This is a genomic window from Roseomonas aerilata DSM 19363, assembly GCF_000711725.1.
Taxonomy (GTDB): domain Bacteria; phylum Pseudomonadota; class Alphaproteobacteria; order Acetobacterales; family Acetobacteraceae; genus Roseomonas; species Roseomonas aerilata.
Window position 1 is genome coordinate 1 of record NZ_JONP01000001.1, and the last position, 224454, is coordinate 224454.

Annotated in this window: 209 protein-coding genes, 1 tRNA gene and 2 other RNA genes (1 of these 212 only partly in view); 94 read left to right on the forward strand and 118 right to left on the reverse strand. The window is 72.2% G+C overall.

Annotated features, from left to right (window positions below; all coding sequences use genetic code 11):
* A partial coding sequence (locus BO39_RS34200) for a PAS domain-containing protein (protein WP_245614855.1) occupies positions 1-396 on the reverse strand: 396 nt, incomplete at its 3' end.
* On the opposite strand from BO39_RS34200, the gene BO39_RS34205 reads away from it, so the two are divergent.
* The gene (locus BO39_RS34205) at positions 395-634 is read left to right on the forward strand and encodes a hypothetical protein (protein WP_245614857.1); all 240 of its coding nucleotides are present in this window, start codon (positions 395-397) and stop codon (positions 632-634) included. The two genes, BO39_RS34200 and BO39_RS34205, sit on opposite strands and share 2 nt — an antisense overlap.
* A 94-nt stretch (positions 635-728) precedes the next feature.
* Here BO39_RS34205 and BO39_RS00010 read toward each other — a convergent pair whose 3' ends face one another.
* Positions 729-1985, reverse strand: coding sequence for a hypothetical protein (locus BO39_RS00010; RefSeq protein ID WP_052401233.1), 1257 nt, complete (start codon positions 1983-1985; stop codon positions 729-731).
* Positions 1986-2081: 96 nt separating this feature from the next.
* Between BO39_RS00010 and BO39_RS00015 the strand changes: the two genes are divergently transcribed.
* Positions 2082-2576 carry a flavin reductase gene (locus BO39_RS00015; protein WP_052401234.1) on the forward strand — a complete coding sequence of 165 codons (495 nt, stop codon included), beginning with the start codon at positions 2082-2084 and terminating at the stop codon, positions 2574-2576.
* Positions 2577-2631: 55 nt separating this feature from the next.
* Here BO39_RS00015 and BO39_RS00020 read toward each other — a convergent pair whose 3' ends face one another.
* From BO39_RS00020 to BO39_RS00055, 8 genes are all read right to left on the reverse strand, one after another.
* Positions 2632-3537, reverse strand: coding sequence for a hypothetical protein (locus BO39_RS00020; RefSeq protein ID WP_245614858.1), 906 nt, complete (start codon positions 3535-3537; stop codon positions 2632-2634).
* Positions 3538-3943: 406 nt separating this feature from the next.
* Positions 3944-5071, reverse strand: a complete 1128-nt coding sequence (locus BO39_RS00025) for a branched-chain amino acid ABC transporter substrate-binding protein (protein WP_043828861.1) — start codon at positions 5069-5071, stop codon at positions 3944-3946.
* Positions 5072-5129: 58 nt separating this feature from the next.
* Positions 5130-5843: an ABC transporter ATP-binding protein gene (locus tag BO39_RS00030; protein ID WP_043828863.1), complete on the reverse strand. Its 714-nt coding sequence runs from the start codon at positions 5841-5843 to the stop codon at positions 5130-5132.
* Positions 5840-6667, reverse strand: coding sequence for an ABC transporter ATP-binding protein (locus BO39_RS00035; RefSeq protein ID WP_043828865.1), 828 nt, complete (start codon positions 6665-6667; stop codon positions 5840-5842). The genes BO39_RS00030 and BO39_RS00035 overlap by 4 nt, the downstream gene beginning before the upstream one ends.
* Positions 6664-8073, reverse strand: a complete 1410-nt coding sequence (livM, locus tag BO39_RS00040; RefSeq protein ID WP_420493631.1) for a high-affinity branched-chain amino acid ABC transporter permease LivM — start codon at positions 8071-8073, stop codon at positions 6664-6666. The genes BO39_RS00035 and livM overlap by 4 nt, the downstream gene beginning before the upstream one ends.
* A complete protein-coding gene (locus tag BO39_RS00045; RefSeq protein ID WP_043828868.1) occupies positions 8070-9014 on the reverse strand; it encodes an ABC transporter permease subunit in 945 nt (314 codons plus the stop codon). Before BO39_RS00045 ends, livM begins: the two co-directional genes overlap by 4 nt.
* Before the next feature lie 119 nt (positions 9015-9133).
* Positions 9134-9694: an NADPH-dependent FMN reductase gene (locus tag BO39_RS00050; RefSeq protein ID WP_043828870.1), complete on the reverse strand. Its 561-nt coding sequence runs from the start codon at positions 9692-9694 to the stop codon at positions 9134-9136.
* A gap of 28 nt (positions 9695-9722) precedes the next feature.
* Complete coding sequence (locus tag BO39_RS00055; protein ID WP_043828872.1) at positions 9723-10337, reverse strand: nuclear transport factor 2 family protein; 615 nt, start codon at positions 10335-10337, stop codon at positions 9723-9725.
* A 155-nt stretch (positions 10338-10492) separates the two neighbouring features.
* Between BO39_RS00055 and BO39_RS00060 the strand changes: the two genes are divergently transcribed.
* Entirely contained in the window at positions 10493-11494 is a 1002-nt protein-coding gene (locus BO39_RS00060; protein WP_043828874.1) for a Bug family tripartite tricarboxylate transporter substrate binding protein, read from the forward strand.
* 7 nt (positions 11495-11501) lie between these two features.
* Here the strand turns inward: BO39_RS00060 and BO39_RS00065 are convergent, their stop codons facing one another.
* Genes BO39_RS00065 through BO39_RS00085 form a run of 5 tightly spaced genes read right to left on the reverse strand, consistent with a single transcriptional unit; the run spans position 11502 to position 15850 of the window.
* On the reverse strand, positions 11502-12197 hold the full coding sequence (locus BO39_RS00065) for a substrate-binding domain-containing protein (RefSeq protein WP_043828875.1): 696 nt from the start codon (positions 12195-12197) through the stop codon (positions 11502-11504).
* Complete coding sequence (locus tag BO39_RS00070; protein WP_043828878.1) at positions 12194-13102, reverse strand: NAD(P)-dependent oxidoreductase; 909 nt, start codon at positions 13100-13102, stop codon at positions 12194-12196. The genes BO39_RS00065 and BO39_RS00070 overlap by 4 nt, the downstream gene beginning before the upstream one ends.
* The gene (locus BO39_RS00075; protein WP_043828879.1) at positions 13102-14061 is read right to left on the reverse strand and encodes a Bug family tripartite tricarboxylate transporter substrate binding protein; all 960 of its coding nucleotides are present in this window, start codon (positions 14059-14061) and stop codon (positions 13102-13104) included. The genes BO39_RS00070 and BO39_RS00075 overlap by 1 nt, the downstream gene beginning before the upstream one ends.
* A gap of 23 nt (positions 14062-14084) precedes the next feature.
* Positions 14085-15176: an Ldh family oxidoreductase gene (locus BO39_RS00080; RefSeq protein WP_043828881.1), complete on the reverse strand. Its 1092-nt coding sequence runs from the start codon at positions 15174-15176 to the stop codon at positions 14085-14087.
* On the reverse strand, positions 15173-15850 hold the full coding sequence (locus BO39_RS00085; RefSeq protein ID WP_043828883.1) for an RraA family protein: 678 nt from the start codon (positions 15848-15850) through the stop codon (positions 15173-15175). The genes BO39_RS00080 and BO39_RS00085 overlap by 4 nt, the downstream gene beginning before the upstream one ends.
* A gap of 198 nt (positions 15851-16048) precedes the next feature.
* Here BO39_RS00085 and BO39_RS00090 point away from each other — a divergent pair, with 198 nt between their 5' ends.
* Positions 16049-17008: a tripartite tricarboxylate transporter substrate binding protein gene (locus BO39_RS00090; RefSeq protein ID WP_043828885.1), complete on the forward strand. Its 960-nt coding sequence runs from the start codon at positions 16049-16051 to the stop codon at positions 17006-17008.
* Between the two features lie 18 nt (positions 17009-17026).
* Here BO39_RS00090 and BO39_RS00095 read toward each other — a convergent pair whose 3' ends face one another.
* The 4 genes from BO39_RS00095 to BO39_RS00110 form a co-directional block, all read right to left on the reverse strand.
* Positions 17027-17506 (reverse strand): copper chaperone PCu(A)C, encoded by a 480-nt coding sequence (locus BO39_RS00095; RefSeq protein ID WP_043828887.1) that lies wholly within the window; start codon positions 17504-17506, stop codon positions 17027-17029.
* Positions 17507-17550: 44 nt separating this feature from the next.
* Positions 17551-18807 carry an aminopeptidase gene (locus tag BO39_RS00100; protein ID WP_052401235.1) on the reverse strand — a complete coding sequence of 419 codons (1257 nt, stop codon included), beginning with the start codon at positions 18805-18807 and terminating at the stop codon, positions 17551-17553.
* Between the two features lie 76 nt (positions 18808-18883).
* On the reverse strand, positions 18884-20467 hold the full coding sequence (locus tag BO39_RS00105; RefSeq protein WP_043828888.1) for an ABC transporter substrate-binding protein: 1584 nt from the start codon (positions 20465-20467) through the stop codon (positions 18884-18886).
* 48 nt (positions 20468-20515) lie between these two features.
* A complete protein-coding gene (locus BO39_RS00110; protein ID WP_043828890.1) occupies positions 20516-20941 on the reverse strand; it encodes an OsmC family protein in 426 nt (141 codons plus the stop codon).
* A gap of 167 nt (positions 20942-21108) precedes the next feature.
* Here BO39_RS00110 and BO39_RS00115 point away from each other — a divergent pair, with 167 nt between their 5' ends.
* Together BO39_RS00115 and BO39_RS00120 are read left to right on the forward strand one after the other, a co-directional pair.
* Positions 21109-21558, forward strand: coding sequence for a GNAT family N-acetyltransferase (locus tag BO39_RS00115; RefSeq protein WP_043828892.1), 450 nt, complete (start codon positions 21109-21111; stop codon positions 21556-21558).
* Between the two features lie 65 nt (positions 21559-21623).
* The gene (locus BO39_RS00120) at positions 21624-22352 is read left to right on the forward strand and encodes an SH3 domain-containing protein (protein WP_043828893.1); all 729 of its coding nucleotides are present in this window, start codon (positions 21624-21626) and stop codon (positions 22350-22352) included.
* A 4-nt stretch (positions 22353-22356) separates the two neighbouring features.
* On the opposite strand, the gene BO39_RS00125 is transcribed toward BO39_RS00120, so the two are convergent.
* Complete coding sequence (locus BO39_RS00125; protein WP_043828895.1) at positions 22357-22932, reverse strand: LysE family translocator; 576 nt, start codon at positions 22930-22932, stop codon at positions 22357-22359.
* A gap of 128 nt (positions 22933-23060) precedes the next feature.
* On the opposite strand from BO39_RS00125, the gene BO39_RS00130 reads away from it, so the two are divergent.
* The 3 genes from BO39_RS00130 to BO39_RS00140 all read left to right on the forward strand — a co-directional run bounded on the left by BO39_RS00130 (position 23061) and on the right by BO39_RS00140 (position 25745).
* Positions 23061-23423 (forward strand): HNH endonuclease family protein, encoded by a 363-nt coding sequence (locus BO39_RS00130; RefSeq protein ID WP_052401236.1) that lies wholly within the window; start codon positions 23061-23063, stop codon positions 23421-23423.
* 107 nt (positions 23424-23530) lie between these two features.
* Positions 23531-25210, forward strand: a complete 1680-nt coding sequence (gene ettA, locus BO39_RS00135) for an energy-dependent translational throttle protein EttA (protein WP_043828897.1) — start codon at positions 23531-23533, stop codon at positions 25208-25210.
* A 13-nt stretch (positions 25211-25223) separates the two neighbouring features.
* Positions 25224-25745, forward strand: a complete 522-nt coding sequence (locus BO39_RS00140; RefSeq protein ID WP_043828899.1) for a GNAT family N-acetyltransferase — start codon at positions 25224-25226, stop codon at positions 25743-25745.
* A 6-nt stretch (positions 25746-25751) separates the two neighbouring features.
* Here BO39_RS00140 and BO39_RS00145 read toward each other — a convergent pair whose 3' ends face one another.
* The 3 genes from BO39_RS00145 to BO39_RS00155 form a co-directional block, all read right to left on the reverse strand.
* Positions 25752-26963, reverse strand: coding sequence for a rhamnan synthesis F family protein (locus tag BO39_RS00145; protein WP_169742710.1), 1212 nt, complete (start codon positions 26961-26963; stop codon positions 25752-25754).
* Positions 26964-27252: 289 nt separating this feature from the next.
* A complete protein-coding gene (locus BO39_RS00150) occupies positions 27253-27879 on the reverse strand; it encodes an MlaC/ttg2D family ABC transporter substrate-binding protein (RefSeq protein WP_043828903.1) in 627 nt (208 codons plus the stop codon).
* A 174-nt stretch (positions 27880-28053) separates the two neighbouring features.
* The gene (locus tag BO39_RS00155; RefSeq protein ID WP_052401237.1) at positions 28054-28872 is read right to left on the reverse strand and encodes an MlaA family lipoprotein; all 819 of its coding nucleotides are present in this window, start codon (positions 28870-28872) and stop codon (positions 28054-28056) included.
* 206 nt (positions 28873-29078) lie between these two features.
* On the opposite strand from BO39_RS00155, the gene metF reads away from it, so the two are divergent.
* Positions 29079-30026: a methylenetetrahydrofolate reductase [NAD(P)H] gene (gene metF / locus BO39_RS00160; protein ID WP_043828905.1), complete on the forward strand. Its 948-nt coding sequence runs from the start codon at positions 29079-29081 to the stop codon at positions 30024-30026.
* A 249-nt stretch (positions 30027-30275) separates the two neighbouring features.
* Here the strand turns inward: metF and BO39_RS00165 are convergent, their stop codons facing one another.
* Entirely contained in the window at positions 30276-31211 is a 936-nt protein-coding gene (locus tag BO39_RS00165) for a hypothetical protein (RefSeq protein ID WP_245614862.1), read from the reverse strand.
* Positions 31212-31285: 74 nt separating this feature from the next.
* On the opposite strand from BO39_RS00165, the gene BO39_RS00170 reads away from it, so the two are divergent.
* Together BO39_RS00170 and BO39_RS00175 are read left to right on the forward strand one after the other, a co-directional pair.
* The gene (locus BO39_RS00170; RefSeq protein ID WP_245614864.1) at positions 31286-33532 is read left to right on the forward strand and encodes an ATP-dependent helicase; all 2247 of its coding nucleotides are present in this window, start codon (positions 31286-31288) and stop codon (positions 33530-33532) included.
* Positions 33532-34437 carry a 50S ribosomal protein L11 methyltransferase gene (locus BO39_RS00175; protein ID WP_084697723.1) on the forward strand — a complete coding sequence of 302 codons (906 nt, stop codon included), beginning with the start codon at positions 33532-33534 and terminating at the stop codon, positions 34435-34437. The genes BO39_RS00170 and BO39_RS00175 overlap by 1 nt, the downstream gene beginning before the upstream one ends.
* Before the next feature lie 126 nt (positions 34438-34563).
* Here BO39_RS00175 and BO39_RS00180 read toward each other — a convergent pair whose 3' ends face one another.
* Complete coding sequence (locus BO39_RS00180) at positions 34564-34932, reverse strand: DUF1127 domain-containing protein (RefSeq protein ID WP_043828911.1); 369 nt, start codon at positions 34930-34932, stop codon at positions 34564-34566.
* Positions 34933-35092: 160 nt separating this feature from the next.
* Between BO39_RS00180 and BO39_RS00185 the strand changes: the two genes are divergently transcribed.
* Positions 35093-36880 carry an aminopeptidase P family protein gene (locus BO39_RS00185; RefSeq protein ID WP_245614866.1) on the forward strand — a complete coding sequence of 596 codons (1788 nt, stop codon included), beginning with the start codon at positions 35093-35095 and terminating at the stop codon, positions 36878-36880.
* A gap of 67 nt (positions 36881-36947) precedes the next feature.
* Positions 36948-37922, forward strand: coding sequence for a Bug family tripartite tricarboxylate transporter substrate binding protein (locus tag BO39_RS00190; protein ID WP_052401239.1), 975 nt, complete (start codon positions 36948-36950; stop codon positions 37920-37922).
* Between the two features lie 9 nt (positions 37923-37931).
* Here the strand turns inward: BO39_RS00190 and BO39_RS00195 are convergent, their stop codons facing one another.
* The gene (locus tag BO39_RS00195; protein WP_043829605.1) at positions 37932-38561 is read right to left on the reverse strand and encodes a LysE family translocator; all 630 of its coding nucleotides are present in this window, start codon (positions 38559-38561) and stop codon (positions 37932-37934) included.
* A gap of 208 nt (positions 38562-38769) precedes the next feature.
* Between BO39_RS00195 and BO39_RS00200 the strand changes: the two genes are divergently transcribed.
* Together BO39_RS00200 and BO39_RS00205 are read left to right on the forward strand one after the other, a co-directional pair.
* Positions 38770-40086, forward strand: a complete 1317-nt coding sequence (locus tag BO39_RS00200; RefSeq protein ID WP_043828913.1) for an MFS transporter — start codon at positions 38770-38772, stop codon at positions 40084-40086.
* Positions 40087-40159: 73 nt separating this feature from the next.
* Positions 40160-41068, forward strand: a complete 909-nt coding sequence (locus BO39_RS00205) for a hypothetical protein (RefSeq protein ID WP_052401240.1) — start codon at positions 40160-40162, stop codon at positions 41066-41068.
* 4 nt (positions 41069-41072) lie between these two features.
* On the opposite strand, the gene ligA is transcribed toward BO39_RS00205, so the two are convergent.
* Entirely contained in the window at positions 41073-43244 is a 2172-nt protein-coding gene (gene ligA / locus BO39_RS00210; protein ID WP_043828915.1) for an NAD-dependent DNA ligase LigA, read from the reverse strand.
* 72 nt (positions 43245-43316) lie between these two features.
* Here ligA and BO39_RS00215 point away from each other — a divergent pair, with 72 nt between their 5' ends.
* On the forward strand, positions 43317-44024 hold the full coding sequence (locus BO39_RS00215) for an endonuclease V (RefSeq protein ID WP_043828917.1): 708 nt from the start codon (positions 43317-43319) through the stop codon (positions 44022-44024).
* A gap of 3 nt (positions 44025-44027) precedes the next feature.
* Here the strand turns inward: BO39_RS00215 and recN are convergent, their stop codons facing one another.
* The 22 genes from recN to BO39_RS00320 form a co-directional block, all read right to left on the reverse strand.
* A complete protein-coding gene (gene recN / locus BO39_RS00220; protein ID WP_043828920.1) occupies positions 44028-45707 on the reverse strand; it encodes a DNA repair protein RecN in 1680 nt (559 codons plus the stop codon).
* A gap of 21 nt (positions 45708-45728) precedes the next feature.
* A complete protein-coding gene (locus tag BO39_RS00225) occupies positions 45729-46583 on the reverse strand; it encodes an outer membrane protein assembly factor BamD (protein ID WP_043828922.1) in 855 nt (284 codons plus the stop codon).
* Positions 46584-46700: 117 nt separating this feature from the next.
* Positions 46701-47657: a UDP-3-O-acyl-N-acetylglucosamine deacetylase gene (gene lpxC, locus BO39_RS00230; protein ID WP_043828924.1), complete on the reverse strand. Its 957-nt coding sequence runs from the start codon at positions 47655-47657 to the stop codon at positions 46701-46703.
* Between the two features lie 219 nt (positions 47658-47876).
* Complete coding sequence (gene ftsZ / locus BO39_RS00235) at positions 47877-49427, reverse strand: cell division protein FtsZ (protein ID WP_043828925.1); 1551 nt, start codon at positions 49425-49427, stop codon at positions 47877-47879.
* 57 nt (positions 49428-49484) lie between these two features.
* Entirely contained in the window at positions 49485-50792 is a 1308-nt protein-coding gene (gene ftsA, locus BO39_RS00240; protein WP_043828927.1) for a cell division protein FtsA, read from the reverse strand.
* Entirely contained in the window at positions 50789-51676 is an 888-nt protein-coding gene (locus BO39_RS00245; protein WP_084697725.1) for a cell division protein FtsQ/DivIB, read from the reverse strand. Before BO39_RS00245 ends, ftsA begins: the two co-directional genes overlap by 4 nt.
* Positions 51666-52622 carry a D-alanine--D-alanine ligase gene (locus BO39_RS00250; protein ID WP_043828929.1) on the reverse strand — a complete coding sequence of 319 codons (957 nt, stop codon included), beginning with the start codon at positions 52620-52622 and terminating at the stop codon, positions 51666-51668. The genes BO39_RS00245 and BO39_RS00250 overlap by 11 nt, the downstream gene beginning before the upstream one ends.
* Positions 52619-53521 carry a UDP-N-acetylmuramate dehydrogenase gene (gene murB, locus BO39_RS00255; protein ID WP_043828931.1) on the reverse strand — a complete coding sequence of 301 codons (903 nt, stop codon included), beginning with the start codon at positions 53519-53521 and terminating at the stop codon, positions 52619-52621. The genes BO39_RS00250 and murB overlap by 4 nt, the downstream gene beginning before the upstream one ends.
* Positions 53518-54963 carry a UDP-N-acetylmuramate--L-alanine ligase gene (gene murC, locus BO39_RS00260; protein WP_043828933.1) on the reverse strand — a complete coding sequence of 482 codons (1446 nt, stop codon included), beginning with the start codon at positions 54961-54963 and terminating at the stop codon, positions 53518-53520. The genes murB and murC overlap by 4 nt, the downstream gene beginning before the upstream one ends.
* 1 nt (position 54964) lies before the next feature.
* Complete coding sequence (gene murG, locus BO39_RS00265; RefSeq protein ID WP_052401241.1) at positions 54965-56122, reverse strand: undecaprenyldiphospho-muramoylpentapeptide beta-N-acetylglucosaminyltransferase; 1158 nt, start codon at positions 56120-56122, stop codon at positions 54965-54967.
* Positions 56122-57264: an FtsW/RodA/SpoVE family cell cycle protein gene (locus tag BO39_RS00270; protein WP_156963342.1), complete on the reverse strand. Its 1143-nt coding sequence runs from the start codon at positions 57262-57264 to the stop codon at positions 56122-56124. Before BO39_RS00270 ends, murG begins: the two co-directional genes overlap by 1 nt.
* Positions 57261-58601: a UDP-N-acetylmuramoyl-L-alanine--D-glutamate ligase gene (gene murD, locus BO39_RS00275; protein WP_043828937.1), complete on the reverse strand. Its 1341-nt coding sequence runs from the start codon at positions 58599-58601 to the stop codon at positions 57261-57263. Before murD ends, BO39_RS00270 begins: the two co-directional genes overlap by 4 nt.
* A 5-nt stretch (positions 58602-58606) precedes the next feature.
* Positions 58607-59692, reverse strand: coding sequence for a phospho-N-acetylmuramoyl-pentapeptide-transferase (gene mraY / locus BO39_RS00280; RefSeq protein WP_043828940.1), 1086 nt, complete (start codon positions 59690-59692; stop codon positions 58607-58609).
* On the reverse strand, positions 59689-61077 hold the full coding sequence (locus BO39_RS00285; RefSeq protein WP_043828942.1) for a UDP-N-acetylmuramoyl-tripeptide--D-alanyl-D-alanine ligase: 1389 nt from the start codon (positions 61075-61077) through the stop codon (positions 59689-59691). Before BO39_RS00285 ends, mraY begins: the two co-directional genes overlap by 4 nt.
* On the reverse strand, positions 61074-62519 hold the full coding sequence (locus tag BO39_RS00290) for a UDP-N-acetylmuramoyl-L-alanyl-D-glutamate--2,6-diaminopimelate ligase (RefSeq protein ID WP_245614868.1): 1446 nt from the start codon (positions 62517-62519) through the stop codon (positions 61074-61076). The genes BO39_RS00285 and BO39_RS00290 overlap by 4 nt, the downstream gene beginning before the upstream one ends.
* 4 nt (positions 62520-62523) lie before the next feature.
* On the reverse strand, positions 62524-64575 hold the full coding sequence (locus BO39_RS00295) for a peptidoglycan D,D-transpeptidase FtsI family protein (RefSeq protein WP_052401242.1): 2052 nt from the start codon (positions 64573-64575) through the stop codon (positions 62524-62526).
* A gap of 2 nt (positions 64576-64577) precedes the next feature.
* Positions 64578-65657, reverse strand: a complete 1080-nt coding sequence (ftsL, locus tag BO39_RS29505) for a cell division protein FtsL (RefSeq protein ID WP_052401243.1) — start codon at positions 65655-65657, stop codon at positions 64578-64580.
* Positions 65654-66568 carry a 16S rRNA (cytosine(1402)-N(4))-methyltransferase RsmH gene (gene rsmH, locus BO39_RS00305; RefSeq protein WP_052401353.1) on the reverse strand — a complete coding sequence of 305 codons (915 nt, stop codon included), beginning with the start codon at positions 66566-66568 and terminating at the stop codon, positions 65654-65656. Before rsmH ends, ftsL begins: the two co-directional genes overlap by 4 nt.
* Positions 66569-66627: 59 nt before the next feature.
* Positions 66628-67095 carry a division/cell wall cluster transcriptional repressor MraZ gene (mraZ, locus tag BO39_RS00310; RefSeq protein ID WP_043828944.1) on the reverse strand — a complete coding sequence of 156 codons (468 nt, stop codon included), beginning with the start codon at positions 67093-67095 and terminating at the stop codon, positions 66628-66630.
* 285 nt (positions 67096-67380) lie between these two features.
* Positions 67381-67789: RNase P RNA component class A (gene rnpB / locus BO39_RS29590), an RNA gene on the reverse strand.
* 146 nt (positions 67790-67935) lie between these two features.
* Positions 67936-68730: an N-acetylmuramoyl-L-alanine amidase gene (locus BO39_RS00315; protein WP_478212671.1), complete on the reverse strand. Its 795-nt coding sequence runs from the start codon at positions 68728-68730 to the stop codon at positions 67936-67938.
* 49 nt (positions 68731-68779) lie between these two features.
* A complete protein-coding gene (locus tag BO39_RS00320) occupies positions 68780-69550 on the reverse strand; it encodes a TerB family tellurite resistance protein (RefSeq protein ID WP_043828946.1) in 771 nt (256 codons plus the stop codon).
* Positions 69551-69807: 257 nt separating this feature from the next.
* Between BO39_RS00320 and BO39_RS00325 the strand changes: the two genes are divergently transcribed.
* Positions 69808-72675, forward strand: coding sequence for an AsmA family protein (locus BO39_RS00325; RefSeq protein WP_043828949.1), 2868 nt, complete (start codon positions 69808-69810; stop codon positions 72673-72675).
* A gap of 47 nt (positions 72676-72722) precedes the next feature.
* On the opposite strand, the gene BO39_RS00330 is transcribed toward BO39_RS00325, so the two are convergent.
* Positions 72723-73616, reverse strand: a complete 894-nt coding sequence (locus BO39_RS00330; RefSeq protein WP_043828950.1) for a LysR family transcriptional regulator — start codon at positions 73614-73616, stop codon at positions 72723-72725.
* Between the two features lie 106 nt (positions 73617-73722).
* Between BO39_RS00330 and BO39_RS00335 the strand changes: the two genes are divergently transcribed.
* The 3 genes from BO39_RS00335 to BO39_RS00345 all read left to right on the forward strand — a co-directional run bounded on the left by BO39_RS00335 (position 73723) and on the right by BO39_RS00345 (position 75839).
* Positions 73723-74592, forward strand: a complete 870-nt coding sequence (locus tag BO39_RS00335) for an SDR family oxidoreductase (RefSeq protein WP_043828952.1) — start codon at positions 73723-73725, stop codon at positions 74590-74592.
* 37 nt (positions 74593-74629) lie between these two features.
* Positions 74630-75103: an AtaL-like protein gene (locus tag BO39_RS00340; RefSeq protein ID WP_043828954.1), complete on the forward strand. Its 474-nt coding sequence runs from the start codon at positions 74630-74632 to the stop codon at positions 75101-75103.
* 67 nt (positions 75104-75170) lie between these two features.
* Positions 75171-75839 (forward strand): NAD(P)-dependent oxidoreductase, encoded by a 669-nt coding sequence (locus tag BO39_RS00345; protein WP_052401244.1) that lies wholly within the window; start codon positions 75171-75173, stop codon positions 75837-75839.
* Positions 75840-75961: 122 nt separating this feature from the next.
* On the opposite strand, the gene BO39_RS00350 is transcribed toward BO39_RS00345, so the two are convergent.
* From BO39_RS00350 to BO39_RS00370, 5 genes are all read right to left on the reverse strand, one after another.
* Entirely contained in the window at positions 75962-76183 is a 222-nt protein-coding gene (locus tag BO39_RS00350) for a ribbon-helix-helix domain-containing protein (protein WP_043828956.1), read from the reverse strand.
* A gap of 32 nt (positions 76184-76215) precedes the next feature.
* Positions 76216-77634, reverse strand: a complete 1419-nt coding sequence (locus BO39_RS00355) for a class II fumarate hydratase (RefSeq protein WP_043829623.1) — start codon at positions 77632-77634, stop codon at positions 76216-76218.
* Between the two features lie 78 nt (positions 77635-77712).
* Complete coding sequence (locus BO39_RS00360) at positions 77713-78828, reverse strand: alanine racemase (RefSeq protein WP_043828958.1); 1116 nt, start codon at positions 78826-78828, stop codon at positions 77713-77715.
* Positions 78828-79235, reverse strand: coding sequence for a VOC family protein (locus tag BO39_RS00365; protein ID WP_043828961.1), 408 nt, complete (start codon positions 79233-79235; stop codon positions 78828-78830). Before BO39_RS00365 ends, BO39_RS00360 begins: the two co-directional genes overlap by 1 nt.
* Before the next feature lie 22 nt (positions 79236-79257).
* Positions 79258-79647, reverse strand: coding sequence for a RidA family protein (locus BO39_RS00370; RefSeq protein WP_043828962.1), 390 nt, complete (start codon positions 79645-79647; stop codon positions 79258-79260).
* A gap of 194 nt (positions 79648-79841) precedes the next feature.
* Here BO39_RS00370 and BO39_RS00375 point away from each other — a divergent pair, with 194 nt between their 5' ends.
* A complete protein-coding gene (locus BO39_RS00375; protein WP_052401245.1) occupies positions 79842-81008 on the forward strand; it encodes a sensor histidine kinase in 1167 nt (388 codons plus the stop codon).
* A 5-nt stretch (positions 81009-81013) separates the two neighbouring features.
* Here BO39_RS00375 and BO39_RS00380 read toward each other — a convergent pair whose 3' ends face one another.
* The 3 genes from BO39_RS00380 to ssrA form a co-directional block, all read right to left on the reverse strand.
* Positions 81014-82618 (reverse strand): fumarate hydratase, encoded by a 1605-nt coding sequence (locus BO39_RS00380; protein ID WP_052401354.1) that lies wholly within the window; start codon positions 82616-82618, stop codon positions 81014-81016.
* Between the two features lie 288 nt (positions 82619-82906).
* Positions 82907-83440 (reverse strand): SspB family protein, encoded by a 534-nt coding sequence (locus tag BO39_RS00385; RefSeq protein WP_043828964.1) that lies wholly within the window; start codon positions 83438-83440, stop codon positions 82907-82909.
* A gap of 102 nt (positions 83441-83542) precedes the next feature.
* Positions 83543-83898, reverse strand: a transfer-messenger RNA (tmRNA) gene (gene ssrA / locus BO39_RS30805).
* Between the two features lie 74 nt (positions 83899-83972).
* On the opposite strand from ssrA, the gene thyX reads away from it, so the two are divergent.
* The 6 genes from thyX to BO39_RS00415 all read left to right on the forward strand — a co-directional run bounded on the left by thyX (position 83973) and on the right by BO39_RS00415 (position 89886).
* Positions 83973-84911: an FAD-dependent thymidylate synthase gene (gene thyX / locus BO39_RS00390; protein ID WP_043828966.1), complete on the forward strand. Its 939-nt coding sequence runs from the start codon at positions 83973-83975 to the stop codon at positions 84909-84911.
* A gap of 10 nt (positions 84912-84921) precedes the next feature.
* Positions 84922-85218 (forward strand): hypothetical protein, encoded by a 297-nt coding sequence (locus BO39_RS00395; RefSeq protein WP_043828968.1) that lies wholly within the window; start codon positions 84922-84924, stop codon positions 85216-85218.
* Between the two features lie 89 nt (positions 85219-85307).
* Positions 85308-86072: a meso-2,3-butanediol dehydrogenase gene (gene budC / locus BO39_RS00400; protein ID WP_043828969.1), complete on the forward strand. Its 765-nt coding sequence runs from the start codon at positions 85308-85310 to the stop codon at positions 86070-86072.
* Between the two features lie 46 nt (positions 86073-86118).
* Positions 86119-87003, forward strand: a complete 885-nt coding sequence (locus tag BO39_RS00405; protein ID WP_043828971.1) for a PfkB family carbohydrate kinase — start codon at positions 86119-86121, stop codon at positions 87001-87003.
* 103 nt (positions 87004-87106) lie between these two features.
* Positions 87107-88534 carry an amidohydrolase gene (locus tag BO39_RS00410; protein ID WP_084697727.1) on the forward strand — a complete coding sequence of 476 codons (1428 nt, stop codon included), beginning with the start codon at positions 87107-87109 and terminating at the stop codon, positions 88532-88534.
* Between the two features lie 131 nt (positions 88535-88665).
* Positions 88666-89886: an acyltransferase family protein gene (locus BO39_RS00415; RefSeq protein ID WP_043828973.1), complete on the forward strand. Its 1221-nt coding sequence runs from the start codon at positions 88666-88668 to the stop codon at positions 89884-89886.
* 23 nt (positions 89887-89909) lie between these two features.
* Here BO39_RS00415 and BO39_RS00420 read toward each other — a convergent pair whose 3' ends face one another.
* Positions 89910-91025 (reverse strand): Mrp/NBP35 family ATP-binding protein, encoded by a 1116-nt coding sequence (locus tag BO39_RS00420; RefSeq protein WP_043829632.1) that lies wholly within the window; start codon positions 91023-91025, stop codon positions 89910-89912.
* Between the two features lie 152 nt (positions 91026-91177).
* On the opposite strand from BO39_RS00420, the gene hflK reads away from it, so the two are divergent.
* The 4 genes from hflK (at position 91178) to ugpB (ending at position 96565) form a co-directional block, all read left to right on the forward strand.
* Entirely contained in the window at positions 91178-92407 is a 1230-nt protein-coding gene (hflK, locus tag BO39_RS00425; RefSeq protein ID WP_043828975.1) for an FtsH protease activity modulator HflK, read from the forward strand.
* Positions 92404-93309: a protease modulator HflC gene (gene hflC / locus BO39_RS00430; protein ID WP_043828977.1), complete on the forward strand. Its 906-nt coding sequence runs from the start codon at positions 92404-92406 to the stop codon at positions 93307-93309. The genes hflK and hflC overlap by 4 nt, the downstream gene beginning before the upstream one ends.
* 237 nt (positions 93310-93546) lie before the next feature.
* Positions 93547-95028 carry a Do family serine endopeptidase gene (locus tag BO39_RS00435; RefSeq protein WP_084697787.1) on the forward strand — a complete coding sequence of 494 codons (1482 nt, stop codon included), beginning with the start codon at positions 93547-93549 and terminating at the stop codon, positions 95026-95028.
* Positions 95029-95209: 181 nt separating this feature from the next.
* Positions 95210-96565, forward strand: a complete 1356-nt coding sequence (gene ugpB / locus BO39_RS00440) for a sn-glycerol-3-phosphate ABC transporter substrate-binding protein UgpB (RefSeq protein WP_043828980.1) — start codon at positions 95210-95212, stop codon at positions 96563-96565.
* Between the two features lie 33 nt (positions 96566-96598).
* Here ugpB and BO39_RS00445 read toward each other — a convergent pair whose 3' ends face one another.
* From BO39_RS00445 to BO39_RS00460, 4 genes are all read right to left on the reverse strand, one after another.
* Positions 96599-98083, reverse strand: coding sequence for a mannitol dehydrogenase family protein (locus BO39_RS00445; protein WP_043828982.1), 1485 nt, complete (start codon positions 98081-98083; stop codon positions 96599-96601).
* Positions 98084-98193: 110 nt separating this feature from the next.
* On the reverse strand, positions 98194-99894 hold the full coding sequence (locus BO39_RS00450) for an IlvD/Edd family dehydratase (protein ID WP_043828983.1): 1701 nt from the start codon (positions 99892-99894) through the stop codon (positions 98194-98196).
* 88 nt (positions 99895-99982) lie between these two features.
* Positions 99983-101257, reverse strand: coding sequence for a phosphoglycerate dehydrogenase (gene serA, locus BO39_RS00455; protein ID WP_052401246.1), 1275 nt, complete (start codon positions 101255-101257; stop codon positions 99983-99985).
* 126 nt (positions 101258-101383) lie between these two features.
* Entirely contained in the window at positions 101384-102085 is a 702-nt protein-coding gene (locus BO39_RS00460; protein ID WP_052401247.1) for an SCO family protein, read from the reverse strand.
* Between the two features lie 120 nt (positions 102086-102205).
* Between BO39_RS00460 and BO39_RS00465 the strand changes: the two genes are divergently transcribed.
* Positions 102206-102574, forward strand: coding sequence for a hypothetical protein (locus BO39_RS00465; protein WP_043828985.1), 369 nt, complete (start codon positions 102206-102208; stop codon positions 102572-102574).
* A 115-nt stretch (positions 102575-102689) separates the two neighbouring features.
* Positions 102690-104360 carry a cadherin repeat domain-containing protein gene (locus BO39_RS29510; RefSeq protein WP_052401248.1) on the forward strand — a complete coding sequence of 557 codons (1671 nt, stop codon included), beginning with the start codon at positions 102690-102692 and terminating at the stop codon, positions 104358-104360.
* A 7-nt stretch (positions 104361-104367) separates the two neighbouring features.
* On the opposite strand, the gene BO39_RS00475 is transcribed toward BO39_RS29510, so the two are convergent.
* Positions 104368-104844, reverse strand: a complete 477-nt coding sequence (locus BO39_RS00475; protein WP_043828987.1) for an Lrp/AsnC family transcriptional regulator — start codon at positions 104842-104844, stop codon at positions 104368-104370.
* A gap of 134 nt (positions 104845-104978) precedes the next feature.
* Here BO39_RS00475 and BO39_RS00480 point away from each other — a divergent pair, with 134 nt between their 5' ends.
* Positions 104979-108395 (forward strand): indolepyruvate ferredoxin oxidoreductase family protein, encoded by a 3417-nt coding sequence (locus BO39_RS00480; RefSeq protein WP_052401249.1) that lies wholly within the window; start codon positions 104979-104981, stop codon positions 108393-108395.
* A 3-nt stretch (positions 108396-108398) separates the two neighbouring features.
* Here the strand turns inward: BO39_RS00480 and BO39_RS00485 are convergent, their stop codons facing one another.
* The gene (locus BO39_RS00485; protein ID WP_043828989.1) at positions 108399-109007 is read right to left on the reverse strand and encodes an NMCC_0638 family (lipo)protein; all 609 of its coding nucleotides are present in this window, start codon (positions 109005-109007) and stop codon (positions 108399-108401) included.
* On the opposite strand from BO39_RS00485, the gene BO39_RS00490 reads away from it, so the two are divergent.
* The 3 genes from BO39_RS00490 (at position 109006) to BO39_RS00500 (ending at position 112147) form a co-directional block, all read left to right on the forward strand.
* Positions 109006-110160: an acyl-CoA dehydrogenase family protein gene (locus BO39_RS00490; RefSeq protein WP_043828991.1), complete on the forward strand. Its 1155-nt coding sequence runs from the start codon at positions 109006-109008 to the stop codon at positions 110158-110160. The genes BO39_RS00485 and BO39_RS00490 overlap by 2 nt on opposite strands.
* 133 nt (positions 110161-110293) lie before the next feature.
* Positions 110294-110656 (forward strand): hypothetical protein, encoded by a 363-nt coding sequence (locus BO39_RS00495; RefSeq protein WP_043828993.1) that lies wholly within the window; start codon positions 110294-110296, stop codon positions 110654-110656.
* Between the two features lie 90 nt (positions 110657-110746).
* Positions 110747-112147 carry a M20/M25/M40 family metallo-hydrolase gene (locus BO39_RS00500; RefSeq protein ID WP_043828995.1) on the forward strand — a complete coding sequence of 467 codons (1401 nt, stop codon included), beginning with the start codon at positions 110747-110749 and terminating at the stop codon, positions 112145-112147.
* A gap of 9 nt (positions 112148-112156) precedes the next feature.
* Here BO39_RS00500 and BO39_RS00505 read toward each other — a convergent pair whose 3' ends face one another.
* A complete protein-coding gene (locus tag BO39_RS00505; RefSeq protein ID WP_043828997.1) occupies positions 112157-113524 on the reverse strand; it encodes a globin-coupled sensor protein in 1368 nt (455 codons plus the stop codon).
* A gap of 120 nt (positions 113525-113644) precedes the next feature.
* Positions 113645-115414, reverse strand: coding sequence for a uracil-xanthine permease family protein (locus BO39_RS00510; RefSeq protein ID WP_043828999.1), 1770 nt, complete (start codon positions 115412-115414; stop codon positions 113645-113647).
* Positions 115415-115737: 323 nt separating this feature from the next.
* Between BO39_RS00510 and BO39_RS00515 the strand changes: the two genes are divergently transcribed.
* Positions 115738-116205, forward strand: a complete 468-nt coding sequence (locus tag BO39_RS00515; protein ID WP_043829002.1) for an EF-hand domain-containing protein — start codon at positions 115738-115740, stop codon at positions 116203-116205.
* Positions 116206-116275: 70 nt separating this feature from the next.
* On the opposite strand, the gene BO39_RS00520 is transcribed toward BO39_RS00515, so the two are convergent.
* A tRNA-Val gene (locus tag BO39_RS00520) sits at positions 116276-116350 on the reverse strand.
* A gap of 116 nt (positions 116351-116466) precedes the next feature.
* Between BO39_RS00520 and BO39_RS00525 the strand changes: the two genes are divergently transcribed.
* Positions 116467-117282, forward strand: a complete 816-nt coding sequence (locus BO39_RS00525; RefSeq protein WP_043829004.1) for a DUF3108 domain-containing protein — start codon at positions 116467-116469, stop codon at positions 117280-117282.
* A gap of 9 nt (positions 117283-117291) precedes the next feature.
* On the opposite strand, the gene BO39_RS00530 is transcribed toward BO39_RS00525, so the two are convergent.
* Both BO39_RS00530 and BO39_RS00535 read right to left on the reverse strand, forming a co-directional pair.
* Positions 117292-118056: a molybdate ABC transporter substrate-binding protein gene (locus BO39_RS00530; RefSeq protein ID WP_043829006.1), complete on the reverse strand. Its 765-nt coding sequence runs from the start codon at positions 118054-118056 to the stop codon at positions 117292-117294.
* A 46-nt stretch (positions 118057-118102) separates the two neighbouring features.
* A complete protein-coding gene (locus BO39_RS00535) occupies positions 118103-118753 on the reverse strand; it encodes an HAD family hydrolase (protein WP_043829008.1) in 651 nt (216 codons plus the stop codon).
* Positions 118754-118845: 92 nt separating this feature from the next.
* Here BO39_RS00535 and glmU point away from each other — a divergent pair, with 92 nt between their 5' ends.
* The 4 genes from glmU (at position 118846) to BO39_RS00555 (ending at position 124045) form a co-directional block, all read left to right on the forward strand.
* A complete protein-coding gene (glmU, locus tag BO39_RS00540; RefSeq protein ID WP_043829010.1) occupies positions 118846-120183 on the forward strand; it encodes a bifunctional UDP-N-acetylglucosamine diphosphorylase/glucosamine-1-phosphate N-acetyltransferase GlmU in 1338 nt (445 codons plus the stop codon).
* Complete coding sequence (gene glmS, locus BO39_RS00545) at positions 120184-122007, forward strand: glutamine--fructose-6-phosphate transaminase (isomerizing) (protein WP_043829012.1); 1824 nt, start codon at positions 120184-120186, stop codon at positions 122005-122007.
* A gap of 123 nt (positions 122008-122130) precedes the next feature.
* Positions 122131-123414 carry an MFS transporter gene (locus BO39_RS00550; RefSeq protein ID WP_043829014.1) on the forward strand — a complete coding sequence of 428 codons (1284 nt, stop codon included), beginning with the start codon at positions 122131-122133 and terminating at the stop codon, positions 123412-123414.
* Positions 123415-123568: 154 nt separating this feature from the next.
* Positions 123569-124045 (forward strand): VOC family protein, encoded by a 477-nt coding sequence (locus BO39_RS00555; protein WP_043829016.1) that lies wholly within the window; start codon positions 123569-123571, stop codon positions 124043-124045.
* Positions 124046-124070: 25 nt separating this feature from the next.
* Here the strand turns inward: BO39_RS00555 and BO39_RS00560 are convergent, their stop codons facing one another.
* From BO39_RS00560 to fahA, 3 genes are read right to left on the reverse strand one after another with little or no spacing between them, the layout of a single operon-like run.
* The gene (locus BO39_RS00560) at positions 124071-125027 is read right to left on the reverse strand and encodes a Bug family tripartite tricarboxylate transporter substrate binding protein (RefSeq protein ID WP_052401251.1); all 957 of its coding nucleotides are present in this window, start codon (positions 125025-125027) and stop codon (positions 124071-124073) included.
* A 4-nt stretch (positions 125028-125031) separates the two neighbouring features.
* Entirely contained in the window at positions 125032-125820 is a 789-nt protein-coding gene (locus BO39_RS00565) for a cyclase family protein (RefSeq protein WP_043829018.1), read from the reverse strand.
* Positions 125821-125856: 36 nt separating this feature from the next.
* On the reverse strand, positions 125857-127161 hold the full coding sequence (fahA, locus tag BO39_RS00570) for a fumarylacetoacetase (protein WP_043829020.1): 1305 nt from the start codon (positions 127159-127161) through the stop codon (positions 125857-125859).
* A 57-nt stretch (positions 127162-127218) separates the two neighbouring features.
* Here fahA and BO39_RS00575 point away from each other — a divergent pair, with 57 nt between their 5' ends.
* The 3 genes from BO39_RS00575 to gorA all read left to right on the forward strand — a co-directional run bounded on the left by BO39_RS00575 (position 127219) and on the right by gorA (position 131014).
* Complete coding sequence (locus tag BO39_RS00575; protein ID WP_043829022.1) at positions 127219-127908, forward strand: GntR family transcriptional regulator; 690 nt, start codon at positions 127219-127221, stop codon at positions 127906-127908.
* Positions 127909-127983: 75 nt separating this feature from the next.
* Positions 127984-129462, forward strand: coding sequence for an NAD-dependent succinate-semialdehyde dehydrogenase (locus BO39_RS00580; RefSeq protein ID WP_043829025.1), 1479 nt, complete (start codon positions 127984-127986; stop codon positions 129460-129462).
* A 139-nt stretch (positions 129463-129601) separates the two neighbouring features.
* Positions 129602-131014, forward strand: coding sequence for a glutathione-disulfide reductase (gorA, locus tag BO39_RS00585; RefSeq protein ID WP_052401356.1), 1413 nt, complete (start codon positions 129602-129604; stop codon positions 131012-131014).
* A 33-nt stretch (positions 131015-131047) separates the two neighbouring features.
* On the opposite strand, the gene BO39_RS00590 is transcribed toward gorA, so the two are convergent.
* The 3 genes from BO39_RS00590 to BO39_RS00600 all read right to left on the reverse strand — a co-directional run bounded on the left by BO39_RS00590 (position 131048) and on the right by BO39_RS00600 (position 134721).
* Entirely contained in the window at positions 131048-132028 is a 981-nt protein-coding gene (locus BO39_RS00590; protein WP_043829027.1) for an amidohydrolase family protein, read from the reverse strand.
* Positions 132029-132175: 147 nt separating this feature from the next.
* Positions 132176-133432 (reverse strand): SLC13 family permease, encoded by a 1257-nt coding sequence (locus BO39_RS00595; RefSeq protein WP_043829029.1) that lies wholly within the window; start codon positions 133430-133432, stop codon positions 132176-132178.
* Positions 133429-134721 (reverse strand): MFS transporter, encoded by a 1293-nt coding sequence (locus BO39_RS00600; protein WP_043829645.1) that lies wholly within the window; start codon positions 134719-134721, stop codon positions 133429-133431. Before BO39_RS00600 ends, BO39_RS00595 begins: the two co-directional genes overlap by 4 nt.
* 246 nt (positions 134722-134967) lie before the next feature.
* Here BO39_RS00600 and BO39_RS00605 point away from each other — a divergent pair, with 246 nt between their 5' ends.
* The 4 genes from BO39_RS00605 to BO39_RS00620 all read left to right on the forward strand — a co-directional run bounded on the left by BO39_RS00605 (position 134968) and on the right by BO39_RS00620 (position 139462).
* Positions 134968-135492: a hypothetical protein gene (locus tag BO39_RS00605; RefSeq protein ID WP_043829031.1), complete on the forward strand. Its 525-nt coding sequence runs from the start codon at positions 134968-134970 to the stop codon at positions 135490-135492.
* 105 nt (positions 135493-135597) lie between these two features.
* Positions 135598-136824, forward strand: a complete 1227-nt coding sequence (nhaA, locus tag BO39_RS00610; RefSeq protein WP_043829033.1) for a Na+/H+ antiporter NhaA — start codon at positions 135598-135600, stop codon at positions 136822-136824.
* A gap of 103 nt (positions 136825-136927) precedes the next feature.
* The gene (locus BO39_RS00615; protein WP_043829035.1) at positions 136928-138310 is read left to right on the forward strand and encodes a class II 3-deoxy-7-phosphoheptulonate synthase; all 1383 of its coding nucleotides are present in this window, start codon (positions 136928-136930) and stop codon (positions 138308-138310) included.
* A 12-nt stretch (positions 138311-138322) separates the two neighbouring features.
* Positions 138323-139462, forward strand: a complete 1140-nt coding sequence (locus tag BO39_RS00620; protein WP_043829037.1) for a beta/alpha barrel domain-containing protein — start codon at positions 138323-138325, stop codon at positions 139460-139462.
* 25 nt (positions 139463-139487) lie between these two features.
* On the opposite strand, the gene BO39_RS00625 is transcribed toward BO39_RS00620, so the two are convergent.
* Positions 139488-139943 (reverse strand): hypothetical protein, encoded by a 456-nt coding sequence (locus BO39_RS00625; RefSeq protein WP_043829039.1) that lies wholly within the window; start codon positions 139941-139943, stop codon positions 139488-139490.
* 104 nt (positions 139944-140047) lie between these two features.
* Complete coding sequence (locus BO39_RS00630) at positions 140048-141226, reverse strand: MFS transporter (protein WP_043829041.1); 1179 nt, start codon at positions 141224-141226, stop codon at positions 140048-140050.
* Between the two features lie 110 nt (positions 141227-141336).
* Between BO39_RS00630 and BO39_RS00635 the strand changes: the two genes are divergently transcribed.
* A complete protein-coding gene (locus BO39_RS00635; protein ID WP_043829043.1) occupies positions 141337-142251 on the forward strand; it encodes a LysR family transcriptional regulator in 915 nt (304 codons plus the stop codon).
* 12 nt (positions 142252-142263) lie between these two features.
* On the opposite strand, the gene BO39_RS00640 is transcribed toward BO39_RS00635, so the two are convergent.
* Complete coding sequence (locus BO39_RS00640; protein ID WP_043829045.1) at positions 142264-143292, reverse strand: 2OG-Fe(II) oxygenase family protein; 1029 nt, start codon at positions 143290-143292, stop codon at positions 142264-142266.
* A 78-nt stretch (positions 143293-143370) separates the two neighbouring features.
* Here BO39_RS00640 and BO39_RS00645 point away from each other — a divergent pair, with 78 nt between their 5' ends.
* From BO39_RS00645 to BO39_RS00695, 11 genes are all read left to right on the forward strand, one after another.
* A complete protein-coding gene (locus BO39_RS00645; protein WP_052401253.1) occupies positions 143371-144777 on the forward strand; it encodes a nitrilase-related carbon-nitrogen hydrolase in 1407 nt (468 codons plus the stop codon).
* Positions 144774-145169: a hypothetical protein gene (locus BO39_RS00650; RefSeq protein ID WP_043829047.1), complete on the forward strand. Its 396-nt coding sequence runs from the start codon at positions 144774-144776 to the stop codon at positions 145167-145169. Before BO39_RS00645 ends, BO39_RS00650 begins: the two co-directional genes overlap by 4 nt.
* Positions 145166-146497, forward strand: a complete 1332-nt coding sequence (gene gltX / locus BO39_RS00655) for a glutamate--tRNA ligase (RefSeq protein WP_043829049.1) — start codon at positions 145166-145168, stop codon at positions 146495-146497. Before BO39_RS00650 ends, gltX begins: the two co-directional genes overlap by 4 nt.
* A gap of 2 nt (positions 146498-146499) precedes the next feature.
* A complete protein-coding gene (gene cysS, locus BO39_RS00660) occupies positions 146500-147933 on the forward strand; it encodes a cysteine--tRNA ligase (protein ID WP_043829051.1) in 1434 nt (477 codons plus the stop codon).
* Positions 147918-148409 (forward strand): GNAT family N-acetyltransferase, encoded by a 492-nt coding sequence (locus BO39_RS00665; protein WP_043829053.1) that lies wholly within the window; start codon positions 147918-147920, stop codon positions 148407-148409. Before cysS ends, BO39_RS00665 begins: the two co-directional genes overlap by 16 nt.
* Before the next feature lie 65 nt (positions 148410-148474).
* Positions 148475-149470, forward strand: coding sequence for a tripartite tricarboxylate transporter substrate-binding protein (locus BO39_RS00670; RefSeq protein ID WP_052401254.1), 996 nt, complete (start codon positions 148475-148477; stop codon positions 149468-149470).
* Positions 149471-149534: 64 nt separating this feature from the next.
* Complete coding sequence (locus BO39_RS00675) at positions 149535-151166, forward strand: hypothetical protein (protein WP_043829055.1); 1632 nt, start codon at positions 149535-149537, stop codon at positions 151164-151166.
* Positions 151167-151254: 88 nt separating this feature from the next.
* Positions 151255-152094: an RNA methyltransferase gene (locus BO39_RS00680; protein ID WP_052401255.1), complete on the forward strand. Its 840-nt coding sequence runs from the start codon at positions 151255-151257 to the stop codon at positions 152092-152094.
* A 33-nt stretch (positions 152095-152127) separates the two neighbouring features.
* Positions 152128-152790: a CDP-alcohol phosphatidyltransferase family protein gene (locus tag BO39_RS00685; RefSeq protein ID WP_052401256.1), complete on the forward strand. Its 663-nt coding sequence runs from the start codon at positions 152128-152130 to the stop codon at positions 152788-152790.
* Positions 152787-153770: a phosphatidate cytidylyltransferase gene (locus tag BO39_RS00690; RefSeq protein ID WP_043829057.1), complete on the forward strand. Its 984-nt coding sequence runs from the start codon at positions 152787-152789 to the stop codon at positions 153768-153770. Before BO39_RS00685 ends, BO39_RS00690 begins: the two co-directional genes overlap by 4 nt.
* A gap of 7 nt (positions 153771-153777) precedes the next feature.
* A complete protein-coding gene (locus BO39_RS00695; protein ID WP_043829059.1) occupies positions 153778-154548 on the forward strand; it encodes a lysophospholipid acyltransferase family protein in 771 nt (256 codons plus the stop codon).
* On the opposite strand, the gene BO39_RS00700 is transcribed toward BO39_RS00695, so the two are convergent.
* Entirely contained in the window at positions 154545-154766 is a 222-nt protein-coding gene (locus BO39_RS00700; protein ID WP_232480008.1) for a hypothetical protein, read from the reverse strand. The genes BO39_RS00695 and BO39_RS00700 overlap by 4 nt on opposite strands.
* 244 nt (positions 154767-155010) lie before the next feature.
* On the opposite strand from BO39_RS00700, the gene rpsD reads away from it, so the two are divergent.
* Together rpsD and BO39_RS00710 are read left to right on the forward strand one after the other, a co-directional pair.
* On the forward strand, positions 155011-155628 hold the full coding sequence (gene rpsD / locus BO39_RS00705; RefSeq protein ID WP_043829063.1) for a 30S ribosomal protein S4: 618 nt from the start codon (positions 155011-155013) through the stop codon (positions 155626-155628).
* Between the two features lie 202 nt (positions 155629-155830).
* Positions 155831-156607, forward strand: coding sequence for a hypothetical protein (locus BO39_RS00710; RefSeq protein ID WP_043829065.1), 777 nt, complete (start codon positions 155831-155833; stop codon positions 156605-156607).
* Between the two features lie 4 nt (positions 156608-156611).
* On the opposite strand, the gene BO39_RS00715 is transcribed toward BO39_RS00710, so the two are convergent.
* From BO39_RS00715 to BO39_RS00740, 6 genes are all read right to left on the reverse strand, one after another.
* A complete protein-coding gene (locus tag BO39_RS00715) occupies positions 156612-157841 on the reverse strand; it encodes an MFS transporter (protein ID WP_084697731.1) in 1230 nt (409 codons plus the stop codon).
* Positions 157842-157857: 16 nt separating this feature from the next.
* Positions 157858-158199 carry a Grx4 family monothiol glutaredoxin gene (grxD, locus tag BO39_RS00720; protein WP_043829067.1) on the reverse strand — a complete coding sequence of 114 codons (342 nt, stop codon included), beginning with the start codon at positions 158197-158199 and terminating at the stop codon, positions 157858-157860.
* Positions 158200-158213: 14 nt separating this feature from the next.
* Positions 158214-158447 (reverse strand): BolA/IbaG family iron-sulfur metabolism protein, encoded by a 234-nt coding sequence (locus tag BO39_RS00725; protein ID WP_043829069.1) that lies wholly within the window; start codon positions 158445-158447, stop codon positions 158214-158216.
* A gap of 14 nt (positions 158448-158461) precedes the next feature.
* Positions 158462-160708 carry a phosphoribosylformylglycinamidine synthase subunit PurL gene (gene purL / locus BO39_RS00730; protein WP_052401257.1) on the reverse strand — a complete coding sequence of 749 codons (2247 nt, stop codon included), beginning with the start codon at positions 160706-160708 and terminating at the stop codon, positions 158462-158464.
* 80 nt (positions 160709-160788) lie between these two features.
* Positions 160789-161379: a transposase gene (locus BO39_RS00735; protein WP_245614871.1), complete on the reverse strand. Its 591-nt coding sequence runs from the start codon at positions 161377-161379 to the stop codon at positions 160789-160791.
* Positions 161380-161416: 37 nt separating this feature from the next.
* Complete coding sequence (locus BO39_RS00740; protein WP_052401358.1) at positions 161417-162346, reverse strand: LysR family transcriptional regulator; 930 nt, start codon at positions 162344-162346, stop codon at positions 161417-161419.
* A gap of 87 nt (positions 162347-162433) precedes the next feature.
* On the opposite strand from BO39_RS00740, the gene BO39_RS00745 reads away from it, so the two are divergent.
* On the forward strand, positions 162434-162973 hold the full coding sequence (locus tag BO39_RS00745; RefSeq protein ID WP_043829073.1) for an NAD(P)H-dependent oxidoreductase: 540 nt from the start codon (positions 162434-162436) through the stop codon (positions 162971-162973).
* A gap of 159 nt (positions 162974-163132) precedes the next feature.
* Entirely contained in the window at positions 163133-164128 is a 996-nt protein-coding gene (locus tag BO39_RS00750; RefSeq protein ID WP_084697732.1) for an SDR family NAD(P)-dependent oxidoreductase, read from the forward strand.
* An 85-nt stretch (positions 164129-164213) separates the two neighbouring features.
* Here BO39_RS00750 and BO39_RS00755 read toward each other — a convergent pair whose 3' ends face one another.
* The 5 genes from BO39_RS00755 to purC all read right to left on the reverse strand — a co-directional run bounded on the left by BO39_RS00755 (position 164214) and on the right by purC (position 167374).
* Positions 164214-165293: an SMP-30/gluconolactonase/LRE family protein gene (locus BO39_RS00755; RefSeq protein WP_043829075.1), complete on the reverse strand. Its 1080-nt coding sequence runs from the start codon at positions 165291-165293 to the stop codon at positions 164214-164216.
* Positions 165294-165431: 138 nt separating this feature from the next.
* Positions 165432-166106, reverse strand: a complete 675-nt coding sequence (gene purQ / locus BO39_RS00760) for a phosphoribosylformylglycinamidine synthase subunit PurQ (RefSeq protein ID WP_043829077.1) — start codon at positions 166104-166106, stop codon at positions 165432-165434.
* The gene (locus BO39_RS00765) at positions 166103-166351 is read right to left on the reverse strand and encodes a hypothetical protein (RefSeq protein WP_043829079.1); all 249 of its coding nucleotides are present in this window, start codon (positions 166349-166351) and stop codon (positions 166103-166105) included. Before BO39_RS00765 ends, purQ begins: the two co-directional genes overlap by 4 nt.
* Before the next feature lie 16 nt (positions 166352-166367).
* A complete protein-coding gene (gene purS / locus BO39_RS00770) occupies positions 166368-166613 on the reverse strand; it encodes a phosphoribosylformylglycinamidine synthase subunit PurS (protein WP_043829081.1) in 246 nt (81 codons plus the stop codon).
* Positions 166610-167374, reverse strand: coding sequence for a phosphoribosylaminoimidazolesuccinocarboxamide synthase (gene purC, locus BO39_RS00775; RefSeq protein ID WP_043829083.1), 765 nt, complete (start codon positions 167372-167374; stop codon positions 166610-166612). The genes purS and purC overlap by 4 nt, the downstream gene beginning before the upstream one ends.
* 294 nt (positions 167375-167668) lie before the next feature.
* Between purC and BO39_RS32345 the strand changes: the two genes are divergently transcribed.
* Both BO39_RS32345 and BO39_RS34215 read left to right on the forward strand, forming a co-directional pair.
* Positions 167669-168199: a hypothetical protein gene (locus BO39_RS32345; protein WP_052401258.1), complete on the forward strand. Its 531-nt coding sequence runs from the start codon at positions 167669-167671 to the stop codon at positions 168197-168199.
* Between the two features lie 125 nt (positions 168200-168324).
* Positions 168325-169413: a general stress protein gene (locus tag BO39_RS34215; protein ID WP_245614873.1), complete on the forward strand. Its 1089-nt coding sequence runs from the start codon at positions 168325-168327 to the stop codon at positions 169411-169413.
* 302 nt (positions 169414-169715) lie between these two features.
* Here the strand turns inward: BO39_RS34215 and BO39_RS00790 are convergent, their stop codons facing one another.
* The 3 genes from BO39_RS00790 to purB all read right to left on the reverse strand — a co-directional run bounded on the left by BO39_RS00790 (position 169716) and on the right by purB (position 172805).
* Entirely contained in the window at positions 169716-170942 is a 1227-nt protein-coding gene (locus BO39_RS00790) for a hypothetical protein (protein ID WP_043829085.1), read from the reverse strand.
* Positions 170943-170994: 52 nt separating this feature from the next.
* Complete coding sequence (locus tag BO39_RS00795) at positions 170995-171294, reverse strand: hypothetical protein (protein ID WP_043829088.1); 300 nt, start codon at positions 171292-171294, stop codon at positions 170995-170997.
* A gap of 155 nt (positions 171295-171449) precedes the next feature.
* Positions 171450-172805 carry an adenylosuccinate lyase gene (gene purB, locus BO39_RS00800; protein WP_043829089.1) on the reverse strand — a complete coding sequence of 452 codons (1356 nt, stop codon included), beginning with the start codon at positions 172803-172805 and terminating at the stop codon, positions 171450-171452.
* Positions 172806-173110: 305 nt separating this feature from the next.
* On the opposite strand from purB, the gene BO39_RS00805 reads away from it, so the two are divergent.
* The 3 genes from BO39_RS00805 to BO39_RS00815 all read left to right on the forward strand — a co-directional run bounded on the left by BO39_RS00805 (position 173111) and on the right by BO39_RS00815 (position 175234).
* Positions 173111-173770 (forward strand): TerC family protein, encoded by a 660-nt coding sequence (locus BO39_RS00805; RefSeq protein WP_043829091.1) that lies wholly within the window; start codon positions 173111-173113, stop codon positions 173768-173770.
* 215 nt (positions 173771-173985) lie between these two features.
* Positions 173986-174627 carry a TerC family protein gene (locus BO39_RS00810; protein WP_043829093.1) on the forward strand — a complete coding sequence of 214 codons (642 nt, stop codon included), beginning with the start codon at positions 173986-173988 and terminating at the stop codon, positions 174625-174627.
* A 10-nt stretch (positions 174628-174637) separates the two neighbouring features.
* Positions 174638-175234, forward strand: a complete 597-nt coding sequence (locus BO39_RS00815) for a hypothetical protein (RefSeq protein ID WP_043829095.1) — start codon at positions 174638-174640, stop codon at positions 175232-175234.
* Between the two features lie 100 nt (positions 175235-175334).
* Here the strand turns inward: BO39_RS00815 and BO39_RS30810 are convergent, their stop codons facing one another.
* From BO39_RS30810 to BO39_RS00835, 4 genes are all read right to left on the reverse strand, one after another.
* Positions 175335-175862 (reverse strand): formate/nitrite transporter family protein, encoded by a 528-nt coding sequence (locus BO39_RS30810; RefSeq protein WP_084697733.1) that lies wholly within the window; start codon positions 175860-175862, stop codon positions 175335-175337.
* Positions 175850-176842: a S1C family serine protease gene (locus BO39_RS00825; protein WP_052401260.1), complete on the reverse strand. Its 993-nt coding sequence runs from the start codon at positions 176840-176842 to the stop codon at positions 175850-175852. The genes BO39_RS30810 and BO39_RS00825 overlap by 13 nt, the downstream gene beginning before the upstream one ends.
* A 79-nt stretch (positions 176843-176921) precedes the next feature.
* Positions 176922-177767, reverse strand: coding sequence for a RadC family protein (gene radC, locus BO39_RS00830; protein ID WP_084697734.1), 846 nt, complete (start codon positions 177765-177767; stop codon positions 176922-176924).
* A gap of 92 nt (positions 177768-177859) precedes the next feature.
* A complete protein-coding gene (locus BO39_RS00835) occupies positions 177860-179242 on the reverse strand; it encodes a sensor histidine kinase (RefSeq protein ID WP_052401261.1) in 1383 nt (460 codons plus the stop codon).
* A 243-nt stretch (positions 179243-179485) separates the two neighbouring features.
* On the opposite strand from BO39_RS00835, the gene BO39_RS00840 reads away from it, so the two are divergent.
* Positions 179486-180034 (forward strand): DUF1003 domain-containing protein, encoded by a 549-nt coding sequence (locus tag BO39_RS00840; RefSeq protein ID WP_245614875.1) that lies wholly within the window; start codon positions 179486-179488, stop codon positions 180032-180034.
* Between the two features lie 8 nt (positions 180035-180042).
* Here the strand turns inward: BO39_RS00840 and BO39_RS00845 are convergent, their stop codons facing one another.
* The 3 genes from BO39_RS00845 to BO39_RS00855 all read right to left on the reverse strand — a co-directional run bounded on the left by BO39_RS00845 (position 180043) and on the right by BO39_RS00855 (position 182234).
* Positions 180043-180714, reverse strand: coding sequence for a carbonic anhydrase (locus BO39_RS00845; protein ID WP_043829097.1), 672 nt, complete (start codon positions 180712-180714; stop codon positions 180043-180045).
* Positions 180711-181517: a type I methionyl aminopeptidase gene (gene map, locus BO39_RS00850; protein ID WP_043829099.1), complete on the reverse strand. Its 807-nt coding sequence runs from the start codon at positions 181515-181517 to the stop codon at positions 180711-180713. The genes BO39_RS00845 and map overlap by 4 nt, the downstream gene beginning before the upstream one ends.
* 111 nt (positions 181518-181628) lie before the next feature.
* Entirely contained in the window at positions 181629-182234 is a 606-nt protein-coding gene (locus tag BO39_RS00855; protein WP_043829101.1) for a TetR/AcrR family transcriptional regulator, read from the reverse strand.
* Between the two features lie 76 nt (positions 182235-182310).
* Between BO39_RS00855 and bdcA the strand changes: the two genes are divergently transcribed.
* From bdcA to BO39_RS29525, 6 genes are all read left to right on the forward strand, one after another.
* Positions 182311-183024, forward strand: a complete 714-nt coding sequence (gene bdcA / locus BO39_RS00860; RefSeq protein WP_043829103.1) for an SDR family oxidoreductase — start codon at positions 182311-182313, stop codon at positions 183022-183024.
* Positions 183025-183136: 112 nt separating this feature from the next.
* The gene (locus BO39_RS00865; RefSeq protein WP_245614877.1) at positions 183137-184600 is read left to right on the forward strand and encodes an MFS transporter; all 1464 of its coding nucleotides are present in this window, start codon (positions 183137-183139) and stop codon (positions 184598-184600) included.
* Positions 184601-184697: 97 nt separating this feature from the next.
* Positions 184698-189818: an alpha-2-macroglobulin family protein gene (locus tag BO39_RS34890; RefSeq protein WP_156963350.1), complete on the forward strand. Its 5121-nt coding sequence runs from the start codon at positions 184698-184700 to the stop codon at positions 189816-189818.
* 16 nt (positions 189819-189834) lie between these two features.
* Entirely contained in the window at positions 189835-190362 is a 528-nt protein-coding gene (locus BO39_RS33550; protein WP_052401262.1) for a hypothetical protein, read from the forward strand.
* Between the two features lie 50 nt (positions 190363-190412).
* On the forward strand, positions 190413-191345 hold the full coding sequence (locus BO39_RS00880; RefSeq protein ID WP_169742711.1) for a fatty acid desaturase: 933 nt from the start codon (positions 190413-190415) through the stop codon (positions 191343-191345).
* Positions 191346-191839: 494 nt separating this feature from the next.
* Entirely contained in the window at positions 191840-193183 is a 1344-nt protein-coding gene (locus BO39_RS29525) for a sensor histidine kinase (RefSeq protein WP_052401264.1), read from the forward strand.
* A gap of 103 nt (positions 193184-193286) precedes the next feature.
* On the opposite strand, the gene BO39_RS00895 is transcribed toward BO39_RS29525, so the two are convergent.
* Both BO39_RS00895 and BO39_RS00900 read right to left on the reverse strand, forming a co-directional pair.
* Entirely contained in the window at positions 193287-194198 is a 912-nt protein-coding gene (locus BO39_RS00895; RefSeq protein WP_043829107.1) for a DMT family transporter, read from the reverse strand.
* 207 nt (positions 194199-194405) lie between these two features.
* On the reverse strand, positions 194406-195125 hold the full coding sequence (locus BO39_RS00900; RefSeq protein ID WP_084697792.1) for a TetR/AcrR family transcriptional regulator: 720 nt from the start codon (positions 195123-195125) through the stop codon (positions 194406-194408).
* Between the two features lie 74 nt (positions 195126-195199).
* Here BO39_RS00900 and BO39_RS00905 point away from each other — a divergent pair, with 74 nt between their 5' ends.
* Entirely contained in the window at positions 195200-195895 is a 696-nt protein-coding gene (locus BO39_RS00905) for an NAD(P)H-dependent oxidoreductase (protein ID WP_084697737.1), read from the forward strand.
* On the opposite strand, the gene BO39_RS00910 is transcribed toward BO39_RS00905, so the two are convergent.
* Complete coding sequence (locus BO39_RS00910; RefSeq protein ID WP_043829109.1) at positions 195892-196620, reverse strand: ATPase; 729 nt, start codon at positions 196618-196620, stop codon at positions 195892-195894. The two genes, BO39_RS00905 and BO39_RS00910, sit on opposite strands and share 4 nt — an antisense overlap.
* Positions 196621-196629: 9 nt before the next feature.
* Positions 196630-197235 (reverse strand): hypothetical protein, encoded by a 606-nt coding sequence (locus tag BO39_RS32355; protein WP_156963352.1) that lies wholly within the window; start codon positions 197233-197235, stop codon positions 196630-196632.
* Between BO39_RS32355 and BO39_RS00920 the strand changes: the two genes are divergently transcribed.
* Both BO39_RS00920 and pbpC read left to right on the forward strand, forming a co-directional pair.
* The gene (locus tag BO39_RS00920; protein ID WP_043829111.1) at positions 197210-197995 is read left to right on the forward strand and encodes a class I SAM-dependent methyltransferase; all 786 of its coding nucleotides are present in this window, start codon (positions 197210-197212) and stop codon (positions 197993-197995) included. The genes BO39_RS32355 and BO39_RS00920 overlap by 26 nt on opposite strands.
* A 5-nt stretch (positions 197996-198000) precedes the next feature.
* Positions 198001-200025 (forward strand): penicillin-binding protein 1C, encoded by a 2025-nt coding sequence (pbpC, locus tag BO39_RS00925; RefSeq protein ID WP_156963354.1) that lies wholly within the window; start codon positions 198001-198003, stop codon positions 200023-200025.
* 47 nt (positions 200026-200072) lie between these two features.
* Here pbpC and BO39_RS00930 read toward each other — a convergent pair whose 3' ends face one another.
* The 6 genes from BO39_RS00930 to BO39_RS00955 form a co-directional block, all read right to left on the reverse strand.
* A complete protein-coding gene (locus tag BO39_RS00930; RefSeq protein WP_043829698.1) occupies positions 200073-200903 on the reverse strand; it encodes a class I SAM-dependent methyltransferase in 831 nt (276 codons plus the stop codon).
* A 134-nt stretch (positions 200904-201037) separates the two neighbouring features.
* Positions 201038-201595: a cytochrome b gene (locus BO39_RS00935; RefSeq protein WP_043829115.1), complete on the reverse strand. Its 558-nt coding sequence runs from the start codon at positions 201593-201595 to the stop codon at positions 201038-201040.
* 80 nt (positions 201596-201675) lie between these two features.
* Positions 201676-202344 carry a glutathione S-transferase family protein gene (locus tag BO39_RS00940; RefSeq protein ID WP_043829117.1) on the reverse strand — a complete coding sequence of 223 codons (669 nt, stop codon included), beginning with the start codon at positions 202342-202344 and terminating at the stop codon, positions 201676-201678.
* 17 nt (positions 202345-202361) lie between these two features.
* Positions 202362-203393, reverse strand: a complete 1032-nt coding sequence (gene cuyA, locus BO39_RS00945) for a D-cysteate sulfo-lyase (protein ID WP_043829119.1) — start codon at positions 203391-203393, stop codon at positions 202362-202364.
* 94 nt (positions 203394-203487) lie between these two features.
* On the reverse strand, positions 203488-205512 hold the full coding sequence (locus BO39_RS00950; protein ID WP_043829121.1) for a sensor histidine kinase: 2025 nt from the start codon (positions 205510-205512) through the stop codon (positions 203488-203490).
* A gap of 75 nt (positions 205513-205587) precedes the next feature.
* A complete protein-coding gene (locus tag BO39_RS00955) occupies positions 205588-206334 on the reverse strand; it encodes an RluA family pseudouridine synthase (RefSeq protein ID WP_043829123.1) in 747 nt (248 codons plus the stop codon).
* On the opposite strand from BO39_RS00955, the gene BO39_RS00960 reads away from it, so the two are divergent.
* Both BO39_RS00960 and BO39_RS00965 read left to right on the forward strand, forming a co-directional pair.
* Positions 206333-207310: a PfkB family carbohydrate kinase gene (locus BO39_RS00960; RefSeq protein ID WP_052401265.1), complete on the forward strand. Its 978-nt coding sequence runs from the start codon at positions 206333-206335 to the stop codon at positions 207308-207310. The genes BO39_RS00955 and BO39_RS00960 overlap by 2 nt on opposite strands.
* Before the next feature lie 118 nt (positions 207311-207428).
* Complete coding sequence (locus tag BO39_RS00965; protein WP_052401362.1) at positions 207429-208577, forward strand: 2OG-Fe(II) oxygenase; 1149 nt, start codon at positions 207429-207431, stop codon at positions 208575-208577.
* 58 nt (positions 208578-208635) lie between these two features.
* On the opposite strand, the gene BO39_RS00970 is transcribed toward BO39_RS00965, so the two are convergent.
* Positions 208636-209403 carry an SPFH domain-containing protein gene (locus tag BO39_RS00970; protein WP_043829125.1) on the reverse strand — a complete coding sequence of 256 codons (768 nt, stop codon included), beginning with the start codon at positions 209401-209403 and terminating at the stop codon, positions 208636-208638.
* A gap of 264 nt (positions 209404-209667) precedes the next feature.
* On the opposite strand from BO39_RS00970, the gene BO39_RS00975 reads away from it, so the two are divergent.
* Positions 209668-211569, forward strand: coding sequence for a hypothetical protein (locus BO39_RS00975; RefSeq protein WP_156963356.1), 1902 nt, complete (start codon positions 209668-209670; stop codon positions 211567-211569).
* Between the two features lie 91 nt (positions 211570-211660).
* Here the strand turns inward: BO39_RS00975 and BO39_RS00980 are convergent, their stop codons facing one another.
* Both BO39_RS00980 and BO39_RS00985 read right to left on the reverse strand, forming a co-directional pair.
* Complete coding sequence (locus BO39_RS00980; protein ID WP_043829129.1) at positions 211661-212524, reverse strand: branched-chain amino acid aminotransferase; 864 nt, start codon at positions 212522-212524, stop codon at positions 211661-211663.
* Between the two features lie 253 nt (positions 212525-212777).
* Positions 212778-213230, reverse strand: a complete 453-nt coding sequence (locus BO39_RS00985; protein WP_043829131.1) for a hypothetical protein — start codon at positions 213228-213230, stop codon at positions 212778-212780.
* A gap of 125 nt (positions 213231-213355) precedes the next feature.
* Here BO39_RS00985 and BO39_RS00990 point away from each other — a divergent pair, with 125 nt between their 5' ends.
* A complete protein-coding gene (locus BO39_RS00990; RefSeq protein ID WP_052401266.1) occupies positions 213356-214108 on the forward strand; it encodes a TrmH family RNA methyltransferase in 753 nt (250 codons plus the stop codon).
* On the opposite strand, the gene BO39_RS00995 is transcribed toward BO39_RS00990, so the two are convergent.
* Positions 214105-214335, reverse strand: coding sequence for a DUF1289 domain-containing protein (locus tag BO39_RS00995; protein ID WP_043829133.1), 231 nt, complete (start codon positions 214333-214335; stop codon positions 214105-214107). The genes BO39_RS00990 and BO39_RS00995 overlap by 4 nt on opposite strands.
* Positions 214336-214443: 108 nt before the next feature.
* Here BO39_RS00995 and BO39_RS01000 point away from each other — a divergent pair, with 108 nt between their 5' ends.
* Positions 214444-215448, forward strand: a complete 1005-nt coding sequence (locus BO39_RS01000) for a Bug family tripartite tricarboxylate transporter substrate binding protein (protein WP_043829135.1) — start codon at positions 214444-214446, stop codon at positions 215446-215448.
* A gap of 68 nt (positions 215449-215516) precedes the next feature.
* Here BO39_RS01000 and BO39_RS32360 read toward each other — a convergent pair whose 3' ends face one another.
* Both BO39_RS32360 and BO39_RS01005 read right to left on the reverse strand, forming a co-directional pair.
* A complete protein-coding gene (locus tag BO39_RS32360) occupies positions 215517-215759 on the reverse strand; it encodes a hypothetical protein (protein WP_156963358.1) in 243 nt (80 codons plus the stop codon).
* Between the two features lie 84 nt (positions 215760-215843).
* On the reverse strand, positions 215844-216620 hold the full coding sequence (locus BO39_RS01005; RefSeq protein WP_043829137.1) for an SDR family NAD(P)-dependent oxidoreductase: 777 nt from the start codon (positions 216618-216620) through the stop codon (positions 215844-215846).
* A gap of 157 nt (positions 216621-216777) precedes the next feature.
* Between BO39_RS01005 and BO39_RS01010 the strand changes: the two genes are divergently transcribed.
* The 7 genes from BO39_RS01010 (at position 216778) to BO39_RS01040 (ending at position 223620) form a co-directional block, all read left to right on the forward strand.
* Positions 216778-217770 carry a Bug family tripartite tricarboxylate transporter substrate binding protein gene (locus BO39_RS01010; protein WP_052401267.1) on the forward strand — a complete coding sequence of 331 codons (993 nt, stop codon included), beginning with the start codon at positions 216778-216780 and terminating at the stop codon, positions 217768-217770.
* Between the two features lie 84 nt (positions 217771-217854).
* A complete protein-coding gene (locus BO39_RS01015; protein ID WP_052401268.1) occupies positions 217855-219174 on the forward strand; it encodes a flavin monoamine oxidase family protein in 1320 nt (439 codons plus the stop codon).
* Positions 219171-220358, forward strand: a complete 1188-nt coding sequence (locus BO39_RS01020; protein ID WP_245614879.1) for an MlaE family ABC transporter permease — start codon at positions 219171-219173, stop codon at positions 220356-220358. The genes BO39_RS01015 and BO39_RS01020 overlap by 4 nt, the downstream gene beginning before the upstream one ends.
* Complete coding sequence (locus BO39_RS01025) at positions 220358-221152, forward strand: ABC transporter ATP-binding protein (protein WP_043829139.1); 795 nt, start codon at positions 220358-220360, stop codon at positions 221150-221152. The genes BO39_RS01020 and BO39_RS01025 overlap by 1 nt, the downstream gene beginning before the upstream one ends.
* The gene (locus tag BO39_RS01030; protein ID WP_043829140.1) at positions 221153-222181 is read left to right on the forward strand and encodes an MlaD family protein; all 1029 of its coding nucleotides are present in this window, start codon (positions 221153-221155) and stop codon (positions 222179-222181) included.
* Between the two features lie 80 nt (positions 222182-222261).
* On the forward strand, positions 222262-222810 hold the full coding sequence (locus BO39_RS01035; protein ID WP_169742712.1) for an ABC-type transport auxiliary lipoprotein family protein: 549 nt from the start codon (positions 222262-222264) through the stop codon (positions 222808-222810).
* A 141-nt stretch (positions 222811-222951) separates the two neighbouring features.
* Complete coding sequence (locus BO39_RS01040; RefSeq protein WP_043829144.1) at positions 222952-223620, forward strand: hypothetical protein; 669 nt, start codon at positions 222952-222954, stop codon at positions 223618-223620.
* 125 nt (positions 223621-223745) lie between these two features.
* Here BO39_RS01040 and BO39_RS01045 read toward each other — a convergent pair whose 3' ends face one another.
* On the reverse strand, positions 223746-224454 hold the 3' end of the coding sequence (locus tag BO39_RS01045; RefSeq protein WP_043829146.1) for a xanthine dehydrogenase family protein molybdopterin-binding subunit. It continues 1631 nt past the right edge of the window; only the last 709 of its 2340 coding nucleotides appear in the window; the start codon falls outside the window, past its right edge; the stop codon is at positions 223746-223748.

Sequence of the window (224454 nt, forward strand, 5' to 3'; positions counted from 1 at the left end):
GATCCAGACGGGCCTGCCGTCCTTGCGCACCCGCTTGAACTGCGCCGCCTGGTACTCCCCGGCGCGCAGCTTTTCCCAGAAGTGCTCGTATTCCGGAGAGTCCCGAAGGGCAGGCTCGACGAACATGGAGTGGTGCCGGCCGCGAACCTCCTCCAGCGTGTAGCCGACGGTTTTGAGGAAGTTCTCGTTGGCGCCCAGGATGGTGCCGTCGGTCGTGAAGGAAATGATGCTCTGCGAGCGGCTGATGGCGCGCATCTGCGCGGCGTAGTCGAAGTTCTCCAGGCGGTCCCGGGCATCCGCCCATTCCACCACGAAGCCGAGCCGCCCGCCGTTCTCGGTCAGGGGGGGAGACGAGCAGGTCGAAGACCCGCGTGCCGACGCGGATCGTCGCTCCATGCGGCTTCGTGAGCCCGGCGAGCATCTTGCGCTGATGGACCGGGTTCTTATGGAACACGTCGATGTTGCTGCCGATCAGCTTGTCCGCGCTGAAGCCGGGCAACTCCTTTTTCAGCTCGGCCTCGGCTTCGCGCATCAGGGCGACAGCCGATGGATTCATGTAAGTGATCGTGAGGTCGCAATCCGCGACCATGATGTTCGTTCGCAGGGCATCGAGCGCCGTGACGCGCGCCAGTAGGCTGTTCTGTCTCTGCGAGCGGCCGAACATGTCCGAATCCTATTCTGGGCTTGGATCAAGTTCCCGCGATTGAATTTCGAACGCGTTAAGCCCGTCAGATCTTTTTTCCGTCGAACGGAGATGCATTCAGTGCCGCCAGCGCGGCCCAGGCATTGGCGGCCAGATGCCCGCGCGCCGGGTAGAGGAAGTCCGCTGCCCCAGGCCGCAGCCCCGTGCCGAGGCCGGTGGTCAGCCAGGGGATGCTGGCGGCGGCGATCCAGCCATCCCTGCGCCGGTGCCGCGCGATGGTCGCCGCGAAGCGGGCGGCCAGCGCGTCCCGGCGCAGGCGGCGCAGCAGCAAGGCCGCCTGCGCCGTCCCTTCCAGCCAGACGCCGTCGCGGTCGTCGTTGAAGTCGAGGCCCTCCAACTCCGCCGCCGACGCGCCCGTGGGCAGGCCGTGCCGGGCCAGCACCCAGGCGAGCGCCTCGGCGTAAGCCCCTTCGGGAAAGGCGAGTGCCGGCCAGAGATTGGCGTCGAGCGCACTGCCTGCGTTCACCGCACCCTCCGGGGTCAGGCCCATGGCGAAGCGCCGCTCGGCCGGCAGCCACATGGACCGGACGAAGCCCGCTGCATGCGCGGCGGCCGCCTCGCGGCCCAGGCGCGCGAAGGCGATCGCGAGGTCCAGGTTCTGCTCGGTGCTGATCCAGGCCAGGTAGGCCGGTGAGGGCTCGTGCCCGATCACCCCGCCGCTATAGCCCTGCGGCGCCCGCAGCCCTTCCAGCCAGTCCGCCGCGCGTCCGGCCGCCCGCGTAAAAGGGACGTCGCCCAGGGCGGTCCAGAGAAGGATGGCGAAGGCGAGGGGCCCGGCGGCGCTGCCGGCCTGGTAGCCGTCCTCCAGCCATCGCCCTGCCGCCGCGTCCCACCAGCCCGGCGGGCGGACGCTACGCGGCGCCTCCGGGAAGATCCGGCCGGCGGCATAGGCATTGCGCAGGCGGCCGTCCGTCCAGAACCGGTCCTGCTCCTGCGCAAGCCGCAGCGCCTCCGCGATCCGCGCGGCCCCGGCACGGTCTCCCGCGGCGAGGAGGGCGAGCCCGGCGAGGGCGTTGTCGTAGGTGAACGCGACCTCGGCATGGACGAGGTCGAAGGCTTCGCTCCCCTCCGTCGTAAAGGACTTCAGCAGCACCGGTCCCTCCGACGCGGCCAGCGCCGCGCAGATCGGCGCCAGGGCCTCGCGCGCGAGAGCCAGCCAATCGGGCGCCACCGCCGCACGCGCCCGGCCGGGCGGCAGCATCGCGGCGGAAAGGGGCGCGGAAACGAGGGCCCGGCGCGCCAACCGCCGCGGCCCCTCTCGTGGCAGGTTCATGCCGCGCATCTGGGGCCTCCTTCCGCGGCGCGCCTAGGGGGGCCCTATGAAAGAGCGGCGCCGCGCGCGATACGGGAGGGGACCGTGCTGACGAGGGAAGCTGCGATGGAGCCGAGCCGCCAGGAGTTCCGCGACGCCATGGCCCGGCTCGGCGCGGCCGTGACCATCGTGACCACCGACGGCCCGGCCGGCCGCGTCGGCATCACCGCCAGCGCGGTGTGCAGCGTGACCGACACGCCGCCCACTATCATCGTCTGCATGAACCGCACGAGCAGCCTCAACCCGGTGGCCAAGGCGAACGGTGTGCTCTGCGTGAACGTCCTGCCCGCGGACGCGCAGGAGATGGCGAACATCTTCGCCGGCTTCACCGGCGCCGACCAAGTCACCCGCTTCGACGAGGGTCGCTGGACAGAGCTCGCGACCGGCGCGCCCGCCCTGGACAGCGCCGTGGTCGCCATCGACTGCGTGGTGGAGGAGGTGCTGGAGAAGGGCACGCACAGCGTGATCTTCGCCCAGGTCCGCGCCATCCGCCTCGGCCCGGCGCGCCCGGCGCTGATCTGGTTCTCCCGGAACTACCATCCGGTGGGCGTGCCCGAATAAGAAAAAGGGCCCGGCGAACCGGGCCCCCCTCGAGGCTTTACCTCGTGCCGCCGCTTCAGACGTTGCGGCGGGCGGCGAGATAGACCATGTCGCGCGTGCCCGTGCGCGCCCCGATGATGGCGGCGATCGCCCCCAGCACCAGCGCCGCGAAGAGCGAGAAGGCGGTGATCGAGGCCGCCTTTGCGGAGGCGTCGGCCGCCTCGCGGGCGCGGCGCTCGGCTTCCTGCGCGGTCTGCTGGGCCTGGGCCTCGTAGGCCTGCACGCGGGTCGCGGCCTCCTGCTCGGAGATGCCGGCCTCGGCTGCGACGAGGCGGTTCAGCCGCGTGCGGTCGTCACCCGAGAGCTCGCCGCCCGCGATCCGCTTGCCGACAAGCTGCGTGATCTCGGCGCCGCGCTGCTCGGTCGTCATGCGCGCGGGGTCGGCGGGGCCGGAAAGCGCGGCACGGGCCCGCTCTGCGAGCTGCGCGGGATCGACCTGCGGCGCGGCGGAGCGCACGACCTGGCCAGCGCCGGAGGTGACGGTGCCCATCACGCCCGACAGCGCCGAGCCCGCCGTATTGGCCGCGCCGGAGACGAGGCTGCCGATCAGCACCGCCGAGACGAGATAGGCCGTCGCCCAGACCGCCGCGCCGTGCAGCGTCGCGTCGCCGCGGTCCGAGGTGCCGGAGAGCCGCGCCGCGACATAGCCGCCAATCGCGAGGCCGAGGAGGTTCGCGACGAGCAGCCAGACGGCACTGGCGATGCCCATGGTGCTGGCGGCCGGCGAATCATGCGCCTGAGCGTCCACCGTGGTCAGCCCGATGCCGGCACCGAGGATGTTCAGCGCCGTGCCGATGACGATGGCCACCAACGCGCCCGCGAGGATGGCGCCCCAGGAGATGCGGTGCCGCAGAACCGGCCCGCCCTCGGGAACGACGGGTTGCGATGTTTGGTATTGTTGCGACTGGCTGCTTGCGGACATGCGCCTGGATCCCTTGTTGTGGCCGTGTGGCCTGGCCGTGCAACGGGACCCCCAGCACGGGGTTGCCCATGCCGCGTAACAGAACATGACCATGTGGTAACGCGGCCACGCCATGGGTTAGGCCGCTTGCCCAGAAACGCAGAAGGCCCCGGCGGTTGCCCGCCGAGGCCTTCACATCGCGTGGCCGGTTCGCGGCCGCGCTGTCCTAGTGACCCGTACAGTTCGCTGGGTCACGCGGTAGGTTCAGGCCCCAATGGGGCCCAATCCAGCCGCGTTCAGCCCTGCACGGTGATCCGGACTGCGGTCGCGGAACCCTGGTTAATGCGATGAGACACCGGATCACCTCCTTTCAGTTGTTGACGAAGAGGAAGATGGGAGAAGCCCGGTGCCCCTTCAAGTCCCCTGATCAGGCATTCACCTCGGCATAGCTGCCATTCTTCCAGACGTAGAAAACGTAGTCCGGAATGGTCACGTCGCCCTTGCGGTCAAAGCTCATCGGGCCGAGCACCGTCTGCCATGGGCCGGAGGACTTGATTGTCTCGGCCACGCGCCGCGGATCGACCGTGCCGGCCTTCTTCGCCGCCTCGGCCCAGACCTGGGTGGAGGCGTAGGTATAGAGCACGAAGCCCTCGGGATCGACGTTGCGGGCGCGGAAGCGGGCCACCACCTCGGCCGCCGTCGGGCGCTTCCGGGGGTCGGAGGGGAAGGTCATCATCGTGCCCTCTCCGGCCGCGCCGCTGATCTGCCAGAACTCGTTCGTCATCAGCGCGTCGCCGCCGATGAGCGTGACGGGCATGCCCTGCTCCTTGGCCTGGCGCACGATCAGCCCGGCCTCGGTGTGGTAACCGCCGACATAGATGACCTCGATATTCGAGGCCTTCAGGCGGGAGACGAGGGCGTTGTAGTCGCGCTCGCCGGGCGTGTAGGCGGAGTAGAGCGTCTCCGTCGTGCCGGCGGCGTTCAGCGCCTTCTTCGTCTCGTCCGCCAGACCCTTCCCGTAGGCGGAGTTGTCATGGAGGATCGCGACGCGCTTGCCCCTGAAATTCGCCGCGATGTACTTGCCGGCCACCGCGCCCTGCTGGTCGTCGCGCCCGCAGGTGCGGAAGGTGTTCCAGCTCCCTTCGTCCGTGTAGCGCGGGTTGGTGGAGGCGGGGCTGATCTGCAGCACCCCCTCCTCCGCGTAGACCTTGCTGGCGGGGATGGAGGAGCCGGAGCAGTAGTGCCCCATTACCGCCCGCACCTGGCGCCCGGCGAGCTGGTTCGCGACCGAGACGGCCTGGCGCGGGTCGCAGGCATCGTCGCCGGTCTCGAGCACGAGCTGCTGGCCGAGGACACCGCCCGCCGCGTTCAGGTCGGTCACGGCCTGGGTCGCGCCCTCCCTCATCTGCGCGCCGAAGGTGGCGTTGGCGCCGGTGAGCGGGCCGGCGACGGCGATGCGGATGGGCCCGCGGGCCTGGGCCATGGCGCCGCCGGCGGAGAGCAGGGCCGGGGTCGCGATGGAGGCACCCAGAAGGGTGCGGCGCTGGATGGTCATCGGTCGTGCCTCTGGTTGGAGCAGTTGGCGAAAGCCTAAGGCGCAGCCCGCCCCGGCTTCAATGGGTTCCGAGATAGGCGTCGCGGATCTCGGGCCGCGCCAGAAGCTCCGCCCCCGTGCCCTCGAGCGTGATGCGCCCGGTGACGAGCACATAGGCGCGGTGCGCGAGCCGCAGCGCCTGATTGGCGTTCTGCTCCACCAGCAACACCGTCAGCCCCGTCTGCTCGTTCAGGGTGCGGATGGCCGAGAAGATCCCGCGCACCACCAGCGGCGCGAGGCCGAGGGAGGGCTCGTCGAGCAACAGCAGCCGCGGCCTCGACATCAGCGCGCGGCCGATGGCGAGCATCTGCTGCTCCCCACCCGAGAGGGTACCGCCGCGCTGCGTCTCGCGCTCCTTCAGCCGGGGAAAGAGGGTGAAGGCCTGTTCCAGTCCCGGGCCAGGATCGACGCCGAAGGCCTGGGCGCCCATCAGCAGGTTCTCGCGCACGCTCATGCGCGGAAAGATGCGCCGGCCCTCCGGTGCCTGGGCGATGCCGGCGCGGGCGATCTCGTGCAGGGGCATGGCCGTGATGTCGCGCCCCTCGAACAGGACCCGCCCGGCACGGGCACGCGGGGAGCCGAAGATCGTCATCAGCAGCGTGGACTTGCCCGCCCCGTTCGCGCCGATCAGCGTGACGATCTCGCCCTTGTTCACCTCCACGGAGACGCCACGCAGCGCCTCCACGGCGCCATAGGCGGAGGTGACGTTGTCGAGTTGCAGCATGGCGCTCATGCCGCGCCCTCCACTGGGGCTGCCGGCACCTCGTCCTCGTCGCCCTCGCCGAGATAGGCGGAGATCACCCGCTCGTCCGCGCGCACCTGGGCCGGCGTGCCGTCGGCAATCTTCTGGCCGTGGTCAAGCACCACCACGCGGTCGGAGATGCGCATCACCACGCCCATGTCGTGCTCGATCAGCAGGATGGAGCAGCCGCCGCGGCGAATCAGCTGAATCAGCTCGGCCAGCTCCTCAGACTCGCGCGGGTTGAGTCCCGCCGCCGGCTCGTCGAGGCAGAGCAGCACGGGGTTCGTGCACATGGCCCGCGCGATCTCGAGCCGCCGCTGCGCGCCGTAGGGGAGGGCGCCCGCGGGGTCGTCCGCGCGGTCGAGCAGCCGCGTCGCCTCCAGCCAGCGCCGGGCCAGCGCCACCGCCTCGCGCTCCGCCTGGCGGTAGCGGCCGAAGCCGAAGGCGGCGCCGATGCCGAAGAAGGTCGCGGCCTGCAGGGTGTTGTGCTGCGCGACGAGAAGGTTCTCCAGGACCGTCATGCCGGGGAACAGGCGGATGTTCTGGAAGGTGCGCGCGACGCCACTGCGCGCGATCCGGTGGCCGACCGTCACGTGCAGCGGCTTCTGCCCGGCGGGCCCGTGCAGGATGATCTCGCCCGCGCTCGGCTTGTAGAAGCCGGTGATGAGGTTGAAGACCGTCGTCTTCCCAGCGCCGTTCGGCCCGATCACGGCGGTGATGTCGCCGGCCATGGCGTCGAAGGAAACCCTGTTCACCGCGGTCAGCCCGCCGAAGCGCATCACCAGGTCCCGCACCTGAAGGATGGGCGCGCTCATCCGTGGCCCTCCCCGACGAGGTCGCCCGAGATCGCCTTGCGTTCTCCGAGCGCGACGGAGGGCTTGCGGGAGGAGACCAGCCCGCGCGGCCGCCACACCATGATCACCACCATGGCCGCGCCGAAGACGAGCATCCGGTACTCCTCGAAGTCGCGGAAGGCCTCGAAGCCGCCGATGAGCACCAGCGCCGCAATGGCGACGCCGAGCTGGCTGCCGAGCCCCCCCAGGACGACGATGGCGAGGATGATGGCGCTCTCGATGAAGGTGAAGCTCTCGGGCGAGACGAAGGCCTGGCGCGTCGCGAAGAAGGCGCCGGCGAAGCCGCCAAACATGGCGCCGATGGCGAAGGCCGTCAGCTTCGTGTTCGTCACGTTGATGCCGAGCGCGCGGCAGGCGATCTCGTCCTCCCGCAGCGCCTCCCAGGCGCGGCCGAGCGGCTGGCGGCGCAGGCGGAGCGTCACCCAGTTCGTCAGCAGCGCGAGCACGAGGATAAGATAGTAGAGGAACACCGCCCGGTGCGTGGGGGAGGGCTCCAGCCCGAAGAAATCCGCGAAGCTGCCGGGCCCGCCGCCCGCGCTGAAGCTCAGCCCGAAGAAGGAGGGGCGCGGGATGCCGGAGATGCCGTTCGGCCCGCCCGTCAGCGAGACCCAGTTGAGCAGCACCACCCGGATGATCTCGCCGAAGGCCAGCGTCACGATGGCCAGGTAGTCGCCGCGCAGGCGCAGCACGGGAAACCCCAGCAGCATGCCCGCGAAGGCAGCGAAGATCCCCGCCAGCGGCAGGCAGACCCAGAAGGAGAGGCCATAGGTGGTGGAGAGCAGCGCGTAGGTATAGGCGCCGACCGCGTAGAAGGCGACGTAGCCGAGGTCCAGCAGCCCCGCGAGCCCGACCACGATGTTCAGCCCCCAACCGAGCATCACATAGGTCAGCACGAGCACGCCGAGGTCGAGACCGTAGCGCGTCGTCCAGGGCAGCAGCGGCATCAGCACGGCGAAGCCGAGGAAGAGCGGCGCCACGAAGGTGCCGATGCGCGCGATCTGCGCCGTGCGACGCGCCGTGCGCGGCCTGCCCGCGGGCCGCAGGGAGGACCAGAGGTTCATCGCCAGCCGCCCGGCGAAGACGATGCCGACGAGGATCGCGACATCCGCCCAGCGCGTGCGCAGGATCAGGCCGCCGCCGCTCGGCCCCACATCCGTCCGCAGCCCGACGAGCGGCACGAAGAGACCGAGGGCGACGAGCGCCGCGAGGCCGGCGTCGCGCAGCGCGTGCACCACCGGCGGCCTCGAGGCGGGCGCCTCCGGCCCGCGGGGAATGCCGCCCATCTCGCCCGGCTCGGGCACGCCGTCGTCGTTGTGGGGCACGCCGCCCACATGCGGCCCCTCCGGCAACCGGGAGGCGCCGCTCATACCTTCTCGACCTCGGCGCGGCCGAGCAGGCCGCTGGGGAGGAAGATCAGCGTCGCGATGAGGATCGCGAAGGCCGCGACATCCTTGTAGGCCGGGTTCAGCTCCCGCAGCAGGAACATGTCCTGCCCCGCATAGGCGCTCCACAGCGTCTCGATCAGCCCGATCAGCAGCCCGCCCAGCAAGGCCCCGGGCAGCGATCCCACGCCACCCAGCACGGCCGCCGTGAAGGCCTTCACCCCCACGATGAAGCCCATGAAGAAGTCGGCGAGACCGTAGCGCAGGAGGTAGAGCGTGCCGGCCACGGCCGCGAGCGCCGCGCCGATGACGAAGGTGATGCTGATGGTGCGGTCCGTGTCGATGCCCAGCAGCCCCGCCATCTTCCGGTCCTGCTCGCAGGCGCGCATCGCCCTGCCGAGCTTCGTGCTCGTCACCAGCCAGGTGAAGACCGCGAGCACCGCCAGGGTCACCACCACGATGACGATCTGCATAGTGGAGACGCTGACCGAGAAGCCGTTGCCGTGCCAAAGTTCCACGCTGCCGCGGATCACCGGCTCGATCGGCTTCGCGCGCGCGCCCTGGCTCACCTGCACGAAGTTCTGCAGCACGATGGACATGCCGATCGCGCTGATCAGCGGCGCCAGCCGGAAGGACCCGCGCAGCGGGCGGTAGGCGATCCGCTCCACCGACCATCCGTAGAGCGCGGTGATCGCCATGGAGATGAGCAGCACCAGCAGCACCGCCCCCGGCCCCGCCGCCCAACCGCCGGTCGAGAGCAGCACGAAGGAGATGAGCGAGACGAAGGCGCCCACCATGAAGATGTCGCCGTGGGCGAAGTTGATCATGCCGATGATGCCGTAGACCATCGTGTAGCCCACGGCGATCAGGCCATAGATCATGCCCAGCGCGACACCGTTGATCAGCTGCTGCAGGGCATAGGCCAAGCGCGGTCTCCGTCATCCAGTGGCCGGGTTTGTCCCCGGTTTTGCCGATCGGCCGTGAAGCGTCCCACTGGAAGGCTACGACGCCCGGGCGCGCCCCGCCAAGGGGCGCGCCGCTACGCCTACTTCCGAAGCTGCAGCGCCCAGGCCCGGAGCGCCACCACCTGGTCCGCGATCAGCTTGCGGGAGGTCTCGTCCGTCAGCCGCCCTTCGCCGTCAAACTTCGAGCCGGCGCCGGAGATCATCACCTCCGGCTTGTTCAGGGCATAGGCGTTGAGAAAGACGCACATCTTCCGCAGGTCGTACTGAGCCCGCGCCGTGCCGAGCATCCCCTGCGTCGCCCCCATGATCGACACCGCCTTGCCGTCGAAGGAGGGCTCGGGCGGGCGGGAAGCCCAGTCGATCGCGTTCTTCAGCACGCCGGAGACCGAGTAGTTGTACTCGGGCGTCGCGAAGATCACGGCATCCGCCGCCCGCACGGCCGAGCGGAAGGCCTCGACCGGTGCCGGGTAGCCCGCGCCGGTGCGGATGTCGTCGTCATAGGGCGGGATCTCCCCCAACCCCTCGTAGATCGTGACCGTCACCCCCTCGGGCGCCAGCTCCGCCGCGGCGCGCAGCGCGGCGGTATTGAAGGAGGCCCTCCGCAGGCTGCCCGAAATGCCGAGGATCTTGAATTCGCTCATCAACAATAACTCCAGGAATGGGGAGGGATCACTCCTCCCAGGAAAGCGCCTCGCCGCGCAGCCAGGCGGCACCGGCGGCGTAGAGGGCGGCGACCTTCTCGCCCTTCAGCCCGGGCATGTCGGTCTTCACGTCGTAGCCGATGCGGGTCTGCAGATAGGCTAGGTGCCGGTAACCCTCGGGAAAGCGGGCGAGCAGGGCGGCCTCGAGTTCCAGGCGCGCCGCGGGGTCCACGGGGTCCATCCGGTCCTTCTCGTAGATCGGCTGGCGGAGGACGATCTTCCAACCGTCGGCCTTCTCCTCGATGAAGTCGTAGAAGCGGCCGGTGCAGACCACGTCCACCACCACCCCGTCCACCGGGGCACGCTGGGAGATGGTCATTTTCGTCTGGGCGATCGCGCGCCGTCCCTCGATATCGACGGAGCAGCCGCCGAGGAAGTGGAGGATCGAGACCCCCTTCGCCCAACCCTCCTGACTCGCCTTGATGAAGCCGTCGGCGGGCGCCTGGCACCAGGTGGCCATCATCCGGCCCTCGGGCGCCCAGACCGTGCGGAAGCGTTCCCAGTCCCCGGCATCGCGCCAGACGGCCCAGTTCTGCACCAGCTCCATCACCTGCATGCGGCGCAGCATGGCGGCGTCCGACATCCCGTTCCCCCTCGAATCCTGGCGACGCGGACCATAGGCCGCGCCGCCAGCGCTGGCGATACGACCGGCTTGACGCCCTGTGCCCGCGCTCGGCCAGATGCCTCAAAGCCGCTGCCCCGGCCCAACCGGGGATTCGCGGACGAGGGAGGCCGTCCATGACCCATCATCCACGCCTGGCGCGCCGCGCCGCGCTCGGCCTGCTCGCGCTGCCGGCCCTGCACCGCGCCGCGCCTGCCCAAGAGACCATCCAGCCGGCCTGGCCGGACCGCCCCATCCGCTTCATCCAAGGCTTCGGCGCCGGCGGCACCACCGACATCGTGGCGCGACTGATCGCCCCCTCCCTGGCCGCCGCGCTCGGCCAACCCGTCGTAGTGGAGAACCGCCCGGGCGCCGGCGGCACTATGGCGGCCGAAAACCTCGCCCGCGCGAGGGACGGGCACACGATCATGCTCATCAACAACGGCTACGCCGTTTCCGCCGCCCTCTACCGCCGCCTTCCCTACGATCCCCTGACGGATGTGGAGCCCGTCGCCATGGTCGCCTCCGTCGGCCTCGTCCTTCTCGCCGGCACTGGGCCGGAGGCGCCCCGAGACATGGCCGAGCTCTCCCGCCGCGCGAAGGCGGCGCCGGACCGGCTTCATGTCGCGACCGTCGGCGTCGGCAGCACCCAGCACTTCGTGGCGGAAGCTATCCAGGCCGCCGCCGGCATCCGCCTCACCCATGTGCCCTATCGCGGCACCCCCGCCGCTCTCATCGCGCTGCGTAACGGGGAGGTAGAGCTGGTGGTCGAGCCCGCCTCCTCCGTTCTCGGCCAGATCCGAGGCGGGGAGGCGCGGGCGCTCGCCATCACCTCCCGCGAGCGCTCGCCCCTGCTGCCGGAGGTGCCGACGGTCGCGGAACTCCTCGGCGATCCCGGCTTCGACATCCAGACTTGGTACGCCATCGCCGTGCCCGCCGGCACGCCGCCCGCCGTGGTCGCGCGCCTCTCGGAAACCACGGCCGCCGTGCTTGCGGACCCCACCCTGCGCGCCCGCCTCGGCGAACTCGGCCTCGCCCCGCGCCCCGCCACGCCCCCGGCTGCGGTAAAGGAGGCCGTCCACGCCGAGATCGCCCGCTGGTCCGGGGTGATCGAGCGGGCGGGGATTGAGCGCCAGTAGGGGGCGCTCAGCCCGCCGCGATCGGCTCCAGCCCCGCCGCTTCCAGCACTGGTGCAGCCTCGGCCGAGGCGAGGAAGCGGATCAGCCGCCCCGCCGCTTCCGGCTGGGCGGAGGCGCGGAGAATGCCGGCGGAGAAGACCGCGACCGTGCCCACCTCCGCCGGCAGGCGCCCGACGAGCTCGATCCCTGGCACGGCAAGCAACTCGCTCACCTGCTGCACGGCAAGCGAGGCCTCGCCGCGCACCGCCAGCTCCGCCGTGAAGCCGGCCGGGATGACCTTCGCGCGGGCATTCACCGCCTCCGCGATGCCCAGCCGCTCGATCAGCGCGGCGAAGGCGATGCCGCTGGCGCCACTGCGCGAATAGGCGACGCAGGGCGCGTCGAGCAGCGCCGCCCGCAGCGCCTCCGCCGTGCCGATCTCCGGATGCGGCGCGCCCGCCCGCACGGCGATGCCGATGTGGGAGCGAACGAGATCCACCGCGCTGTCCGGGTCGACCAACCCTTCCGCCGCCAGCTCCGCGATGCCCTCGGCCGTGAGGATGACGAGGTCGGCTGCCTCGCCGCCCCGAAGGCGCGGCATCAGCCCCTGGGTGGGCGCGAACTCCGCCTCCATCGACATCCCGGCCGCAGCCTCCATCCGCGGCACCATGCCCCGCATCGCCCCCGCGACCGCGAGGGTGGAGAGGACCCGCAGCCCGCTCATCCCTCCAACCCCGACAATTCCGCGACGAGCTGCCCGAGGGCGGCCGAATCCATCCCCCCGCGCCCACTGTTCACGAGCGCCTCCATCATCTGCGCCGCCAGCGCGGTGGAGGGGGCGAAGACCCCGTGGTCGCGCATGGCGGCCAGGGAGAGCCGCGTGTCCTTCCGCATCAGCTCCGCCCGGAAGCCGGGCTGAAGCGTTCCCTCGATGATCCGCTTCGCGTGGTTCTCCATCACGAAGGACTTCGCCGAACCGCCCAGCAACGCCTGCCGCATCGCCATCGGGTCCAGCCCCGCCTTGCGCCCGAGCGCCAGCGCCTCGGACACCGCCAGCATGGTCGCCGCCACCATCAACTGGTTCGCGGACTTGCAGACCTGGCCCGCGCCGGCCGGGCCGAGATGAGTGAAGGTCTTGCCTACTGCCTCGAAGAAGGGCCGCGCTCGCGCAAAGGCATCCGCGTCGCCGCCGATCATGCAGGTCAGCGTGCCCGCCTGCGCGCCAGCCGGGCCGCCGCTCACGGGGCTGTCCAGCAGATGCGCGCCGCGCTCCTCCAGCAGCCGCTTCGCCAAAGCGGCGGCGGGGGCGGCGGCGATGGTGCTGAAGTCGATCACCACCGTGCCGGGTGCCACACCTTCCGCCACGCCCTCCGGCCCGAAAAGCACCGCCTCTACGTCCGGCGTATCCGGCAGACAGAGGCCCACCACTGCCGCCCCGTGCGCGGCCTCGGCCGGCGTCGCGGCCCAGGTCGCGCCGGCGGCCTCCAGCGCTTCTGCCTTGCCCCGGCTACGGTTGTGTACGGAGAGGGCGAAGCCCGACTTCGCGATATTGGCGGCCATTGCGGCCCCCATGACGCCCAGCCCGAGGAAGGCGACGCGCGCCGGCGGCGATACGGTATCCAAGATCATCAGGTCCTCTTCATCGCGGTGCGGATCCCGTCCAGCAGCCGGTCCATCGCGGCCTGGAAAGTCGGCCCATCCGCGTACCCGTCCGCCTCGCCCACGCGCTCCATGAAGCGCGCCCAGGTCGGGGTCTGCATGCCCTGGCGGAAGCGGTCGTGCAGGGACTTCACCATCTCGTCGGTCAGTCCCGCGGGACCGACCCAGCCCTTCATGTTGTCGGCCACGATGTCGTAGCCGAGCTCGCGCATTGTCGGCACGTCCTTGTAGGCCGGCGCACGCTGCTCCGCCGCCAAGGCCAGCAGCTTGATGTCGCCCGAGGTCACGAAGCCGCCCAGCTCGTCCGAGGCGTTGATGTTCAGCGCCGTCTGCCCGGCGATCAGCGCCTGCAGCGCCGGCCCGCCGCCGGTATAGGGCACGTGCAGGAACTGCACCCCCGCCGCGCGCTCAAGCAGGACGAAGATCGCCTGCGAGAGCGTCCCGTTTCCCGCCGAGCCGTGCGCGATACCGCCGGGATCCGCCTTCGCCGCCGCGATGGCCGCGGAAAGGTCGGCGAAGCGCGGCGTCGGCCCGTTCTTGCAGACGAGGAAATGCCCGTTCCGCGTCATGCGGATCACCGCGCGGAAGGAGTGCTTGGGGTCGTAGGGCAGGTCTCGGAAGGCGGGGAGGGAGGTGCTCTCGCTGCCGCCATGGACGATCAGCGTGTGCCCGTCTGGCGCCGCGCGGGCCACCTGCTCCGCCGCCAGCGCGCCGCCCGCGCCGGGGCGGTTCACCACCACCAGCGGCACGGGGAAGAAGGGCGCGGAGGCCTCCGCGATGGTGCGCGCGATGATGTCGCTGCCGCCCCCCGGCGCGTAGCCGACGATGAGCTGCATCGGCCGCGTCGGCGCCCAGGGGCCGATCTGCTGGGCGAAAGCCGGGCAGGCCAGCGCCGTGGCCGCGGCCCCGAGGATCGTCCTGCGCTTCATCCTTGTTTCCTCCCGTTCCGTTCTCAGTCGTCGCTGAGCTCGTATCTCGCTCCCGAACGCCCGCAGATGGCGCGGATATGCGCCTCCAGCGCGGGCGGCACCGGAATGCCCTCGGCCAGCCGCCGCTCGCGCTCCATCGCCTCGGGGTCGCCGCCCACCAGGACGGGGCGCGCGGGATCGGCCGGTGGCGTCGCGCGCAGGGTGTCGATCATGGCGTCCATCTCCGCCTCGAACCCGCCCTCGGGCCGGAAGGCGCGCGGATTGATCGCGAGGAAGAAGTGCCCGACATCGTCGGGATCGCCCGGCACCCGCGTGGGGTTGCGGATCGGCCCGAACGCGGCGCCCGTCAGCGTGGCCGAGAGCACCTGCACCATCACGCCGAGCCCATAGCCTTTGTGCCCGCCCGTCACCTCCGCGCCGCCGAGCGGTGTCACGCCGCCGCCAGGCTCCTTGAAGATGATCCGCATGGCTTCAGCGGAATCCGTCACCGGCCGCCCAGCCTCGTCCACCACCCATCCCTCCGGGATCGGCTTCCCGTTGAGGTCGTAGACCTTCACCTTGTTGGCCGCGACCGTTGTGGTGGAGATGTCGAGTACGAAGGGGCGGTTCCGCAACGCAGGCGCGGCGAAGGCGATGGGGTTCGCGCCCAGCAGCGGCAGCGTGCCGCGCGTCGGCACCATCAGCACCGTGCGCGCGGAGCTGGTGATCATCCCGATCATCCCCGCCGACGACGCGACGCGCGCGTAATGCCCGGCCGCACCGAAATGGTGGGAGTTGCGCGCCCCCACCGCCGCGATCCCCGCAGCCCGGGCCTTCTCCACCGCGAGCCGGATGCAGAAATCCGCGACGGGATGCCCGAGATTGGCGCCGCCATCCACGAGTGCCGTCGCCGGCATGTCCAGCACCAAGCGCGGACGTGCGGAGAGGTCGAGCTGCCCGGCTTCCCGGAAGCTCTCGTACATCATCAGCATCGAGAGCCCATGGCTGTCGATGCCCATCAGATCGGTCTCGACCATTGCCTCGGCGGTGGTCGCCGCCAGGTCCTCGGCCATGCCCCAGGCGTGCAGCACGCCCAGGATCTGCCGCCGGACGCGCTCGGCCGGAACGTGCCTCATCGCGTAACAGCGACACCCTTGGCCGCGAGCGTCTCCTCCACCCAGCCGCGCACCCAGCCGCCGCCCTTGATCGCTGCGGTGGTCTCCTGCTCCTTGGCGGAGTGCTTCTCGGCATCGGCGATCACCTGCGCGGCCTCGGCCAGCGGAATCACCACCACGCCGTCCTCGTCCGCCGCGATCAGGTCGCCGGGCATCACCACCTGCCCGCCGCAGGCGATGGGATAGCCGATCTCGCCGGGCCCGTCCTTGTAGGGGCCTGCCGGCGTCGCGCCGCGCGCCCAGACGCCGATATCCATCCGTTCGATGCCGTCGAGGTCGCGCACGGCACCGTCGATCACCAGCGCACCGACGCCGCGGCTCTCGGCATGGCCGATCATCAGGTCACCGGCGAGCGCGATCTCGAGGTCGCCGCCCCCGTCGCAGACGATCACCTCCCCCGGCCGCGCGAGATCGATGGCGCGGTGGAGAAAGAGGTTGTCGCCCGGCCGCGCCTTCACCGTCAGCGCGGGGCCGACGAAGGTCCGCCGCCCGCCATAAGCCATGAAGCCGCCGCGCATCGCCTGGAGCCGGCTCATCACGTCGCCGATATTGGCCACCGGCAGCTTCGCCGCGCGGGCGATCAGGGCGGCGTCGGGCTCGGGGCGCCGCTCGGTGATGCGAAGGCCAACGGTCATGCGGGAAACTCTCCTGGCGATCCGCCGTCGCGGCGGAATGATCGTCGGAGAGGCGGCGGAGAGGGGCACCCGATGGCACCCGGCATCCGGACATTCCCCTCCGCGCCGTCTTGGCGGCGCGGCCCAGGATCGGCACGATCCCCCGCGATTGGCAAGCCGCCCGCCCCGAGGGGAAAGGGTGGCGAGGGGGAGGAAAGCATGAAGCGTCGCAGCCTGGCGGTCCTTGCCGCATCATCCGCTGCCGCCCTCGCGGCAGGCCCGGCCCGCGCGGCCTGGCCGGAGCGCCCGATCACGATGATCGTCGCCTTTCCGCCCGGCGGCGGCACGGATGTCGCCGCCCGCACCCTCGCGCGCTTCCTCGAACGGGAGCTAGGCCAATCCGTCGTCGTCCTCAACCGCGCCGGTGCGGGCGGCGAGATCGGCTGGGCCGAGATGGTCCGCTCGCCGCCGGACGGCTACACGATCGGCTTCATCAACACGCCCAACATCGTCAGCATCCCGATCGAGCGGCAGGCCCGGTACAAGCTGGAGGACTTCGCGCCTGTCGCGAACGTGGTGGACGATCCCGGCGCCTTCCTCGTGCCGCCCGACAGCCGCTTCCGCACCCTTCCGGACCTCGTCGCCTTCGCGAAGGCGAACCCTGACACCGTCACCTATGGCACCACCGGCATCGGCTCCGACGACCACCTCGCGGCGCTCGCCTTCGAGCGGCTGGCGGGCGTGCGGATGACCCACGTGCCCTTCGCGGGGGCGGCCCCCGTGCGCAATGCCATCCTCGGCCGGCAGATCATGGTCGCCAGCATGAATGTGGGGGAGGGGATCAACGACATGCGCCAGGACCAGCTCCGCGCCCTGGGCCAGATGGCGACCGAACGTTGGACCGAGGCTCCGGACACCCCCACCTTCCGCGAGCAGGGCTTCGACGTGGTGCAGGGCTCCATGCGCGGCCTGGCCGCCCCGGCCGGCGTCCCCGCCCCGGTGCTGGAGCGCCTCGCCGCCGCCACGCGCGCGGTGATGGAGGACGCGGAGTTCCGCCGCCTCGCCTCGCAGCAGGCGCTGCCCCTGCGCTACCTCGCGCCGCCCGAGTACCGGGCCACGCTTTCAGCGCTGCGCGATGACCTTCAATCCCTCTGGCGCGCCCATCCTTGGAAGGAGTAGGCGCGTCTCGCCCTGCACTCAGTGCGTGTGCTGGGCGGCCGGCGGCCCGCTGGCGCCCGCCCCCTGCACTGCCACCTGAACCTGCACCGCGCCCGCGCGCTCGAAGTTCAGCGTCAGCGGCACGGTCGTGCCCGCGCGCAGCGCCTGGCTCAGCCCGGTCATCATGACATGCGACCCGCCCGGCCGCAGCGTCACGCTGCCGCCCGCGGGAATCTCGATGCCGGTGACGGGGCGCATCCGCATCACGTCGCCCTCCCGCACCGTTTCGTGGATCTCCGTCGTGCGGGCGAGGGGAGAGGAGGCGGAGACGAGCCGGTCCGCTGCCGTGCCGGTGTTGCGCAGCGTGAGGAACGCTCCACCATTGCCGCCCTGCAGCGCGGCGCGCGCCCAGGGCTGCTCCACGGCGATCCCGCCCGTCCCCTGCGCCGAGATCGGCGTGGCGAGGGCGAGCGCGCCCAGCATGGAAAGCCCGGCAAGGGCACGGCGGCAAAGGGTCATGAACGGTTCATCCAGAATACGGGGCGATGGAACGGGCGCGGCGCTCAATCAACCCACTCGCCGCCGCGCATCACCGGCGTCGCGTGCCCGGCTTCGTCCAGCCCGTCCACCTCGATCTCCGGCGAGCCGATCATCCAGTCCACGTGAATAAGGCTGCGGTTGGCCCCGCGCCGCACCAGTTCCTCCTCGGAGAACTCGGCCACGAAGCACTTGCTGTAGGCCTGGCCGAGCGCGATGTGGCTCGCCGCGTTCTCGTCGAACAAGGTGTTCAGGAAGAGGATGCCGCTGCGCGCGATGGGGTTGGAGCTGGGCACAAGCGCCACCTCGCCGAGCTGGCGCGCGCCGGCATCGGTCGAGATCATCTGCTCCAGCACCGCCTGCCCGCGCGTCGCGTGCGCCTCGACGATGGCGCCCTCCTCGAAGCGGACGCGGATGCCGTCGATCAGCGTGCCCTGGTGCGAGAGCGGCTTGGTGGCGGAGACGGTGCCCTGGGTGCGCGCCCGGTGCGGGGTGGTGAAGACCTCCTCCGTCGGGATGTTCGGGTTGCCGTAGACGCCGTTCTTCGCCTTGCTCGCCCCGCCCATCCAGGCATGGCCCTCGGCCAGCCCCACGATCAGGTCCGTGCCCGGCCCGCGGAAGCGGAGGGAGTGGAAGCGCTGCTCGTTCAGCCGGTCCTGCCGTGCCTTGAGGTTCGCGTTATGCGCCGCCCAGGCGGCGATGGGGTCGGGCGTGTCCACGCGCGTGATCGAGTAGATGGCGTCCCAGAGCCGGCGCACAGCCTCTTCCGGCGCTGCCTCGGGGAACACGGCCCGCGCCCAGGCCGGATGGGCGAAGGGCACGAGGGTCCAGTTGATGTAGCTGTCCGCGATCAGGTCCAGCGCCGGGCGATAGGCCTTGGACTGCGCCCGGTTCGCCCGCGCTACCTTGCCCGGATCCTGCTCCGACAGCAGCGAGGGGTCGGAGCCCACGATCGCCAGCCGCGCCGCACCGCTCCGGAAGGCCGCCGCCATCCCCTCGAAGAGCCAGGCGGAGGAGGTGTCGAAGCCCTCGTCCGGGCCAAAGCGGTAGCGCAGCAGCGTGGAATGCTCGTCCGAGAAGAGCGTCGTCACGAGGCTCGCCCCGGCCTTGTAGGCGTGCTCCGTGATCAGCCGGGCCAGCGGCAGCGCCTCCACCGGGGAGGTCATCACCAGCTCCTGCCCAGGCACCAGCCCCAGCCCAACCTTCACGGCCAGCTCCGCCAGCCGATTCATCCGCGCGGCGTCGTCCAGCGAGGGGGAAAGGTTCGACGGGTTCGTGTCCATGCGTGCGGTCCCTTGGGCTGGCCGGAAGATCGGTCGGGGCGGGCGCCGGGGCAAGGGCAGGGGCGGGAATGCCCACTCAGGCCTCGCGCCGCACGTTCAGCGGCAGCGTCATGCCGCGCCGCTCCACCTTCAGGCCCCGGCGATAGGCGCTGTCGAGGAAGTACTGGCCCAGGGCGTAGAAGGGCACCTCCTCGAAGAAGCGCGCCTGAACGGCGCGACCGATCCGCCGTTGCGCCTCCATGTCGGGCGCCTCCAGCCACTCGTCGCGCAGCGTCTCCAGCGCGGGGCTGGTTGGCCAGCCGAACCAGGCATCGGCCCCGTTGCCGCGCAGCAGGGGATGGCCGCCGGGATTGACCAGGTCCTCGCCCCCGAAGGCGACGTAGACGGCGTTCCAGCCGCCCCTCTCGGGAGGGTCGCGCCGGGCGCGGCGGGCCAGCATCGTGCCCCAGTCGGAGGTCGCGACCTCCACCTCGAAGCCGACACGCTTCATCACGTCCGCGCAGACGAGGGTGGCGTTGCTGTTGTTGACCTGGTCCGCGGGGTTCAGCACCACCACCCGGGCACCGGCCTTGCCGGTGGCAGCCAGCGCCGTCCGGGCGGCGGCGATGTCGCGCGGCCCGGCCACGGCCGCGAGCCCCTCTTCGGAGGCGAGCGGCGAGCCCGGCGGGAAGCAGCCCATCCCGTCGCGGAAGCGGCTGCGGTCATCGCCCATAATCGCCGCCATGATGTCGGCCTGGCTCAGCGCGGGCAGCAGGGCGCGGCGCACGGCCGGGTCGTCGAAGGGCGGGTGGAGATGGTTAGGGCGCAGCATCGCGACGGTGCCCTGGGTCTCCACCCGGTCCACCACCACGTCGCGCCGGCGGGCGAGGAGCGGGCGAAGGTCCGGCGCCGCCCGCTCCCACCAATCGATCTCGCCGGCCTGGAGCGCGGCGCCGATGGTCGAGGGGTCGGGCAGGATGTGCCATTCCAGCCGCTCGAAATGGGCAAGCTTCGGGCCCGCCGTCACCGCCACCGGCCCGCCCGGCGCGGGGACGTAGCCCTCGAAGCGCCGATAGACCGCGAGCGACCCGGAGCGCCGCTCCTCGGCCACGAAGCGGTAGGGGCCGGAACCCACCACCTCCGTCAGCGGCGTCGCGGCGGGAAGGTTCGCGAAGCGCTCCGGCATGATGAAGCAGGGGTAGGAAGAGGACTTGCCCAGCGCCTCCAGCATTACCCCGAAGGGGCGGCGCAGCCGGATGGCGAAGCGCCGGTCATCGATCACCTCGATCGCGTCCAGCCGCGCGGCCAGGGTCTGCCCGTGCGTGTCGCGCGCCATCCATCGGCGGATCGAGGCCGCCGCATCGGCCGCGCGCACCTTTTCCCCATCGTGGAAGGTCGGCCCGTCGCGCAGCGTGATCACCCAGCGCCGCCCGTCATCCTCCACCGAGTGGCCCTCGGCCAGCTGCGGCTGCGGGCGGAAATCGGCGTCCAGGCCCCAGAGCGTGTCCCAGAGGAGATGCCCGTGGTTCCGCACCGCGTAGGAGGTGGTGGCGAGCGGGTCGACCGTCGTCACATCGGCTTGCGGCACGAAGCGCAGCACCCGCGCGGCCTCTCCCTGCGCGAGGGCCGGGGCGGCGAGAAGGGCGGTGGCGCCGCCCAGCAGGGCACGGCGGGTGGTCATCGGCACTCTCCGCGAGGGGCGGCGCCGGACGTGCCGGCGCCGCGGGTCTCAGGCCTCGAGGGCCGCGTCGAGCGTGATCTCAGCCTTGAACAGCTTCGAGACCGGGCAGCCCGCCTTCGCCTTGCCCGCCAGGTCCTGGAAGGTGGCGTCGTCGGTGCCGGGGATCTTCGCCCGCAGCGTCAGGTGGATCTTGGTGATCTCGAAGCCGTCCCCCACCTTGTCGAGCGTGACGTCGGCCTTCGTGTCCATCTGGTCCGCCTTCAGCCCGGCATTCCCGAGGATGAGGGAGAGCGCCATGGTGAAGCAGCCGGCATGGGCGGCGCCGATCAGCTCCTCGGGGTTGGTGCCCTTCACGCCCTCGAAGCGCGTGGCGAAGCCGTAGGGCTGCGCGTTCAGCGCGCCGCTCTCGGTCGAGATCGTGCCGCGGCCATCCTTCAGGCCGCCGGTCCAGCTGGCGGAAGCGTGTTTCTGCATCAATCTCTCCTCGTGGCGGGCCTCGGGCCCGCGATCCATGCCGGGCAGGAGGCCCGCGTCACGTAACGGGCGCGGCGGCCCGCGTTTCATGCCGGGCGGAAGCGCCCGGGCGGCCTAGAGCTTGGGGCCCGTCGCAGAAACACCAAGGGCCGGGGAGAAGGGGCGGGATGGCTGCCGGAACACGTTATGGCGTCGATCTTCGATCCGCGCTGCCCGCCGATGCCCCGGATCTCGCCGCCCTGCTCGGCGGCCCGGCGCGCGCCATGGCCTCCCGGCTGGAGGCGATGGGGCGCGATCCGGCCTCCGCCGTACTCGTCGCGACGGGCTGGAACGGGGCGGTGATCGGCGTCATCGCCCTTTCCTGGCACCCGGCGCTGACCGCCGACCGGCCCCTGGCCCGCATCACCGCCCTGGCGGTGGCGGAGGAGGAGCGGCGCAACGGCATCGGCCGCTTGCTGATCAAGGCCGGCGCCCAGGCCGCCCGTGCCGCTGGCTGCGACCTGCTGGAGGCGGCGTCGCCGGAAGGGGAGGGGGGCGCTTTCCTCGCCGCGCTTGGCTTCGTACCGGCCGGGATCAATCTCGCCAGGCCCCTTCGGAAACGGACGGAGGCGCCTTAATCCCGCCGCGCAACAGGCTCATCAACCCGCCGTTCCCCTCCGGCCACCAGTGGGAGACCACGCCAATGCGCTCCGCCCTCCTCCCCGCCGTGGCACTCCTCCTCGGCCTGCACGGCGTGGCCTTGGCCGCGCCGGGATTCGCCGCCGCCCCCGTGGAGTTGCGCGCCGGGCCGGGCATGGAATACCCGCCCGTGACCTTCCTGCCCGGGAACGCCCCGGTGGAGATCTTCGGCTGCCTGCAGGGCTATGTCTGGTGCGACGTCGCCTATGGCCCGGCGCGCGGCTGGCTTCCGGCGGGCTATCTTGGCTACCTCTACGAGAACCGCCCGCTGCCGCTGCCGGAATACGGACCGCGCTTCGGCGTGCCGATCGTCGGCTTCCGCTTCGGCGACTACTGGGACCGCTACTACCGCGGTCAGCCCTGGTACGCCGAGCGCGACCGCTGGCGCGGCCCGCCGCCCGGGGAATTCCGTGGCCCGCCGCCACCGCGCGCCGATTTCCGTGGCCCGCCCCCGCCCGACTGGCGGCGGGACGGCCCGCCCGGCCGTGGGCCGGAATGGCGACACGAGGGACCGCCCGGCCGCGGGCCCGACTGGCGACACGACGGCCGTGCCGACTTCCGCGGCCCACCCGGGCCGTCACCGGGCGAGATGCATCGCGGCCCCGAGGGCGGTCGCGGTGAGGGCGGTCGCGGTGAGGGCGGTCGCGGTGAGGGCGGTCGCGGTGAGGGCGGGCGGGGCGAGTGGCGCGGGCGTGGCCCTGATCGGGGGCACGACGAGCACAGCCCGCGCTAGATCCTCAGCGAAGCAACGGTCCCACCACCAGGACGAGCGCGAAGGCCCCTACCGCCGCCGCGCCCAGCTTCGGCACCAACCCCGCGCGCCCCGCCGCCCCCGCGGCGCGCCCGAGCAGGGTGCCGAGGCCGATCCAGCCCAGCGCCACGCCCGAGAGCAGCCCCAGGAAGCCGAGCATCCAGGGCCACCAGGGCGTTGCCCCGAAGGGGATGACGCCAAGGGCGAAAACGATCGCCTTCGGGTTCAGCAGCGTCGTCACGAAAACCTGGCGCGGCGTCACCGGCATGACGGAGAGGTCTACCGGCCCGCGACGCCAGAGCTTGACCGCAAGCAGGGCGAGATAGGTCCCGACCGCGAGGCGCAGCCCCATCGCCACCGCCGGCACCCCCGCGACGAAAGGCCCGAGCGCCAGCCCGATGGCGAGGATCGCGATGAGGTAACCCGCCGCTTCTGCCGGAAGCAGCGGCAGGGCGCGGCGGAAGCCGACCGTCGCCCCGGCCGTCGCCAGCAGCGTGTTCGTCGGCCCGGGCGTGCCAAGGATGAGGAGGACGGTCAGGGAGAAGAGAAGCGGGTCCTGCATGCCTGCTCCGGAAAGGGCGGGCCTGCGGCGTGGCAGGCCGGGAGGATGGCGCGTTCTACCCCGCCACGGCCCACCCGGCCAGATCGGCAGGGCTTTCGGAGCGGCGTCCCGCTCCCCATCTTCTCGGTGTGTCCCGTCGCCACGAGAAGCGCGCCGCGCGGGGGGAGCGCCAGGTCGAGGCACCACGAGCCGAGGCGACCTGCCCGCTCTGCCTTCGCCCCATCCCGCCCGGTGCCCGCGCCAGCCGTCACCACCTCACGCCCCGCCTGAAGGGGGGAACCCATCGCGGAACGGTGCTGTTGCACCATATCTGCCACCAGGCGATCCACGCCCGCTTCACCGAGGCGGAACTGGCCCGCCGCTTCACCGAGCCGGAGATCCTCCGCGCCGAGCCGCGCCTGGCCGAGTTCCTCGGCTGGGTCGCGACCAAGCCGCCGGAGTTCCATGCCCCCACCCGCACCGCGCGGGACCGCACGCCGAAATGGCGCTGAGGCCCCGCTGACCCCAGGCGGCGCCCGCCCCGTCCCCCAGCCTTGGCGCTGAGGGGGTTGCGCGGGTAGAAGGCGCCGCAGCACGCATGCCGCCCGGAGCCCCGACCATGGCCGCCTACCAGTACGTCTACGTGATGAAGGATCTCACCAAGTCCTACCCGGGCGGGCGCGAGGTCTTCAAGGGCATGACCCTCTCCTTCCTGCCCACGGCCAAGATCGGCGTGCTCGGCCCCAACGGCGCCGGCAAGTCCACGCTCATGCGGATCATGGCGGGGCAGGATAAGGAGTTCGGCGGCGAGGCCTGGGCGGCCGAGGGCGTGCGCGTCGGCTACCTCAGCCAGGAGCCCTGGCTCGATCCGAACAAGACCGTGGGCGAGAACGTGCGCGACGCCTTCGGCAGCCTCACCGCCGATCTCGAGCGCTTCAACGAGATATCCATGAAGTTCGGCGAGGAGATGAGCGACGAGGAGATGAACACCCTTCTCGCGGAGCAGGCCGAGCTGCAGGAGCGGATCGACGCCGCCGATGGCTGGGACCTCGACCGCACGGTGGACATCGCCCTCGACGCGCTGCGCTGCCCGCCGGCCGAGAGCGGCGTGACCACCCTCTCGGGCGGCGAGCGCCGGCGCGTCGCGCTCTGCAAGCTGCTGCTCGAGAAGCCCGAGATGCTGCTGCTCGACGAGCCCACCAACCACTTGGACGCCGAGAGCGTGTCCTGGCTGGAGAAGACGCTGCGCGACTACGAGGGCGCGGTGCTGATCGTCACCCATGACCGCTACTTCCTCGACAACGTCACCAACTGGATCCTCGAGGTCGATCGCGGCCGGGGCATCCCTTACGAGGGCAACTACTCCTCCTACCTGACCGCCAAGCGCAAGCGCCTGCAGCAGGAGGAGAAGGAGGAGAGCACCCGCCAGCGCCAGCTCGCGGAGGAGCAGGAGTGGATCGGCCGCAGCCCGGCCGCGCGCCAGTCCAAGAGCAAGGCGCGCATCCAGGCCTATGAGGAGCTGCTGCAGAAGAGCCTCGACAAGGCGCCCGACCCCACCGAGATCCAGATCCCGCCGGCGCCGCGCCTGGGCAACACGGTCATCGTGGCGGACGCCATCCGCAAGGGCTTCGGCAACCGCCTGCTGATCGACGATCTCTCCTTCAAGCTGCCGCCGGGTGGCATCGTCGGCGTCATCGGCCCGAACGGCGCCGGCAAGACGACGCTGTTCAAGATGATCACCGGCCGCGACAAGCCCGATGCCGGCACGATGACGATCGGCGACAGCGTGCAGCTCGGCTACGTGGACCAGAGCCGCGACAGCCTCGATGACAAGAAGACCGTCTGGCAGGAGATCTCGGACGGCCAGGACCTCATCACCATGGGCAAGCGCGCGGTGCCCTCCCGCGCCTATTGCGCCGCCTTCAACTTCAAGGGCGGCGACCAGCAGAAGCCCGTGGGTGTTCTCTCGGGTGGCGAGCGCAATCGCGTCCACCTCGCGAAGATGCTCAAGAACCCGCACAACGTGCTGCTGCTCGACGAGCCCACGAACGACCTCGACGTGGACACGCTGCGCGCGCTGGAGGAGGCGCTGACGGACTTCGCGGGCTGTGCCGTCATCATCTCGCACGACCGCTGGTTCCTCGACCGGCTAGCGACCCACATCCTCGCCTTCGAGGGCGACAGCCATGTCGAGTGGTTCGAGGGCAACTACCAGGCCTACGAGGCCGACAAGCGACGCCGCATGGGCGCCGCGGCCGACCAGCCGCACCGGATCAAGTACCGTCCGCTGACCCGGTGAGCGGGGGAGCCACTTGCACCACGCGGCCCGTCTCGTCACCTCGCGCGTCGTCCGCACGCCGCGCCTGACGCTGCTCCCGGTCGGGAAGGAGAACCTTCCCGACCTCGTGCGCCTGAAATCCGACCCGGCGGTCTTTGAGGCCATGCTGCACGGCGTGCGCACGCCCGAGCGCACGGCCGAGGAGTTGGCCGACGACATGGATTTCTGGGAGGTGCGCGGCTACGGCACCTGGGCCGTCCACCGCACGGAGGACGGCGAGTTCCTGGGGCTGGCAGGGCTGATGGAGCGGCCGGACGGCCGGGGCGTCGCGCTGCGCTATGCCCTCTGGCCGGAATGCCGCGGCCATGGCTACGCGCGGGAGGCGGCGCGCGCGGCCCTCGATTTCGGGCACGCCGCCGGCCTCTCCCGCATTATCGGCATCGCGCGGGAGAGCAACGCCTCCTCCCGCGCGGTGATGACCGATATCGGGATGGCCGAGTGCGGGGAGTTCAACAACCTCGGTTACCGCATGCTCGTCTTCGAGAGCCGGCGGTAGCGGCCCTCAGGCCGCCATCGCCCTCCCGGCCGGTGCCGTTCCCGCCGTCCGCGCGGCCGACGCGCGCCGGTGCCCGCCGAGCAGCGCGAGATGCTCCTCGATCACCGCCACCGCCTCGCGGTCCCCTTCCAGCAGCGGGCGCCAGTCGAGGTCGTCGGCAATGCCCAGCGGATTGCGGAGCAGCAGGTCGGTCTTCACGAAGGGGAAGCCCATCTCCTCCACCAGCTCGCGCCAGAAAAGATGCGTGCTGTTCAGCGGCCGCCGGCGCAGCGCCGCGCGCATGCCGGCGGCGTCGTCGGGCGCGATGCCCGCGAAGAGGTGCGGGTAGAGGGTACGCACCCGCCGACGCGCCGCCGGCTGCCGCAGTGCCGCCGCCTCCACCGCCTCGTAGCCGCACCAGGCGGCCACGGGGTGCCCGCGCCCGCGCATCCAGCCGCTCAGCCGCACCTCGCCCTCTCGGATGGTGCGCCGCTTGTTGGCGGTCACGCGATGCGCGGCGAAGAAGGTCGCGAGATCCGCGATGGTGGCGCGCCCGGTCGCCAGCAGGAAATAGGATTGCAGGTGCGGGGCGGGGGCAAGGTTCTCCGTCAGCCCGTAGAGCCCCTCCGGCGCCGCGCGCATGGCTGCGAAGGCGGGCTCGAGCGAGCGGAACGGCCCGCAAAGGCTGTCATTGACCAGTAGCAGCTCGGTAGCCTCGGGCGCCTGAGCCAGGACAGCCGGCAACAGGTCATGCCAGGCACCGAAGTCGAGGCCGTAGTTCCGCCGCTCGACGATCGCGGCGCAACGCCCCTCCAGCTCCGAAACGGCAGCGGAGGGGATGGAGGGCGCCATGGACACGAAGACCACGGCGAAGCCCCGGTCCCGGTAGCCCTGCACCTGGTCCATCACCATCCGGCTCACCGCCGCGACGGGAGCGTAGTGGATGAAGATCGCGACGCTCCGCGCGCGGTCCAGCGGCACGGCACCCATCCGACAGGAGCGGATGCGCGGCCCCTTGTCGAAGCGCTGGGAAAGGTCGATCCGCGCCGCCTGCACCCGCTGCCGCGCAAGGCTGAACCCGGCGCGGAGCAAGGATTGACGAAAGCTGGGTCGGGCCACGAAGGCGCGGAGCCGCGCCCGAAGACCGAGGTGCCGATCCGGCCGCTCGACCACCGCTGAAAGGCCGGAGGAGCGACCAACAGCCTGATCGGCGCCGAGTTGGCGGGCCTCAAGCCTCACGACGTCACCCCTGTAGCCTGCGCGTTGTGCCGGAGGGAGCATGACCAGCCTGCTGGCCGGCACCCGAGAGAGGTAACGCCCAGTTGTTCGTTGTATAGGGCGCGGGGTGACATTAGGCCATGTCCCTGAAGCTGATTAGATGCTAGTGGGAAAGTTTCCCACGTCCAGCCTAGCAGCGACCGATCCTGGCCAAGGTAACGACTTGTCGCCCGCTGGTGCTAATTGGTCACAAGGCTTCAGTAGATTGCCGACCAGCCGGGCCGACTGCAAGAGCCTGCAGTGACCTCTCTCACCGCCCTTCGCGTGCCGCCAGCTGAGCCACCTGGTTCCGCATCGCGTCCAGCAGGGCGGAAACGCGCCCGCCATTGCGGCTGATCACGGCGGAATACTCGCTGCGCGTGGTCAGGCGGAGCGAGGTGCCCTCGGCAATCACGTCCACGACCCGCGGCTGCCCGCCCACCTCGCTCACCCGCCAGTCGAGCGAGAAGGGGGCGAGGTTCGGTCGCTCCACGATGGTGTTCACCAGCGCGTCATCCTCCGTCCGCTGCTGGCTGCGCCCGAGGGAGAAGCGCACCCCCTGGTACTCGCCGAAGCGGGCGGAGAGGTTGCGGATCAGCGTTTCCTCGAACAGCCGCATGTACTGCGCCTGCTCCTCGGGGGTCGCGAGCCGCCAGTAGCGGCCGAGGATGAAGCGCCCCACCCCCTCCACGTCCACCGCCCGGCGAAGGATGTTCGCCACCTGGTCCCGCCGCTGCGTCACCGAGCTGCCGCTGTTGATAGCGGTGACAAGTTCCCGCCCCGTGGCCTGGATGAAGGAGGCGGCGCGGGCGGTATCCACCGGCTGCGCGGCCGCGGGCAGCGCCCGCCCGAGGAGGAGGGTGGCGCCGGCGGCGAGGAGGATGCGTCTTTCGATCATCGGGTCACAAGTCTCGTTCTGTCTGTTCGCCAGGCGCCGGCAGGGCATCGAACCGCCGCAGCCCAAGTTAGGGCGCCAACCTTGCCCGCTCAACGCCTGGGCATCGGTTGCGTTCCGCCGCCGGGCCAAGGAACGCGGCCGGCCAGCGGAACAGTGTACCCCGAAAAGGGCCGTTCAGGGCTGCCCGGCGTCCGGCGCGCTGTTCCCCAACCCGGTCCCGAGGCCCTGGGGCGCCACGGCCGTCGCGCCGGAACCCGTGTTGGCGATCTCCCGCGCGCGCTGCTGCCGGTAGGCGCTGCGCAGCGTGGCGTAGGGGTCGAGGCTCGTGCGCTGCACGTCATCCAGCGTGTCGAGCAGGGATTCCCGCGTGCTGACCACCGTCGCTCCGGCGCGGGCATAGTTCAGCGCGTCCAGCAGGTCGCGGTTGCCGAAGGTCAGCCAGGTGAAGGGATCGGCCGCGATGCCCGCCGCGAAGCCCAGCAGGTCCCGCGGGTTGCTCGGGCCGAGAATGGGGATGAAGAGGTAGGGCCCTTCCTCCACCCCGGCCACCGCGAAGGTCTGCCCGAAATCCTCGGTATGCGGCACGAGGCCGAAGCGGCTCGCCACGTCGAAGATGCCGCCCACGCCGATCGTCGAGTTGATCATGAAGCGCCCGAGCGTGATCCCGAACCGCTCCGTCTCGCCCTGCAGCGCGTCGTTCATCAGGATCACGGGGCTGCGCAGGTTGCCCAGCACGTTCGAGACGCCCGTCCGCACCGGCGGCGGCACCACGGCCCGGTAAGCCACCGCGACCGGCCGCAGCACGGCGGTGTCAATCGCCTGGTGCACGTCGTACATGGCGCGGTTGAAGGGCTCGGCCGGGTCGTTGGTGGCCCGGAATTCCTCCAGCGCGTCCTTGTCGTCGGGGGGCGGCATGGTGGCGCAGCCCGCGAGGAGGATTCCCGCGGCGAAGGCGGCGGGCAGGAGGTGGCGGGAGGGAAGGGGAAGGCGCATGGAGCTGTATGAATCCGGTGTCGCAAGGGTGTTAGCACCCGCAGCGAAGGCCGGGAACCGCTTCGCGCGCGCCGTTACCGACGGGCCATGCAACCCGGCGTGAGCGGTCTTCCGCCCCCTTCCGGGCCCGCCCCGCGCTGGACGCGGCACCCGACCGCCCCCAATTGCCGCTTCGAACCGGCCGCGGGATGCTCTAGGACCAACGCATGAACGAGATGTCGCCCCCCAAGACGCTGCGGAACTGGCTCGCCGGGCCCCGCGTGGACGCCCTTCCCTCGCTGACGGCCATGCCCGCCCCGCTGCTCTCCTTCGAGTTCTTCCCGCCGCGGACCGAGGCACTGGAGAACCAGCTCTGGTCCTGCGTGAAGCGGCTGGAGCCGCTGGCGCCGCGCTTCGTCTCGGTCACCTACGGCGCCGGGGGCACCACCCAGGCGCGCACCCACGCGACCGTCACGCGCATCCTTCGTGAATCGAGCCTGACCCCCGCCGCCCACCTCACCTGCGTGGGCGCGACGCGCGAGGAGGTGGATGCGGTGGCCCGCGACTACTGGGAGGCCGGCGTGCGCCACATCGTCGCGCTGCGCGGCGACGCCCCGGCCGGGGAAGGCGGCTACCAGCCCCACCCCGGCGGCTACGCCTACGCCGCCGACCTCGTCGCCGGACTCAAGCGTATCGCGGACTTCGAGATCTCCGTCGCCGCCTACCCGGAGGTCCACCCGACCGCCTCCTCGCCGGACGAGGACCTCGACAACCTCAAGCGCAAGATCGACGCCGGCGCCACGCGCGCCATCACCCAGTACTTCTTCGACGCCCCTACCTTCCTCCGCTTCATCGACCGCGCCCACGCGGCAGGCATCACCGTGCCGATCGTGCCGGGCATCCTGCCGGTGACGAACTTCGCCCAGGTGGCCAAGTTCTCGGCCATGTGCGGCGCCCGCGTGCCGGATTGGATGGGCACCCTCTTCGAAGGCCTGGACGATGACGCGGAAACCCGTCGCATGGTCGCCGCCGTCGTGGCCGCGGAACAGGTGAGGCTCCTCCAGGCGAATGGCGTGGACGAGTTCCACTTCTACACGCTGAACCGGCCGGACCTGACCTACGCCATCGCCCATATCCTGGGGGCCAGGCCCCATGCGGCCTCGACGAAGGCCTGATGGGGCGGCGCTGGTGACCCCAGGGAGAGGAAGAAGGAATTCTTCCTCTCCCTGGGCCCCTCACCATCATCTCGTCCTATCTGTTTGATGGGTTTATCGACCGGGGCGCCTTGGGTCCGTGATCCAAGGCGACTGCACGTTCAGGAAGGTTCCGCGAGAGCCGGATGCAGGTCCAGGAGCCTCAGGCTCCTGGCGGGAGAGGTCTGGAGACGGCAGAGCCCTCTTCGGGCGCCACCAGCGCCGGCCCGATCAATCCTCCAGCCGCAGCCGCCGGTAGATCGGCCGCAGCAGGAAGGGCGAGAGGAACAGCGGGAACTGGCAGAGAGAGAAGAAGAGCAGGATCCGCGCATCCGTGGTGGCCGGCAGCACCGCGAAGTAGAGGGCCATGTTCCGGTTGCCCGAGAGCAGCCCCGCCGAGAGAGCCACACGCTTCCCGGCTGGCAAGAAGGCGAGAGCCGTCACCGCATTGAGGGCGAAGGCGCCGCCGAAGGCCAGCGCCAAACCACCCAGCACGAAGCCTGGGGAGGCGAGTAGGCGCGCCAACACCCCGTCCATGATCCCGAAGCCGTAGAGCACCACCAGCAGCACCACCGTCCCGTCCACGGCCGGGCCCCAGCGATCGAGCGTGACGCGTGGGACGATCCGGCGGATGGCGACGGAGATGACCAGCGGCACCCCCACCACCAGCACCAGCCGCCCCATCAGCCCGCCGACCGAGAGGGCGAGGTCCACGCCGAGCAGCCCAAGCGCCAGGGGCGGCGCGGTGAAGGGCACGAGGAGGGTGGAGATGAGCGAAACCACCAGCGACAACTCGCCATCCAGCCCGACGAGCCGGGCGAAGGCGGGGGAGGAGGTGGCGGAGCAGCCCGTCGCCATGATCACCAGCCCCGCGCCGAGCGGCCCTTCAAGCCCGGCCAGCCGAACGAAGGCGAAGGCCAGCAAGGGCGTGGCGAGCAGGACCCAGGCGAGCATCCCTGCCACCAGCAATGGCCGTCGGAGATAGGACAGCACCTGTCCCGGATCGACCCGGAGGAGCACCAGCGTCATCAGCACCGCGATCGTCGGCGTCACCACGTCGCGCAGCGCCGCGGAAAGGGGCGGGATCAGCAGCCCCGCGAAGATGCCCGCCGCCAGCAGCGCCCCTCCGTGCCGGGCGGACCATTCGAGAAGGCGGCGAAGCGGCAATCGGCACATCCCCACCCGCGCCGGGAGGTCATCGTGGTTGGCGCGGGTTCGCAGCCCGTTCTATAGCCGGCCCCGTGTTCCCACCAGCCCAGCCCCCCTCCGCCAACCCGCAAGCCCTGGCCGTCCCGGCGGACGACTACCTTGCCAAGCTCAACGCCGAGCAGCGCGAGGCCGTGGAGACCGTGGACGGCCCGCTGCTGGTGCTCGCCGGCGCCGGCACCGGCAAGACGCGGGTGCTGACGACGCGCTTCGCCCATATCCTGATGACCCGCCGCGCCTTCCCCAACCAGGTGCTGGCCGTCACCTTCACCAACAAGGCCGCGCGCGAGATGCGAGAGCGGGTCAGCACCATCCTCGGCCGCCCTGCGGAAGGGCTGTGGCTGGGCACCTTCCACGCCCTCTGCGCGAGGATGCTCCGGCGGCACGCGGAATATGTCGGGCTGACCTCGTCCTTCACCATCCTCGACACCGACGACCAGATGCGCCTGCTGAAGCAGGTGATGGACGCCGCGGCGGTGGACATGAAGCGCTGGCCGCCCCAGGGGTTGATGGCGGTGATCCAGCGCTGGAAGGATCGTGGCCTGCCCCCCGCCCGCGTCTCCCCGGCCGAGGACAGCGACTACGCCAACAACCGTGCGCGATCGCTCTACGAGGCCTATCAGTCCCGCCTGCGCGACCTCAACGCCGCCGATTTCGGCGACCTGATGCTGCACATGGTGGAGATCCTGCGCACCCAGCCGAACGTGCTGGAGCAGTACCACCGCGCCTTCCGCTACATCCTGGTGGACGAGTACCAGGACACGAACAGCGTGCAGTACCTCTGGCTGCGGCTGCTGGCGCAGCAGCACCGCAACATCTGCTGCGTGGGCGACGACGACCAGTCCATCTATTCCTGGCGCGGCGCGGAGGTGGAGAACATCCTCCGCTTCGAGAAGGACTTCCCGGGCGCGAAGATCGTGCGCCTTGAATCGAACTACCGCTCCACCCGACCCATCCTTGCCGCCGCCTCGCACCTCATCGCGAAGAATGAAGGCCGCCTCGGCAAGACCCTTCGCTCCGGCCGCAACGACGCCGAGGGGGAGAAGGTTCGCGTCGTCTCCCTCTGGGACTCCGAGGAGGAGGCCCGCATGGTCGGCGAGCGGATCGAGCAGGCGCAGCGGAAGGGCGTCTCCCTCGGTGAGGTCGCGATCCTCGTCCGGGCCGGCTTCCAGACACGCTCCTTCGAGGAACGGCTGATCACCCTCGGCATTCCCTACCGCGTGGTCGGTGGGCTGAAGTTCTACGAGCGGGCCGAGATCCGCGACGCCATGGCCTACATGCGCGTCATGCACCAGCCGAGCGACGACCTCGCCTTCGAGCGCATCGTGAACACCCCCAAGCGCGGCATCGGTGACGGCGCGCTGCAATCCATGCATGTCGCGGCGCGCGAGCAGGGCATTCCGCTAGCTATCGCCGCCGAGCGCCTGGCCCGCACGGAGGCGATGCGCGCCAAGCCCCGCGCCGCCATGCGGGAGTTGTTCGACGGCTTCTCCCGCTGGCGCGCGCTGATGCAGCGGGAAGGCCACGTCGTCGCCGTCGCCACCATGCTCGACGAGTCCGGCTACACGGAGATGTGGAAGCAGGACAAGTCGGCCGAGGCGCCGGGCCGGTTGGAAAACCTGAAGGAACTCGTGCGCGCCATCGGCGAGTTCACGACGCTGGAGGGCTTCCTCGAGCACGTCGCGCTCGTCATGGAGAACGACGAGAACGCCGAGGGCGCTCGCGTCTCGCTGATGACGCTGCACGCCGCCAAGGGCCTCGAATTCGATCTCGTCTTCCTGCCGGGCTGGGAGGAAGGCCTGTTCCCCCACCAGCGCGCGCTGGACGAGGGCGGCACGAAGTCGCTCGAGGAGGAGCGGCGCCTTGCTTATGTCGGCATTACCCGCGCGCGGAAGATGGCAGTGATCTCCCACGCCGCGAACCGCCGCATCTACGGCAACTGGTCCGCCGCCATCCCCTCCCGTTTCCTGGAAGACCTGCCGCCCGACCAGATCGAGCGCGAGGGCAGCGGCGCCGTCCAGCGCGCCCGCATGGTGGACGCGCCCTCCGTGTTCAGCGGCAACTCGCCCTTCTCCTCCCAGCGTCCGCGCGTGATCGAGGCCGGCGCCTGGGAGGTGAAGGAACGCCCCTCCCGCGCCGATGCGATGAAGGTCGGCCAGCGCGTCTTCCACCAGAAGTTCGGCTACGGCCGCGTCACGGCGGTGGACGACAACCGGCTGGAGGTGGATTTCGAGAAGGCGGGCCAGAAGCGCGTCCTCGACAGCTTCGTGGAGAAGGCATGATGTCCAGGCGCCACGCCCAGAACCTCGAAGCGGTTTCCATCGACGGCCTGCCGGAGGAGGCGGTGCCGATGGTGGAGGCCGCCTTCCAGCGCGCCTGCCGCACCGTCTCCCTCTTCCTCGACGAGCCCTCTGACACCTGGCGCGTGGAGGGCGTGCGCGAGGAGGGCGCGAAGGAGGACGAGCTGGCCGCGGCCCTCGCGCTCGCCTCCCTGATGACGGGCCTCGACCTCGTGCCGCAGCGCGCCCCGGTGGAGGCCGAGGGCTGGCTCGCCCGCACCGCCGAGGCCTTCCCCGAGCAGTCCATCGGCGGCCGCGTCCTCATCCGCCCCACCCACCTGCCGGACCGCAAGGTGCACGGAAGGACGGTGCTGAAGCTCGATGCCGGCCTCGCCTTCGGCTCCGGCGAGCACGCCTCCACCCGCGGCTGCCTCATCGCCTTCGAGACGGTCTCGCGCCGCATGCGCCCGCTGCCGAAGGATCAACTTCGCCTGCTCGACCTCGGCGCGGGTTCCGGCATCCTCGCCATGGCCGCGGCCAGCGCGCTGCACCGCCGGGTGCTGGCGACGGATATCGAGCCCTGGTCCGTACGGGTCGCCAACCAGAATGCCGAGATGAACGGCCTGAAGACGCTCGTCCACGCCATCCGTGCCGATGGCTGGACCGCGCCCGCCGTCTCCAAGCACGGCTACGACCTCGTTTTCGCGAACATCCTGGCTCGGCCTCTCTGCGCCATGGCGCGGGACCTCGCCCGCCACCTGCGTCCGGGCGGCACCGCCATCCTGGCGGGGCTCCTCGGCATCCAGGCGCGCCAGGTCATGGCCGCCCATCGCCGCGGCGGGCTGCACCTCGAACGGCGCCTCGATTTCGGCCCCTGGACGACGTTGGTCCTCCGCAAGGCCGGCTGACCAGCCCCGGAAACAGCACCGGCCCGCGGTGGCGCCCAAGGGGGAGGGGCGTCGCGCGGGCCGGGCATCAGGACGGCGAAGGAGGAGGGGGACTTCGCCGCCCCGGTACTCAGGAGAGGATGTCGCTCAGGCCGCCTGGTTGGACCGGCGCTGGTCGTTCGCAGCCGCCGGAACCGGCTTCTGCACGGCGGCGCGGGGGGCGCGCACCTCGCGCTCCGGCTGCATGCGGCCGCTGAGGATGGAGGGAATGTCGCTCCGGGTGATGCCGATATCGGCGAGCTCGCGGTCGGTCAGGGAGAGCAGCTCGGCCTCGGCGCGGCGGCGCTGCATCCAGGCGGCGAAGCCGGAGACCATGCGCTGCAGGGCGGAGGTGATCACCGCGTTCCGGGCCTCGTTGGCCTGGCGCAGGAGCTCGATATTGCTGATCGGCGCGAGGTTCGCCGGGTGCGGCATCATCGGCGCGGGGTTGTGCGCCTGGGAGATGCGGGGGTTCATTGCTTCTGTCCGTGTCGAGGGCGGCGTCCCGCGGGAGCCCATGCTGCCGCTGCCCGCCCGTCTGGTGCGGAACTATATGGACCCGCTGGCGTCACGAATGTCGTGCTGTTCATGTGATCAAGCCATGCACCGGCAGCATGGGTAATTGGGGAACCATGTCTTGTTTAACCAACTGGTGACAAATCCTTCTGCGACTCGTCTCACGGCGCTCCGCCAGGAACTCCTTCGCCAGGGGGTCGAAGGCTTCATCGTCCCCCGCGCCGACGAGTTCCTCGGCGAGTATGTTCCCCCCTCCGGCGAGCGCCTGGCCTGGCTGACGGGATTCACCGGTTCCGCCGGCCTCGCCATCGTCCTGCCCGAGTGCGCCGCCGTCTTCTCGGACGGCCGCTACACCACGCAGCTCGCCCAGGAGACGGACCCTGAACTCTGGGAACGGCGCCACTTCACCGAGCAGCCGCCCGTGGACTGGCTGAAGGAGCACGCGGCCGGCCGGCGGATCGGCTACGATCCCTGGCTGCACCCTCAGGCCGCGCTCGACCGGCTCGCCGCCTCCGGTGCCATTCTCGTCCCGCTGGCCGACAACCCCCTGGACGCCGTCTGGACCGACCGGCCGGCCGCGCCCTCTGCCCCGGCCGAGCCCTGGCCGGAGGCCCTTGCCGGCCAGTCATCCACCGAGAAACGGGAGGCGATCGCGGCGGAGCTGCGCGGGGCAGGGCAAGGGGCCGTCGTGCTCTCCGATGCCCATTCGGTCGCCTGGCTGCTCAACATGCGCGGCGGGGACCTTGCCCATACGCCGCTCGCCCTTGCCTTCGCCCTCCTGCGTGACGACGCCAGCGTCACCCTTTTCATGGACCCCGCCAAGGCCGGGCCGGCCCTGCGCGAGGCGCTCGGCAACGCCGTCTCCATCGAGCCTCGGTCCGGGTTGGCCGGGGCGCTCGCGGCGCTTCGCGGCCGCACCGTCCGCACGGACCCCGAGGCCACGCCCGTCTGGTTCGCAAACACCCTTCGCGCCGCAGGCGCCGAACTGGCGGCCGGTCCGGACCCCGTGCGCCTGCCCCGCGCGACCAAGAACCTCGCCGAGCAGGAGGGCAGCCGCGCCGCCCACCGCCGCGATGCCCGCGCCATGGTGCGCTTTCTCGCCTGGTTCGCCGACCAGGCGCCGCGCCGCGGCCTGACCGAGATGGCCGCCGCCGAACGCCTCCTTGCCTTCCGCCGGGAGGAGGAGCGGTTCCGCGCCGAATCCTTCCCCGCCATCGCTGGCGCGGGGGAGCACGCCGCCATCATCCACTACCGCGCGACGCCGGCGACGAACCGCGCCGTAAACCCGGACGAGTGCTTCCTGCTCGATAGCGGCGGCCAGTACCTGGACGGCACCACGGACATCACCCGCACCCTCTGGACCGGCCCCGGCGCGCCGCCCGCGGAGCTCCGCACCCGCTACACCCTCGTGCTGCGCGGCATGATCGGGCTGGCCGCCACGCGCTTCCCCGCGGGCGTCGCCGGTCCGCATCTCGACGCCATCGCCCGCCGCCCGCTCTGGGAGGCGGGGCTCGACTACGACCACGGCACCGGCCACGGCGTCGGCGCCTTCCTCTCGGTGCATGAGGGGCCTGCCGCCTTCTCCCGCGCCGCCGCCAACGTGCCGCTGCGGGAGGGGATGATCCTTTCGGACGAGCCGGGCTTTTACTTGCCGGGCGCCTACGGCATCCGGATCGAGAACCTGCTTCTCGTCCAGGCGGATAAGGAGGTGCCGGGCCCGCGCCCCTGGCTGCGCTTCGAGACCCTCACCCTTGCGCCCTTCGAGCGCGCGTTGATCGACCCCGCCGGGCTCGTACCTGCCGAGCGGGAATGGATCGACGCCTATCACGCCCGCGTCCTGGCGGAGGTCTCTCCCCGGCTGGACGAGGCCACCGCCGCCTGGCTCCGGGAGGCCTGCGCACCGCTCTAGCCCTCCGCTTCGCCACGCCCCTAGAATGAAGGGCGCGGCGCCGCGCCGCCGGAAGAGGAAACGAACCATGCAGAGGCGCACCCTTCTGGGCGCCGCCGCGCCGGCCGTGCTGGCCGCGGCCGGCGCCCGCGCGCAGACGGCCCGCAGCTACGCGACCCGTCCCGTCCGCATCATCGTCGGCGTCGCGCCGGGTGTCGGCACCATCGACCTCACCGCCCGGGCGGTGGCGGAGGTGATGGCGGAATCCCTCGGACAGCCTGTGGTGGTGGACAACCGGCCCGGCGCCGCCAGCATCATCGCGGTCGAGGCCGCGGCCCGCTCCCCGGCCGATGGGCACGTGCTGTTCATGGGCGGGGTGGACGCCATCGTCCACTCCTTCCTCCTCGCCGGGCGCCAGCCCATGGATCCTTTCACGGACTTCACGCCCATCTCCCGCGCCACGCGGGACCATTGGATGGTCGTGGCCAATCCCGAACTCGGCGTGAACACGCTGGCCGACCTCGCCCGCGTCGGGAAGCAGCGCTCGGGCGAGCTGAACTACGCCTCCTTCGGCGTCGGCACGCTCTTCCACCTGGTGCCCGCCCGCCTTGCGCAGCGCCTGGGCTTCGAGGCGGTGCACGTGCCCTATCGCGGCGACTTCACCTCCGACCTGCTCGCCGGGCGCGTCTCCTATGTGGTGCAGCCGACCGCGCTGCTGCTGCCGCACGTCCTCGCCGGCCGGCTGAAGGCGCTGGCGGTCCTCTCGCCCGAGCGCATCCCGCAGCTGCCGGACGTGCCGACCATCGCGGAGGCCGGGTATCCCGACCTTGGCTTCAACATGGGCATCATCCTCTTCGCCCCCGGCGGCACGCCGCCCGCGGTCGTGTCGCAGATCAACGCCGCCTATGACCGCGCGGCGAAGGCGCCCGCGGTCCGCAGCCGGCTGGCGGACCTCTCGCTGGAAACCGTGGGCGGCTCGGTCCAGGAGGCGACGGACTACACGCGCTGGATGCTCAACTTCATCGACGACATGCGGGAGAAGGTGCTCGGCGCCGCCCGCTAGCGCCGCACCTCAGGGGCGTTGGACGAGAAGCCGCGCCCCGAGCCCGAGGAAGATCACCCCCGCCGCCCCGTGCAGCCACCGCGCCGCGCGGGCGGAACGCGCGAGCCGCGCCGAGGCCCGGCCCGCCCCCGCGATCAGCGCGGCGAAGAAGGGCACCGAGAGCAGCGGCAGGAGCGGCCCGAGCAGGAGCATCTGCACCCAGGGCGCCGCCCGGTCGGGCGCTACGAACTGCGGCAGGAAGGCGAGGAAGAAGAGCGCGACCTTTGGGTTGGTCAGGTTCGTCAGCGCCCCCTGCAGCACCACCCGCCGCGCCGCCACTGCCGAGGGCTCAAGGGCCGGCGCGCCCTGCCAGGCCGCCCGCAGCGCCCCAATCCCCAGCCAAACAAGGTAGGCAGCGCCCGCCAGCCGCAGCGCCGTGAACAGCGCGGGCGAGGCCGCCAGCAGGGCCGCGACCCCGAGCGCGGCGGCGATCACATGCACCGTCGCCCCGCACCAGATTCCGATCGCCGCCGCCCAGCCCCGGTGCGCCCCGCCCGCCAGCGTTTGGCCGAGCACGAACATCATGTCAGGCCCCGGCGTGAGCACCACGATGATGCTGGCCAGCACGCAGGCGAGGAGGAGGGCAGGATCGACGGGCATGGCCAAAGGCTGCCGCCGCGGGTCGCCGAGGTCGAACGACTTCCCCTGATCCCGAGCATCAGCCGCCCTGATGACGCGTTCGGACCTGCCCTTCCGGCATGGCTCGCCTGCCCGATCCGTGATGGTCGGCGCGACGGCACGACACGATATTGCGTCGCACCATGCCCGTGAGAAAGCTTCCGTCGGGCGACGACCGGAACCCGATCTGATGAACGACTCAGCCGCCCCGCCGCTTACCCGACAGGACATCCGCACCCTCTTCCTTGCCTCCCTCGGCGGCGCGCTGGAATTCTACGACTTCATCATCTTTGTCTTCTTCGCCGTGACGATCGCGAAGCTCTTCTTCCCGCCGGACATGCCGGAATGGATGCAGCAGATGCAGGCATTCGGCATCTTCGCCGCCGGCTACCTGGCGCGCCCGCTGGGCGGCGTCGTGATGGCCCATTTCGGCGACCTGTTCGGGCGCAAGCGCGTCTTCACCTTCTCGGTTTTCCTCATGGCCGTGCCCACCCTCGTCATGGGCCTGCTGCCGACCCATGCCGCCATCGGCGTGGCCGCCCCCATCCTCCTGTTGCTGATGCGCGTGCTCCAGGGCGCCGCCATCGGTGGAGAGGCGCCGGGCGCCTGGGTCTTCGTGGCGGAGCACGTGCCCGCGCGCCGCGTGGGCCTCGCCTGCGGCATGCTCACCGGCGGGCTGACCGGGGGCATCCTGCTCGGCTCCCTCATGGCGACGGGCATCAACCTCGCCTACACGCCTGCCGAGGTCACCGACTTCGCCTGGCGCATCCCCTTCATCACCGGCGGCCTCTTCGGCCTGCTGGCGATGTATCTCCGCCGCTGGCTGCACGAGACGCCCGTCTTCGAGGCCATGCGCCGCCGCGCCGGCCCCGCGCGGGAGATGCCGATCAAGACGGTGCTGCGCGGGCAGGGAGGCTCGGTCGCGATCTCGATGCTGCTGACCTGGATGCTGACGGCCGCCATCGTGGTGGTCATCCTGATGACGCCCGCGCTGTTCCAGAAGCTGCACGGCCTCTCGCCGGCCACCACCCTCTCGGCCAACGTGGCCGCGACGGCGACGCTGACGGCCATGGCGGTCGCCTACGGCGCGCTGATGGACCGCTTCGGCGCGCTCCGCGTGGGCGTCGCCGGCAGCCTGCTGCTGATCGCCGCGACCTACGCCCTGTACTACGGCACGGAGGCGAACCCGGCGAACCTGCTGCCCCTCTATGCCCTGGCCGGCGCCTCGGCGGGCATCATCACCGTGGTGCCCTTCGTGATGGTCGGCGCCTTCCCGGTGGCGACGCGCTTCACCGGCGTGTCCTTCTCCTACAACGTCGCCTACGCGGTCTTCGGCGGTGTCACCCCGCTGCTCGTCTCCCTGCTGATGGCCTCCGACCGCCACGCCGCCGCGCATTACGTCGGCGCGGTGGCGCTGATCGGCATGGGCGCGCTCGCCTGGAACGCGGCCCGCGCCACCCGCCCCGCCGCGGCCGCGCTGCCGGAAGGGCGGCCCGCCATCCGCTAGGCGGCGCGCCCGGATTGCGCCCCGGCGCCTTCGGGTGGAGAAGCACCCGATGCGCCGGACCGCGGGATAGAGAATGAGCGATGAAGGCACTCGCCAGGACGTCGTGCCGCCAGACTACGCGGCCGGCGCCGGCCTGCCTTGGTGGGCTAAGGTGGCATCCAAGCTCGCCATCGCCGCGCTGCGCGTGCCGCCCGCCCTCCTGCGCCGCGCGGGCGTGAACCGGCACAGCTTCGTCGCGGAATCCGAAAGCCGCGTGCTGCACGAGCCCTGCACCCGCGCCGGGGAGTTCGCCAACCGCCAGGGCCGCCCGCCGCGCGGCGTGCTGGAACTCGGCCCCGGCCGCCTGGTGGTGCGCGCCCCCGCTTATGCCGCCCTCGGCTGCGCTCCCGTCTGGTTCGCCGATGTGGAGGACGATGCGCCGGGGGACCCGGCCGCCTATGCGCGGGTGGCGGAACTCGCGCGCGGGATGGGTCTGCCCGCCCCGGTGCTGGACAACCTGCCCGACAAGGCCGCCGCCCTCGCCGCCTGCGGTGCCCGTCAGCTCATCGGCGGCACCGAGGTCCTGGCCGCCATCCCCGACGGCTCGGTGGAGCTGATCGTCTCCGATGTGGTGCTGGAGCATGTCCGGCGCGACGCCCTGCCGGGCCTGCTGGCCGAGTTGCGCCGTGTCGCTGCGCCGAACTGCCTCGGTGTGCATGCCGTGGACTTCCACGACCATGTCGGCGGCGCGCTCAACACGCTTCGCTTCCCGCCCCGTTTCTGGGAGGGGCCGCTAGTCGCCCGCAGCGGCCTCTACGTGAACCGGCTGGGCCTCTCCGAAATTTTGGCCGCCTTCGAGAAGGCCGGCTTCGCCACGCGGCTGCGCGATGTGCGCCGATGGCCCGCGCCGCCCGCCGGCGCCGGGGCCGCGCACCCTTCGCTGGCCCGCCGCGCAGAGGACGAGCTCATCGCCTTCGCCCGGATCGAGGCGCTACCCGTCTGAACCCTCAGCCCGGCGCTTCCACCGGCGGGAAGCCCGCCAGCTCGCGCCACTCGGCCTCGGTCAGCGTCTTCAGCTCCAGCTCCGCCGCCTTCTTTGCCTTCGAGCCGGCATCCGCCCCCACCACCACGTAATCCGTGCGCTTGGAGACGGACTTCACCACCTTCGCGCCCAGCAGCTCCGCCCGCGCCTCCGCTTCCTGCCGCGTCATCGTCTCCAGGCTGCCGGTGAAGACGATGGACTTGCCCGACAGCGCGCCCTCCGCCACCGCCTCGGCCTCCTCGGGCGTCACCTCGCGCAGCAGGTCGTCCAGCGCCTCCACGTTCCGCGTCTCGGAGAAGAAGGTGACGAGTTCCTGCGCGATGGAGGGGCCGATGCCCTGGATGCCGCCCAAATCCTCCCGCGCCTCGCTGCCGATGATGCGCGCGTCCAACATGGCCTGCCGCCACGCGCCCGCGGAGTGGTAGTGCCGCGCTAGCAGTCGCGCGTTCTGCTCGCCGATGCGGCGGATGCCGAGGGCGAAGATGAACCGCTCCAGGCTCGGCCGCCGCCGCGCCTCGATGGCTGCAAGAAGGTTCGTCACCTTCTTCGACTCCCCCTTGGCGCTACCGCCCCAGCCTTTCCAGCCCCGCATCGTGGCCACGTGCTGCGACAGGCGGAAAATATCGGCCGGCGTCTTCACCAGCCCGGCCTCGTGCAGCAGCACGACGTTCTCGATCCCCAGCCCCTCGATATCCATGGCGTTGCGGGAGGCGAAGTGGATCAGCCGCTCCACCTGCTGCGCGGGGCAGATGAGGCCACCCGTGCAGCGCCGCACCACCTCGCCCTCCGGACGGATGGCGGGGCTGCCGCATTCGGGGCAGTGCGTCGGCGGCACCCAGGGTTCGCCACGGCCGGGGCGGTCGGGATCGACCACGCGAATGATCTGCGGGATTACATCGCCGGCCCGCTGTAGCTCCACCGTGTCGCCCACGCGCGCGTCGCGGCGGGCCACCTCGTCCTCGTTGTGCAGTGTCGCGTGCTGCACCATGACGCCGCCCACGTTTACCGGCTGCATCACCGCGCGCGGCGTCAGGGCGCCCGTTCGACCGACCTGGATCTGGATTTCCAGCAGCTTCGTTACAGCGCGCTCGGCCGGGAACTTCCAGGCGATGGCCCAGCGCGGCGCGCGCCCGACGAAGCCGAGCCGCCCCTGCCAGTCCAACCGGTCCAGCTTGTAGACGACGCCATCGATATCGTAGTCGAGCCCGGCGCGGCGCTGGCCCATAGCCGCCTGGAAATCCGCCGCCGCGTGCTCGTCGCGCAGAACTTCCGAGAGCGGGTTCACCTGGAAACCCCAGCCGCGCAGCACGTCGAGATAGCCCGAATGCGTCTCCGCCACCGGCGCGGAGGAGGCGCCCTGCGCGTAGGCAAACAGCTTCAGCGGCCGCCGCGCCGTCACCCGGGCATCGAGCTGCCGAAGCGAGCCCGCTGCCGCGTTGCGAGGGTTGACGGGGATGCGCACGGCCTCGCCCACCTTCTCACCGGCCTCACGGCGGCGCTCGCGTTCCTCGAAAAGCCGCGTCTGCTCAGCGTGGAAGGCGAGGAAGTCCGCCTTGGTCATGAAGACCTCGCCGCGGATCTCGATGCGGTCGGGGAAGGGGGCCTTCAGCTTGCGGGGCAGTTCATCGAGCGTCTTCAGGTTCTCGGTGATGTCCTCGCCCACCATTCCGTCGCCACGCGTCGCGCCGCGCACGAACTGCCCGCCCTCATAGGTGAGGTTGACAGAGAGCCCGTCGATCTTCGGCTCCGCCACGAAGCGCAGCACCTCCTCCGCCGAGAGGCCGAGGAAGCGCCGGATGCGGGCCGCAAATTCGGAAAAATCCTCGGGTGCGAAGGCGTTGTCGAGCGACAGCATAGGCGTGCCGTGCCGTGACTTCGCGAAGCCCGCCGCCGGCTCCTCGCCCACCTTCCGGGAGGGGCTGTCGGGCCGCACCAGGTCCGGGAAGCGCGCCTCGATCGCCTGGTTGCGCCGGAACAGCGCATCGTATTCCGCGTCCGACATGATCGGTTCGTCGCGGACGTGATAGGCGGCGTTCGCCTCGGCAACGCGGGCGGCGAGGGCTTCCAGCTCCCGCGCGGCCTCGGCCTCCGTCAGTTCCTCGATGGGCAGAGCAGGGGAGGGGGCGGTCTTCGGCATCTCCCCGTGGATAGCCGTGCCCCACCCCTCGCGCCAGGGCCACCCGGTGGCCCGCCGCGGCGTTGTTCCGCCATGAACGACGTGCTGCCCGACTGGATCCACCCGCCCGACCTCGACGCCGCGCGCCAAGCCCAGCACGAAATCGCGGAACGCGCCGAAGCCGCCGACCGGCTGGAGCCGCCGCACCTCGTCGCCGGCGCGGACTGTGCCGGCGCCGCCCGCGGTGCTCCCGACCGCATCCGCGCCATGGCCGTGCTGCTGGAAGGCGGCGCGAAATCCCGCCCTCTGGCCACGGGCCTCGTCGAGGGCGTGCCCGCCTTCCGCTACGTCCCAGGCTTCCTCGGCTTCCGCGAGATCCCCTTCATCCTCGACGCGCTGGCGAAGCTGCCGCGGCGGCCGGACCTTGTCTTCGTGGACGGCCATGGCCTCAGCCACCCGCGGGGCTGCGGCACCGCCACCCATCTCGGCGTTGTGGCGGACCTGCCGACTATCGGCGTCGCGAAATCGATCCTCGTCGGCCAGCCGGAGGGCGAGCTGGGGCAGGAAGCGGGGAGCCAAGTGCCGCTGGTCTGGAAGGGGCGGAGGATTGCGACGGTTCTGCGAAGCAAGCGCGGCGTGAACCCGCTCCTCATCTCCGCCGGCCACCGCGTCTCGCTGGAAACGGCTGTGCGGCTGGTGACGGAATGGCTGGCCGGCTATCGCCTGCCCGAACCGACGCGGCTGGCCGACAAGCTGGCCGGCGAGGCGCGCCGCACGTCCGAGGCCGTGACGCTGCTCTGAGCCTCAGGCCGCTCCGGCCAGCAACTCGTCCGCCGCCGCCCGCGCCGCCTCGGTCACGCGCTCGCCCGCCAGCATCCGGGCGATCTCCTCGCGCCGGGCCGGCACGTCGAGCGGCACCACACGCGTCTCCGCCCGGTCGCCGCGCACGCCCTTGGCCACCTGGAAGTGCCGCGCCCCGCGCGCCGCCACCTGAGGCGAGTGCGTCACCACCAGCACCTGCAGCCGCTCCGCCACCCGCGCCAGCCGCTCGCCCACCGCGGCGGCTGTCGCGCCGCCGATGCCGCTGTCCACTTCGTCAAACACGAGCGTCGGCACGGGCGAGCCGCGCGCCAGCACGACCTTCAGCGCCAGCATCAGGCGGGACAATTCGCCGCCCGAGGCGATTTTCGCGAGCTGCCCCGGCTTCTGACCGGGATTGGTGGTCACGAGGAAGGTCACGCGGTCCTGCCCGTCCGGGCCCCAGGCGCTCTCCTCGCGCGGCGCGATCTCGATGTGCAGCCGGGCGCGGTCCAGCTTCAGCGGCGCCAGCTCCTTGGCCACCGCCTTCTCCAGCTTCTCCGCGTGCTCCCGCCGCGCGGCGGTCAGGGCCTCGGCGGCCGCGACGTAACCCGTCCGCGCCTCCCGCGCCGCCGCGTCCAGTGCCGCCACGCGCCCGGTGCCGGCATCGAGGTTCGCCAGCCGGTCCCGTAGCGAGAGGAGATGTGCGGGGAGGTCCACCACGGCCACCGTGTATTTCCGAGCCGCCGCCCGCAGCGCGAAGAGCCGCTCCTCCACGGTCTCCAACCGGCGCGGATCAGGCTGGGCGTCGCTCGCCAGCCGCTCCAGCACGTTCTCTGCCTCCGCCAGCGCGTCCTGCGCGGCGGCGAGGGCGGTCAGGGCGGCATTCGCCTCCTCGCTCGGCGGCGTCAGCCGCTCCAGCGCGCGGGCGGCATTGCGGAGCGCGGCCGCGGGCGCGCCGCCGCCGCGACGGTCGCGCGGCTGGATCTCGGACAGCGCCGAGGCGATCGCCTCCGCCCGCCGCTCGCTGCCCTGCAAGCCCTGGCGCTCCGAGGCCAGTGCGTCCTCCTCCCCCTCCTGCGGGGCGAGGTCGGAAAGCTCCTGCACGGAATGCCGCAGCCATTCCTCGTCGCGCTGGGCAGCGGCGATAGCCTCGCGCGCCTCCTTCAGCGCCCGCTCCGCCCCGCGCCAGGCGCGATAAGCCTCGGCCACTGCGTTCCGCCGCGGGTCTAACCCGCCGAAGGCGTCCAGCAGGCCCGCATGGGTGGCGGGATCGGCCAGCCCTACCTGGTCGTGCTGGCCCTGCACCTCGACCAGCAGCGCGCCAAGGCGGCGCAGCAGCGCCACCCCCACCGGCTCGTCGTTCACGAAGGCCCGCGAGCGTCCATCGACGGTCACGATGCGGCGGAGCACGATCTGGTCATCCGCCTCGATGCCCTGCTCGGCCAGCAGCGCGTGCGCGGGATGCCCCGCAGGCGGGTTGAAGACCGCGACCACGCCTGCCTGGGCCTGGCCCGCGCGCACCATGCCGGCCTCGGCCCGCTGCCCAAGGGCAAGGCCGAGGCTGTCCAGCAGGATCGACTTTCCCGCGCCGGTCTCGCCGGTCAGCACCGAGAGGCCGGGACCGAAGGTGAGGTCCAGGCGCTCGATCAGCACCACGTCGCGGATGGAGAGGGAGGCGAGCACGCCCGTCCTTCGGCCCGAGGCCTAAAAAACCGCTTCGACGACGCGCCGCAGCAACCCCGGCGGAGAGGTGTTCCGGTCCGCCGGCTGCGCGCCGTCCACCAGCAGCGCGTAGCTGTCCTGGTACCAGGGATTGCCGGGATAGTTGTGCCCGAGCACCGAGGCGGTCTTCCGCGCCTCCTCCGGCAGGCCCATGGCGAGGTAGATCTCGGTCAGCCGGTGCAGCGCCTCGGGCACGTGGTTCGTCGTCTGATAGTTCTCCACCACGTTGCGGAAGCGGAGGATGGCCCCTGCATAGAGCCGCCGCTGCTGGTAGAAGCGTCCGATGTTCATCTCCTTGCCCGCCAGATGGTCCCGGGCAAGGTCGATCTTCAAGCGGGCGTCGCGTGCATAGGTGGAGTTCGGGAAGCGGTTCACCACGTCCTGCAGAGCCGCGAGCGCGGTTTCGGTGCCCGCCTGGTCGCGCTGGGCATCGGCGATCTGCTCGTAATAGCAGAGGGCGCGAAGATAATAGGCATAGGCAATGTCGCGATGCGCGGGGTGGAGCTGGATGAAGCGGTCCAGCTGTCCCAACGCCTCCGTGTAGCGGTTGCGGGAATACTCCGCGTAGCCGCTCATCAGCCGGGCATTGGTGGCCCAGGTGGAATAGGGGTGATCGCGCTCCACCGTGTCGAAGATCTCGATCGCCTGAGCGTAGCGCTCGGCCCGAAGTGACTCGAGCCCGGCGGCATAGAGGGCCTCCGGCGACATGTCGGCATAGGTCGGCCCCCTGCCGCGCAGGGAGTCTGATTTGCCGTTCCAGAAATCAAGGCTCTCGCATCCCCCGAGGGCCAGGGGCGCGAGGAGGACGGGCAGGATCGCGAGGCGACGGAGCTTCATGGCGGCGGCTCTATAGCACGCACCGGGCGGGGCGCGACAGGGCGGCACGGGGGGAGCGTGCCGGGGTGGCCAACCGCACTGCCAGTCCCGGGCGAGGGGGGCGCCCGGAAAGGCGGATCAGGCTGCGGCGGCCGCCATCGGCAGGCGGGCGGTCGCGCCAGCCATCGCCGTCACCGGCATCTCCTGCTCCTCGACCCAGCGCCAAGCGCTCGGATCGGCGAAGAGGGCACGCAGCACGCGATTGTTCAGCCCGTGGCCAGAGCGGTGGCCCCGGAAGCGCCCGCGGAGCGGCGCGCCGGCAAGGGCGAGGTCGCCCACCGCGTCCAGCAGCTTGTGCCGCACGAACTCGTCGGCATGGCGGAGACCGCCCGGATTGACTACCAGCGGCCCGTCCACCACCACCGCATTGGCCAGCGAGCCGCCGCGGGCGAGGCCCACGGAGCGCAGGCGGGCGATATCCTCCGCCAGGGTAAAGGTGCGGGCATCGGCGAGCACAGCCCGGAAGCCCTCCTCCGTCACCGACATGGACAGCGCCTGTCGGCCGATGGCCGTCGCGCCGAAATCGATGCTCAGCTCCGCCTCGAGGCCGGGGCCGCTGCCGGGGGAGAGCTCGGCCCAGGCCGCGTTCGGCCCCTCGCCATCGGTCACGCGGATGGTGCGCAGCACCTCGATCTTGGCGGCGGGGGCGGCGAGCTCCACCAGCCCCGCGCAGTCGAGCAGGAAGACGAAGGGTGCGGCGGACCCGTCGAGGATAGGAACCTCGGGGCCGTCCACCTCCACCACCGCATCGGTCACGCCAAGCGCGGCGAGCGCCGCCATCACGTGCTCGATCGTGCCGATCCGCGCGTCCCCGTCACCGAGGGCGGTGCAGAGGCGGGTATCAGTCACCGCGTCGAAGCGGGCGGGAATGTCGAGGCCAAGGTCTGTGCGGCGGAACACGATGCCGTCCCCCGCCCGCGCCGGGCGCAGGGTCAGGGAGGCGCGGAGGCCGGAGTGAAGACCCACGCCGACGCAGCCGATCGCGGACTTCAGGGTCCGTGCGCGTGCCGTGTCGATCGGGAAGAAGCCGTCCATCGGGAAACCCCTGGAAAGTCATCGGTACAGAGGAAACGTACCGGCAAGAGGGAACATCGCACCGCACCATGGCCACGGCCAGTCAAGCGTTGTTTCTCCGTATTTCGACGTAACCATCTGATTTTTCTCGGTTTTTCAGAAGCGAAAAGGGCCCCGCCGAAATCCCGGCGGGGCCCCTCTCAACTCGTTCCGCCCCGTCCAGGGCGGGCTTGCCGTGGATCAGTTGCCCTGGCGGCGGAGGAAGGTCGGGATATCGAGGCCCATGCCGTCCTCCTGAGCCTGCGGCCGGGCCGGGGGAGCCGGCGGCGCCTCCGGCTGGTCCGGCAGGGTACGGCGCATGCCGCCGATGCCAGTCGCGCGGCGGAAGATGCCGCCCAGGCCGCCCGTCGGGGCGCCCGGGGCGGGCACCGGCGTGACGCGCGCGGCGGGGGAGGGCTGGGCGTTCGGCGGCGGGGCGGCGGGCGCGGGCTGCACCGGCAGCTCGGCCACAGGCTCCGGCGCGGCGTGCTCCACATTCGCGGGACGGCGGGCGCCCATCGGCAGACGCGGGCTCGCATGCGGCGCCGGCGGCGGCATGGTGGAGGACGGCACCATCGAAACCGGGCGCGGCGCGCCGAGCACGGAGGCCGGGCGGCCGATACCCGGCTGCACCGAGGCCTGGCGCATTGCCGGGGCCTGGCCGGGCACGAAGCCAGGGGCAGCGGCCGGCACGAAGGCGCCGGGCGCCGGCACCGCGCCGCCGCCGATGGCGACCACGCGCTGCGGCTCGGCGGCCTGCTGGGCCTGGGCCTGCGGGTCCACGGCGTCGATGCCGGTGGCCACGACGGAAACGCGCAGCCGCCCGTTCAGCGTCTCGTCCACCGAGGAGCCGAAGATGATGTTCGCATCCTCGTCCACCTCGCGGCGAATGCGGTTCGCGGCCTCGTCGACCTCGAACAGCGTCATGTCGTAGCCGCCGGTGATGTTGATCAGCACGCCGCGGGCGCCGCGCATGGAGGTGTCCTCCAGCAGCGGGTTGCTGATCGCGGCCTCGGAAGCCTTGACCGCGCGGTCCTCGCCCTCGGCCTCGCCCGTGCCCATCATCGCCTTGCCCATCTCCGCCATCACGGTGCGGATGTCGGCGAAGTCGAGGTTCACGAGGCCGGGGTTGACCATCAGGTCGGTCACGCCGCGCACGCCCATGTAGAGGACGTCGTCGGCCATCTTGAAGGCCTCGGCGAAGGTCGTGCGCTCGTTGGCCTTGCGGAAGAGGTTCTGGTTCGGGATGACGATCAGCGTGTCGACATACTGCTGAAGCTCGTCCAGGCCCTGGTCCGCCGCGCGACGGCGCTTGGGGCCTTCGAAGTCGAAGGGCTTTGTCACCACGCCGACGGTCAGCACGCCGCGCTCGCGCGCCATGCGGGCGATCACCGGCGCCGCCCCCGTGCCGGTGCCGCCGCCCATGCCGGCGGTGATGAAGATCATGTGCACGCCCTCGAGGTGGCGCGCGAGGTCCTCGGTCGCCTCCTCGGCCGCCGCGCGCCCGATCTCGGGCTTCGCGCCGGCGCCCAGGCCCTGCGTCAGGTGCGGGCCGAGCTGCACGCGCCGCTCGGCGCGGCTGTTGACCAGCTGCTGCGCATCGGTGTTGGCGACGAGGAATTCCACCCCGTCCAGGCCCATGCCGATCATGTTGTTAACCGCGTTGCACCCGGCGCCACCCACGCCGATAACGGTGATCCGCGGCGTAAAGTCAGTATGCTGCTGACGTGGAATGGTCAGGTTCAGCGTCATCGTTCTAGCCCCCTTCGAAGACGCGATGAATACGAATCGCCCCCGGGTCCTTATGCATCACACACGGTCCCGGAGCCAATTGACTAAACGCGCGAAAACCCCCCGCGATCCCTGCGTGCTGGGATCGAAGTCGAGCACCGGCCGCCCCTCGCCGGCGCCCCAGGCGATGAGGCCGAGGGTCGTTGCAAAACCGGGTGCATGGAAGGCGTCCGGGAGGCCGCGAATCCCCTGCGGGCGGCCCAGCCGGACCCCCCGCGCGAGGATGCGGGTCGCCGCTTCACGCATGCCGACGAGTTGGCTCGCGCCGCCCGTCAGCACCACCTGCTGGCCGGATTGCGGGCCGAGATTGGCGTCCGCCAGGCGGTCGCGGATCAGCTCCAGCGTCTCCTCCACCCTCGGGCGAATGATGGACATCATCTGAGCGCGCGGCACGCGGGCGAGGATCTCCCCATCCTCCCCGATGCGGGACAGCGAGAGCATCTCGCGCTCGTCGTCGATCGAGCCGAACATGCTGCCATGCATGGTCTTCAGCCGCTCCGCCTGGTCGATCGGCGTGCTCAGCCCGCGGGCGAGGTCGTTCGTCACCTGCCACCCGCCGACCGGAACCTGCGCGGTGTGCAGCAGCGCGCCCTCGTGCATGACGGCGAGCGAGGTCGTGCCGCCGCCCATGTCGATCACCGTCGCCCCCAGCTCGCGCTCCTCCTCCGAAAGCGCGGAGAGGGCGGCGGCGAGGGGGGCGGAGACTGGCTCCTCCACCTCCAGGTCGCAGCGCGCGAGGCAGGTGCCGAGGTTACGGAGCGAGGCCGAGGAGGCGTCCACGATGTGCAGCCGGGCGCCGAGGCTCTCGCAGATCATGCCGCGCGGGTCGGTCACGCCGGGCGTGGCATCGAGGGTGAAGCTGAGCGGCAGGGCGTGCACGGCCTCGCGCCCTTCCTCCGCCATCCGGCGCTTTCCCTCGGCGATCACGGCGCGTAGGTCCGGCTCGGTCACGGCGCGGCCGCCGATCGTCCACTGGATGTTGTGCTGGCGGCTCTCGGGCTGCCCGCAGGAGAGATTGGCGATGACCCCGGACAGCTTGACGTCCGCCATCTCCTCCGCATTCGCCACCGCGGCCCGCACGGCGCGCTCGGCCTGGGCGAGATCGACGATATTGCCGCCCTTCACCCCGTGCGAGCGCTGCCAGCCATAGCCGAGCGCGCGCAGCCCGCCGTCGGGCTCCATGCGGACGATGATGCAGACGATCTTCGTGCTGCCGATGTCGAGCACGCCGAAGACGCCTGTTCGCGCCTTCGGGTGGCGCGCGCGCTGCGGCGGCAGCTGCGGGCCGGAACCGGCGCCGTCAACCGGGCGGGAGAGGGCGTTCACCCGCTCCTCCCGGCGCGTGCGCGGGCGGCGGCAGGCGGCTGCTCCGGCGCGGTAGCTCCCCGCAACACGAGGCGGTCCGGCAGGCGGAGGTCCACCACCTGAAGCGGCCGGTCGAGGATCTGGTTCCCCCGCTGCAGCTCCGCCAGACGCTGCAGCGCGGCGTCCTCGTGACCCTCCGGAAGCATCACGTCGGTGCCGCTGTGCAGGCGAAGGTTCCAGCGCCGCTCGCCGATGCGGACCAGCGCCTGGGTGCGGGCCAGCACGTCCGGCGCCTGCTTCAGCAGGTCGTAGAGCGGGGCGGCGGTCTTCTCCGCGCCGGCGCCCACCACGAGGGGCAGGGGGCCGAAGGCGTCCAGCCGGTCGGTTGCGACCGTCCGCCCCTCGCGGTCGATGATCGCGAACCGGCCGTTGTTCTGCCAGATCGCGAAGGGCGCGCGCTCCCGCAGCCGCACGAGCACGAGGCCGGAGAGGTGGCGCTGCACCTCCGCGCTCTCGATCCAGGGAATGGACTCCAGCCGTTCCTTGGCGGTTTGGGGAGCGAAAGCGAGCACGGGGTCGCCGGCGCGCACGCCGATCGCCTCGCGCAGCATGGCGGGCGTCGTGTTGCGCGCGCCCTCGATCCGCACCTCCGTCACCCGCAGCGCGCCCGCCCGCGCCGCGGCACCGGAGGAAGCACGGTCGAAGATGGCGGAGAGCTTGCTCGCGGGGTCGAGGCTGGCGACGCCCATGGCCGCCACGCCGAAGAGCCCGAGCAGCGCCGCCGCCTTCGCCGCCGGGCGCAGCATCGGCCTGCGGCGCCGAAGCCAGAGGCGCAGCGCGCTCGGCCGCTGCGGCTCCTTCGGTGCTGGCCTGGCGCGCACGCCGGACGTCAGCTTACGCGGCATTGCGCAGCTCCTTCGCCCGGTCGCGCGCTACGCCATCATGCCGTGCCTGCCGCACCATCCACGAACACAGTTCCGGGAATGAGATGCCGCAATAGGCGGCCTGCTCCGGCACGAGGGAGGTGGGCGTCATGCCCGGCTGGGTATTCACCTCCAGCAGCACGAGCCCCTCGGCGCCCGGGCGGCTGTCGTCCCAGCGGAAGTCGGCGCGCGAGACGCCGCGGCAGCCGAGCGCGGCATGGGCGGCGACGGCAACCGCCATCGCCCGGTCCCTCACGATATCCGGCACCTGCGCCGGGATGACGTGGCGCGAGCCGCCATCGGAATACTTGGCGTCGTAGTCGTAGAAGGCGTGCCCGGTCGCGATCTCCGTCACCGCCAGCGCGCGGTCCTCCATGACGGCGACCGTCAGCTCGCGGCCGGGAATGTAGGGCTCCGCGATGATCTCGCCCCAGCTCCAGCCGGTCGCGATCTCAGCACGCCGGTTGTCGCCTTCCCGCAGGATGAACACGCCGACCGAGGATCCCTCCCGCACGGGCTTGACCACGTAGGGCAGGGGCAGCGGATCGGCCGCGGCCAGTTCCTCCGCCACCAGCAGCCGGTGCGTCGCGACGGGCAGCCCGGCCGCGGCGAAGGCTGCCTTGGCCGCCGCCTTGTCCATCGCGACCGCCGAGGCGCGCAGCCCGGAATGCGTGTAGGGGATGCCCATCCAGTCGAGCACGCCCTGGATCGACCCGTCCTCCCCGAAGCGGCCGTGGAGCGCATTGAACACGGCGTCCGGCCGCGAGGTGGCGATCCCCGCAACGACGGCGCCGAGGTCCGGCCCTGGGTCGAGGGTTGTCACCTCGTATCCCGCCTCGCGCAGAGCTGCCGCGATCTCCCGCCCGGAGGAGAGCGACACCTCCCGCTCGCTCGACATGCCGCCCAGAAGAACCGTGACGCGCGTCATGCCCGCTCTCCGATGCGCCTGATCTCCCAGTCCAGCGAGACGCCGGAATGGGCCAGCACGGCGGCCCGCACCGCCTCGCCGAGATCCTCGAGATCGGCGGCCGTGGCGTCGCCGGTGTTGAGGAGGAAATTGCAGTGCTTCTCGCTGACCTGCGCGCCGCCCAGCACGCGGCCGCGGCAGCCCGCTGCGTCGATCAGCGCCCAGGCTTTGTGCCCGGGCGGGTTGGCGAAGGTGGAGCCTCCGGTCCGCGCGCGCACGGGCTGCGTCGCCTCGCGGCTCTCGCGGATCTCGACCATGCGCGCGGCAATGGCGCCGGCATCGCCGGGCACCGCGTGGAAGCGCGCCCGCACCACCACGCCACCGGGCGGAAGCTGCGAGCGGCGGTAGGAGAGGCGAAGATCGGCCGCGCGCACCCGCAGCAGCCCGTCCACCGTCGCGATCTCCGCCCAGTCCAGCACGCCCGCCACCTCGGCCCCGTAGGCGCCGGCATTCATCGCCACCGCGCCGCCGATGCTGCCCGGGATGCCCGAGAGGAATTCCAGCCCTGAGAGCGAGGCCGCCGCCGCGTGCTCGGCCACAACGGCATCCAGCGCCGCCGCGCCGGCCACGACGCCGTCCCCTTCGACCTCCACATCCCCGAAGCCGCGCGCGAGGCGCAGCACGATCCCGCGCACGCCGTCATCCCGCACGATGAGGTTCGATGCGGCCCCGATCACCGTGATCGGCAGCGTGGCACGCCGCAGCAGCCGCAGCAGGTCGTCCACATCCGCCGGGCGCACGAGCCAGTCCGCCGCCCCGCCCACGCGGAACCACGTCGCCGGCCCGAGCGCCGCCCCCGCCTGCACACGGCCGCGCAGCGCGGGGAGGGGGCCTTCCGTCATGGCGACGGAAGCGCTCATGCCGCGCCCTTGATCCGGCGCGGCCCGCCGCTCTTCGCCTGAAGCTCCGTCAGCTGCGCCGGCAGCGCGTGCGCCCAGGTGGTGATATTGCCGGCGCCGAGGCAGACCACGTAGTCGCCCGGCCGCGCGATGGCGTGCACCATCTCCGCCAGGTGGTCCGGCCCCGGCAGCGGCACGACGCTGCGATGGCCGTGGGCGCGCAGCCCCTCGACCAGCGCGTCCTGGTCCCGCTCCGGGATCGGCTGCTCGCCCGCGGCATAGACATCGGCCACGATCACCGTGCCCGCGTCGTTCATGCAGGTGCAGAACTCGTCGAAGAGCGCATCGAGGCGGGAGTAGCGATGCGGCTGTACCACCGCGATCACGTCCCGCGCGCCCGCCTGCCGCGCCGCTTTCAGCACCGCCGCGATCTCCACGGGGTGATGGCCGTAGTCGTCGATGACGGTGATGCCGCCGGCCTCGCCCGCCCGGGTGAAGCGGCGCTTGACGCCCTTGAAGGTGGCCAGCGCCATGCGGATCGTCTCCTCCGGCACCTCCATCTCCACGCCAATGGCAATGGCGGCCAGCGCGTTCAGCACGTTGTGCTGGCCGAGCATCGGCAGCCGGAAGGGCTTCAGCGCGCGCGAGCGCCGGTTGAGCCGGTCCTGCACCACCACCTCGAAGGTGGCACCCATGCGGTCAGTGATGACGCGCTCGGCGCGCACGTCGGCCTGGGGGGAGAAGCCGTAGGTGATCAGTCGGCGATCCGACAGGCGCGGGATCATCGCCTGCACCTGCGGGTGGTCGGCGCAGAGCACCGCGAAGCCGTAGAAGGGGATGTTCCCGACGAACTGGGCATAGCCCTCGTTCATGGAATCCGCCGTACCCCAGTGATCCAAATGCTCGGGGTCGATATTCGTCACCACGGCGACGACCGCCGGCAGCTTCAGGAAGGAGCCGTCGCTCTCGTCGGCCTCCACCACCATCCACTCGCCGGCGCCGAGCCGCGTGTTGGTGCCATAGGCGTTGACGATCCCGCCGTTGATCACGGTCGGATCGATCTTCGCCGCCTCCAGCACGCAGGCGACGAGGCTGGTGGTGGTGGTCTTGCCATGGGTGCCGCCCACCGCGATCGACCACTTCAGCCGCATCAGCTCGGCCAGCATCTCCGCGCGGCGGACCACCGGCAGGAAGCGCGCGCGGGCCGCCTGCACCTCCGGGTTGTCCTTCTTCACCGCCGAGGACGTGACGACCACCTGAGCCGCGCCGAGATTCTCCGCGGCATGGCCGATCAGGACCGGGATTCCCGCCTCCCGCAGGCGGGTGACGTTGTATCCCTCCGCGATGTCGCTGCCCTGCACCTGATAGCCGAGGTTGTGCAGCACCTCGGCAATGCCGGACATGCCGATGCCGCCGATACCCACGAAGTGGATAGGGCCGATGTTGAGCGGAAGGGCGCGCATGTCAGGCTGCTTTCCCGAGGGGCGATCCGGACCCACCGCGAAGCGGCGATGCGACGTCGGCCAGTGAGAGGACCCGATCTGCCAATCTCTCGGCGGCGTCGGCCCTGCCGAGAAGTGCCGCAGCACGGGCCGTTTCGTCCAGGGTTTCCGGCAGCAGAAGACAATTTTTCAGCGACACGGCAAGGGATTCGCCCGAGAAGCTGTCCTGGCGCATCAGTTCGGCCGCGCCGTGCTCCGAAAGGGAACGGGCGTTCTCGGTTTGGTGGTCGTCGATCGCGTGCGGGAGCGGAACGAGAATGCTCGGCCGCCCCGCGCAGGCGATCTCCGCGACAGTGGAGGCGCCGGCCCGCGCGATCACGAGATGCGCCGCCGAAAGGCGTCGCGCCACGTCGTCGAAGAAAGTGGCCAGTTCCGCCTTCACGCCCGCCGCGGCATAGGCGGCCTGAACGCGCTCCAGGTCCTCCGCCCGGCACTGCTGCACCACCTCCACCTGTGCCCGCATCTCCGGCGGCAGGGAGGCGACGGCGGCGGGCACCACGTCCGAGAAGACCCGCGCCCCGAGCGAGCCACCGAGCACGAGGAGCCGCATGGTCCCCACCGGCCCCTGGTAGCCCCCCCCGTGCAGAGCCGCGATGGCCGGCCGCACCGGGTTGCCCAGCACCTCCGCCCGCACGCCGGCGGGCACGCGCCGCGTTCCCTCGAAGCAGAGCGCCAGCAGGTCCGCCCCGCGCGCCAGGCTCCGGTTCGCGCGCCCCAGCACCGCGTTCTGCTCGTGCAGCACCACCGCCGGCCGGCGCGAGGCCGGCACGAACCGTGCTGCGACCACCGGCGGCACGGAGGGGTAGCCGCCGAAGCCGACGACGACGGAGGGGTTGAGGTCCAGGAGCAGCCGGCGGGCCTCCATCGCCCCCCGCGCCAGCGCCAGCGCCCCGCGCGCCGCCCCCAGCACGCCCCGTCCGGCCAGGCCCGCGCCCGGCAGGGTGAAGCGCTCCGCATTGGCGAAAACCGCGCTGTTCAGCGCGGAGGAGCGGGCGTCGGTCATCAACGCCACGCGCTCGCCCCGCGCGATCAGCGCGGCGGCGAGCGCCTCGGCCGGAAAGAAGTGCCCGCCGGTGCCGCCGGCGGCAATGACGACCGGCCGCGCCCCCGGGCCGCGCATCAGGTGGCGCCTTCCTCGGACCGGCTCATCCGCTTCCGGCTGAGCGCCAGCAGGAAGCCCATGCCGAGCGCGATGGCGATCACCGAGGACCCGCCATAGGAGACGAAGGGCAGCGTCATCCCCTTCGTCGGGATCAGGTGGAGGGAGGAGGCCATGTTGATGAAGGCCTGCAGCCCGAACTGCGTCAGCAGCCCGGACGCCGCGAGGATCACGTAGAGGTCCGTCTCCGCTAGCAGCCGCATCAGCCCGCGCACCACCACGAAGGCAAACAGCGCGAGGATAAGGAGGCAGACGATCAGCCCGAACTCCTCCCCCACCACGGCATAGACGAAGTCCGCATGGGCGTCGGGCAGCACGGTCTTCATCCGGCCCTCGCCGGGGCCCACGCCCATCATCCCGCCGGCACCGAAGGCCTCCAGCGCCACGTCCACCTGGTAGTTGTTGCCGTGCTCCGGGTAGAGGAAGCGGTTCATGCGGTCGTGGAAGTGGGGGAACAGGAAGTAGGCGCCGAAAAGGGCCGCCACGCTAAATCCGCCGAGCACCGTGACCACTGCCATGTTGATCCCCGCCACGAAGACCTGCGCGAGGAAGACGGCGGTGATGACCAGCAGCATCCCGATATCCGGCTGCCGCTGCAGCAAGAGCGCGACGAAGCCGTAGAGCGCGACAACCAGCGCCCAGGCCACCCAGGCCTTGCGCCCGGCCATCTTCGCCTCGGCGATCAGCCAGGCCGCGACCACGGCGAAGCAGGGCTTGAGGAATTCGGAGGGCTGAAGGGAGCCGATCAGTGGCACGTTCAGCCAGCGCCGGGCGCCCTTCACCTCGGCGCCGATCAGCAGCGTTGCGATGGTCAGCACCAGCGCGCCCACGAAGCCGAGCAGCGCGAGCCGCCTCACCCCCTTCGGGCTCAGCAGCGAAACGGCGGCCATGACCGTCGTCGCCATCACCAGGAACATCACCTGCTTGGCGAAGAACAGGTTGCGCGAGGACGCGCCGATGCGCTCCGCCACGGCCGGCGCGGCCGCCAGCACCATGAGGTAGCCGAAGCCGACCAGCGTCAGCAGCGCGGCCAGGGTCCAGCGATCAACGCTCCACCACCAGCGGCCCAGGGTGGAGGTATCGGCGCGGGAGAGTGCCATCAGGCGGCCTCCGCTTCACGGTTGGAAAGGGCGGCGACGAGGGCGCGGAAGGCATCGCCCCGCGCCTCGAAGCTGCGGAACTGGTCGAAGGAGGCGCAGGCCGGCGAGAGCAGCACGGCGGGCGCCCCGGTGCGGCGGGCCGCCTCCAGCGCGGCCGGCACGGCGGCCTCCAGCGTGCCGAGGATCCGGTGCGGCACGCCATGCGCGGCGAGCGTCGCCGCAAATTCCTCCGCCGCCTGCCCGATGAGCAGCGCCTCGGCGATCCGGGGGAAGAAGCGCGCGAGCGGCTCGATCCCGCCGGCCTTGGGAACGCCGCCCGCGATCCAGACCAGCCGATCGTGGCAGGCCAGCGCATAGGCCGCGCTGTCCGCGTTCGTCGCCTTGCTGTCGTTGAGGAAGGCGACGCCGCCGACCGCACCCACCTTCTCCTGCCGGTGCGGCAGGCCGGGATAGGTCAGCAGCGCCGACCCGACCGTCGCACGGTCGATCCCGAGAGCGAAGGCGAGCGCCACGGCCGCAGCCGCGTTCTGCGCATTGTGGATGCCGGGCAGGGAAGGGGCCTCGGAGAGGTCGGCGATCACCCCGGCATCATCCCGCAGCAGCGTGCCCTGCGCCCATACGCCGCCCTTCTGCGGCGCGCTGCCCGAGATCGGCACCACCCGCGCGCCATGCGGCACGGCCGGCGTCAACGGATCGTCCATCCCAAGCACCGACACGGCGTTGCCCACCAGAACCCGCGCCTTCGCCGCCGCATAGCCTGCCATGTCCCCGTGCCGGTCGAGATGGTCCGGGGAGAGGTTCAGCAGCGCGCCAAGATCGAAGCGCGCCTCATCCAGCCGCTCGGCGGAGTAGGAGGACATCTCGAGGATATAGACCCCTTCATCCCCCAGCACGGGCATGTCGAGCGCCGGCGGGCCGAGATTTCCGCCCGTCGCCACCACCATCCCCGCCGCGCGGGCGATGTGGTCCAGCAGCGCCGTGGTCGTGGACTTGCCGTTCGTGCCCGTGATCCCCGCGAAGCGCGCCCGGCTGCCCGCCGCCCGCACGGCGCGGAACAGGAACTCCACGTCGCAGAGCACCGGCGCGCCGATCGCCTCGGCCCGCTGCGCCAGCGGATGCGCCCGCGGCCTGCGATGCGGGATGCCCGGCGAGATCAGCAGGATATCGAAGCCCTTGGGCTGGCCGATCGCGATCCCGGCCGCCGCCGCAGCGGCCCGCGCCGCCTCGCCGTCGTCCCAGGCCGTGACCTCGGCGCCCCACTCGCGCAGCCGGCGCGCCGCCGGCATCCCCGCCCGCCCCAGGCCAAGAACGACGATCCGAAGGCCGGCGAAGGGCTGCATCCCGCTCACCGGATCTTCAGGGTGGAGAGGCCGATGAGGGCCAGGATCATCGAGATGATCCAGAAGCGGATCACGATGGTTGGCTCCGACCAGCCCTTCTTCTCGTAGTGATGGTGCAGCGGCGCCATGAGGAACACCCGCCGCCCCGTGCGCTTGAACCAGAAGACCTGGATGACGACCGAGAGCGTCTCCACCACGAACAGCCCGCCGACGATGGCCAGCACCACCTCGTGCTTTGTGGCGACGGCCACGGCACCGAGCGCGCCCCCGAGCGCCAGGCTGCCCGTATCGCCCATGAACACCGCCGCCGGCGGTGCGTTGAACCACAGGAACCCCAGCCCCGCCCCGATCAGCGCGGAGCAGAACACCGCCAACTCGCCCGTGCCCGGCACGAAGTGGAGCTGCAGGTATTCCGAGAAAACGCGGTTGCCGACGAGATAGGCGATGAGCGCGAAGACGCCCGCCGCGATCATCACGGGCACGATGGCCAGCCCGTCCAGCCCGTCCGTCAGGTTCACCGCGTTGGAGGCGCCGACCATCACCAGCATGCCCACCAGCGGGAAGAAGATGCTGAAGGGGATCAGCAACTCCTTGAAGACGGGAACCGTGAGGCTCTGGTTCAGCTCCGGCGGCACGAAGTAGAGGATGACTAGCGCCACGATCAGCGCCAGGCCGAACTGCACCACCAGCTTGCCCCGGGCGGAGACGCCCTTCGTGTTCCGCTTCGTCACCTTCAGCCAGTCGTCCGCGAAGCCCAGCAGCCCAAAGCCGAGGGTGAGCACCAGCACCGCCCAGACCATGCCGTTGCGCAGATCCGCCCAGAGAAGGGTGGAAACCGTCAGCGCCATGAGGATCAGCACGCCACCCATTGTGGGCGTGCCCTTCTTCTCGATGAGGTGTCGCTCCGGACCATCGGCGCGGATCGGCTGGCCGCCGCGCTGAAAGCCGCGCAGCCCGCGGATCACCATCGGCCCGAACATGAGCGAGACGACCAGCGCCGTCAGGCAGGCCGCGCCCGCCCGAAAGGTGAGATAGCGGAAGAGGTTGAAGATGATGAAGTCGCCGGGTGTCGCGAGAAGCGCGGGGATCATGCCGCCTCTCCCCGTCCCGCGGCGCCCTGCGCCTTGATCGCCCGCACCACCGCCGCCATGCGGCTGCCGAGCGAGCCCTTCACCAGCACCGCATCGCCCGCGCGCAGCGCCTCGGCCACGATCGGCGCCAGCGCCTCGCTGTCCTCTGCGTGCGCGCCGCGCCGCCCAGCCGGCAGCGCCGCGTACAGCGCCGCCATCTGCGGCCCGCAGGTAAACACAAGATCGGCGCACGCCGCCGCATCCGCCGCCAGCGCAGCGTGCATCGCGACGCCCTCATTCCCGAGTTCCAGCATGTCGCCCATCACGGCAATCCGCCGCTTCCCTTCCTGAGCCGCCAGGACGGCAAGGGCCGCACGCATGGAGGTCGTATTGGCATTGTAGGATTCGTCGAGCAGCAGCGCCGCCCCGCCGACCAGGGGGATGGAAACCCGCGCCCCCCGCCCGGCCAGAGCGGCGAAGCCCGCCAGCCCTTCCGCGAAGCGCCGGGGCTCTACCCCCAGCGCCCGCGCCGCGGCCATGGCCGCGACCGCGTTGAGCGCCATGTGCCGACCCGGCACGGCCAGCGCAACCTCGATTTCGTCGCCGCCGAGCGCGACGCGGAAGCGTTGCCGGTCCGCCTCACCCGCCCAGCCGACCAGCCGCGCCTCGGCCCGCTCGCCCTCGCCGAACAGCACGGCCCGCACGCCCGCCGCGGCCGCGCGCCGCTGCAGAAGCTCGGCCTGCGTGCCCTCCGCGGGCAGCACCGCGACGCCGCCGGGCTCCAGCCCCTCCAGGATATCCGCCTTCTCCTCGGCGATCGTTTCAAGCGAGCCGAGGCGGCCGAGATGGGCGGGAGCGATCACCGTGATAACGGCGACATGCGGCCGGGCAAGCCGGGCCAGCGGCGCGATCTCGCCCCGCGTGTTCATCCCGATCTCGACCACGCCGAAATCGGCCTCGACCGGCATCCGCGCCAGCGTCAGCGGCACGCCCCAGTGGTTGTTGTAGCTCGCCGCTGCCGCGTGCACGCGCCCGGCCGCCGAAAGCCCCGCGGCCAGCATCTCCTTCGTGCTCGTCTTGCCGACGCTGCCCGTGACGGCCACGATTCCGGCGGAGGAGCGCGCACGCCCCGCCGCACCCAGCGCAGTCAGCCCCGCCAGCGTATCCGCCACCCGCAGCAGCGGCGCGCCCTCGACCTCATGGTCCACCATCGCGCAGCCCGCGCCGCGACGGAGCGCGTCCGCAACGAAATCGTGGCCGTCGCGCGCGTCGCGGAGCGCGATGAACAGCTCGCCATCGCCAACCGCCCGGCTGTCGATCGACACGCCGGAAACGGCCACGCCCTCCGGCACCTCGCCCCCCGTCGCCGCGCGCAGCGAGGTGGAATCCCACAGCGGCGCGCTCACGCCGCCAGCCCTGCCAAGCGGCGCACCACCGCCACGTCGTCGAAAGGATGCGTCACGCCGGCGATGGTCTGCCCGCTCTCATGCCCCTTGCCGGCCACCGCCAGCACGTCGCCCGGCCCCAGCGCGCCCATCGCTTCCGCGATCGCCGCCTCCCGTCCTCCGATCTCGACGCCGCCCGGGCAGGCCGCGAGGACGGCGGCGCGGATCGCGGCCGGGTCCTCGCTGCGGGGGTTGTCGTCCGTCACCACCACGCGGTCCGCCAGCGCCGCGCAGGCCGCACCCATCAGGGGCCGCTTGCCGGGATCGCGATCCCCGCCGGCGCCGAACACCACGTGCAGCCGCGCCGCGTGTGGCCGCAGCGCCGCCAGCAGTCGCTCCAGCGCGTCCGGCGTATGCGCGTAATCGACATAGACGGCCGCCCCGTTCGGCAGCCGCGCCGCCAGCTCCATCCGCCCGCGCACGCCGGACAGCCGGGGCAGGGCGGCGAGCACGCGATCCGCGGGCGTGCCCGTCGCCACCGCCAGCGCCGCCGCGACGAGCACGTTATCCGCCTGGTAGCGCCCGACAAGCGGCAGCCGTACCACCTCCCGCCGGCCAAAGAGGGAGAGTTCGATCTCCTGCCCCTCCGGCAGCGGCGCGTGGCGCAGCAGCCGCGCATCCTCTCCTGCCTCGCCTACCGTCAGCAGCCGCAGCCGGCGCGCGGCCGCGATGCGGCGCAGCACCTCCAGCGTCTCGGCGTCCATATCCGCGTTCACCACCGCGGGGCGTCCGGCCTCCAGCAAGGTGTCGAACAGCCGCAGCTTCGCCGCGCGATAGGCCTCGATCGTGCGGTGATAATCGAGGTGGTCGCGCGTCAGGTTCGAGAAGCCGGCGCCTGCCAGCACCACCCCGTCCAGCCGCCGCTGCTCCAGCCCGTGGGACGACGCCTCCATCGCCGCATGCGTCACCCCGCCGCGCGCGAGCCCGGCCAGCGTCGCGTGCAGCGAGACCGGGTCCGGCGTCGTCAGCGAGGGCCCCTGCGGGAACCCCTCCGCCACCAGCCCGAGCGTGCCCATCGAGGCCGCGCGCGCGCCGCCGTCCGACCAGATCTGCCGCAGGAAATCCGCCGTGCTCGTCTTCCCGTTCGTGCCGGTCACGGCCACCACGGTGCCGGGCTGCGCGCCGTGGAAGCGCGCGGCCATCTGCGCCAGCGCCCGGCGAGGGTCCGGTGCCGTCATCAGCGCCCGCGGCGGCACGCCCGGCGGCCACTCCGTCCCCTCGGGCGCGAGGACCGCGATGGCCCCGCGCCGCACCGCATCCGCGATGTGCTCCCGCCCGTCCGTCCGCGCACCGGGCAGCGCCGCGAAAAGCGAGCCCGGCACCACCTGCCGGCTATCCGCCGTCAGCCCCGTGATCTCCGGCCGTCCCTCATACCGCGCGGCGATGGGATCGAGCGGAGACATCAGCTCATCGAGCCTCATCGTCCGCCGGCCGGTCGGCGGCATCGAGCGTTGCCGCCTGCGCCGCCATGGTGAAGCGGATGCGGCTCACCGTCTGCTCGCGCAGCAGCTCCGTCACGCGCATCGGCACGGGCGGCGCGAGGGCCGGCGTGGTCGGGGTCGGTTGCGGCGTTGCGGGGCGCGGCGATACGGCCGGGGTCGGCGCCGGGCGGGCCGTCGCGGCCGGGGCACCGGGGCGCGCGGCGGGGGCGGCGGTCGCACCCGGCGGGCGCGCCGGCGCGCGGCCCGGCTGCAGCCCGATGCTGATCGCCTGCACGATGGAGGGCTCGGTCGGGTTCTCCGGCACCAGGCCCAGCACCGGCGCGATGCGCCCGATCACGGAGCCCGCGGCCGGCGCCGCCACCCAGCCCGCCGTCGCATAGCCGTGGCTGCGGGCGTTCGGATTCGGCTCGTCCACCATCACGTAGATGGCGTAGCGCGGCGCGTTCATCGGGAAGGCGCCGACGAAGGCGGCGATGCGCTTGTTCGGCAGGTAGCCGCCGCGCGGCCCGGTCTTCTGCGCCGTGCCCGTCTTGCCGCCGACGAAATACCCGGCGACGTCGGCACCCTTGCCCGAGCCGTCCGTGACCACCAGCCGCATCAGCCGGCGCATCGTCTCCGAGGTGCGCTCGCTGATCACGCGCGTGCCCTCGCGCACGGTGCCGGGCGGCTGCGCGAGCAGCGTTGGCTGGCGCAGGATCCCGCCATTGACCACGGCCGAGATGCCGGTCGCGACGTGCAGCGGCGTGACGGAGATGCCGTGGCCGAAGGAGATCGTCATCATGTTGATGTCACGCCAGCCATTGGCCGGCGGCACCAGCGGCAGCGCGGTTTCCGTGATCTCGATCGCCTGGCGCGACAGCATGCCCATGCGCTGCATGAACTCGCGCTGCCGGGTGGGGCCGAAGCCCTGCGCCATGTGCGCGGCACCGAGGTTGGAGGAGTAGGCGAGCACCTCCGGGAAGCTCAGCCAGCGCCCCTTGCCCTTGTAGTCGCTGATCGTGAAGCGGCCGTAACGGATCGGTGCCGATGCGTTGAAGCTGCTCGTGTTGACGTTGGACGTGCCGTATTCCAGCGCGGCCGCGGCCGTCAGCAGCTTGAAGGTCGAGCCCGGCTCGTAGGTGCCGACCGTCACGCGGTTGAACCGCTGCTCCGGCGTCGCCGCCCCGATGTCCCCCGCGTCGTAGTCGGGCAGGGACACCATGGCGACGACCTCGCCGGTGTTGACGTCGAGCACCACGCCCGCGCCGCCGATGCCCGTGTAGTCGTCGATGGCCTTCGCAACCGCGTCGCGCAGCGCGAGCTGCACGCGGATGTCGATCGAGGTGCGCAACGGGTCGTGCGGCCGCTGGCGCAGCCGCTCGTCGTGGTAGCGCTCCATGCCCGAGAGGCCCGAGCCGTCCACGTCCACGTTGCCGAGCACGTGCACCGCCGCCCGGCCCTGCGGGTAGTAGCGCCGCTCGCCCTCTTCGAAGTGCAGCCCGGCGATGCCGAGGTCGTTGACCGCCTGCTTCTCCCGCGGCGTCAGCGCGCGCGCGAGGTAGGAGAACTGCCGCTGCCCCGAGAGCCGCTCCACCAGCCGGGCGCGGTCGAGCTGCGGCAGCACGCGCGAGAGCCGCGCCGCAACCTCCGCCGGATTGTCGATCTGCCGTGGATTCGCATAGAGCGCCGTCACCGGCAGCGAGACCGCGAGGATCTCCCCGTTGCGGTCGGTGATGGAGGCGCGGCCGGTCACGGGATCGGGCAGGGGCACGCTTGCCATCTCGCGCGCCGCCATCCGCCGAGGCTCGCGCGGGTCGATCACCGTCGCGATCGAGAGCTTCAGCGCGACGGCGCCGAACAGCAGGCCGAAGCCGGCCGCCGCCAGCACCAGCCGCCCGCGGCTCCGTTCCAGCACGGCGCGCCGGGCGAGGTCGGGCTGGCCGGTGCGCGCGGCCAGTCGGGGATCGCCCACGCGCGTCGCCCGCACAGGCTCGCGCAGGCTGTAGCCGAGAGCGGCGTTGGGATCGGGCGCGGGCATGCTCACCGCCGGCGGTCCAGCGTCGCGGCGCTCGCGCTCGCTACCGGCACGGGCGGCGAGAGGCGCGCGGCACCATAGGCGGCGCCGAGCGCGGAGGCCGCCTCGGGCGAGCGTGCCGAATCGGTCCCGGCTTGGCCGGGCGGGCGCATATGCAGGGCGGTGCGCAGCAGCGCTGCCGGCTGCGGCGGCGCGGAAAGATTCATTCCCCGGTCCACCTCGCGCTCGGTCAGGCGGATGTCGGGCTGGCGCGCGGGCGTGGCGAGGGCGCGCGGCGCCTTTGCTTCCGTGGCGCGGGCCTCGGGCGACCGCGGCTCGGGCGCGCGGGCCTCCGGCGCGCGGACCGGCTCGGGAAGGCGCGGCGCCGCAACAGGCGGCTGGCGCGGCGGAAGCGGCTGCGCGGCGGGAAGCCCCACGCGCTCCACCGCCGTGCCCCGCTCGGGGGAGGGGGCCGGGCGCGCCGCGGCGATGGCGGCGCGCTCGGCGGCCGGCGCGCGCTCCACGGAACGCTCGACCGTGGCCGCGCGCTCCGGCGACCTTTCCTGCGCCGCCCGGGCGGTGGCGACCTGCACGGACGGCGCGTTCCGCGGCAGGACGGGAGCTGCCTGCGCGGCCGGCGTCACGGCGGCCTGCGCCACGCGGGCCGCGGCGTTCGCCGCCGCCGCCAGCGCCGCCGCGACCGGCGCCACATTGACCGCGGCCGGCGCGGAGGCGACCGCCGAGGCCGCCTCGGGCGTCTCCTCCGCCCGCGCCACGGCCGGGCTGTTCGCGAAGAGGCTCGGCGCGCCCGCGAAGGCGACGGCAGCCGGCAGGCGCCGCTCCAGGTCGGCGGGCCGCACGAACTGCGTTGTCTCCATCACGCCCAGCGGCAGGTTGCGAACGGCGGCGGCCCGCAGGCGCTCCGGCTCGTTCAGCAGTGCCCATTCGGCGCGCAACACGGCCGTGCGCTCCCGCGCCAGCTCGGTCTGCTTCACCGTCTCGCGCAGCGTGCGCTCAAGCTGGGAGACCTCGTGCTTCACCCCGTAGAGGTGCAGCCCCGCCCCCGCGGCAGCCATGAGCGAGAGGAAGGTGAGCGGGCGGATCATGCGGCGGCGCGCCTCTCGATAGCGCGCAGCCTGGCCGACCGCGCGCGTGGATTCGTCTGTGACTCTGCCACGGAAGGCCGCAGAGCAGTGCCCGTCAGAAGGCGAAATTCCGCCCTCTTTCCGGTGGTTACGAGGGTTGACGGGTCGAATCGCGAGGCGCCCGGGCTTCGTCCGGCCGCGTCTCGCATGAAGCGCTTCACGATGCGATCCTCCAGCGAGTGGAAAGACACCACCACGAGCCTTCCGCCGGGCGCCAGCAGCCGCGCGGCGGCTTCCAGCCCGCGCTCTACCTCGCCCAGTTCGTCGTTCACGCGCAGACGCAGCGCCTGGAAGGAGCGCGTGGCGCTGTCCATGCCGGAGGGATCGCGCGGCATCACCTGATGGATGGCGCTGGCAAGCTGCATCGTCGTCTCGAAGGGGGCGTCGCCCCGGGCCGCCACGATCTTGCGCGCGATGCGGCGGGAGTAGCGCTCCTCGCCGAGTTCCCAGAGCAGGTCGGCCAACTCGCGCTCGGGGAGGGTGTTCACCAGCTCCGCCGCCGTCGGGCCCTTGCCCTCCATCCGCATGTCGAGCGGCCCGTCCGAGCGCAGGGAGAACCCGCGCTCCGGCTCGTCGATCTGATAGGAGGAGACGCCGAGATCGAGCACCACGCCGTCCAGCGTCTCGATTCCCCTGGTGGCCATGAGCGACAGCATGTCGCCGAATCGGCCCTCCACCAGGTGCAGCCGGCCCGGGAAGCGCGCCGCCAGCACGGCGCCGCGCGCGATCGCGGCGGGGTCGCGATCGACGGCGTAGAGGGTGCAGCCAGCCGCGGAGAGAATCGCGTTCGCGTAGCCGCCGCCGCCGAAGGTGCCGTCGAGAATGGTGGCGCCGTCGCGTGGGGCGAGCGTCGCCAGCACCTCGGCCAGCATCACCGGCACATGGCCGCCGCCCGTGGGGTCGGGCGCAACCAGCGGAGAGGGGGCGCCGCTCACGCGCGCCCCGCGGGGTTCGGGACGGCGGGAACGGTCAGGCCGCGCTCGCGGGCGCGCTGGCGGGCCTCGGCCACGCGCTTGGCGGCGGCGCCAGGCTCCCAGATCTGGAAGGAGGGGCCGCGGCCGACGAAGGAGACGGTTTCCTCAAGCCCGGCATGAGCGACGACCTCGCCGGCCAGCATCACGCGCCCGTCGCCGTCGGGGCGCATCGGATAGGCGTCGGCGAAAAGGCTGAGCGCGAGGTCGTCATGGGCTTCCGAGAAGACCTCGAGCCGGTCCAACCCGCTGGCCATGGTCTCGAAGGTCGTCAGCGGCCAGGCCTCGATGCAGGGATCGGTGTGGGAGAGGCGAAGAACCAGGTCCGGGGAACCCATGCGCTCCAACGCGGCGCGGAAGGAGGCCGGGACGGAAACCCGCCCCTTGCGATCCAGCTTGCCCGTGAAGGTGCCCATGAAGTGGGTCATCCGCTGGACGTCCGCCCCCTCGCGGTCGCACCGGGCGATCTAGTGGTTCCCCTCCATCAAGTGGCCGGCAGGGCCCCCCGACCCCACCGGCTCACCCGACCATCCCGCCAGCCCCTCGCCCCCCTCAGGTCCGGGCCCTTGCGGGATGAGTTGGGATAACATGGGCGGACGTGGGCCAACAAGCGCGATTACGCTGCCGTGACCGAGTGTTGCCATGAAGCAACGCTCAGCAAGGCCGACTAATTCAATAGGTTATAGGGTGTTCTTGTGTAGCTGAGCCAGGAGAATGCCAGACGGCCTGTAAGCCGGGTTCTGTCAGTCCTTGCGGACCAGGCGACCATTCCTCTGGAGTCCCTGTCGCCAGGGACTTCTCGCGGCCAACCCGGATGGCGGGGCGGAAAAGCCCCTGGCGACAAGCACAAGGCCCTCGCCGGCCATCCCTATTCGGCCTTGCTCCCGGTGGGGTTTACCGTGCCGCCCCTGTCGCCAGGGGCGCGGTGGGCTCTTACCCCACCGTTTCACCCTTACCTGCGGGCCTTTCGGCAACGCCGGCGGTCTCTTCTCTGTGGCACTGTCCCTGGGGTCGCCCCCGCCGGCCGTTAGCCGGCACCGTTTTTCCGTGGAGCCCGGACTTTCCTCCACCGCCCCCGAAGGTTGCCCCCCGAGTGCTGGCAGCGGTCGCCCGGCCGTCTGGCGCGCCGGGTATGCGACTCGGGGGGGAGAGGGTCAATAGATCGCCGGAACGCGGCGGCTACCGTGCCGTCCCGCCCTCTGCGCGCGTTCCGCGGCTATTCCCGCCCCCGTTGCCGGCCGGGCCTTACCCGGCCGCGCGTGCGGCGCTCAGCCGGCCTCGGCCAGGGCGGCCACGGCCTCCAGCCGCGCGAGGGTCCCGGCATCCGGGCGCCCGCCGCACTCCTCCTGCCGCCAGTGGCGCTGGAAGGCCACCAGCGCCAATTCCGGTCGCGCGGGATCGACGGGATAGCCGATGCGACGCAGCAGCCCGACCGCCCGCTCCATGCCGCCGGGCACCTCCGACAGGTCGCCGCCCTCCACCCGCTCCGGCCAGAGCCCGATGCCGAGCGAGGCCAGGCCCTGCCAGTCGAACAGCTCCCCCGGGTCGCGCTTGCGGTCCGGCGCCACGTCGCTGTGCGCCACCACGTTGCGCGCGGGGATCGGGTGCCGCGCGAGGATCCCAAGGCAGAGATCGGCCACCGCCGCCATCTGCAGCGCGGGGAAGTGGCGGTAGCCGCAGGAATGGCCGGGGTTCACCACCTCGATCCCGATGCTCCGCCCGTTCAGTAACTCGTGCCCCCGCCAGTGCGAGACCCCGGCGTGGAAGGCCCGCCGCTCCTCGGGCACGAGGCGGAAGACCTGCCCGTCCTCCTCCACCACGTAGTGGGAGGAGACCTTCGCCGCGGGGTCGCGCAGCCGCGCGATGGCCGCCGCGCCGCTCTCCATGTCCGTGTAGTGAAGGATCAGCGTGTCGATCGGCGCACCGGGCGGCCGGTCGTCCTGGTTGGGGCTGGGCAGGTCGCGGATCGCCGGCTGCCCCTCGCTCGGCACCAGCGGCAGCACGGCGCCGCCGCGGGCTCGCGCGCCGGGCGCGCCGGGGAGGGGGCCGCGCCGGGCGGTCACGCCGCGCCCCCCCGGCCGCGCGCTCCTGTCCAGAGTGCAGGGCAGCGGTTCAAAGCTTGCGCTCCCGCTTGATGCGGTCCCAGGCCGCGTTGATCTCGGCCACCTTCCCGGCGGCCCGCCGCACGACCTCCGCCGGCAGCCCGCGCGCGGTCATGCTGTCCGGGTGATTCTCCCGCATCAGCGCCTTCCAGGTATCGCGAAGCTGCTGGTCCGTCGCGCTCCGGGGCAGGCCGAGCACGGCATAGGGATCGGGCCCCTCCGTCTCCAGCCGCGCGCCGGGGCTCGGCCGGCCGAGCCGCGCCCGGTCCCAGGCGGCGGCGCCGAGGCCCATGCGGGCGTGCAGCATGCCGAGGAAGGCCAGCTCCGCCCGGTTCGCCGGCCCGTCGGCCTCCGCGATCCGGAACAGGGCGGCCAGCACGTCCTCCAGGACGCCCCGCTCCTCGGCGAAGGCCGCGCCCAGCCGCTCGGCATAGGGCTCGGCCCCCTCCGCCTGGTCGCGCGCGCGGTCGAAGAGCTGCGCCACCTCCCGCATGTTCTCGGGCGGGATGTGGAAGGCGCGCTTGAAGGCGTCGATCTCCGAGCGCTTCACCGGGCCATCGCACTTGGCGAGCTTCGCCGAGAGCACGACGACGGAGATGGCGAAAAGGCTCTCGCGCGAGCCCAGCATGGCCGCGATCCGCGCGCCGTCCAGGCCAGGGAAGCCGCGGCCGACCGTGCCCTCGTCCGCCGCGTGGCCGAGCGCGCTACCCAGGATGGCGCCCGCCGGCCCGCCCATCGCGAAGCCCACCGCGCCGCCGATGATCTTGCCCCAGAAGCCCATCAATTTCCCATGCCCGGCCCAGGCGGGGTTCGTCCACCGGGACAGTCCAGCCTATGCCCGTAAATCCGTTGTTCCGGAAGCGCGGCAGCGCCGCCCTGGTTCCTTGCCGCCCGGCGCCGCGTCGAGCATGTTCCAGGGCTGGGAATCGCGGGGTTCCACGCCATGCGGAGGGTCATTGCCACCAAACGGGACCAGCGGGCGAGGGCTGCGCGCCGCCGCCTTCCCAACTGGCCCCTGCGGCCGGCGCCGGGGCTGACATGCGCCCGCGGCTCCTTCTCACCCTCGGCATCCTCGTCCCGGCCGCCCTGCTGGGTGCCCTCTGGGCGGCGCCGCTCTTCACGGACTGGACGGCGAGGCGGGACCAGCTGGCCGAACTCGCCTCCGCCCGGCTGGGCCGGCCCGTCACCCTGCACGGTCCGGTGCGGCTCCGCCTCCTGCCGCGCCCGGTGGTCGAGGCGGAGGGCGTCAGCCTGGGTCCTTCGGAGGATCCCGCCGGCGACACCCTCGCTTTCTCCGCCAGCGCGCTCCGCCTGCGCCTGGATGGTGCCGCGCTCCTGCTCGGCCGCATCGCGCCGCGGGAGGTCGCCCTCGTCGGCGCGGAACTGCGTCTCCCCTGGCCGCCCGCCGACGCCGCCGGACTGCCGACCGGCCTCTCCGCCCTCTCGGCCGAGCTGGTGGACAGCCGCCTCGTCCTCGGCAACCTCCGTCTGGATGCCGTCCAGGCCCGCCTGACCGCCGGCGATGCCGCGCGCGGGTTGCGCGCGGAGGGGCGCTTCGCCTGGGGCGGCCTGGAATGGCGCTTCGAGGCCGGGCTCGGCCGCCCCGGCTTCGACGGCATCACCCCGATCGACCTGACGCTCTCCATGGGAGACGCCTCGCTCTCCGCCCGCGGCGTGCTCACCCCCGACGGTACGGTGGAGGGAGGCATCGAGACCGCTGGGCCGGACCTCTCCCTTCTCGTCCCCGGCCCGCCCGGCCCCTTCCGTGCCCGCGGGCGCCTGACCGTCTCGCCCGAACTCATCGCCGCCGACGACCTCACCATCGACATCGGCGGCAGCCCGGCGCGCGGTGCGGTCGCGCTCCGGTTAATGCCCGAGGCGCGGCTGGACGCGGCGCTGCAGGCCAGCCGTCTCGATCTCGATTCCTGGCTCGGCGCGCTCCGCCAGCGGCCGAGCACGCTGCCGCTGGGCCTCGACCTCTCGGCCGAGGTCGCCAGCTTCCGCGGGGTGCCCCTCCGCCGCCTGCGCGCCGCGGCCTTCCGCGAGGCAGCGGCGGGGGAGGGCACCCCGGGTCGCATCACCCTCAGTGACGTCTCCGCCCTCCTGCCCGGCGGCACCATGGCCGAGCTGAACGGCGCCACGGCGGGAGGGCGGCTGGAGGCGGCGCTGCGCTTCTCCGGCACCGACCTGCGCGCGACCATCGACGCCCTCGGCGCCGCGCTCGGCCTTGGCACGGACTGGATCGCCCCCGCCCGCCTCCGCAGCGGGGAGGGCCGCGCCCGACTGGTGGTGGAGCCCGGCTCCGTTGCCGTGCCGGAGCTGACCGCGACGATCGACGGTGCCCGCGTCTCCGGCGCCGGCGTGCTGCGCCACGGTCCGCGGCCCGCCCTCGGTCTCGGCCTGAACCTAGATACGCTGGACTTGGAGGGCTGGCTCCGCCCGGGCCTCGACTGGCCCACCGCCAGCCGGCTGCTCGGCGGCATCGACGCCAACCTGCGCCTGGCCGCCGAGCGCGCCCGCGCGGGGAACGTGACGCTGGAGCGCGCCTCCCTCGACGCCGCGCTGGAGAACGGCCGCCTGACGCTTCGCCGCCTCGCGGGGCGCCTCGCGGGCGGGGATCTTGCCGTTTCCGGCAATGCGCTCCTGGGCACAGCCCCCCGCCTCTCCGACGCGACGGTCGAGCTGGCCGCCCCCAATACCCGCGCCCTTGCCGCCCTGCTGCCGCCGCGCTGGGCCCTCGGCGCGGCGCTGACCGACCAGCCGTTGACGCTGCGTGGCACCCTCAACGGCCCCTCCGAAGCCCTCGCGCTGCAACTCGGGGCCGATCTCGGCGAGGCGAGGCTGGAGGCCACCGGCACCCTCGACCTTCCGGGCAGGAAGGGCGGCGGCAGCCTCACCCTCCGCCATCCCGGCGCCCCCCGCTTCCTCGCCGACGCCCTCGGCATCGATCCCGGCGAGTGGCTCGGCCAGGGCTCGCTCTCCCTCGTCACCGGCCTCGCCGCCGGGCCGCAGGGGATCGCGGCGGAGCGCTTCGATCTCGTCGCCGGGGCCCTGCGCGCCAGCGGCGCCCTCTCCCTCATGCTCGACGGCCCGCTGCCGCGGCTGACCGGGCGGATCGCGGCCGAAACCGTCCTTCTCCCGGCCGTCGCCTGGTCCAGCCGGGCGCCGCTGCCCTTCCTGGCCCTGCGCGGGGCGGAGGGCGAGCTGGGGATCTCCGTGGCGCAGCTCGATCCGGCGGGGCTCCCGGCACTTGCCGACCTGCGCGGGCGCCTCCGCCTCGCCGGCGGCATCCTCTCCCTGGAGGAGGCGGAAGCCACGCTGGGAACCGGCGCCCTGCGCGGCACCGCCAGCCTCGATGCCTCCCGCGAGGTGCCGCGCGCGACGCTTTCCGCCAACCTCCGCGGCGCGGCCATCAACGGGCCGGTGCTGGGCCTGCCGATCGATGTCGTGACCGGCGACGCGGATGCGGAGGCCCGTCTGGAGGCGACCGGCAGCAGCCTCGCCGCCCTGGTCGCCACCCTCTCCGGCAATGCCTCGCTCGCCGTTCGCCGCGGGGTCCTGACCGGGATCGACGCCGCCGCCGGCGGCCGCGCGGCCGCGGCGGGCGACGAACCCGCGCTCCGCACTGCGCTTTCCTCGGGGGCGACGGGCTTCGACAGCCTCACCCTTCGCGCCGCCCTCTCGGCCGGCCGCGCGAGCCTCGCGGAGGGCACGGCCACGGGCGAGGGCGTGGCCCTGACGCTCCGCGGCGACCTCGACCTGCCCCGCGCCGCCATCGACCTCCTGGCCACCAAGGCGCCCGAGGGCCCCGTGCCGCCCGTCGGCATCCGCCTGACCGGCCCCATCGCCGACCCGCGCCGCCTCCCCGACCTCACGCCCTGGCAGATCTGGCGGGCGCAGCGCTAGGACGCGGTCACGGACCGGGCGGGAAGGCAGGGGGCAAGCCGCTTCTCTCAAGCCCCGATGCAGGCCGCCAACTCATCCGGCGTTCCCTTGGGGAATGCCTCCTTCAGATGGTCGAGAAAGGCGGAAACACGCGCGCTCAGCAGGCGCCTGGACGGGTAGAGCGTCCACAGGGAGATCTCCGGGGCGTCCGCATCGCCCCAATGGAGCAGCCTTCCGGCCGCCAGATCATGGCTTACGAGCGAGATCGGAAGGCGCCCGGCGCCGACGCCCGCGCGGACCGCATCCCGCACCATGACGAGCGACGACAGGCCGAGGACGGCATGGACCGCGATGCTTGACCGGCCATTCGGCGTCATCAGGCCCCAGGCCGCACTCCGGTCGCCCGCCCCGCGCACCACGGCCGGGACGGCCGAACCGTCCCCTGGCCGGGTCAGCGCCGGGCTCGCCACGACGACCAGCCGATCACGCAGGAACACGCGCCCGACGAGGCTTTCATCCGGATCCGGGTTCACGCGGATGACGAGGTCGTAGCCTTCCTCCACCATGTCGACGGCCCGGTCCTCGGTCGTGACCTCGAGGCGCACCTCCGGATGCTTGAGGGAGAAGGCCGCCGCCAGCTTCCCCATCGCCGTCTGGGAGAAGAGCAGCGGCGCGCTGATCCGCAAGCGCCCCCGTGGCCTGTCCACGCCCGATGCGATCGCCGCCGCGGCCTCGTCAAGCTCGGTGAGCAAGGCGCCCGTGCGCTCGTAGAGTGCCCGCCCCTCCTGCGTCAGCTTCAGGCTGCGCCCGCCGCGCTCGAAGAGCCGCAGGTCGAGGCTGCTTTCCAGCTCGGCCACCCGCCGGGACAGGGTCGCCTTGGGGCGCCCTGCCGCCCGCGCTGCGCGTCCGAAGCCCTCGTGCCGGGCGACGAGGTTGAAGTCGGCGAGGGCGAGCAGGTCCATGTGTTCCACCAGAGAGACGGCGTGTCCAAGAATGCCATCTTCTGGGCCGCGGGTGGATCACTCATTTTCGGGAAGCCACATGGCATCCCCTTCAGGAGTGATCCTCATGACCATCCTTGTTACCGGCGCGACCGGCACCGTCGGCCGCCATGTCGTCGAACAACTCGTCAGCCGCGGCGCCGACGTGCGCGCGCTCGTCCGCGACCCCGGGAAGGCGAACCTCCCGGCAGGCGTCGCCCTCGCGCAGGGCGACCTGCTCGACGTCGAATCCCTGCGCGCCGCCCTCTCGGGCGTCTCGACCCTCTTCCTCCTCAACGCCGTCGTGCCGGACGAATTCCCGCAGGCCCTGATCGCGCTCAATCTTGCCCGTGAGGCGGGCATCGAGCGGATCGTCTATCTCTCCGTGATCCATGGAGACCTCTACGTGAACGTGCCGCATTTCGCCGGCAAGTTCGCGGTGGAGCGGATGATCGAGCGGATGGGCTTCAACGCCACCATCCTGCGGCCCGCCTACTTCATGGGCAACGATCTCATGATCAAGGACGTCGTGCTCGGACACGGCGTCTACCCCATGCCGATCGGCAGCAGGGGACTTGCGATGATCGACGCGCGCGACATCGGCGAGATCGCCGCGCTCGAGCTGATCCGCCGCGAGCGTTCCGCCACGCCGCTCCCGCTCAGCCGCATCAATCTTGTCGGCCCCGAGACGCTGACCGGCACGGGCATCGCCGTCATCTGGTCGGCGGTGCTGGCGCGGCCGGTCGCCTATGGGGGCGACGACACCGCCGCCTTCGAACAGAACCTCCGGAACGTCATGCCGGGCTGGATGGCCTTCGACATGCGCCTGATGGCGGAGCGCTTCCTCACCGATGGAATGCTGCCCGAGGCCGGCGATGTCGAGCGCCTGACCGCGCTCCTGGGGCGCCCCTTGCGCTCCTACCGCGACTTCGCCGCCGAAGTCGCGGCCTCCGCCTAGCCGCCGCGCCCCCCGACCCGCAACAGGAAACATCACCATGATCTATTCGACTGCCACCGTCCCGGTGAACCCGGGCGGCGAGGCCCAGCTGACCCGCGAGCAGGCCTGGAAGGGCCTGCTCCTCAAGGCACGCGACGCCCGGCTCTTCGTTCCGCCCGGCCTCTGCACCCGCTGCGAGGTCGTGGAGACGAGCGCGACGCACATCGTGCGCGAGGCCACGATCGCGGGCGAGAACCTGCGGGAGATCATCGCCTTCGAGCCGGGCAGCAAGGTCACCTTCTTCCAGGCAACGGGCCCGCGCGAGGGCGCCATCGTCAACGAGTTGTTCGAGGACGAGGCCGGCGCGCTCCAGCTCCGCTTCTACTGCCTCCTCGGCCTGCGTGGCAGCGAGCCGAACGGCCCGGAGGAGAGGGCCGAGCAGGCGCAGTTCGACAGCGACAAGGGCTACCGGGCCGCCCTGCTGTCCACGCTGAAGCGCACCCGCGAACTGGTGGCCGAAGGCCGGATCTGACCGCGGCGGGAAACCCGGGCGACGGGATCTTTCCCCGGGGAAGCTCCCGCGCCCCAAGGAGGCATCGATGAACGATACAACACGACATGACATCCCGTCCGTCCCGTCGAGGATCCTCGTCCTCGGGGCGACCGGCGGCACTGGCCGCCTGATCGTCCGCCAGGCCATCGAGCGCGGACAGGACGTCGTCGCCCTCGTGCGCTCACCCGAGAGGGCGCGCGGCCTGGAGGGCGCCAGGCTGGTCATCGGGGATGCCCGCGACGAGGCGGTGCTGCGCGGAGCCCTCGCGGGGCGCGACGCCGTCGTCAGTGCCCTGGGCACGCCTGCCAGCCCATTCCGGGAGGTGACGCTCCTCTCGACGGCGACCCGCGCCCTCGTGGCCGCGATGAAGGCCGAGGGGGTCGCCCGGCTTGTCCTCATCACCGGGATCGGTGCAGGGGACAGCGCCGGGCATGGCGGCTTCCTCTTCGACCGCCTCATCTTCCCGCTCCTGCTGCGCCATGTGTACGCCGACAAGAACCGCCAGGAGGCCATCCTGCGGGAGAGCGGGCTCGACCGGGTGATCGTCCGGCCGGCCATCCTGAACGACAAGCCCGGCCGCGGGGCGGTTCGTGCCCTGACGGATCTCTCCGGCTTCCACGGGGGATCGGTGTCGCGGGAGGACGTCGCGCGATTTGCTCTCGACCAGCTACGCGCCGAAACCTGGCTGCATCAGGCTCCGCTCATCGCCTGGTGAGCGTGGCCTCGCGGATTATCCCGTCCCGCTATTCTCCAGGTGGATGCCCGCGCTCCGGCCTGCACCGGCTGCTTCGAACAGCCGCCGCGAGCAGGGGGCAGGGAGCAGCAGATCCATGCCCCTCAACTCGCTGAACGGCAGGCCAGCGCCAGCACCCGCAGCGCGGAGGCCAGCGGCAGCGAGGGATCGTCCCGCGCCGCGTCCGCTGCCATCACCACCCGCAGCAGCGGTTCGCCCCGCCGAGCCGCCTCGGCCTCCAGCACCGCCCAGAACTCCGGCTCCAGCGCGACGGAGGTGCGGTGCCCCGCGAGGGTGAAGGAGCGCTTGACGAGGTGCCCCGCCATCAACCCCTAGCCACCGGCCTTAACCACCGGCCCTAACCACCGGCCAGGCTCGCTCCCGGCCGCGTCATCTCCTCCGGCCGCACCCAGCGGTCGAAGTCCTCGGGCTTCACATGCCCGAGCTTCTCGGCGGCATCGCGCAGCGTGAGGTTCTCGGCCAGCGCCTTCTTCCCGATCTGCACGGCCTTGTCGTAGCCGATCTTCGGGTTCAGCGCCGTCACCAGCATGAGGGACTTCGCCAGGTTCTCGGCAATGCGGTCATGCGCCGGCTCCAGCTTCTCCACCATGTTGTGGGCGAAGCTCTCCGCCACGTCGCCCAGCAGCGTCGCCGATTGCAGCACGGCCTGAATGATGACGGGCTTGAAGACGTTCAGCTCCAGGTGCCCCTGGGTGCCGGCGATGGTGACGGTCGTGGTGTTCCCCATCACCTGCGCGGCCACCATCGTCATGGCCTCGGACTGCGTCGGGTTCGTCTTGCCCGGCATGATGGAGGAGGAGAGCCCGTCCGCCGGGATCACCAGCTCCGCGAACCCCGCGCGCGGGCCGGAGCCGAGCAGCCGCACGTCGTTCGCGATCTTGTTGAGCGAGGCCGCCACGCTGTTCATCGCCCCCTGGAGGGCCACGAAAGCGTCATGCGCCCCCATGCCAACGAAGGGGTTGGGATGAGCGGTGAAGGGCAGGCCGGTCAGCGCCGCCATCCGCTCCGCGAAGGTCTTCGCGAAGTCCGGATGGGTGTTCAGCCCCGTGCCCGCCGCCGTGCCGCCCTGGGGCAGGGCGAGGATATCCGGCAGCGCCGCCTTCACCCGCGCGACGCCCGCCTCCACCATCATCGCCCAGGCCCGGAACTCCTGGCCGAGCGTCACCGGCACGGCGTCCATCAGATGGGTGCGGCCGAGCTTCACGATCCCGTCCCACTCCTCCGCGCGCTTCGCCAGCGCTGCCTGGAGCACCTCCAGCCCGGGAACCAGCCGCTTCGTCACCGCCTCGGCGGCCGCGACATGCATCACGGTCGGGAAACTGTCGTTGGAGGACTGGCCGCGGTTCACGTGGTCGTTCGGATGCACCGGCTTCCGGCTGCCCAGCGGCTGGCCCAGCATCTGGTTGGCGCGGTTCGAGATGACCTCGTTGGCGTTCATGTTCGTCTGCGTGCCGGAGCCCGTCTGCCAGACCGGCAGCGGGAAGTCGGCGTCACGCTGGTTCGCGGCCACCTCCTTCGCGGCGGCGATCACCGGGTCCGCGATCTCGGCCGGCAGCTCGCCCAGCGCCTTGTTGGCCTCCGCCGCTGCCTGCTTCTGCAGGCCCACCGCGCGGATGAGGGTGGGAGGGAAGTGCTCCGACCCGATGCGGAAAAGGCGCCGGGCCCTTTCCGTCTGCGGTCCCCAGAGACGGTCGGCCTCGATCTCGATCGTGCCGAGAGAGTCGGTTTCGGTGCGGGTGGCTTGGGCGTCTGACATGCCCGGCAGATGGGGGCGGGCGCCCCCGGCCTCCAACCCGCCCGCAGGACTTCCCGCGCCCACGTGATCAGGCGGCGATCAGTGCCAGCCGTCCACCCGCGACCAGCGCTCCACCGGCCGCCCCTCCGCGTCCATCACGTCATAGGCGCCGTAGCCGCCGGCGGCGGTGATGCAGGCGTGGTTGGGATAGACCCGCACCTGGCTCCCCACCGGCAGCCGCTCGAACCAGGAGGGATCCGGCACCGGCACCGTCCCGTGCTCCTGGTGGACGATCGTGACGTGCAGCGGCAGGGCCGCGCCGGTCCCGGCTTCCGCCACCCGCCCATAGGCCGTTTCCGGCGCGAAGGCGTTGGCGGTGATGTCCTTCGACAGCGCCAGCGCACCCGCATCGAGGATCAGTGCCCCCGCCGCCCGGTTGTGCCCGATCACGGTCGAGAGGACGGAGAGCGCCAGGTCGTCCCAGTTGCACATGCCCCGCGACATCTGCGCGAGGTCCCAGAAGAGCGACACGCCCGCCCTCACCTCCGTCACGCCCTGGAGGTGCCGCGCGTGCAGCAGGGTAGGGGTGGAGCCCACGGAGACGACCGGCGCGGGCATCCCCGCCGCCCGGATGGCCTCCGCCGCGGCCACGGCCGCCGCGCGCTCCTCCTCCGCGATCCCGGCGACCCGCGCGGGATCGGCCGAGCCGTAGGAATGGCCGCCATGGGTCATCACCCCGGCCAACCGCAGGTGGCGGGAGCCGTGGATGGCCCGCGCGACCGCCACCGCCTTCTCGGGCGGCACCCCGGCGCGGTGCTCTCCGCAATCAACCTCCACCAGCACCTCGTGCGCGGCCCCGGCGGCAGCGTCCAGCAGCCCCGCCATCTCCGGGCTGTCCACCACCAGCAGCAGCCGCGTGCCGTGCGCCCGCGCCAGCGCCTCCGCCCGCGGCAGCCGCGCCGGAATGGCTGTCGCGGCCAGGAGGATGTCCGAGGAGGCCCCGGCCTCCGCAAGCGCCTCCGCCTCCTTCATCGTGGAGACCGTCGCCGGCCCCGCCGCCCCGCCATGGGAGATGAGCGCCACCTCCACCGACTTCGCCGTCTTGAAATGGGGGCGGAAAGACACGCCCAACTCCTCCGCGCGCGCCCGCAGCCGCGCCGCATTGGCCTCCAGCCGCGCCCGGTCGAGCAGCAGCCGCGGGGTATCCGCCTCCATCAGAGCGAGACGTCGCCGTAGGAGGAGATCTCGATGAGGTTCCCGTCGGGGTCGCGGCAATAGACGGAGTTGATGGTGCCGAGCGCCCCCGCCTTCTCCACCGGGCCGAGTTCGATGGTGATCCCGCACTCCTTGAGGTGCGAGACCACGTCCTCGGCCGGCATGGTCACGATGAAGCAGAGGTCGTTGCCACCGGGCGCGGAGCCCGTGCCCGTGAACCAGTCCTCCTGCGTCGCCTCGCGCGGCCGCAGGTTGATCTTCTGCCCGCCAAAGCGCAGCGCCGTGCGGTTCTGCGGCCCGAAGCTCTCCATCTCCATGCCCAGGACGCGCTGGTACCAGTTCGCGCTGGTCTCCACGTCGTTGCAGGTGATCACGAGGTGGTCCAGGCGGTCCACGGCGAAGCGCATCGGTTTTTTCCTAGGGCTGTTTTCAGGGGGTCGCGGGGCGAAGTCGCGCGGTCGCCTCGATTTCGATCCGCATGGCATCGGTCTGCAACCCCGCATGGATCAGCGTGGAGGCAGGGCGGCTCTCACCAAAGTAGCGGCGCAGGACGGGCCAGCAGGGCTCCCAGTCCGCGCGGTCGGGGACGATGAACAGCAGCCGGACCACATCGTCCAGCGTCGCGCCGGCCTCGGCCAGGGCCCCGGCGATGTTCCGCAGCGCCTGCTCGCACTGCGCCACCACGTCGCTCTCGATGGTCATCGTCGCGTAGTCGTAGCCGGTGGTGCCGGAGACGAAGACGGTGTCCCCGTCCACCACCGCGCGCGAGTAGCCGATCTCGCGCTCGAAACGGGATCCGGAGGAGATCAGGCGGCGCATGGTCGGAACCTGGGCCAGGGGTTGGCGCCGCCCGGCACGGCCGGCGCGGTGCCGCTAGTGGCAGGGAGGGGGCCGGCCGGTCAATGGTGCCGCCGCCGGGAAGGCTGAAGTCCGCGCGTGCTGCTGGCTGGAATGTTGCCGTTATGTGCTTCGCGAATGATGTGTTAGCGGAGCCCCACACCCGGGACAAAATAATGCCTCCGCCTGACCACGGCCCCTCCAGCCTCGAGCGGGAGAGGGAGCGGCTCGCCGCCCTGCTTCGCTACGACATCCTGGACACCCCGCGGGAGGCGGATTTCGACGACATTGTCGCCATCGCTTCCGAGGTCTGCGGCGCCCCGATCGCGCTCGTGAGCCTGGTCGATGCCGACCGCCAGTGGTTCAAGGCCAGGCACGGCGTCGGCCTGAGCGCGACGCCCCTGGACGGCGCCTTCTGCCCCCACAGCTTCCCGGATAAAGAGCTGCTGGTGGTGCCCGACGCCACGCGCGACCCCCGCTTCCGGGACAGCCCGCTGGTGACCGGGCCGCTGGGCATCCGCTTCTACGCCGGCGCGCCGCTGGTCACGCCGGACGGCTTCGCGCTCGGCACCGTCTGCGTGATCGACACGAAGCCGCGCGAATTGACCGAGGCCCAGGCCCGCACGCTCCGCGCCCTGGCCCGGCAGGTGATAACGCTGCTGGAACTGCGCCGGGCTCTCCGCCGTGGCCACGCGCACGAGGCGAAACTCGCCGAGGCCCAGGCACTGCAGCAGGTTCTCATCAACGAGCTGGCGCATCGCACGAAGAACAACCTCGCGATGGTCCAGGCCATCGTCGGCCAGACCCTGCGCGGCGCCGGCTCCGTCGTCGAGGTCCGCGCCGCCATCGCGGCGCGGCTGCGGGCGCTCGGCGGCGCCATGGACGCGCTGGTGCAGACGAGCTGGACGGGTGCGGACCTCGGCGACCTCGCCCGCGGCATCCTGCCGCTCTGCGACCCTGGCCTGCTCGGCCGGGTCGCGCTGGAGGGGCCGGCGCTGAAGCTCGGAGCGCGGGCGACCCTCGCCCTGACGCTCGCCTTCCACGAACTGGCGACGAACGCGATGAAGTACGGTGCCCTATCCGTGCCCGAAGGCCGCGTCAGCCTCTCCTGGGAATGCCTGGAGGGGGCCGGCCCAAGCCGCCTTCGCCTGCGCTGGGCCGAGGCGGGCGGCCCGGCCGTCAGGCGCCCGGGCCGCACCGGCTTCGGCACCCGGCTGATCCGGGACAACCTCGCCGGCGCGACAGAGGGCGCGGTGACCCTCGACTACCGCCCCGAGGGCTTTGCCTTCACCCTCGAGGCACCCCTTGAGGCGCTGGAGCGAGGGGAGAAGCTGGCGGTCTGAGGCCGCTACTCCAGCCCGTCGTAGAAGTCGTTCCCCTTGTCATCGACCACGATGAAGGCGGGGAAGTCCTCGACCTCGATCCGCCACACCGCCTCCATGCCGAGCTCCGGGTATTCCAGCACCTCGACCTTGCGGATGCAGTCCTGGGCCAGCCGCGCCGCGGGGCCGCCGACCGAGCCAAGATAGAAGCCGCCGTTCCGCTTGCAGCTCTCGGTCACGGCCTTGGAGCGGTTGCCCTTGGCCAGCATCACCAGCGACCCGCCGGCGGCCTGGAACTCGCCGACATAGCTGTCCATCCGCCCGGCCGTCGTGGGACCGAAGGAGCCCGTTGCCATCCCGTCCGGCGTCTTGGCCGGGCCCGCGTAATAGACGGGGTGGTCCTTGATGTAGTCCGGCAGCCCCGCGCCGCTGTCCAGCCGCTCCTTGAGCTTCGCGTGGGCAATGTCGCGCGCCACCACGATCGTGCCGTTCAGCGAGACGCGGGTGGAGACGGGGTGCTTCGACAGTTCCTCCCGGATCTCCGCCATCGGCCGGTTGAGGTCGATCCGCACGACCTCGCCGGCCTCGGGCACCCCCTCGGTCTGGTCGGGCAGGAAGCGCGCGGGGTCGTGCTCCAACTCCTCGAGGAACACGCCCTCGGGCGTGATCTTCGCCTTGATCTGCCGGTCCGCCGAGCAGGAGACGCCGATGCCGATCGGCAGCGAGGCGCCGTGCCGCGGCAGGCGGATCACCCGCACGTCGTGGCAGAAATACTTGCCCCCGAACTGCGCGCCGATGCCGAGGTTCTGCGTCAGCTTATGGACCTCGACCTCCAGCTCGCGGTCGCGGAAGGCGTGGCCCGCGCGGCTGCCCTTCTCCGGCAACGTGTCGTAGTAGCGGGTGGAGGCCATCTTCACCGTCTTGAGGTTCGCCTCGGCCGAGGTGCCGCCGATGACGATCGCCAGGTGATAGGGCGGGCAGGCGCTGGTCCCCAGCGTCCGGATCTTCTCCTCCAGGAAGGCGAGCAGCTTCGGCTTGTTCAGCACGGCGCGCGTCTGCTGGAACAGGAAGGTCTTGTTGGCCGACCCGCCGCCCTTGAGGATGAATTGCAGGAAGAACTCGTCCGCGTGGTAATCACCCGGGGAGGCGTAGATGTCGAACTGCACCGGCAGGTTGTTGCCGGTGTTCACCTCGTCATACATCGTCAGCGGCGCCATCTGCGAATAGCGCAGGTTCGTCTCGGTATAGGTGCGGTGCACCCCGTAGGAGAGCGCCTCCTCCTCGTCGCCCTCCACCCAGACGCGCTGGCCCTTCTTGCCGAAGACGATGGCCGTGCCCGTGTCCTGGCACATCGGCAGCTTGCCGCCAGCCGCAATATTCGCGTTCTTCAGCAGGTCGAGCGCCACGAAGCGGTCGTTCGCCGAAGCCTCGGGGTCCTTCAGGATATTGGCGAGCTGCTGCAGGTGCCCTGGGCGAAGCAGGTGGGAGACGTCGCGGCAGGCCTGGAAGGCGAGCCCCTCCAGCACCTCCGGCTTGACCTTCAGGATCTTCTTGCCCTCCACCTCGATGGTGGAGACGCCCGCGAGGTCGAGCTTGCGGTAAGGGGTGGTGTCCTCCGCCAGCGGGAACATGGGGCTGAAGAGGAAGCCCTCGCTCCGCTGGGAGATGGGAGTGCCCGCATCGGCCTCCGCACCGTCATGGGTGGCGACGGGGGTGGCCTGCGCGCTCGGCCCCTCGGGGATCGGGGGCTGCTGGACGGCGTCGACGGTGTTGGAGCTCACGGGAAGGCTCTCCGGCTTCTGGCCCGGCGCCGCCGGGCTGCACCCGGCCGTGCGGGCCGGGACGTGCTGGGGGAAGTTGTTGCGTGTTAGCGCGCCCCCGGTCCCGGCGCCAGAAGCGCCGGGGAGGGGGCACCGCCGCTACTCCCGGGTGGGGCGGCGGCGGAAGGCGTCCAGGCTGACGACCTGGGCGGGGGTATCGGGCTTGGCCGCGGGCGGCTCGGCCGGGGCGGAGGCCTCATCATCCTCCTCCTCGGACATGTCCGGCAGGGCCTCGGCCTCGCCGTCGGTCACGCCCGTCTCGCCGAAGCGCAGCCCGACCCGCACATGCGGGTCCCAGAAGGCGACGAGGGCCGCGAAGGGGATGACCAGCGTGGAGGCGACCCCCCCGAAGGAGAGGCCGACGGAGACCTTTCCCTCCGTCCGGTCCACCTTCAGGTCCCAGAACTGGTGCTGCAGGACGATGGTCATCTCCTGCGGGTAGCGGGCCTTGAGGTGCCCCGGCACCTTCGTCTCCGGGTGGTCGGTGCGGAAGGTGAGGTAGAAGTGGTGCTCCCCCGGCAGGCCGTTCCTTGCCGCGAACTCGAGGGCGCGCAGCGCGACGTTCCGCATGGCCTCCTCGGTCCAGCGGTCGTAGGGCAGCAGGCTCTCGGGGGGCGGCGCTTGCTCGCTCATGCGCAGGTCATGTCCAAGTCAGGTCAGAGGCATTCGCCCCTACATAGGACATCGCCCCACCCGGGCATAGGAGAGGGGCGAGCTGAGGCGGAAAGGCTTCAAGGTGGGGGGATTCTGTTGCCCCGTTCCCCCCGGACGGCGCTTACCTATCTCTAGGCAGCGAGCGCCATGGTCTCGCGACCATTATCGTTGGCACTTGTGATTTAGCCCGATAACGGCGGTACAATGCCGGGCAAAAGACACGTCTTTACCGCGCGCGTCGAGCCTGTTTCGCCCCCATGCTCCCCTCCAGGGATCCGAAAGATCCCCGGAACCCGCTGATAAGGCGGGGAAGAGATGGTGGAGGCGCCGGGTACTGCCCCCGGGTCCGCAACGCTTATTCCACGAGCCGTTTATCGCCATAGCCGCCCGAAGGAGGCCCGGATGATATAGCGCATCCCCTCGCTGATTGCGAGGGGTCACCAGCCGCGCGCGGGCGCTACCCAGAGGGCACCCGCGAGGCTAAACCCCCGTCCCGAGGCAGGGGGTACCGATGGAACTGACAGAGACCCAGCGGCAGGAGCTGGCCGAGGCCGAGGCGCAGCGGCACGAGACGCGCCGCCCCGTCTCCCCGGGCCTGGAGGCGATGCTCTTCCGCCCGCTCCCCGTGCTCGACCACGGCTTCGTCCGCGTTGTGGACTACATGGGCGACGATTCCGCCGTGGTGCAGGCCGCCCGCGTCTCCTACGGCCGCGGCACGAAGGCGGCGAACGAGGACCGCGGCCTCATCCGCTACCTCATGCGCCACCGCCACTCCACGCCTTTCGAGATGTGCGAGATCAAGTACCACGTGAAGCTGCCGATCTTTGTGGCAAGGCAGTGGATCCGCCACCGCATGGCGAATATCAACGAGTACTCCGCCCGCTACTCCATCCTTGACCGCGAGTTCTACCTGCCCGCTCCGGAACAGCTCGCCGCGCAATCCGCCGTGAACCGCCAGGGCCGCGGTGCCGTGCTGGAGGGCGACCAGGCCGCCCACGTGCTCGATCTCCTGCGCGAGGACGCGACGCGCAACTACGACCATTACCTCGAGATGCTGAACGAGGACGCCGAGGGCCGTGTGATCGAGGAGGGCCGCACCGGCCTCGCGCGGGAGCTGGCGCGGATGAACCTCACGCTCAACGCCTATACCCAGTGGTACTGGAAGGCGGACCTGCACAACCTGCTGAACTTCCTCACGCTGCGCGCCGACGCCCACGCGCAGTACGAGATCCGCGTCTATGCCGACGCCATGCTCGACACCGTCCGTGCCTGGGTTCCCCTGGTGCACGAGGCCTTCTGCGACTACCGCCAGGGTGCCGTCACCCTCTCCTCCCAGATGCTCGGCGTGGTGCGCACCATGGTCGCCGGCGGGAACCCCGCGCAGGAGGGCAGCGGCCTCTCCAAGCGCGAGTGGCGGGAGCTGATGGCCATCCTCGGCCGCGAGGGCTGACGCCGCCCCGATGGCCAAGGCCCCGAACAGGCCCGACCCGGCGGCGGGCAGCCCCTCGCCCCGGCGCGCCAAGCCCGCGGCGCCGCGCAAGGCGGCGGCCCCGCGCGGCGCCGGCAAGGCTGCCTTCAAGCAGGGCATGGCGCAGCGCGCCTGGGGCGGCGGCCCCTCCTGGCTGGCGGTGATCGTCATCGTCCTCGCCGCCCTTGTCATCCTGCCGATCGCCGCGGCGGTGCTGGGCGATGTCTGGGCCGTTGTGCTCGGGGCGCTGATCGGCGGCTTCGCCCTCGGCCGCGCCACCGCCCGCTAGGCACCCGCCGCAGCCCTGGCCTTCCGCCAGCCCGCACCACCGACGTCCTCCCAGTGCGTTCTGTCTCCTGGAACACAGAGGAGGCCGGCATGGCAGGGTTCGAGGGCAAGGTCGTGATCGTCACCGGGGCAGGCTCCGGTATCGGGGAGGCCACCGCCCGGCGCTTCTCCACCGGTGGCTACGCCGTGGTGCTGGCGGGCCGCACGGAGGAGAAGCTCGCCCGCGTCGCCGCCGGCCTGCCGGAGGAGCGCACGCTTACGGTCGCCGCCGACGTATCGGACGAGGAACAGGCCGTCTTCCTCATCAACCGCACGCTGGAGCGCTTCGGCCGGCTGGACGTGCTGGTGAACAACGCCGGCACCATCGTCACCGGCCCGCTGGCCGAGGCGAAGACCTCCGACTGGCGCCGCGTCATGGGCACGGACCTCGACGGCGTCTTCTTCCTCTCCCGCGCCGCTATCCCGCACCTGGTTTCCACCGGGGGCTGCATCGTCAACACCTCCTCGGTCTCCGGCCTCGGCGGGGACTGGGACATGGCGATCTACAACGCCGCGAAGGGGGCGGTGACGAACCTTACCCGCGCGCTCGCCCTCGAACTCGGCCGCCACGGCGTGCGCGTGAACGCCGTGGCCCCGAGCCTGACCGCCAGCGACATGACGAAGAGCATGCTCGGCGACGAGAAGCTGATGGCCAAGTTCGCCGAGCGCATCCCCCTCGGCCGCGCCGCCGAACCCGAGGAGATCGCCGACGTCATCGCCTTCCTCGCGAGCCCGGACGCTCGCTTCGTCACCGGCGTGAACCTGCCCGTGGACGGCGGCCTCACCGCTTCCAACGGCCAGCCGCCGCAGGCCTAGAGGGGCCGCGCTTGCCAGGCGGGGCACGCCCCGCCTGAATGGCCCCATGCCCGTCACCGTCTTCGGCTCCGTCAACGCCGACCTCACCTTTCCGGTGCCCATCCTGCCGGCACCGGGCCACACGGTGCTCGGCGGCGCATGGCGGGCCTCGCCAGGTGGGAAGGGCGCCAACCAGGCCGTCGCCGCCGCGCGGGACGGAGCCGCCGTGCGCTTCGCAGGTGCCACCGGCCGCGACGCCATGGCCGCGACCGCCACGGCCGCCCTGCGCGGGGCGGGGGTGGACCTTTCCGCCCTGGTCGAGACCGAGGCCCCCACCGGTGCCGCCTGCATCCTCGTGGACGAGGCGGGGCGCAACCAGATCGCGGTCTCACCCGGCGCGAACCTTCTCGCCCGCGCCGCCCAGGTGCCGGACCTCGCCGCCGGGGAGATTGTGCTGATGCAGATGGAGGTTCCGGCGGAGGAGGTCGCGACCCTCATTCATCGCGCCCGGGCGGCCAGCGCCCGGCCGATCCTGAACCTCGCCCCCGCCGCGCCCATCGACCCCGCCGCCCTACGCGCGCTGGACCTGCTGATCGTGAACGAGCACGAGGCCGCCTGGCTCGCCGTCCGGCTGGGCACCGCCGGCACCGCGCCGGACCTGCACGCCGCGCTGGGCATCCCCGTCGCCGTCACCCTCGGCGAGCGCGGCGCCGAGGCCGCCGGCCCGGCCGGCGACTGGCGCATCGCCGCCCTGGCCCCCGCCCGCGTGCTGGACACGACCGGCGCGGGCGATTGCTGGTGCGGCGTGCTCGCCGCCGCCCTCTCCCGCGGCGCCCCGCTGGAGGCGGCCATGCGCCGCGCGGCGGCCGCGGCCTCCATCGCCGTCTCCCGGCCCGGCGCCGCCGAGGCCATGCCGACGGCCGCCGAAACGGGCGCGCGCCTCGCCGCCTGAGCGCCGCCCCTCCTTACGTCCGCGCACCGGCCCCGGCTGAGCCTTGCCACCCCCGCGCTGACGGGGCCTAAACTGCCCGCCATCAGCCGGGAGCCGTCCGTCCATGTTCCTCCGCCCCGCCCTCCAGCGTCCCGCCCGCCCGCGCCTCGTCGCCGACGCCCCGACCACCTCCCGCCGAGGCTTCCTCGCGGCCTGTGCCTGCGCCTGCGCGCTCCCGGCCGTGCTCTCCTCGGGCGCTAACGCCCAGATGCCGCCACCCAGCAGCATTGCCCCGGCGCCCGCCCGGCCGCTCCACGCGGCACTCGATGAATCCGCCCGCGCCATCGAGGGACGGATGATCGCCTGGCGCCGCGACATCCATCAGAACCCGGAACTCGGCAATCAGGAGGTCCGCACCTCCGCGATGGTCGCCGCCCATCTCCGCACACTCGGCTACACGGTGCGGGACAAGGTCGCCGTCACCGGCCTCGTGGCCACGCTGAAGGGGGAGGGCGGCCCCGGCCCCACACTGGCGCTGCGCGCCGACATGGACGCCCTGCCGGTGCCGGAGGAGGTGGACCTCCCCTTCGCCTCCCGTGCCAAAACCATGTGGGGCGGCCAGGAGGTGGGCGTCATGCACGCCTGCGGCCACGACTGCCACACGGCCATCCTGATGGCGACCGCCGAGGTGATCGCCCGCCACCGCGCCGACCTCCGCGGCACCGTCGTCCTCATCTTCCAGCCTGCCGAGGAGAACCTGCCGGACGGCGAGATCGGCGGCGCCCGCCGCATGCTGGACGAGGGTGCCTTCAACGACCCGAAGCCCGATGCCGTCTTCGGCCTCCACGTGGTCAGCGGCCTGACAGCCGGCACGCTCGGCTACCGCCCCGGCCCTGCCGCCGCCAGCGCGGACGAGTTCACCATTACCGTCCATGGCCGCCAGACGCACGGCGCGCGCCCCTGGGGCGGCGTGGACCCTATCGTCATCGGCGCGCAGATCATCTCGGCGCTGCAGACGATCCAGAGCCGGCAGGTGGACAGCGGCGCCTCGCCCTCCGTACTCACGGTCGGCCAGTTCCACGGCGGCAACCGCAGCAACATCATCCCCGACCGCGCGATGATGAACGGCACCCTCCGTACCTACGACGAGGAGCGCCGCCAATTCATCATGCGCCGCGTGAAGGAGGTGTCGGAGAGCATCGCCCAGGGCATGGACGGCCGTGCGGAGGTCTCCTGGCTGCCCAACGGCTACCCGTCCATGGCGAACGATCCCACGCTGACGCAGCGCATGGCGCCGAGCCTCGCTCGGGTGGCGGGGGAGGGGGCGCTGCGCATGATGCCGCCCGGTCTCGCCGCCGAGGACTTCGCGTATTTCTCCAAGGCCGTGCCCGGCGTCTTCTTCAACGTCGGCGTCACCGCGCCGGGCCTCGACCCCCGGCAGGTGCCCACCAACCACTCGCCGCGCTTCCGCGTTGACGAGTCCGGCCTGCTGCCCGGGCTGCGCGCCATGCTGCACATGGTCGCCGACTACACCGGCAGCGGCGTCGCCTAGACCCTTCGGCAAGGCCCGGCTAAACGGCCGCACCGACAGGGGTTCAACCTGCTGAACGAGCCTCGGGCCACGGTGCCCGAGGCACGGTTTGTCCGGCGCGGGCCGAGACTGACCTCCCGCACCGAGGACGCATGGACGCTTACTCTATCTGGCCCTTCTTCGCCTGCATGGGCCTGTTGTTCGCCTTCGCCGCATCGCCGGCTCTTTCCATGGCCGATGCACCGCCCGGACAAGGTTCCAACCGCCTCGCGGCACTGGACGGCCTGCGGGCCTTCGCCGCGCTCGCCGTCGTGTTCCATCACGGGATCTACTATCGCACCTTCCTGACGGACAGGGAGTGGGGCGGGCCCGATGTGCCGGGCTTCTACACGCTGCTCGGCCATGCAGGCGTCGCGATCTTCTTCATGGTCACCGGCTACCTGTTCTGGTCACGCCTGCTCAGGGAGTCCGGAAAGCCGGCTTGGCTGCCGCTCTACCTCGGCCGCATCTTCCGGATCGTTCCACTGTATCTGCTGGCCGTAAGCGTGATGCTGGGCATTGTCCTCTTCGAGACGGGCGGCGGGCTCAACGTGCCGCTCGCGGTCCTCGTGAAGCAGGTCGCGCGCTGGTTCGCCTTCGATTTCCTGGGATCGCCGGATGTGAACGGCTATCCCAACACCTCGCTCCTGCTCGCCGGCGTGGTCTGGACCCTGCGCTACGAGTGGATCTTCTACCTTCTCCTCCCGCTGGCCGCCCTGGCCGCGCGAGACCGGCGCATGCACCTGCCCGCCATCTCCCTCGCCCTCGGGGTCTGCCTGGCATGGCTGGTGCTGAACCCCACGCACTGGCGGAAGATCGAGGTCGTCTGCCCCACCCTGTTCCTCGTGGGCATGGCCTGCGCGTCGCTCCACAGGCTCGACCTGAGGCCGCGACTTCCGGACCGGCTCGCCTCCTGCGCGGTGCTGCTTCTTCTTGCCATGACCTTCGCGGGCTTCTCCTCCGCCTACGACGTGGGCCCGATCATCCTGCTCGGCTTCGCCTTCTACCTGATCGCCTCCGGATGCACGGTCTTCGGCCTTCTCACCTCCAGGCCGGCCCGCCGCCTCGGCGACATCAGTTACAGCATCTACCTTCTCCAGGGTCTCGTCCTGGCGGCGGTGCTCCGGCCCGTGCCCATGCGGGCCATCGCGCTTGATTCCCCGCTCGGCTACTGGTCGCTGCTGCTGCTCTGCGCGCTCCTGCTGATCGCCGTCTCGACGGTGACCTACGCGCTGGTCGAGCGGCCCGGCATCGCCCTCGGCCGCCGCGTCGTCGCATCGCTGCCGAAACCCGCGGACGGGGAAGGCCGCGCGGCGCCCGCCGCGCGGTCCTGAACAGTCGAGGCCGCCCTGGCCTCCTAGTCCACCACGATCCTCGGCCCCGCCGTCCCCACGGGCGCGGAGGCCTTCTCCCAGACGCGGTCGGCGATCGCGCGATAGGCCGCGGCCTCGTGCGTGTCGGGCGCCGCCAGCACCACGGGCCTCCCGGCATCCGAAAGCTCCCGCACCGCGAGCGTCAGCGGCAGCTCGCCGAGGAACTCCACGCCGAGACGCACCGCCTCCGCGCGCGCCCCGCCATGGCCAAAGATCTCGCTCCGGTGGTTGCAATTGGGGCAGCAGAAATAGCTCATGTTCTCGACCAACCCGAGAACGGGCACGTTCACCTTCTCGAACATGCGGATGCCCCGCCGCGCATCGAGCAGCGCGACATCCTGCGGTGTGGAGACGATCACCGCGCCCCGCAGCGCCACTCGCTGCGACATGGTGAGCTGCGTGTCGCCCGTGCCCGGCGGCATGTCCACCACCATCACGTCCAGCGCGCCCCATTCCACCTGGGACATCATCTGCTCCAGCGCGCCCATGACCATCGGCCCGCGCCAGACCATCGGCGTCTCCTGGTCCACCAGGAAGCCGATCGACATCGCCTTCAGCCCCCAGCGCTCGATCGGGACGATCCGCCCCTCCGCCGTCCGCGGCTTTTCGGTCGTGCCGAGCATCTGCGGCAGGGAGGGGCCGTAGATGTCGGCATCCAGCAGCCCGACGCGCAGCCCCTTCTGAGCGAGCGCGACCGCCAGGTTCACCGCCGTCGTGGACTTGCCCACGCCACCCTTGCCGGAGGCGACGGCGATCACCGCCCCCACCTCCTGCAGCAGCATCGCCGCCCCGGGGCGCCCGCCATGCGCCTGCGGGGGGGCCTGGGCCGGGGCAGGGGAGGGGGGCGCCTCCCGATGCGCCGTCAGCACCGCACTGGCCGAGAGAACGCCGGGCACCGCCCGCAGCGCGGCCTCCACCGCGGCGCGCAGCGGCTCCATCGCCCGCGCCCGCTCGCGCGGCACGGCGATCTCCACCTGCACCATGCCGTCCCGCACCGCGACACCGCCGATCATGCCGGCCGAGACGATGTCGCGCCCCGTCCCCGGATCCCGCACCCGCCCCAGCGCTGCCCGAACCGCCGCCTCCAGACCGCTCACCATCGCTTGAAAACCCCCCATACCCGGCCAACATGGCGATGTGCCTGGAACAGCACCGAAAAAGGGGTGCCGGGCCGAGAATGCCATATGGGCGGCCCCGACTCCGCGCAAGCGGGCGGGGCCGCGCCTTTGACGAGAGGGAGTGCGACCGGCCCATGCCGTGGAACAACAGCGGCGGACCGAACCCGTGGGGATCTCCCGGCGGCGGTAACCGTCCGCAAGGCCCCTGGGGCGTCCCGCCTCCCGGTGGAGGCGGCGGCAGCGGCCGAGGTCCGGACCTCGACGATGCCATTCGCCAGGCGCAGGACGCGGTGCGCCGCTGGCTTCCCCGCGGGAGCGGCACCGGCATCGGGCGCGGCGGCGGCAGGGGCCTCGCGGTGCTCGCCGTCCTGGCCATCGGCGCCTGGGCGGCCTCGGGCTTCTACCGGGTGCAGCCGGACGAGCAGGGCGTGGTCATGCGCTTCGGCGCCTTCAATCGCACGACGCCGCCGGGCCTGAACTACCGCATCCCCTGGCCGGTGGAGAGCGTGACGACGCCGCGCGTCACCCGCATCAACCGCGTCGATGTCGGCTTCCGCAGCGCGGTCGATTCCGGCGCCATCGCCCAGCGCCCCACGCCCTCCCGCGACGTGCTCGAGGAGAGCATGATGCTGACCGGCGACGAGAACATCATCGACATCGACTTCGCCGTCTTCTGGCGCATCCGCGACGCCGGCGAGTACCTCTTCAACACGCGCAACCCCGACGTGACCGTGAAGTCCGCGGCCGAGAGCATGATGCGCGAGGTGATCGGCCGTACCCCGATCCAGCCCGCGCTGACCGAGGCCCGCGCGCAGATCGAAAGCCAGGTGCGCCAGGGCACCCAGGCGATCCTCGACCAGTACCGCGCCGGCGTGGAGATCACGCAGGTGCAGCTTCAGAAGGTCGATCCCCCTGGCGCCGTCATCGAGGCTTTCCGCGACGTCCAGCGCGCGAACGCCGACCGTGAGCGCGCGCGCAACGAGGCCGAATCCTACCGCAACGACATCATCCCCCGCGCCCGCGGTGAGGCCGCGCGGATGATCCAGGAGGCCCAGGGCCAGAAGGATAGCCAGATCGCCCGCGCCCGCGGCGAGGCGGCGCGCTTCATCTCCGTGCTCTCCTCCTACCAGGTCGCCCGCGAGGTCACGATGCGCCGCATCTACCTCGAGACGATGGAGGACATCCTCCGCCGCAACCCGAAGATCATCGTGGACAACCGGCTGCAGGGACTCGTGCCCCTGCTGAACCTCGACAACGGCCGCCCGGCCCAGCCTGCCGCCCGGCCCACGCCGCCCGCCGTCGCCGGCAGCGTGCCCAGCATGGCCCCGCCGCCGCGCGCGCCCCAGCCGGGAGCCAGCCGATGAACCGCCTGACCATCGCCGCGATCGCGGCGGCCGTCATCCTCGTCACCGCCGTCTCCTCGCTGTTCACGGTGCAGCAGACGCAGCAGGTGCTGATCACGCAGTTCGGCCAGCCCGTGCGCGTGATCCAAACGCCCGGCCTGCACATGAAGGTGCCCTTCATCCAGAGCGTGATCGCCCTCGACCGACGCCTGCTCGACTTTGAGGGACCGGGCGAGGAGCTGATCCTCGGCGACCAGCGCCGCCTGATCGTCGACAGCTTCACCCGCTACCGCATCGTCGACCCGCTGCTCTTCTTCCAGACCGCGGGCGTGGCCGAGAGCGGCATCCGCGGGCGCCTGGCCTCCATCGTCTCCTCGGCGCTGCGCCGCGTGCTCGGCAACGAGTCGCTGCTCTCCGTCCTCTCCGCCGAGCGGCTGCGCGTGATGAACGAGATCCGCGACCAGGTGAACGTGGAGGCCAAGCGCTTCGGGATCGAGGTGGCCGATGTCCGCATCCGCCGCGCCGACCTGCCGGAGGAGAACACCCAGGCCGTGCTCTCGCGCATGCAGTCCGAGCGCGAGCGTGTGGCGCGCGAGGCCCGCGCGGAGGGCGCCGAGCAGGCCACCCGCATCCGCGCGACCGCCGACCGCGATCGCACGGTGCTGCTGGCCGAGGGCGGCGCCAGCGCCGACATCCTCCGCGGCCAGGGCGAGCAGGAGGCGATCCGCATCTCCGCCGACGCCTTCCAGCGCGATCCGGAGTTCTTCGCCTTCTGGCGCGCCATGCAGGCCTATCGCGAGGCCTTCTCGGAAGGTGGCGAGTCCCGCATCCTCCTCGCGCCCGAGGGCGAGTTCTTCCGCTTCTTCCGCGACCTGCCCGAGACGGGTGCCGCGCCCGCGGCGGCACCGGCCGCGACGCCCTGAACCCGGACAGGCCCGCGCCCCAGGGCGCGGGCCATTCCCATGTTGAAAAGAGTTACTCCCACCGAGGCGTGATCGCGCCCATCCTCCTTTGGGGGTGAGAGGCCCTTTCCGGGCCGGGCGTTCGGGCCAAATCTCGCGGGAGTGACGACCTAACCCCCCGAAGGGAACGTGCCCGTGCGCTTCCGCCTGCCGATTTCGACCACGCTTGCGCTGATCGCGGCTCTTGCCGCCGCCCCCATGGGGCCCGCGCTCGCGCAGACCCCGATGCGGGACGCCCCCACTTCCTTCCGCCCGCTGGCGCAGCAGCTCCTGCCTGCGGTCGTCAGCGTGCAGGTGACCACCGCGCCCACCGCGCGCAACGCCACCCGCCCCGACGCGCCGGACGCGCCCCAGGCCCCGCCCGGCAGCCCCTTCGAGGAGTTCTTCCGCGACTTCCTCGAGCGCAACCGCCCGCCCGGTCAGGGTGGCCCTGGCCAGCGACCCGGCCAGCCCTCTCCGCAGCAGCGCCGCGGCACCTCGCTCGGCTCCGGCTTCATCATCGACGCCGCCGAGAAGCTCGTCGTCACCAACAACCACGTCGTCGAGGGCGGCACCGAGATCAACGTCGTCCTGAACGACAACACGACGCTGCCGGCCGAGCTCGTCGGCACCGACCCGCGCACGGATATCGCGGTACTGCGCGTCAAGACCGATCGCCAGCTCACCTCCGTCGATTTCGGCAATTCCGACGACGCTCAGGTCGGTGATTGGGTGCTCGCCATCGGCAATCCCTTCGGCCTCGCCTCCTCCGTCTCGGCGGGCATCATCTCGGCCCGCTCGCGCGACATCCGTCAGGGCCTCTACGACGACTTCATCCAGACCGACGCGGCCATCAACCGCGGCAACTCCGGCGGCCCGCTCTTCGACATGAGCGGCAAGGTCGTGGGCATCAACACCGCCATTTACTCGCCCTCCGGCGGCTCGATTGGCATCGGCTTCGCCATCCCGTCCAACCTCGCCCGCGGCATCGTGGCCCAGCTCCGCGACGGCGGGCGCGTGCGCCGCGGCTGGCTCGGGGTGAACATCCAGCAGGTGACGGACGAGATCGCCGACAGCCTCGGCCTCAAGGGCGGCAGCCGCGGCGCCCTCGTCGCCCGCGCTCAGGAGGACGGCCCGGCCGCCAAGGGCGGCATCCGCAACGGCGACGTCATCCTGCGCTTCAACAACCAGGACGTGCGCGAGATGCGCACCCTGCCGCGCATCGTGGCCGAGACGCGCGTCGGCACCGAGGCGCCCGTGGTCGTCTGGCGCGACGGCAAGGAGGAGACGGTCAACGTCACCATCGCCGAGCTGCCCGCCGACCAGGCCGAGGCCCAGGCCCGCGGCGCCTCCCCGGCCCAGCCGCGTAGCCAGGTGGTGGAGCTGCCCGGCCTCGGCCTGAAGGTCGGCCCGATCACGCCCGAGGCGCGCGAGCGCTTCAGCCTGCGCCCCGAGCAGCGCGGCGTGCTGATCACCGACGTGGACCAGGGCGGCAGTGCCGCCGAGCGCGACCTGCGCCCCGGCGACGTGATCGTCGAGGTGCAGCAGGAGCGTGTGAACACCCCGCAGGAGGTGCAGACCCGCATCGAGGCGCTCCGCCGCCAGAACCGCGCCACGGCCCTCCTGCTGATCGAGGGCGCGCAGGGCCAGCGCTTCGTGCCGCTCCGCCTGCGCGAGGAAGGGAACCAGCGGCGCAACTAAGCCGCCGCGAGAAGGGGCCGGGGGAGCGATCCCCCGGCCCTTTTTGATTCCTGCCTCGATGACTGCCCTTCCACAGGCCGTTGCGGAGCCTTCCACAAATCCGTCGCCGTCCTGTAAGATCATTGAAACAAAGGGCCGCTAGCTCCCGGCGGCACCCAAGGTCCAAGGAGGTCTCGTGCCCATGCGGCGACGCTCACTCGCGGTCAGCGCCCTCGCGCTCTCCGCCCTCGCCTCCAGCTGGATGCCCGCCCAGGCCCAGGCGCCGGCTGGCCAGCCTATCGAGATCCAGTTCTGGCACGGCCTCTCCCCGCCTGCCGGCCCGCAGCTTGAGGCGATCGCGGCCGATTTCAATGCCAGCCAGAACCGCTACAAGGTCGTCCCCTCCTTCCGCGGCAGCTATCCCGAGACGGTGGTGGCCGCCATCGCCGCCTTCCGCGCCGGCACCGCGCCCCATGTGGTGCAGATGTTCGAGGTCGGCACGGGCACGATGATGACCGCCGGTCGCGCCGTGAAGCCGCTTCACGAGATGCTGGCGGAAACCGGCGTCGCCATCGACACGCGCGACTTCATCGGCCCCGTCGCCGGCTACTACAGCACCGCCGACGGCCGCATGATGGCGCTGCCCTTCAACAGCAGCACCGCCATCGCCTGGTACAACAAGGACATGTTCCAGCGCGCCGGGCTGGACGTGAACACCTTCCCCCAGACCTGGGAGGGCGTGGAGCAGGCCGCGGTGAAGCTGAAGGCCGCAGGCATCGCCTGCCCCATGACCACCTCCTGGCCGAGCTGGGTGATGGTCGAGGAACTGCTGGCCATACACGACGTGCCCCTCGCCAGCCGCTCCAACGGCTTCGAGGGGCTGAACACCGAGCTGAACCTGACCAACCCGCTGATGGTCAAGCATCTCGAAAACCTCGTTCGCTGGCAGAGGGACGGCCTGTTCCGCTACGGCGGGCGCGATTCGACCGCCGACCCACTCTTCCCGGCCGGTGAATGCGCGATCACCTTCGGCTCCTCGGGCCTTCGCGGGCGGATCGAGCGTGAGGCGCGCTTCGGGTGGGGCGCGGCCATGCTGCCGTATTACGAGGGCACGACACCCCGGAACTCCATCATCGGCGGCGCCGCCCTCTGGTCGATGAACCGCGGCCCGACGACCACCCGCAGCACCGAGGAATGGCGCGGCGTGGCGGAGTTCTTCCGCTACGCGACCAGCCCTGCCGTGATGGCCAAGTGGCACCAGGACACCGGCTACGTCCCCGTGACCCGCGCCGCCTATGAGCTGAGCCGCAGCCAGAACTACTACGCCCGCAACCCCGGTGCCGACGTGCCGATCGAGCAGATGCTGCGCGGCGGTGAGCCCACGGCGAACAGCCGCGGCATCCGCCTCGGCGGCTTCATCGAGATTCGCAACATCATCCAGGAGGAGATGGAGCGGGCCTTCCAGGGCGGGCAGACCGCGCAGCAGTCGCTGACCAACATGAACACCCGCGGCAACGGGGTGCTCCGCAACTTCGAGCGTACCAACCGCAACAACTGAACGAGCGTGGGCGGGGAGCGATCCCCGCCCGCCTCACCCGAAGCGTCCCTCCCGCGCGGCCCGGTCCAGCGTCGCCGCCGCGCCCACCTCGTAGAGCGAGGCCAGCCACCGCCGCAGCGCCTCCGCGAAGCGCGCCTGCCCCGCGAGTTCGCCGAAGAGCGATCCGATGGAAAGCAGCGGCATCGGATCCGCCCCGCCCTCCTCCGCCTTCTCCCTCAGCAGCGCCGCCAGCGGGTGCCGGATCTCGATCGCGTCGCCCACGTCGTCCCGCCCGCGCAGGCGCCGCATCCAGGCGGCCAGCGCCAGGGCCAGCAACTCCACCTCGCCCCCGATCGCCAGGCTCGCCTCGATCGGCATTACCAGCAGGTTGATCGGCGCGTCCGTGTTGATGCGCTCCACCGTGTCCTCGATCGCGGGATTGGCGAAGCGCGCGATCAACGTGCGCTTGTAGGCCGGAAGATCCACGCCCTGCACGGGCGCCAGCGTCGGCCCGGTCTCGCGGTCCATCAGCGCGGCCATGTAGGCGCGCATCCGCGGATCGGCCATCACCTGGTGGACGAAGCGATGTCCCCTCAGCCGCCCCAGCGCCGCGATGGCCAGGTGGCTCCCGTTCAGCAGCCGCAGCTTCATCACCTCATAGGGCGCGACATCCGGCACGAACTGCGCGCCCACGGCCTCCCACTCCGGCCGCCCGGCGGCGAAGCGGTCCTCGATCACCCACTGCGTGAAGCTCTCCGCAAAAACCGGCCAGCGGTCGCGCAGGCCGTAGGTGGCCTCGAGATGCGCAATCCCGTCCGGCCGCGTCACCGGCGTGATCCGGTCCACCATCGTGTCGGGGAAGGCACCGTTCGCCTCGATCCAGTCCGCCAGCCGCACGTCCCGCATCCGCGCGAGCGAGAGCACGGCGCCGCGCAGCACGTCGCCGTTGTTCTGGATGTTGTCGCAGGTCATGGCCGTGAAGGCGCCCCGCCCCGCCGCCATACGCCGCCTATAGGCCTCCACGATCACGCCGATGGCGCTTCCAGGCCGCAGCGGAGCGGCCAGATCCGCGCGGATCATCGGATGCTCCGGGTCGAGCTCCCGCGTCGCCGGGTTCAGGCAGTAGCCGTTCTCGCTCACTGTCAGGCTGACGATGCGGATCGCCGGATCGTCGATCCGCGCCAGCAGCCCTTCCGTGCCTTCGCCCGCGAAAACCACGTCGGCGAGCGAGCCGATGACGGAGACGCTTTCCTCCACCCCGTCGCGCTCCACCAGCGTGTAGAGCCCGTCCTGGGGCGCCAGGCTTTCCCGCACGCGCCGATCGCCCGGCATCAGCCCCGCGCCGACAATCCCCCAACCCATCGCGCCGGGATCGCGCTCCATCAGCGCGTGGGTGTAGCGGGCCATGTGTGCGCGGTGGAAGGCGCCGAGCCCGAGATGAACGATCCCCGCCCGCACCCCCGCCGGGTCGTAGCCGGGGCGCTGCACGGGCGCGGCGATCCGCGGGAGGTTCGCGCGATTCAGTTCAATGGCCGTCATGTCATCCAGTCTCGCGCCCCCGTGAAGGAGGCGGCGCGGAATAGAGGCCGGTCGCGCCCGGCGAACAAGACCGCCGGGCGACCGGATCGCCGACCGTGCTCAGCCGGCCATCATTCCTCGTCCTCGCCCGTCAGGAAGTCGAAGTCGCAGCCCTGGTCGGCCTGCAGCACCGTGTCGTGGAACAGCTTCGCGTAGCCGCGCTTCGGGGCGGGGCGGGGCGGCACCACCTCCTGCGCGCGCTGCGCCAGCTCCGCCTCGTCCACCAGCAGGTTCAGCGTGCGCGCCTCCACGTCCAGCGCGATGCGGTCGCCCGTGCGCACCAGCGCCAGCGGCCCGCCCACCGCCGATTCCGGCGTCACGTGCAGCACGATGGTGCCGAAGGCCGTGCCCGACATGCGCGCGTCCGAGATCCGCACCATGTCCTTCACGCCAGCCTGCGCCAGCTTGCGGGGGATCGGCAGGTATCCTGCCTCCGGCATCCCCGGCGCGCCCTTCGGTCCCGCGTTGCGCAGCACCAGCACGTCCTCGGCCGTCACGTCCAGCGCGGGATCGTCCACGCGGTTCGTCATGTCCTCCACACTGTCGAACACCACCGCGCGTCCGGTGTGCTGCAGCAGCGAGGCCGTCGCCGCCGAGTGCTTGATCACGGCGCCGCCGGGGCAAAGATTGCCCCGCAGCACGGCCATCCCGCCGGTCGGCTTCAGCGGCGCGCTGCGCGGGCGGATCACCGTCTGCCCCGGCACCTCCTCCGCCATTTTGAGGTAATCGCCCAGCGTGCCGCCCAGCACCGTCGGCGCGTTGAGGTCGAGATGCGGCTCCAGCTCCCGCAGCAGCCGCGGCACGCCGCCCGCGTGGTGCAGGTGCTCCATGTAGTGGTCGCCCGAGGGCTTGAGGTCGATCAGCACCGGCACGCGCCGCCCGATCTCGTCGAACTCCTCGAGGTCCACGCGCAGCCCGACGCGCCCCGCGATCGCCGCCAAGTGCACCAGCCCGTTGGTGGAGCCGCCGATCGCCTGCAGCACCGTCATCGCGTTCCGCAGAGAGCCCGCCGTCAGCAGCGCCTTCGGCGCCGGCCCGCCGCGCTTCGCCATCTCCACCGCCACGCGCCCGCTCGCCTCGCCGCAGCGCAGCCGCTCGGCGTGCGGCGCGGGAATGGCGGCGCTGTAGGGAAGGGAGAGGCCCATCGCCTCGATCATGCAGGCCATGGTGCTCGCCGTGCCCATCACCATGCAGGTGCCGACGGAGGGCGCCAGCCGCCCGCTGATCACCTCGATCTCCGCCTCGTCGATGTTGCCCGCCCGGTGCTGCCCCCAGAGGCGCCGGCAGTCCGTGCAGGCCCCCAGCACCTCGCCCCGGTGGTGCCCCACCACCATCGGCCCCACCGGCACCACGACCGCTGGGATGCCGGCGCTCGCCGCGCCCATGATCTGCGCCGGCAGCGTCTTGTCGCAGCCGCCGATGAGGACCACCGCGTCCATCGGCTGGGCGCGGACCATTTCCTCCGTGTCCATCGCCATCAGGTTGCGAAGATACATCGAGGTCGGGTGCGCGAAGCTCTCGTGGATCGAGATCGTCGGGAAGGCCATCGGCAGCCCGCCCGAGAGCATCACGCCCCGCCGCACGGCCTCGATGAGCTGCGGCGCGTTGCCGTGGCAGGGATTGAAGTCGCTTGCCGTGTCGGTGATGCCGATGATCGGGCGGTCGAGCGCGTCATCGGAATAGCCGGCGGCCTTGATGAAGGCCTTGCGGAGAAACAGCGAGAACCCCGCATCCCCGTAGCTGGTCAGACCTTTCCGCAAGCCCTTGGACATTCGCCCCTCCCTCGCGCCCCACGCAGGAGGGGCAGGGCGCGAGAGTGCGCGGGGCGGCGCCCTTGTCAATCGCCCGCGGCGCGCCCGCTCAACCCCGCTCGTAGAGCAGCCGCGCCCGGACCGTGCCCGGCAGCGCCCGTAGCTCCTCCAGCACGACATTCGCGTCCGCCAGCCCCTCGGCGTCCACCACGACGTAGCCGATCTCGGAATCCGTCTGCAGGTACTGACCGGCGATGTTCGCGCCGCGCCGGGTGAAAACCTCGTTGATCGCGGCCAGCGTGCCCGGGTGGTTGCCGTGCACGTGCAGGAAGCGCGCGCCCCGCTGCCGCGCCGGCAGCACTGCCTCGGGGAAGTTCACCGCGCCCAGCGTCGCGCCCATGTCGGAGTAGTCGACCAGCTTGCGCCCCGTCTCCTCGCCGATGCGGGACTGCGCCTCGACCGTGCTGCCGCCGATATGCGGCGTCAGGATCACGTTGCGCAGGCCCTGGAGCGGCGAGTGGAAGGGGTCAGTGTTCTTCGCCGGCTCCTCGGGGAAGACATCCACGGCCGCCCCGCCCAGGTGCCCGCTCTCCATCGCCGCCTTCAGCGCATCGAGGTCCAGCACCCGCCCGCGGGCGTTGTTCAGCAGGATCGCGCCCGGCTTCATCAGCGCGATCTCGTCCGCGCCGATCATGTTCTGCGTCGCCACCGTCTCCGGCACGTGCAGCGTCACCACGTCCGCTCCCTCCAGCAGCGCGCGCAGCGAGGGTACCGAGAGCGCGTTGCCGTGCGGCAGCTTCGGGATGACATCGTAGTAGGTCACGCGCATCCCGAAGGCCTCGGCCAGCACCGAGACCTGGGCGCCGATATTGCCGTAGCCGACGATGCCCAGCGTCTTGCCGCGCACCTCCCGGCTATCGGCCGCCGACTTGTCCCAGACGCCTACATGCGCGCTGTTGGAGCGACCGGGAATGCCGCGCAGCAGCATCACGATCTCCCCCATCACCAGCTCGGCGACCGAGCGGGTGTTTGAGAAGGGTGCGTTGAACACGGGAATGCCCCGCTTGCGCGCGGCGGCCAGGTCCACCTGGTCCGTGCCGATGCAGAAGCAGCCGACCGCGATCAGCCGGTCCGCCTCCTCCAGCACCGCCTCCGTCACCCGCGTGCGGGAACGGATGCCCAGGAGGTGGACGCCCTTGATCGCCTCCTTCAGCGAGGCCTCGTCCAGCGCCTTCTTCTCGCGCCGGATATTCGTGTAGCCGGCCGCGTTCAGCGTCGCGACCGCGCTGTCGGAGATACCCTCCAGCAGCAGGATCCGGATCTTGTCCTTGGCCAGCGAGATCGGGCCAAGGGACGCATTGGGGGAGGGAAGGGCGTCGGGCATGGCTGGGATGGATGCCGCATCCGCCACCACCCGCGCAACCGCGCCGCGCGCGCGTCAGGCCTGCCCCGCCGTCGCGGCCGGCCCCTCACGCCCCTTTGTGCCGGTCAGTCCCCGGGCAGCGCCCCCTCAGCCCCGGCCGGCGCGCTCTGGCCGCGCCTCGCCCACCCTGGCCGGCCCCAGGTTGGCCCGCACCGCCGCCGTCATCTCCTCCGGTGTCGATCCCGGCCGGAACAGCGCGCGCAGCGACCCGTCCCGCCCCATGAGGTAGGTGAAGGCGGAATGATCCATCAGGTACTCCGTCGCTCCCGGTGGAGTGACCTTGCTGTAGTAGACCCGCCAGGCCCGCGCCGCCGCCGCCACCTGCTGCGGCGTGCCCGTCAGGCCGGTGATGGAGGGGTGAAACTGCTCCACGTACTCCTTCATCTTTGCCGGCGTGTCCCGCTCCGGGTCCACCGTGATGAAGACGGGCTTCACCTCGGCCGCCTGCGGCCCCAGCATGTCCATCGCCTGGGCGATCACCTGTAGTTCGGTGGGGCAGACATCCGGGCAGAAGGTGAAGCCGAACAGGATCAACGAGAGCTTCCCGCGCAGATCATCCTGCGTGACCGTCCGCCCGTTGCCGTCCACGAGCGTAAAGTTGCCGCCGATGCTCACCCCGCCCGGCAGCGCCACGCCGGTGGCAGGCGGCGGCGCGGTGCCCACGCCGACTATCCGCGCGAAGGCCGTCCCCAGCCCCTCCCCGGGGGCGCGCGCGAGGAAGGCCGCGCCCCAGAGCCCCCCGAGAACGGCCAGAAAAAGGAGGGCGGCGATGCGGATTGCGCGGGTCATGGCCCCCCATATAGCGCAGCCGACGCAACGGGGGATGGGGTAGGCACGTTTCCACCCCTGTCGCCCGCCTCCAGGAACGAGTCGCGGTCGAGGCGCAGGCCCGAAAGGATAAGCGAGACGATGCCCGCCCACCAGATCCCCGCCGCCGAGGCCCGCGCCCAAACCCGCGCGCTCGATAGCCTGGCCGAGATCGCGAACGACAACCTGCCCGAGCCCCTGCGGCACGAGGTGGCCGCCCGAGTCCTCCTCGCGGCGCGGCAGGTGAGCGGCCTCTTCGCCGGCGCTGTCCGGCCCCGTGGGGCCGACAGCCGTGCCGAGCAGGTAGTGGAATCGATCGCCGCCGGCTGGGATCCCCGTGCCGTGACTGCCCTCGAGTTCGTCGAGACCTTGCCGGTCCGCACCCTCGACGGCCTGCTGGGCCATGCCCCGCGCTGGGCCCGCGCCATGCGCGCCCTCATCGCCCCGCAGCCCGGCTCCGCCGCGGCCTGAAGCTGCCCTGACGGTCCACGGCGGAGCGCCACGCCTCGGCAGCGAACCCGCTTAACCGCAGTTTCACCCGTCCCCCGCATTCTCGCCTGCCTCGAAAGGTGCGGGCGGACAGGCGATGGCGATTACGGCCGCGGGCATCGTGCCCGCGAGCATCCTTGAGAACAACGCGCGGGGTGACTGGGTCGCGACGCTCTTCCTGAGCGGCGGCACCGGCATCACCGACGTTGCCCTCACGGGCCGGGACGCCTCCCTCTTCCTCGCCGCCCTTGGCACGAACGGGCGGGTCACGATCACCCCGGCGCTGACCTTCGACCGGGAGGCCTACGCCTCCGGCGCCGATCCCGTCTTCACCTTCAGCCTCTCCATCCGCGACGCCGGCACCTGGACCGCGCTGCCCGACATCTACTCCGTCACCCTCCAGGGCGTGGACGATGCCGCGCCTTCCGGCCTGCGCTTCTCCAGCGGCGGCTTGGTGCTGGAGACCGACATCGCCGGCACCATCGGCACCCTGACCGCCGACGACCCGGACAGCCCCGCCGGCAGGATCACCTACAGCGTGCTCTGGCCCGATGCCGCCTTCTTCGAGATCGCGGGCAACACCCTCAAGCTGCGCGCGGGCGTGGACCTGCTGCGCCAGGGCGGCACGGTGCGGGAGGTGATGATCGAGGCCAGCGACGGCCTGCACGAGGCCGCCTTCACCCTGCCCGTCACCGTCGTGAACGTGACGAACCAGGACGGGCCCACTCCCTCGCCGCCGGCCTCGCCCCCTTATTCCCCGCCCGTCTCCCCGCCTCCTTCGCCGCCGGTCACCGTGCCGGTGTCGCCGCCCGCCTCGCCCCCGGGCACGGCGGATGTCGTGCAGGACGTCACCACGGTCTCGCCCCCCACTTCCCCGCCCGTGTCGCCGCCAGTCTCGCCGCCAGTCTCACCTCCCGTCTCGCCGCCGCCCTCGCCCCCGGCCGCGAGCATCGTGGTCACCCATACCGGCGGCTTGACCGACGTGGCGGAGGGTGGGGCGACCGACACCTTCACGGTGCAGCTCTCCCGCATGCCCACCGCCGCCGTCACCATCCAGATCGGCGCCGACAGCGACCTCACCGTCGCCGCCGGCACGGTCACGCCCGCGGCAAAAAGCGTCTCCTTCACCATCCAGCCGAGCAACTGGGCCACCCCGCGCGTGGTCACCGTGGGCGCCGTGGACGACAACCTCGTGGAGGGAACGGAGACCGCGCGCCTCACCTTCAGCATCACCAGCACCGACCTCAGCTTCAAGGCACTGACCGGCACCACGATGAACGTCGGCGTCATCGACAACGACGCGAATTACGGCCTCAACCTGCATGAAACCGGTGTCAACACAGCGGTGGTCGAGGGCAGGGCAGGGGACCTCTTCACCGTCGCGCTTTCGGTCCGCCCCACCGCGCCCGTCATGCTTGAGATCCTCGGCGGGGCCGACCTCGCCGTCCTGCCAAGCGGGGGCAAGGCCGCCCCCTCCTACAGCATCACCTTCACCCCGACCGACTGGGCCAACCCGCGCGCGGTCATGGTCCAGGCCATCGAGGACGGCATCATCGAGGGCACGGAGGTCACCGGCGTCACCTTCCGCCTCACCAGCGCGGACCTGCACTACAACAACCTCAAGGTCGCCGCCCTGCCCGTGCTGGTCGCGGATGCGACCGTCGCGCAGGGCCATGGGGCCGCCGCCACCGCCTGGGCCGCCGACCTGCTGCGCCCCGCACCCAGCTACGACGCCACCGTCGTGAAGCCCGCCGCCGACGTCTGGTGACGGCCCATCACACAACCGCCGAGATCTCGCGCTTGAGGCAGCGCAGCGTAAAGGCGCTGCGCGTGTGCCGCACCCCCGGCAGGCGGTAGACCTTCTCCCGCAGCAGGCTCTCGTACCCCGCCGTGCCGTTCACCGCGGCCTTGATGATGTAGTCGTACTCCCCGGTCACGAGGTGGCATTCCAGGATCTCGGGAATGGCGTTCACCGCCTCCTCGAAGCGCCGCAGCGCGGCCTCGTCGTGCTTCTCCATCATCACCTCCAGGAACACCGTGTCCGGCATGCCCAGCGCGGCTTGGTCCAGCAGGGCCGCGTAGCCCCTGATCACGCCCGCCGCCTCCAGCCGCCGCACCCTCGTCCAGCAGGGGGAAGGAGAGAGCCCCACCTCCTCCGCCAGCTCCGCATTCGACAGCCGGCCCCGCCGGGCCAGTGCGCGCAGGATGCGCCGGTCAGTCGCGTCCAGCGCACGCCGATCCGCTATGTCCATGAATCCCCCGATCCGCAGAAGCTTCTTCCGTTCCTTCGGCGGTGCACAACACAAAACAGAGCAAACCCGCCGGGAATTCCGGCGCATCCTCTCCCATATCAGGGGCGAGAACGAGCGCCGGAAAGGAGCCGTCCGTGGGAAGCATCCAACGCGCGACCGTGAGGCTGGAGGACCGCTGGGAATCGGGCACGGAACCCGTGCTGATGACAGGCATCCAGGCCCTGGTCCGCCTGCCACTCGCCCAGCGCGCCCTGGACCGCGCCGCGGGCCACGATACCGCGGGCTTCGTCACCGGCTACCGCGGCAGTCCGCTCGGCACCTATGACAAGGAACTCCACCGCCAGGCGAAGCGGCTGCTGGAGGCCGGCATCGTCTTCCAGCCCGGCCTGAACGAGGACCTGGCCGCGACCGCCGCCTGGGGCAGCCAGCAGGCCAGCCTCTTCAACGACGGCACCAAGGACGGCGTCTTCTCCATCTGGTACGGCAAAGGCCCGGGGGTGGACCGCAGCGGCGACGCGCTGCGCCACGCCAACATGGCCGGTACGGCGCCCTTGGGCGGCGTCCTGGCCCTGGCTGGAGACGATCCTTCCGCCAAGTCCTCGACCGTCGCCAACGCCTCCGACCACGCCTTCATGGACCTGGAGATCCCCTTCCTCGATCCCTCAGGCGTGGGGGAGATCCTCGAATTCGGCCTCAAGGGCATCGCCCTATCCCGCTTCGCCGGCACCTGGGCCGCCATGAAATGCGTGGCGGACACGATGGACGCCAGCGCCACCTTCCGCATCGACCCTGCCTGGGCGCCCGTGATTCCAGATGGGGATTTCGAGGGCGAGGACGGCCGCCACATCCGCCTGCGCGACATCGTCCTCGCCCAGGAACGCCGCCTCCGCCTCACGCGCCTGCCCGCCGCCGTCGCCTTCGCCCGCGCCAACGGCCTTGACCGCGTGGTGCTGGACGCGCCGCGTCCCCGCTTCGGCATCGCCGCCCGCGGCAAGGCCTACGCCACGCTCCGCCAGACGATGCTTGACCTCGGCATCGACGACACCGCGGCCCGGCTGCTCGGCCTGCGCATCTGGAAGGTCGGCCTCGCCTGGCCGCTGGACCGCGAGGCCGCACGCGCCTTCGCGTCCGGCCTGGAGGAAATCCTGGTGGTGGAGGACCGCCGCTCTTTCCTCGAAGCCCAGCTACGCGACGCACTCTACGGCACAGCAAACGCCCCTCGGATCACCGGCAAGCGCGATGCCGAGGGCCGGCCCCTCCTTTCCGAACTCACCGAACTCGACGCCGCCGCAGTCGCCCGCGCGCTCGACGCCCGCCTCCCGCGAGAGGCTCGCCCGGACTCCATGGCCGCCCGTCTCGCAGCCCTCGACGCCCTCGCGCGCGCCGCCACCGCCCCCATCGCCCTCCGCCAGCCCTGGTTCTGCCCGGGATGCCCGCACAACACCTCGACCAAGGTGCCCGAGGGCTCGCGCGCCATGGCCGGCATCGGCTGCCACTACATGGCCACCTGGATGGACCGGAACACCGAGGTCTTCACCCAGATGGGCGGGGAGGGGACCCCCTGGCTCGGCCAGATGGCCTTTGTGAGCACGAAGCATGTCTTCGCCAATCTTGGCGACGGCACCTACTCCCATTCCGGCAGCCTCGCGGTCCGCGCGGCAATCGCCGCCAAGGCGAACATCACCTTCAAGATCCTGGTCAACGGCGCCGTGGCCATGACCGGCGGCCAGACGCCCGAGGCCGAGATGTCGGTCCCCCGCATCGCCGCGCAGATGGCCGCCGAGGGCGCCGCCCGCGTCGTCGTCGTCTCCGACGATCCCACGCGCCACCAGGGCGATCCCCTGATCCCCCGCGGCACCGCCTTCCACCACCGCGATCACCTCGACGCCGTGCAGAAGGAGCTGCGCGAGACCGAGGGCGTCACGATCCTCATCTACGACCAGGAATGCGCGACCGAGCGCCGCCGCCACCGCAAGCGCGGCACCGCCCCTGCGGCCACGAAGCGCGTCGTCATCAATCCCCGTGTCTGCGAGGACTGCGGCGACTGCGGCGTGCAGTCCAACTGCCTCGCCGTGCAGCCCGTCCAGACCGAGTTCGGCCAGAAGCGCGCCGTCGACCAGAGCGCCTGCAACCAGGACTTCTCCTGCCTGAAGGGCTTCTGCCCCTCCTTCGTCACGCTGGAGGGCGCGGAAATCGCGGCGCACCCTGAAGCCGAAGCGGCCCCGGCAAACCTGCCCGAGCCCGCGCCGCCCGCGCTGCGCGGCGAGGCCTGGAACATCGTTCTCGCGGGCATCGGCGGCCAGGGCGTCACCGCCCTCTCGGCCATCCTCGCCATGGCCGCGCATATCGACGGCCGCCCGGTCCGCACGATGGACCAGCTCGGCCTCGCCCAGAAGGGCGGCGGCGTGCAGGCGCAGCTTCGCATCGGGGCCGAGGGCGCCTCCGCCGAAACCCTGGCCGGCCCCCGCATCGGTATCGGCCAGGCCGATCTCCTGATCGCCGCCGACGCCATCGGCGCCCACGGCGCCGCCGTCCGCCCGCTTCTCTCGGCGGAGCGCACCGCGAGCGTGGTGAATGCCGAACTCGCCGCCACGGCCGGCTTCCTGCTGGGCACGCCGCGCGCGGACGCGGGCGCCGTTCTCGAAAACCTCCGTGCCGCCTCGCGCGACCTCATCGCGCTCCCCGCCGCCCACCGCGTCGAGGAAGCGCTCGGCGACGCCATCTTCCTCAATGTCTTCCTCCTCGGCGCCGCCTTCCAACGCGGCCTCGTGCCCCTGACGCCGGCCGCCATCGACCGCGCCCTGGAACTCAACGGCGCCGCCGTGGACCGCAACAAGCAGGCCTTCGCCCTCGGCCGTGCCGCCGCTCTCGAGGCCCCGCCCGCCCCGCGCGCGCCGGAAACGCTCGACGCCCTCATCGCCCGCCGGGGTGCGGACCTCACCGCCTACGCGAACGCCGCCTATGCCCGCGCCTACACGGATTTCGTCGCCCGCGTCCGCGCCACCCCTGGCGCCGACGACGCCCTGGCCCGCGCCGTCGCCGTCCAACTCCACCACCTCATGGCTTACAAGGACGAGTACGAGGTCGCCCGCCTCCACGCCGATCCCGCCTGGCAGGCCGGCCTCCGCACCCACTTCACCGGCACGAAGCGCACGGTCCTGCACCTCTCGCCGCCCCTCCTCTCGAAGGTCGATCCCGGCACCGGCCGCCCCGTGAAGCGCGAATTCGGCCCCTGGATGCTCCGCGCCATGGGCCTGCTGCGCCACGGCAAGTTCCTTCGCGGCACCGCCCTCGATCCCTTCGGCCGCACGGAGGAACGCCGCACCGAGCGCGCCCTCATCGCGGAGTTCCGCAGTGGGCTGGAAGCGATGCTCCCCCGCCTGGACGCCACCACCCTGCCGGTCATCACGGAATGGGTGGAGGCCTGGGGCGCCATCCGCGGCTTCGGCCCCGTGAAGGCGCGCAACATCGAGCGCGCCCGCCCGCACCTCGCCGCCATCGCGGCGCGCCTCGATGCGCCCGCGACAGGCTTCGCCGTGGCGGCGGAATGACGCCTACCGCCGCGGCGCCAGCGTCCCGAAGGTGAAGACCCCCTGCGTGCCCGCAGTCGGATCGGCATTCCCCGTGAAGGCAAGCGCGAAATCGGAGGCCGCCCGCTCGCCGGGCGACACGCGGAAGGTGATCTGCCGCGCCGGCCCCGCATTCGGCACCGCCACCGTGCCGTCGAAGGCGCGCGTGACCGTCAGCCCCGGCCGCGCCACCCGCTCCGCCAGCCGCACGAACAGGGGCTCCGCCGTCTCCACGTCCATTCGCTGCAGCCGCATGGAACATCCCGCCGGCCGCTCGGAAAGGATGAGCACGATCCCTCCCACCGCCGGCCCCTGCGCCACCAGCACGCGCCCCGCGCCCCCGCGCAGCATCGCCCGCGCGCGCTCCGCCGGCACCTCGGCGAAGCCCGCCTCCAGCGCGGCGGCCAGGCTGTCTCCCCCGGTCAGCACCCGCGCGCAGACCTGCATGAAGCTGCCCATGGCCGCCACCGTCTCCTCCGTCAGCGGCGCGGCGGCGCGGGCGGGCAGGGCACCCAGCAGCGCCGCCGCCAGCAGCAGGGCTGGACGGCGGCGAAGGGGCGCGCGCCAATGATGGAAACGAGGGAACACGGTCATGCCCCTGGATAACGCCTTCGACCTCCCCGAGGACACCCGCGCGCTGCGAGAGGTCGCCCAGGACTTCGCCCGCGACGTGCTGGCGCCCAAGGCCCTCGAATGGGACGCCGCCCGCCACTTCCCGGTGGAGGAGATGCGGCAGGCGGCATCCCTCGGTATGGCCGCCCTTTACGTGCGCGAGGAATCGGGTGGCGCCGGCCTCACCCGCCTCGACGCCGCCGTGGTCTTCGAGGCGCTGGCGACCGGCTGCCCCACCACCTCCGCCTTCCTCTCCATCCACAACATGGTCGCCTGGATGATCGACCGCTGGGGCACCGACGCCCAGCGCGCCGAGCACCTGCCCTCCCTCGTCACGATGGAGCGCCTCGCCTCCTACTGCCTGACGGAACCGGGCTCGGGCAGCGACGCAGCAGCCCTCCGCACCCGCGCCGCCCGCGACAACGAGGGCTACGTGCTGAACGGTTCGAAGCAGTTCATCTCCGGCGCCGGCGCTTCGGACCTCTACCTGACCATGGTCCGCACGGGCGGGGAGGGGCCGGACGGCATCTCCGCCCTGCTGATCCCCAAGGAAACCCCCGGCCTCTCCTTCGGCGCGAACGAGAAGAAGATGGGCTGGAACGCCCAGCCCACGCGAACCATGGATTTTCAGGATGCCCGCGTCGCCGCCGACCGGCTGCTGGGCGAGGAAGGCCAGGGCTTCCGCATGGCCATGGCGGGCCTGGACGGTGGCCGCCTGAACATCGCCGCCTGCTCCCTCGGCGGGGCCCAGCGCGCCCTCGACATCGCCCTCGACTACACGCGCGAGCGCCGCGCCTTCGGCAAGGCGGTGTCCGACTTCCAGGCGACGCAGTTCCGCCTCGCCGACATGGCCACCGAGTTGGAAGCCGCCCGCTCCCTCCTCTGGCGCGCCTGCGCGAAGCTGGACGGCAAGGCCCCCGATGCCGGTCCGTTCTGCGCCATGGCCAAACGCTTCGCCACGGACACCGGCCACCGCGTGGCCGACGAAGCCCTCCAGCTCCTCGGCGGCTACGGCTACCTGCACGATTACGGCGTGGAGAAGCTCGTGCGCGACCTTCGTGTCCACCGCATCCTCGAGGGCACGAACGAGATCATGCGTGTCATCATCGCCCGCCACATGCTCGGCCGCCGGTAGAGAACGCCCGGATCGCATTGACAGCGCAACGGGCGGAAAGGCACATTCCCGCAACGAAAGGTTGCGGGACGGGCCCTCCGTGCCACCGCCTCGCCCATCAAACCATCGCGCCCCAGGGCGGCGAGGAGCCGGCATGACGCTGAAACCCTTCCTTGCCGCGACGCTCACCGCCGCGGCCATCGTCTCCGCCGCCCAGCCCGCCCTCGCCCAACTCCGCAGCGTCGTCGTCCCGGCCGAGGGCGCCGTCGTCATCCCCGCGCGCAGCGCGCCCCGACTGGCGGCCCGCCCCTCTGGCAGCGGTGTGCCCATCCCGCCCTCCCGCGCTGCCCGCCCCGCCCCCGTGATGCTGCCCGACACCGGCATGGGCCTCGCGGGTCCGGCCATGGGCATCCTGTTGCCGGCCCTCGCCGGCGCGCTGCTGGGTGGTAGCCTCAGCGGCTCCCGCACCGCCGGTAGCGGCGGCGGTGGAACCTCCGGTCCCGTCCGCACGCGCTGAGCCTGCCTCGCCTGCCGCCTCCATCCGCCCTAAGGAGGGCCGGAGACCGAGCCCTGAGAAGGGCCGGAGACCGAGGAGAGGAGGGCTCCCATGCCCAGCCGCGACGCCGCCATTGCCCGCGCCACAGATGATTTCGACAGCGGTGCCTTCCGCGACCGCCTCGCCGCCCTCGTCGCCATTCCCTCCACCTCGCAGGATCCGGCCGCCGCGCCGCAGCTCCTGCGTTACCTGGAGGAGGGCATCACCCCCTGGCTCGCCCGCCTCGGCTTCACCTCCGCCATCCACCCGAATCTCGAGCCCGGCTGCGGCCCCATCCTCACCGCGACGCGGATCGAGGACCCCGCCCTGCCGACCGCGCTCCTCTACGGCCACGGCGACACCGTCCTCGGCCTGGAACCCGCCTGGTCCGCCGGCCTCGACCCCTGGACGCTGACCGAGCGGGACGGCCTCTGGTACGGGCGCGGCACCGCCGACAACAAGGGCCAGCACATCATCAACCTGTCGGCACTCGAGGCCGTGCTGGCTGAGCGCGGCGGCCGGCTCGGCGCCAACGTGAAGCTCGTGCTCGAAATGTCGGAGGAACTCGGCTCCAAGGGCCTGCGCGCCTTCGTCGGGCAGCACCGCGAGCTTCTGGCCGCCGACGCCCTCATCGCCTCCGACGGCCCGCGCGTGGAACCCGCCCTGCCGACCATCGCCGCCGGCTCGCGCGGCAGCTTCATGTTCGACCTCGTCGTGCGGCTGCGCCAGGGCGGCGTGCATTCCGGCCACTGGGGCGGGCTGACGACGGACCCCGCCATCCTCCTCGGCCACGCCATCGCCTCCATCGCCGACAGGCACGGCCGCATCCTCGTGCGCGACTGGCTGCCCGGCGAGACCGTGCCCCCCGCCATCCGCGAGGCCCTGCGCGGCTGCCCCGTGGGCGGCGGGGAGGGCGCGGCCACCATCGACGAGGGCTGGGGCGAACCCGGACTGACCCCTGCCGAGAAGATCTACGGCTGGGCCTCCTTCATCGTCCTCGCGATGAGCTGCGGCAACGTCGCCTCCCCCGTGAACGCCGTGGCGCCGGAGGCGCGCGCCGCCTGCCAGATCCGCTACACCGGCGACAGTGACCCCGCCCGCTTCGAGCCCGCGCTCCGCGCCCATCTCGACGCCAACGGGCTGGAGAAGGTCGCGATCGAGCGCACGGGCATCCGCATGCCCGCCAGCCGCACCCCGCCGGACGATCCCTGGGTGCTCTGGACAAAGGCGAGCATGGAGCGCTCCCTCGGCACCCGCGTGCAGGTCACGCCCAACGCCTCCGGCGGCCTGCCCGGCGATGTCTTCGTGGACCTGCTGGGCACCCCCCTCGTCTGGGTTCCGCACTCCTACAACGGCTGCAAGCAGCACGGCCCGGACGAGCACGTCATCCCCGCCATGTTGCGCGAGGGCCTGGCCGCCTTCGCCGGCATCTGGTGGGACCTGGGGGAGGGGGGCGCGCCGCGGCGGGGCTGAGCCCCGCCCTCAGGCGGTCCGCACCTCCGACAGGAAGCTGCCTACCGCCTCTCGCAGCGCCTCCGACTGCGCCGAGAGGCTCCGCGCCGCGCCCGCGACCTGCCCAGCCACCTCGGCCGCACCGGCCGCCTCCGCGTGGATGCCGTCCATCAGGGAGCTGACCCGCTCATTGCCGGCCGCCGCCTGCTGCACGCTCCGCGCGATCTCGGCGGTGGCCGAACCCTGCTCCTCCACCGCCGCCGCGATGCCCGTCGTGATCCCGCTCATGTCCCCGATCGTGCCCGCGATGCCCGCGATCGCCTCCACGGCCTTGCGGGTTGCCTCCTGCATGGTCGCGATCTGGCCGGAGATGTCCTCCGTCGCCCGCGCCGTCTGCGTCGCCAGCGCCTTCACCTCGTTCGCCACCACCGCGAAGCCGCGCCCGGCCTCGCCCGCCCGAGCGGCCTCGATCGTCGCGTTCAGGGCCAGCAGGTTGGTCTGCCCCGCGATGCTGCCGATCAGCCGCACCACCTCGCCGACGCGCTCGGCATTGGCGGCCAGGATCGCCACGATGTCGTTCGTCGTTCGCGCCTCCTTCGCCGCCCGCTCCGCCATGGCCGAGGACTCGCCGGCCTGGCGCGTGATCTCCCCGATGGACGCCGTCAGCTGGGTGACGGCCGCGGCCACTGTCGCGACGTTGCTGCTCGCCTCCCCCGCGGCCTCGGCGGCGGAGGCCGAGCCCTCATTGGTTCGCACGGCGGCCTCGGACATGCTGCCCGCCGCCACCTCCATGCTCCGCGACGACTGCGCCACGCCCTCGACCACCCCGCGCACCTTGGACTCGAACCCGGCCGCGAGCCCGTCCAGCACGGCCCGCCGGGAGGCGCGCTCGGCCGACACATAGGTCTCGAGCAGCACTTCGAGGTCCAGCCAGGCAGCCTTGTTCAGGGCGCTCGCCAGCGCCGCGCCCCGCCGCGCCCGGAACCCGCCCGCCACCCAGGAGAGCGAGAGCCGGCTTCCCGGAACCTCCTCCCCGAGGCCGAGATCGCGGCAGATCGCCGCGCCCACCGTCGAGTGGCAGATCGCGACGGCGTAGCTCGGCACATGATGGGCATAGAAGGCCTTGGCCAGGCGCTCGGCCGACTCCATGAAGCCGGCGCCGAACCCTCCCGACACCACGCGCGTCCAGTGCGCGATGCGCACCCGGTGCACCTCCGCATCCATCAGGGCGGCCTGGATTTCAGGCCATGCATCGAAGGCGGGATGCAACCCGGTGATCAGCGCGGGCAACCTCCCCTCGGCATAGGCCGCCTGCTCCTGCAGCAGGGCCAGGTCGGCATCAGTGATGCCAAATGCTTCCAGGCGTCGGCGGCGCCCAGCATCGATCGTCTCAAGCATCGGGAAGCCTCACTTCGTTTCCGGGAAGCAATAAATTTTGAGACGCTTATGGCCGGCCAGTCCTACCAAGGCCTTAAGTTCCCGGCCTCTCGCGCGAAAGTCAGCCGTTCCGCCCGCGCGTCAGTGCTCGAACTCGAACACCAGCTCCGCCACCTCGCCCCGGCTCCCCGCCCGTACCCGATCCGCCAGCCGCGCGATCAACGCTGCCGAGACGCGCCGCATCGCCTCGTCCAGCGCGTCCTCCCCCTCCGCTGCCATCAGCGCGGCCGCGTCCGGCGCCGCCCCGTTCGCCAGCGGCAGCGGCGGCCCCGCGTGCTCCAGGCGGCAGCGAAGGTTGAACTCGTCGAAGCTGGCTGAAAGAGTGACGCGCCCCTCCGTGCCGGCTTGCCGCAACGCCTCCAGCGCCTCGCCGAGCGCTACGCCCGCGCGCACCACCACCTCCGCCCGTGCGCCCCAGGCCCGACCCTGGCGTTCCAGGAACTCGGCGGCCTGCCGCGCCTCCGAGGCAGGGTCCAGCACCAGCACGGCCGTCTGCCGCACGCCTATTCGCAGCAAGGCGTTCAGCAGCACCGCCGCCACCGAGCCGACCGTCAGCCCCGAGGTCACGATCACCCGGCTCCAGCCCGGCGAGACATGGGCGAGGGCCGGCAGCAGCATCACCCCGGTGCCGCAGACAAGCGCGAGGCCGACCGTGAAGCCCCGCTGCGTGTTCATCATGCGCGAGGTGGCGAGCCCCATGCCGGAGACGATCAGGAAGGCCGCGGTGTAAACCAGGATCCCCCCGATCACCGGCGCCGGCGTCAGCGCGATCAGCCCCGCGACGGTCGGGAAGAAGGCCGTCGCCATCAGCACCAGCCCGGCCGCCGCGCCCACCCGCCAGGCCGTCACCCCCGTCGCATGCGCGAGGCCGAGATTGGCCGAAGAGGTCCCGCTCGCCAGCAGCCCGGCGGCGCCCTGCGCGACATGCACCAGCCCCATGCCCGTCACCGCCCGCGCGACGACCGACATGTCCACGCGCCGCCACTGGGCATCGTTCATCTTGTCCATCGAGAGCACGCCGCCGAAGAGGTCCATCACCCCGATCAGCTGCGCGACGAGGAAGACCGCGATCGGCGCCAGTGCGAAGCTCGGCGCCGGCAGGTCGAGCCCCAGCAGCGGCACCGCCAGCGGCGGCAGCGCGGAGAGGCTCGCCAGCCCGCCCGGTTCCGCCGCCCCCGTCAGCACCGCCACCAGCGTGCCCGCCAGCGCCCCCACCACCATCGCCAGGCGCCGGAGCGCCGGCGGCGCCCAGAGCGAAACCGCGATGATGCAGGCGATGGTCGCGAGGGCGGAGACGATGGCCGCCTGCGAGACATCCCCCGCCGCCGTCAGCCCCACCCCGCGCGATAGCCCCGTGCCCACCAGCGAGAGGCCGAGCATCAGCACCACCACCCCGATCACCTCGGGCGGGAACACGGCCCGCAGGCGCGGGATGAGCCGCGCGAAGCCGATCGCCGCAATACCGGAGACGATCGTGGCCCCCATCGCCGCGCCCAGCCCGTAATTCCCGGCCACCGAGATAAAGATCGACAGCCGCGCGGCGGAGGGGATGGCGACGAGGATCATCCCCGCCCCCAGCCGGCTCGGCACCGCCTGCAGCAGCGTCGCCACCCCCAGCAGGAAGATGCTGCCGCTGACGAAGGCGCTGACCCCCGCCGGCTCCAGCCCGATCGCCTGCCCGGCCACCACGGCGTAGAGCGAGAACATGAGCGACAGGAAGGCGTGCTGCACCCCCATGTTGAGGGTGAGGCCGACCGGCGGCGCCTCGTTCAGCGCATAGAGCAGCTCCTCCGGCCTCGCCCGCTTCCAGGGGCGTGGCGGGGGGAGGAGACGATCGAGAAGCGCCGGCATCAGGCGGCGCGAGGACGGCCGCGGGGCACCCCCGCTGCTCGTGCCGGTGCCCTCGGGGGGAGGCGGGCGGCCATCGCCCCGGCTGCTGTGCTACGACGCGCCTCGCCCCCGATCGTCACCCGCTGCCGCTCCGAACCAGAACGGGGCGAAGGTCGCATCCCTCCGCAGGACATGCAATTTCGGGATGGCAATTTCGGGATAGCAATTTCCCGGTGGCCGATCCTCGTTGCCGAACCCTGGCGGGCGTCACCCTTCCTCACGCGCCGCGTGTCGCAGCGTTACATGCGTGGGCTCATCTTCGGTGTCCCAGCAGGAGCATCCAGATGAACCGCAAGATCACCCTCTCGGCCCTCGCCGCCACGGCGGCACTCGGCGCCCTCGCGCTTCCCGCGCTCGCCCAGGGACGCGGCCCCGCCGACCCGGTGCCGCGGGGCCCCGGCGCCATGTTCCGAGCCGCCGACGCGAACGGCGACGGCCGCGTCACCACCGACGAGGCCTGGTCCGCCCTTTCCGCCCGCTTCGCCGAGATGGACGCCGACAAGGACGGCGGCGTGACCTGGGAGGAGGCGCGCGCCTATTTCCAGGCCCATGGCCCCGCCCGCATGCAGCGCGCCGAGGCGCGCATGGAGGGCCGCGGACAGGGGGTCTTCCGCGCCCTCGACGCCGACCGGGACGGCAAGGTCACCCTCGTCGAGCTGCGCCCGGCCGCCGAGGCGATGTTCCGCGCCCGCGACGCGAACGGGGACGGCGCGCTGACGCAGGACGAGGTGGGCCCGCGCCATCGGCGCTGAGACGCAACGCGGCCGGGGAAAAGAACCCCTCGGCCGCTCGTCGATCATGCTGGAGAAGGTGAGGGGGCGGTGGTGGGCGCGACAGGGATTGAACCTGTGACCCTTCGCGTGTGAAGCGAATGCTCTCCCGCTGAGCTACGCGCCCTGATGGGGGCGGGATATCCCCGGGCACCCGGCCCTGTCAACCCGTCGGCAACCCGTCGCCCCTGGTCAAACGCGGGCGGCGCCACGATCTAGGGACCAGCAACGAAGAGGCCCCGCATGAGCCCGGCCCGCCCGCCGCGATCCCTGCTTGCCGCCGCCCTGGCGATTCCGCTCGCCGCCCTCCAGCCCGCGCGGGCGGAGCCGATCGCCGCCACCTACACCGTTTACGCGGCGGGCGTGACGATCATGGAGCTGAACGCGGTGCTCGACATCACCGACACCGCCTACAGCGTTGAGTTCCGCACCCGCCTGCGCGGCGTCGCCTCCGCCTTCGGCAGCGGGGAGCTGGTCACGCGGGTCGATGGCGTCTGGCAGGGCGACCACGCCCGCCCGCGCCGCTACATCTCCGAGGGATCGCTCCGCGGCGAGAGCCGCCGCACCGTCCTCGAGTGGCAGAACAACCAGCCCGTCATCCGCGCGATGGTGCCCCCCAACGACACGGAGCGCCTGCCCGTGCCCGAGGCGGAGCAGCGCGACACGATCGATAACCTCTCCGCCATCGCCCAGCTCGTCCGGCAGGTGCGCCGCGGCGGGCGCTGCGACGGCGCGGTGCGCGTCTATGACGGACGCCGCCTCTCCTCCATGGCCGCCGGCACCCAGGGGCGGGATTCCTTCGCACCGGCCCGCGACGAATGGTCCGGCATCGCGGTGAAATGCAGCTTCGAGGGCCGCTTCCTCGCCGGCTACCGCCGCGACGAGGACGTGGAGACCGCCCGCCGCCCGCAATACGGCACCGCCTGGCTCGGCGAGAGCGCGCCTGGCGGCCCCATCATCCCCGTGCGGATCGAGGCCGCCAGCCGCTGGTTCGGCACGATGAGCGCGCGCCTCTCCAGTGTCGGCCCGCCCGGCCGGGTGCGGCCGGTCGCGAACTAGGGTGTCTTCCTAAGGAGCGGCCGCTTCCGGCGGCTCCATCCCCCGCTCCCGCAGGATCGCCCGCCCGGCCTCGCCCGAGAGGCGCGCGAGAAAGCCCCGCGCCGCCTCCCGTGCATTCGGCGGCAGCCCGCCCGAATAGGCAGTATAGAGCTGAACCTCCGCCGGCAGCGGCCCCACCAGCACGGCGCCCTTCACCGGCAGGATCTCGCTGATCTGGTGGATCGCCAGCCCCGCCGAGCCGTCCAGCAGCCGCTCCGCCACCAGCCCGCCCGGCACCAGCACGCTCCGCCCGCGCATCTCCTCGGCGACGCCGAGGCGCCCGAGCAGCCAGGCCACATGCGCCCCGCTCGACCCGCCCGAGGCCGGGTCGATATAGGCGATCCGCGGTGCCGCCAGGATCGCCGCCCGCAGCGCCTCCACCGTGCCGATCTCCGGCCACTGCGCGCCCTCGGCGACCGCGACACCAATGCCGACGCGCGCCAGCGGCACCGCCCCCTCCGCCACCTGCCCCGAGCGGGTGAGGGCGTTCATCTGCGCCGGCGGCACCACCAGCAGGTCGAAGCTCTCGCCCCCCGTCACCCGCCGGGCCAGCGCCCCGGCCGTGTCGTTGTCCACTACCAGCCGGTGCCCGGTCTCGGCTTCCCAGGCGGGCGCCGCCGCCACCACGACGCCCTTGAAGGCGCCGGCCGTCAGCACCCGCACCTCGTCGGCCCGCGCGCCGCCGGCCACGAGCCCTGTCAGCAGCAATCCCAGGCTTACTGAACGCCACCCCATGCCGCCGTCTCCCCGTTGCCTGCCCGGCGGGATCATGCGGCGCGGTTCACCCCCTCGCCAGCCCCGCGAGCACCGCCGGCAGTTCGGCCGGCCCCGCCACTACCGGCGCGCCCTCCGCCATTTCCGGCCCGCCATAGCCCCAGGCCGCGAAGACGGGCGCGATCCCCGCCGCCTTGGCCGCCCGCGTGTCGTTGTGGTGGTCCCCCACCAGCACGGCGCGCGCGGCCTCGCCCCCCATCCGGGCGAGCAGCCCCAGCGGGTGCCCCGGATGCGGCTTCCTCACGGGGAAGCTGTCCCCCCCGCCCACGGCCTCCACCAGCGGCGAGAGGCCGAGGCCGTCGAGCACGATCAGCGCCGCCCGCTCCGGCTTGTTCGTGCAGACCGCGATCCGCCACCCCCCGTCCCGCAGGGCCGCCAGCACCTCGGGGATCCCCTCGAAGGGCCGGGTCTCGTCCGCCGCATGGGCCTCATAGTCCACCAGGAACTCCGCAACCGTCTCGGGCGAGGCCTCCAGCCCCCGCGCCGCGCAGGCCCGCTGCACCAGGACCTGCACCCCATCCCCGATCATCGCCCAGACCTCCGGGCGGGAGAATCCAGGCCGCCCCAGCCGCGCCATCATGCGGTCGAGGGCGGAATGAAGGTCGGGCGCGCTGTCGATCAGCGTACCGTCGAGGTCAAACAGGGCGATGCGTTCCATCCCCGCCCCATGCCACCCCCGATTCCGGACCGCAACGGGAGTTGACCGGCCACGGCCTTGCGGAACGGCCGCGGCGCAGGCTTAACGCCCCCATGACACGGGCTGCCATCCTCCTCGCCGCCGGGCTCGGCACCCGCATGCGCTCCACCCTGCCGAAAGCCATGCACCCCATCGCGGGGCGGCCCATGCTGCGCCACCTCATCGCCGCCTGCGAGGAGGTCTTCGACCGAATCGTCGTCGTCACCGGCCCGGACATGCCCGCGTTGGAAAAGGCCGCCGCGCCCCACGCGACCGTGATCCAGCACGACCGCCTGGGCACCGGCCACGCCGCCCTCCAGGCCGCCCCCCTGCTGGAGGGGCTGAACGGCGATGTCGCCGTCCTCTACGCTGACAACCCCCTCATCACCGCGGAAACCCTCCGCCGCCTGCTCGAAGCGCGGGAGGGCGCGGACCTCGCCCTCCTCGCCATGCGCCCGGCCGACCCCGCCCGCTACGGCCGCGTCCTGCCGCACGAGGACGGCGGCATCTCCCGCATCGTGGAGTGGAAGGACGCGACCGAAGCCGAGCGCGCCGTCACCCTCTGCAATGTCGGCGTCATCTGCGCCCCCGGCGCCCAGCTCTTCCCCTGGCTGCGCGCCCTCACCAACAGCAACGCGGCGGGGGAATACTACCTCACCGACACGGTCGCCGCCGCCCGCGCCGCCGGCTTCCGCGCCGTCGCCGTCGAGGCCGACGAGGCGGAGTGCCGCGGGATCAACTCTCGCATTGAGCTCGCCGCCGCCGAGGCCGTCGTCCAGGCCCGCCTGCGCGAGGCCGCCATGGCCAATGGCGCCACCCTCATCCGCCCCGAGAGCGTGACGCTGAGCTTCGACACGAAGCTCGGCCAGGACGTGACGGTCGGCCCCGACGTCGTCTTCGCCCCCGGCGTGACCGTGGAGGACGAGGTCGAGATTCGCGCCTTCTCCCACCTTGAGGGCTGCACCGTCCGCCGGGGCGCCACCATCGGTCCCTTCGCCCGCCTGCGCCCAGGCACGGAGGTCGGTCCCCGCGCCCATGTCGGCAACTTCGTAGAGCTGAAGGCCACCACCCTGGGGGAGGGTGCGAAGGCGAACCACCTCTCCTATATCGGAGACGCCACGATCGGCGCGGCCACCAACATCGGCGCCGGCACCATCACCTGCAACTACGATGGCTTCGCCAAGCACCGGACGGTGGTGGGGCAGGGGGTCTTCATCGGCTCCAACGCTACCCTCGTCGCCCCGCTCACCCTTGGGGACGGCGCCTTCGTGGCGGCGGGCTCCACGATCACCACGCCCGTTCCCCCGGACGCCATGGCCTTCGGCCGCGCCCGGCAGGAACAAAAAGAAGGTCGCGCCGCGACCTTTCGTCTCGAAAGACGTTCCCTCTCCGTAAAGAAGGAGCAGCGCTAAATGTGCGGCATCGTCGGCGTCGTCGGTCAGGTCGAGGCGGCCCCCCGCCTCCTGGAAGCCCTCCGCCGGCTGGAATACCGCGGCTATGACAGCGCGGGCATCGCAACCCTCGTGAACGGCCATGTCGAGCGGCGCCGTGCCGAGGGCAAGCTGGTCAACCTGGCCAACGTGCTCGAACAGGACCCTCTGCCCGGCACCACCGGCATCGGCCACACGCGCTGGGCCACCCACGGCGCGCCCACCACGCGCAACGCCCACCCGCATGGCACCGCCCGCGTCTCGATCGTCCATAACGGCATCATCGAGAACCACGCCGAGCTCCGCTCCGAGCTGGAGGGCGAGGGCGCCGAGTTCGAGACCGAGACCGACACCGAGACCTTCGCCCGCCTGGTGGACCACCACCTCGCCCGCGGCGACAGCCCGGAGATCGCCTTCTCGGGCGCCCTGAAGCGCGTCCACGGCGCCTTCGCCCTCGCCGCCGTCTTCGCCGGCCACCCGCGCAAGCTGCTGGTGGCCCGCCAGGGCGCCCCGCTGGCCATCGGCTACGGCGACGGCGAGATGTTCGTCGGCTCCGACGCCCTTGCCCTCGCCCCGCTCACCCGCCGCATCGCCTACCTGGACGAGGGCGACTGGGCCGTGGTCGGCGACGCCGACGCCCAGGTCTTCGACGTGCAGGACAACCCCGTCCAGCGCGCCGTGAAGGTGACCGCCTTCTCGGGCGCCGCCATCGGCAAGGGCAACTACCGCCACTTCATGGAGAAGGAGCTGCACGAGCACCCCGCGGTGATCGGCGACACGCTCCAGCAGTATGTGGACCCGGCCTCCCGCGCGGTCGCCCGCCCGGCGCTGCCCTTCGACCCCGCGACGCTGCCCCGCCTCTGGCTCTCGGGCTGCGGCTCCGCCTTCCTCGTCGGCCAGACCGCCCGCTACTGGTTCGAGACCCTCGCCCGCCTGCCCACCGATTGCGACGTGGCGAGCGAGCTGCGCTACCGCGACCCGCCGCTGACCGAGGGCGGGGCCGCCATGTTCGTCTCCCAGTCCGGCGAGACCGCGGACAACCTCGCCGCCATGAAGCTGCTGCGCGCCGGCGGCCAGTCCCTCGTCTCGATCGTGAACGTGCCCGAGAGCAGCATGGCCCGAGAGAGCGACGCGACGCTCATGACGGTCGCCGGCCCCGAGATCAGCGTCGCCTCCACCAAGGCCTTCACCGCCCAGCTCTCGGTCATGGCCTGCCTCGCGATCAACTTCGCCCGCGCCCGTGGCGCCATCGACGCGGCGGAGGAGGCCCGCCTCACCCACGCGCTGCTGGAAGTGCCCGAGCACGCCGCGAAGATCCTCGACGCCACCTCCGAGATCGAGGCGGTCGCCGCCGACATCCTCGACGCCCGCGATGTCCTCTACCTCGCCCGCGGCAGCCTCTTCCCCATCGCGATGGAGGGCGCGCTCAAGCTGAAGGAGATCTCCTACATCCACGCCGAGGGCTATGCCGCCGGCGAGATGAAGCACGGCCCGATCGCGCTGATCGATTCCAAGGTGCCGGTGATCGCCCTCTGCCCGAGCGGCCCGCTCTTCGAGAAGACGGCCTCCAACCTTCAGGAAGCCGCGGCCCGCGGCGGCCGCATCATCGCCTTCACCGATGAGGAGGGCGCGGTCGCCCTCCGCCGCTTCGCCTCCCGCGTCGTCGTGCTGCCGAAGGTCGATCCCTTCGTCGCGCCCATCCTGCACACCATCCCCGTGCAGATGCTCGCCTACTACGTCGCGGTGCTGAAGGGCACGGACGTGGACCAGCCGCGCAATCTCGCGAAGGCCGTGACAGTCGAGTAATCCGCGCCCGTCGCGCGTTGTGCCCGTCCGCCGGCGGGCGTATCGGGAAGGGGAACTGTCCGGCCGCGTGGATGCAAATCCCGCGGCCGCCGCCCCCGTCTGGCCCAGGAGTCCGGCCATCCCATGAGCCAGACCGCGCTCGCTACCTCCACCAGCGCCCCCGCCGCCACGGCCCCGGGCAACACAGGGGGCAGCGCAGGCGGCACTGCCTTTACTGTGCTGCTCTCGCTCAGCTTCTGCCACCTGCTGAACGACATGATCCAGTCGCTCGTGCCGGCCCTCTACCCCATCCTGAAGGCCAACTACGCCCTTGATTTTGGCCAGATCGGCCTCATCACGCTCGCCTTCCAGTTCACGGCCTCGCTGCTCCAGCCGCTTGTCGGCCTCGTCACGGACCGGCGGCCGATGCCCTACTCGCTGCCAGTCGGCATGGCCTCCACGCTCGTCGGGCTGCTCGTCCTTTCCCAGGCCTCCAGCTACCCTGTCATCCTCATGGCCGCCGCCCTCATCGGCATCGGCTCCTCGGTCTTCCACCCTGAGTCCTCGCGCGTCGCCCGGCTCGCCTCGGGCGGGCGCTTCGGCCTCGCGCAATCCCTCTTCCAGATGGGCGGCAATTTCGGCCAGGCGATCGGCCCGCTGCTGGCGGCCTTCGTCGTGGCCCCGCGCGGGCAGGGCAGCGTTGCCTGGTTCTCGGCCGCCGCGCTGCTCGGGATGGTCGTGCTGTTTCGCGTCGGCGGCTGGTACGCGCGCAACCGGCAGACGGCAATGCCGCGTGGACGCCGCGCGGGAAGCGGCGCCACCGTCGAGCTGCCGCGCAAGCGAGTCACCTTCGCCATCGCCGTGCTAGTGATGCTGCTCTTCTCGAAGAACGTCTACACGGCCAGCCTCAGCTCCTACTACACCTTCTATCTCATCAACCGCTTCGGCCTCTCGGTGCAGTCGGCGCAGGTGCTGCTCTTCGTCTATCTCGGCGCGGTCGTCATCGGCGGGCTCGCGGGCGGCGCGGTGGGGGACAAGATCGGCCGCTTGCCGGTGATCTGGTTCTCCATCCTCGGCGCGCTGCCCTTCACCCTCGCGCTGCCCTATGTCGGGCTGGTGCCCACGGTGGTGCTGACGGTGGTCATCGGCCTCATCATGTCCTCCTCCTTCTCCGCCATCCTCGTCTATGCGCAGGAATTGCTGCCGGGGAAGGTAGGGCTGGTGGCCGGGCTGTTCTTCGGCCTCTCCTTCGGCCTGGGCGGCCTCGGTGCCGCCGCGCTCGGCGAACTGGCTGATAGCATCGGCATCGACGCCGTCTATCGCCTCTGCTCCTTCCTGCCCTTCCTTGGCCTGCTCACTGCGCTCCTGCCGAACGTGGAGGGGCGCGCGGCCCCGGCCTGGGTCACGCGCCTACGCCGGCGCGGGTAGAGGGTCTTGTCGGCCGATCCAACGACCTGAAACCGCGGTCTCATCGGCCACCCTTTGCGCCCTGCAAGCACGATGTTTAGATGCCCCCGCGCTCCAGCCTCCGCGTGGATCGGACGCGATGCCCGGCTGCTGGCGGCGCAGGGAAGGAACTGCCATGGCCGCCAGGAACACCGTCTGCCTCTGGTACGACAAGGACGCCGAAGCGGCCGCCCGCTTCTACGTCGAGACCTTCCCGGACAGCACGATGGGAGCCATCCACCGGGCGCCGGCCGATTACCCCTCGGGAAAGGCGGGCGACGTCCTGACGGTCGAGTTCACGGTGGCCGGCATTCCCTGCATCGGCCTGAATGGCGGTCCCACCTTCCGGCACAGCGAGGCCTTCTCCTTCCAGATCGCGACGGAAGACCAGGCGGAAACCGATCGCCTCTGGAACGCCATCGTCGGCAACGGCGGGCAGGAAAGTGCCTGCGGTTGGTGCAAGGATCGCTGGGGCCTCTCGTGGCAGATCACGCCGCGCGCGCTCACCGCGGCGATCGCGGCCGGCGGCGAGGAGGCGAAGCGCGCCTTCGCGGCCATGATGACCATGCGCAAGATCGACGTCGCGGCGATCGAGGCGGCCCGGCGCGGCTGACGACGCGCCGGGCCGCTCCGGTCCGCTACTCCGCCTGCACGCCCAGTTCGCGCAGGATGCGCCCATAGCTCGCGAATTCCTCGCGCAGCATTGTGTTCAACTGCGCCCGCGGCACGAAGGAGGCGGGCGCGCGGGTGGTCGCCAGGACCTGCCTGACCACCGGCGTCTCCAGACTGGCGCGGCAGGCCTCCTCCAGCCGGTCGAGCACCGGCGCCGGCGTGCCGCGCGGCGCGTAGATCCCGACCTGGCTGAGCTGCAGCGCGTCGATCCCCTGCTCCCGCGCCGTCGGCACGTCCGGGAAGTCCGGATGCCGGCGGTCTGAGAAGACCGCGATCAGCCGCATCCGCCCGGCCTGCACCATCTCCGCCGCCGAGGACACGACCGCCGCCGAGAAGTCCAGCCGCCCGGCCAGCGTGTCGTTCAGATGCGCCGCCTCCCCGCGATAGGGGATGTGGTTGAAATCCACCCCCGTCGCCTTCTGCACGCGCCAGACGCCGAGTTGTGGCAGGGAGTTCGGTCCCGGGCTGCCGAAGCTCAGCGGCCGCCGCCGCCCCTCCGCCACGAGGTCGGGCAGCGTGCGGATCGGGCTCTCCGCGCGCACGACCACGCCGAGGATATTCTCGTGCGTGCCGCAGATCGCCTCGAACTTCTCGGGGTCGGTGCCGGCGTTCCTCACCATGTGCGGCTGCACGACGATCGCCGTCATCGGCGTGTGGCCGAGGGTGTAGCCGTCCGGCGCGCTCGTCGCGACGGTTCGCATCCCCACCACGCCCGATCCGCCGTCGCGCGTGATGAGCACCAGCGGCTGGCCGAGCACCCGCTGGAAGTGCTCGCCCATCGCGCGGATCAGCACGTCCGCGGTGCCCGGCGAGTAGGGCATGATCATCGTGATCGGCTTGTCCGGATAATCCGCCCGGGCAGGCAGGGCGGCACCGAGGGCAAGCATCGGCGCCAGCACGGCGCCCAGCAGCAAGCGGCGCATGGCGCTAATCCTCCAGGATGGCCACGGCGCGGGTCCAGCCCGCCGAGGCCCGGTGGATCTTCACGGGGAAGCACGCCACGGTGAACCCGTCCGCCGGCAGGCTCTCGAGGCTGGAGAGCTTCTCCATGTGGCAGTAGCCGATCTCCCGCCCCGCCCGGTGCCCCTCCCAGATGAGCGAGGCATCGCCTGTCTCCGCCACGCGCCGCCGCGTGTGGGAGAAGGGCGCGTCCCAGGACCAGGCATCGGTGCCCACCACGCGCACGCCGCGCTCCAGCAGCCACATCGTCGCCGCCTTGCCCATGCCGCAGCCGGTGTCGATGTAGTCGTCCTCGCCGTAGCGGCTGGCCGCGCGCGTGTTCACCACCACGATCTCGAAGGGCCGGATCTCGTGCCCGATGCGCTTCAGCTCCGCCTCCACCTCGTCCGGCTGCACCACATGCCCGTCCGGCAGGTGCCGGAAGTCGAGCTTCACGCCGGGGTTGAAGCACCAGTCCAGCGGCACCTCGTCGATCCGCATCGAGGGCCGCCCGCCCGGCACCAGCGCCTCGTCCATGCGCGAGAAGTAGTGGTAGGGCGCGTCGAGATGCGTGCCGTTATGCGTGGAGATGTTCACCTGCTCCACCGCCGCGTACTCGCCCTCCGGCAGCGCCTCCACGCCCACGCCCATGTACTCGGCCATGCCGGGCGCGGTCATGCGGTGGTCGCGGTACTCGATCTTCGGCAGCATCTGCGGCGGGTCGCTCGCAATCCCCGCCTTCAGCGTGGACGAGATGTCGATGATCCTGCGTGGCATTCTTCCTGTTTCCTCGTAGCGCGGCCCCGCCGCGTTTCAGTCCGCCGGCCAGGCCGGCGCGGGCAGCACCACGGCCCGGCACTCCCCGAAGCCGATCGACACAGCGCCCTCCGCATGCGCCCGCCCGCGGAAGATCACCTCGTCCCCGTCCTCAAGGAAGCGCCGCGTCTCGCCACCGGGCAAGTTGATCGGCCCGGAGAGGATGATCTCCGCCATGCAGGCGCGGCTCTCGTCGGTCGGGCCGGAGCAGGTGCCGCTGCCCAGCAGGTCGCCCGGCAGCAGGTTGCACCCGTTGCTCGCGTGGTGCGTCACCATCTGCGCGGGCGTCCAGGCCATCCAGGCGAACTCCGTCGCCGTCAGCCGCGCGGGCGCCGCGCCCGCCGCCCGCATCGCGGGCGTCAGCAGCAGCACCTCCAGCGCGATCGACAGCCCGCCGCGCTCCCGGTTTCCCGGCGAATCGAGGTGGGGCAGGGGGGCAGGAACCCCCTCCGCCCGCGCCGCCGCCGGCACCATGAAGGGGATCATCGCCTCCGCCGTCACGATCCAGGGGGAGACGGTGGTGCCGAGGCTCTTCGCCAGGAAGGGCCCGAGCGGCGGCATCTCCCAGCGCTGCATGTCGCGCGCCGACCAGTCGTTCAGCAGCCCGTAGCCGAACAGCCGCTCCGGCGCGCGCGACATCGGCACGGGCGTGCCCAGCGCGTTCTCCCCGGCCACCCAGATCGCCAACTCCAGCTCGTAGTCCAGCGCCTCGGTCGGGCCGAAATGCATCCCTTCCTTGCGCCGCCACTGCCCGTTCGGCCGCACCACGCCCTCGCCGCTCGGCCGCACGGAACTGGCACGGGAGTGATAGGCGACCGGCAGGCTGTCGAAGGCCGGCGGCAGCGGCGCGTTCGGGTCCTTCAGCGCCCCCAACCGCGCCGAATGGTCGCGCGAGACCATGAAGTCCGTGAAGTTCGCGATCGCGCCCGGCAGGTGCATCCGCGCCTCGGCCACCGGCACGAGGATCTCCGCCCCGCGCGAGGCCGCGCCGCTTTCCTCCGCCAGCAGGGCCGAGACCGCCGCCCGCAACTCGCGGGACGCCGCCCGCCCCATCGCCATCAGCCGGTTGAGCGTTGGCCCGGCCGCCGCCTCCGCCGCCTCGCCCGAGATCAGCCCGGCGTCCAGCGCCGCCCGCAGGTCCAACACCTGGTCCCCGATCGCCACCCCGCCGCGCGGCGCATCGCCTGCACGGGAAAACACCCCCAGCGGCAGGTTCTGGATCGGGAACTCCGCCCCTGGCTCATTGGCGGAGGCAACCCAGGAGCGGCGCTGCGGGTCGTGGGTGATGTCGAGGACGTCCATGCGCGGACCATGCCGCGCTTGCCGGACGCTGACCAGAGAGAATATAAATTTCCTGCCGTGATCGAAATTCCGCCGCCTTCCGGGGCCACCCTCGCCGAAGCCGCCACCCGGCGGCTGCGCCAGGACATCCTCGGCGGCGGCCTTCCGCCCGCAAGCCGCCTCCGCCTGCGCGACCTCACCGCCCGCTACGGCCTCGGCGCCACGCCCCTGCGGGAAGCCCTGGCCCGCCTCGCCGCCGAGGGCTTCGTCCATCTCGAGGGCCAGAAAGGCTTCTCCGTCCCGCCCGTCACCCGCGCACACCTGCTGGACGTCACCCGCTCCCGCCAGATCGTGGAGCCTCAGGCGCTGCGCCTGGCCATGGAAGCCGGCGGCCCCGCCTGGGAGGACGAGATCGTCGCCAGCCTCTCCCTTCTGCGCCACGAGATCGGCCGGCGCGACGCCGCCAGCGACGCCTGGGTGGACGCCTACGAAACCCGCCACCACCGCTTCCACCGCGCCCTCATCGCCGCCTGCGCGCTGCCCTCGCTGCTGCGCTTCTGCGACGACCTCTACCTCCAGAAGACCCGGTACCGCCGGCTGCTGGAGACCGCCCACCAGGACTGGGGGCGCGTGCTGGCGGTGCACGAGGCACTCGCAGAGAGGATCCTCGCCCGCGACCCGGAGGCGCCCGCCCTCCTCGCCGCCCATATCGGCACCACCGCCGAGATCGTCCTCGCTCTCCTCGGCGAAGCCCCACCTGACCGCTGAGGGCGGCGGGGTGACACCGCGCCCCCGGCGTCCCATCTTCCGCCCCGACCTTCAGCCTGCCGAGAGGAGCCCCCGATGCTCGACACCGCCGCCAAGCTGGTCCTGAAGGACCCGGACCTCTTCCGCCAGACGAACCGCGTCGGCGACGCCTGGGTCAACGCCGCCTCCGGCAAGACGCTCACGGTCAAGAACCCCGCCACCGGCGAAGCCATCGGCACCGTCCCCTCCCTCTCGCGGGAGGAGGTCCGCGCCGCCATCGCCGCCGCCAAGGCGGCCCAGCCCGCCTGGCGCGCGATGCTCGCGAAGGAGCGCGCGGCCATCCTCCGCCGCCTCTTCAACCTCATGATGGAGAACGTGGACGACCTCGCGGCCATCATGACGGCCGAGCAGGGCAAGCCGCTGACCGAGAGCAAGGGCGAGATCGCCTACGCCGCCTCCTTCATCGAGTGGTTCGCCGAGGAAGGAAAGCGGATCTACGGCGACACCATCCCGACCTTCAAGCAGGGCAGCCGCATCCTCGTGATGAAGGAGCCGATCGGCGTCTTCGCGGCGATCACGCCCTGGAACTTCCCCGCCGCCATGATCACCCGCAAGGCCGGTCCCGGCTGGGCCGCGGGCTGCACCGGCGTCATCCGCCCCGCCTCACAGACCCCCTTCTCCGCCCTTGCCATCGCCGTCCTGGCGGAACGCGCGGGCATGCCCGCCGGCGTCTGCAATGTCGTCACGGGTTCCGCGCGCGAGCAGGGCGAGGAACTCTCCACCAACCCCGATGTCGCCAAGCTCTCCTTCACCGGCAGCACCGAGGTCGGCCGCACGCTGCTCGCGCAATGCGCGGGAACCATCAAGAAGACCTCGATGGAACTCGGCGGCAACGCTGCCTTCCTCGTCTTCGACGACGCCGACCTGGATGCCGCCGTCGCCGGCGCCATGGCATCCAAGTTCCGCAACACCGGTCAGACCTGCGTCTGCGCCAACCGGATCTTCGTGCAGGAGGGCGTCTATGATGCCTTTGCCGAGAAGCTGAAGGCCGCGGTCGAGGGACTGAAGGTCGGCAACGGCATGGAGGCCGGCGTCACCCAGGGCCCGCTGATCAACGCCGACGCCGTCACGAAGGTCGAGGAGCACATCCAGGACGCCACCTCGCAGGGCGCGAAGGTCCTCACCGGTGGCCACCGCCACAAGCTCGGTGGCAACTTCTTCGAACCGACGATCCTGACGGACGTGCCGATCAGCGCGAAGGTGCTCAAGGAGGAGACCTTCGGCCCCATGGCCCCCCTTATCCGCTTCACGGACGAGGCGGAGGGAATCCGCATGGCCAACGACACCGAGTTCGGCCTCGCCGCCTATTTCTACGCCCGCGACGTCGGCCGCATCTTCCGCGTGGCCGAGGGGCTGGAGAGCGGCATCATCGGCATCAACGAGGGCATCATCTCCACCGAGGTCGCCCCCTTCGGCGGGGTGAAGGAGAGCGGCCTCGGCCGCGAGGGCAGCAAGTACGGCATCGAGGACTACCTCGAGATCAAGTACCTCCTCCTCGGCGGCCTCGGCGCCTGAGCATCGGCGGGGGAGGGGAGGACGCCTTCCTTCCCCCGCTTCAAGTCCCGCACCGCGCGCCCACCATGACCGGGACGCAGCACCGCCCCCTCCGGGCCAACCCTTGCGCGATCCGGCCGAAGCCACGACCTTTCCGGGCATGAGCGCCACCCACAGCCCCACCGCGACCCCCTCCCACGGGCATGACTTCGACCTTTTCGTCATCGGCGGCGGCAGCGCGGGCGTCCGCACCGCGCGCGTCGCCGCGAACCATGGCGCGAAGGTCGGCATCGCCGAGGCCCGCTTCTGGGGCGGCACCTGCGTGAATGTCGGCTGCGTGCCGAAGAAGCTGATGGTGCAGGCCGCCGAATACGGCGCATGGGCGAGGGACGGCGCCGCCTTCGGCTGGTCCTTCGGCGAGGCGCGCCACGACTGGCCCACCCTCGTCCGCGCCCGCGACATGGAGGTCGCCCGCCTCTCGGGCATCTATCGCCGCCTGCTGGAAGGTGTCGGCGCCGAGGTCTTCGAGTGCCATGCCCGCCTCATCGGGCCGCACGAGATCCAGGTCGGCGCCCGCAAGGTCACGGCGGAGCGCATCGTCATCGCGACCGGCGGCCACCCCATCCGCCCGGACTTCCCGGGCGCCGAGCACGCCTTCATCTCCGACGACCTCTTCACGCTGCAGGAGCGCCCGAAGCGCGTCCTCATGGTCGGCGGCGGCTATATCGGCCTTGAGTTCGCCTCCCTCCTCCACGGCCTCGGCTCGGAGGTGACGCTCGCCTACCGCCAGCCCCTCCCGCTCCGCGGCTTCGACGAGGAGATCCGCCAGGCCGCCGCCGAGGCCCTCACCGCCGACGGCATCACCATCCTCGCCGGCGAGAGCCCCGCCGAGATCACCCTGAACGGTGAAACCCGCATCGTCCGCATGACCAGCGGCCGCGTGGTGGAAGCCGACGCCGTCTTCCTCGCCCTCGGCCGCGTGCCCAACACGGGCGGCCTCGGCCTTGAAGCGGCGGGCGTCACCAGCCTCGACGGCCCGGTCGTCCGCACCGACGAGAACCACGCGACCAACGTGCCCCATATCTACGCCATCGGAGACGTGAACGACCGCGTGAACCTCACGCCCATGGCGACCGCCGTCGGCCACGCGCTGGCCGACACGCTCTTCGGCACCAGGCCCCGCCACGCCTCCTACGAGAACGTGCCCAAGGCCGTCTTCATCGCGCCCCCGATCGGCAGCGTCGGCCTGACGGAGGAGGAGGCCGCCCGCCTCGGCCCCGTCGAGATCTTCACCTCCCGCTTCACGCCCATGCGCCACACCATCACCCGCCGCGAGGGCCGGCGCGCGCTGATGAAGCTCGTGGTCGATGCCGAGAGCGGCGTCCTCCTCGGTGCCCACATGATCGGCGAGGACAGCCCGGAGATCATGCAGGGCATCGCCGTCGCCGTGGCGAACCGCCTGACCAAGGCGCAGCTCGACACCACCATCGGCATCCACCCGACGGCGGCCGAGGAATTCGTCACCATGCGGGTCGCCACCCGCCACGTCGGCAAGGCCGCGAAAGCCGCCTGAAGGGAAAGGGGGCGCCGCGACGCGCCCCCCGCCTCACGCCCGCGAGAAGCCGTAGAGCACCGCGGGATTGTCCACCAGCACGCGCTTGCGCGCCGCCTCGTCCGGCACCCATTCCGTCAGCAGGTCGAACAGCGCCGCGTCGTCCGGCTTCTCCGCCGGCTCCGTCACATGCGGCCAGTCGCTCGCCCAGACACAGCGCTCCGGCGCGCCCGTGGCATAGCCCCGCGCCACCGGCACCGTGTCCGACCAGCGCCCCGCCGGCCCGACCTTCGTGTCCATGTAGGCACCCGAGAGCTTCACCCAGGCCTTCCCCCGGTCCATCAGCCGCCGCACCGCGATGTAGCCGGGGTGCTCCACGCCCCGGTCCATCGGCACGCGCCCCATGTGGTCGAAGACGACCGGCGCAGGCAGCCGGGCAAACAGCGCCTCGTTCGCCGCGATCTGATCACCGAGCATGTGGACCTGCGTGTGCCACCCCATCCCGGCCACCCGCGCCGAGAGCGGTTCCAGCATGTCCAGCGTCGTCACGCCCGCCTGCACGAGGTTGAAGCGAATGCCCCGTACCCCCGCCTCGTTCATCGCGCGCAGGTCCGCATCGGTCACGGAGGTATCCACAACCGCCACCATCCGCGTCCGCTCCGGCCCCAACTCCCGCATCGACTGCAACTGCAGCCGGTTGTCGGTGCCGTAGGTGGAGGGCGTCACCAGCACCGAGCGCTGGATCCCCAGCCGCCGCGCGAGCGCCCGGTAGTCGTCGGACGACGCATCCGGCGGCCGCAACTCCGTCCGCGGGTCCGGCGGGAACCGCGCGTCGTAGGCGTGGTGGTGGCAATCCGTCGCCAGCGCCGGCGCCGCCGTGCGCGGCGGCTCCATGCCGACGGAAAACTTCACCGGCCCCGCCTGCCCCCGCACCATGGCCCCGGAACCCTGGGCCAGGGCAGGCCCTAGCCCGGCCGCCATCACCGCTCCCGCGCCGCCCAGCAGGGCAGCGCGACGGGACATGTTCTTGTCCATCTTTCCTCCCGGCGGCCCCGGCCACGATCCCTCGCCCAGGGCACCGCGAGAGCATTGCCCGTAGGTCCCGCACCGTCGAGGGTTTGCCAACCACCGTCCGTGGAACCGTGACCAGCGGCCGCCGGCACAAAGCCCCGGCGTAAACCTTCAGTGCCAGCCCGCCCCCAGGACGAGCCCCGCGAGTGCCAGCACCAGCGCCGGCGGCATCACCACCAGCCCGAGCCGCAGGAAGGCCCAGGTCCCGAAGTCCAGCCCCTCCCGTCGGATCGCAACGAGCCAGAGGATCGTCGCCAGCGACCCCGTGACGGAAAGGTTCGGCCCGAGGTCCACCCCGATGAGGATCGCGCCCGCCAGCACGGGCGAGGCCCCCGCCGCCTCCACCACCGCGCCCGAGAGCAGCCCCGCCGGCAGGTTGTTCACCAGGTTCGTCGCCACGCCGACCACGGCCCCGGCGGCGGCGGCGGTCTCCCCCGGCGTTCCCAGCCCCGCGCGCAGCAGTCCGGCCAGCGCCTCCACCGCCCCCGTCGTGCCCAGCGCCTCCACGAGCACGAAGAGCCCCGCCACGAGCGGCAGCACCCCCCAGGACACCCCCGCCAGCACCCCCCAGGGCGCCTGCCGCGTGATCCCCAGCACCAGTGCCGCCGTCGCCACCCCGCAGAGAAGGGTCGGAAGCCCCAGGTCGTACCCGCCAGCCGAGGCCGCGAGCAGCACCACGGCCGTCACCAGGATCCCCATCCCAGCAACCAGCCCGCCCCGCCGCAGCGGCACCGACTCCACCCGCGCTGCGATTGGCGCCGCCAGCACGCGCCGCTGCGTGACCCAGAGCGCCGCATAGGTCGCCCCCACCGCGAGAAGGGAGGGCAGGGCGAAGCGCCGCAGCCACTCCCCCAGCGCCGGCATTCCCTCCCCGAAGACCACGAGGTTCGCGGGGTTTGAGATCGGCAGGATGAAGGAGGCCGCATTCGCCACGAAGGCGCAGGCCAGCAGGTGCGGCATCGGCCGTGCCCCGGCCGCCCGCGCCGCGGCATAGACCGCCGGTGTCAGCACCACCGCCGTCGCGTCGTTGCTGAGGAAGGCGGTGACCACCACCCCCACGCCATACACCAGCGCCAGCAGCCGCCCCGCCGAGCCCCGCGCCGCCCGCACCGCGAAGCCCGCCAGCCAGTCGAAGAGCCCCTCGCGCCGCGCGACATCCGCCAGCAGCATCATGCCGATGAGGAAGAGGTACACATCCGTCCCGCGCAGCACGCCCCGCAGCACGGATGGCCAGGGCAACAGTCCCAGCACCCCCAGCAGCGCCGCGCCCAGCACTGCCCAGACTGCCTCCGGCCAGCGGAAGGGCCGCAGGATCACCCCCGCCGTCGCCAGCCCTGAAATCGCCCAGACCGCCGCCGCCGAACTCATCCTCTGGCCACCTGCATCGGCGCAGAGCCGCCGGGCGGCAGGCCCGCCTGAACCGTGGAATCGCGGGTTTCCGGCATGAGGAAGAGGTAGCCCAGGAATCCCGCCGCCGCGATCCCGCCCAGCACGAGGAAAGCGGCCGAATACCCGGCCCCGACGATCACCGCCCCCGCCAGGCTCGCGCTCAGCGCCGCCCCCAGCCCCTGCGCCGTCGCGATCGCGCCCTGACTGACGTTGAAGCGGCCGGTCCCCCGCGTCAGGTCCGCCACCACCACCGGGAACAGCGCGCCGAAAACCCCCGCGCCCACGCCGTCCAGCAACTGCACCCCCAGCAGCCACCACGGGTTGCTCGAGAGCGTGTAGAGCACCCCCCGCAGCGCCAGCACGCCAAACCCCGCGAGGAAGAGCGGCTTGCGCCCCCAGGCATCCGCCTTCGCGCCCACCAGCATCGCCACCGGCACCATCACGCACTGCGCGGCCACGATGCAGCCGGCGACGAGCGAGGTCGCGTCCTCCTTCCCCACCACCTTCGTCAGCAACTGCCCGACCGAGGGCAGCATCGCCGCGTTCGCCAGGTGGAAGGTCGCCATCAGCCCCGCGAAGACGACCAGCGGCCGGTTCCCCGCCAGCGCGCGCCAGCCCGAGGGCGCCCCCTCAGCCTCCTCCTCGCCGTGCGCCATCCCCCGCGCCAGCTCGTCGTCGATCGCCCCGGCCGGCACCATCAGCACGGCGCCGATGCTCAGCACGGCCAGCGCACCCATGATCCAGAAAACCACCACCGGACCGAAGAAGAGCGCCGTCCCCGCCGCCAGCCCGGCCGAGACGGCGTTGCCCGCGTGGTTGAAGGCCTCGTTCCGCCCGATCCGGCGGGAGAAGGCGCGCGGCCCGACCACGCCGAGCGTGATCGCCGCCAGCGCCGGCGGGAACACCGCCCCCGCGATCCCCGCCAGCGACTGCGTGGCCGCGACGGCATAGAAGCCGGAGATGAAGGGCAGCAGCAGGCAACTCGCCGTCACCGCCAGCGCCGCCGCGACCACGACGGCGCGCTTGTGCCGCGTGCGGTCGATCAGCGCCCCCGCCGGCGTCTGCGCGAGCAGCCCGGCGATGCCCGCAATGGTCATGACCAGCCCGATCGTCGCCTCGTTCCACCCTCCGTTCGGCCCCCGCACCGCCAGCAGGTAGATCGCCAGATAGGGCCCGAGTCCGTCCCGCACGTCCGCCAGGGTGAAGTTCAGCGCATCGAGCGCGCGCAGCGCGCGCGTGGGAACCGCGGCGTCGTCAGGACGAGACATCGGGATGATCCGGAAGGGACCAGCCGCGAACGCCACGGAAGCAGGGACGGCTGCACCGTAACATTCCTCGTCCGGGGCTTCCCATCTCAGGCGGCGAGCTGCCGTACCTTCCCCGGGGAGGATCAACTCACCGCAACCCATGATGCGCTCGCGAATTCTCGCATGGCCGAACATGACGGCACGGTAATCCGCAAAACTCCCGTCCCGACGGAAGCGGGATCGCCCCCAACCGCCGAAGGAGCCTCCATGGCCGAAACGAAGGCAGCCGAGCGCCGCATCCTCACCGAGGCGGAGTACGAGGCGGTCGCCCGGACCCGCCACCCCGCCCTGGCCGCGATGCCGAGGGTGGAACTGCTCGCCCTCGCCCTCGCCCGGCGCCTGCGCGAGCATCGCGACAAGGCCCGCGACATCACCCATCACCGCCGGCGCGAGAGCCGCGGCAAGGCCGAGCCGCGCGGTGCCGGTCCCGCCCCGGGTGAAACCGGCACCGCCCGGAAGAAGGGGGTCTTCTCCGCCGCGCTCCGTCGCCTGAACAGCCAGATCGCCCGCCTGAACGACGCAGAGCGCGCGCCCAGCCAGGGCGCGATCGCCCGCAAGGCCCTGGCGATGAAGCGCACCAGCCAGCGGCTCCACCACCCCGCCCCCGGCCGCACCAGCGGCGAGGGCATGCGCGCCCTTCCGAACGAAGATGTCCGCACCGAGGTCGACCCTCGCCAGGTCGGCAGCGTTTCGCAGACGGTGAAGATCAATCAGGTCCGCCGCGACACCTGACCCGCCAGGTCCGGCCGCCCGGCGCCACCGCGCGCTGGGCGGACGCGCCACACACGTTAGCCCCGCCGAAAGGTCCCCCTCGGGGCCAGCATAGGAGCCCCAGGGATGACTGCCCCCGCGACCCTGCTCAACCGCCGCCTCCCCTCGGTACTGCGCAACTTCCTCGACAACTCCGCCTCGGGCGGCCTTGTTCTGATGGCCTCGGCGGTCCTCGCGCTCATCGTCGCGAACTCTCCGCTCTCCGGCGCCTACTTCGCCGCACTCAAGTCCTATATCGGGCCGCTGAACCTTCTCCACTGGATCAACGACGGCCTCATGGCCGTGTTCTTCCTGCTCGTCGGCCTCGAGATCAAGCGGGAGGTCCTGGATGGCCAGCTCTCCACCTGGTCGCGCCGCATGCTCCCCGGCATCGCCGCCGCCGGCGGCATGGCCGCGCCCGCCCTCATCTTCGTCGCCTTCAACTGGAACGATCCGAACACGCTCCGGGGCTGGGCCATCCCGGCGGCCACCGACATCGCCTTCGCCCTCGGTGTGCTCGCGCTGCTCGGCTCGCGGGTACCGACCTCGCTGAAGGTCTTCCTCACCGCGCTCGCCATCATCGACGACCTCGGCGCCGTCCTCATCATCGCCGTCTTCTACACGGGCGACCTTTCGGTGATGGACCTAGGCCTCGCGGGCGCGACCACCCTGGCGCTCGTCGCCCTCAACCGCATGGGGGTCCTCCGCCTCCTGCCATACATGCTGCTCGGCGCCGCCCTCTGGTTCTTCGTGCTCCGCTCGGGCGTCCACGCAACGATCGCCGGCGTGGTCCTCGCCTTCACCATCCCGCTGCGCGCGGCCCCCGCCGCGCCGGACGACCGTAAGGCCTCGCCCCTGCACCGGCTCGAGCACCACCTGCATACCTGGGTCGCCTTCCTCATCATCCCGATCTTCGGCTTCGCCAATGCCGGCGTCTCCTTCGCCGGCATCACCTCGGAGGCCCTCTTCGACCACCTCACCCTCGGCGTCGCCCTCGGCCTCCTCGTCGGCAAGCTCGTCGGCGTCTTCGGCAGCGCGGCGCTCACCATCCGCCTCGGCCTTGCCGACGTGCCGATGGGCGCGACCATGACCCAGCTCCTCGGCGTTTCCCTTCTCTGCGGCATCGGCTTCACCATGAGCCTCTTCATCGGGATGCTCGCCTTCGCCAACGACCCGCTGCTGCAGGAGGAGGTAAAGATCGGTATTCTCGGCGGCTCGGTGCTGGCAGGGCTGGCGGGCTGGGCCCTCCTCCGGGTCGCCCCGCGGGAGATCCCGGCACCCGGGGAGGGGAGGCGCCCGGTCCCCCAGGCCTGAGAGAGGGGGGGGGTGTGAACAACCCTTGCCCCGGCACCCTCCCTCGCTATGGTGCCCGACCGCCCCCCACTCCGGGCGCCGCCACACACGGAAACGTAGCAATATGCCCTCCTCCTCCTGGCACCCCGCCTCCTGGCGCGACATGCCGATCCGCCAGGTCCCGGACTATCCGGACGCCGCGCGCCTGCACGCCATGGAGGAGAAGCTCGCCCGATTTCCCCCCCTCGTCTTCGCGGGAGAGGCGGACCGGCTGACAGCGCTCCTCGCCCAGGCCGGCGAGGGCAAGGCTTTCGTCCTCCAGGGCGGCGACTGCGCGGAGTCCTTCGGCGACTTCCACGCCAACATCATCCGCGACACCTTCCGCGTGCTGCTCCAGATGGCCGTCGTCCTCACCTTCGGCGGCGGCCTGCCCGTGGTGAAGCTCGGCCGCATGGCCGGCCAGTTCGCCAAGCCCCGCTCAAGCGACAGCGAGACCCAGGGCGAGGCGACGCTCCCCTCCTACCGCGGCGACATCATCAACGGCGCCGAATTCACGGCCGAGGCCCGCACGCCCGATCCGGACCGGATGCAGTTCGCCTACCTCCAGTCCGCCGCGACCCTGAACCTGCTGCGCGCCTTCGCGACGGGCGGCTTCGCCGACCTGCACGAGGTCCATCGCTGGAACCTCGGCTTCGTCGCCCGCTCCCCTCTGGCCGAACGCTACGCCGACATCGCCCAGCGCATCGACGAGACGCTGCGCTTCATGGCCGCCTGCGGCATGAACAGCCTCACCGCGCCGCAGATCCGCGAGACCGAGTTCTACACCTCGCACGAGGCGCTGCTGCTTCCCTTCGAGGAGGCGATGACGCGCGAGCCCTCCACCCATCCCGGCCGCCACTACGCCTGCTCCGCCCACTTCCTCTGGATCGGCGACCGCACCCGCCAGCCGGACGGCGCGCATGTGGAGTTCCTGTCCGGCGTCGCGAACCCGATCGGCCTGAAGGTCGGCCCGACGACGGAGATCGACGACCTCCTCCGCCTCTGCGCCCGCCTGAACCCGGACAACACGCCCGGCCGCCTCACCCTCATCGCTCGCATGGGCGCGGCCAAGATCGAGGCGAAGCTCCCGCCGCTCATCCGCGCGATCCAGCGGGAAGGCGCGAAGGTCACCTGGCTGACCGACCCGATGCACGGCAACACCCATTCCGCCGGCAGCTACAAGACCCGCTCCTTCGACGCGATCCTCGGCGAGGTCCGCGGTTTCTTCGACATCCACCACGCCGAGCGCACCAACCCCGGCGGCGTGCATGTCGAGATGACCGGCCGCGACGTCACCGAATGCCTCGGCGGCGCGCACCGGCTGACGGAGGCCGACCTCTCCGCCAACTACGCCACCTTCTGCGACCCGCGCCTGAACGCCGAGCAGTCCCTCGAACTCGCCTTCCTCGTCGCGGAGGAGCTGAAGTCCCGCCGCGGCACCGACCTCCGCCTCCAGGCCGCGCAGTAGGGGCGCCGCACGATGGACAATCTTCCTCCTGCCCCCGCGCTGGAAGCCGACATCGCCGCGCGCACGGATGTCTACTTCAAGCGGACCAAGGCCATCGTGCAGCGCTTCGGCGACGCGCGCGTCACCTACGCCATCTTCCTCCGCCGCCCTGTCGTCTCCGCGCCACGCCTCATGCTCGACTGGCTGAACACGGTCGCCGCCGAGCGCGGCACGGCGATCGAGGTGGAGCTGATGCACAAGGAGGGCACCTGGGTCGGCGCGGGTGATCCCATCCTCTACGTCACCGGCTCCTTCGCGCACCTCGCCGATCTCGAAACCCTCCTCCTGCAAAAACTCGGCTCCGCCTGCGTGGCCGCGCACAACGCCTACCAGATGTGCCTCGAACTCCCGCACATCGCCTTCCTGGCTATGGAGGCTCGCCACTGCGCCGGTGCCGAGATGCAGGAACTGATGGCCTATGCCGCCAGCGTCGGCGGCAACGCCGCGAAGGAGGAAGGCGCGCAGGGCTTCATCGGCAACGCCAACGACGCCACCGCCCATTACTACGGGGCCAACAGGGGCGGCGGCACCATGCCCCACGCCCTCATCGGCTACGCGGGCAGCACGCTGCGCGCCGCCGAGATGTTCCACGAGACATTCCCGGACGAGAACCTCACCGTCCTCACCGACTATTTCGGCCAGGAGGTGACGGACGGACTCGCCGTCTGCCGCCGCTTCCCGGAACTCGCCGCCGCCGGCCGCATGGCCGTGCGCCTCGATACCCATGGCGGCCGCTTCCTCGAAGGCCTCGACCCCGCCTCCTCCTACGCGGTCATCGAGCGCCACACCCCGGGGGCCATCCGCCGTTACCGCAGCGAGAGCGAGTTGCGCCACCTCGTCGGCACCGGCGTCTCCGCCGCCGCCATCTGGCGCATGCGCGACGCGCTGGACGAGGTCGGTTTCGACAAGGTCCGCATCGTCGCCTCCTCCGGCTTCGGCGTCTCCAAGTGCCGCGTCATGGCCGAGGCGCGTGCCCCGATCGACGTCATCGGCACCGGCAGCTTCATCCCGGATTCATGGGGCGAGACCTACGCCACCGCCGACATCGTCGCCTATGACGGCGTGCCCCGCGTGAAGGTGGGCCGCGAGTTCCTGCTGCGCGGGAAGAGCTGACGGCGGAAGGCGCGCGGCGCCGCCCCTAGCTCAGCGCGATCCGCTTCACCGGCCCCGCCCGCATCTCGCGCGCCGCCGCTTCCGCCAGCGGCTGCAGCCCGTAGACGAGGATGCCCTGCTGCATGCCCTCGGCCTTCACGTTGAACACGCCGTCCAGCGCGAAGCCCGCTCCCTCCGGCACGAAGCCGCCGTGCAGCACGATCTCCATGGCCTCGGGACGCGCCAGCTGCACCATCAGCATGTCCCGGTCCGGCTTCACGGAGAGATCCGGCCCCTCCGCCCTGGCCGCCGTCACCCGCATCGACAGCACCCGCCCGGCGTGCTGCGACACGAAGCGCGCGAAATCCCCGGCATTCCCCGGGGCGAGTGCCCCCTGTAGCTCCTCCAGCACCGCCGCCGGGCCCTGGGCCCACGCGGCCTTCGCCGCGAGCAGCAGTCCCCCGAGCCCCAGCGCGCCCCGCCGTCCCGTCGAACCGTCCATGCCCCGGGTCTCCTCCGATGATCGTCCGTTCACCGGAACCAAACTCCCGAGGCCGGGGAAAGGCGGCAGCCTCGCCCGGACACCGGGCAAGGGCGCCGCGGCGCCTAGCGCTGCTGCGCCAGCGCCGGCGTCCCGCCCATGCGGTGCTCGCGCAGGCTGGCAGCGGCCAGCAGCAGCGCCAGCACCGGCATCACGGCCGCGGCCAGGGGCACCGCCCAGAGGCCGGGCCCGTGGTCGATCACCCAGCCCCCCACCGAGGCGCCGAGCGCGTTGCCGAGGTTGAACGCCGCGATGTTCAGGCTCGAGGCCAGGCTCTGCCCCGCGCCCTCCGCCCGCTGGAGCACCCACATCTGCAGCGGCGCGACGGTGCCGAAGCCCGTGACGCCCAGCAGGAAGACGAAGGCCACCGCCGCCCAGCCACTGTGCTGCGCCACCGTCATCAGCCCGAGCACGAGTGCCAGCGCGAGCAGCGAGCCGAGCACGGCCCGCCCGAGGTTGCGGTCCGCGAGCCGGCCGCCCGCCAGGTTGCCCACGACCATCCCCGCACCGAAGACGAGCAGGATCGGCGACACCGCGGCCTCCGAGAACCCGGCAAGCCGCGTCAGCGTCGGCGCGATATAGGTGAAGACCGCGAAGACGCCGCCGAAGCCGAGCGTGGTCATCGCCAGCCCCAGCAGCACCGGCTTTCGCAGCATGGCCCGCATGTCCGCCCGCCAGTCCGAGGCCTCCGGCGGCGCCGTGTCACGGGGAACGAGAGAGGCAATCACCGCCAGCGCCACCACGCCGATCGCGGCCACCGCCCAGAAGGTCGCCCGCCACCCCTCGTGCTGGCCGAGCCAGGTGCCCAGCGGCACGCCGAGGATATTGGCGACCGTCAGCCCCGTGAACATCATGGCGATGGCCGAGGCGCGGCGGTCCGGCGCCACCAGCGAGGTCGCGACCACCGAGCCCACGCCGAAGAAGGTGCCATGGGCAAAGGCCGTCACCACGCGCCCGGCCATCAGCAGCCCGTAGCTGGGCGCCAGCGCACAGGCGAGGTTGCCGACGGTGAAGATGACCATCAGCCCGAGCAGCGTGCCCTTCCGCGGCATTCGCGCCGTCGCGGCCGTGAGGATGGGCGCGCCGAGCACGACGCCCAGCGCGTAGCCGGAAATAAGCAGGCCCGCCGAGGCGATGGAGACGCCGAGATCGGCGCTCACCTCCAGCAGCAGGCCCATGATGACGAATTCCGTGACGCCGATGCCGAAGGCACCGGCCGCCAGGGCGTAGAGGGCGAGGGGCATGAGGAAGGGGCCTCCAAGAGGGGCAGGGTTTCTGTCGTAGCCAAGATGGACAAGACGCGGACGGTGACCTAGGGGCCTTTCCGGCACATCATTTGTGAACGTGGTTCAACATGGCCGAGACCTTCCGCCCCGGCTTGAACAGATCGGGCGAGATGGAGGTCCTCGTCCGCGTGGTCGAGCTCGGCGGCTTCTCCGCCGCCGCCCGGGCGGCTCGGATGACGCCCTCCGCCGTCAGCAAGCTCATCGGGCGGCTGGAGGCGCGACTGGGCGCAAGGCTCATCAACCGATCCACCCGCCGCCTGCAGCTCACCCCGGAAGGTGCCGCCTTCTACGAGCGCGCCGTGCGGATCCTGGCAGACCTGGAGGAGGCGGAGCGCGCCGCGGCGGGCGGCGAAAGGCCGGTCGGCCGCATCCGCCTCAGCATCAGCGTCTCCTTCGGCGTGCACCTGCTAGCCCCGCTGCTGCCGGAGTTCCTGGAGCGCCATCCCGGCCTGACCCTCGACATCGTCCAGACGGACGCCGTGGTGGACCTGCTGGCGGAGCGGATCGACGTGGCCGTCCGCGCCGGGCCGCTCCGCAGCTCAAGCCTCGTCGCCCGCAAGCTCGGGGAGACCGGTCTGCACATCGTCGGCAGCCCCACCTACCTCGCGCGCCACGGCGAGCCGCGGAGCCTGGCGGAGTTGGAAGGCCACAACCGCCTCCACTTCGGCTACGCCCGCGCGGTCGAGGGCTGGCCGCTGCTCAGCGACGGCCAGCGCGTGCTGGTGCCGCCCGTCGGCGTGGTGCAGGCGAGCGACGGCGAGGCGTTGCGCCACCTGGCCATCGCCGGTGTCGGCCTCGCGCGCCTGGCCGTCTTCACCACCCGCGCCGATGTGGAGGCCGGCCGCCTGCGCCCCGTGCTCGAACACCTGAACCCCGGCGAAATGGAGGAGGTGCACGCCGTCTGGGCCGGCGGCAGCGGGCCCCTGCCGGCGCGCGTGCGGGCGCTGCTGGACTTCCTGGCGGAACGGGCGCGCGTCGGATGAGGGCCGGAGCCCCTACCGCATCGAAACGCCCTTCTGCCCCGCCTCCATCCGCTGCCGGATCATCGCCTGCTCCTGCTTCGAGCCCTCGGCATCCGTGAAGAAGGTGAAGATCGCGAAGCGCCGTCCGCGCGTGACCGGCAGTGCCTCGTGCAGCATGTCGCAGCCGAAAATCGCGGCGCCCCCGGTCGGCGGCTCGTGCAGGTCCGGCCCGAATTCCGGAAAGCGCAACTCCCCGCCCTCGTAATCCCCCGTGTTCAGGTTGAGGCTCATCGCGAAGCGCCGATGCGCGGTGAAGGGCGTCCGGTTGTCCCGGTGCGCCTCGAAGGCCCCCGCATCCGCCGCGTCGTAGCACCCGATCCGCGGCACCTCGTAGGAGGCGGGGACGAAGCGGAAGGCCCGCGCCATCTCCGGCACCACGCGGCGCATCAGCCGCGCCTGGAAGGTCTCGTAGAGCGCGCGGTCATCGAGGAACACGTCCGCCCGCCGCTTGATCCGGTGCGCCCCGGCGGCATCCACGCCGCCCGCCACACGGTCGCGCTGCTTCTCGCCCCGCTGCCAATGCGCCAGCAGCGCCGCCACCAGCGCCGGCTCCAGCACATCGGGCACCAGCAGCACCGGCGCCCCCGTGCGTCGCACCGGCGGCGCGGGCGGGGAGGGGGGGAGCGCCGCCAGCGCCGCCCGCACTCCCGCTTCCACCGTCTCCCCGCGCCCCGCAAAGGCCAAACGCCCGCGCGGGGAGACCAGCGCCACCCCGCCGCTCGCCAGCCCCAGCGCCCGGAACACGCCCCCCGGTGCATCGAACAGCCACCCCGGCCGAGCCTCGCCGTGCGGCGCCCGCCCTTCGACCACGAAGAGCAGCGCCCCGGCTTCCCGCGCCAGCGCCTCCGCCTCGCCCAGCCCCTCCGCCGGCGCACCGAGCACCAGCAAGCGCGGCTGCCCGGCAATCGCTTGGCCCATGAGGTCGAAGGGCTCGCCCGCGGCATCGGGCAGGACGATCGGCGGCAGGTGGTCGCCGACCAGGAACATGGAACGGTCGCTCATCCCTGCTTTCTGCCGCCGCCCCGGCCGCCGCGCCAGCGCCTTTCCGCTCGCGCGCAACCCCCCTAGGGTCCGCCGCCCATGACCGCCCCCCTCCGCATCGCGCTCGCCCAGGCCAACCCGCGGCTGGCCGCGATCCAGGCCAACGCCGCCCGCCTGCGCGCCCTCCGCGCCCGCGCCGCCGCCCTCGGCGCCGATCTGCTGGTGACGCCCGAGTCCTCACTCTCCGGCGCCGTGCCCGCCACCCTCGCGGCCCATCCCGACTTCGCCGCCGCCCTCACCGCCACCCTCGCGGCCCTCGCCGCCGAAACAGCGGACGGCGGCCCCGCCCTCCTCCTCGGCGCCCCCTGGCGGAACGGCGCGGCCCTGCACGAGGCGCTGCACCTCCTCGACGCCGGCACCCTCCGCAGCCGCGCCGCCCACGAGCCCCGCGCGGGCTACGACCCCGGCCCCGTGCCCGGCCCTGTCGCCTTCCGCACCGCCCGCCTCGGCCTCATGCCCGCGCGCGACGGCCGCGGCCCCGCCGTCGCCGAAACCCTCGCCGAGACGGGCGCCGACCTCCTCATCGCCCTCGATTCCCCGCCCCATGCCCCCGGCGCCGCGGAGCGCCGCCTCCAATCCGCCCTCGCCCGCGTGGTGGAGAACGACCTGCCGCTCATCCGCCTCGACCGCCTCGGCGCCGAGGACGAAGCGGCGCATGATGGCGGCGCCCTCGTCCTCAACGCCGACCGCAGCCCCGCCCTGATCCTCCCGCCCTTCGCCGAGGACACGATCACCCTCACCGAATGGCACCACGACGGGACCGTCTGGCGCTGCGCCCCGCAAGCCGCCCCACCCCCCATGCCGGAGCACGAGGCGACCTGGCGCGCCCTCCTCCTCGCGCTCCGCGACCATGCGGAGCGCTGGGGTGCCACCTCCTTCCTCCTGCCCCTCTCCGACAGTCCGGAAAGCGCCCTCGCGGCGACCCTCGCTCGCGACGCCTTCGGCTCCGCCGCGATCCGGGCCATCCTCCTGGAAGGGGAGGGGGAGGCCGCCGCCCGCGCTCTCGGCCTCACCGCCGAGCGGATCGATCTCTCCCCCGCGCGGGCAACCCTGGCCGCCATCCTCCCCGCTACGCCCGGCCTCGCAGCCCGCCTGCGCGAAGCCGCCCTCGACACCCTCGCCGAAGCGGGCGGCATGCCGATCCTCACCGGCACCCTCGCCACCAGCACGGCGGAAGCCTTCGCGCCCCTCCGCCACCTACCCCCCGAGACCCGCGCCGCCCTTGCCGCCTGGCGCGTCGCCCTCCGCCCCGAGAACCTGTCCGGCGCCCCCTTCGAGGCCGAAATCCCGCACCCTCCGCACGGCGCTACCCCGGACCCTTCCCGCCACCTCTGGCAAAGCCTCGCCCGCGAGGACTACAAGCGCCGCCGGGCCCCGCCCGGCGTGGCGCTCACCCCGCCCGCCCGCCCCAGCCCGCCCAACCCCCAGGGAGCCGCGACGCCATGAACACGTCCCCCCAGCCGGCCGCCCTCGGCCCCTTCGTCCGCATCAAGGACCTCTCTGGCGCGAACGGCGACGATCCCGTGGAGGAGATCCGCGGCTTCACCACCGTTGCCGACGCCGCCACCTTCGCCCGCCGCTACGTGCGGGACAGCATCGAGCGCTGCCGCGCCCCCGGCATGGACGCCGAGGCCGTGCTCGCCGCCTGGTTCGCCTTCGGCGAGGACGCCGAGGCCCTGGACCCCAGCGGCGACCACTGGACCTCCGCCGCCGACATCCGCGCCTTCGCCGAGAAGCCCCCCCGCAGGAAGAGCGAGCGCGACTGGCGCGCCCTCGACCCCCGCCGCGACCGCGATGAAGAGGAAGACGACGACATGGGCGGCGAGGAAAGCGCGTGAGGGTCCGCTTCGCCCCCAGCCCCACCGGCTGGCTCCATGTCGGCAACGCCCGCATCGCCCTCACCAACTGGCTCGAGGCGCGCAAGCGCGGCGGCACCTTCATCCTCCGCCTGGACGACACGGACACGGGGCGCTCGAAGCCCGAATTCGCCCAGGGCATCGAGGAAGACCTGCGCTGGCTCGGCCTCGACTGGGACGAGTTCTTCCGCCAGTCCGACCGCATCGAGCGCTACGTGGCCGCCGCCGAGGTCCTGAAGAAGAAGGGCCTTCTCTATCCCTGCCTCGAGACCGAGGAGGAGCTGAACTACAAGCGCGAGCAGCGCAGGAAGCAGGGCCGCGCCCCTATCTACGACCGCGGCGCCCTCAAGATGACGGCGGAGCAGCTCGCCCGCGCCATCGAGAACGGCAAGTCCCCGCACTGGCGCTTCAAGCTCAACACCCGCACCGTCACCTGGCAGGACGGCGTGCTCGGCGACCGGCAGGTCAAGCTCCCCAGCCTGTCGGACCCGGTGCTGATCCGCGCCGACGGCAGCTTCCTCTACACCTTCACCAGCGTGGTCGATGACCTCGAAACCGGCATCACCCACATCATCCGCGGCGAGGACCACGTCACCAACACCGGCATCCAGATCGACATCCTCGAAGGATTGTCGGGCCGCCCCAACCGCCTCCACTTCGCCCACATGCCGCTGCTGACGGACGCCGAGGGCGGGCAGCTCTCCAAGCGCCTCGGCAGCGTCTCGCTCCGCCAGTTCCGGCGTGACGGCATCGAGCCCGCGGCCCTCACCGGCTACCTCGCCGCGCTCGGCACCTCGAACGATCCCGTCGCCGCCAGCCCGCGCGACCTCGTGCGGCTCTGGGACATCACGCGCGTCTCCCACTCCGCCGCGCGCTTTGACACGAAGCAGCTCCTCGCCCTCAACCGCAAGCACCTGCACGCGCTGCCCTTCGAGGCCGTGAAGGATCACCTGCCGGACGGCGCCGACGAGCCCTTCTGGCTCGCCATCCGCGGCAACCTCGACCTGCTGCCCGAAGCCCGGGACTGGCACGAGATCGCCCGCGGCGAGATCACCGTCCGCCCGCAGCCGGAGGAGCGCGCGCTGCTCGAAGCCGCCATCCAATCCCTGCCGCCCGAGCCGTGGGACGAGACGAGCTGGCCCACCTGGACCGCCGCCATCGGCCAGGCCACGCAGAAGAAGGGCAAGGCGCTCTTCCTTCCGCTCCGCCGCGCCCTGACGGGCGAGGACCACGGCCCCGACCTCAAGACCTTCCTGCCGCTGATCGGCCGCGCCCGCGCGGCGTCCCGGCTGCAACGCGCGATCGGCTGACCATGCACCTGCACTTCCACGACAGCGCCCGCCGCGAGAAGGTCGAGTTCCGCCCGATCGACCCGGACCACATCCGCCTCTACGTCTGCGGCCCGACCGTCTATGACCTCGCCCATCTCGGCAACGCGCGCCCCGTCGTCGTCTTCGACGTTCTCGCCCGCCTGCTGCGCCGCGCGTTCCCGCGCCTCACCTATGTCCGCAACATCACGGACGTGGACGACAAGATCAACGCCCGCGCCCGCGAGAGCGGCGAGCCCATCTCCGCCATCACCGCCCGCACCGCCGCCGACTTCCACGCCGACATGCAGGCGCTGAACTGCGCGCCGCCCGACATCGAGCCGCGCGCCACGGGCAGCATCCCCGAGATGATCGCGCTCATCGAGCGCCTGATCGCCAACGGCAACGCCTATGCCGCGGAGGGCCACGTCCTCTTCTCCGTCGCCTCCTACCCCGATTACGGCCGCCTCTCCGGCCGCAGCACGGATGAGATGCTCGCCGGCGCGCGCGTCGAGGTCGCTCCCTACAAGCGCGACCCCGGCGACTTCGTCCTCTGGAAGCCGAGCGACGACGAAACGCCGGGCTGGGACAGCCCCTGGGGCCGCGGCCGCCCCGGCTGGCACATCGAGTGCTCCGCCATGGCCTGGAAGAACCTCGGCGAGGAGTTCGACATCCACGGCGGCGGCGCCGACCTCCTCTTCCCGCACCACGAGAACGAGGTCGCGCAATCCTGCTGCGCCTTCCCTGGCACCCGCTTCGCGCATCTCTGGATGCACAACGGCATGCTGCTGGTGGACGGCGAGAAGATGTCGAAGTCCCTCGGCAACTTCCTCACCGTGCGCGACATCCTCCAGCGTGGCCCTTGGGCCGGCGAGGCCTTCCGCCTGCTGCTGCTGAAGACGCATTACCGCGCCGCCCTCGACTACACCGCCGAACGCCTCGACGAGGCGCGCGCCGAACTCGACGACCACTACGCCCTCCTCGTCCGCGACCTTCCCGCGCCCGACGCCGACGACGCCACCGTCGCCGACATGGTCGCCTGGGCGCTGGAACCGCTCGCCGACGACCTCAACACCCCGCTCGCCGTCGCGCGCCTCCGCGACCTCCGCGCGCTGGAGAACGTCATGCAGGTCGGCGGCTCGATGACGGCCGTGCTCTCCCGCGCCGGCCGCGACTGGAAGCCGAAGCCCGGCCAAGCCGGCGCCGCGCTCCGCGAAGCCGCCGCCGCCCTCGGCCTCCTCCCCTCCGACCCCCAGGCCTGGCGGAAAGGCGGGGCAGGGGAGGGCGACGACGCGGAAATCGAGGCCGCCATCAACGCCCGCCTCGCCGCCCGCGCCGCGAAGGACTGGGCCGAGGCCGACCGCATCCGCGCCGACCTCGCCGCGCGCGGCATCGTGCTCGAGGACGGCAAGGGCACGACCACGTGGCGCCGCGCCTAGCCACCCCCGCCGACATCCCCTTCGTCATGGCCGTGGAGCGCATCCCCGGCCATGACGCCTACATCAACCTCTGGACGGAGGAGCAGCACGCCGCCGCCCTCGCCGGCCCGGACCACGCGTACCTCATTGCCAGCGGCCCGGACGGCGAGCCCGTCGGCTTCGCCATCCTCTCCGACCTCCGCGATCCCCACGGCAACCTCTGCCTCAAGCGCATCGCCATGGCCGCCCCCGGCCGCGGACTGGGCGCCGCCTTCCTCCGCGCCGTCACCGCCTGGACCTTCGGCAACACCGCTGCCCATCGGTTCTGGCTCTATGTCGTCGCCGCCAACGACCGCGCCCGCCACGTTTACCGCGCCCAGAACTTCGCGGAGGAAGGCACCCTTCGCGAGGCCCGCCTGGAGGCGGACGGCACGCGCACCGCGCTGATCCTCATGTCCCTCCTTCGTCGCGAATGGAGCTCCCAGACGAGTCGTTGACACCGCCCGGCCTGCCGTTGTCGGCTCGCCATAAGCGGCCGCCCCGGCCCGCACAGGAGGCCGCGATGTCCGACCCCCGCACCATCCCCGCCGCCACCCGCCGGGGTCTCGCCACCCTGGCCACGGCGCTGGCCGCCGGCCTTGCCCGCCCCGCCCTCGCGGCCTTCCCCGATCGCCCCCTCCGCCTCCTCGTCGGCTTTGCCCCGGGCGGCACGGTGGACACCATGTCCCGCATCCTCGCCCAGGGCATGAGCGGCGTCCTCGGGCAGCAGGTGGTGGTCGAGAACCGCCCCGGTGCCGCCGCCAACATCGCCGCCGAAGCGGTCGCGAAAAGCGTCCCGGACGGCACCAACCTTCTCTACGGCGTCTTCTCCCACGCCGTCGCGCCCGCCCTGCTGCGCCTCACCTACGACCCGCTGACGGACCTCACCGGCGTCTCCCAGGTGGTGAAGGTGCCCGTCTTCCTCTTCGCCGCTCCCAACGCGCCCTTCAACACCGTCCAAGAACTCGTCGCCGCCGCGAGGGTAAGGCCCGGCGCCATCACCTTCGCCTCCGGCGGCGTCGGTTCCTCCGCCCATCTCGCACCGGAGCTGCTGGAGCGTCGCGCCGGCATCTCCCTCGTCCACGTCCCCTTCCGCGGCGGCGGCCCGGCGCTTCAGGCCCTGCTGGCCGGCGACGTGCAGCTCCTCTGCGACACTCCCCAGACCTCCACGCGCGGCTTCCTGGAGGAGCGCAAGTTCAAGGCCATCGCCGTCATGGCCGAGGCCCGCCTGCCCAGTTACCCCGACATCCCCGCGATCAGCGAGGCCGGCCTCGGCAGCGGTCTCGAGGTCCAGGCCTGGCAGGGTGTCCTCGTCCGCGCCGGCACGCCGCCCGAGATCGTGGAAACCCTCCACGGGGCCATCCTTCGCGTCATGGCCATGCCCGAGACTCTCGCCCGCGTCGAAGCCCTGGCCGTGGAGGCCGCCCCGAGCGACCCCGCCGCCTTCACCGCCTTCTTCCGTGCCGAGGTCCGCCGCTGGACCGCCGTCGCGCGCGAGGCCGGCATCACCGCGCAGTAGCACAGGCCACGCGATGAGGGCTGCATCCGGTCGACAGGCCCCGGCGGCTGGAACCGGGCTCCGAATGGGATGGGGCGTCTTCCTCGCCTGCTGGCTCGCCGCGGCCGCCATTGCGCTAGCCCTCGGCCGCGACACGAGCTGGGACCTGCGGAACTACCACTTCTACAACGTCTACGCCCTGCTGGAGGGCCGGTGGAGCATCGATCTAACCCCGGCGCGGGCGCACACCTTCCTCCACCCCGGCCTCGACCTGCCCTTCTACCTCCTCACGCAGAGCCCCCTGAACGCCTGGCCGCGCACGGTTTCGGCCCTGCAGGCCGGCTATGCGGGCCTGCTCGCCTTCCTGGCTATCGCCCTGGCTAATCTCGCCCTCCACGGCGACGCCCGCCGGGTGACGCCTGCGAGCGCACTGGCCGCCCTCTTCGGTCTGACCGGCGCCGCAACCCTGCCGGAGGTCGCCTCAACCTATAACGACATCCAGACCGGCTGCCTCGTCCTCGGCGCGCTGCTCGTCCTGCTCCTCGCCCCGGTTGCCGAGGGCACCCCTCGCGCGGCAGGGCTGCGGTTGCTGGCCGGATTCCTCGGCGGCGCCGCCATGGGCCTGAAGCTCACAGCCTTCATCTTCCCGCCCGCCCTCGCGCTCGCGGCGGTCGTCGCAGCACGCGGCGGCGCGGCGCGGCTGCGTGCCCTCGGCCCCCTGTCGCTCGGCGGAGCGCTGGGCTTGGCGATCACCTACGGCCCGTGGGGGTGGTTTCTGTGGCAGCGATACGGAAACCCCTTCGGCTCCTTCGCCAACAACATCTTCCGCTCGCCGCTCTTCCCGCTCGAAGGGCAGCGCGACGAGAGCTTCCTGCCAGACAGCATCGGTACGGCAATCATCTACCCCTTCATCTGGGCCCGCCGCTCGGTCGCGGTCGTGCTGGAGCCGCCGCTCGCCGATCCGCGCTTCGCCATCAGCCTCACCGCGCTCCTGCTCGCCATCATCCTGGCGGCCTGGCGCCTCCGCCGCGCCACCCGGAGCCCGGCGAACGGCAGGGAGGAGGTGGCCGCCCGCTCGACGGCGGCCATCCTTGCCTTCATCCTCGCGGGCTATGCCGCCTGGCTCGTGACCTTCTCCATCCTGCGCTACACGGTCCCGATCGAAGCCTTGCTCGGCATCCCCGTCTGGGCCGCCGCGCGCGAAGTCCTGCTGGTCTCCCGCCCCGCCGGCGCCCGGATCCTGCCGGCCGGATGGTGGCGCGCCGGCGCGACACTCACCCTCGCCACCGCCTTCTTCATCTGCGCCATCGTTACGGAGTACCCCGCCCACCCGCGCGAGCCCTTCTTCTGGGAGCGCGAACCCCGGGGCGCCGCCGTGCTCTCCGTTCCCCGCGCGCCCCTGCCGGAGGGCTCGCTCGTCGTCCTGCTCGGCCCGGCCGTGTCCTTCGTCGCGCCTTCCCTGGCGGCGCCCGGTGTCCGCTTCGTCGGCGGTCCCAACCCCAACTGGGCAGGCGCGGCATCCGATCCGGCCAGCTACGCGGCGCTGGTGCTCCGGGAGGTCCGATCGCATCCCGGGCCGGCCTTCCTGCTGCTGGAGGACCCTTCCGGCTACGACACGGAAGCCGCGGAGGTGCTGGGCATCACCTTCGACTCGGCCTCATGCCGCCTGGTGCCGAACAACGTCACCCGGGTGGTCCGGCTCTGCCGCTGGCGGTAATTCGACGCGCCGCCCTCCCTGGGCAGGGCAGGAACCCCTTGCCGAACCCCGCGCCGCACGGCATGGGCCGCCGCATGAGCCTTGACGCATGACCGGCAGAGAGGGCGGCGCCGCCCTGGAACCCCCGCCGGGCGAGAGCCCCATCGTGGTCCTCGTCCGCCCGCAGCTCGCGCAGAACATCGGCACCGTCGCCCGCGCCATGGCGAATGGCGGCCTGTTCCACCTCCGCCTCGTCGCCCCGCGCGACGGCTGGCCCCAGTCCACCGCCTGGCGCGCCTCCTCCGGCGCCGACCGCATCCTCGACGCCGCCACCGTCCACGAGACGGTGGAGGACGCCGTCGCCGACTGCCACCGCGTGCTCGCCACCTGCCCGCGCCCGCGCCACGTCATCATCCCCGTCCTCACCGCCCGCGCCGCCGCCGCCGAACTCCGCTCCATCAACTCGGGCAGCCTCCGCGCCGCCATCCTCTTCGGCCCCGAGCGCGCCGGCCTCGACACCGAGGACCTCGCCCGCGCCGACACCCTCGTCCGCTACCCTCTCAACCCCCAGCACATGAGCCTGAACCTCGCCCAGGCCGTGATGATCCTCGCCTACGAGTGGTGGACCGCCGAGGAGCCCACGCCCCCGCGCGCCTTCATGACGAACGAGACCCGCGTCGCCACCAAGGGCGAGCTGGAGGGCTTCCTCGGCCGCCTCGTGCGGGAGCTCGACGCCTGCGGCTTCCTCTCGAACCTTCCCAAGCGCCCGGGGATGGTCCGCAACCTCCGCCACCTCTTCGAGCGCGGCGAGGTGACGGAGCAGGAGCTCCGCACCCTCCACGGCGTCGTCACTGAACTCTCCCGCGGCCGCGTCGCCCGCGGCGGCCCGGCCGCCCCCGAACCGGGGGGCACCGACCCTGGAACGGTGGACCCCCAGATCGACGGTTAGCCATCCGCCCACCAGCCGTGCCAGTCTCCCGGTATGGAAACGACCAGGACCCCTGGCGACGAGCAGGGGGGTGACCGCCGCCCGATCGCCGCGCGCAACACCGGCCCCGCCAATGCCCTCGCCGCCTGGCTGATCGCGCGCCGGGCCTCGCCGAACGGCATCTCCGCCGCCGGCATGGTGGCCGGCCTCCTCGCCGGCCTCGCCCTCGCCGGCACCGCCTGGTGGCCGGGTGCGGCCCGCCCCCTATGGATCGCGGGCGCCCTCCTCATCCAGCTCCGCCTGCTCGCCAACCTCATGGACGGCATGGTCGCTATCGGCCGCGGCGTCGCCTCCCCGGTGGGCGAGCTCTGGAACGAGGTGCCCGACCGCGTCTCCGACACCGCCGTCCTCCTCGGCCTCGGCATCGCCGCCGGCAGCCCCGCCTGGGGCCTCGCCGCCTCCCTCGCCGCCATGGCCACCGCCTATATCCGCACGACAGGCCGCGCGGCCGGCGCTCCCAGCGACTTCCGCGGCCCCATGGCCAAACAGCAGCGCATGGCCCTCGTCACGGCCCTTGCCGTGTGGTGCGCCCTCACGCCCCTCTCCTGGCAGGGCGCGCTGCCGGCCTGGGCACTGATCGCCATCACCGCCCTCGCCACCGTCACCGCACTCCGCCGCCTCCTGGGCACCGCCCGCGCGCTGAGGGCGCGCGCATGATCCCGCACCCCGAGGGCGGCGCCTTCGCCCACCCCGTCACCACCGGCATCATCCTCGCCACCCTGGCCGTGCTCGCCGTCTCCGGCCTCGCCATCCTCTGGCTCTCGCACTCCGGCCGCGCGAAGCCCGAGTTCCGGCGGGAACTCTGGCTCCGCTGGGCCTCCTGGTGCGTGCTGCTGCCGCTGATGCTCGGCCCGGTCCTCATCGGCCGCGTGCCCACCATCCTCGCCGTCACGATCCTCTCGCTCGCCTGCTACCGCGAATACGCCCGCGCCACCGGCCTCTTCCGGGAACGCGTGCTGAGCCTCGTCATCGTCCTCGGCATCCTCGCCGTGAACTTCGCGGCGCTCGACCACTGGTACGGCTTCTTCGTCGCCCTCTGGCCGCTCACCGCCTGCGCGCTCGCCGTCTGCACCATCCCGCTCGACCGCCCCGCTGGCTACATCCAGCGCACGGCGCTCGCCATCCTCGCCTTCATGCTCTTCGGCGCGGGCCTCGCCCATCTCGGCTACATGGCGAACGACCCCGGCTACCGCCCGCTCGTTCTCCTGCTGCTCACCGCCGTCGCGCTGAACGACGTCGCGGCCTTCACCTGCGGCAAGCTCATCGGCGGCGCGAAGCTCCTGCCCGCCACCAGCCCGAACAAGACCGTCTCCGGCGCCATGGGCGCGGTCGTCGTTACCACCACCCTCGTCGCGCTCGTCGGCGCCGCCATCTTCCGCGGCACGCCGCTCGCCAATCCCGTCTGGCTGGTCGCCATGGGCGCGCTCGTCAGCGTGGCCGGGCAGGCGGGCGACCTCCTCCTCTCCTCCATCAAGCGTGACCTCGGCATCAAGGACATGGGCACCGTCCTGCCCGGCCATGGCGGCGTGCTGGACCGCTTCAACTCCCTCCTCCTCGTCGCGCCCGCGGTCTTCCACCTCGTCGGCTACTTCGTCGGCTTCGGCCTCACCGTGCCCACGCGCGTCATCACCGGCTGAGTGCGGCATGGACTGGAATCTCCGCCCCGCCCGGGATCTCGGCCTAACGCCTGCTGACCGCCTCCGCAGCCTCGGGCGGGAGCCCGGCCTCGTGGGCCTCGCCGTCAACACGGCCTGGCGCCGCGCCGTCCGCGCCTATCTCCGGACCGCCCACCGCTTCCGCATCGAGGGTCACGACAACCTCCCTCGCAGCGGCCCCTTCGTCATGATCGCCAACCACGCGAGCCACCTCGACGCCCTCGCCCTCTCCGCCGCCCTCCGCGGCCCCGCCGCCCGGCGCGCCCACGCCCTTGCCGCGGGCGACCTCTTCTTCGCCAACAGCGCCCGCGCCGCCCTCTCCGCCTATGCCATCAACGCGCTGCCCGTCTGGCGCGGCCGCAGCCGCCGCGGCGACCTCGACACCATGCGCGCCCGCCTCGCCGAGGACTCCCTGGCCTATATCCTCTTCCCCGAAGGCACCCGCAGCCGAACGGGGGAGATGGCCCCTTTCCAGCCCGGCCTCGGCATGCTCGTGGCCGGCACCGACATCCCCGTCGTCCCCTGCTGGCTGGAAGGCGCCCGCGAGGCCTGGCCCGCCCAATCCCGCCTGCCAAGGCCCGGTCGCCCGCTCACCCTCACGATCGGCCCGCCCCTCCAGTTCCCGGAGACGCGCAACGACCGGACCGGGTGGGAGGCGGTTTCCTCACGCGCCGAAGCGGCCGTTCGGGGGCTCGCTCCTTCCCGGCAAGGCGGCGCCCAGACTGCCGGGGGCGGGCAAAAGCCGCCCAAACCAGTTTAGCGCCCGCGGATCGACTCCCCCGCCATCAGCCGCTTCAGCGTCCGCTTCCCCATCGCATAACCGATCCATCCCGCGATCGGCCCGGCCGGGATCACCAGCACCCAGCCGGCATGGGCGTTCTGGGTCACCATCCCCAGGCCGACCGCCAGCATCAGCCCCCCCACCAGCGCCCCGAGGACCCCGGCCGAGAGCCCGAGGAGGAGGATTTCTTCGCGCATGCCCATGCCGCCCGGTATGGCACCGCCCCGCGCTTTGGCAAGGTTCGTTTGACAAGCACGCCCGCATCCCCTATCGGCCGCGCTCTTCCCGGGAACGTGGACGTGCCAAGGGGCCTTTGCCCCGGAACGGCGCGCGCCCGCCTTCGGCAGTTCCGCCGAAGGACTACCAGGACAACATCACGGGCATCGGCCACACCGCGAATGCGGGGGCGTAAACCCGGACCGCACTGAAAGGACCCGGCGCATGACCAAGCGCGCGGAAAGCAAGTACAAGATCAACCGCCGCCTCGGCGTGAACCTCTGGGGCCGCGCCAAGTCCCCGATCGCCAAGCGCGAGTACGGTCCCGGCCAGCACGGCCAGCGCCGTAAGAACAAGCCGACCGACTTCGGCATTCAGCTGATGGCCAAGCAGAAGCTCAAGGGCTACTACGGCAACATCGGCGAGAAGCAGTTCCGCAAGTACTACGACGAGGCCGTGCGCCGCCGTGGCGACACCTCCGAGAACCTGATCGAGCTGCTCGAGCGCCGCCTCGACGCGGTGATCTACCGCATGAAGTTCGCGGTTACCCCCTTCGCCTCCCGCCAGTTCGTCAACCACGGCCATATCACCGTGAACGGCAAGCGCGTGAACATCCCCTCCTACCTCGTGAAGGATGGCGACATCATCGAGGTGAAGGAGAAGTCGAAGGGCCTGACCGCCGTGCTGGACGCCGCCCAGTCCGGCGAGCGCGACGTGCCCGAGTACATCCAGGTGGACCACCGCCAGATGAAGGGCAGCTTCGTGCGCGCCCCCAAGCTGTCCGACGTGCCCTACCCCGTGCAGATGGAACCGAACCTCGTCGTCGAGTTCTACTCGCGCTAATAAAGGTTCGAGTTCTACTCGCGCTAATAAAGGTTCGAGTTCTACTCGCGCTGATAAAGGTTCGAGTTCTACTCGCGCTGATAAAGGTTCGAGTTCCTCTTGCGCTGATGGGTTCGCGCTGAACCCTGCGCCCATCGCAGCGTTGCCCGGACGGCCGGAGGGGATACCCTCCGGCCGTCCTCGTTTTCAGGGAATCGCCCGCGTGCAGCAGGACCACCTCCGCCGCCTCCTCTGCCTGCTCCTCCCCTGGGCGCAGATCCTCGTCGCCTTCTTCCCCGCACTCGGCATGGGCACCTCCATGGCCGCGGTCGCCGCCGCCTCCCGAACCCCGGTTGTCCCGGCCGGCTACGCCTTCTCCATCTGGAGCCTCATCTTCGCCCTTGCCGCCGCCTACGGGATATGGCAATTTATTCCTGCCAACCGCGGAAGCCCTCTCGCGCAGCGCACCGGCTGGCCGCTCGCCGGCGCCTTCGCCGCCAACACGCTTTGGGAGTTCATCTCCCAGCTCTCCGCCAGCGTCGGCTTCGGTCTCTTCCTGATCATCGTCATCGGCACGGCCTGCGCGCTCACGGCCCTCTTCGTCGCCCGCAACACGCCGGAGGCGGGCCTCGGCGCCCGCTGGATCGTCACCCCGCTCACCGGCCTGCTGGCGGGCTGGCTCACCGCGGCCAGCTTCGTGAACCTCTCCACGGCCGCCCGCACGGCCGGGATGATGCCGGAACACGGCATCGGCGCGACCCTCTTCGCGGTCGTCATCCTGCTCGCGGCCGGCGGCGCCGCGGCCGCCATCGCCTGGCTCCTCCGCCGGGACGCCGCCTGGTTCGCCGGCGCGGTCGGCTGGGCCTTCCTGGCCGTGATTGCAGCCAATCTCGGCATCAACCAGGTGAACATCCCGGCCGCCCTGGCCGCCGCCGTCATGCTCGCCCTCGTCGCCGCCGTCACCTGGCAGCGCCGCCGCGCGACGACGCTCGCCGCCTAGCCGCCTAGCCGCCCCGCCGTAGCCGCGGCAGTACCAGCAGCGCCACCACCAGCAACTGCCCTGCCGCCAGAAGCTGCGGCAGCAGCCAGCTGCCCGTCAGCGTCACCAGTGTGGCGAAGATCGCCGGTGGGATGAGGTAGCCGAGGAAGCAGAGCGTGCTCGACCCCGCCGTCGCCTCCGCGATCCGCCCGGGCGGCGAGAGCCGCGCGACCTCCGCCTGGTAGATCCCATTCCAGCTCGCCACCAACGAGCCCGCGAGACCGCCGATCGCCAGCGTCGGCAGGAAGCCGAGTGGAGGGAGCAGCACGAAGACCGCCACCACGGCCGCCCCGCCCAGCCCCTGGCCGATGAGGTTCATCGCCGCATTGCCCGTCCGGTCCGCCGCCCAGCCGAGCACCACCCGTGCCAGCACCCCGCCTGCCTGCATGGCCGCGAAGACCATGCCCGCCTCCACCAGCGTCATGCCGTGGGTCTCCGTCAGCCAGGTGACGGCGAAGGCGAAGAAGCAGCCCTGCACGGTCGCGAGCGAGCAGGCGAGCGCCGTCAGCGGGGTCAGCAGCGGGTGCAGGCGCAGCGCCGCAAAGGGTCCGACGATGTTGCGCCGGCTGAACAGCGCGCGCATTCCCACCGGCCGGTCCGGTTCCCGCTCCACGTCGAGGGAGGCGCGGCTCGGCTGGATGACCAGGGCCGACACCACCGCGATCCCGACGGCGAGCGCCAGCGCCCCGGGCCAGCCCCAGGCCACCGCCACGGGGGCGAGGACGAGCCCCGCGATCATGCCGCCGAGCGGCGCGCCCGCTTGCTTGATGGAGAAGATGAGGGAACGGTGCCGTGGCGGCGCCGTCGCCGCCAGGATGCGGCTGCCCGCGGGCGGCGTGGGCCCGTAGCCGAGGCCGATCATGACGGAGGCCGCGGCCAGCGCGATCGTGCCGCCGAGGGAGGCCAGGGCCATGCCCGCTGCCCCGATCAGGGCGCCCGCCTGCAACGTCCTCACCGGACCGAGCCGGGCGAGGATGGGGCCGCCGAGGATGAGGAAGACGAGCACGCCGAGCGTGCCGAGGGCCGAGAGGTGGCCCGCCGCCTCGGGCGGCAGGCCGGCGCTGCCGGTCAGGAGCGGGGCGAGCACCGGCACGCCCTGGTTCAGGAAGGCCGCCACCGTCTGCATCAGCAGCGTGACGGAGAGGGCGACCTTCCAGGAGGCGCCGGCGAGGCTGCCCGAGTTGTCGGGCGGCACGCCGCCGGCCAGCGGCTCAGGCCGCCTGGGAGTGGGGGACGCCGTTCTCGGAGAGAAGCGTCGCCAGCTCGCCGGACTGGAACATCTCGGTGATGATGTCGCAGCCGCCGACGAACTCGCCCTTCACGTAGAGCTGGGGGATGGTCGGCCAGTTGGAGAAGGCCTTGATGCCCTCCCGGATCTCGCCGTTCTCAAGGACGTTCACGCCCCGGAAGGGCACGCCCATGTGGGAGAGGATCTGCACGACGCGGGCGGAGAAGCCGCACTGCGGGAAGACCGGCGTGCCCTTCATGAAGAGGGTGACGGGGCTCGCGTCGATTTCGGACTTGATCTGCTGGAAGACCGGGTTGTCGGACATAGGGGTGACTCCTTCTACTCGGGGGCGGAGGTCTGGAGGGCGAGGGCGTGCAGCGCGCCGCCCATGCGGCCCTGGAGGGCCGCGTAGACGATCTGATGCTGCCGCACGCGAGGGATACCGCGGAAGGTCTCGGAGATGACGGTGGCGGCGTAGTGGTCGCCGTCGCCGGCCAGGTCCTCGATCGTGATGCGGGCGTCGGGCAGGGCGGCGCGGATGAGCGCCTCGATCTCGGCGGCGGGCATCGCCATGGGCGGGGTTCCTCTCAGGCGTCGCGCATGAGGGCGGGAAGGGTGCCCTCATGTGCGGCGCGCAGCTCGTCAAGGGATATGGCGGGGTGGCCGGGCAGCGCCAAGGCCCCCGTGGTGCCTGCCGCGCGGGCGATGGTGCGGGCGGGAAGGCCGGCGGCCTTGGCGGCGGCGAGCAGGGCGGGGGCGTCGGGGGTGGCGCAGAGGTAGCGGGCCTGGTCCTCGCCGAACCAGAAGGCGTGGGCGGGGATGCCCTCGGGCGCGCTCTCGATGTTGAGGCCAAGGTTGGCGGCCAGCGCCATCTCGGCGAGAGCGACGAGGAGGCCGCCGTCGGCGAGGTCGTGGCAGGCGGTGATGCTGCCTGCGAGGATGCGCTCGCGGACGAAGTCGCCGTGGCGGCGCTCGGCGGCGAGGTCGATGGGCGGGGGGGCGCCTTCCTCGCGGCCGGCGATCTCGCGCAGCCACAGGGACTGGCCGAGATGGCCGCGCGTCTCACCGAGGAGGACGATCTCCTGGCCGGCGGCGGGGGCGAGGCCGGTGGCCTTGCGGGCGTCCTCGATCACGCCGACGCCGCCGATGGCGGGGGTGGGGAGGATGGCCTGCGGGTGATCGACGCCGCGGGTCTCGTTGTAGAGGCTCACGTTGCCCGAGACGACAGGGTAGTCCAGCGCCTCGCAGGCCGCCTTCATGCCGCGGATGCAGGCGGCGAACTGGCCCATGATTTCGGGGCGCTCGGGGTTGCCGAAGTTCATGTTGTCGGTGATGGCCAGCGGCTTCGCGCCGGTGGCGGTGATGTTGCGCCAGGTTTCCACCACGGCCTGGGCGCCGCCCGTTTCCGGGTCGGCCGCGCAGTAGCGGGGGGTGGTGTCGGTGGTCATCGCCAGGGCGCGGGGGCTGTCCTCGAGCTTGACGATGGCGGCGTCGGCGGCGCCGGGGCGGCGGACGGTCTGGCCGCCGACCGTGCTGTCGTACTGGTCCCAGATCCAGCGGCGGGAGCATAGGTCGGGGGAGGCGATGAGGGTGCGGAGCGCGGCCGGGATGCCTGCCGGATCCTCGAAGGTGGCGGGGTCCAGCAGGGGCTGCTTCGGGGTTTCCGCGGTGGGGCGGCGGTAGAGGGGGGCTTCGGATTCGAGGGGGGCGAGGGGGATGTCGGCTTCCAGCTTGCCGTTGTGGCGCAGCGTGATGCGGCCGGTGTCGGTGATGTGGCCGATGACGGCGAAGTCCAGCTCCCACTTGCGGAAGATTGCTTCGGCGACGTGCTCCTCGCCGGGCTTGAGTACCATGAGCATGCGCTCCTGGCTCTCGCTCAGCATCATCTCGTAGGCGGTCATCCCCTCCTCGCGCTGGGGGACGTTGTCCATGACCAGCTCGATGCCGACGCCGCCCTTGCCCGCCATTTCCACGCTGGAGCTGGTGAGGCCGGCGGCGCCCATGTCCTGGATGGCGACGATGGCGTCGGTCTCCATCAGTTCGAGGCAGGCCTCGATGAGGAGCTTTTCGGCGAAGGGGTCGCCGATCTGGACGGTGGGGCGCTTCTCCTCGGCGTCCTCGGAGAATTCGGCGCTGGCCATGGTGGCGCCGTGGATGCCGTCGCGGCCGGTCTTGCTGCCGACATAGACCACCGGGTTGCCGATACCGGCGGCGGCCGAGAGGAAGATGCGGTCCTTGCGGGCGATGCCGACGGTCATGGCGTTGACGAGCGGGTTGCCGTTGTAGGCGGCGTGGAAGTTGACCTCTCCGCCGACCGTCGGGACGCCGACGCAGTTGCCGTAGCCGCCGATGCCGCGGACGACGCCGTCCAGGATGCGCTTCGTGTTGGGGTTGTCGATGGCGCCGAAGCGCAGCGCGTTGAGGTTGGCGATGGGGCGGGCGCCCATGGTGAAGACATCGCGCAGGATGCCGCCGACGCCGGTGGCGGCGCCCTGGTAGGGCTCGATGAAGCTCGGGTGGTTGTGGGATTCCATCTTGAAGATGGCGGCGAGGCCGTCGCCGATGTCGATGACGCCGGCGTTCTCGCCGGGGCCGTGAATGACCCAGGGGGCCTTCGTCGGCAGTTCCTTCAGCCAGACGCGGCTCGATTTGTAGGAGCAGTGCTCGCTCCACATCACGGAGAAGATGCCGAGTTCCGTGAGGGAGGGGTTGCGGCCGAGGATGGTGAGGACGCGGTCGAACTCGTCGCCCTTGAGGCCGAAATCCTTGGCGAGGGCGCGGGCCTTCGCTTCGTCCAGCAGGTTCGCGGGGGTTTCGAAGGGCGGGTTCGGCATGGGCGGGTTTTGGGCAGGGGTTTGCTGCTTGTCGAGGGGCCTTTCGGGGGTGGGGGTGGGTGTCGGGCGCATGGCGGTGCTTACGGCCAGGCCAGGCGGACGGAGCGGGGGATGCGGGCGCGGCCCCTGGAGGCCTTGAAGAGGTGTTTCAGGGCGCGGAGGCGGGTTTTCAGGGCGGCGATGCCGCGTCGCGTGGTGGGCAGGGTGGCTGGGAGGCTGCGGGCGCAGAAAGCGGACAAATCGGGGTCCGGGAGGAGCCAGGGCGGCGCGGGGAGGGCGGAGCGGAGGCCGATTCGGCGGATGAGGAGGATGAAGGGGAGGCCGAGGAGGCGGTGGGCGCGGACGATCAGGTGCTCGACGCTGCGGAGGGGGTGGGTTGGTGGGGCCTCGGCCAGGGCGATGAGAAGGCGTTCCCATAGGCCGGCATGGGTGAGGCGGCGGAAGTGGCGGGCGATGGTGTCGGGGGTGGCGTGGTCATCGGGGGCTTCGCGCCAGGGGGCGTGGCGGGCGGTGGTGTGGAAGATGGCGTCCATTCGGGCGCGTAGGTCGGGCATTTTGCGGCCGGCGGGGGAGCGCGGGAGGACGTAGGGAAGGAGGGCGAGCCACTGGGAGTCGGTGAGGGGGGACCAGGGGAGGGGGGTGGTTAGGCGGGCGGCGTGGGGGAGGGGCATGGCTTGCATCATGCGCTTTGATGTTAGATTTGTCAATTTATTCCTGGGTGAGCGCGATCGGGTTCTCCGCTCCCTCTTCGCTGAGCAGCGCGCCGATGGTGTCGGCAACATGCGTGACGACAGGGTCATTCCCGGAGCGGTCGTGCCAAGCCAGGTCGAGGCGGAAGCCTTCCATCCGAAGGGGTGGGTTCCGGACCGCGAGGCTGGGATCCGCCGGAATGCAGCGGGACGGGAGTGCGGCGATCAGGTCCGAGCCGGCAAGCAGGGGCAGGACCATCAGGAAGCTCGGCACCACGACGCCAACGCGGCGTGACAGGCCGCGCCTTGCCAGGACCGTGTCGAGGGCGGTTTCGGTCGCGCCATGGCCTGAGACAACGACGTGCGGGAAGGCCAGCCAGCGGGCGAGGTCGAATTCCGCCGCCGCGGGATGCCCGCGCCGCATCACGACAAGGTAGTGTTCCTCGAGAAGTGCGCGCTGGCGCAGCGGGGGCTCGACCACCGGGAGGATGGAGGCGACGAGATCGGCCTCCGCGCGGGAGAGACGGGTCAGAGCATCGGACGCGCCCGCCCATGGCAGAAGGGCGGGGGTGACGCCGGGTGCGGTCACGGCCAGAGCGGCTCTGAGCTTCGCCACGAGGGCGGTGGCGGGTGCGTCGGCGATGAGGATGCGGACGACCCGCCGTGCGTTCCCGAGCGAGGGTGGCGGGAGTTGCAGGACGCCGCGCATCGCGCCGAGTGCGTCCCGCAGCGGAGTCCGCAGCGCCTCGGCCCTGGGGGTCGGGCGGAGGCGCCCGCCCTCGCGCTCGAGCAAGGGGTCGTCGAAGAGGTGCCGCAGCCGCTCCAGCGCATTGGAGGCGGCGGGCTGGGAGAGGCCGAGGCGCCGCGCGGCCCGGGTGACGTGGGCCTCCTCCAGGAGGGTGTCGAGAACGACCAGAAGGTTGAGGTCGACGCGGCGCAGATCATTCATGCGATCCATCATGCACTATGCGGAATATCCGTTGGAGATATGATTGCGGCGGCTCCAGCTTCCTCACGGACAAGAGGAACCAATGCTGTGGCCGAAACACTGATCCTGCTCTGCCATCCGGATTACCCGTCATCGCGCGCGAACAGGGCGCTGGCCGATGCGGCGCGGACGGTGCCCGAGGTGGAGGTGGTCCACCTCGACGCGCTCTACCCGGATGGGCGGATCGACGCCGGGCCGGAGGTGGCCCGGCTGATCGCCGCGCGGCGCCTCGTTCTGCAGTTCCCGGTGCAGTGGTATTCCACCCCGCCGCTGCTGAAGTCGTGGCAGGACCTAGTGTTGACCCGGATGTTCTACGTCAACGCGGAGGACGAGGGCGCTCGGATCGCCGGGCGCCCGGTGATGGTGGCTGCCACCGCGGGCAACCGGCCGGAGGCCTACAGCGAATCCGGCGTGAACCTCTTCCCGCTTTCCGACTTGCTCCGCCCGTTGCAGGCAACGGCGCACCGCTGTGCGCTCGAGTGGCAGGAGCCGTTCCTGAACTTCGGCGCAAGGTCCGCCTCCAACACCGCGCTGGAGGCTGCGGGGCAAGCCTATGCGGAGAGGCTGCGCGCGTTGGCGGGTGGTTAGCGGCAGGTCGGCGCTGCGGCCGGGTTCGGCGCTGCGTCGCCCCCGGCGGGGCGAGAGCAGGGATGCGCGGCGGTTCTGCTTGAAGGAACGATGGACGTGTTCGGCGGTTTGAAGGGACGGGGCTCCGCATTGGGCCAACTGTCGAGAGGATGCCGCTGAATGCGATGGGCGCTGGTTCTGGTGGTGGGCGCGCTGCTGGCGGGGTGCTCGGCGCCGTCCGAACTGGGCGGTGGGGACCGCGCCCTGGTCGCGGGCCGCACCTATGTCGTCACGGGCGCCTCCAGCGGCTTCGGGCGTGGCGTGGCGGAGAAGCTTGGGACCTATGGGGCGAATGTCGTGCTGGCGGCGCGGCGGGGGGCGGTGCTGGAGGAGGTGGCGGCCAATGTGCGGGCCGGGGGCGGGCAGGCGCTCGTGGTGCCGACGGATGTGAGCGACGCCGCGGGGGTGGAGCGGCTGGCGCGGGCGGCGCTGGATCGGTTCGGGCGGATCGATGTCTGGGTGAACAACGCGGCGGTGGCCTCGATCGGGCGGTTCGAGGAGGTGCCGCTGGCGGATCATGCGCGGGTGGTGGACGTGAACCTGAAGGGGTCGATCTACGGGAGTTACGCGGCGCTGCGGCGGTTCCGGGCGCAGGGTTCGGGCGTGTTGGTGAATGTCTCCTCCGTGGAGGGGCGGGTGCCGGTGGCCTATCACGCGAGCTATGCGGCGACGAAATCGGCGCTGATCGGGTTGGGGGCGGCCATCAACGAGGAGTTGCGGCAGGCGGGGTTGGGTGAGGCGATCCGGGTTTCGACGGTGGAGCCCTGGGCGGTCGATACGCCGTTCTGGGACCATGCGGGGAATTACACGGGGCGGGCGGCGCGGATGTCGATGATGGACGGGCCGGAGGCGGTGGTGGATTCGATCGTCTGGATGTCGGTGCATCCGGAGGCGGAGTACCCCGTGGGGTGGAAGGCGCGCGGGGCGGTGCTGGGGAGCCGGATTGCGCCGCGCCTGGCGGAGCGGCTGGCGGGCGGCGTGGTTCGGCGGGCGCAGTTCGAGGAGGCGCCGGCGGCGCCGGTGGGGCCGGGTTCGGTGCACGAGCCGGTGGCGGTGGGGACGGGCGTGGACGGGGGCGTGCGGGCGCGGATGGAGGCGGAGCGGGCGGGGCGGTAGGGCGGCTCGTCGCACCGCTCTTTGGGGGGCGGGGTCCGCTCGCCGCGCGGGCGTGTCGGGGGCCGGGCTTGCGCCCGGCGCCCGGTCAGACCGCTCCGTGGGCCTCGACGTAGAGGGCGTAGAGGGAGTGGGAGGCCGTCATGTAGAGGCGGTTGCCCTTGGGGCCGCCGAAGCAGAGGTTGGCGCAGCGCTCGGGCAGGCGGATATGGGCCAGGGGCTTGCCCTGGGGGTTGAAGACCATCACGCCGTCGAGGTCGTCCGGCTTGCCGCGGAGGTTGTAGACGCTGCGGGTGCCGGTGCGGGTGGGTTCGGCCTCGAGGTTGCCGTCGCTGCCGTAGCCGACCCAGAGGTTGCCGTCGCGGTCCACGCGGAAGCCGTCGAGGGCGGCGGAATCGGTGGCGTCGATGAGCTTCACGCGGTTGGAGAGGGTGCCGTCCGCGCCGACGTCGTAGGCGAAGAGGGAGCGGGCGGGGGCGGGGTTGCGGCCGACGACGTAGAGCTTCTTCTCGTCCGGGGAGAAGGCGAGGCCGTTGGGCAGGACGAGGTCGGTGATGACGGCGGTGAGCTGGCCGTCCGGCGTCAGGCGGTAGACGTTGGTGGTGGCTTGCTCGGGGGTGGCGCGGGAGCCTTCCCATTCACCGGCGATGCCGAAGGTGGGATCGGTGAACCAGATGGTGTCGTCGGACTTCACGACGATGTCGTTGGGGGCGTTGAGGCGCTTACCCTCGAACTTGTCGGCGAGGACGGTGATGGAGCCGTCCTTCTCGGTGCGGGTGACGCGGCGGGTGACGGAGTGCTCGCAGGTGACGAGGCGGCCCTGGCGGTCGCGGGCGTTGCCGTTGGCGAAGTTGGCGGGGTGGCGGAAGACGGTGCAGGTGCCGTCCTTCTCGCTGTATTTCATGATGCGGTTGTTCGGGATGTCGCTGAACAGGAGGTAGCCGCCGTCGTCCGGGAACCAGACGGGGCCCTCCGCCCAGCGGAAGCCTGTGGCGAGCTGTTCGACGGTGCTGCTGTAGAGGCGGTACTTCGCGAAGGACGGGTCCAGGATCTGGATGGCGGGGTCGGGGTAGCGCTGGTTCGGCGTGAAGGGGAAGGACTGGGCCGCGGCCTTGCCGGCGGCGGCGATGCCGGCGGCGCCGAGCAGGGCGCGTCGGGTGGTGGTCATGTGTGTTTCCTCCGTGGCGCGACGAGTCGGCGCGCCGGCAGGAGGGATGATGGACATGGGGGGTGCGGGGTTCGCAACCCTGTGGGCGGCGCGATGTGGCGCGCCGCGGCACGGATTGCGTGGGCGGCCGGCGCCGCGTCAGGCGGAGACGAGGGTCTCGGCGAGGGAGGTGAAGAGGGGGAGGCCGTCCTCGCCGCCCATGAGGGGGTCCACCAGGTCCTCGGGGTGGGGCATGAGGCCGAGGACGCGGAGGTTGGGGGAGAGGATGCCGGCGATGTCGCGGGCGGCGCCGTTGCGGTTGGCGTCGGCGTAGCGGAAGGCGACGAGGCCTTCGCCCTCCAGGCGGTCCAGCGTCTCGTCGTCGGCGAAGTAGTTGCCGTCGCCATGCGCCATGGGGGCGCGGAAGGTGGCGCCCTTCTGCCAGCGGGAGGTGAAGGGGGTGCCGGCGCGCTCGACGCGCAGGACGCAGTCCATGGAGAGGAAGCGGAGGTTGGCGTTCTGGAGGAGGGCGCCGGGGAGGAGGCCGGCCTCGCAGAGGATCTGGAAGCCGTTGCAGACGCCGAGGACGTGGCCGCCCTTCGCCGCGAAGTCGCGGACGGCGGGCATGATGGGGGATTGGGCGGCCATGGCGCCGCAGCGGAGGTAGTCGCCGTGCGAGAAGCCGCCGGGGAGGACGACGAGGTCGGTGCCGGCGGGGAGTTCCGTCTCGCGGTGGAAGGTGATGCTGGGCTTCCTGCCGGTCGCGCGCTGGAGGGCGATGGCCATGTCGCGCTCGCGGTTGGTGCCGGGGAAGAGAAGGATCGTGGCGTTCATCGCTGGAAGACCCTGAGCCAGTGGAGGCCGCCGAGGACGGCGATGGTGAGGATGGCCGCGATGGCGGCGGCGGTGACCCAGCGGTCGAGGCTGACCTTGCCGCGGGCGAGGAGGCCGGGGGGGCGCTTCTTCCCCCGCGCGGACGGCGCGGGGCGCGCGGCGGCCAGGCGGCGCTCCCGCCAGGAGAGGAGCATGGAGATCAGGACCGTCAGCACGGTCATGATCAGGAGGCTGGCCTTGATCACCGGCTGGGTGCGTCTCTCAGGCGATCTCGACGCGGAAGGACTCGATCACCGTGTTGGCGAGGAGCTTCTTCGCCATGGCTTCGGCGGCGGCCTTGGCGGCGGCGGGGTCGGTCTCGGCGAGTTCGAGCTCGATGACCTTGCCGGTGCGGACCTCGCCGACGCCCTCGAAGCCGAGGGTGCCGAGGGCGTGGCCGATGGCCTTGCCCTGGGGGTCGAGGACGCCGTTCTTCGGCATGACGAAGACGCGGGCCTTGGTGGTCATTGCATCAGCTCCGGGCCCTTGAGGTCGCGCACGCCGGCCTCGGGGAGGATGCCGAGGCGGCGGGCGACCTCCTGGTAGCCCTCCTCGACCTTGCCGAGGTCGCGGCGGAAGCGGTCCTTGTCCATCTTCTCGCCGGTCTTGGCGTCCCAGAGGCGGCAGTTGTCGGGGGAGATCTCGTCGGCGAGGACGATGCGCATCTCGTCGTTCTCGTAGAGGCGGCCGAACTCGAGCTTGAAGTCCACGAGGGAGATGCCGACGCCGAGGAAGAGCCCGGTGAGGAAGTCGTTCACGCGGAGGGCAAGGGCGACGATGTCGTCGAGGTCCTGCGTCGAGGCCCAGCCGAAGCAGGTGATGTGCTCCTCGGAGACCATCGGGTCGCTGAGGGCGTCGTTCTTGTAGTAGTACTCGACGATCGAGCGCGGGAGGCGGGTGCCCTCCTGGATGCCGAGGCGGGTGGCGAGGCTGCCGGCCGCGATGTTGCGGATCACCACCTCGAGCGGGATGATCTCGACCTCGCGGATGAGCTGTTCCCGCATATTCAGGCGGCGGATGAAGTGCGTGGGGACGCCGATATCTGCCAGCTTCATCATCAGGTGCTCGCTGATGCGGTTGTTCAGCACGCCCTTGCCGGTGATGACGCCCTTCTTCGCGCCGTTCCCGGCCGTCGCGTCATCCTTGAAATACTGGACGAGGGTGCCGGGCTCCGGGCCTTCGAAGAGGACCTTCGCCTTGCCTTCGTAGAGCTGTCGCCTGCGGGCCATGAGGGGTTCCGAAACCTGTGCGGCCGCTTCGCGCGCGGAACTCCCGTCCCGACCGCGGCGGCGATGAAGCGCCCATATAACAGGGGGCGTGGGGCAGGGCCACCGCAGGACGCGCGGGGCAGCCGCGTAACATTCCGCAAGCTCACGGCTGCGTGAGGGAGCGCAGTCGTTTCGGCTTCCACGGCGTTAACCCATGGCAAGGCACGAAACGACCGGCCCGGCTCGGGTCGGCACCGCATCGAGCCTTCAGTCCGACGAGAGAACCCGGACAATCCATTCTTGGGAGCGATCGCGATGCGCACAAGTCTCGCCACCACCGTTGGCACCCTGGCCCTTGCGGCAACCCTCGTCGCGCCGGCCTTCGCCCAGCAGGGCAACACGAGCAACCCCGGTTCGCAGGGCACGACCGGCGGCGCGCCGGCCATGACCATGGCGCCCGCCACCCAGGCCCCCGGCGGCACGGCCGCGCCGGGCACCACGACCGGCCCTGCGGCTTCGCAGACGCGGTCGGGCACGGCGACGCAGGGCAATCCGGGCGGCGTGCCGGGCGGTGCCACGATCGACACCAACCGCCAGTCCGCCACCCGCGGCGACAATCCCGGCACCGCGCCGGCGACGACGACGACCCCCGCCCAGGGCGCGAACTCCTTCACCGAGGGCCAGGCGCGCAGCCGGATCGAGGCGGCGGGCTACACGGGCGTGCAGGAGCTGAAGAAGGACGAGTCCGGCGTGTGGCGCGGCCGCGCGATGCGCGGCGGCCAGACCGCGGATGTCGGCCTCGACTATCAGGGCAACATCGTGACGGGCGCGGCGCCCGCGCGCTGAGCCGGCGGTGACGGCGGCGGGTTCCCTCCGGGACCCGCCCGCCACCTGGGCTGAAGCTCGATCCCATCAACGGCCCGACCGGCCGACGCCGCGAGAGCGGCGCACGAACAACAAGGACCGACACCATGGCCATGCGAACCATTGCTCGCCTTTATGACAGCTACGCCGACGCGACGGCGGCGGTGAACGCGCTCGAGGCGGCGGGCTTCCGCCACGACGATGTCAGCATCGTCGCCAACGACGGCTCCTCCAACGCCGGCAGCGTGACCGGCCAGACCATGGGCGCCACCACCGGCACGCCGACCGGCGCCATGACGAGCGGCACCATGGGGGCGGGCACCATGGGCACCGCGACCATGGGCGATGCCGCCGGCAGCGACATCCAGCCGACGGTCGATACCGACGAGGCCGCGAGCGGCGCCGGCACCGGTGCGACGATCGGCACCGTGCTGGGCGGCGGCGCTGGCCTGCTGGCCGGCATCGGCGCGCTGGCCATTCCGGGCATCGGCCCGATCGTGGCGGCCGGCTGGCTGGTTGCGGCCCTGACCGGCGCGGGTGCCGGTGCGGCGGCGGGCGGCCTGCTGGGCAGCCTGACGGGCGCGGGCGTCGAGGAGCGCGACGCGCATGTCTACTCCGAGGGCGTCCGCCGCGGCGGCAGCCTGGTGACGGTGCGCACCGACGACGCGCGTGCCGCCGAGGCCGAGGCCATCATGGTGCGCTACAACCCCGTGGACGCGACCTCCCGCGAGGCCGACTACCGTGCCGGTGGCTGGACGACCTACCAGGGCGACGCCGTGGTGGGCGAAGCGCCGGACGGCACGCCGGGCAACCCCCCGGGGACCATGGCCTCCCGCGGGATCGACCAGGTGGCGGGCACCAACATCTCCGGCGCGCATCCGGAGAATGAGACCAGCCGCGCCGACACGACGGTCTATCCGAAGTCCGGCACGACCACGGGCGCGGGGCTGGGCTCGACCGCGGGCGCCGACATGTCCCGCAGCACGGGGATGGGCGCCGGCGCCGACGCCAACCCCCCGGGCACGGCGGCCAGCCGCGCCTTCGACAAGGCGGCGGGCACCAACGTCTCCGGCGCCTATCCGTCCCAGTCGGACGGCACGGCCGCGAACCCGCCGGGCACGGCGGCGGAGCGGGCGCTGGACAAGACGGCGGGCACCAATACCTCCGGCGCCAACCCGATCCACAAGACGCTCTGAGCGATCCTTCGCGACCGGCGTGAATGGGGCGGCTCCTTCGGGGGCCGCCCTTTTTCTGTTGCTGTGGGCGTGGGTGACTCCGGGGAGGGGAAGACGGAATTCTTCCTCTCCCCGGACCCCTCACCATCATCTTTTTCTTCGGGTCGGAGCTGTTCGGCGGTCGGTGCGCCTCGGGTCGGTGACCCGAGGCGGCTCCGTGTTCAGGAAGGTTCCGCAGCGACCAGATGGCGGGCGGGAGCCTCCCGCTTCTGGCGGGTGAGGTCCGGAGAGGGCAGCGCCCTCTTCAGGAGCCGCGGGAGAACTCAGCGGTTGTTCCGCCCTCGCGCCGGGGTCGCCGGCTTGCGCCTGGCCGGGGTTCGGGCGGTGCGGGGTGCGTTGCGGGCGGGGGCGGCGTGGCGCGGCGGAGGGCTGGCGCGCGGGACGGCAGGAGCAATGGCGGCCGGGGCGGTGGCCACCGGAGTGGCGGGGCAGCGGGCGAGGGTGGTGTTGGGGGCCACGCCGCGCTCGGAGAGAGCGGGGGGGATGGCACCGGAGAGCCGGAGGGAGCCGTCCTGCAGCACCTCGATCACGCGGGGCTGGCCGCCGCGGGGAAGGAGGTAGATGCGATCCCCGTTGGTGCTCTCGGTGCCGTAGATCTCGTAGCCGGCCTCGCCGGGGACGGGCTGGTTGCCGATGAGCATGCCGCGGCCGAGCCAGGTGACGGTGGGCTCGGAGCAGGTGGTGACGGCGTAGTTCTCGGAGAGGAGAGGCGGCAGGGCGGAGACCCAGAAGGCTTCGGGTGGAAGGCCGGCGGGGTTGCTGCGCGCGGGCGGAGCGGCGGGTGCCGGTGCGGGCGGCGCCGGGGAGCGGGTGAGGAGGATGGCGGTCCGGTCGTCGATGAAGCCGCTGGGGGAGAGGCCGGCGCCGCGCTGGAGGGCGACGATGGCCTCGCGGCGGCGGGAGGGCGGCTCGGCGGGGATGCCGCGGGCGGCGAGGGCGCGGGCGACGGCGGCGGTCTCGGCGGGATCGCGGTCGGCTTCCTCGCGCGCTTCGGGGAGGAGCCAGCGGCGGAGGTCCTCGCGCTTGGCCTCCTGGGCGCGGGTGAAGCAGGCGAGGTCGGGCGCGGGCTGGGCGCAGTTGGCGGCGAGGAATTCCGCGAAGGCGCGGGCGTCGGCTTCCAGCGCGGGGCGCTGGGCGGGGGGGAGCTGGTCGAGGAGGGTGTCGTAGGCCTGGGCACGGCGGCGGTCGGCCTGGCGCGCGGTGGGGTCGGCGCAGGCGGCGGCGAGGAGAGCGTCGGGCGGCGGGTCGCAGGCCATCGCGGCGCCGGGCCGGGGACCGGGAGGCGAGGGGCGGAAGCTGGGTGGGGCGGCCGCGGCGGGCGGGGCCACGGGGTGGAGCGGCGTGGCCGCGGGCGGTTGTTCCACTGCCGCCGCGGGCAGGTTTTCCTGCGTGGTCGCGGGCGGGCCCTCCTGCGCCGCCGCGGGCGGGACCGGTGCGGCGAGCAGCCCGAGGGCCAGAACCAGCAGAAGGCGCTGCGGACGGGTGCTCACCGCCGGGGTGTTCCGGCGGTGGCGCGAGGGCTCGGTGTGACCCGGGAGGGGTTCAGTAGCGATAGTATCTGTAGGGCCGGGGCGCGTAGTAGCGCGGCGGCGGAGGCGGCGGCGCGAAATAGACCGGCGGCGGCCGGTGCCAGTGGCGCGGCCGGTAATAGGCGGGCGGAGGCGGGGGTGGCGGCGCGTAATAGCGCGGCGGCGGGTAGTAGTAGTACTGGACCGCGAGCGCCGTGGGCGCGGCGGCCAGGGCCGGGTGGGGCGTGGCGGCCGAGGCTGGTGCCGCGAGGGCGAGGGTGGTGACCAGGGCCGCGGCGAGGGCGGCGGGCCCGGTGCGGATGGGATGCGTCATGGTTCCGGCCTCCTTCGTGGGCCGATCCGCGGCGGGGCTTCGGGCGGCCTTCGGGGGGGAAGGCGGCGTCCCGCTCCCGCCGGGGGCCACCGGGAAGATGGGGGGTCATCCCGGCGGAACGGTGGCGCCGCGCGCCGCAATGCGGCGGAGGTGCTTCACGCTTGCGCGAAGACGCGGGCGAGGGTGTCCCGCACATGGGTGAAGTCGCGCTGGGGGTCCATCACGCTGTCCAACGCCTCGGGGAGGATGAGGAGGGTGACGGCGGGGTCCGCGAGGAGGTTGTCGCGGAAGGAGCGGCCGGCTGATGTGCCGAGGTTTTCCCAGGTGGCCATGGCGGAGCGCTGGACGGTGGCATAGGCGTCCTCGCGCGACATGCCGGCCTGGGTGAGGGCGAGGAGCACCTTCTGGCTGTGTACGACGCCGCCGAGGCTTTCGAGGTTGGCGCGCATGCGGTCGGGGTAGATCACCAGCTTCTCGACCATGCCGGCGGCGCGGGTGAGCGCGAAGTCGAGGGCGATGGTGGCGTCGGGGCCGATGACGCGCTCGACGCTGCTGTGGCTGATGTCGCGCTCGTGCCAGAGGGCGACGTTCTCAAGGGCGGGGGTCGCGTAGCCGCGGACGAGGCGGGCGAGGCCGGTCAGGTTCTCCGACAGCACCGGGTTGCGCTTGTGTGGCATGGCGCTGCTGCCCTTCTGGCCGGGGTGGAAGTATTCCTCGGCTTCCCGGACCTCGCTGCGCTGGAGGTGGCGGATCTCGACGGCCAGGCGCTCGATGCTGCTGGCGATGACGGCGAGCGCGCAGAAGAAGGCAGCGTGGCGGTCGCGCGGGATGACCTGGGTGGAGACGGGCTCCGGGCGGAGGCCGAGCTTCGCGGCGACGTGCGCCTCGACCGAGGGGGTGACGGAGGCGAAGGTGCCGACGGGGCCGGAGATGGCGGCGGTCGCCACTTCCTCCCGCGCGACGAGGAGGCGGTTGCGGCCGCGGGCGAACTCGGCCCAGTGGCCGGCGAGCTTCAGGCCGAAGGTGGTGGGTTCGGCGTGGATGCCGTGGGAGCGGCCGATGGTGGGCGTGAGGGCGTGTTCCTCGGCGCGGCGGCGGAGGGCATCGAGCAGGGCGTCGAGGTCGGCGATGAGGAGGTCGGCGGCGCGGACGAGCTGGAGGTTGAAGGCCGTGTCCAGCACGTCGGAGCTGGTCATGCCCTGGTGCATGAAGCGGGCGTGCTCGCCCATGCCGCTGCCATCGGGGCGGGTTTCGCCGAGCCAGGTGAGGAAGGCGATGACGTCGTGGCGGGTGACGCGCTCGATCTCGTCGATGCGGGCGAGGTCGGCTTCCGTCATGGCCTCGATGCGGCGGCCGCCTTCCCGGCGGATGGCTTCGGCCGATTCGACGGGGATGGTGCCGGCCTCGGCCATGGCTTCGGCCGCGAGGGCCTCGATCTCGAAAAGGGTGCGGAAGCGGGCCTCGGGGGACCAGATGGCGGCCATCTGGGGGCGGGTGTAGCGCGGGACCATCGGGGCTTCCTTCGGGGCGGGCGGCGATCCCCGCCGCAGGGGGCGCAGGCAGGGCGGGCGGTATCCGGCGGGCGCGGGCGCGTCAACCGGCGTTGGTCGTGTGATCGCGGCGGCGTGCGCGCGATGCGCGAGGAAGGTCACGCATCATGTGTTGCCGCGGCATTGCCGATTGTTTAAGCGCGGACTTCTCCGGCTGCATGCCGGGCAGGTCGCGACGGCGCGGCCGGCGTTCCATTCCTTCGGGATCGGGGCGTCTTATCTATGGCCGCGTCCCCTGGCGGGGCCGGCGGGGAGACTCATCGACGATGGGAGCGGATTGGTTCATCGCCCTTGGGCAGGTCCTGCTGATCGACCTCGTGCTCGCGGGTGACAACGCCATCGTGGTGGGCATGGCGGCGGCGGGGCTGCCGGCCGACCAGCGACGCAAGGCGATCCTCTGGGGGATCGGGGCCGCGACCATCATGCGGATCGGTTTCGCGGCGATCACGACGCAGCTTCTGGCGATCGTCGGCCTGACTCTGATGGGCGGCCTGCTGTTGCTCTGGGTCTGCTGGAAGATGTACCGGGAGCTTCGCCAGCCGCACGGACAGGCCCACGGCGTGGACGAGGTCACGGGTGAGGCGGCCGATGGCCAGGGCGGGCCGAAGAAGACGCTTCGCCAGGCGATTCTGCAGATCCTGGTCGCCGACGTGTCCATGTCCCTCGACAACGTGCTGGCTGTTGCCGGCGCGGCGAAGGAGCACCTCGACGTGCTCGTCATCGGGCTTGCGATCTCGGTCGTGCTGATGGGCCTTGCCGCGACCTTCATCGCGAAGCTGCTGGAGAAGCACCGCTGGATCGCCTGGGTGGGTCTGTTGGTCATTCTGTACGTGGCCGCGGACATGATCTGGACGGGTTGGGGCGATGTCGGGGCCTGGTGGGGTGCGACACCCACCGCGCCTGCGGCGCCCGCCGCACCGCGCTGAGGGGCTCCCCGCCAGTCACATGGCGGGGTCGTTACCTCCTTGTCATTCAAGGTGTTTGCGCCGTCCGGGCAACCGGGCGGCGCTTTCGCGTTCAGGGGGGCGCGGCTAAGGGACCGAGAGCGCGCGGCGCCTGACAGGGGGCCGTGGACGCGCCCTTAGCAGAGATGAGGCCGTGCGGCGCCCGGTGGCAAAGCGACGGCCGGCCGGAGACATCCATGGAATCGATTACCAGTTCGCTGCCGCAGCTCCTTGAGATCATGTGGCTCAACATCATCCTGTCGGGTGACAATGCGGTGGTGATCGGGCTGGCGGCGGCAGGGCTGCCGGAGAGCCAGCGGAACAAGGCGGTGCTGTTCGGCATCGCGGCGGCGGCGGTGCTGCGGATCGTGTTCTCGCTCATCGCGCAGCAGCTTCTCGCGCTCTGGTGGATCGACATCGTGGGCGGCCTCGCGCTGCTCTACATCGCGTTCAACTTCCTCATGGAGTTGCGCCGGGCGCAGCACGAGGAGAACGCCGAGGGGCACGCGCACCACGACAAGACGCTGATGGCCGCGCTGTGGCAGATCATCGTGGCGGACGTTTCCATGAGCCTCGACAACGTGCTGGCGGTTGCCGCCGTCGCGCGCTCGAACGTCACGCTGCTGATCGTGGGCCTGGCGATTTCCATCGTGATGATGGGGCTTCTTGGCGGGCTGCTGGCGCGGGTGCTGGATCGCTACAAGTGGATCGCGTATCTCGGCGTGGCACTGATCGCCTATATCGGCGTGGAGCTGCTCTGGGAGGGTCTGGTGATCTCGAACGCGACGCTTAACCTCGGGCTTCCGCTGCCCGCGCCGCACGCGGCGGCCCCGCATTGAGCGCGACGGGATGAGGGCGGTTCCGGGGGCCGCGCGCCCGCTTCGTGCCCTGCTGGGCGGTGCGGCGCTGCTCGGCCTCGCGGGCTGCGTGGCGCCCGAGGGGGCGGCGCCGGCCGAGCCGGCGCGCCCGCCGGCCGACGCCGTGCTGACGCGGCTGCCGGCCCAGGCGGCGGGCTTCGACCGCTTCGGCGTGCAGGACGTGGCGGCCGAGGATCCCGGCGCGGGGAAGGTGGTGGAATACGCCACGCCCCGCCGGGTCGCGGTGGCGCAGGTGTTCCTCTACGACCTCGGGCGGCCGATGGTGACGGCGGCGGACCTGCCGGCCGAGGCGGAGCGGGCGATCCTCGAGGCGACGGCGCTGCCGGTGGACCGTACGGGGCGGCAGCTCTCGGTCGCCTCGCGCTCGCCGCTGGTGGTGCCGGGCGGGGATTTCTCCTGCGCAGCGCTGAGCGGGACCTTCGGGCGCAACCAGGTGGAGCGGCAGGTCTGCCTCGGCGTCGTGGCCGGGCGCTTCATGCGGGTGCAGGTGACGATGCCGAGCCGCGGGGCGGCGCTGGCGGATCCGCAGGCCTTCGTGCAGGCCGTGGCGGGGGCGGCGCGGGGCTAGGCAGGCTTCCCGGCGGCCCTTCCGGGCGGGCGGTGGTGGCGGAGGACAGTCCGCCGGCTTGCGGGCGGGGCGGGGCGCGCGTCCTGCGCGCGGGCCGGGGTCAGGATTGCACCTCGCTCGCGACCTGCCCGTAGTTCAGGGCGGCGACCAGGGCCACGCCGCCGGTGACGTTTCCGAGCAGCGTCGGCGTGAAGAAGCGCCAGAGGTAGTCGGCGGCGCTCGCCTCACCTGACAGGACAAGGAAGCTCGCTTCCACGGAGCCCACGATGATGTGGGCAAAGCCTCCGACCGAGACGAGCCAGGTGAGAAGCACGATCATGGTGAAGCGTGCCTCGCCGGAGCCGGGCATCAGCCAGACCAGCAGCGCGATCAGCCAGCCCGCGAGGATCCCTTTCAGGACGGTGCTTCCGAAGGAGGCGCCGATGGCCTGCCGGCTGATGGCACTGAAGGCTTCCCTGACCTCGGGCGGGGAGAGTTCAGTTCCGGCGAGGGCGGCCGATACGGCCCAGGTGCCCGCGATGTTTAGGGCGGCCGTGGCGCGATTCCCCGGCGCTGGCCGCTCCCGGGACGGCGGCGGCTTCGGGGGGGCGTGCCGCGGCCGGCGCCGCGCGGGTGTCAGCCGAGGCAGCGCATGAAGAGGACGGAGGGGTGGACGGTCTCGCCGACCTCCACCGCCGTGTGCGGGGCGCCGCTGCTGGCGGTGCGCGGGCGGACGCGGTTCTCCCGCAGGAAGGCGAGGATCTCCTCGCCCTTCACCGCGAAGTTCACGTTCTGCGGGATGTCGCCGATGCGCTGGGCGACGCGCTGGGCGTTCAGCTTGCTGGTGATGATGCCGACGACGTTGCCCGCGAGGTCGAGCAGCGGGCCGCCGGAATTACCGGGCTGCACGGGCGCGCTGATCTGGAAGTGCATGCGGTTGTTGGCGAGGCCGGCGAGCGCCGAGACGTCGCCGGTGGTGAGCGTCGGGTCGGAGGCGAGCATGCCGGCGAGGGGGAAGCCGTAGGTCATCACGGATTCGCCGCGACGGACGTCGGGGGCGTTGCGGAAGGTGAGGGGCGGGCCGGCGGCCTCGCGGAATTCAAGCAGGGCGAGGTCGCGGTTGGCGTCGCGGGCGCGGACGGTGACGGCGATGTCGCGGCCTTCCGCGTTGCGGGCGCGGACCGTCCGGCAGTCGCGCACGACGTGGTCGTTGGTCAGCGCCTGGCGCTCTCCGATGATGAAGCCGGTGCCGGTTGAGACCTCCCGCTGCGGGGCGGCGGGGGCTTCCCCCGGGGCGAGCGGCGGGGGCTTGCCGGAGGGGGTGCCGCCCGGCGGGGCGGGCTGGGGCGCCGCCTGGGGGCCGGGGCGCGAGGGCGGGCCAGCGCGGCGCGGGGCCGCGTCCGGCATGTCGTAGAGCGGCGGGGGCTTGCCGGCGAGGCCGGGCTGGCCCGGCTGGGGTGTGGCGGGCTGGCTTGGCCCGACCTGTGCTCCGGCCCCCGGGGAGCCGCGCGGGGCGGCCTGGGGGGCGCCTGCGGGCGGCGGCTTGCCGGGGTCCGGCACCAGCTGGGCCATGACGGGCGCCGCGGCGAGGAGGAGGGCGGGGAGGACCACGGCGAGGGGGGCGCGCATGACGTTACGGTGGGATCGGGGAGCGGGGAGGTCAACCAACCGCTTCGCGAGGGCAACCCCTCCGCGAGGGGCGGCCGGGTCAGAGCAGGCCTTCGCGCCGGAAGGAGAGGTGGCGGCCGTTGCCGACGATGATGTGGTCGTGGACCGCGATGCCGAGGGTGGCGGCGCCGGAGGCGATCTCGGCGGTCATCTCGATGTCCGCGCGCGACGGGGTGGGGTCGCCCGAGGGGTGGTTGTGGACGAGGATGAGGGCGGTGGCGCCGAGTTCGAGGGAGCGCTTGACCACCTCCCGCGGGTAGACCGGCGTGTGGTTGACCGTGCCGCGGGCGAGGGCCTCGTCGGCGAGGAGGCGGTTCTTGCTGTCGAGGAAGAGGACGCGGAACTGCTCCACCGTCTCGCGCGCGAGGGCGGCGGTGAGGTAGGCCGTGAGGCGTTCGCCGTTGCTGAGGATGGGGGCCTCGCGCACCTCCTCGGCGAGGAGGCGGATGGAGGCGGCCTGGACGAGGCGGAGGGCGGCGACGGCCGTCTCGCCGATGCCCTCCACCAGGCGCAGCTCGCTCTCGGGCGCGCTGATGGCGCCGGCGAAGCTGCCGAAGCGGGCGATGAGGCGCTTGGCGTGGGGCTTGGTGTCCACGCGCGGCAGGGCGAGGAAGAGGAGCATCTCCAGCAGCTCGTAGTCCGCGAGGGCGTCGGGGCCGGTGCGGAGGAGCTTGTCGCGGAGGCGCTTGCGGTGGCCCTCGGGGCCGGGGGCGGCGGGCTGGCTCTCCGCCGTGGCGCGGGGGCGGGCGGCCCTGGCGCGGGGCGCGCCCTTCCGCGGGGCGGCGCCCGGTGCGGGGCCGGCCGGGGATAGTCCGCCCTGGGAGGCGGCGTCGAAGAGGGAGGCGAAGGAACCGCTCGCTTCCTCGAGGCCCGGACCGGCGGCCAAGGGCGACTCCTTTTGTCGTGCCTGGGCAGGATGTGGCGCAGCACGGGGGGTTGTCCACCGCGCGGTAGGGGGGGGCTCGCGCTGCCGCGCGGTCAGGCCGGTTCGGCGGCGTGGGAGAGGACGGGCAGCTCGATCGTGCAGCGCACGCCGTCGGGCCCGAGGGTGAAGCTCGTGCACGCGCCGAGCTGGTAGGGCAGGGCGCGCTCGATCAGCTCGCGCCCGTAGCCGCTGCCGCGGGAGGGGGCGGGATCTTGCGGCATGCGGACGCCGCTCTCGCGCCACTCTACTTTCAGATAGGCCGCTTCGGGTTCGGCTGGCGGAGCGCGGGTGCCTTGCGCGTGGAGGCGCCAACGGATGGCGAGGTGGGCGCCGTGCTGGCCGAGGGCGCCGTGCTTCACCGCGTTCGTCGCCAGCTCGTGCAGGACGAGCGCGAGAATCTGGACAGCGTTCGCGCCGAGCATGATGCCGGAGGGGCCGCCCGTTTCCACCTGCGCGATCCGGCCGTGGGCATGGGCGGAGAGTTCGGCGGCGAGGATCTGGTCGAAGGCGGCGTGGCCCGCGCGGGAGCGCGAGGCGAGCGCCTGGGCGCGGGCGAGGGCGTCGAGGCGGCGGTGGAAATCCCGCTCAAAATTCTCGGTGGAGCTGCTGGCGCTGAGGGTTTTTCGCGCGAGGGAGCGGACGAGGGCGAGGAGGTTGCGGGTGCGGTGCTGCAGCTCCGCCACCACGAGGTCCTGGAGCTGCTGGCGCTGCTTCATCTCGTGGATGTCGGTGGTGGTGCCGATCCATTCGGCGAGGGCGCCGGCTTCGTCGTAGAGGGGGGCGGCACGGATCACATGCCAGGCGTGGCGGCCGTCCGCGGCGCGGCGGATGCGCAGCTCCACCTCCAGGCGGCCGGCGGTGGCGGCTTCCTCCCAGGCGCGGAGGGCGGCGGGGCGGTCCTCGGGGTGGACGGGGGCGAGCCAGCCTTCGCCGAGGCTTTCCGTCTCTGTCTGGCCGGTGAAGCGGGTCCATTGCGGGCCTGCCCAGCTCCAGCGGCCATCGGGGAGGGCGCGCCAGACGAGGAGGGGAATGCCCTCGGCCACGGCGCGGAAGGCGGAGTCCTCCGGGGGTGGCGCCGATGCGGAGCCTGCGGGGAGGAAGAGGACGAAGGCGGCGAGGACGGCGCCGGCCTCGTCCCAGAGTGGGCCGAGGCTGATGTCGAACCGGTCTTCTGCCCTGGCGGGAAGGGGAAGGAAGGATTCCGGGAGGAGGACGGTCTCGCCGTCCAGGGCGCGGGCGAGGGCGGCGGCGAAGGGGGCTGGGAAGGGCGTGCCTCCGGGATCGGGGGCGAGCAGGCGGTAAAGGGGAGGGCTCATGGCCAGCAGGTTGAGCCCCCTTCCGGCGAGGAGGGCGGGGAAGGCGAGGGAGCGGGTGATCGCGAAGGCGCCGAGAAGGTTTGGGGGCCAACCATCAAGCTGGATGATTGGCGCTTCCACAAGGGACGGCCACCTCGCCTTGTTGTCGGGAGGGCCCCGTGCGGGGCCACCCGAGGGATCGACGGTCATTAACGAGTAACGCATCGTCACGGGCGGGCGGATTGTTCAAGGTTTCGTGCTGGCGCAAAGGCGGCTTCGAGAGGCGGAACGCGGTCGTCGCGACGGGTTGCGGGAGGACCCTGGAGCGAGCCCGGGCGTTAGTTCGGCGTGCAAGGCCCGGGCGCGTACCGGGCGGAGGGGGAGATGGGGATGATGGCCGAGGCGACGCCAACCTTGCCGAAGATGGATCCGAGCAGCCTGAACAGGTCGCTTCGCCGCAACATCGCGGCGCTGGAGGAGCGGCGCCGGGCGGAGGCGGCGGCCGCGACGCGGGAGGAGCGGATCGCGGGGGCGATCACGGCCTTCACCGGCAGCATGCGCTTCGTCTACCTGCACCTGGCCTTCTACGGGGCCTGGATCGCGGTGAATCTCGGGCTGGTGCCGGGGGTGCCGAAGTTCGACGAGTCCTTCGTGATCCTGGCGATGGAGGCCTCGGTGGAGGCGATCTTCCTCTCGACCTTCGTGCTGATCAGCCAGAACCGGATGGCGGCGGCGGCGGACAAGCGCGCGGACCTGGATCTGCAGATCAGCCTGCTGGCGGAGCACGAACTGACGAAGCTCTCGGAGGTGCTGGTGAAGATCGCGGAGCGGCTGGACGTGCGGGTGGCGGCCGACCCGGAGATCCAGGAGGTGGGGCGGAATGTCTCGCCGGAGGCGGTGCTGGACGAGATCGAGGCGCAGCAGGGGCGGTGACGCGCCCCTCAGGCGGCGAGTGGGTCCTCGAGGGCGGTGAAGTTTCCGCTGGCCTCGTCGAGCACGCAGAGGGTGCCGTCGGCCACGTCGAACCAGAGGCCGTGGAGGGAGAGCTCGCCCGCGGCTTCACGCGAGGCCAGCCAGGGGAAGGTCCGGAGGTTGGCGAGGGACTGACGGATGGCGGCGCGCTCCATCGTGGTCTGGTCCTGGAGCGGGTCCACGCCGTCGCAGGTCAGTGCGAGGCGGGTGGCGGGGGCGGCGATTTCCATCCACTGGGCCACGAAGTCGCCGTCGCGGATGTCCACCCCGTTGAGGTGGTTCTGGCGGAAGGCGTTGATGCCGCCGCAGGAGGCGTGGCCGCAGACGACGATGTGCTGGACCTTCAGCTGGCGTACCGCGAATTCGATGGCGGCCGAGGTGCCGTGGTAGTTCGCGTCCGGCTGGTAGGGGGGGACGAGGTTGGCGACGTTGCGGACCACCAGCATCTCGCCGGGGTCGGCGTCGAAGACGACCTCTGGCGCCACGCGGCTGTCCACGCAGGCGATCATGAGGGTGGTGGGCTGCTGGCCGGCCTCGGCCAGGCGCGCGTAGTGGTCGCGCTCCCGGCGGAAGCGGGTGTGGCGGAAGCCGCGATAGCCCTCCGCCAGGCGGGGCGGGATCGGGGCGGCCGGGCGGCTCATGCCGCGTAGGGCGGCTTGTGCAGGCCGGCGGGGGAGAGGGTGAAGATCTCGCAGCCGGTCTCGGTCACGCCGACCATGTGCTCGAACTGGGCGGAGAGGGAGCGGTCGCGCGTCACGGCCGTCCAGCCGTCGTCGAGCACCTTCACCTCGGGGCGGCCGGCATTCACCATCGGCTCGATCGTGAAGAACATGCCGGGCTTGAGGGTGGGGCCGTCGCCGGGGCGGCCGAAGTGGAGGATGTTCGGCGGCGCGTGGAACTTGCGGCCGACGCCGTGGCCGCAGAAGTCGCGCACGACGGAGAAGCGGTGCTTCTCCACGTAGGTCTGGATGGCGTGGCCGATGTCGCCGAGGGTGTTGCCGGGCTTCACGGCGGCGATGCCGCGCATGAGGCTCTCGTAGGTCACGTCCATCAGCAGGCGCGCCTTCGTGGAGGGGGTGCCCGCCACGTACATGCGCGAGCTGTCGCCGTGCCAGCCGTCGAGCAGGGGCGTCACGTCGATGTTGAGGACGTCGCCTTCCACCAGCACGCGGTCGCCGGGGATGCCGTGGCAGACGACGTGATTGATGCTGATGCAGGAGGACTTCGTGTAGCCGCGGTAGCCGAGGGTGGCGGGAACGGCGCCGTGCTCGACCATGAAGTCGTGGCAGAGCTGGTCGAGGGCGCCGGTGGTGACGCCGGGGCGGACATGGGGAGTGATCATGTCGAGGCATTCGGCCGCGAGGCGGCCGGCGCGGCGCATGCCCTCGAAATCCTCGGGCGCGTGGAGGGGGATGCGGCGGGATTCCCCGGCGGACTGGTCCATTCGCCGAAAATGCGCGCGCGATCCGGCGGTTGCAAGACGTGGTCGGCTCGCGCAGGGCGGGGTTGCGCAGGGCGGGAATATGCAGCGCCGAAAGGCGCGCGGCGGAGGTGGTCAGGACGCGAGGGCGGCCCTGACGGCCCTAGCCGCGAGCCCGGCGGTGGCGAGCAGGCGCTCGCGGCCCTGGCCAGCGCGCGCGGCGGTGGAAAGGCCGGTGAGGACGGCCACGACGTAGTCGGTCAGCGTCTCGGCCTGGGCGGGGTGGCGGGCGGCGATGAAGGCGCGGATCGCCTCGACGGCGGCGCTGTTCAGAGCGCCGGCGGCCTCCCGCGCAGTGGGGTCGTTGCAGCGTTGGCCTTCGAGCACGAGGCATCCGGCGGCCGCGGGGTCCGCGGCATTGGCGGCGTAGCGGTTCGCCGCTTCCTCGAGCAGGGCGGCCAGGGCTTCATCCACCGGGCGGCCGGGGCGGAGCAGTTCCTCCAGCGGCAGGCCGTTGCAGCGGCTGTAGCGCTCCAGCACGCGGGCGAAGAGGCCGGCCTTGCTGCCGAAGGCCGCGTAGAAGCTCGGGGGGTTGATGCCGAGGGCCTCAGTGATGTCCGCGACGCTGACGGCGTCGTAGCCGCGGGCGAGGAACATGGCCTGGGCCGTGGCCACGGCCATCTCGGGGTCGAACTTGCGGGGGCGGCCCCTTGGGCGGGGGGAGGGAAAATCTGTAGTCATCGATATAAAATGCCTTGACGGGCTCGGGCGGGAGTTTATGTAGCAGTCGCTATAGTTCAGATCAAGGAGAGGGCCAATGGCCGGAACGGATGGCAAGCGCGTGCTCGTGCTCGGCGGCAGCCGGGGGATCGGGGCGGCGATCGTGCGGCGCTTCGCGGCGGAGGGGGCGAAGGTGAGCTTCACCTACTCCGGCTCGCGCGAGGCGGCGGAGCGGCTGGCGGAGGAGACCGGCACCGTCGCCGCGCGGACGGACAATGCGGAGCGCAACGCGGTGATCGCGCGGGTGCGGGACAGCGGGCCGCTCGACGTGCTGGTGGTCAATGCCGGGGTGGCCATGCTCGGCGATCCGCTGGAGCAGGATCCCGACGAGGTGGACCGGATGTTTCGGATCAACGTCCACGCGCCCTATCACGCGGCGGTGGAGGCGGCGCGGCGGATGCCGGATGGCGGGCGCATCATCGTCATCGGTTCCGTGAACGGGGACCGCGTGGGGTTCCCGGGGGTGGCGGCCTACGCGCTCACGAAGTCGGCGGTGCAGGGGATGGTGCGGGGCCTGGCGCGGGACTTCGGCCCGCGATCGATCACGGTGAACGCGGTGCAGCCCGGGCCGGTGGACACGGACATGAACCCGGCGGACGGGCCGCTGCGGGATATGCTCTACGGCATGATGCCGATGAAGCGTCACGGGCGGCCGGAGGAGGTGGCGGGCATGGTGGCCTGGCTGGCGGGGCCGGAGGCGGGCTTCGTGACGGGGGCGATGCACACGATCGACGGCGGCTTCGGCGCCTGACGGATCGCCCCCTCCCGCGCCGAGTTGCGGGAGGGGGCTTCGCGCCGGGCGAGGGCGGGCGCAAAAAGGCCGCGGCGCAGGCGGCGGTGCCCGCCATCGGAGTGGGGGGCGCGTGTCGACAAGCTTGGACCCGGCGGAAGGCGTGGCCGCGGCGCCGGCGGACCCTTCGCCGCCGCGCAGTTCCCGGCTGGTGGCGCTGATCGTGGCGAGCGCGCTGCTGATGCAGAACCTCGATTCGAGCGTCATCGCGACGGCGCTGCCGACCATGGCGCGGGAGCTGGGGACGGAGCCGCTGCATCTCTCGGCGGCCATCACCTCCTATCTTGTGGCGCTGACCGTGTTCATCCCGGTCTCGGGCTGGGTGGCGGACCGCTTTGGGGCGAAGCGGGTCTTCATGGTGGCGATCGCGGTGTTTGCCTTTGCCTCGATGCTCTGCGGGCTCTCGCGGGGTTTAGGGGAGCTGGTGGCGGCGCGGGTGCTGCAGGGGCTGGGGGGCGCCATGATGGTGCCGGTCGCGCGGCTGCTGCTGATGCGGCGGATCCGGCCGGACGAGATGGTGCGGGCGACGACCTGGCTTTCGATGCCGGGGCTGCTGGGGCCGATCCTCGGGCCGCCGATCGGCGGGCTGCTGACGGACAATGTTTCCTGGCGCGCGGTGTTCTGGATCAACCTGCCGATCGCGGCGATCGGGCTGCTGATGGTCTGGCGCTTCGTGCCGGCTTCGGACGAGGCGCGGCCGCCGCGGCTGGACCTGGTGGGGGTGACGCTGATCGGGGCCTCGCTCGCGCTACTCATGTTCGGGGCGGAGACGGTGGGGCGGGGGGTGGTGCCGGAATGGCTCCCGGTGCTCGGCTTCGCCCTCGGCGTGGCGCTGGGCTGGGCGGCGGTGCGCTGGGCACGGCGGGCGCCGCATCCGGCGCTCGACCTCGGGCTGTTCTCCATTCCGACCTTCGCGGTGGGGGTGGGGGCGGGGAGCCTGTTCCGGGTGGGGGCGGGGGCGGCGCCCTTCCTGCTGCCGCTGTTCCTGCAGCTCGGCTTCGGGGCCTCGGCGACCGTTTCCGGGCTGGTGACGCTGGCGACGGCGCTGGGCGCCTTCACGATGAAGCCGATGACGACCTCCGCGCTGCGGCGCTTCGGCTTCCGCAACGTGCTGACCTGGAACGCGGTGGTGGTGGCGGTGACGCTCGCGGCCTGCTCGGCCTTCGATCCGTCCTGGCCGCTCCCGGCGGTGTTCATCGTGCTGGCGGCGGGGGGGCTGGCGCGGAGCCTGCAGTTCACGGCCTCCAACGCCATGAGCTACGTGGATATCCCGGCGGGGAAGCTCTCGGCGGCGACCTCCATCGCGGGGACGGCGCAGCAGCTCTCGATGGCACTGGGGGTGACCTGGGGGGCGTCCTGGCTGGCGGCCTCCGCTGCGCTGGCGGGGCGGGCGGAGCCGGGGGTGCCGGACTTCGCGATGGCCTTCCTCGGGGCGGCCTTGCCGCCGCTGCTGGCGGCGCCCTTCGCTGCGCGGCTGCCGCAGGATGCGGGGGCGGCGGCCTCGGGGCATGGGAGGGCCGGGGCAACGCGGGGTTGAAGGGGCGCGCTGCCCGGATTTCTCCGCGAGCCTACTGAAACATTCACGGATCCTGTGCGAGGCTGAGGGCGGAAACAGTCCAGGCCGGGTGATGCCCATGCGCGTGCTTCGTCTTCTCGCGGTCCTGCTCGCGCTCGCGGTGGCGGTGCCCGGCATGGCCGGGGCGCAGGATCTCGGGATGCCCGGGCTCTCGGCGGAGGCCTCGCGCTACGCCGCCTCGCTGTCGCGGCGCTTTCCGGCGGGAGGCACGCCCCAGCAGCGGACGGCGGCGGAGGCGCGGGCGGCGCAGGCGGAGGGGCGTGGGGACTGGCCCGCCGCGGCCTCAGCCTGGGAGGAGCGGCTGGGCATGGGGAGCGTGCGGCCCGAGATGTGGCTGTCGCTCGCCCGGGCGATGATGGCGCGGGTGCCGCCCGACCCGGTGAAGGCGCTCTCGGCCGCGCGGATGAACTTCGACCTTGTCGGCGCGGGGGAGCCGGAGGTGGCCGCGCTGCGGGTGATGGCCGATGCGCTGCGGGCGCAGGAGCGCTGGGCGCTGGCCATCGGCGTGCTGGAGGCGGTGGTGGAGCGGCTTCCGGGTGATGCGGCGGCGCGCACGCAGTTGGCGGATGTGCGGCGGGCGGCGGGGATGATGCTGCGGCGCGTGCGGACGGAGCCGGAGGCCGAGCCGGCGCGGGCCTGCCTTTCCTTCACCGTGGCGCCCCAGCATGGCGGGCGCTGGCAGCCGGAGGACTGGGTGCGGACGGAGCCGCCGATCCCCGGGCTCGCGGTGACGCGGGAGGATGACGGGATCTGCGTGGCGGGGCTGCCCTGGGGGCGGCGGACGCGGCTGGTGCTGCGCGCGGGGCTGCCAGGGGAGGACGGGGCGAACCTGCGGGCCGACCTGCCGGTGGAGGTGGCGATGCCCGACCGGGCGGAGCGGATCGCCTTCGACCAGCGCGCCTTCATCCTGCCGCGCGGGGCCGCGCCGCGGGTCTCCGTGGCCACGATGAACGTGGAGCGGCTGCAGATCCGGCTCGTGCGGGTGAGCGAGCGGAACCTCGTGCCGATGACGCGGGACACGCGGCTCGGGGAGGCGATGAGCGGGTATCAGGCGGAGGAGCTGCCGGACTCGCGCGGGCGCGTGGTCTGGGAGGGGACGGCCGAGGTGCCGCGCTTCCAGCGCAACGCGACGCAGCGGACGGTGCTGCCGCTGCCGGAGGCGCTGACGGGATCGGGGCCGGGGTTGTTCGTGCTGCTGGTGCGGAACGCGGCGGAGGCGAGCGGGTCCGGCAATACCGTCGCGCTGCCGATCATGGCGACGGATATCGGGCTGATGGCCTGGCGCGGGAGCGAGGGGCTGGCGGTGCAGGCGCGGGGCCTGGGGGATGCGCGGCCGAAGGCGGGGGTGCGGGTCGCGCTGATCGCCCGGAACAACGACGTGCTGGCGGAGGCGGATTCGGACGCGGAGGGGGTGGTGCGCTTCGCGGGGCCCTTGCTGCGGGGCGAAGGGGGCGTGGCGCCGGTGGCGCTGCACGCGCAGCAGGGGGAGGATCTGGTTTCGCTGGACCTGGAGGCGGCCTCCTTCGACCTCTCGGACCGGGGGGTGACGGGGCGGGATTACCCGGGGCCGGTGGATGCCTTCATGTGGCTCGACCGCGGGGTCTACCGGCCGGGGGAGGTGGTTCGGCTCTCGCTGCTGCCGCGGGATTCGGCGGGGCGGGTGGTGGACCTGCCGATCCGGCTGCGGCTGAAGCGGCCGAACGGACAGGTGGCGGCGGAAGCGGTGCCGGAACGCGGGCCGGAGGGGGTGGTGCTCTGGGCGCCGCAGCTCTCGGCGGGGGCGCCGGCGGGGGGGTGGACGATTGAGGCGCTGGTCGATCCGAACCGGCCGCCGATCGCGAGCATCGCCTTGCAGGTGGATGCCTTCGTGCCGGAGCGGCTGGAGGTGAAGGCCGGGCCCGCGCCGGGGCCACTGGTGGCGGGGGCGCCGCTGGTGCTGCCGGTGGAGGCGCGCTTCCTCTACGGCGCGCCGGGGGCGGGGCTGACGGGAGCGGCGGAGATGCGGCTTTCCGTCGATCCGGAGCCGTTCGAGGCCTGGAAGGGTTGGCGCTTCGGGTTGGCGGAGGAGCCCTTCGACGGCGGGTTGCAGAGCTTCGACATCGGGGAGACGGACGCGCAGGGGCGTGGATCGGTCTCGCTGACGCTGCCGAACCTGCCGGATACGTCGCGGCCGCTGCGGGCGGAGGTGACGGTGACGATGGCCGAGCCGGGCGGGCGGGGGAGCAAGGGGGTGGCGGGAGTGCCCGTGCGGTCGGCCTCGCCCTTCGTGGCGCTGCGGCCAGCCTTCCGCGACGGGAGCGTGGATGACGGCGCGGAGGCGGCGGTGGAGGCGGCGCTGGTCTCGCCGACCGGAGAGGCGCTGGCCGGGCGGCTGCGGGCGCGGCTGGTGCGGGAGCGGCCGAGCTGGCGGCTGGCGGTGATCAACGGGATGGCGCGCTACGAGACCGTCTGGCGGGACGAGCCGGTGGATGCGGCCGAGCTGACGGTGGCGCCGGGGCGGCCGGGCCGCTTCGCGCGGCGGGTTGGGTTCGGGCGGTATCGGCTGGAGGTCTCGCAGGAGGGCGGGATGGCGATCGCCACGATCCGGTTCCGCTCGGGCTGGACGGGGTCCGAGGATCCGGCGGTGCCGGACAAGGTCGATGTTGCGGCGGACCGGCGGGCCTACGGCGCCGGAGAGGTGGCGCGGCTGCGGGTGAGCCCGCCCTTCGCCGGGCGGGCGAGTGTCGCGGTGCTGACGGATCGGGTGCTCTCCGTGCTGGACATCGACGTGCCCGCGGGCGGGGCGGAGGTCGAGGTGCCGGTCGAGGCCGGCTGGGGGCCGGGGGCCTGGGTTGCGGTGACGGTGTTCCGGCCGGGGGAGACCGCCGCGCAGGGCGGGGCGCTGCCGCGGCGGGCGATCGGGCTGGCCTGGATCGGGCTCGACCCGGCGCCGCGGACGCTGGAGGTGGCGATCGAGGGGGAGAACCTGCTTCGTCCGGGGCGGCGGGTGGAGGTGCCGGTCCGGGTGGGGAATGCGGCGGGGTCGGCCTGGCTGACGCTGGCGGCGGTGGATGAGGGAATCCTGCGGCTGACGCGGTTCCGTTCGCCGGAGCCGGTGGCGCATTTCCTCGGGCGGCGGAAGCTGGGGCTGGATATCCGGGACGATTACGGGCGGCTGATCGGGCCGGCGGAGGGCGAGCCGACGCTGCTGCGCCAGGGCGGCGACGACAATTTCAACACGGCGGGGGTGCAGCCGCCGCAGCGGATCGTGGCGCTGTTCTCCGGCGTGGTGGCGGTGGGGGCGGATGGGCGCGCGGCGGTGCCGCTGGAGCTGCCGCCCTTCAACGGTGAGCTGCGGCTGATGGCGGTGGCCTGGTCGGGGGAGCGGGTGGGGTCGGCTTCCAGGCCGGTCACGGTGCGGGACCCGGTGGTGGCGGAGGCCTTGTTGCCTCGGTTCCTTGCGCCGGGGGATGAGGCGCGGTTGCCGGTGCTGCTGCACAATCTCGATCTTGGTGGCGGGGGCGTGCGGGCGACGGTGACGGTGGAGGGGCCGCTCTCGGTGGAGGGCGGTTCGGGCCTGGGCGGGGAATTGGCGCAGGGGCAGCGGGCGCTGCCCTTTGCCACGCTGCGGGCGACCGGGGCGGGCGAGGGGGTGGTGCGCGTGGCCGTCACTGGGCCCGGTGGGTATTCGGCGGATCATGAGAGTCGGATCACGTTGCGCTCGCCGCGGCCGCTGGCGCGGGAGGTGGCGGTGTCCTCGCTACCGGTGGGGGGAGCGGCGCAGGTGGGGCCGGATCTTTCGCGCTTCTACGCGGGCACGACGGTGGTGCGGGCGAGCTGGGGGCAGCCGGTGCGCTACGATCCGGCGGCGCTGATGCGGGCGAATGTCGATTTTCCCTTCGCCTGCGCGGAGCAATCGGCGAGCCGGTTGCTGTCGCTTGTCGGGTTCGAGGGGGAGCCGGAGCGGGACGCAAAGTTGCAGCGATCCGTCGCGCAGTTGCTCGACAAGCAGCGGTATGACGGGAGCCTCGGGCTCTGGTCGGCCAATGGGGAGGCGGATGCCTTCGTGACCGCCTATGGGGCGGAGGTGCTGCTGCGGGCGCGGGCCGCGGGGGTGACGGTGCCGGAGGCGCCGATGGAGGCTCTGCTGCGGAGCATCCGGGAGGAGGCGGACAATGCCTCCACTTCTGAGCCGATCGAGCGGGCGGCGCAGGCCTATCGGATGCACGTGCTGGCCATGGCCGGGCGCGGGCTGCCGGGGGCGGCGCGGCGGTTGTTCGAGGAGTTGGACAAGCTGCCGACGCCGCTGGCCAAGGCGCAGCTCGGCGCGGCCTTCGCGCGGATGGGGGACGTGGCGCGGGCGGAGGAGGCCTTCGCGCAGGCGCTGGCGGCGCCCTCGCGGCGGGTCTGGCACGCGGATTACGGCAGCGCGGCGCGGGATTCCCTCGCGGTGACGCTGCTGTTGAAGGAGAGCGGCGTTCTCGCGGGGCGGATGGCGGAGGCGGTCGGGCGGGTGCCCGGGGCGGAGCTGACGCCGGAGACGGCCTCCACGCAGGAGGCGGCCTGGGGGGTGGTGCTGGCCTCGGCGCTGGGACGGGATGGGCGGCCGGTTCGGCTCCTCCTGGCCGGGCGGCCGCTGGGGGTGGCGCCGGTGGTTTCCGCCGTGGTCGAGGGGCGGGCGGAGGTGCGGAACCTCGGAGACCGGGTGGTGCCGCAGGCGGTTTCCGTAAGCGGGCTGCCGGTGCAGGCGCCCTCGGCCGGGCGGCAGGGGATGCGGATCGCGAGGCGGTTCTTCAACCCGGATGGGTCGGCGCTGAACCTCGATACGCTCGGGCAGAACGGGGTGTTCCTGATGCAGGTGGAGGCGCGGGCGGAGACGGGGGAGACGCACCGGGCGATGGTCCAGCAGGGGCTGCCGGCGGGGTGGGAGATCGTCGGGCGGCTGGCCGAGGGGGAGGTGGCGGGGATGCCGTTCCTCGGCGAGTTGACGGCGGCGGAGGCGTTTCCGGCGCTGGACGACCGCTTTGCCGCCGCCGTGACGCTGACGCCCGAGGCGCCGGTGGCGCGGTTTGCCGTGCGGGTGCGGGCGGTGACGGCGGGGCGCTTCGAGCTGCCGGGGGCGGAGGTGCGGGACATGTACCGTCCGGGGATCTTCGCGCGGCAGAACACGGGGCGGGTGGTGGTGGCGCCGGTGCCCTGATGCGCGGTGATGGCGGATGGACATCGGCGGGCTAGGGGGCGGCCTAGGGGAATGGGCCTGGGCCCGGCACCACAACGTGCTGAGCTGGTATGTGCGGCCGCTTTTCCTGCTGCCCTTCTGCTTCTTTGCCTGGCGGCGAAGCGGCCTGGGCATCGCGGCGACGCTGGTTGCCCTGGCGACGAGCATGGCCTGGTTCCCGGTGCCGGCCGAGGTTTCGCCAGGGGTGAGGACGATGCTGGCGGCTGAGCGGGACTACCTTCTCGGGCCATGGACGGCGTGGAAGCTGGCCCTGGCGCTGCTTGTGCCGTTGGCCCTCGCGGCGCTGGGTGCCGCCTTCTGGTGGCGTGCCTGGCGGTTCGGGCTGGTGGTGCTCAATGCCATGGCGCTCGCGAAGATCGGGTGGACCTTTGCCTTCAGCCCTGTGCAGGGCGCCGTCGCGCATCTTCTCCCCGCGGCGGTGGGGATGGTCCTGGTCAATGCCGGCTTGCTGCTCGGGCTGCGGTTCCGGCGCTCGGTGGGCACCGGCGGCCGCGCCAGGAGGTGACGCGGCGCGGCGTTTGCTTGCCGTTGCACCCGGTGAGCATGGAGGGTGCGATGAGCGCGACGATGGTGGGGCCCGCACCGCGGAATGGGGCAGCGCCCAAGCCGCGGGAGATGATGCATCTCAACACGCGCTCCGACGCGCGCGGGGCGGCGCGGGCGGCGGTGCATCTCGGGCTGATCGTGGCGAGCGGGGTGCTGGTCGCGGTCTCGCCGTGGTGGCTGGTGGTGCCGGCGATGGTGCTGGCCGGGGTGGTGCAGGCGGCGCTTTTCGCGCCGCTGCACGAGACCTGCCACTACACGGCGTTCAAGTCGCGGCGGGTGAACGCGGTGGTGGGGTGGCTGGCGGCGCTGCCGGCGCTGCGGAACTGGCATTTCTACCAGCAGTTCCACCTTGCGCATCACAGGCACACGCAGGACCCGGAGCATGATCCGGAGTTGTCGCCGCCGCCGCCGGGGGACTTCCCGGCCTATGTCTATCGCGTTGTCGGGGTGCCTTACTGGCGGGCGCAGCTGACGGTCTGGGCGCGGGGGTGGCGGGGGGATCTCTCGGCCTATTCGTTCATTCATCCGGCCTCGGCGCCGCGCGTGGTGGCGAGCATCCGGGCAGGTTCGGCGCTGACCGTGGTGCTGGCGGTGGCGGCGGGGCTGGCCTTCGGGTGGTCCTCGGTGCTGCTCTTCTGGGTGGGGCCGCAACTGCTGGGGCAGCCCTTGCTGCGGCTGTATCTGCTCACGGAGCACACGGGCTGCACCGAGGATGCCAACGGGCTGACCAACACGCGCACGATGCTGACGGCGGCGCCGGTGCGGCTGCTGATGTGGGAGATGCCTTTCCACGCGGAGCATCACCTCTATCCCTTCATTCCTTTTCACCGGCTGCGGGACGCGCATGCGGTGCTCAGGGATCGGCTGGCGCATGTCGGGACCGGCTATGCGGCCTGGCATGTCGAGCACGTGCGGGAGTTGCGGCGGGTGGGGCGGGGTTAGGGCGCCCCGGAGGCCCGGGGAACGCGGCGAACGGGGTAAGCCGCGGCAAGGCGGCGTTGTTTGCTCGGGGCCGAACTCGGCGTGGTTGCCGTGGGCCAGGGCGAAGGGAACGCTCCGGCCTGGGTTGCCGGCGGGCCATCGGCACCTGCCGTGACGAAGGGATGGCGGACACAGCCCGCCCGGTCGCTGGCGACGGCTCGGTGCCGGGAGTGGACCGCACGCCGCCTTGCCCATCGTACCGGAGGCGGAGGTCCGTGCGCGGCGAGGCGTCTCCCGGAACCGGTGCTGGAGGGTAAGCGGGCGTAGCCGCGCAGGGGCGAGGGGGCGCGGCTCGCTCCTATCATCCTGCCGCCGTTCGCGGGGAGGACGCGGTCCCTGCTGGAAGGGGGCATGAAAGCCCTGTCCCGGAGCCCGCGCCGGGGTTACAGGAAGGGACGGCCGGGCTGCCCCGTTGGGCGGTGCACGGCCTTGAGCGGCAACCGCCCGGAGTCACCTTGTCCCAACACGTCAGCAGCGGCATCGACGCGATCGGCGGCATGCCTTGGGGCACGCATTTCTGCCAGTTTTACGAGACGGCGGGGGACCTCGCCGAGACGCTCGTGCCCTACTTCAAGGCAGGCCTCGATGCCGGCGAGCGTTGCATGTGGGTCACGGCCGAGCCGCTCCGGGCCGGCGACGCCACGGACGCGCTGCGGGCCGCCGTTCCCGACCTCGACCGCCGCATCGCGCGGGGCGACATCGAGATCATCGACTACGACCGCTGGTACGGCATGCTCAGCGGCAAGGCCGGCGCGGATGCCGTGCTGGAGGGCTGGCTCCGGCGCGAGGCCGAGGCCCTGGAACGCGGCTATCCCGGGCTGCGGGTGACGGGGAACACCCATTTCGTCGAGGCGCAGGATTGGGAGTCCTTCGCCGAGTACGAGGGGAAGGTGAACGCCTGCTTCTGCGACCACCGGATCGTGACGATCTGCAGCTACTGCACCCGGCGCTGCGATGCGGGCCAGGTGCTCGACGTCATCCAGAACCACGAGTTCGCCCTTGCCCGACGCCGCGGCACATGGGCGATGGTCGAGAGCAGCTCCGTCAAGCAGGCGAAGGCGGCGCTCGCCCGGGCGAATGCGGAGCTGGAGGGGCGCGTCGAGAAGCGGACGGCGGACCTCAGGAAGGCCCTCGCCGAGAAGGACGTCCTCCTGAAGGAGGTGCACCACCGGGTGAAGAACAACCTCCAGGTGGTCGCCGCGCTCGTCCAGATGCGGGCGAGGCAGTCCAGCGATGCCTCCTGGCGGGAGGCGCTTGCCGAGACGCTCCGGCGCTTGAAGGCCATGAGCCTCGTGCACGACCAGCTCTACAACGGCGTCGACACGGGCGGCATCAACTTCGCCTCCTATCTTCGCTCCCTCGCCGAGGCGACGTTGTCGAGCTACGGGCTGACGGAGGGGGTGGAGATCGAGGTCGCGCCCTCCGACGACCTCGTGGACATCAACACGGCGGTGCCGCTCGGCCTTGCCGCCGCGGAGGCCCTGACGAACGCCCTGAAGCACGGCTTTCCGAATGGCCGTCGGGGGCAGGTCTGGATGGCGTTCCGCGCCCCGCGCGACGGGGCGGACGGGGAACTCGTCATTCGCGACGATGGCGTTGGCCCGCCCGACCCGATGCCGGCTCGTCCACGAGGCGCGGGCCTCTTCCTCGCCTCGGCGCTCGCGGGGCAAATCCGCGGGCGCGTGTCGCTGACGCGGGAGAGGGACACGGTCTGGCGGCTCACCTTCCCGCAAGCGGCGCGGCGGGAGGAGGGCGAGGACGGGGTCGCCGATGGCGCTCCGGCGCACGGGGTTCACTGACGACCGGATCGACGCGCCGTCCCGTGCGGGGGTGGCCGGGTAAGCCCCGGCCGTGCCCCGCGGTGGCGGGGCGGTCATCGAGACGACGGGGGGGCGAGCCTGGCTATCCCCGTTCCGGGGATTTGAGCGTCTGGGCCAGGACGCCGCCGCCGATGACGAGGAGGGCGCCGAAGAGGCTGCCGGGCGTCGGCATGGCGTGCAGGACGACGGCGTCGAGCGCCATGGCCCAGAGCAGCCCGGAGAACTGCCAGGGCGCCAGGCGCGATGCTTCGCCCCGGTGCAGGGCCGCCGCGATGCTCGCCAGGGCGGCGGTCTGGACGGCGGTCACGAGCACGATCAGCCCGGCCGCCACGGTGCTGACGGGGTGCCAGCCGGCGGCGACCGGCACGGCCAGCAGGACGACGCCGACGAGGGCGACCTGCATGATCGTGTCGAGCGTGGTGGCGACGTCGCGGAGGCGGCGGATGAGGATCTGGTAGACGGCGTAGGTGAGCGCGCCGGCGAAGGCCGCCGCGATGCCGAACAGGCTCGCTTCCCCGCCCGGCTTCACGATCAGCAGCATGCCGGCGAAGCCGACCAGTGTCCCGAGCCAGCGGCCGAGCGAGACCTTCTCCCGCAGGAAGAGGCCGCCGAGCAGGGCGAGCAGGAGGGGCGCGGTGAAGCCGAGGGCCGAGGCGGCGGTGACGGAGAGGAGGGTGTAGGCAAGCACCGCGAGTGCGTTCGAGATGACGAGCGCCGCCGCCGCCGCCCTCTGCTGCCACGCTCCCTCGGGCCGGAACAGGCGGCGCCACGTCATGCGGTTCCCGGGCCAGGCGGTTGCGGCCAGGCCGACGAGAAGGATGACGACGCAGCGGAGGAAGGTGACCTGAAGGGGGCTCAGGCCGTGATCGGTGACCAGGATCCTGGAGAGCGCGTAGCCGAGGACGTAGAGGAGCCCGGAAAGGACGGTGAGACCGATGGCGGTCGAGGTCATCGAGCCCTGGTGGGAGTTCGTGCCCGTCTTCAGCGCGTCCAAGCCATTCTCTCCACCCCTTCGGGATCAGCTCGGTGCTGCGCCGTCACGGCGGCACCCCAGGCTTGGATAAGCACGGAGGGGATGCCGGGTTGTCCGCTGCTTTCGGCCGGGCTTGGCCCTCCGGGGGGCAGGCACCGTTGGGGGCGAATGGGGCGGTTGCACCCTCTTGCGGTGATGCGGCCCGGTCAGGGTTTGCTCTGGAGCGTGTTACGGACCTAACGAGCGGTCGTGCGGGCGGTCAGCGGCAGGGCCGCTTTGGGTGGGAAGCGGATCTACGAGCGTGCCGTCCATGCCGTCTTCGGAAGGGGGGCAGGCCCGGTGGCGATCCACCATGGAGATGATGTTGCGGCACAGTTCCTCCGTCGCCTCCCCCGCCGCGATCTCACCGCGCGCCGCTGCATCGGAGACGGCGTCCGCCGCTCCCAACATCGCCCAGAGGCTTGCCAAGGTAAGCCTTCCACCCCCGGCGAACGGCTCGAGCACGCGGCGGCACTTCGCGATGAAGTCCGTCTGGTAGCCTCGCTTCAGGGCGTCCATCCCCGGGGCACCAGCCAGCGCGGCCGCCACGCCGGGGATCTCCTGTCCCTGCGTCAGGACGCATCTTACGTAGGCCGAGGCGATGACCTCCGCCCGCTCCGCTAGGCTGGGGCTGCAGGCCGCTAGCGCGGCGTCAAGGGCGGCATTCTGGAGGGCGTCGTAGTGGCGGTACAGCGCGACGAGGAGGCCATCGCGCGTGCCGAAGTGGTCGTAGACCACGGGCTTGGTCACGCCGGCCTCCTGGGCCAGCCGCCCCAGGGTCAGCGCATCCGTCCCTTCCTCCCGAACGAGGCGCTGGGCCGTATCGATCAGCTGTGCCTGCCGCTCCTCGCGGGACAGGCGGCGACGAGCCGGAGAGTGGGCAATCCCGGGGTGAGGTGAGCTTGACATCTTATGTACCATTAGTAGGTTACCGTTAGTATATCGAACCACCACTCCTTCGCAAACCTGTGCCGAGGTCTCTCATGCACGCCCTCATCGTCACCTCACACCCTGATGCATCCTCATTCACCCACGCGGTCGCCCACCAAGTGGCCAAGGGCTTCGGAGGGGAGCCGGGGCGTACGACCGAGATGGCCGATTTGGCGGCCGAGGGCTTCGACCCACGCTTCAGCGCGGCAGATCGCGCGTTCTTCAACGGCCACGCTCACGCCGCGGCCGATGTCCTGGCCGAGCAACGTCGCATCGACCGGGCCGACCTGCTGGTGCTTGTTTATCCCGTTTACTGGTGGTCCATGCCCGGGCTGATGAAAGGGTGGATAGACCGCGTCTTCACCCAGGGCTGGGCCTACGACGACGCGTCCGAAGGGCCGACCGTGAAAAAGCTCGGCCGCTTATCCGTGCAACTCGTCGGCATCGGCGGTGCGGACGGAGGAACCTATGCGAGGCACGGCTACACGGATGCCATGCGGACGCAGATCGATCATGGGATCTTCGGCTATTGCGGCGCCCCCGTGGTCGGATCGGACATCCTGCTGAGCGTCGATGCCCCTGCCAGGGAGAAGGCGCTGCGCCGTGCCGCCGAGATCGGCAGGAACCTTGCTGAATCCGTCTTCCCCGGCCCTGGCGCGTCGAACCGGTTAGGGTCGGTACCGGCGGGAGGGGGCGAAGCCACCTTTCGTCCTCCCGCAACCGCCGGTCAGGTCCGCACCACCCTCTAGGCCGGGCTGATGAGCGGGAGCCAGGCGGCGATGGCGGGGGGCGGGGTTCCGGCATCGCGGATGTCGTAGAGGCCGGCGGCGCCGAGTTGGATGCGGCAGACGGTGAAGGCCTGGCGGGGCGCGCGGCTGTTGTCGGTGAGGATGGCGGCGTCGGCGACGCGGAGCGCCTCGGCGATGGCACGCTGGGTGCGGGGGAAGCGGCGGCGGAGGGTGGGTTCGTCGACCCCGTGGCCGCCCGCGGCCACGCGGGTCTGGACGCGGAGGATGGAGAGGTCCGCGCTTTCCAGGCCGACGAAGATCAGCAGCACGAAGTAGCCGGCGCGCTGCATGTCGCGGATGAGGTCGATCTTGGAGGCGGTGGTGCCGTCCGGGCGGGGCTGCCAGTGGGAGAAGACGGTCTCCATGGCGAAGGGGACCTTCGCGCCCATGGCCTGGGCGACGAAGGCCTGCACCCCCTGTTGCGCGACGGCCATCCAGCCGCGGTCGGTGTCGCGGAGCGTCGCGGCCCAGGGAGTGAGGTGGCCGTCCGGGCCGGGCTCGGGGAGGATGGAGAGCATCAGGCGGTCGGCATTGACCAGTGGGATGCGGAGGCGGTCTGCCAGCAGGCGGTACCAGAGGGTGGACTTGCCTGAGCCGTTATGGCCGGCGAGGACGACGGCGAGCGGCTTTCTTGTCCGGGCCTGGGCGAGGCGGACGAGCTCGGTGGCGGCCCGGAGCGAGGTCAATCAGGCTCGTCAATCGGTGACGGTGAAGCGGCCGTTCTCGAGGACGCCGCGCTCGGTGCGGCCGTTGAGCCGGCGGAGGTAGCGGCCGGGGCAGTCGGGGTCCGCCTCGAAGAGGGGGACGTTCTTGCGGGCGGGGAGGCGGATGCCGGGGCGGGCCAGGCGGTCGCCGGCGCGGCGGAGGGCCTCGGTGCTGGCCTCCACGTTGCTTTCCACCTCGGCGCGGGCGGGCTTGCGGGTGGTGACGGTGGCGGTGCCGAAGGTGACGCGGGTGCCGCCGGGTTCGCGGCGGATCTGGGTCGCGCGGGGCGGGCGCGGCGGGGCCTTCGCCGGCTTCGGCGTGGACGATGCTGCCTGGGGGTGCATGTCCGTGGGGGGCATGGCGGGAAAGATAGCGATGGGCGGGGTGCGGTGCCAGGGGCGTGGTGCCAGGGGCGTGGTGCCAGGGGCGTGGTGCCGGGGGCGTGGTGCCGGGGGCGTCTGGTTGGGGCGGTGTCGCGCGGAAATCTTTGCGGAGGCGGGGCGGCTGCGCGAGGCTGCGGGCCGGGCATCGGGGCGGCGGGCGTCGCGCGGTGCGGGAGGAAGGACGGCCATGGCCGAGAGCGCGATCCGCTTCATGGACGGCGGCGCCTATGAGCGGTCGATGGGGGTGTGGAGCCGGATGGCGGGGGAGGTGTTCCTCGACTGGCTGGCGCCCTCGACAGGAATGCGGTGGGTGGATGTGGGCTGCGGCAGCGGGGCGTTCACGGAGCTGATCGTGGAGCGATGCGCGCCCCTGGCAGTGGAGGGGGTGGATCCCTCGGAGGAGCAGCTTCTTTTTGCGCGGGGGCGGCCGGCGGCGCGGCTGGCGCGGTTCGGGCGGGCGGATGCGATGGCGCTGCCATTCGAGAAGGCGCGCTTTGACGCGGCGGTCATGGCCCTCGTGATCTTCTTCGTGCCGGAGCCGGCGCGGGGGGTGGCGGAGATGGTGCGGGTGGTGCGGCCGGGCGGGCTGGTCGCGGCCTATGCCTGGGACATCCTCGGCGGCGGGTTTCCCTACACGCCCGTGCAGGTGGCGCTGCGCGAGATCGGCGTGGTGCCGCCCTTTCCGCCGAGCGTGGAGGCCGCCGGCACCGAGGCGCTGCGCGGGTTGTGGGAGGAGGCGGGTCTGGTCGGGGTGGAGACGCGGGAGATCCGCGTGCGGCAGCGATTCGCGGATTTCGAGGCCTATTGGGCGACGGTGCTGATGGCGGGGAGCGTATCGCAGCCGCTGGCGGGGCTGGGAGCGGCGGAGCTGGAGCGGGTGCGGCAGGGGGCGCGGGCGCGGCTGGTGGAGGCGGATGGAGGCCTTGTCTGGGAGGCGCGGGCGAACGCGGTTCGCGGGACCGTGCCGGAATAGGCGGGGTGGAGGGAGCGGCGGCCGAGGGCGGGCAGGCGGGGCGGGGCGGAGGCGCCCGCCCGTTGCCGCGTGCGGCGCGGATCGGGCTGGCGCTGGGCGGCGCGGTGGCGCTGCTGCTCGGGGTGCTGCTGGTGCTCGACCGGGTGTTTCCGCCGGATCTGTCGCGGCTGGAGGCGGTCGGGCGGGTGGTGGTGGACCGGGAGGGGCGGGTGCTCTCGGCCCTGCCGGCGCCGGGCGGGGTCTGGCGGCTGCCGGTTTCGGCGGAGGAGGTGCCGCGGGTGCTGGTGGACCTGTTGATGGCGGCGGAGGACCGGCGGTTCCGCTGGCACTTCGGCGTCGATCCGATCGCGGTGGCGCGGGCGGCGGTGGGGTGGGCGCGGGCGGGGCGGGTGGTCTCGGGCGGGTCCACGCTGTCGATGCAGGCGGCGCGGTTGCTGGAGCCGCGGCCGCGGACGCTGCGGAGCAAGGTGATCGAAGCCTTCCGGGCGGTGCAGCTGGAGTGGCGGCTTGGGAAATCCGGGGTGCTGCGGGCCTGGCTGACGCTGGCGCCGATGGGGGGGAACCTGGAGGGGGTTCGGGCGGGGGCGCTCGCCTGGTTCCGGCGGCCGGTTGAGCGGGTGGGCGTGGCGGAGGCGGCGCTGCTGGTGGCGGTGCCCCGGCGGCCGGAGGCGCTCCGGCCGGACCGGCATCCTTCGGCAGCGCTGGCGGCGCGGGATGCGGTGCTGCGGCGGCGCGGGGCGGCGGCGCTGCCTGAGGTGGAGCGGGTGGCGGCGCTGGCGGAGGCGGCGCCCTCGGCGCGGCGGGCGATGCCAGGGTTGGCGCCGCATCTGTCCCGTGAGGTGGCGCGGGGGGCGGCCGACGTGGTGCGGACGACCCTCGATGCCGGTTTGCAGCGGGGGATGGAGGGGTTGGCGGCGGAGGTGCTGGCAGCGCTGCCGGCGCGGGGGTCGGTGGCGATCGTGGTAGCGGACCTGAGGACGCGGGAGGTGCGGGCGCTGGTCGGCGGGGACTGGCTGGCGGAGGGGCGGGCGGGGGCGATGGACCTGACGCGGGCGGTGCGCTCGCCGGGCTCGTCGCTGAAGCCGCTGCTCTATGCCATGGCCTTCGAGCGGGGGCTGGCGCGACCCTCCAGCGTGATGGAGGACCTGCCGCGGCGCTTCGGGGACTGGGCGCCGGAGAACTACGCGCGGGGGTTCTCGGGGCGGGTGACGGCGGCGGAGGCGCTGCGGCAGTCGCTGAACCTGCCGGCGGTCGCGCTGATGGAGGCGCTGGGGCCGATCCGCTTCGCCTCCTCGCTGAAGGCGCTGGGGGCGGTGCCGCGACTGCCGGCGGGGGCGGGGGCGGCGCTGCCGCTCGCGCTGGGGGGTGTCGGGATCACGCTGCGGGAGCTGGTGGGGGTGACGGCGGCGATCGGGGACGGCGGGCGGGCGGGGGCGCTGCGGGTGGTGCCGGGGGTGGCGACTGCCGCGGAGCCGGTGGTGCGGCCCTGGGCGGCGGAGATGGTGGCGGGGATTCTCGTGCAGGGGTTTCCGGGCGGTGGGCCCGCGGGCGTGGGGTGGAAGACAGGGACCTCCTGGGGCGGTCGGGATGCCTGGGCCGTGGGGTTCGACGCGCGGCACGTGGCCGGCGTCTGGGTGGGGCGGCCGGACGGGACGGCGATTCCGGGGGCGACGGGGCGTTCGCTCGCGCTGCCGGTGCTGGCGCGGGTGTTCGGCGTGCTGCCTTCGGTGCCGCGGGCGGGGGCGGAGGAGCGGGTGGCGGCCCTTGGCGGCGGGCCGCGGGCGGTCGATGGGCTGCGGCTGTTGTTTCCGCCGGCGGGGGCGGTTGTCGAGGAAGGGGCGGTGACGATCCGCGCCGCCGGGGGGCAGCGGCCGCTGGTCTTCCTCGTGGACGGCGTGCCGCTGGCCTCCGGCGCGGCGCGGCGGGAGGTGGGCTGGGTGCCGCCGGGGCCGGGATTTTATCGCGTGACGGTGCTGGACGCGACGGGGGCGGCGGTGAGCGCGCCGGTTCGGGTGCGGGCGGGGGAGTAGGGTTCGCGCCCTCTCCGCCCGCCCGGGGCGGGATCAGGAATCGGGGGTCAGGAGTCGTGGGGGAGGCGGATGATCGCCTCGATGTAGTCGGAGGCGACGACGAGGCCCGCGCCGCCGCCGCGGTCGAAGCGGCCGAGCAGGTCGAGCACGTTTTCCTCCAGCCGCGATTGCGTGTCGGGGTCGAGCGCCTGGAAGGCTTTGTGCAGGGGGCCGTAATAGCTGCGGAAGACCTCCAGCCAGTGGGCGGCCGAGCGGTAGCGGAAGTGGAAGACCCTCGGCGTGACCTCGACCGATGCGCCGGGGAAGAGCTCCCGCAGCCGCTCCTCGGTGCCCCAGAGGGCGGGGGAGCGGACCCCCGCCGGGGGCGGGAGGAAGGTGCCGAGCAGCTTGAAGAGCTGGCCGACGAAGCCGGCAGGCGTCCAGTTTGCCAGGCCGATGCGGCCGCCGGGGCGGCAGACGCGGCGCATCTCGGCCGCGGCCTTCTCTTGGTCCGGCGTGAACATGACGCCGAAGGTGGAGAGCACCACGTCGAAGTGCGCGTCGGCGAAGGGCAGGGCCTCGGCATCGGCGACCTCGAAGCGGATGGGCAGGCGGTTCGCCTCGGCGCGCAGGCGGCCCTGGTCGAGCAACTCGGGCACGTAGTCCGATGAGGTGACGGTGGCGAAGCGGCGGGCGGCGGCGAGGCTCGCATTGCCGTTGCCGGCGGCGATATCGAGGACGCGCTCGCCGGCGCGGAGGTCGAGCGCCTCGCAGAGGCTCTCGCCGACGATCTGTAGGGTGGAGCCGATGAGGGCGTAGTCGCCGGAGGCCCAGGTGCCGCGCTGTCGTGCCTTCAGCGCGGCGAGGTCCGGGGTGGCGGGGGTGGGTTCGCTGGGCATGGGCAGGATCCAATCCATTTCGAGATTGTTACCGCTCGGCCATCTTGACATGTGGATCGCCTGTCAGGGTGACACGTTCCTGCGATTCTTCGGCCGTTCCCCGGTGCCGCCAGGCGCTGCCCTGCGCCTCCGGTTCAGGTCATCCGGTCCAGCGTGCCGTCGCGGCGGACATACTGGTCATAGAGCGCGCCGGTGACGTGGAGCGCGATCATGCCGAGGAGGACCCAGCCGGCGACGGCATGGATGCGGGTGAGGGTTTCCGCGAGGGGCACGTTCTTGCCGACGGGGTCGGGCAGGGGGATGAGGCCGTAGAGCTTTACGGGAAAGCCCCAGGCGTTGGTCGCGACGAAGCCGACGACGGGCATGGCGAGGAGCCAGGCGTAGAAGGCAGCGTGGTTGGCGCGGGCGAGGATGCGCATGGGGGCGGGCATGTCGGCGGGGAGCGGGGGCGCGGGGTGGCCGATGCGCCAGGCGAGGCGGAAGAGGGTGAGGGCCAGGATGGTCAGGCCGATGCTCTCGTGGATGTCGTAGAGGGTGTATTTCGTGGCCTCGTCCTTGGGGGCGGCGTGGGCGATGGTGAGGCCGAGGGCGGCGCCGGCGAGGACGAGGAGAGCGGTCAGCCAGTGGATGGCGCGCGAGGTCGCGTCGTAGCGCGCGGGGTGGAGGGTGCCTGAGGCGTGGCTCGCGGACATGAGCGGCTCCTCTGCTCCCCCCATGAGATGACGGCGCGGGCGGGTTCCTCAATCATTTCCCACGGGGATTTCCCGCGGGCTCAGGTGAGGGGCGGGGCGATGAATTCCTGGAAGGCGGGGCGTTCCTCGAGGCGCGCGTACCAGGCGGCCATGCGCGGCAGGTGCGGCCGGTCCGGCAGGTCGATGCCGTACCAGCGGCGGGCGTAGGAGCCGAGGGCGATGTCGGCGAGGGTGACGTTGGGACCTTCGACGAAGGGCAGGTCGTGGGAGAGGTAGCCGTCCACGATCGTCCAGAGCTTGCCGGTGGATTCCGCGGAGGCGGCGATGGCGTCGGTGTTGCGCTTCTCGGGCGGGGTGCGGACCATGCCCCAGAAGAGGTCGCGCTCGGAGGGCTGGAGGGTGGAGAGGGTCCAGTCGAGCCAACGGTCCACGCGGGCGCGCTCCACCGCGGCCTCGGGGTAGAGGAGGGCGGCGGCGGCGCGGGGGTCGGTCTCGATGCCGCGCAGCGCGAGGTAGCGCATGATGGCGTTCGATTCCCAGAGGACGAAGTCGCCGTCCTGCAGGGTGGGCACGCGGCCGTTGGGGTTGAGGATGCGGTAGGCGGGGGTGTCCACCTGGCCGTACTGCATGCCGGCGTCGATCCGCTCGAAGGGGAGGCCGAGCTCGCGCGCGCACCAGAGGACCTTCTGCACGTTCACGGAATTCGCGCGGCCCCAGATCTTGAGGCGCGCGGGTTTGTGGCTGGGCATGGCTGCCCCCTCCTCTCTCAGGCGGCGGCGTCCGCGGGCAGGTCGAAGGCCTGGGGATAGCCGAAGAGGCCGACCGCGCCGCCGGTGTGGATGAAGACGACGTTCTCGCCGGGCTTGAAGTGGCCGCGGCGGACGAGGTCGATCAGCCCGGCCATGCCCTTCCCGGAATAGACGGGGTCGAGGAGGATGCCCTCCTTCTCCGCGACGAGCTTCACGGCGTCGGCCATGCCCTGGGTGGGGATGCCGTAGCCCTGGCCGACGTAGTCGCAGTTCGCGCGCACGTGCTCGGCGCGGATCGTGCCGGGGGGGAGGCCGAGGTGGTCGGCGGTGCGCTGCGCGAGAGCGAGGACGCTGGCCTCCTGCTTCTCGCGCGGGGCGCGGACGCCGATGCCGAGGACGGGGATGCCGCTGTTGAGGCCGACGAGGCCGGCGACGAGGCCGGCCTGGGTGCCGGCGCTGCCGGTGGCGTGGACGACGTGGTCGATGCGGAGCCCCATGTCGGAGGCTTGCGTCACCAGTTCCTGCGCCGCGTTGACGTAGCCGAGGGCGCCGATGGCGGTGGAGCCGCCGCCGGGGATGACGTAGGGGCGGCGGCCTTCGGCGCGGTACTTATCGGCGAGCGCCTCCATCTCGGCCTGCATGTCCGCGCCGCCGGGGCGGCGGGAGACCTTCGCGCCGTGGAGCTTGTCCATCATGACGTTGGCGGACTGCGTGTAGGCGGCGTCGGTGTAGCCGGTGCGGTCCTCCAGCAGGAGGTGGCAGTCGAGGCCGAGCTTGGCGGCGGCGGCCGCGGTCTGGCGGGCGTGGTTGGACTGGGTGGCGCCCTGGGTGATGACGAGGTCGGCGCCCTGGTTGCGGGCGTCGGCCATCAGGAACTCGAGCTTGCGCGTCTTGTTGCCGCCGGTGGAGAGGCCGGTGCAGTCGTCGCGCTTGACCCAGAGGTTGGGGCCGCCATCGGGGCCGGCGAGCGCGCGGGAGAGGTTCTCCATCGGCTCCAGCGGCGTGGGCATGTGGCCGAGGCGGATGCGGGGGAAGCGGGCGAGATTCATTCTTGGGTAGCCTTGCCGGGACGTGCTGGCGGCCAGGGTAGGACGGATCGGGCGGCTCCGGGAGGCGGGGTGGGCGGGAAAGCCGCGCCCGGGGTCAGGCCCGGGAAGGGGCGAGCGGATCCGGGAGCGGTCGCGGGGTGTCGGGGACCGGGCTCCAGGCGATGACGAAGGCGGTGCCGGGGCCGGGCAGGCGCTCGATCCGCGCGTCGATGGAGCGGATCAGCGTGTCCACGACGTTCATGCCGAGGCCGCGACGGCCCTCGGGTTCCATGCCGATGCCGTCGTCGGCGATGTGGAGGATGAAGCCGCCAGCCTCTCCGCCAGCCTCTCCGGCGCGGCGGAGCGCGATGCGCACGCAGCCGGAGGTGCCGCCGACGAAGGCGTATTTCAGGGCGTTCGTCGCCAGCTCGTTCACGACGAGGGCGATCTTCACGGCGATGTCGGCCGGCACTTCCATGTGTTCGAGGTCGGTGATGATGCGGTTGCCGCCGCCCTCGGTCGTGTCGCGGGCGGCGAGGGCGCGGGCGAAGCGCTCGAGCATCCCGTCGAGGGCGACGGTCTGGCCGGTGCCCTCCTGCAGCAGCTCGTAGGTCAGGCCGATGGCGACCATGCGGCCCTGGGCGGCGCGCAGCGCCTGGAGGGCCGCGTGGTCGGAGAGCTGGCGTTCCTGCAGGCGGAGGAAGGAGGCGACGAGGGAGAGGTGGTTCTTGATGCGGTGGTGCGCCTCCCGCAGGAGGGTGTCGCGCAGGCGGATGGCCTCCTCCCGTGCCTCGCGGGTGGCGCCGAGGCGGCGGATGAGGTCGGCGACGTCGGCCGCGCCGCTCTCGGCCCCGAGGGCGGGCGGGGGGATGTCGCCGGCGGCCTCCAGCCGCTGCGTGGCGGCCTCCAGCGGGGCCACGACGAAGCGCTGGGCGGACCAGAAGAGGGCGCCCATGCCGACGAGCAGCACGCCAACGAGGAGCAGCGGTGGAAGGACGATGTCCGCGCGGTTGCCGGCCTCGACCACGCCGGACGGGATGGAGGCGAGGAGGCTGAGGTCGTCGGTCGCGCGCACCTGGATCAGCAGGTGCCCGTTGTTGCTCGCGACGCCCGCGTCTACGGGGATGCGGGCCAGGTAGGAGGCGTGGAGGGCCTCCGGCAGCGAGGGCAGCGGCGCGTCCGGGCCGACGAGGCTGGCGCTGCTGCCCGAGGCGTCCAGGAGCCAGACCTGGAGGCCTTCGATCTCCGGCAGGAAGCGCCTGCTGGCGCTGCGCAGGCCGTCGAGGGATACGGTGGCCGCGACGACGCCGGCGACGGTTCCGCCGAGGGGTGCGCCGGGCGCTTGCCCCTGCGCGCCGCGGCCCCGCAGCCCCTCGCGACGGATGGGTTCGGCGAGCTCGATCACCTGTCCGAGGCCGAAGGTGCTGGTGCTCAGCGCGCCCGTGAGTCCGCGGCCGGTGAGTTCCACGGTCAGGACGCTGGGGGAGGCGAGGCGCTGGCCGATGGTCGAGGGGAGGGTGGAGCAGGTGACGCTGCGGTCGGGCCCCACGGCGAAGAGGTGGCCGACGCTCGCGTCCATGCGCAGGTGGGCGGCGTTGAGGAGGGCGGTGCAGCCCTCCGGGCCGAGGGCGAGGGGATCGGCGGCGGCAAGGACGGCCGTGCCCTGCCGTGCCTGGGCGAGGGCGCTCGCGACGCGACCGGCCATGCGGCGGGTTTCGGCGAGGGCGAGCTCGGTGTTGCGCGCCGAGAGGGCGTCGGCCTGCCACCAGGTGAAGACGCCGGCACCGAGCAGGATCACGAGGGCGACGGCGCCGTAGACGAGGGCGAGGCGCTGGCGGAGGGTCCAGCGGCGGGGCTGCGCCTCGATGGAGGCCGCCTCGCGGCCACGGGGGGCCGGCTTCTCTTCACGCGTGGCCGGATCGGCGCCACGGCCGGCCTGCTCCTGCCGGCGGAGGGGCGGCATGCCCCCGCGGGTGGCGGCCGCTTCGGTGCGGCCGGCATGGATGCCGCCGCGGACGCCCGGCGCGCCATGCGCGTGGCGCCGGGCCTGCCGGCTGATCAGCGGCAGGGCGGGCAGCGCGAAGGAGCGGTCGGTCCGCGCGGCGGGTAGAGCTCGCGGTGGACGATTCCCATCCGGCATGGCGTTGCATCCTCGATGACGAGGGTTTGGCAGGCGCGCGGCCGAAAAGTCAAACCTTTGTGAATGGGCCCGATTTCAACCGGCTGTGTGCCGCGAGTCGCCTGGGGCGCCGCAGAGGGCGAAGGCGGCGGCCATCGCATCCGGTATGGGCGCCGTGGCCAGCAGGGGCGGGTCGAGCGGCAGGGAGAGGGAGCGGGCGAGCAGGTGCATCACGCCGGCCGCCCGCCCGTTAACCGAGGCAGCGCCGCCATAGACGGGATCGCCGAGGATGGGGCAGCCGAGCAGGGCACAGTGGACGCGCAGTTGGTGCGTCCGGCCGGTCTCGGGGCGCAGTTCGAGCCAGGAGAGGGCGTTGTTGCCGCTGCCGGCGGTGCCGGCCAGGCGCCAGGCGGTGCGGGCGGGTTGGCCCTGGGGGTGGGACTCGATGCGCCAGCCGCCCTCCCGCGTGCTCGTCTTGCGGAGTGGGGCGTCGAGGGTTCCGCCCTCGCCCGGTGGGCGGCCGGCGACGATGGCCCAGTAGGTTTTCCCGGCGCGCTTTTCCGCGAAAAGGGCGCCGAGCGCGCCGAGGGAGGGGCGGGTGCGGCCGAGGAGGAGGCAGCCGGCCGTGTCGGTGTCCAGGCGATGGATGGGCTGCGGCGGGTGGCGGCGGCCGAGCTGGAGGAGGGGCAACCAATCCTCAAGGCTGGGCTTGGGTGGACGGCCGGGGTGCGGGCGGCCGGGATCGACGGGCAGGCCGGCGGGCTTGTCGATCACCATGGCGTCGGGCCGGATGTGAAGGATTCGCGCGGCGAGCCAGCCGGGCAGGGAAGAGGGGTCGCGCATGTCGGGTGGGGGTGTTTCCGGTGGGGCTGGCGTGAAGGGGCAGGGTGGCGCGCTGGTGATCTGCGTGGGGCAGGTGGTGACGGACCATACCTTCCGCGTGGACGAGGTGGAGCCGCCGCCCTCCAAGACCACGGCGCGGGCCTATTCCATGAGCGTGGGCGGGATGGCGGCGAATGCGGCGATCGCGGTCGCGCGGCTCGGCGGGCGGGCGGTGTTCTGGGGGCGCGTGGGGCGCGACGAGGCGGGGGAGGAGTTGCGGCACGCGCTGGAGTCGGAGGGGGTGGATGCCTCCGGCCTCGTGATGGCGGAGGGGGCGCGGACGCCGCTCTCGGCCGTGATCGTGGACAAGGTGGGGGAGCGGAGCATCGTGACCTATCGTGGGGAGCGGCTGCCGACCGATCCCTCCGCCCTGCCGCTGGACCGGCTTTCGGAGGCGGGCTGCGTGCTCTGCGATCCCCGCTGGCCCGAAGCGGCGGAGGTGGTGTTCCGGCGCGCGCGGGAGGCGGGGGTGCCGAGCGCGATGGATGCGGAGAAGAGCGAGGAGAGGATCCTGCGCCAGCTCGTGCCGCTGACCGACCACGCGATCTTCGCCAAGACCGGGCTGACCATCTTCGCGCCCGGTGTGCCGCCGGAGGAGGGGCTGGCGCGGGCGTTGCGGACGGGTCCGCTGAAGCTGGCCGCGGTGACGCTGGGGGAGAAGGGGACGCTCTGGCTCTCGCCGGGGATGGAGGCGCCGGCGCGGCGGCCGGCTTTCCCGGTGGATGCGACGAACACGACCGGGGCGGGGGACGTGTTCCACGGCGCTTTCGCCCTCGCCATCGCGGAGGGGCAGGGGATGGAGGAGGCGCTGCGCTTCGCCTCGGCGGCGGGGGCGCTGCGGGCGCGGGACGGTCGGACGCCGGACCGGGCGATGCTGGAGGAGCTGCTGGCGGGGGAGACGGACGTGCCGCCGATCCGGGTGCGGCGGAAGGCCTGAGGGGGCGGGGCTCCCTCGGGCGTCACCTTACGTTGGGCTTTCGGATTGGGATCTCTGTCGAAACGGCGCGCGGGTTGGTATGGTCCGGCCTTCCGACGCCGATCGCAAAGTCCTGGACATGTCCGACGCCGAAGCCCCGCCGCGCCCGTCTCGCGTCCTGCCCCTCGAGCGGTTCCGGCCGGGCGATCCGGTGCCGGTCTTCCGGGCGGCGACGGATGGGAATCCGCGCTACGCCTTCGACAGCGTGGCGGGGCGCTATGTGCTGCTCGCCTTTCTCGGGTCGCGGTCCCATCCGGCCTCGGCGTCGGGGTGGGAGGCGTTGCGGCGGGCACGGGCGGCGGGGCTGCTCGACGATGCGCGGGCCTGTGCCTTCGCGGTGACGGCGGACCCCGGGGATGCGGCGCCGGCCATGGCGGATGCGTTGCCGGGGCTGCGGGTGATCCGCGACCATGATCTCGCGGTGAGCCGCGCCTACGCGGCCTTCGTCCCCGCGCCAGCGGGGGAGCGGCCGGGCTATGCGCCCTTCGCCCTGTTGCTGGACCCCTTGTTGCGGGTGCTGGACTCCGCGCCGATCGCGGAGATCGGGCGGCTGGTCGGGGTGCTGGAGGGGCTGCCGGCGCCCGGTCTGCACGCGGGGATGGAGGTTCCGGCCCCCGTTCTGGTGCTGCCGCGGGTTCTGGAGCCGGGGTTCTGCCGGGAACTGGTCGCGCTCTACGACAGGGTGGGGGGCAACGAGAGCGGCTTCATGCGGGAGGTGGACGGGCGGACGGTGCCGATGCTCGACGCCTACCACAAGCGGCGGAAGGACCTCACGATCGAGGACGAGGGGGTGCGGGCGGCGCTGCGCGAGCGCCTGACGCGGCGGTTGGTGCCGGAGATCCACCGCGCCTTCCAGTTCCGGGCGACGCGGATCGAGCGCTACATCGTCGCCTGCTACGACGCGGCCGATGGCGGGCATTTCCGTGCGCATCGTGACAACACGACGCGGGGCACGGCGCATCGGCGCTTCGCGGTCAGCATCAACCTGAACGACGACTTCGACGGCGGGGACCTGTGGTTCCCTGAGTTCGGCACGCGGCGCTACCGGCCGCCGATGGGGGGCGCGGTGGTCTTTTCCTGCTCGCTGCTGCACGAGGCGGGGCGGGTGACGCGCGGGGTGCGCTACGCGACGCTTCCCTTCCTCTACGACGAGGCGGCGGCGAAGGTGCGGGAGGAGGGGCGCCGGTTCATCGGGGCCGCGGGAGAGGAAGCGGCCGCGGAGGGATGAGCGCGGCTTTGCCCGGTGGGGAGTCGCTCGGCCGGTCCCTCCAGCAAGGGCCAGCCGGTCAAGGTGCCGCGCGGGCCGGGAATTCCGGGATGACTCCGCGCCCGTCCCAGCGGCGGATGCGTTCCACCTCGACCGCGTTGGGGCTGTCCCCGGTCACGGCGGGGGAGGCCGCGATGGCCGCGGCGCGGGCCCGGCCGAGCTCGCGCTCGGCGACGACCTGGCGGTAGGTCTCGCCGGGGTCGAGGCGGGTAACGGTGAAGCCGGCGACCTCGATATGCAGCAGGGCGCGGGCGCGGGCGCGGAGGTCCTCGGTGAGGGCGGCCTGGAGGGCGGCGGCGTCGCGAATGGCGGCCTCCATGGAGGTGCGGCCGAGGACGGCGGCGACGGAGGCGGCCATGAGGGGCGGCATGAGGTCGGCGTCCCCGCGGATATGGCTGAAGCGCCAGCGAAGGTCGGCTTCCTCCCCGTGGTGCCAGAAGGCGGTGCCGTAGAGGGTGACGGGAAGGCCCTCGGCCGTCAGGGCTGGCATGCCGCGGTCGGGCGCGCTGCGGTCGGTGTTGGAGAGCGACATCTCGACCACCGCGCGGGTGTCGGTCCAGGGATTGGCGAAGCCGCGCTGGCCGGGGCCGTAGAGGGCAACGACCTCGCCGCCGCGGCTGACGATGATGCGCTGGGTGGCGCCGGGGCGGATGCTGATCATGCGATCGGCAAGGGCGCCGAGGACGAGGAGGGCCGCGATGCCGAGGAGGATGGGCAGGGCGCGCGGGCGCCGCTTCGCCTGGTGGCCGGTGCTCGTGGCGGCGGGGTCGTGATTGTCCCGGGGCATGGTGGCGGCGCGCGTGCTCCAGTTCTCCGCACGGGTGATCGGTCCGGGCGGTGGGGTTGGTTGAGGTGCATGGCATCAACCCACGGCCAGAGAATGCGTTTCCGGTAAGCAACGAAAACTAGCCGTAATGTTACGAAGAATTGGAGAAAGATGACTTTTTGAGGCACCGGTCCGGTGCTAGCGGGGCTCATGCGCTTCTGGCCCGAACCTTCCGGTCTAGCGCCCAGCGCGGCGAGGCCGGTTGTGGGAGGCGTCCCGATCGCCGTGCCGTTCTTGCCGCCGCGGCTGGGCGCGCTGCTGCTCGACGCAGTGCTGCTTGCCTTTGCGCTGCTGCAGCTTTCCCCTTTTCTCGCGGCCTTCCACCAGACGGCGGACGACAACTTCTGGCAGTACGCGGTGCTCAGCAACGCGGGCCGCCCCGCGGCGCTGGGCGAGGCCATCCACCTGCTGGCGGAGGCCCAGGGGCGGATCGGGCTCTACCCGGCCATGCCGCTGGTGATGCTCGGCACGATGCTGCCGGAATATGCCTGGGGGCGGGTGCTGGTGGTGGGGCTCTTCGGCGGGCTGATGCTCGCCTTCGGCCACCTGCTCGCCCGGCGGCTGGGCGTGCCTCTCACGCGGGCGGGGCTGTTGATGGCGCTCTGCCTCGCCCCTGTCGCGGCTCACCACATGCCGCCGAACGCCTACCCACTGATGCTCACGCTGCCGCTCGCGGCGCTGGTCGTGCTGCACATCTGGATGGGCGAGGGCGGGGGGCGCTCGGGCATGGCGTTGCTGGCCGGGGCGGGCGGACTGGCCGCGCTGATGCTGATGCTTGAGTACAGTCTCGTCGCCGGGGCCGGGCTCGCCGCGCTGGTGGTGCTCTCGGCACCGGCGGGGCGGCGCTGGCGGGCGGTGCGGCTGCACGGTCCTCCGCTGCTGCTGGCTGCCGTGGCCTATGTTGCCTATCGCGCGATCCATCCGAGCGCGTATGGCGGCAACATGATCGCGTGGCCCGGGCTGTGGGATGTCGTCCGGCTCCAGGCGCTGCACGCTTTCCACGGGACGAGCCTTCCGACGCTTGGCGCGCCCTGGCGCGGGCTCTCCGGGCTTGGGCGCAGGGACATGGTCATGGCGCTGGGTGTCCTTGTTTGCGGGACCTGGCTGGGCTGGCGGCTGCTGCCGGCCCTGGCGGCGAGGCTGACCGCGGGCCTGGCCGTCCGGGTGGTGCTGGCCTGCCTCGCCTGGGCCTGGCTGAACACGCTGCCGCACGCGCTGACCGAGAAGTATCAGAGCTGGTGCCGGGCCGGAGACTGCACCTACGTCGATTCGCGGATCGCCGCGCTGGGCATGGGTGCGGCCGCGGCGGTGGGGATCGCGGCTCTCCTGCGCGCCGTTTGGGCGAGGCCGGGGGCGCGGCGGGCTGTCTCGCTCCTTTGCGCGCTGGGCGTGGGGGTGCTCGGCGCCTCCAGCTTCCTGCAGAACCGGGCGACGGCACGGGAGATGTTTGTTCGGGAGCGGCCCTTCGCCCTGTTGCGCGAGGCTGCCTGCCGGCCCTCGGAGGGGCTGGGTACGAACGCGGTGGTGATGGAGATGCTGGGACGGGAGATCTGGTGGCACCGGCCACCGGCGACCGCTCTTCCACCCGAGGTTTACCTGGCTGCGTACCGGGAGGGCTTGGCGGCGCTCGGGCTGGCCTGCCGGCCGATGCCCTTCGCGCCGCCGGCTCGCTCGGTGGAGTTCCTGGGCTGGTCCGGGCCGGAGGAGCGGGGACGCTGGACGGTGGGGCCGGGCGGATTGCTGGTGCTGGCCGGGCAGGAGGGCAGCCGGGGGATGGTGCTGACCCTTGCGGCCTATGTGCCCGCCGCCGGCGGAGCGCAGCGCGTGGTGGCGCGACTGGGCGACGGGACGGCCTGCGAGATGCGGTTGGGCAGTGAGCCGCTGGACCTGTTGGTGCCCTGGGACGCGGGCGCCCCTGGGTGGGTCGGGTCCGGTGGCCGGGAGGCGGTGCTGGTCCTGGAGACGCCCGACGCGGTGAGCCCCCTGGCGTCAGGAGCGAGCGAGGACCGGCGGTTGCTCGGCGTGCTGCTCTCCGCCGTCAGGCCCTGGACGGCGGAGTTGGCAGTGCCGCGGGGGCTGGACATGCGGGAATGCGCGCGGGCGGCCGGGACGGAGCGCCCCGGGTGATGTTCCGCCTGGCGAGCAGGGCCGCGGTGGCGGGAGATCTGGACACCGTGTCGGTGCGGCGGGGCCAGCGGGGGGCTTCCCCGCCGGGTAGTCAGGCGGCCTTCGGCAGGATGCGGGCGGTCTCGGCCCAGTCGAAGTAGAGGCGGCGAGCCTCGGCAGCGACGGGGCCGGGCTGCATGTGGTTCTCGGCGTAGCGGGTGCAGGGCTGGACCTTGCCGAAATTGCCGGTGGCGAAGATCTCGTCGGCGGTGTCGAGCATCGCGGTGGTCACGGTGCATTCGCGCACCTCGCGGCCGGATTTGCGCAGCAGGTCGATGATGCGGGCGCGGGTGATGCCGGCGAGGAAGGTGCCGTTGGCGGCCGGGGTCATCACCACGCCGTCCTTGACCATCATGATGTTGGCGGAGGCGAATTCGGCGACGTTGCCGGCCTCATCGAGCACCACGGCCATGTCGAAGCCGTGCTTCTTGGCCCAGGCGGTGGCGCGGGCGGAGTTGGGGTAGAGGGCGCTGGCCTTCGAATCCGTCGGCGCCATGTCGGCGGCGGGGCGGCGGAAGGGGGCGGTGATGGCCGAGAAGCCGGTCGCGGGCGGCAGGGGCGCGTCGTAGATCGAGAGGATGAATTCCGTGCTCGTGGGGTCGGGCTGGGCGGCGCCGAGGCCCTTCCTGACGAAAAACATCGGGCGGATGTAGAGCTCGGCGTCGGGGCCCATGCGGCGGACGCCCTCGCGGCAGAGTTCCTCGATCGCCTCCGCGGTCATGGTTGGTTCCATGAGCATGTTGCGGGCGGACTGGACGCAGCGGCGGCAGTGGAGGTCGAGGTCGGGCACGGTGCCGCGGATGGCGCGGGCGCCGTCGAAGATGACGGAGCCGAGCCAGAAGGCGTGGTCCATAGGGCCGAGGATCTTGGGCTCCTCGGTGGACCAGTTGCCGAGATGCCAGAAGACGCCGGCCATGGTTTCTCTCCCGTGACGCTGAAGGGGGGCGGAACCTGCCACGCCGCGGGGTGGACGGTGAACCCCGCTCTTAGGGGCCGTTCTCTAATCGGGGTTTTCAGGTCAAGCGCCGGTTTGGAGGCTGCCCGCTGCCGGGGTCATGGTTCTCTCCGGGGTCGGTGTGATCCGCCCCATGATGGGCGTGAGGGATGGGGCGCCGCGATGTTTGAGGCGGTCTGATCGGGCGGTGTACGCCTGACCGGCCAACGATCAGTCAGAGAAGGCCGAAGTTCTTCGCGGCGATGCCGGCGGCGACCACGAGGATAAGGGTGCATCCGGCGACGATGAGGGAGGCGGCCCAGGCGGGAAAGGCGGCGGTGGTGTTCACGACGACGCTCTGGTGCGCCTGCGGCCCCGAGGACCTGAATTCCTGACTCCGGTAACGGGCCGGCAGGTCGAGGGGCGCGCCGCTGGGCCCGCAGGGGATGACGATGCTGCGGGAGATGCCGGTGAGGCGCTGCAGGGCGGAGGTCTTTCCCTCAGAGTAGCCGGCGAGCTGGATGTCGAGAAGGCCGCCGGGCCGGTCCTGAACGGCGGTGACGCTGCCCCACTGGCCGGCCTTGCCCATCGCGTGGTCGCCGCTCTCGTTCACGCGCAGGCGGACGAGGTCGCCGACCTCGTAGCGCGAGACATAGGGTTTTCCGTCGGTACCGTAGCCAAGCTGCATCGAGATCTGCCCCTCGTGTCGGATCGGGTCGGCGCAGCATCGCACGCAGGGCTTAAGGATCGGTTTTGCTCGCCGGCCCCGGGCTTCGGCTTGACCGGGGCCGGGGGGCGGTGTGGATGGGCGGGATGGATCGTCCGTCCCCTTCCGCCAGGCGGCCGCCGGAGCCGGACCGGCTCTGCGGCCTGGCCGCCGTCTCGGCCGTCTTCGCGCGGCGGCCGCGGGACGTGCTGCGGCTGTTCCACCTTCCCTCCCGCCGGCGGGAGGCGAACCCGTTCTGCGCGGTGCTGGCGGGGATGCGCCGCCCCTACCGGGAGGTGGGGGAGGAGGAGCTGGCGCGGGTGGCGGGCACCGTGCACCACGGGGGGATCGTGGCGGTCGCCACGCGGCGGAGGGTGCCGGAGCTGGTGCTGCCGCTGGCGCCGGCGCTGCGGGTGGCGCCGGTGCTGCCGGTGCTGGACGGGGTTTCCAACCCGCACAACCTGGGCGCGATCGCCCGCTCGGCCGCCTTCTTCGGCTGCATCGGGATGGTGGTTTCAGGGGATCCGCGGGGGGCAGGGCTCTCGGACGCGGCCTTTCGGACGAGCGAGGGAGGGCTGGAGGTGCTGAGCCTCTGGCGGGCGCCGGACCTCGTTTCCGCCCTGCCGCGCCTTGGGGTGATGACGGTGGCGGCGGTGGCGGCGGGCGGGGTGGCGCCGGAGCGGTTGCCGCCCGCATCCTGCGTCGCGCTCGTGCTCGGGAACGAGGAGGAGGGGGTTTCGGAAGCGGTGGCTGCCGCCTGCGACGCGCGGGTGACGCTGCCGGGCTCGGGACGGGTGGAGAGCCTGAACGTCTCGGTCGCGGCGGCGGTGCTCATCCACGCGCTTTCGGCGCGGCGCTAGGCCTCTATGGCTTCGCGGCGCTTGCCGCGGGCGGCGAGGCCGGTGCGGTGGCCCTCCGCGGCGAGGGCGAGGAGGCGGGCGGGGAGGGACTGGCGGATGGCGGCGCGGTAGCCGGGAAAGCGCTTCCAGGCCTTGCGCTCCGGCTTCGTCATGCCGCAGGCGAAGCACCAGCCCGTGGCGTTCTCGTACTCGCAGATCTTGATGCAGGGGCGCTCGTTCGGGTCCATCGGGGTGCTTCTGCCGGTTCGCGGAAGGAAGGCGCGGCGGGGGCGGGGGTTGCCGCGGCGGGCCCGCGGGGCGAAATGCGGGGCATCGAAGACCCGGAGTCCCGCCCCATGACGATCCGTCGCCGCAGCCTTCTCGGCGCGGCCGCCCTGCCGCTCGCCGTCCCGGCCCTGGCCCCCTATGCCCTGGCCCAGGCGCCCTATCCCAACCGCTCCCCCCGCCTCGTGGTGCCCTTCGCGCCGGGCGGGGCGGTGGACATCACCGGGCGTGTCCTGGCGGAGCGGCTGCAGCCGGCGCTCGGCCAGTCCGTGGTGGTGGACAACCGCGGCGGCGCCGGGGGGAACATCGGGGCGGAGTTCGTCGCGCGCTCCGACAAGGACGGCTACACGCTGCTGCTCGCGGCCGTCTCGATCATGGCGGCGAACAAGTACCTCTATCGCCGCTCCATGCCGATCGACCCGGTGCGGGACCTCGCGCCCGTGACGCGCGTGACGACCGGGACGGTGCTGCTGGTGGTGAACGCGCAGCGGCCCTGGCAAACCTTCGCCGATCTCGTCGCAGCCGCGAAGAAGGACCCGGGGAAGATCACCATGGGTTCCTCGGGCACCGGGACGGTGAGCCACCTGACGCTCTCCTCCGTGTGTCGGGCGGCGGGGATCGACATCACCCACGTGCCGTATCGCGGCGGCGGGCCGGCCATCTCGGACCTCGTCTCGGGCAACATCGACATGATGTTCGACGTGATCCCGGCGCTGATGCCGCATGTGCGGGAGGGGCGGTTCCGGGCGCTGGCGGTGGGAAGCGCCGAGCGCGTGGGCTACGTGCCGGAGCTGAAGGACGTGCCGGGCATGAAGGAGCTGCTGCCGGGCGCGGGGATCGACATGCAGAGCTGGTACGCCGTGAACGTGCCGACGGGCACGCCGGCCCCGGTGATCGAGCGGCTGCACTCGGCGATCCTGCAGGTGGTGAAGTCGGACGATTTCCGCGGCCGGCTGGAGCCGTTGGGCTTCACGCCGGTCTGGGACGAGACGCCGGCGGCCTATGCGGCCTATCTCGCGCAGCAGGACGCGGTGTGGAAGGGGCTGGTGGAGGCCTCGGGCGCGACGCTGGACTGAGAGGGCGCTGCCCTCTCCGGGCGGACGCGCAGATCCGGGAGGAGGAAGAACTCTTCCTCTTCCCGCGGTTACCGGCGCCGGCTGGCCAGCCGGGTCGAGAGGCTGCGGAGGAGGGTGGCCAGGGCGGCATTGCCCTGGACCTCCGCGCCATGAGCCAGGTCGAGGACGATGCGGGCGGCGCGGCTCGCCTCACCCGCTTCACTGAGGCCGGGAGGGGTGGGCGTGCTCAGCGGAACGGGCTTTCGTCGCGGCGGGCGGGTGCCGGTCGGAGAGGCATCGGGGGCATCCTGTCCTCGCGATGTTTTGTTCATTCTGCTGGGGATAAAGAGTTCCCCCTGCCTTGACCAGCGACAAACGGGCTTCGGACGGAAAGATCTGTCTGGTGTGCGCTGGCGTCACGCGCCCAGCAGCTGTCCGCCGTCCACGATCAGGGTTTGGCCAGTGATCCAACTCGCGCGCGGGGAGGCGAGGAAGAGGACGGCCTCGGCCACCTCCTCGGGCCGGCCCATGCGGCCGAAGGGGATGGAGGCGAGGGTGGCGTCGTAGAGGGCGGGGTCCTCGGTGCGGCGGCGTTCCCAGGTGCCGCCGGGGAACTCGACGGAACCGGGGGCGACGCAGTTGGCGCGGATGCCGCTCGCCGCGAGGATGCGGGCCTGGCTGGAGGTGTACTGCATCACCGCTGCCTTGGCCGCGCCATAGGGTGGGTTGCGCTTCGTGGCGCGCAGCGCCGAGATCGAGGCGATGTTGACGATGCCGGTGCCGCCCGCTTCGCGGGCCGGGGAGGCCTCGAGGTAGGGGCGGGCGGCGGCGCTGGCGCGGACGACGGCCAGGATGTCCACCGAGATGGAGGCGGCCCAGCTCTCCTCGTCGTCACGGCGGCCGAAGCCGGAGGCGTTGTTGACGAGGATGTCGATGCCGCCGAGCGCCTCGGCCGCGGCAGGGACGTAGCGGGCGATGGCCTCGGCGTCCGCGAGGTCGCAGGGGGCGGCGTGGGCGGTGCCGCCGAGGGAGGCAACCTCGGCGCGGGCGGCCTCCAGCGCGTCCGCGCCGCGGGCGCAGAGGGAAACGGCGGCGCCCGCCCCGGCGAGGGCGAGGGCGATGGAGCGGCCGATGCCGCGGCTCCCGCCCATGACGACGGCGCGGCGGCCGCTGAGTTCCCCGGTGATGGCCATGGATGGTTCCTTCTTGTGCCGGGGGATGATGGCTTAGGTGGGCAGCGGTGTCGCCCCAGGCGGGGCGCGGGTGGCGCCCCGTGCAGGTGCGGCCGATTGGCGTGGCGTGGCGCGCGCGTCCCGGCCAAGCTGGGCGCGCATGGCGATGGGGAGAGCGATGATGCGGCGCCGAAACCTGATGGCGGGGCTGGCCGCGATGCCGGCGCTGCCCGCGATGGGGCAGCCCGTGGCGGGCGGGCGCGCGGTGCGGGTGGTGGTTCCCTTCCCGCCCGGCGGGGCGATCGACCTGCTGGGGCGGCTGGTGGCGGAGCGGCTGGGGCCGGCGCTGGGGCAGAACGTGGTGGTGGAGAACCGCGGGGGCGCGGGCGGCATCCTTGGCACCGACGCGGTGGCGAAGGGGACGCCGGACGGGACGGTGATCGGGGTGATCGGCGGGGTGACGATGACGGCCTATCCCACCCTGTACAACCGCCTGCCCTTCGACCCCGTGAAGGATCTCCAGCCGCTGAGCCTGATCACCTCGGGCGCGCTCATCTGCGTGGTGAACGCGGAGGTGGCGCAGCGGCGGGGGTGGACGGATTTCCGGGCGCTTGTTGCTTATTCGAAGGCGCATCCGGACGAGGTGAAGATGGGGTCCTCGGGGCCCGGGACCTCGTCGCACCTCGTGATCGGGGCGGTGAACGAACTGGCGGGGGCGCGGATCCTGCACGTGCCCTATCGCGGCGGCGGGCCGGCGATCGCGGACCTGCTCTCGGGCACGATCGACATGATGTTCGACGTGACGCCGGCGCTGATGCCGCAGGTGACGGCCGGAAAGTTCAAGCCGCTCGTGCTGTCCTCCCGCGCGCGGATGGATTTCGCGCCGGACGTGCCGGGGATGGGGGAGTTCGCCGATCTCGGGCTGGGGGAACTCGACCTCCTCGCCTGGAATGCGCTCATGCTGCCGGCGGGCACGCCGGAGCCGGTGGTGGCGCGGCTGTTCCAGGCGGTGCGGCAGGTGGCGGCGGACCCGGTGCTGGTCGAGCGGCTGCGGCCGCTGGGCTACGAGGTGATGGTGAGCGAGAGCCCGGCCGCTCTGGCCGAGCGGGTGGCGCGGGAGACGCCGGCCTGGCAGCGGCTGGTCGAGATGTCGGGCGTGAAGCTCGACTGATCGGGGCGGATTTCTCGTGCGTCGGAATGAAACAGTTGGGGAGCCGAGGTGGCAACCTCGGCCGGGAGGACCCATTAGCACCGCATGAGCACGGGTGCGGTCGATCTTCTGGTGGTGGGCGCGGGGGCGGCGGGGATCGCCGCGGCGCGGGAGGCGCTCCTCCTCGGCCTTTCGGTGCGGGTGCTGGAGGCGCGGGGGCGGGTCGGCGGGCGCGCGGTGACGAGCCACACGCTGGGCGCGCCGATGGATCTTGGTGCCACCTGGCTGCACGCCGCGCAGTCCAACCCGCTGGTGCCGCTGGCCGAGGCGGCGGGGCTGGAGCTGTTCGACCACGACGCCGTTCGCAGCTCCCGCGTCTGGATGGGCGGGCGCTGGGCGGATGGGGCGGAGATGGCCGCCTATGAGCGGGCGGAGCGGGAATGGGGAATCGCGGTGCGGCTGGCGGAGGCGCGGGCGGAGGGGCGCGCGCTCAGCATGGCCGATGCGGCGCCGCGCGGCGGGTTCTGGGACGCGACGCTGACGCATTGGGAGGGGCCCGTGATCGCGGCGACGGAGGCCGCCGAGGTCGATCTCGAGGACTACCTTTCCACCCTGCTGAACGGCTCGAACCTGCTGCCGCGCGAGGGTTGCGGTCATGTGCTTGAACGGCTGGCGGAAGGCCTGCCCATCGTGCTGGGCGCGCCGGTCGAGCGGATCGACTGGGGCGGGGCGCGGGTGAGGGCGGAAGGGGCTTTCGGCGCGGTGGAGGCGCTGGGCGCGGTGGTGACGGTCTCGACCGGCGTGCTGGCGGGCGGCGGCATCGTCTTCTCCCCGGCACTGCCGGCCGAGGTGGAGGGGGCGGCGCATGACCTGCCGCTGGGGCTGCTGGAGAAGGTGGGGCTGCCGGCCTCGGGCGCGGACCGGCTGGATTCGCCGGCTTTCGGCGGGATCGAGCGGCGGCTGGAGGAGGGGGAGCGGGCGATGACCTTCGTCGCCTGGCCCTTCGGGCGGGACCACCTGGAGGGGTTCGCCGGGGGCGCGCTGGCCTGGGACCTCTCGAGGGAGGGGGAGGCGGCGATGACCGATTTCGCGCTTTCCGAGCTGCGGCGGATCTATGGCGCGCGGGCGGACCGCGCGATCCAGCGGGAGGGGGCGGTGGTTTCCTCCTGGGGGCGGGATCCCTGGGCGCGGGGTTCCTATTCGGCGGCGCGACCGGGGCGGGCGGGGGCGCGGCGGCTGCTCTCGACGTCCGTTGGCGGGGGACGGCTGCGGCTGGCGGGCGAGGCCTGCCACGTGAGCCTTGCCGGCACCCTGGCCGGGGCCTGGCTGAGCGGGGCCGAGGCGGCGCGGGAGGTCGCGGCCTCGCGCGGGTTGCTGCGGGCCGGTGCCCAGGCGCGGGGGGCCGGAGCCGGCACTTCGGCGTGACGGAGGCGCAGCAGGCACCGCCGGGCGAGGAGCCCGCGGCCGAGGAACCGGCGCCGGGCGCGGAGACGCCGCCTTCGGTGGCGCGGCCGTCTTTGGCCCGGCCCACCGCGACGCGGGAGGGCGAGGTGCTGCGCTTCGCCGGCCGGCTGACGAGCATGGGCGCCGGGCGGATCTGGCGGGAGGCGCTGCGGGCAGCGGAGGGCGCGCGGCGGATCGACCTGTCGGGGCTGGAAGTGCTGGACACGAGCGGGGCGGCACTGGTTCTGGCGGCCCAGGCGGCGGCGGGCGGGGAGGTGCCGGTGGAGGGCGCCTCGCGCAAGGTGGGCGCGGTTCTCGAGCGGTCGCGCGGGGCGGTGCGGGCCCCGGCGAGGCCCGGGCACGCGCTGCCGCGGCTGGGGCCGGTGCGGGCGGTGGGCGCCTGGGGCGTCGGGCGCATCGCGGCCATGGCCCAGGGGGCGGCCTTCCTCGGAGAGGCCTCGGCGACGATCGTGAATGCGGCGCGGCGGCCGCGCGACCTGCGGGTGGCGGACGTGCTGCGGCACCTGGACGAGGTGGGCACGCGCGCCTTCGGGCTCACGCTGCTGCTGGGCGTTCTGATCGGCGTGATTCTGGCGTTCCAGTCCTCGATACCGATGCGGCAGTTCGGGGCGGAGATCTTCATCCCGCGCCTCGTCGGCCTTTCCCTGCTGCGGGAGCTGGGGCCGTTGCTGGCGGGGGTGGTGCTGGCGGGGCGCACCGGCTCGGCCTATGCGGCGGAGTTGGGCACCATGACGGTGAACGAGGAGGTGAGCGCGTTGCGCATCATGGGCATCGACCCGATGGTGCTGCTCGTGCTGCCGCGGCTCGTTGCGGCGACGGTCGCGATGCCGGTTCTCGCGCTGCTGATGGACCTGGCGGGCCTGCTGGGCATGTCCGGCGTGATGCTCAGCCTCGGCTTCCCCGTGCAGCTCGTGCTCAACCAGCTCCATGTGGGGGTCGAGCTCGGCGACTTGCTGGGCGGGCTGGGCAAGGCGGCGGTGTTCGGGCTGGTGATCGCGGGGCTGGGCTGCCGCGCGGGGCTTTCCGCGGGCAGCGGGCCGCGCGCGGTGGGCGATGCTGCCACCTCGGCCGTGGTGGGCGGGATCGTGGCGCTGGTGGTTCTGGACGGGATTTTTGCGGTGCTGTTCTTCCGGTTGGGCTGGTGATGGGTGCTGTTCTCGCGGACCGGGCGGAGGCGCCCGCGGCGACGCGGCGCGAGGCGGTGATCGAGGTGCGCGACCTCGCGATGGGCTTCGGCGGGCGCACGCTGTTCCGCCACGTGACCTTCGAGGTGTCGCCGGGGGAGGTCTTCGTGATCCTCGGCGGATCGGGCTGCGGCAAGTCCACGCTGTTGAAGATCATGATCGGCCTCTACCAGCCGACGGCGGGAGAGGTGACCATCCTCGGGGGGCACCTGGCGCGCGCGTCGGGGGAGGCGCGGCGGGCCTTGCTGCGGCAGCTCGGTGTGATGTGGCAGTCGGGCGCGCTGTTCGGCTCGATGACCTTGCTGGAGAACGTGATGCTGCCGCTGGAGGCGCATACCGACCTGCCGCGCGAGGCGCGGGAGAGCGTGGCGCGGATGAAGCTTGGGCTCGTGGGGCTCTCGGATGCGGAATCGCGGCTGCCCGCCGAGATTTCGGGCGGGATGGCCAAGCGGGCGGGGATCGCGCGCGCCATGGCGCTCGACCCGCCGGTGCTGTTCCTCGACGAGCCGAGTGCAGGGCTCGACCCCGTGACCTCGGCGGGGCTGGACCGGCTGATCCGCGACCTGGCGCGCGACCTCGGGACGACCTTCGTGGTGGTGACGCACGAGCTGCAGTCGATCCTCGCGATCGGGGATCGCTGCGTGATGCTCGATAAGGAGGCGCAGGGGATGATCGCGCAGGGCGATCCGCGGGAACTTCGCGAAAATCCGCCGAACGACACGGTGCGGCGCTTCTTCCGGCGGGAGGCGGAGTAGATGCCGGCGACCTCGCGCAGGCTCTATCTCCGGGTCGGGCTGCTCATCATCGTTGGGCTGGCGGTGGGGCTCGGCTTCGTCCTGTTCTTCACGGCGGGCAAGCTCGGGCGGAACCGGCAGACCTTCGAGACCTATGTGCGCGAGAGCGTGACGGGGATGGATGTGGGTGCCGCCGTGCGGTTCCGCGGCGTGCAGCTCGGGCAGGTGACGGAGATCAACCTTGTCGCGACCTCCTATCCGCCACCGCGCGACGACTTCACCGCGGCCTTCCAGCGGGTGATCGTGCGGTTCGCGCTCGATCTCTCGCGCCTGCGGGACACGCCGAACGTGCAGGGTGCGGTGGAGAACGGGTTGCGCGCGCGGCTGGCGACGACGGGCATCACGGGTGTGGGGTATCTCGAGCTCGATTTCGTGGACAAGGAGCGCTTCCCCGCGGAGGCGCCGCCCTGGACGCCGGAATATCCGGTGATCCCCTCGATCCCGAGCACGGTGGCGCAGGTGACCTCGGTGGCGGAGGCGCTGGCGCAGCGGGTGAGCGACCTTCCGATCGAGCAGATCCTGGGCGACATCTCGGGGCTGCTCTCGGATCTCCGGCGGCAGGTAAACGACGGCGACCTCGCGCGGACGGCGCGGGCGGCGACGGAGACGCTGGATACGGTGCAGCGGACGGTCGCGGAGCTGGACCTGCCGCGGCTCTCAGGCGAGCTGCGGGCGACGGTGGCCGAGGTGCGCGGGCTGGTCGGCGGACCCGAGGTGCGGGGCGTGCTGCGCAACGCGAACGCGGCGATGGAGCGGCTGCAGCAGGGCATGCAGCGGCTGCCGGCGGCGGTGGCGCAGGTGGAGGCGGCGGCGCGGTCGGTGACGAACACGGTCGGCGACATCAACGGCGACCTGTCGCCGACGCTCAGGGACCTGCGGGCGGCCTCGGGCAGCCTGCGGGAGACGACGGAAGGGCTGCGGCGATCGCCGGGGGCGTCGCTGCTGGCGCCGCCTCCGCCGGTGCCGGAATGGGCGAGAGGGAGACGATGATGCGGCGTCGTGGATTGCTGGCGGCCCCCCTGTTGATGGCCCCTCTCTTGACGGGAGGCCTGCTGGCGGGGTGCGGGGTGGTGAACCAGAGCTATGTGGAGCCGCGGCGCTACCCGCTACTGCCGGTGCGGCCGGCGGCGCTCCCGCGGCGGCGGGGGACGAAGACGCTGCTGATGCGGCTGACGCGCGCGGCGCCGGGGCTGGACGGGCGGCTGCTGCGCTCCATCCGCGCGGACGGGACGGAGGCCACGGAATACTACGCCGAGTGGACCGCGCCGCCGGCCGAGGCGGCGGAGGACGCGCTGCGCCGCTGGCTGATGGAATCCGGCACCTTCGCGGCCGTGCTGGCACCGGGGACGCGGGGGAATGCGGACCTGGTGATGGAGAGCGAGCTGCTGGCGCTGCATGTCGATCTCGGCGCCGGGCAGGCGGTGGCGGCGATGAGCGCGCTGCTGTTGCGGGAGACGAGCCAGTTCGGCACGCGCGTGGTGGCGCAGTTCAGCGAGCGGGCGACGGTGCCGGTGCCGGCCGACCGGCCGCTGGGGCCGGACGCCCAGGCGGCAGGGATGGTGGCGGCGTTGGGGCTGGTGCTGGGGCGGCTGGAGGCAGACCTCGCCCGCCACGGCTGAGGCTGGTACGCCGTCCCATAGAACCAGGGATTGTCTCATCGGGCGAGACGTTAACTCGCTGGTAAGACATGGGAGCTCAGTCTCAAAACCGAGACGCGTCGCATTTTGCGATGATGTTTCTGGTTTGATGGGACGAGCGCTATGGACGCCATCCGGCGGGCCGAGATCTGGGACGAGGTCTGGGCCGAGTACGACGCGCGGCAGGCGGCGGCGTCCCGCCACGCCCCGCGCGGGAAGGGCGGCTTCGCCGGGCCCGCGCCCAGGAGCACGGCGGCGCGGCGGGTTCGACTGGTGGTGCAGGTTTGGGCAGCGCTGGCCGCGGCGTTGATGTTGCTCGGGCTCTGGCTCGCAACCCCCTGGCTGCTGGCGATGCGGATTTCGGCGCCGATAGGACAGGGCGACGCCCCGGCCCTTCTGCGGCAGTTCGACGCGCCCGTGGCTCTGGCGAGCCTGCGGGCGGGGCTAGAGGCGGAGATCGCGGCGGAGGAAGTGGGCGGTGCCCGCCGCTTCCTCTCGGGCATGGCCGACCGCATGGCGGCTTCCTGGGAGCGGCCGGAACGGGTGGCGGCCTGGATGCAGGCGCGGGCCCGCGGCGGACGCGGGGAGGGGAGCCCGGTCGCGCTCTCCAACCTGCGCGCGGCGCGCCCCCTGGGGCTGATGGCCTTCCGGCTGGAATACGGGCCGGCCGGGGAGGAGGCTGGGGTGTCCTTCGACCTCGCCTGGCAAGGGGATGGGTTCCGAGTGACGGCGCTGCGGTTCCTGGATGCGCCGCCCGCCCTGGGCACCGGCACAGTGGTGGCGATGCGCTGAAGAAAGGGCCCGCGCCGGCAGCACTGCCGGGCGGGCCCTTTCCGTGCATCGGACGCGGGACGGGCGCGGTTGCCGAACGCGGGGGCGTGCAGGGGCCGCCCCCGACCCGATTCGGCAGGTCTGCTTCAGGCCGCCCGGGCGGTCTCGAGGGCCTTCCACACGATCTCGGGGGTGGCGGGCATGTCGAGATGGGTGATGCCGTCGGCCGAGAGGGCGTCCACCAGCGCGTTCATCAGGGCGGGCGGCGAGCCGACCGCACCGGCCTCGCCCGCGCCCTTCACCCCCAGCGGGTTGGTCAGACAGGGGATGGAGACGAGGGAGACCTCGATGGGCGGGAGGTCGCCCGCGCGGGGGAGGGCGTAGTCCATGAAGGAAGCGGAGAGGAGCTGGCCGCTCTCCTTGTCGTAGACGGTGTTCTCGAGCATCGCCTGGCCGATTCCCTGGGCGACGCCGCCATGGACCTGGCCCATGACGATCATCGGGTTCAGGGCGTGGCCGACATCGTCCACCACGAGGTAGCGGGCGACGTCGATATGGCCCGTGTCGGGGTCCACCTCGACCTCGGCCACGTGGCAGCCGTTGGGGAAGGTGTGGGCGGGGATGCCCGCGACCTCCGCGGCGTCGAGCAGGGTCACAGTTTCGCCGCGGGCGGCGCGGGCGTGCTGCTGCTGCGCGAGTTCGAGGATGCCGATGCCGCGGTCGGTGCCGGCGATGGCGAAGCGGCCGGCGGCGAACTCGATGTCGCCGGGGGCGGCTTCCAGCGCCTCGGAGGCGGCTGTCTTGCCCTTGTCGATGACCGTCGCGGTGGTGGCGAGGATGGCGGTGCCCTCGGAG

Excerpts from the sequence above, each read along its gene's own strand:
- BO39_RS34205 (WP_245614857.1), top strand. The coding sequence starts at position 395 with ATGCGGCTTCGTGAGCCCGGCGAGCATCTTGCGCTGATGGACCGGGTT.
- BO39_RS00010 (WP_052401233.1), bottom strand. The coding sequence starts at position 1,985 with ATGCGCGGCATGAACCTGCCACGAGAGGGGCCGCGGCGGTTGGCGCGC.
- BO39_RS00015 (WP_052401234.1), top strand. The coding sequence starts at position 2,082 with ATGGAGCCGAGCCGCCAGGAGTTCCGCGACGCCATGGCCCGGCTCGGC.
- BO39_RS00020 (WP_245614858.1), bottom strand. The coding sequence starts at position 3,537 with ATGTCCGCAAGCAGCCAGTCGCAACAATACCAAACATCGCAACCCGTC.
- BO39_RS00025 (WP_043828861.1), bottom strand. The coding sequence starts at position 5,071 with ATGACCATCCAGCGCCGCACCCTTCTGGGTGCCTCCATCGCGACCCCG.
- BO39_RS00030 (WP_043828863.1), bottom strand. The coding sequence starts at position 5,843 with ATGAGCGCCATGCTGCAACTCGACAACGTCACCTCCGCCTATGGCGCC.
- BO39_RS00035 (WP_043828865.1), bottom strand. The coding sequence starts at position 6,667 with ATGAGCGCGCCCATCCTTCAGGTGCGGGACCTGGTGATGCGCTTCGGC.
- livM (WP_420493631.1), bottom strand. The coding sequence starts at position 8,073 with ATGAGCGGCGCCTCCCGGTTGCCGGAGGGGCCGCATGTGGGCGGCGTG.
- BO39_RS00050 (WP_043828870.1), bottom strand. The coding sequence starts at position 9,694 with ATGAGCGAATTCAAGATCCTCGGCATTTCGGGCAGCCTGCGGAGGGCC.
- BO39_RS00055 (WP_043828872.1), bottom strand. The coding sequence starts at position 10,337 with ATGTCGGACGCCGCCATGCTGCGCCGCATGCAGGTGATGGAGCTGGTG.
- BO39_RS00060 (WP_043828874.1), top strand. The coding sequence starts at position 10,493 with ATGACCCATCATCCACGCCTGGCGCGCCGCGCCGCGCTCGGCCTGCTC.
- BO39_RS00065 (WP_043828875.1), bottom strand. The coding sequence starts at position 12,197 with ATGAGCGGGCTGCGGGTCCTCTCCACCCTCGCGGTCGCGGGGGCGATG.
- BO39_RS00070 (WP_043828878.1), bottom strand. The coding sequence starts at position 13,102 with ATGATCTTGGATACCGTATCGCCGCCGGCGCGCGTCGCCTTCCTCGGG.
- BO39_RS00075 (WP_043828879.1), bottom strand. The coding sequence starts at position 14,061 with ATGAAGCGCAGGACGATCCTCGGGGCCGCGGCCACGGCGCTGGCCTGC.
- BO39_RS00080 (WP_043828881.1), bottom strand. The coding sequence starts at position 15,176 with ATGAGGCACGTTCCGGCCGAGCGCGTCCGGCGGCAGATCCTGGGCGTG.
- BO39_RS00085 (WP_043828883.1), bottom strand. The coding sequence starts at position 15,850 with ATGACCGTTGGCCTTCGCATCACCGAGCGGCGCCCCGAGCCCGACGCC.
- BO39_RS00090 (WP_043828885.1), top strand. The coding sequence starts at position 16,049 with ATGAAGCGTCGCAGCCTGGCGGTCCTTGCCGCATCATCCGCTGCCGCC.
- BO39_RS00095 (WP_043828887.1), bottom strand. The coding sequence starts at position 17,506 with ATGACCCTTTGCCGCCGTGCCCTTGCCGGGCTTTCCATGCTGGGCGCG.
- BO39_RS00100 (WP_052401235.1), bottom strand. The coding sequence starts at position 18,807 with ATGGACACGAACCCGTCGAACCTTTCCCCCTCGCTGGACGACGCCGCG.
- BO39_RS00105 (WP_043828888.1), bottom strand. The coding sequence starts at position 20,467 with ATGACCACCCGCCGTGCCCTGCTGGGCGGCGCCACCGCCCTTCTCGCC.
- BO39_RS00110 (WP_043828890.1), bottom strand. The coding sequence starts at position 20,941 with ATGCAGAAACACGCTTCCGCCAGCTGGACCGGCGGCCTGAAGGATGGC.
- BO39_RS00115 (WP_043828892.1), top strand. The coding sequence starts at position 21,109 with ATGGCTGCCGGAACACGTTATGGCGTCGATCTTCGATCCGCGCTGCCC.
- BO39_RS00120 (WP_043828893.1), top strand. The coding sequence starts at position 21,624 with ATGCGCTCCGCCCTCCTCCCCGCCGTGGCACTCCTCCTCGGCCTGCAC.
- BO39_RS00125 (WP_043828895.1), bottom strand. The coding sequence starts at position 22,932 with ATGCAGGACCCGCTTCTCTTCTCCCTGACCGTCCTCCTCATCCTTGGC.
- ettA (WP_043828897.1), top strand. The coding sequence starts at position 23,531 with ATGGCCGCCTACCAGTACGTCTACGTGATGAAGGATCTCACCAAGTCC.
- BO39_RS00150 (WP_043828903.1), bottom strand. The coding sequence starts at position 27,879 with ATGATCGAAAGACGCATCCTCCTCGCCGCCGGCGCCACCCTCCTCCTC.
- BO39_RS00155 (WP_052401237.1), bottom strand. The coding sequence starts at position 28,872 with ATGCGCCTTCCCCTTCCCTCCCGCCACCTCCTGCCCGCCGCCTTCGCC.
- metF (WP_043828905.1), top strand. The coding sequence starts at position 29,079 with ATGAACGAGATGTCGCCCCCCAAGACGCTGCGGAACTGGCTCGCCGGG.
- BO39_RS00175 (WP_084697723.1), top strand. The coding sequence starts at position 33,532 with ATGTCCAGGCGCCACGCCCAGAACCTCGAAGCGGTTTCCATCGACGGC.
- BO39_RS00180 (WP_043828911.1), bottom strand. The coding sequence starts at position 34,932 with ATGAACCCCCGCATCTCCCAGGCGCACAACCCCGCGCCGATGATGCCG.
- BO39_RS00190 (WP_052401239.1), top strand. The coding sequence starts at position 36,948 with ATGCAGAGGCGCACCCTTCTGGGCGCCGCCGCGCCGGCCGTGCTGGCC.
- BO39_RS00195 (WP_043829605.1), bottom strand. The coding sequence starts at position 38,561 with ATGCCCGTCGATCCTGCCCTCCTCCTCGCCTGCGTGCTGGCCAGCATC.
- BO39_RS00200 (WP_043828913.1), top strand. The coding sequence starts at position 38,770 with ATGAACGACTCAGCCGCCCCGCCGCTTACCCGACAGGACATCCGCACC.
- BO39_RS00205 (WP_052401240.1), top strand. The coding sequence starts at position 40,160 with ATGAGCGATGAAGGCACTCGCCAGGACGTCGTGCCGCCAGACTACGCG.
- ligA (WP_043828915.1), bottom strand. The coding sequence starts at position 43,244 with ATGCCGAAGACCGCCCCCTCCCCTGCTCTGCCCATCGAGGAACTGACG.
- BO39_RS00215 (WP_043828917.1), top strand. The coding sequence starts at position 43,317 with ATGAACGACGTGCTGCCCGACTGGATCCACCCGCCCGACCTCGACGCC.
- BO39_RS00225 (WP_043828922.1), bottom strand. The coding sequence starts at position 46,583 with ATGAAGCTCCGTCGCCTCGCGATCCTGCCCGTCCTCCTCGCGCCCCTG.
- lpxC (WP_043828924.1), bottom strand. The coding sequence starts at position 47,657 with ATGGACGGCTTCTTCCCGATCGACACGGCACGCGCACGGACCCTGAAG.
- ftsZ (WP_043828925.1), bottom strand. The coding sequence starts at position 49,427 with ATGACGCTGAACCTGACCATTCCACGTCAGCAGCATACTGACTTTACG.
- BO39_RS00245 (WP_084697725.1), bottom strand. The coding sequence starts at position 51,676 with ATGCCGCGTAAGCTGACGTCCGGCGTGCGCGCCAGGCCAGCACCGAAG.
- BO39_RS00250 (WP_043828929.1), bottom strand. The coding sequence starts at position 52,622 with ATGACGCGCGTCACGGTTCTTCTGGGCGGCATGTCGAGCGAGCGGGAG.
- murB (WP_043828931.1), bottom strand. The coding sequence starts at position 53,521 with ATGAGCGCTTCCGTCGCCATGACGGAAGGCCCCCTCCCCGCGCTGCGC.
- murC (WP_043828933.1), bottom strand. The coding sequence starts at position 54,963 with ATGCGCGCCCTTCCGCTCAACATCGGCCCTATCCACTTCGTGGGTATC.
- murG (WP_052401241.1), bottom strand. The coding sequence starts at position 56,122 with ATGCGCGGCCCGGGGGCGCGGCCGGTCGTCATTGCCGCCGGCGGCACC.
- murD (WP_043828937.1), bottom strand. The coding sequence starts at position 58,601 with ATGCAGCCCTTCGCCGGCCTTCGGATCGTCGTTCTTGGCCTGGGGCGG.
- mraY (WP_043828940.1), bottom strand. The coding sequence starts at position 59,692 with ATGATCCCCGCGCTTCTCGCGACACCCGGCGACTTCATCATCTTCAAC.
- BO39_RS00290 (WP_245614868.1), bottom strand. The coding sequence starts at position 62,519 with ATGTCTCCGCTCGATCCCATCGCCGCGCGGTATGAGGGACGGCCGGAG.
- BO39_RS00295 (WP_052401242.1), bottom strand. The coding sequence starts at position 64,575 with ATGCCCGCGCCCGATCCCAACGCCGCTCTCGGCTACAGCCTGCGCGAG.
- ftsL (WP_052401243.1), bottom strand. The coding sequence starts at position 65,657 with ATGATCCGCCCGCTCACCTTCCTCTCGCTCATGGCTGCCGCGGGGGCG.
- rsmH (WP_052401353.1), bottom strand. The coding sequence starts at position 66,568 with ATGCTGGCCGAGGTGCTGGCGACGCTCGCCCCACGCGACGGCGCCACC.
- mraZ (WP_043828944.1), bottom strand. The coding sequence starts at position 67,095 with ATGACCCACTTCATGGGCACCTTCACGGGCAAGCTGGATCGCAAGGGG.
- BO39_RS00320 (WP_043828946.1), bottom strand. The coding sequence starts at position 69,550 with ATGGGCTTCTGGGGCAAGATCATCGGCGGCGCGGTGGGCTTCGCGATG.
- BO39_RS00325 (WP_043828949.1), top strand. The coding sequence starts at position 69,808 with ATGCGCCCGCGGCTCCTTCTCACCCTCGGCATCCTCGTCCCGGCCGCC.
- BO39_RS00330 (WP_043828950.1), bottom strand. The coding sequence starts at position 73,616 with ATGGACCTGCTCGCCCTCGCCGACTTCAACCTCGTCGCCCGGCACGAG.
- BO39_RS00335 (WP_043828952.1), top strand. The coding sequence starts at position 73,723 with ATGACCATCCTTGTTACCGGCGCGACCGGCACCGTCGGCCGCCATGTC.
- BO39_RS00340 (WP_043828954.1), top strand. The coding sequence starts at position 74,630 with ATGATCTATTCGACTGCCACCGTCCCGGTGAACCCGGGCGGCGAGGCC.
- BO39_RS00345 (WP_052401244.1), top strand. The coding sequence starts at position 75,171 with ATGAACGATACAACACGACATGACATCCCGTCCGTCCCGTCGAGGATC.
- BO39_RS00350 (WP_043828956.1), bottom strand. The coding sequence starts at position 76,183 with ATGGCGGGGCACCTCGTCAAGCGCTCCTTCACCCTCGCGGGGCACCGC.
- BO39_RS00355 (WP_043829623.1), bottom strand. The coding sequence starts at position 77,634 with ATGTCAGACGCCCAAGCCACCCGCACCGAAACCGACTCTCTCGGCACG.
- BO39_RS00360 (WP_043828958.1), bottom strand. The coding sequence starts at position 78,828 with ATGGAGGCGGATACCCCGCGGCTGCTGCTCGACCGGGCGCGGCTGGAG.
- BO39_RS00365 (WP_043828961.1), bottom strand. The coding sequence starts at position 79,235 with ATGCGCTTCGCCGTGGACCGCCTGGACCACCTCGTGATCACCTGCAAC.
- BO39_RS00370 (WP_043828962.1), bottom strand. The coding sequence starts at position 79,647 with ATGCGCCGCCTGATCTCCTCCGGATCCCGTTTCGAGCGCGAGATCGGC.
- BO39_RS00375 (WP_052401245.1), top strand. The coding sequence starts at position 79,842 with ATGCCTCCGCCTGACCACGGCCCCTCCAGCCTCGAGCGGGAGAGGGAG.
- BO39_RS00380 (WP_052401354.1), bottom strand. The coding sequence starts at position 82,618 with ATGTTCCCGCTGGCGGAGGACACCACCCCTTACCGCAAGCTCGACCTC.
- BO39_RS00385 (WP_043828964.1), bottom strand. The coding sequence starts at position 83,440 with ATGAGCGAGCAAGCGCCGCCCCCCGAGAGCCTGCTGCCCTACGACCGC.
- thyX (WP_043828966.1), top strand. The coding sequence starts at position 83,973 with ATGGAACTGACAGAGACCCAGCGGCAGGAGCTGGCCGAGGCCGAGGCG.
- BO39_RS00395 (WP_043828968.1), top strand. The coding sequence starts at position 84,922 with ATGGCCAAGGCCCCGAACAGGCCCGACCCGGCGGCGGGCAGCCCCTCG.
- budC (WP_043828969.1), top strand. The coding sequence starts at position 85,308 with ATGGCAGGGTTCGAGGGCAAGGTCGTGATCGTCACCGGGGCAGGCTCC.
- BO39_RS00405 (WP_043828971.1), top strand. The coding sequence starts at position 86,119 with ATGCCCGTCACCGTCTTCGGCTCCGTCAACGCCGACCTCACCTTTCCG.
- BO39_RS00410 (WP_084697727.1), top strand. The coding sequence starts at position 87,107 with ATGTTCCTCCGCCCCGCCCTCCAGCGTCCCGCCCGCCCGCGCCTCGTC.
- BO39_RS00415 (WP_043828973.1), top strand. The coding sequence starts at position 88,666 with ATGGACGCTTACTCTATCTGGCCCTTCTTCGCCTGCATGGGCCTGTTG.
- BO39_RS00420 (WP_043829632.1), bottom strand. The coding sequence starts at position 91,025 with ATGGTGAGCGGTCTGGAGGCGGCGGTTCGGGCAGCGCTGGGGCGGGTG.
- hflK (WP_043828975.1), top strand. The coding sequence starts at position 91,178 with ATGCCGTGGAACAACAGCGGCGGACCGAACCCGTGGGGATCTCCCGGC.
- hflC (WP_043828977.1), top strand. The coding sequence starts at position 92,404 with ATGAACCGCCTGACCATCGCCGCGATCGCGGCGGCCGTCATCCTCGTC.
- BO39_RS00435 (WP_084697787.1), top strand. The coding sequence starts at position 93,547 with ATGGGGCCCGCGCTCGCGCAGACCCCGATGCGGGACGCCCCCACTTCC.
- ugpB (WP_043828980.1), top strand. The coding sequence starts at position 95,210 with ATGCGGCGACGCTCACTCGCGGTCAGCGCCCTCGCGCTCTCCGCCCTC.
- BO39_RS00445 (WP_043828982.1), bottom strand. The coding sequence starts at position 98,083 with ATGACGGCCATTGAACTGAATCGCGCGAACCTCCCGCGGATCGCCGCG.
- BO39_RS00450 (WP_043828983.1), bottom strand. The coding sequence starts at position 99,894 with ATGTCCAAGGGCTTGCGGAAAGGTCTGACCAGCTACGGGGATGCGGGG.
- serA (WP_052401246.1), bottom strand. The coding sequence starts at position 101,257 with ATGCCCGACGCCCTTCCCTCCCCCAATGCGTCCCTTGGCCCGATCTCG.
- BO39_RS00460 (WP_052401247.1), bottom strand. The coding sequence starts at position 102,085 with ATGACCCGCGCAATCCGCATCGCCGCCCTCCTTTTTCTGGCCGTTCTC.
- BO39_RS00465 (WP_043828985.1), top strand. The coding sequence starts at position 102,206 with ATGCCCGCCCACCAGATCCCCGCCGCCGAGGCCCGCGCCCAAACCCGC.
- BO39_RS29510 (WP_052401248.1), top strand. The coding sequence starts at position 102,690 with ATGGCGATTACGGCCGCGGGCATCGTGCCCGCGAGCATCCTTGAGAAC.
- BO39_RS00475 (WP_043828987.1), bottom strand. The coding sequence starts at position 104,844 with ATGGACATAGCGGATCGGCGTGCGCTGGACGCGACTGACCGGCGCATC.
- BO39_RS00490 (WP_043828991.1), top strand. The coding sequence starts at position 109,006 with ATGCCCCTGGATAACGCCTTCGACCTCCCCGAGGACACCCGCGCGCTG.
- BO39_RS00485 (WP_043828989.1), bottom strand. The coding sequence starts at position 109,007 with ATGACCGTGTTCCCTCGTTTCCATCATTGGCGCGCGCCCCTTCGCCGC.
- BO39_RS00495 (WP_043828993.1), top strand. The coding sequence starts at position 110,294 with ATGACGCTGAAACCCTTCCTTGCCGCGACGCTCACCGCCGCGGCCATC.
- BO39_RS00500 (WP_043828995.1), top strand. The coding sequence starts at position 110,747 with ATGCCCAGCCGCGACGCCGCCATTGCCCGCGCCACAGATGATTTCGAC.
- BO39_RS00505 (WP_043828997.1), bottom strand. The coding sequence starts at position 113,524 with ATGCTTGAGACGATCGATGCTGGGCGCCGCCGACGCCTGGAAGCATTT.
- BO39_RS00510 (WP_043828999.1), bottom strand. The coding sequence starts at position 115,414 with ATGCCGGCGCTTCTCGATCGTCTCCTCCCCCCGCCACGCCCCTGGAAG.
- BO39_RS00515 (WP_043829002.1), top strand. The coding sequence starts at position 115,738 with ATGAACCGCAAGATCACCCTCTCGGCCCTCGCCGCCACGGCGGCACTC.
- BO39_RS00525 (WP_043829004.1), top strand. The coding sequence starts at position 116,467 with ATGAGCCCGGCCCGCCCGCCGCGATCCCTGCTTGCCGCCGCCCTGGCG.
- BO39_RS00530 (WP_043829006.1), bottom strand. The coding sequence starts at position 118,056 with ATGGGGTGGCGTTCAGTAAGCCTGGGATTGCTGCTGACAGGGCTCGTG.
- BO39_RS00535 (WP_043829008.1), bottom strand. The coding sequence starts at position 118,753 with ATGGAACGCATCGCCCTGTTTGACCTCGACGGTACGCTGATCGACAGC.
- glmU (WP_043829010.1), top strand. The coding sequence starts at position 118,846 with ATGACACGGGCTGCCATCCTCCTCGCCGCCGGGCTCGGCACCCGCATG.
- glmS (WP_043829012.1), top strand. The coding sequence starts at position 120,184 with ATGTGCGGCATCGTCGGCGTCGTCGGTCAGGTCGAGGCGGCCCCCCGC.
- BO39_RS00550 (WP_043829014.1), top strand. The coding sequence starts at position 122,131 with ATGAGCCAGACCGCGCTCGCTACCTCCACCAGCGCCCCCGCCGCCACG.
- BO39_RS00555 (WP_043829016.1), top strand. The coding sequence starts at position 123,569 with ATGGCCGCCAGGAACACCGTCTGCCTCTGGTACGACAAGGACGCCGAA.
- BO39_RS00560 (WP_052401251.1), bottom strand. The coding sequence starts at position 125,027 with ATGCGCCGCTTGCTGCTGGGCGCCGTGCTGGCGCCGATGCTTGCCCTC.
- BO39_RS00565 (WP_043829018.1), bottom strand. The coding sequence starts at position 125,820 with ATGCCACGCAGGATCATCGACATCTCGTCCACGCTGAAGGCGGGGATT.
- fahA (WP_043829020.1), bottom strand. The coding sequence starts at position 127,161 with ATGGACGTCCTCGACATCACCCACGACCCGCAGCGCCGCTCCTGGGTT.
- BO39_RS00580 (WP_043829025.1), top strand. The coding sequence starts at position 127,984 with ATGCTCGACACCGCCGCCAAGCTGGTCCTGAAGGACCCGGACCTCTTC.
- gorA (WP_052401356.1), top strand. The coding sequence starts at position 129,602 with ATGAGCGCCACCCACAGCCCCACCGCGACCCCCTCCCACGGGCATGAC.
- BO39_RS00590 (WP_043829027.1), bottom strand. The coding sequence starts at position 132,028 with ATGGACAAGAACATGTCCCGTCGCGCTGCCCTGCTGGGCGGCGCGGGA.
- BO39_RS00595 (WP_043829029.1), bottom strand. The coding sequence starts at position 133,432 with ATGAGTTCGGCGGCGGCGGTCTGGGCGATTTCAGGGCTGGCGACGGCG.
- BO39_RS00600 (WP_043829645.1), bottom strand. The coding sequence starts at position 134,721 with ATGTCTCGTCCTGACGACGCCGCGGTTCCCACGCGCGCGCTGCGCGCG.
- BO39_RS00605 (WP_043829031.1), top strand. The coding sequence starts at position 134,968 with ATGGCCGAAACGAAGGCAGCCGAGCGCCGCATCCTCACCGAGGCGGAG.
- nhaA (WP_043829033.1), top strand. The coding sequence starts at position 135,598 with ATGACTGCCCCCGCGACCCTGCTCAACCGCCGCCTCCCCTCGGTACTG.
- BO39_RS00615 (WP_043829035.1), top strand. The coding sequence starts at position 136,928 with ATGCCCTCCTCCTCCTGGCACCCCGCCTCCTGGCGCGACATGCCGATC.
- BO39_RS00620 (WP_043829037.1), top strand. The coding sequence starts at position 138,323 with ATGGACAATCTTCCTCCTGCCCCCGCGCTGGAAGCCGACATCGCCGCG.
- BO39_RS00625 (WP_043829039.1), bottom strand. The coding sequence starts at position 139,943 with ATGGACGGTTCGACGGGACGGCGGGGCGCGCTGGGGCTCGGGGGACTG.
- BO39_RS00630 (WP_043829041.1), bottom strand. The coding sequence starts at position 141,226 with ATGCCCCTCGCCCTCTACGCCCTGGCGGCCGGTGCCTTCGGCATCGGC.
- BO39_RS00635 (WP_043829043.1), top strand. The coding sequence starts at position 141,337 with ATGGCCGAGACCTTCCGCCCCGGCTTGAACAGATCGGGCGAGATGGAG.
- BO39_RS00640 (WP_043829045.1), bottom strand. The coding sequence starts at position 143,292 with ATGAGCGACCGTTCCATGTTCCTGGTCGGCGACCACCTGCCGCCGATC.
- BO39_RS00645 (WP_052401253.1), top strand. The coding sequence starts at position 143,371 with ATGACCGCCCCCCTCCGCATCGCGCTCGCCCAGGCCAACCCGCGGCTG.
- BO39_RS00650 (WP_043829047.1), top strand. The coding sequence starts at position 144,774 with ATGAACACGTCCCCCCAGCCGGCCGCCCTCGGCCCCTTCGTCCGCATC.
- cysS (WP_043829051.1), top strand. The coding sequence starts at position 146,500 with ATGCACCTGCACTTCCACGACAGCGCCCGCCGCGAGAAGGTCGAGTTC.
- BO39_RS00670 (WP_052401254.1), top strand. The coding sequence starts at position 148,475 with ATGTCCGACCCCCGCACCATCCCCGCCGCCACCCGCCGGGGTCTCGCC.
- BO39_RS00675 (WP_043829055.1), top strand. The coding sequence starts at position 149,535 with ATGGGATGGGGCGTCTTCCTCGCCTGCTGGCTCGCCGCGGCCGCCATT.
- BO39_RS00680 (WP_052401255.1), top strand. The coding sequence starts at position 151,255 with ATGACCGGCAGAGAGGGCGGCGCCGCCCTGGAACCCCCGCCGGGCGAG.
- BO39_RS00685 (WP_052401256.1), top strand. The coding sequence starts at position 152,128 with ATGGAAACGACCAGGACCCCTGGCGACGAGCAGGGGGGTGACCGCCGC.
- BO39_RS00690 (WP_043829057.1), top strand. The coding sequence starts at position 152,787 with ATGATCCCGCACCCCGAGGGCGGCGCCTTCGCCCACCCCGTCACCACC.
- BO39_RS00695 (WP_043829059.1), top strand. The coding sequence starts at position 153,778 with ATGGACTGGAATCTCCGCCCCGCCCGGGATCTCGGCCTAACGCCTGCT.
- BO39_RS00700 (WP_232480008.1), bottom strand. The coding sequence starts at position 154,766 with ATGCGCGAAGAAATCCTCCTCCTCGGGCTCTCGGCCGGGGTCCTCGGG.
- rpsD (WP_043829063.1), top strand. The coding sequence starts at position 155,011 with ATGACCAAGCGCGCGGAAAGCAAGTACAAGATCAACCGCCGCCTCGGC.
- grxD (WP_043829067.1), bottom strand. The coding sequence starts at position 158,199 with ATGTCCGACAACCCGGTCTTCCAGCAGATCAAGTCCGAAATCGACGCG.
- BO39_RS00725 (WP_043829069.1), bottom strand. The coding sequence starts at position 158,447 with ATGGCGATGCCCGCCGCCGAGATCGAGGCGCTCATCCGCGCCGCCCTG.
- purL (WP_052401257.1), bottom strand. The coding sequence starts at position 160,708 with ATGCCGAACCCGCCCTTCGAAACCCCCGCGAACCTGCTGGACGAAGCG.
- BO39_RS00735 (WP_245614871.1), bottom strand. The coding sequence starts at position 161,379 with ATGCCCCTCCCCCACGCCGCCCGCCTAACCACCCCCCTCCCCTGGTCC.
- BO39_RS00740 (WP_052401358.1), bottom strand. The coding sequence starts at position 162,346 with ATGAATGATCTGCGCCGCGTCGACCTCAACCTTCTGGTCGTTCTCGAC.
- BO39_RS00750 (WP_084697732.1), top strand. The coding sequence starts at position 163,133 with ATGCGATGGGCGCTGGTTCTGGTGGTGGGCGCGCTGCTGGCGGGGTGC.
- BO39_RS00755 (WP_043829075.1), bottom strand. The coding sequence starts at position 165,293 with ATGACCACCACCCGACGCGCCCTGCTCGGCGCCGCCGGCATCGCCGCC.
- purQ (WP_043829077.1), bottom strand. The coding sequence starts at position 166,106 with ATGAACGCCACGATCCTTCTCTTCCCCGGCACCAACCGCGAGCGCGAC.
- purS (WP_043829081.1), bottom strand. The coding sequence starts at position 166,613 with ATGACCACCAAGGCCCGCGTCTTCGTCATGCCGAAGAACGGCGTCCTC.
- purC (WP_043829083.1), bottom strand. The coding sequence starts at position 167,374 with ATGGCCCGCAGGCGACAGCTCTACGAAGGCAAGGCGAAGGTCCTCTTC.
- BO39_RS32345 (WP_052401258.1), top strand. The coding sequence starts at position 167,669 with ATGCGCACAAGTCTCGCCACCACCGTTGGCACCCTGGCCCTTGCGGCA.
- BO39_RS34215 (WP_245614873.1), top strand. The coding sequence starts at position 168,325 with ATGGCCATGCGAACCATTGCTCGCCTTTATGACAGCTACGCCGACGCG.
- BO39_RS00795 (WP_043829088.1), bottom strand. The coding sequence starts at position 171,294 with ATGACGCATCCCATCCGCACCGGGCCCGCCGCCCTCGCCGCGGCCCTG.
- purB (WP_043829089.1), bottom strand. The coding sequence starts at position 172,805 with ATGGTCCCGCGCTACACCCGCCCCCAGATGGCCGCCATCTGGTCCCCC.
- BO39_RS00805 (WP_043829091.1), top strand. The coding sequence starts at position 173,111 with ATGGGAGCGGATTGGTTCATCGCCCTTGGGCAGGTCCTGCTGATCGAC.
- BO39_RS00810 (WP_043829093.1), top strand. The coding sequence starts at position 173,986 with ATGGAATCGATTACCAGTTCGCTGCCGCAGCTCCTTGAGATCATGTGG.
- BO39_RS00815 (WP_043829095.1), top strand. The coding sequence starts at position 174,638 with ATGAGGGCGGTTCCGGGGGCCGCGCGCCCGCTTCGTGCCCTGCTGGGC.
- BO39_RS00825 (WP_052401260.1), bottom strand. The coding sequence starts at position 176,842 with ATGCGCGCCCCCCTCGCCGTGGTCCTCCCCGCCCTCCTCCTCGCCGCG.
- BO39_RS00840 (WP_245614875.1), top strand. The coding sequence starts at position 179,486 with ATGGGGATGATGGCCGAGGCGACGCCAACCTTGCCGAAGATGGATCCG.
- BO39_RS00845 (WP_043829097.1), bottom strand. The coding sequence starts at position 180,714 with ATGAGCCGCCCGGCCGCCCCGATCCCGCCCCGCCTGGCGGAGGGCTAT.
- map (WP_043829099.1), bottom strand. The coding sequence starts at position 181,517 with ATGGACCAGTCCGCCGGGGAATCCCGCCGCATCCCCCTCCACGCGCCC.
- BO39_RS00855 (WP_043829101.1), bottom strand. The coding sequence starts at position 182,234 with ATGACTACAGATTTTCCCTCCCCCCGCCCAAGGGGCCGCCCCCGCAAG.
- bdcA (WP_043829103.1), top strand. The coding sequence starts at position 182,311 with ATGGCCGGAACGGATGGCAAGCGCGTGCTCGTGCTCGGCGGCAGCCGG.
- BO39_RS34890 (WP_156963350.1), top strand. The coding sequence starts at position 184,698 with ATGCGCGTGCTTCGTCTTCTCGCGGTCCTGCTCGCGCTCGCGGTGGCG.
- BO39_RS33550 (WP_052401262.1), top strand. The coding sequence starts at position 189,835 with ATGGACATCGGCGGGCTAGGGGGCGGCCTAGGGGAATGGGCCTGGGCC.
- BO39_RS00880 (WP_169742711.1), top strand. The coding sequence starts at position 190,413 with ATGAGCGCGACGATGGTGGGGCCCGCACCGCGGAATGGGGCAGCGCCC.
- BO39_RS00900 (WP_084697792.1), bottom strand. The coding sequence starts at position 195,125 with ATGTCAAGCTCACCTCACCCCGGGATTGCCCACTCTCCGGCTCGTCGC.
- BO39_RS00905 (WP_084697737.1), top strand. The coding sequence starts at position 195,200 with ATGCACGCCCTCATCGTCACCTCACACCCTGATGCATCCTCATTCACC.
- BO39_RS00920 (WP_043829111.1), top strand. The coding sequence starts at position 197,210 with ATGGCCGAGAGCGCGATCCGCTTCATGGACGGCGGCGCCTATGAGCGG.
- BO39_RS32355 (WP_156963352.1), bottom strand. The coding sequence starts at position 197,235 with ATGAAGCGGATCGCGCTCTCGGCCATGGCCGTCCTTCCTCCCGCACCG.
- BO39_RS00930 (WP_043829698.1), bottom strand. The coding sequence starts at position 200,903 with ATGCCCAGCGAACCCACCCCCGCCACCCCGGACCTCGCCGCGCTGAAG.
- BO39_RS00935 (WP_043829115.1), bottom strand. The coding sequence starts at position 201,595 with ATGTCCGCGAGCCACGCCTCAGGCACCCTCCACCCCGCGCGCTACGAC.
- BO39_RS00940 (WP_043829117.1), bottom strand. The coding sequence starts at position 202,344 with ATGCCCAGCCACAAACCCGCGCGCCTCAAGATCTGGGGCCGCGCGAAT.
- cuyA (WP_043829119.1), bottom strand. The coding sequence starts at position 203,393 with ATGAATCTCGCCCGCTTCCCCCGCATCCGCCTCGGCCACATGCCCACG.
- BO39_RS00950 (WP_043829121.1), bottom strand. The coding sequence starts at position 205,512 with ATGCCGGATGGGAATCGTCCACCGCGAGCTCTACCCGCCGCGCGGACC.
- BO39_RS00960 (WP_052401265.1), top strand. The coding sequence starts at position 206,333 with ATGTCGGGTGGGGGTGTTTCCGGTGGGGCTGGCGTGAAGGGGCAGGGT.
- BO39_RS00955 (WP_043829123.1), bottom strand. The coding sequence starts at position 206,334 with ATGCGCGACCCCTCTTCCCTGCCCGGCTGGCTCGCCGCGCGAATCCTT.
- BO39_RS00965 (WP_052401362.1), top strand. The coding sequence starts at position 207,429 with ATGTCCGACGCCGAAGCCCCGCCGCGCCCGTCTCGCGTCCTGCCCCTC.
- BO39_RS00970 (WP_043829125.1), bottom strand. The coding sequence starts at position 209,403 with ATGCCCCGGGACAATCACGACCCCGCCGCCACGAGCACCGGCCACCAG.
- BO39_RS00980 (WP_043829129.1), bottom strand. The coding sequence starts at position 212,524 with ATGGCCGGCGTCTTCTGGCATCTCGGCAACTGGTCCACCGAGGAGCCC.
- BO39_RS00985 (WP_043829131.1), bottom strand. The coding sequence starts at position 213,230 with ATGCAGCTTGGCTACGGTACCGACGGAAAACCCTATGTCTCGCGCTAC.
- BO39_RS00990 (WP_052401266.1), top strand. The coding sequence starts at position 213,356 with ATGGATCGTCCGTCCCCTTCCGCCAGGCGGCCGCCGGAGCCGGACCGG.
- BO39_RS00995 (WP_043829133.1), bottom strand. The coding sequence starts at position 214,335 with ATGGACCCGAACGAGCGCCCCTGCATCAAGATCTGCGAGTACGAGAAC.
- BO39_RS01000 (WP_043829135.1), top strand. The coding sequence starts at position 214,444 with ATGACGATCCGTCGCCGCAGCCTTCTCGGCGCGGCCGCCCTGCCGCTC.
- BO39_RS32360 (WP_156963358.1), bottom strand. The coding sequence starts at position 215,759 with ATGAACAAAACATCGCGAGGACAGGATGCCCCCGATGCCTCTCCGACC.
- BO39_RS01005 (WP_043829137.1), bottom strand. The coding sequence starts at position 216,620 with ATGGCCATCACCGGGGAACTCAGCGGCCGCCGCGCCGTCGTCATGGGC.
- BO39_RS01010 (WP_052401267.1), top strand. The coding sequence starts at position 216,778 with ATGATGCGGCGCCGAAACCTGATGGCGGGGCTGGCCGCGATGCCGGCG.
- BO39_RS01015 (WP_052401268.1), top strand. The coding sequence starts at position 217,855 with ATGAGCACGGGTGCGGTCGATCTTCTGGTGGTGGGCGCGGGGGCGGCG.
- BO39_RS01025 (WP_043829139.1), top strand. The coding sequence starts at position 220,358 with ATGGGTGCTGTTCTCGCGGACCGGGCGGAGGCGCCCGCGGCGACGCGG.
- BO39_RS01030 (WP_043829140.1), top strand. The coding sequence starts at position 221,153 with ATGCCGGCGACCTCGCGCAGGCTCTATCTCCGGGTCGGGCTGCTCATC.
- BO39_RS01040 (WP_043829144.1), top strand. The coding sequence starts at position 222,952 with ATGGACGCCATCCGGCGGGCCGAGATCTGGGACGAGGTCTGGGCCGAG.